Here is a 224,360-nt window from a genome sequence, read left to right on the forward strand (position 1 = left end):
CGAAGACTGGATTTCCCGAGTCCCCGCCGCGGTGCAGACCTGGCTGGGCGGACGCCGGGTGGAAGAAGTGGAATGCGTCGTCGCCGACATGGCCGGGATCAGCCGCGGCAAGGCGATGCCAAGCGCCAAGTTCGCCCGCGGCGACCGCATGTTCCTGCCGACCTCGATCTTCTACCAGACGATCGATGGCGACTATGTGGACATGAACATCACCCACCAGTGGACCGAAAGCGACATGGTGCTGACGCCGGATTTCACCGCCGCCACCTCGTCGCCCTGGGCCGACGACGTGACGATCCAGGTGATCCACGACATCGCCGACCTGCAGGGCCGACCCATGCCGCTTGCGCCGCGCAACGTGCTGAAGCGGGTGCTCGACCTTTATGCCGCCGAGGGCTGGCAGCCGGTGATCGCGCCCGAGATGGAGTTCTACCTTACCAAGCCCAACACCGACCCCGACCTGCCCATCGAGCCGCCCATAGGGCGCACCGGCCGGGTCGTTGCCTCGCGCCAGGCCTATTCGATGACGGCGGTGGACGAGTATGGCCCGGTGATCGACGACATCTACGAATTCGCCGACGCGCAGGGCTTCGAGCTGGACACCATCATCCAGGAAGGCGGCGCCGGGCAGATCGAGATCAACTTCCGCCATGGCGACCCGGTGCAGCTGGCCGACCAGGTGTTCTTCTTCAAGCGCACGATCCGCGAAGCGGCGCTGCGGCAGAACTGTTTCGCCACCTTCATGGCCAAGCCCATGCAGCACGAACCCGGATCGGCCATGCACATCCACCAGTCGGTGGTGGACAGCAAGACGGGCGACAACATCTTCTGCGCCGCCGACGGATCGGAAACGGCGCTGTTCCACGGATTTCTCGCCGGGCAGCAGGAATTCCTGCCCAACGTGATCCCGATGCTTGCCCCCTATGTGAATTCCTACCGGCGCTACGTCCCGCAGGGGTCCGCGCCGATCAACCTGGAATGGGGGCCGGACAACCGCACCACGGGCCTGCGCATCCCGATCAGCAGCCCGCAGGCGCGGCGGATCGAGAACCGTATCGTCGGCATGGATGCGAACCCCTACCTTGCCTTCGCCGCCTCCCTGGCGTGCGGGTATCTGGGCATGAAGCGTGGCATGACCCCGCGCTCGGCGGTCATCGGCGAGGCATATAATTACGACTACGCCCTGCCGCGCGGCCTGCTGGAGGCGGTGGACGCCTTCGAGGAGAACCCGGCCATAGCCGAGGTGATCGGGCCCGAGTTCTGCGCGGTCTATGCCGGGCTGAAGCGGCACGAGGCGGAAAGCTTCCTTGCCGTCATCAGCCCCTGGGAACGCGAGCATCTGCTTCTGAACGTATGACGGACCTGCTGCGCGAGAACGACCCGGACGGCGAGCATCCTGCCAGCTATTACCGCGCGACGGCTGCGCCGCTGCCGGACTGCCCGCCGCTGGATGGCGACCGATGCGCGGATGTCTGCATCATCGGGGCCGGCTACACCGGGCTTTCGGCGGCGCTGGAACTTGCGGGGCAGGGGCTGGATGTCGTCCTGCTCGAGGCCAACCGCGTCGGCTGGGGCGCCTCGGGCCGCAATGGCGGGCAACTCGGCTCTGGCCAGCGGCTCGGCCAGCGCCGGCTGGAGCGCATGGCGGGCGAAAGGATTGCCCGCCAGCTCTGGGACCTGGCCGAGGAGGCAAAGCAAACCGCGCGTGATCATATCGCCGCGCATGGCATCGCCTGCGACCTGAAGCCGGGCGTTCTGCATGCGGACCTGCATGCCCACGAGGTGCGCGACAGCCACGCGGATGCCGAGCATCTGCGCAAGGTCTATGGCTACGACCAGATCACGCCGCTGGACCGCGGCGGTATCGCGGCTGCGCTGGGAACCGACATCTATGCCGGCGGCGCGCTGGACATGGGGGCAGGGCATCTGCACCCGCTCAACTACGCGCTGGGCCTGGCCCGCGCCGCGATGGGCGGGGGCGTGACGGTCCACGAGAAGACGCGCGTACGCTCCGTCTCGGACAGCGCCCCGCACCGGGTCGTCACCGATCGTGGCACGGTCACGGCGGGCCATGTGCTTTTCGCCTGCAACGGCTATCACGGCGGGGTGGACCGGCACGGGGCCGCGCGCGTCATGCCCATCAACAATTTCATCATCGCGACCGAACCGCTGGGAGAGGCGCGCGCCCGTGCCCTGATCCGGGACGATGTGGCGGTGGCAGACTCGAAGTTCGTCGTGAACTACTATCGGCTCAGCGCCGATCACCGGCTGCTCTTCGGTGGGGGCGAGACCTATGGCTACCGCTTTCCCGCCGACATCGCGGGCCTGGTGCGGCCCAACATGCTGAAGGTCTATCCGCAATTGCAGGACGTGCGGATCGACCATGCCTGGGGCGGGACGCTGGGGATCACCACAAGCCGGATGCCGTATTTCGGGGCGACGGGTCACACGCGGCTGGCGGCCGGGGGCTTTTCCGGGCACGGGGTCGCGATGGCCACGCTGGCCGGGCGGCTGATGGGGCGCTACGTCCTGGGCGCGCGCGAGGGGTTCGAGACCTTCGCGCGGTTGCAGCCGCGCGGCTTCCCGGGCGGCGACCGGGCGCGCCATCCGCTGCTGGTGCTGGCGATGAGCTGGTACGCGCTGCGCGACCGGCTGGGGATATGACAAGGGGACATGCGATGCGCATCACCGACTGGGACGACGCCTATGCCAACCGGGACCATGTCCCCGACGCCGATGCGATCTTTGCCCGCTGGCCGGCCGAGGCGCAGGCCTTCCGCGACCGGCTTGGCGCCGACGGGCGGGCGCGGCTCGACCTGTCCTACGGCCCTGCGCCGCGCAACCGCTACGACCTGTTCCTGCCGGAGGCCGCGGCCGAGGGGCTTGTCGTCTGGGTGCATGGCGGCTACTGGCGGGCCTTCGACAAGAGCCTCTGGTCCCATTTCGCCGAAGGCATCGTTGCGGCGGGCTGGGCGGTCGCCATGCCCAGCTATTCCCTTGCACCGACTGCGCCGATCCCTGTCATCACGCGCGAGATCGCCGCGTCCATCGCCGCTGCCGCCCAGGAGGTGCCGGGCCCGATCCGCCTGACCGGCCATTCGGCGGGGGGGCATCTGGTGTCCCGCGTGGCCTGCACCGATACCACGCTGCCGGAGCAGGTGCTGGCGCGCGTTGCGCATATCCTTTCGGTCAGTGGCGTGCATGACCTGCGCCCGCTGTTGCGGCTGGCGATGAACGCGGATTTCAAGCTGGATGCCGCCACCGCGCATGCGGAAAGCCCCGCGCTTCTGACCCCGCGCGACGGCGTCCGCGTGACGGCCTGGGTCGGCGGCGACGAGCGGCCGGAATTCGTGCGGCAGACCACGCTGCTGGCAAATGTCTGGACCGGGATGGGCGCCGACATGGCGCAGGTCATCACGCCCCTTCGGCACCATTTCGATGTGATCGACGATTTCCGGGATCCGCGCTCGGCGCTGGTGCAGGCGCTTCTGGGCTGAGGCCCAGCGTCTCGGGGCGCGCCACTCTCGCGGGCCTTGGCCATGTCAGGCGGGCGATCGTCTCTGCCCGCACGCCGGCCAGGTCGAGTAGCGCCGTCCCCAGCCGCGTTGGCCCGGCATCCGCTGCGAAATCGATCGTGACAAGCCTGCCACGCGACAGCGCCGCCCGAAGCCGGGCCAGAAGCGGGGCCCAATCGTCGTCAGGGATCATGGACCGCGCGCTGATGGGCTTCGTCCCGTGATCCAGCTGGCGCTGGACGCTGCCGAGCCAGTCCTCGAAGGGGCGCTGATAGAAGACGAAGACGATTTCTGCGCCGTCATGCGCGAAAGCCTTCTCGAGTTGGGCCAGCCGCTGCTCGGCCGCGGGATAAAGCCCCCGCACGCCATGTCGGCCGGGCAGCGGGCCGAGCAGATCCTCGGAACTGACAAGCACGGCGGGCAGGTGGCGGCAGGACCGCGCAAGCCGTCGCGATTCCGCGGCGAAGCGGGCTGCAAGTGCCTCTGCCGAGGGGCGTCGCCTGCCCTTTCGCGCAAGGGCGGAAAGGCGGTCCAGCATCGGGTCGCGCGGGCCTATGACCGAAACTTCCGGCGAAAGGCGTGCGCGGTTTGCCGACAACAGGCGCTGTATCGTGGTGCTTCCCGTCTTGTGCGGCCCCAGGTGAATGACGATCCGCTGGGTAGGGGCCATGGGCAGCAGGCGCGCGCTCACTGCCCGAAGCAGGGCGCGCGACCATGCCTTCACGCCAGGCCCCGGGGGGCGAGTGTCGCCGCCGAGGTGACGCGGCGCGGTGGCGACCAGTCGATTCCTTCGATCGTGGCGTCCGGCACCCCCGCCAGGCGCAACAGGCCAAGCCCCATCCGGCCGGCTTCGCGGTCGGCGTCGAAGGACAGGACGCAGAGCCTTGTGCCGAACCGGTCCCGAAAGGCGCCGAGCAGCGGTTCCCAGTCGGCCGGAAACCCGAATCGGCGGCCAAGCCCCCCCGGCTTGCCGCCCTTGCCGATATCGCGGTGAAGGCTTTCCAGCCATTCGGCGAAGTCGCGTCGGTAGAAGACGATTTCCACGCGCGCCCCTTCGGATTCGAACGCATCGACGATCAGGGCAAGCTTGTCGGGCGCCACGGCATAAAGCCCATGCTCGTTGCGAAGCGTTGGGCGCGCACCCATCAGATCCTCGTGGGTGATCAGGGTCACGGGCAGATGACGGCAGCTTCGGGCAAGGCGCCGGGCGGCTTGAGTCATCGCGTCGGCGTTGCGCGCGAGTTGCCGGGGGCGATAGGTGTTCCGGGTAAGGATGGTCAGCAGGCGCAGTGGCGTGTCTCGGCGTGGAACGAGGTAGAGATACGGCGCAAGCAACCCTCGATTGCGTTGCAGCGTTGCCTGCATGGTCGTCGTGCCTGTCTTGTGGGGGCCGATATGCAGGATGACGCGCCGGCCCGCCACGGCGGGGGCAAGGAAGGCGCGCATCTTGCGGTACTGGTACAGGAGCCACATCGCGCTCCTCAGCCGTCGGGATGCCCTTGCCATGCCTGCCCCTGTTGTCCCGCACTTACTGCCGTGCCTGACGGGTTGCGGTCAAGACGGGTGTCGCGGCCTTGAGCATCCCGGCCAGAAGCGACGTTAACAAACAATCCAGTAAGGATTGTCGGCACTTTGGTACTTGTTTCTGCTCGAAACTGTCATAGATATGCCACAGTCGCGATCCGGGAGAGATGGCCGCGGCGGCGGTATCCGATCCGCGGCGGCGGCAGAGGATTGCAATAGACGCATGACAGACTTGCGGGAAATGGTATACCCACAGGTCAAAAAAACGTCATATTGCGCCGCAAACGACATGCAGTGACACTCAAAGGAAGCGTGATGTTCGATTACGTTGACTCGACCGCTTTTTCCAATGACCAGGGCCGCCGCGCCCAGAAGCTGTTTGCCGCCGTTGTGCTGGCCGCTCTGGATGATGCGATTGCGGACGACAAGAAGTATGGCAACGGCCAGGAAGTGATTGCCCGCTGGGCGCGGTCGCGCGATGGCCGCGAAGTCTTGAGCTGTGCCGGTATCGACCCGAACGAGCGTGCGGTGCAGGGCCTGATGGCGTTCGTCGCCAAGGGCGTGCGCACCTCGGTCGCCCTCAGCCGCGAGGAAAGCGAGCGTCGCGCCGCCGCCTGAGCGCGTACCTCCCGGTCCGAGAACGAAAGGCCCCGGCCATTGGCCGGGGCTTTCTCGTTTCGGGGGACGAAAGCTCTGCACTGGACGCAAGGCGCTTCAGCGGACATGCTGCAGGCCGGATTGCGAAACGCGGCCCGTAGCCGGGCAGCGGGGAGGTTTGCGATGAAGGCGACGGTGATCGGACTTGGGCATATGGGCTGGGGCGCCGCGGTGTCCCTGCTGCGCGCCGGGATCGAGACGACGGGCTGCGATCTGGTCGAGGAAACACTGGAGCGGTTTCGCGACCGGGGCGGCAACGCCTTCCCGACACCGGCCGAGGCGGTGCCGGGATCCAAGGTCGTGCTCGTCTTCGTGCTGAACGCGCAGCAGGCCAAGAGCGTGCTTTTCGGAAGCCGGGGTGCGGTCTCGGCGGCGGATCTGGGGACGGTCTTTCTGCTCAACGCCACCATGTCGCCGGCCGAGGTGGAAACGATTGCGGCCGATCTGACCGCTGCCGGGATGGCCGTGATCGATGCCCCTGTCACCGGGGGTGCCGCCCGTGCCGAAAGCGGGGAGTTGACGGTGCTCGCCTCCGGGCCGGATGCAGCCTTCGACAAGGCGGCGCCCGCGCTCGATGCCATTGCCGCGCGGATCTTCCGTCTGGGCAGCAAGCCCGGAACCGCGGCACGCATGAAGATGGTGAACCAGCTTCTGGCCGGGGCCCATGTCGCCGCCATGGCCGAGGCGCTGGTGCTTGCGATGCGCGAGGGGCTGGAGCCCGCGCAGGTGATCGAGGTGATCGGCGAAAGTTCCGGTGCGTCCGAGATGTTCCGCAGCCGCGCGCCGCAGGTCGCCGAGGGAGATTACACGCCAATCACGCCGGTGGACGTACTGGCCAAGGACCTGGGCATTGCGAAAGAGGCGGCGGGCTATGAGATGCCCCTGACCGAGGCCGCCCTCGCCCTGTTGTCCGAGGCGCAGGACGCCGGCTTCGGTTCGATGGCCGATGCCGCCGTGGCCCGGATCATCGCTCGGCGCGCCGGCGTTACGCTGCCGGGCGAAAGTCGGGATACCGACGGCTGACGGGGCTCAGCCCTTGGCCGGATCGACGTAGCGCCCGCCATGGGCGGCCGACCAGTCGAGCGGGGCATGCAGGAATTCCTCGACCTGCGATATGGTCGCCGCATCGAACAACCTGTCCTCGCGGGCGGCGGCAAGCACGTCCCACCAGGTCGCAAGATAATGCAGATGCAGCCCGTTCTCGGCCAGCGTGTCCATCCCGCCCTTGAAAATGTCGTAGTAGAAAACGACGCAACTATGCGCGCAGGTCGCCCCGGTGGCACGGATCGCCTCGGCGAAGCGAAGCTTCGAGCCGCCATCGGTGGCCAGGTCCTCGACCAGCAGCACCCGCTGGCCCTCGGCGATCACGCCCTCGATCTGGGCATTGCGCCCGAAGCCCTTGGGCTTCTTGCGGACATACTGCATCGGCAGGCCCATGCGGTCCGCGATCCAGGCCGCAAAGGGAATGCCCGCCGTCTCGCCGCCGGCCACGGCGTCGAACTGCTCGAAGCCGGCGTTCCGGTTCAGCGTGGCCACGAGGAAATCCATCAGGGCCGAGCGGATCCTGGGATAGGAGATCAGCTTGCGGCAGTCGATATAGACCGGGCTCGCCAGCCCCGACGTGAAGATATAGGGCTCCTCGGGGCGGAAATGGACGGCCTGCACTTCCCACAGCATCCGGGCGGTGAGCTTTGCCATTTCGGCGCGATCTGGAAAGGTGTTGGCGTACATCTGGGTCCCCTCTGAGCTTGGCCTCTGTTAAGGTCGCCGGGCCCGGTTCCGCAAGGCCAAGTTTGCGCCTGCGCCGTGATCAGGCGCGGCGAAAGGCATCCAGCCAGCCCAGCCCCTGCTCGACGCCGGCGGATGGCCGGTACTCGGCCCCGAAGGCGCCGCGATAGCCGGCCTGGCGAAACGCCTTCAGCAACCAGGGATAGGCCACCTCTCCGCGGTCCGGCTCGCCACGGTCGGGCACGCCTGCGAACTGGACGTGACCGATCATCGCCGCATGGCGGATGAACCGCCGCAGCAGATCGCCGCCGCCGCGCTGCATGTGGTAGCAGTCGAACATGATGCGCAGCGCGTCATCGCCGAGTTCCCCGACAAGGGTCGCGGCGTCTTCCAGCCGGTGAAGGTGATAGCCCGGAACGTCTATCCGGTTGATCGGCTCGATCAGGATGCGGATGTCGTGCGGTTTGGCCAGCTTGCAGGCGTGGCACAGGTTGTCGCGAAAGACCCGGTCCGCGTCGCCGATGTCGGGCGTCCTGCCGGCCATCACATGCACCATGCCGCAGCCGATCGCGGCGGCATACTCCATCGCCTCGTCCATCGCCGCCTGCGCCTCTGCCGCGCGCCCGGGCAGTGCGGCCAGCCCGAACTCGCCCGCAGCCGGATCGCCGGGGCGGGTGTTCAGGCTCAGCATCGGCAGCCCGGTGTCGCGCAGGGCGGCGCGAAGATCGGCAATGTCGGTGTCGTAGGGGAAATGGCACTCGACCGCGTCAAACCCCGCCCGTTTCGCGGCGACAACCCGCTCGGGCAGCCGAAGGTCGGTCCACAGGAAGCCGAGATTGGCCGAGAACGACAAGCGTTCCCCGGTCATGGCCGCGATGTCAGGATTTCGGCTCCGTGCAGAAGATCCCGTGCAGCGTGCGCAGGATCTGCTCGGTTCGCGGATCCTCCAGCCTGTAATACACGGTCTTTCCGTCGCGGCGCGAGGAAACGATGCCCTGAAGACGCAGGCGGGACAGCTGCTGCGATACCGCGGCCTGCCGCATCCCCAGTTCCTGCTCGATATCCGATACGGTCCGTTCCCCCGGCAGCAGCGAACACAGGATAAGGAGGCGCGTCTCCTGCGCGATTGCCTTCAACAGGTCGCAGGCGATGACTGAATTTTCCTTCATGTCGTCGAGGACAGTGCATCTGTAGTGCTGCGATTGCCGGGAAATCACCAAATCCACTCCGGGTTGAAAATATCTTTTGTCTTACTCCCTCCAATCTATGTCCTGCGCGACCGGAATTCCAGAGTTCTCGTCGAGTCATTCAAGAATCGACCTGATCTCGCCAATATTCGGCATTGCTTCGGCGGCGCCGGGTCGCGTGACCGAAACGGCCGCGGTCGCGCAGCCGAAACGGACGGCCTCGACCGGGTCGGCGCCATTGGCCAGGGCGGTGGCGAAGCCGCCGTTGAAGGCATCGCCCGCCCCGGTGGTATCGACGACCGCACCCGCGTCGAACGCGGGAACATGGACGCTGCGCAGCCCGTCATCATAAAGCGCGCCCTTTTCCCCCAGCGTGACGATGGCCGCCCGCGCCCCCATCTCGCGCAGCCTGCGTGCGGCGCGCGCGGCGTCCTGGGTCGTGCGCACGGGCATTCCGGTCAGCGCCTCAGCCTCGCTTTCGTTCGGGGTGACGAAGTCGCAGAGCGCGAGCATCCCATCGGGCAGGGGGGCCGCAGGCGCCGGGTTGAGGATCGTCCGCGCGCCACTCTCCCGCGCAAGGCGCAGGCCACGCATCGCCGCGTCCATCGGCTGCTCCAGCTGGGTCACGAACACCGCGGCACCGCCGATGAGCGTGGCCTGCGCGTCCAGATCGGCAGGCACGATCTGCCCGGCAGCGCCCGGATAGACGATGATTGCGTTGTCGCCCGTCTTCTCGTCGAGAAAGATGCAGGCGGCGCCCGTGGTGCTGCGCGGCGCGCGGATCGCGTGGGCGGTGACGCCCGCATCTTCCCAGGTGCGCAGCGCCATGTCGCCAAAGGCGTCGGGCCCGATGCGCGTGATGAAATGCACCTCGCCCCCGGCGCGCGCCGCCGCCACTGCCTGGTTCGATCCCTTGCCGCCCGGGCCGAGGGCGAAGCCGCTGCCGAGGATCGTCTCTCCCATGCGCGGCTGACGGGCGGCGCGGAACGCCGTGTCCGCGACGAAGATGCCGAGAATGACGATGGATCCGGTCCGGGCCCTGTCCTGCATTGTCCTGCCTCCTGAGTGTTGGCCGGACGATAGGCGTGGACCGGTGCAGCGGCAAGTCGCGCGCTCAGCCCGGAAGCGCCCTGCCGGAAGGCGGCACGCCAAGCATCTGGGCGACCCTGTCCGCGTCGAGCGTTTCTTCCCGCTCCAGCCCTTGCGCCAGCGCCTCGACCTGCTGGCGGTGGGCCGAAAGGATCTCGGTCGCGGTGGCGTCGGCCTGCTGGAGCAGGGCGATCACCTCGCGGTCCACCGCGGCTGCGGTCTGATCGGCATGGCTGCGGGGCTCTGCGATGGAGCGGCCGAGGAAAGGGTGGTTCTCTTCCTCGCGCAGGTCGATCGGCCCCAACGTCTCGGACATGCCCCAGCGGGCGATCATGGAACGGGCAAGCTCCGTCGCCCGCCTGATGTCGTCATCCGCCCCGCTCGAGGCGGAACCCAGCAGGAGCCGCTCGGCCGCGCGCCCCGCGAGCAGCACCGCAAGCTGGCCGCACAGGTACCCTTCGGGCAGGGTATGCCGCTCGGTCTGCGGCAGCATGTGCGTGCCGCCCAGGCTGCGGCCGCGCGGGATGATGGTGACCTTGTAGAGCGGGTCCGCCTCGGGGATGAACAGGGTCACCGTCGCATGGCCCGCCTCGTGCACGGCCAGCCTGTGCCGCTCGTCCGGCTGGATCGCCAGCGTGCGCACGGTTCCCATCATCACCTTGTCGCGCGCTTCCTCCAGGTCGGTGCGCAGGATCTCGGCCGCGTTGCGCCGTGCCGCGCCGATGGCGGCCTCGTTCAGCAGGTTCTTCAGGTCGGCGCCGGAAAAGCCCGGTGTTCCGGCGGCGATCAGGTCCAGATCGTCCATGGCGCGCAGGGGCAGGTTCCTCGCATGGATGTCGAGGATCCGGCGCCGCGCGGTGCGGTCGGGCAACTCCAGCGTGACGTGGCGATCGAAGCGGCCGGGGCGCAGCAGCGCCGGGTCGAGCACGTCGGGTCGGTTGGTCGCGGCCAGCACGACCACCGCCTCGCGCCCGCCGAAGCCGTCCAGTTCCGCAAGGATCTGGTTCAGCGTCTGCTCCCGCTCGTCATGGCCGCCGCCAAGTCCGGTGCCACGGACCCGCCCGATGCTGTCCAGCTCGTCGATGAAGATGATCGACGGCGCGGCCTTGCGCGCCGCCTCGAACATCCGTCGCACGCGCCCCGCGCCGACGCCGACGAAGACCTCGATGAACTCCGAGCCGGAAGTCGAGAAGAAAGGCACGTCCGCCTCGCCGGCCAGCGCCTTGGCAAGCATGGTCTTCCCGGTACCCGGCGGGCCCACCAGCAGCACGCCATGCGGCACCTCGGCGCCCACCTTCTGGAACCGCTCGGGCTCGCGCAGGAAGTCCACAAGCTCGGCCACCTCGCGCTTGGCCTGGTCCTGGCCTGCCACATCGGCGAAGGTGATGCGGCGCGAGGGCTTCTGCGGCTCCATGAAACGGCCCTTGAACAGTCCGGCCGGCCCGCCCGCGCCCATGCCGCCGGTGATGTTGCCCATCATCCGTCGTTGCAGCCAGAGATAGACGCCAAGGACCACGACCCAGGGCAGCATGTAGGCAAGGATCGATGCTTCGGGCGGCTGTTCCGCGGTGACGTCGATGCCGCTTCGCTCCAGCAGGGGCAGAAGCTCCGGGTCGCCCTGGGCGGGCGTGACCGCGCGAAGCAGCGTGCTGCCGTCGGCGCGGGGTGTCTCCAGCATCAGGGTGATCGCGTCAGGGGCCAGCAGGGCGCCTTCCACTCCGCCGGCCGCGATGGCGGCCTTGATCTCGGTGTAGGACACGTCCGTGGTGCCAACGTCCCTCGCGCCCCATGAAGACATCAGCGCGACAAGCATCAGGAAGGCCGCCGCCGCAAGCCAGACGGCGTTTGGTGGCAGTTTCTGTGGCGGGTCGTCCTGTTGCTTCGATGCCGGGGCCATGTCCTCTTTCGGACGCGTCAGGGGCGATTTCCCGCACTCTGCGCCCCTGGCCCCGATCGGCCCTTGATCCGGATCAAGGGACGTGACGATCCGGGCCGAAGCGCGTGACGGCGGCGTGGGCCGCGCCTGTCAGAAGACCGAAATCCACGCCAACCGCGGTGAAGAGCGTGCCGAGTTCCATGCAGCGGCGGGCAAATGCCTCGTCCAGCGTCAGGATGCCCGCGGGCACACCCATCGCGCTGAGCCGCGCGATGCCGCCCTCGATCGCGGCGACCACCTCGGGGTGGAACTGGTTTCCGGGGTGGCCCATGTTGGCCGACAGGTCGGCAGGCCCGAAGAACACCCCGTCCACGCCGTCGACCGCGGCGATCTCTTCCAGCCGGTCCAGCGCCTCAGGCGTCTCGATCTGGACGATCAGGCAAAGCTGCTCCTCGGCGCGGGTGATGTAGTCCGCGACCATGCCGTAACGGCTGGCGCGGTGCAGGCCTGCCACGCCGCGGATGCCGCGCGGCGGGTAGCGCATGGCGCGCGCCGCGGCCTCGGCCTCGGCGGGGGACTGGACCATCGGCACCATCAGCGTCTGCGCGCCCAGGTCGAGCGCCCGCTTGATCAGCACCGGATCGTTCCACGCCGGGCGCACCAGCGCCGCGCTTTCGGGGTATGCGGCGATGGCCTGAAGCGCGGGCAGCGCGTCCGACAACTCGGCCGGGGCATGTTCGGTATCGACCACGATCCAGTCGAAGCCGGATGCCGCCAGCATCTCGGCGACATGGGGCCCGGGGATGCCGTTCCAGACGCCGATCTGCTGGATACCGGCACGCAGCCGCGCCTTGAAGCGGTTTTCCGGCAGGTTCATGCTGCATCCCCCTTGCCCAGCAGGCTTGCCATGCGACGCATCGCCAGCGCATAGCCCTGGATCCCGAAGCCCGCGATCACCCCATCCGCCCGAAGCGAGACGTAGGAGTGGTGGCGGAAACTCTCGCGCTTGTGGATGTTGGAGACATGCACCTCAAGCACGATGCCCTCGAAGGCGTTGAGCGCATCGAGTATGGCCACGGATGTGTGGCTGTAGGCGCCTGGATTGATGATGATGCCCGCCGCATCTGCGCGGGCCTGCTGGATCCAGTCCACCAGCTGGCCCTCGTGGTTCGACTGGTCTGCCCGAAGCTCGAGCCCGAAGCGGCCGGCCAGATCGCGGCAGCCCGCCTCGACATCGGCCAGCGTGTCACGGCCATAGATCTCGGGTTGGCGCTGCCCCAGAAGGTTCAGGTTCGGGCCGTTCAGAAGGCGGATCAGCTGGCTCATCGCGGGTGGTCCTCGGTCGCTGCGCAAGCCTGTTATTGCGCGGCAAGGCCGGGGCTTGGCAACCGTTTCCTGCGCCGGGCTTGAGCGTGGCCGGCCGCTGGTGCAGTCTTGTGCCCTGTCTGCACGGGGGAGTGAGTGATCGCCGCGCCGCAATTCCAGCTGTCGCAGGTCCGGTCGCTGCGCATGACACCGCAGCTGCGCCAGGCCATAGGCATGCTGTCCTGCGACAATCGCGACCTTGCCGCGTTTCTGCGTATCCAGGCCGCCACCAACCCGTTTCTCGAGGTGGCCCCGCTGCAGGAGCCGCCGCACCCGCCGGTCCCGCGCGCGCCCGGATCGTCCGGCGGCGTCGCCCTGTCGGCCGATGGCGTGGCCGCCCCCGAGGGCAGCCTGATCGCGCATGTGCTGCGCGAGATCGGACTTGCCTTCCCCGAGGGACCGGACCGCCGCACAGCCCTGCATTTCGCCGAGGCGCTGGAGCCGACTGGTTGGCTGGGGCGCCCGCTGTCAGCGATCGCGGCGGATGCGGGTGTCACGCGCGACAGGGCCGAGGCGGTATTGGCCCGGCTTCAGCAGATCGAACCGGCGGGGCTGTTTGCCCGCGACCTGGCCGAATGCCTGCGGCTTCAGGCCCTCGATGCCGGGGATATGACACAGCCGCTGGCGGCCGTGCTGGATCACCTCGATTTCATCGGACGTGGCGATCTGGCGGCGATGGGTCGGGCCACGGGGCTCTCGCGCGAGGAGATCATGGCCGCGCTGGGCGTGTTGCGTGGCTATGACCCGAAGCCCGGCGCGCGCTTCGACGCGCCCGCCCCACCGCCGGCGCCGCCCGACCTGATCGCGCGCAGGGAGGGCGGCGACTGGACGGTGGAGATCGACGGCTCCGGCCTGCCTTGCGTGCGGCTGCGCGAGGATGACACTGGCGCCGCCGTCCTGTCCGAAAACGAACGCCGGCTTCTGGACAGCGCGCGCTGGCTTGAGCGCGCGGTCGAGCAGCGCAACCTGACGGTCCTGCGGGTCGGCGCTGAACTGGTCCGGCGGCAGGGGCGGTTCCTAGTCGACGGGCCCGCGCACATGCGACCGATGACCCGTCGCCACCTGGCCGATGCGCTGGGACTGCATGAAAGCACCGTCAGCCGCGTCACCTCGGGGCTGTCGATGGCCACGCCGCGCGGCACGCTGAGCCTGCGCAGTTTCTTCAGCGTCGCGCTTCCCTCAGCGGACAATGCCGAAGGGGTGGCTGCCGCGGGCGTGCGCGATGCGATCCGGGCGCTCATCCAGGCCGAGGATCCGGCCGCGCCCCTGTCGGACCGCGATATTGCCGCGCATTTCGCCGGGCAAGGGATCACGCTGGCCCGGCGGACCGTTGCCAAGTACCGCGAGGTCCTGGGGATAGAGGGCTCTGCCAGGCGAAGATCGCGGGCAAAGGACATGCGCTGAGGACATGGCCGCCATGCGCGAAATGCGCGTGCCCTGCGCGTAATGCACGCAAACGCGGGCCATGCCGCGCGAGATGCGCGCCGCCCCGGCACCAACCGCCTGAAATGCGGCCCTTCTTGCGGTTGATCTGCCGCAAGGCGCGCTTGGCACGCGGCTTGCATGGTTCTGGTTGCCCAGGCTGTACCGGGCATCCGGGCGGATCCTATCAGCCGCCTGCAACAGGGAGAAAAGACCGATGAAGACATTCCAACATGCGCTTCTGGCCTCTGCCATGGCGGTCACGATGCTGGCGCCGGTTGCCGGGGCGGCGGATCTGACCGTCGGCTTCACGCTGGATGCCGACACGCTCGATCCCGCCAACCACCGCAAGCGCGAGACCGAGACCATCATCCGCAACATGTATGACGGGCTGCTGACCCGCGACCCCGACATGAAGGTGGTGCCCGAGATCGCCGAGTCGTTCACCCAGGTCTCGCCCACCGTCTATGAATTCAAGATCCGTTCCGGCGTGAAGTTCCATGACGGAACCGAGATGACGGCCGAGGACGTGAAATTCACGCTCGACCGGATCACGGTCGAGGGCGCGATGGGCGACGGCCAGACCAGCCCGCGCCAGGGCCTGATGGGCCCGGTCGCGTCGGTCGAGGTCGTGGATGCCAGCACCGTGCGCATCAACCTAAAGGAGCCCTGGCCGATCCTGCCCGCGATGCTGCCCAACCAGCAGATCGTCTCCAAGGCTTTTGTCGAGCGGGTCGGCTCTGCCGGGCTCGCCACGGAGGTGAACGGCACCGGCCCCTTCAAGCTGGTCGAGTGGCGCAAGGGCGACGCGATCATCATGGAGCGCTTCGACGACTATTACGGCGGCGCTGATGCGATCCCGCCGGTGGGCGCGGCCTGCGTCGATCGCGTGATCTTCAAGGTGATCCCGGAATCCGCGTCGCGCGTGGCGGCACTGCTGGCCGGTGACGTGGACATCATCAACGAACTGCCGCCCTTCTCGGTCGAGCAGGTCCGCAACAACCCCAACACCGACGTCCTGACCGTGAACGGCACCCGCAGCTTCTTCATCGCGATGAACATGCAGGGCGAGCTTTTCGACGATCCGCTGGTTCGCCAGGCGGCGGCGCATGCCATCGACAAGGACCTGATCATCGACCGCATCCTTGGCGGCAATGCCGCGCGGATCGAGGGGATCCTGTCGCCCGACGCCTTCGGCTCCAGCGAGCTGCCGGTCCACGAGTACGACCCCGAGAAGGCCCAGGCGCTTCTGGCCGAGGCGGGCTTCCCCGATGGCATCGACGTGACCATGGATGTCGAAGGCGCCTTCAAGGACACCGCCGAGGCGGTCGCCTCGCTGCTGACCAAGGCGGGGATCCGTACCACCGTCGCGGTAGGCGAGGGCGCGCAGCTGTCCGAGAAGTGGCGCACCCAGGGCAAGCCCAAGTCGGGTGACATGTACTTCACCAGCTGGGGCAACGGCTCGCTCGATCCGTTCGACATCTTCACGCCCACCCACCGTACCAACGACCGCGGCAACTCTGCCGGCTACGCCAACCCCGAGCTGGACGCGCTGCTGGATGCGGCCGCGATCGAGCTGGACGCCGAAAAGCGGGCGGGCATGTACCGCGAGGCGGAACTGATGATCAACAGCGACCTGCCTTACGTCTATCTCTGGGTGCCGCAGGACATCTATGGCGTCTCCAACCGCCTTTCCGGCTGGAAGCCCAGTTCCGACAGCCGCATCAACCTGCACGACGCCTGCGTGAACTGAACGCGCGCAGCGCCAAACCGGAGGGACGGACATGAGCCTCGGAAAGCTGCTCGAACGCCTGATCCAGCTTGTGCCCGTCCTGCTTGGCGTCAGCCTGATCGTCTTCGTGATGATGGCGCTGACGCCCGGCGATCCGGTCCAGATCATGATCGGCGACCAGTCGATCACGCCCGAACAGGAGGCGGCGCTGCGCGCGGATCTGGGCCTGGACCGGCCGGTCCACGAACGTTTCCTCGTCTTTCTCGGCAATGCCGTGCAGGGCGATTTCGGGCAGAGCTTCTACCACCGCCGCCCGGTTTCGGAGGTCATCGCCGAGCGCCTGCCCGCCACGATCGAGCTGAGCCTGGTCGCGCTGATCATCGCGCTTGCCACCTCGATCCCGCTGGGCGTGCTGGCCGCGATCAGGAAGAACTCGATCTTCGACCGGATCGCGACCGTGGGCTCGCTGCTGGGCGTGTCGCTGCCCGGCTTCTGGTTCGGCATCCTTCTGCTGATGCTGTTCGCGGTGCATCTGCAGATCCTGCCCGTCTCGGGGCGGATCGGCTTTTCGTATGAAGTGCCGACGATCACCGGCTTCCTGCTGATCGACACGCTGCTGCACGGCGACCTGGCCGCCTTTGGCGAGGCGCTGTCCCATATCTTCCTGCCGGCGCTGACGCTGGGCCTGCCGATGACGGCGATCCTGATGCGCGTCACCCGCACCTCGATGCTCGAGGTGTTGCGGCAGGACTACGTCACCTTCGCCGAGGCAAAGGGCCTTTCGCGCCGTCGGGTGCTGTTCCGCCATGCCCTGAAGAACGCGCTGATCCCGACCGTTTCCGTCGCCGCGATCGAGACCGGCTCTCTTCTGGGCGGCAACATGATCGTCGAGACGGTCTTCGGCTGGCCCGGGCTCGGGCGGCTGGTGGTCGAGAGCATCTTCCTGCGCAACTACCCGCTCGTGCAGGCGGCGGTGCTGTTCTACGCGGTCACCTATGTGCTGCTGAACTTCTTCGCCGACATCCTCTACACCGTCCTGAACCCGAGGGTGAAACTGTGAGCATCGCGATCGACGCCCCCGCCGGGCAGGCCGAATCCATCTTTCGCCAGAACCTGCGTAACTTCGCCCGCAACCGGCTGGCGGCGGGCAGCGCCATCGTCGTGCTGCTCTTCGTGGCGCTGGCGATCTTCGCGCCGCTGATCGCGCCCCACGACCCGAACGAGACGGACCTGTTCCGCCGCCTCCAGCCGCCGGGCTGGGCCGAGGGGGGCGAGTGGTCCTACCTGCTGGGCTGCGATGCGCTTGGCCGGGATATCCTGTCGCGGATCATCTACGGCACCCGCATCTCGATCTTCATCGGCGCGGCGGTGATCCTGGTCGCCACCACCATCGGCATCGTGGCGGGACTTGCCGCCGGGTACCTGCGCGGCTGGGTCGATGTCGTGATCTCGCGCATCGTCGACATCCTGCTGGGCTTTCCCTACCTGATCTTCGCCATCGGCCTGATGGCGATGATGGGGCCGGGGCTTCTGAACATCATCCTCGCGCTGGCCTACAAGGAATGGGTGATCCCCTGCCGCGTGGTGCGCGGCGAGACGCTGGTCACGCGCGAGCTGGAATATGTCGAGGCGGCGCGTGCGCTGGGCGCCTCGCGCGGGCACATCATGCTGCGCGAGATCCTGCCCAACATCCTGTCGCCGGTGATCGTCGTCTCAACGATCCGGATGGCGCATGTGATCATCCTCGAGGCGTCGCTCTCGTTCCTGGGGCTCGGTGTGCAGCCGCCCACGGCGTCCTGGGGGTCGATGGTGTCGGACGGCCGCGCCTTCATCCTCGAGGCGTGGTGGGTTTCCACATTCCCGGGGCTTGCCATCCTTGTCCTCGTGCTCGCGATCAACGTCGCAAGCCAGGGCCTGCGCGACGCCTTCGACCCGAGGTTCAGCGAATGACCGATGCCCCCCTTCTGAGCGTGCGCGGCCTGCGCACCGTGTTCGATACCCGCGCGGGCCGGGTCTGCGCCGTGGACGGCGTGGACGTGGAAGTGCGGCGCGGCGAATGCCTGGGCGTCGTGGGCGAGAGCGGGTCAGGCAAGAGCGTGACCTTTTCCTCTGTCATGGGTCTGGTGCGCAGCCCCGGCAGGATCGAGGCGGGCGAGATCCTGTTCGACGGGCGCGACCTGCGCCGGCTGTCCGGGCGCGAGATGCGCGCGGTGCGCGGCCGCGACATCGCCATGACGATGCAGGACGCATTGACCGCGCTGAACCCGGCGCTGACCGTGGGCGAGCAGCTTGCGGAGGTGCTGGAAGCCCATGACGTGTCGCTGCCCCGCTCGCGCGGCGCGCGCGCCCGCCGCATCCGCGAGATCTCGGCCGAGATGCTGGGCCTTGTCGGCATCCCCTCGGCCGAAAGCAGGCTCAGGCAATATCCGCACGAATTCTCGGGCGGGATGCGCCAGCGCATCATGATCGCCATCGCGCTGGCCTGCCGCCCAAAGCTTCTGATCGCGGACGAGCCCACCACCGCGCTGGACGTGACGATCCAGGCGCAGGTGCTGGAACTGATCACCGAGATCCGGGCCAAGCTGGGCATGAGCGTCGTGCTGATCACCCACGACCTGGGCGTGGTGGCCGAACATTGCGACCGGGTGATGGTCATGTATGCGGGCCAGGTGGTCGAGGAGGGGCCGGTGGCCGACGTGATCGTGCGCCCGAAGCACCCCTATACGCGCGGGCTGCTCGGCTCGATCCCGCGGCTGGCGCTGCGTGGCCAGCCGATCCGCCCGATCGAGGGGCAGGTGCCGGACCTGATCGACCTGCCGCCGCAATGCCGGTTCTATTCGCGCTGCGCCGAACGCGGGCCGGATTGCCTGCGACCGATCGCGATGCACGACGCGGGGCCCTTGCGGCGCGCGCGTTGCGTCCGGGTTGAAGAGGGGGGCCAAGCATGAACGCGCCGCTGCTACAGGTCGAGCACCTGTCCAAGCACTATGTCAGCCGCCCCAGCCTTGCCCAGCGCCTGACCGGCGCCCGCGAGGTAGCGGTGCGCGCCGTGAGCGATGTCAGCCTGTCGGTCGAAAAGGGCGAAATCCTCGGCCTGATCGGGGAAAGCGGCTGTGGCAAGTCGACCCTCGGGCGCGCGATCCTGCGCCTGCACGAGCCGACCGCGGGCAAGGTCACCTTCGACGGATCCGACGTGACCGCACTCGACGCGCCCGCGCTCAAGGCGATGCGGCGGCGCATGCAGATCATCTTCCAGGACCCCTACGCCTCGCTCAACCCGCGCCGCACCGTGGCCGAGATCGTGGGCCTGCCGCTGAAGCTGCACGGGCTGGCGAACTCCGAGGAAGAGGTGCGCGCCAAGGTCGGCGCCATGATCGAGAAGGTGGGGCTGAAGGCCAACCAGCTCGACCGCTACCCGCACCAGTTCTCGGGCGGGCAGCGCCAGCGCATCGGCATCGCCCGCGCGCTGATCTCGAACCCCGAATTCATCGTCTGCGACGAGCCGGTCTCGGCGCTGGACGTGTCGATCCAGGCGCAGATCATCCAGCTGCTGCTGGAACTCAAGCGCGACATGGGGCTGACCTATCTCTTCATCTCGCACGACATCTCGGTGATCGGCTACCTGTGCGACCGGATCGCGGTGATGTACCTGGGCGAGATCGTCGAGATGGGGCCGGTGGACGAGGTGCTGTCGAACCCGCGCCACCCCTACACGCAGAGCCTGATGTCCGCGGTGCCCGAGGTGGACCGGGTCGGTGAGAGAAAGGACCGCGTGCGGCTCGAGGGGGATCTGCCTTCGCCCCTGAACCCGCCCTCGGGCTGCAAGTTCCACACGCGCTGTCCGCTGGCGATCGACCGTTGCCGCATCGATGCGCCCGTGCAGGAAACTGTCGGCGCCGGGCATGTCGCCTCCTGCCACCGGCTGGCCGAACGCCTGTCGCTGCTGGAGCCCGCGACGCCATGACCGGCTTCGCGCCGCGCCCTGCCGAACCGCTTGTGCTGAGGGGCGACGCCTTTGCCCGCGGGCTCGGCCAGGCTGCGGACAGGGCCGTCGATCCCGCCCTGGTGCGCGCGGCCACGCTGGGCCGGGTCGCGGCTGCGCGCGCCGAAGGGGTGTTCGACGCGCAGGCCACTGCCTATGTCGCCGCCCAGCGGCTCTTCCACGACACCCACGACCAAGAGGGCATGGCCGAACTTGCCGGCATCGCGCAGGGTTTCGGCCTGAGGGTGGAGGATCTGTTCGACCACCTTCACCTTGGAACGCTGCGCGATCTGAAGTCCGGCGCACGCCTCGAGAGTGACGGGTGCAGCGCCTGGGCCGTGTCTGGCGGGCCGGACGGGCCGCTGGTGGTCAAGAACCGCGACTATTCCGGGCTGCACACCGGGATCCAGCGTGTCGTCCTGCACGAGGGCACAGGCATCGCCGGCGGGCGTATGCTGTGCCTTGGCAGCCTTGGCAGCCCGGGGGCCTATTCCTCGGGGATGAATGCCGCGGGGCTGGCGCTGGCCGATACGCAGGTGGCGGTGCGCCATCACCGGGTGGGCTGGCTGCGCTATTTCCTGATGACCCGGCTGCTTTCCCGCTGCCTGACGGTGGCCGAGGCGCTGGCCTTCCTGCGCGGCGTGCCCCACGCCGGAGGCGGCACGCTCTTGCTGGCCGATGCCACGGGCGCGGTGGCGGCGGTCGAACTGGGCGCCAGCGGCCCGGTGGTGGAGACGGCAATGCCCGCCTTCCGCACCAACCATTATGTCACCCCGGCGCTGGCGCAGGACACGCTTCTGCCCCAGGGCGACCGGATCGCCGGCAATTCCCACGCCCGGCGCGACCTGCTGGCGCGGCGCCTGCCGGGGCGGGACTGGGATATCGCGTCGGCCGCAGCTTTGATGCGCACCCACGCCACGGACGCGCCGGATGCCGCGCCGCTTTGCCAGCACGGCGAAAGCGAGGACAGCCAGACGCTTTCCTCGGCGATCTATTCGTGTAGGCTCGCCTCGTTGACCTATAGCGAGGGCAACCCCTGCGCGGGAGATTGGCGGCGCATCGCGCTGCCGGGCTGAGCCGTGGGGGACGCCATGCGGGACGGGATGGCGGACTACAAGAACGAACTGGTGGGCGACCACCCCAGCATCGCAGGCCTGAAACGGCTGGTGGCGAAGGTCGCGCAAAGCCCTGCGCGCACCGTGCTGATCTATGGCGAGACCGGCACCGGCAAGGGGCTGGTCGCCCGGATGATCCACAGGCACTCGGCCCGTGCGGCGCGCGAATTCATGGACATCAACTGCGCCGCGATCCCGGCCAGCCTGCTCGAGTCGGAACTCTTCGGCCACGAGAAGGGCGCCTTCACCGGCGCCGTGGATCGCAAGCTGGGCCTGATCGAGGCGGCCAATCACGGCAGCATCTTTCTCGACGAGATCCGCGAGATGGACCTGACGCTTCAGGCCAAGCTGCTCAGCCTGCTCGACACCCAGCAGTTCCGCCGGGTGGGCGCGGTCAGATCCACCGCCGTCGACGTGCGCTTCATCGCCGCCACCAACAAGGTGCTTCTGTCCGAGGTGAAGGCCGGCCATTTCCGCGAGGATCTGTATTACCGGTTGCAGGTCGTGGCGCTGAACCTGCCCGCGCTGCGCGACCGGGGCGATGACGTGCTGATCCTCGCGCGGCATTTCATCGACCGCTACAACCGCGTCTACGGCCGCAGCATCACCGGGCTTGCCGACGAGACGGCCGACATCTTCCGCCGCTATCACTGGCCGGGCAATGTGCGCGAACTCGAGAACCTGCTCGAGCGGATCTTCATCCTCGAGGATGACGAGGTGATCCTGCCCCGGCATCTGCCCGACCGGATCATCCGCATGGTCCGCGCCGGGATCGAGGCGCCGGCGGCGGGCGGTCCGTTGCCCGACGACCGGATCACCGGCTTTCACGAGGCGACTGCGGATTTCCAGCGCAAGCTTCTGACCCGGGTGCTGACCGAACATGGCGGCAGCCTGCAGGACGCCGCCGCCGCGCTGCGCATCAGCCGCCACGCCCTGCGCCACCAGATGATGAAGCTGGGCCTGCAACAGGCGTGAAATCCCCACACCGGCTGCGTGAGATTTGCGCGCGCGATTGCGCACGGAACGCGCCCATGCCCGATAATCCTGCGATTGCACCGGTTTGAGCCGCACGAAGCGCTTGGCATGGAACCTGCATGAAGAGGGCAGGACCATCCACAAAGCCGAGGCCGCCATGTCGTCCCTGAAGATCATCTGCCCCAACGGGCACCTGGGGTTCGCCCCCCTCAAGCCCGGCAGCTTCCATATAGGTGTGGCCGCGAAACCCGATTTCATCGCGGCCGATTCCGGCAGCGACGATATCGGCCCGGTGCCGCTGGGTTCGGACACCTGCGCCAGCCCCAAGGCCTGGCAGCGCCACGACCTGCGCGAAATGCTTCTGGCCGCGCGCAAGCTGGGCGTGCCCATGATGATCGGCTCGGCCGGGGATACCGGCACCAACAGCCGCGTGGACATGTATGTCCAGATGATCCGCGAGATTGCCACCGAGGAGGGGCTGGCCCCCTTCCGGATCGGCTGGTTCTATTCCGAGGTGGACCGCGAATTCGTGCGCGCAAAGATCCGCGGCGGCTCGCCCATCAAGGGGCTCGACGCGCGTGCCGACCTGACCGAGGACAAGCTTGACGCCACCGACCGCATCGTCGCGATGGCCGGCGTGCATCCCTTCCTCAAGCTGCTGGACGAGGGCTGCGACGTCATCATCGGCGGGCGTTGTTCCGACAGCGCCATCTTCGCCGCCGCCGCCCTGCACAAGGGCTACCCCGAGGCGCAGTCCTACTACCTGGGCAAGGTGCTTGAATGCGCCTCGTTCTGCGCCGAACCCTACGGCGCCAAGGAGACGGTGATGGGCGAGATCACGCCCGAGCATGTCGAGGTGACCGCCATGTCGCCCGAGCAACGCTGCACCATCGCCTCGGTCGCGGGCCACGCGATGTACGAACGTTCCAACCCGTTCCACGAGTTCGTCGCGGGCGGCATGCTCGACATGACGCATTGCCACTATGACCAGGTGGCGGAAAAGACGACCCGCGTGACCGGCATGGACTTCGTGCCCGCGGAGGAATTCCGCGTGAAGCTGGAAGGATCGGGCAAGGTTGGCGAGCGCTTTGTCGGCATGGCCGGCATCCGCGATCCCTATACGATCGCCCATGTGGACGAGGTCATCGCCTGGGCCCGCGCCCAGACCGAGGAACGCTTCGGCACCGATGGCTGGGAGCTGCACTACAACGTCTTCGGCCGCAACGGCATCATGGGCGACATGGAACCGCTGAAGGACCGGCCCGCGCACGAGCTTTGCATCGTGGTGCAGGGCATCGCCCCCACCGTCGAGATGGCCGAGGAAGTCTGCATGACCGGCACCCGCCAGCTGTTCTACGCGCGGCTGCCCGACGTGAAGGGCACCGCGGGCGGTGTCTCCTTCGTGCTGGACGAGGTGATGCACGCAAGCCCGGCCTATACCTGGACGCTGAACCACACCATGGCCGTGGACGACCCGCTGGAGCTGTTCCCGACCCACACCGCCACCATCGGCTGAGGATGCCTTCCATGAACACGCGCAAGAAGTTGGCGGACCTGGCCAAGACCATCCGCTCCAAGAATGCCGGAACCGACAAGATCACCTTCGACATCATCTTCCGCGAGAAGGAGACCTACGATCTCGTGAAGCGGTCTGGCGCTTTGACGCGCCAGAGCGTATGCCAGCGGTTGAATGTCGATCCGGCCCGGCTGACCGATTTTGTGGAATACGATCCGGCCTATGCCATCAAGTTCACGATCCTGCGGGAACGGCCCAGCGGCAGTGCCGGCGACGGAGACATCTTCGGGGCGCAGCAATACGCGCCCTTCCTTGACGTTGAAGTTGACATGACCGCCTGAGGAACGCCGATGACCCTGAAAGCAAAGGATGCGCCCGATCTCTCCCGCTTCGACTGGGAGGATGCGCTGCGGCTGGAGGACCAGCTGACCGAAGACGAGCGCATGCTGCGTGACGCGGCGCGCAGCTTTGCCCAGGATCGGCTTCAGACCCGGGTGCTGGACGCCTATCGCGACGAAAAGACCGATCCCGCCATCTTCCGCGAGATGGGCGAGGCGGGGCTTCTGGGTGTCACCCTGCCCGAGGAATACGGCGGGCTGGGCGCGTCCTATGTCACCTACGGCCTGATCGCGCGCGAGATCGAGCGGGTGGACAGCGGCTACCGCTCGATGATGAGCGTGCAGTCCAGCCTCGTGATGTACCCGATCTACGCCTACGGCACCGAGGAGCAGCGGCAGAAATACCTGCCGAAGCTGGCCAGCGGCGAATATATCGGCTGCTTCGGCCTGACCGAGCCCGATGCCGGTTCCGACCCGTCGGGCATGAAGACCCGGGCGGAAAAGACGGCGACCGGCTACCGGCTGACCGGGTCCAAGATGTGGATTTCCAACAGCCCGATCGCGGATGTCTTCGTGGTCTGGGCCAGGTCCGAGGCGCATGGCGGCAAGATCCGCGGTTTCGTGCTGGAAAAGGGCATGAAGGGGCTGTCCGCGCCCAAGATCGGCGGCAAGCTGTCCCTGCGCGCCTCGATCACCGGCGAGATCGTCATGGACGGTGTCGAGGTCGGCGAGGATGCGCTTCTGCCCAATGTCGAGGGGCTGAAGGGCCCGTTCGGTTGCCTCAACCGCGCCCGCTACGGGATTTCCTGGGGCGTGCTGGGCGCGGCCGAGTTCTGCTGGCACGCGGCGCGGTCCTACGGGCTTGACCGCAAGCAGTTCGGCAAGCCGATCGCGCAGACGCAGCTGTTCCAGAAGAAGCTTGCCGACATGATGACCGAGATCACGCTCGGCCTGCACGCCTCGCTACAGGTGGGCCGGCTGATGGATGCGGGCCGCGCCGCGCCCGAGATGATCTCTCTGGTCAAGCGCAACAATTGCGGCAAGGCGCTGGATATCGCGCGCATGGCCCGCGACATGCATGGCGGCAATGGCATCCAGGAAGAATACCAGGTGATGCGTCACATGGTGAACCTCGAGACGGTGAATACCTACGAGGGCACCCATGACATCCATGCCCTTATCCTGGGCCGCGCGATCACCGGGTTGCAGGCCTTCGTCTGATGGGCGCGCCGCTCGAGGGTGTTCGCGTCCTGGAACTGGCGCGCATCCTGGCCGGTCCGTGGATCGGCCAGACCCTGGCCGACCTGGGCGCCGAGGTCATCAAGATCGAGGCGCCCGAGGGCGACGATACCCGCCGCTGGGGTCCGCCCTGGATCGAGCATGACGGCGACCGCTCGGCCGCCTATTTCCACGCCTGCAACCGCGGCAAGACGTCGGTCGTGGCCGATTTCCGCACCGAGGAGGGGCAGGCGCTGGTGCGCGACCTGGCCCGCGACGCCGATGTGCTGATCGAGAATTTCAAGCTGGGCGGCCTTGCGAAATACGGGCTCGACTACGAAAGCCTGAGCGCCCTGAACCCGGCTCTCGTCTATTGCTCGATCACCGGCTTCGGCCAGACCGGGCCCTATGCGCATCGCGCAGGCTATGACTTCCTGATCCAGGGCATGTCGGGCCTGATGTCCGTCACCGGCGAACCGGACGGCCCGCCGGAAAAGGTGGGCGTGGCCGTGACCGACATCTTCACCGGCCTTTACGGCGTGATCGGCATCCAGGCGGCGCTGCACCAGCGCGCGCGCACGGGCCTTGGCCAGCATATCGACATGTCGCTTCTGGACTGCGCCACCGCGATCATGGCCAACCAGGCCATGAACTACCTGGCAACCGGGACGGCGCCCACGCGGCAGGGCAACGCCCATCCCAACATCGTCCCCTACCAGGTGTTCGAGGCCGCGGACGGCCATCTCATCATCGCGGTGGGCAACGACCGCCAGTTCCATGCCCTGTGCGGGGTGCTGGGGCTGGAAGGCGTGGCCGACGATCCGCGGTTCGCGGGCAATCCGGACCGGGTCGCCAACCGCGCGACGCTGGTCCCGATGATCGAGGCGGTCACGCGCACCCGGCCGCGCGATGCGCTGCTCTCGGCGCTGGAGGGGGCAGGGGTTCCCGGCGGGCCGATCAATACGCTCGACCAGGTCTTTGCGGATCCGCAGATCCAGGCGCGCGGCATGCAGATCGCACCCGAGGGCGTACCTTCCGTCCGGGCGCCCTGGGTGTTTTCGGACGCAGCACTTCCCTCGGACAAGGCGTCGCCCGCGCTGGGCCGCGGGGTGCCGCGCTGGCGGGGCTGAGCCCGCCTCAACCGATGTGCTGGCGAAGGAACGCGCGGGTCCGCTCATGGGCCAGCGTGGCCGCCTCGGGCACATATGTCGCCCGCGCCTCGTTCGCGAATGCGTGCCCGGCCTCGTAGAAATGGACCTCCATTTCCGGCAGGTATGCCTGCACCTGTTCCACCAGTTCGGGAGGCGTGTGATCGTCGCGCGTCCCGAAATGCGCCAGAAGCGGTGCCCTGAGCGGGCGGTCGAGATATTGCGCAAGCCTTGTGCCGTAGAAGGCGACGGCACAGGCGATGTCGAGCGTCTGTGCCGCGCGCAGCGCAAGGCCACCGCCCCAGCAGAACCCCAGCACCGCAACCTTGTGCCCCCGCGCCTTCAGCGCGTCCACGGCGGTGGCGATGTCGCGCATCGTCTCTTCGAGCTTGGCCGCCTGCATGAGCGTCCGCCCGCGCTCGGGCTGATCGAAGGGGATCGACACGCCCGGTTCCTGACGGTCGAACAGCGCCGGGATCGCCACGTCGCAGCCCTGGGCGGCATAGGCCCGCGCCACGTCGCGCAACTGGTCGGTCACGCCGAAGATCTCCTGCACGATGACCAGCCCGAAGCGCGCCTGCCCTTGCGCCGCTTCCATCCAGCAGTCCAGTTCATGCCCGTCCGTGGCGTGCACTCGTGTCATCATCGTGACTTACCCTTGGTGATGCGATCGCTCTTGTATAAAGCGGATCGCCAAGGGCGCAAAACCGCAGTTGCACCGCCCGCGGAAATGTCCGGTCGAGTCGTGTCTGTTCGAGTTCGGGACAAGGGGGCTGGCTGGGGTGGTAGGATGCTGAGCTAAGTTATTGACGTATAACAAAAAAATATGAAATCAGAGTATATGGTGTCAATTCCAGAAGCGAAAAAACCTCAAAGTGCACCAGCCTGTGTTTTTGATGACAATCTGAAACGGCAAGCAATTCGTGGCCATTTCGGTTTTCCGCGTCGCGGTCGATCCCGACTTTCAAAGCACGGGATGAGACCACGTCGTCGCGCGGCATCATGCTCGCGCACAGGAGCGTCGCTACGACCATGGACAGCTACGACCACGCGCAGGGGGTAAGAGCCGCCAGGGAGTATGTCGAACACCTCGCCTCGTGGCGGTCGGCGCCCACGACCTTGCGCTTTTAGACCTTGATGGGCACTTCCGCACGCTGCGGAACATGCCTATCTCCATCCCAGGGCCCGCGAGGGTCCGACCGTAAGCCGCCGCATAGGCGGCTGAGAAGAACAGACCAAGGCCTTCCACATGAAGTCCGGGTCTTCGTGAGCCGCCGCATAGGCGGTTGGGGCGATGGGCATTTCCGCACGCTGCGGAACATGCCTATCTCCATCCCAGGGCCCGCGAGGGTCTGACTGTAGGCCACCGCATAGGCGGCTGAGAAGAGCAGACCAAGGCCTTCTTCGTGAAGTCCAGGTCTTTGTGAGCCGCCGAACAGGCGGTTGGGGCGATGGGCATTTCCGCACGCTGCGGAACATGCCTATCTCCATCCCAGGGCCCGCGAGGGTCTGACTGTAGGCCACCGCATAGGCGGCTGAGAAGAGCAGACCGAGGCCTTCTTCGTGAAGTCCAGGTCTTTGTGAGCCGCCGCGCAGGTGGTCCGGAGTGATGCTCCGTGGCGTATTTCGCTTGGGGTATCGAAAGGGACGGCCCGCTGGTCCAAGTCCCTTGCCAGATGTGTGGAGTATTGCGCGCTGCCATTGGCAGCGCGCTTTTTCGTTCATTCCCCGAAGAAATCCCACTCACAGACCTTGCGTTTGGCGAGACCGAGTTTCATTGCGGGTGTTCGTTTTGTGTCCGGTGATCCCATCCAGTTGTGATGGAAGCGGTAGATCTCGATGATCGTCACCAGCATCTCCGGCTTGTAGAGGAAATGCCGATCCCAAGTCCGGCCATACGCGCTTGGTATCGAGACTGGCCGGGATGCCGGCCGCACATTGCTGCGAATTTTGTCGAAAATAGCTGTCCACGCTCAGCCGCGTGGCGAGAGGTATCCACCCCCGCGCATCGCTCCGTTGATATCTCTGGTCGGCCCGTCTTGACATCAATGACCCGGGAAGGCTCGGACATCGTGCGGTCGGGCCAGGCGAAGGCAGAGTGGAATGGCCATTACAATGCCCGCATCTACCACCCGCTGATCACCCCCATCGCTGCGACGGGCGACATGCTGGATGCTCGGCTGAGGGCGGGCAATGTCGGCACCGCCGAGGGCGCGCTTGATGTGATCCTCGACGTCGTCGACAGGGCGCGGAAGAGTGTCTGCGATGTGGCCATGGTGCGCATCGACGCAGGGTTCCCCTCGGCCGCACTGCTGGCGGGTCTCGAGGCCCGGGGTATCGATCACGTCTCGGCGCTGCGCGCCAACCCGGTGTAGGACCGGCTGGCCGAGCGCCACATGGTCTGCCCGATGGGGCGCAGACCTTTGCAGCCCAGGACCTGGCTGCTCGAGATGCACTATCAGGCCGACAGTCGGGACAGGCCGCGACGGGTGTCAACCAACAATCATGGAACGTGAGAGAACCAACGGTTCTGCCGCCTGCCCACGAAAACGCGGTGCCCCTCCTACAGCCCTGGGGCTTTCCACATCGAGGTGGTGACACCCGTATCGACGAGGGCGCGTTGGGGCATGTAGGCTTTTCGCCACCGCTCGGCCGCGTCCGCATAGAGCGCCGCGTTGTTGCGGTTCGGCTTCACGACCGTCTCGACCCGCGAGAATGCCTTTCCGGCCTCTTGCATGTCGGAGAATTGGCCGGCTCCGACGGCGGCCACGGCGGCGCATCCCAGTGCCGTGGCTTCGCGCACGACGGGGATTGCGATATCGCGTTGCAGGACGTCGGCCAGGATCTGCGCCCACAGAGCCCCCTTGGAGGCGCCACCGGCGAAAGTGACCAAATCGCCGATGTCGGTGTCTGAAAAGGCTATGACCCGGCGCAGGTTTTCCGCAGAGACGATGGCCGCGTTTTCCTCCAGTGCGCGGAACAGGCTGGCCGGAGTGGTGTGGCTGGGCTCGATCGACATGTTCAGGAAGGAGGGGGCGGCGTGGTACCAGGCGGCGAAGTTCATCGCGTCGGAAAAGACCGGGATGATCCCGTTCGCGCCGGCTGGAACTTGCGCCGCCTGCTCCTCCAGTACCTGATAGGGGTCGACGCCACGACGTGCGGCTTCGGCGATCTGGGCCTCGCAGAACGTGTCGCGGAACCAGCGCATCGTCAGGCCAACGAAGAACGAGATACACTCGGCCTGGGCCAACGGGGCCACGGCATGAGGATTGACCCGCACCATCATCTCGGGGTCGGTGCGTCCCGCAGGCAGGTTCACGACCTGCTGCCAGAACGATCCCCCGAAGATGGCGGCATTGCCGGGCTCGGTGACGCCAAGCCCGACGCTTCCCATCTGGACATCGCCGCCTCCTGCCACGACGAGGGTGCCCTCGGTCAATCCGGTCTCCGCCGCGGCTTTGGCCGTCAGTCTGCCAATGCTCTCGCCGCTCGCGACGACTGGCGGGAACAGGCCGCGCGGCAGACCGGCAGCTTCGATCAGAGCGTCGGACCAGTCGCGGGCGGCAAGGTCCATCAGCCCGGTCGTTCCGGCGTTCGACGGCTCTGCAGTGATCTCGCCGGACAACCGGAAGGCGATCCAGTCGTTGATCATCGAAATTCTCGCGACACGTTCCCACAATTCCGGACGGTTTCGCCGGACCCATTCGAGGCGGGGCCAAGCTCCCAGGGCGAATGTCTGGCCGCTTTTCTCGTAGAACCGCCGCTCAAGTCCCGCCTCGCGCGCCTTGAGTGCCGCGACTTCGCCACCCGCGCGTCCATCGACGTTGGCACAGGCCCAGATCTCGTGACTCTCGGCGTCGTAGAGCACGATGGCCTCGCGCATGCTGGTGCTGCTCACCGCGGCGATCTCGCTGGCGCGGATTCCGGCCTGTGCCACGGCGGCCTTGATGCAGCCGCAGAGGATGTCCCAGTTCTGCACGCAGTCGAACGCCATGGAGCCGGGCACGCCATTTTCCGCGCGATGCGACCATTCCTGCTGACCGACGCTGACCTGCGCGCCGGTGTCGTCGAAGACCACGGCGCGGCCACTGCCGGTGCCTGCGTCGATTGCCAGATAGTAATGGGTCATGTGTCGCTCCGTTCCAGTATCGCTTCGGCGGTGGGCTGATCCGTAACCAGCGTATTGATGTAACCGCCCCGCATTGCGCCAAGGATCGCGTCGGCCTTCTTCACGCCTGCCGCGGCGCCGATGACCGTGTCGATCGATGCAAGGCGGTCGAGCGAGACCGAGACCACATGGTCGTGCAGGTCGAGCGGAAGCACCTTGCCTTCGGCGTCGTAAAAGAAGCCGAGGATGTCACCGACCGCTCCCTGGCGCCGGAACAGGCTGAGTTCGGAACGGCTGCAATAGTCGCTGCGAACCAGTGTCGCCTCATGAGACAGTGAGCCGACCCCGACAAGGGCCACCCGCGATGTAAGGGCCATGTCGATGATGTCTCGCACGAAGGGTTCGTCGCGCAGCGCGTTGGCGAATTCGCTGGACGAGACGCGCAGCGGCGTCGGAATCAGGTGGATGTTGGACAGTTTGCCGAACCCGCTGCCGTTGAGGTAGGTCGCGACCCCGCCGGTCAGGCTTACCAACTCGATCTGGCCCTGCGTCAGAAGCGGTGTCATCTGCTGGAGCGTCTTGCTGACAGTTTCACCCCAGCCGATAGAGAGGAGTTCGCCGGGTTCCAGTTTCTGCATGAGGAGTTGCGCGGCCGCCAAGGCCACGCGGGTGCCGGCGTCGCCCTGGCCAAGCGCGGGCACCACCCGCGCGTCGCGCAGGCCGAAGCGCTCGATCAGCGTGCGCTGCTGGCGAAAGCAGCCGGCATATGGAGAGTTGATCGTGACCTGGATGATCCCGGTCTGGCGCCCGCGGTCCAGCAGTCGCGAGACCTTGATCCGCGAGATGCCGAGCATGTCGCCGATCTCGCCTTGGGTCAGGCCGTCCTGGTAGTAGTACCAGGCCACCAGCGCCAGTTGCTCCTCATCATCCGGAGAAAGCTGGCCTGCGGCACCTTCTTGATCATCTTTTCCAATCACCGAACATTTTCTCCGATCTCGGAATGTGAGCACATCTAAGATCAGTCAAATATGCCCGTCAATGATGAAAATTCGAGCAGAATTTTGTTGACGAGAGATCATCACGAATGATCAAATGGTTTACAAGAATCAAAAATGATCACTCTACGATGTGGGGTGACGATCAGTGGAGGCTGATTTGGCACGAGGAAACAGCACGCAGCCGGTCGGTGGGGTCGAAGCGGTGTCCAGCGGGGGCTGGCGCGAGAACCTGCCGCCGCTTCTGGGGCCGACTAAGGTGCCGCTCGCAGCTCCGGCCGTGATGCTGTGCATCATCGTGGTGGTGATGCTGGTTGCGGCTCCGGCCTTCTTCTCCGTCGGGAACCTGCGCGCGATCGCGATGGATGCGTCGCTGATCATGCTGCTGGGCGTGGGAATGACCGCCGTCATCACCTCGCGCGGGATCGACCTGTCGATCGGCGCGATCCTGATCCTGTCGAGCGTCGCCTTCGCCGCCGCGCTCAAGGATTTCGGGTTTCCCCTGATCCTCGCGGTCTGCGTCGGTCTCGCGGTCGGGGCGCTCTGCGGCCTCGTGAACGGGCTGCTGGTAACAAAGCTGAAGATGCCCGATTTCATCGTGACCCTTTCCACCGAACTGGTGTTCCGCGGCCTTGCGCTGGTCTATGCTGGCGGTGGCGTGTTCTTCGGCTTTCCGGAGGCGATCAAGTTCCTTGGCCGCGGTCGCATCGGCGAAGTACCGATGCCCCTGATCGTGGCGCTGGTCGTCGTCGTGCTCGCGCATCTGATCTTCGCCTACCACCGCATCGGTGTGCGGCTTCATGCCGTGGGCGCCAACCCGGTCGGTGCAAGGCGCCTCGGCGTGAACGTCCAGCGCTACCGCATCGGGGTCTACGTGTTCATGGGCGTGATCGCGGCGATTGGCGGCATCATGCTGACCGGGCGCCTGGATGCCGTCGTCGCCTCGGGCGCGGTGACTATCCTGCTCAACACAATCGCGGCGGTGATCGTCGGCGGCACCTTCCTGTTCGGCGGCCGCGGCTCGATCGTCGGCACCTTCCTCGGGGCGTGGCTGCTCGCGGCCATCACCAACGCAGTCGTCATGCTCGGCTTCGAGGCGTTCTGGCAGAACGTCGCCGCCGGCGCGGTGATCCTGATCACCATCGGACTTTACTCGCATCGCAGCGGGCGGAGCGAGGAATGAGGCCCGCAAAAGGGCAAAATCTCTGGGAGGAGAAAACCATGCTGAAAACGACCATTAGGAGCGCATTGCTTGCCGGGACTGCCTTCGCCTTCGCAGGCGTCGCCCTCGCGCAGGACGTGCCGGCGGCGGCCCAAGAACGCGGCTTCCTGCTTCTACCCGAATTTCACGAGATGATGCCGGGCGAGCGCGAGGCCATGGACGCCTTCATGGAGCGTGTGCGCGCCGAGGCGGTTCCGATGGACACCCCGCCGGCCGAGCCGATCCAGATCGCGATCATGTTCCCGAGCCTCGAGACCTCGGACGCCTGGGCGCGGCTGAACCTGTCGATGCGGGCCCGGCTCGAAGAACTGGGCGTGCCCTACGAGGTTACGGAGTTCATGATCCGCCCGGACGAGCATGACCGTCAGTCGACGCAGATCGACCAGGTTCTGGCGGGTGATTTCGACTACGCCGTTGTCGGGCCGTCCGAGTACCAGGTCCAGAAAAGCAACCTCGCACGCCTCGCGGCAGAGATCCCGACGCTGGTGATGAACGTCGTGAACCCTTTCGTCGACACGCTCGGCACCGACCAGCAGCCGCTGACGCATGTCGGCTTCGACCATACCGTCGGCGCCGAGGCGCTGTGCGAATGGACGATCGAGGAGACCGGCGGCGAGGGCACCTTCGCGCTGTTGCACTATGTTCCAGGCTTGATCGACACCCAGCGCTCGAAGTTTTTCGCGGATTGCGTCGAGGCGAACTCCAACATGAAACTCGTCGACAGCTTCGAGGCCAATGGCGACCGTGAGCTGGCCTTCACCGGGGCCAACGCGATCCTGAGCCGGCATCCCGACATCACCATGATCCACGCCGGATCGACCGCCGTCGCGCTGGGCGCACTGGCCGCCGCCACCGAACGGGGCGTGCTGGATGACGTGATAATCAACGGCTGGGGCGGTGGTGCTGACGAGTTGGCGTCGATCATCGACGGCGGTCTCAAGGTCACGGCCTTCCGGGTCAACGACGACTGGGGCGTGGCGGTGGCCGAGGCGATCCGCGCCGACCTGGCCGGCGAAGAGGTTCCGCTGGTCCTTGCGGCGACGATCAACACGATCGACTACCGCTTGACCGAGGAAGAGATCAAGGAACGCACGGACTACGCGTTCCGCTATTCCGGCCAGCTCGACCGCTGATCGCGGCAACGGGCGGGGGCGCAACCGTGCGCCCCCGCTCCACTACAGGGTTGAACCGAAACGAGGTCCCGCATGTCGGTGGTGCTGAAGAACATCACGAAGAGCTACGGCTCGGTGAAGGCGATCGAGAACATCGATCTGGAAATCCATCCCGGCGAGGTGATCGGCCTGCTGGGAGACAACGGCGCGGGCAAATCCACGCTTATGAAGGTGCTCGCCGGCGCGGTGCGGCCGAACGAAGGCACCATCGAGGTCGATGGTGTGGACTATGTCTTCGAAGGCTCATCCGATGCCCGCGCGGCGGGGATCGAGATGCTCTACCAGGATCTCGCTCTCTTCGACGACCTGCCGGTCGTGATGAACGTCTTCATCGGGCGGGAGATCACGAACCGCTTCGGCTTCCTGAGATACGGCGAGATGCGCCGCCGCGCGATGGACATCGTCAACGGATTCTCCGTGCGTAAGTTCGACGTGCGCAACCCTGTCGGGAACCTGTCGGGCGGGCAGCGGCAGGTGTCGGCCATAACGCGCACCATGGCTTTCGGCAGCCGCTACATCATTCTCGACGAACCGACCTCGGCGCTGTCGCCCAGTGCCCGGGACGAGGTGTTGGCCATCGTGCGCGACCTCGCGTCGCGTGGCATCGGCGTCGTGATGGTCAGCCACGACCTCGGGCATGTTCGCCAGGTCTGCGACCGCGTGGCGATCCTGCACCTCGGCACCATGGCTGGCGTGCGCGACATGGCCACCACCAGCCAGGACGAGATCATCTCACTCATCGTCGACGGTCACGCGCCCAACGCCGCCGCCTGACGTCGCTCCAGCCAGGAAAAAGGAAAAGACACATGCGCCGCAAAGGCATTCTCAACGTCAAGCTCAGCCGGGCGATCTCGGAAATGGGCCATGACGACATCATGCTCGTGACTGACGCCGGCTTCCAGATGGCCCATGACGAGCGGGTCATCGACCTCGCGCTCGTGCCGGGTGTGCCGGACCTGTTCACCGTGCTCAAGGCGATCCGGGGCGAGATGTGGGTGGAGGAGTTCGCAATGATTGCGGACGCGAAGGAGAACAATCCCTACGCCTGGAACGGCGTAAGCGCGATCTTTCCCGATGCGAAGGCGGGCACGAAGCCGAACGAGTGGTTCCACGGCGCGTGCTATCAGAATGCCAAGTATATCGTCCGCACGGGCGCGTGGATGCCCTGGGGCAATGTCGCGCTGGTGTCCGGTATCCCGGTACAGGAGTGGTTTGCGAACACCGGCGCGCCGGTGCCGGCAAGCTGGGAAGAACGCCATCGGCTGAACGTCGAGCACGGCCTGGATGGGGTGGAGTGAGGCCATGTTCGTCCAGATCGTTCGCATCAACGTAAAACCCGACCGCGTCGAGGACTTCCTCGACGCCTTCCGGCTCAACTATGAAGGGACCATCAGGGAGCCGGGCAACGTGCGGTTCGATGTCCTCCAGGATCCCGAGGACGAGACCCGCTTCACCATCTACGAGGTATTCACATCGGCAGAGGCCGTCGACGAGCATCGCAAGACCGAGCATTACAAGGAGACCGTGGCACGGCTCGACGACATAATGACCGGAAACCGGACGAAGGAAGTTTTTGATCTGGTGATGTCGGACAAACTATCGGCCTGATCGGCGCCTGCTCCACCGGCGGCGCAGAGCCTGACTTGGCTGCTGATCATACCCGATGTCGCAAGCCGACCGCTTGAAAACCCGTTGGTCAAGGAGACTACGGCGTGGGCTGCGCCCTGTTGGCCGGCACTGGCGCGGGGCTCTTCGATCGGCTCGACGACGCGGTGGCGGACATGGCGAGCGAGACCGAACGGGTGGTCGAACCAAACCGGAATGCCAGCCGGGCCTACGTCAAGATTTCGAGGCGCTGGACCCAGATTGTGGAAAGTGGAGGCGGTTTGGCAGAGGAGACCCTGCGCCCCGCTCTTACGGTCGGCTGGGTCGCGAGACGAAGCACGAAAGGCAAGGGAATGAAATCATTTTGGAATGTCAGCGACGCAGAATCCTGGGAAGCGGCCGCAGGCCCCGAACTTGCGGACCGTGAGCTTGCGCTACGGGTCTATACCTCGCGGCTTCTGGGAAAGGAGCCGGACCTCGTCCTGCATGGCGGTGGCAACACCTCGGTCAAGGTCGTCCGCGACGACCGCGCCGTGATGCATGTGAAGGGTTCCGGCTGGGATCTGGCAACCATCGAGGCGCCGGGCCTCCCGGCAGTCTGGCTTGACCCTCTGATAGAGGCCCGTCAGGCGGAGACGATGCGCGACGAGGACATGGTGGCGCTGCTGCGGGCGGCACTTCTGGATGAGAGTAGCCCCACGCCATCCGTAGAGGCCTTGCTGCATGCCTACTTGCCCGCCAAGGTGGTTGACCATACCCACTCTGCCGCGTGCCTCGCGATCGCCGATCAAGCGGACGGCGCAGAGCGTTGCCGAGAGATCTTTGGCAACGAGCTATGCGTCGTGCCCTATGTAATGCCCGGCTTCCAGTTGTCGCGGGAAGCGGACCGCATCTTCCGCACGTACGGCGAGGGTACCAGGGGCCTCTTCCTGGTGCAGCATGGCCTGTTCTCGTTCGGGGACGACGCGAAGACGTCCTACGAGCGCATAATCCGCTTCACGACCATGTGTGAGGCTTATCTTGAGGCCCGGGGAGCAGCCCTCGCTCCGCAGGAGGAGGCCACTGCCGCGGACGATCCTACCGGGCATCCGGCGGTAGCTGCGCTGCATCGGGTTCTTTCCGGCACGGATCGCTTCTCCGGCGGCCTGCACCTTGACCTGCGGTGCAGCCGGGCGATCACCACCTATCTCGAGCTGCCGGATCTCGATGACGTTGCCTGCCGCGGTACTGCGACGCCCGATCACGTCATCCGCATCAAGCCGCGGCCGGTAATCGGCGAGGCGGGGTTCGGCACCGGTGACTGGCAAAAGGCGGTGGAAGATTTTGCCGCATGGTATGTCGCCTATTTCGAACGCCACGCATCGCGGGCGCATGAGCCCAAAACGATGCTTGATCCCTTGCCTCGTGTCGCCTTGATCCGGGGGCTCGGCCTGGTCGGTATCGGCACCTCGGGGAAGGAGGCGCGGATCGCCGCCGATCTTGCAGAGCAGACTGCCCGGATTGTGCCGTCCGCCGAAGCCATCGGCCGCTTCGAACCTCTGTGCGAGGCCGAGCTGTTCGAGATGGAATACTGGTCGCTGGAACAGGCCAAACTGACGCGGGGATAGAGCGAGCAACGTGCAACGCCCAAGCTGGGGCCATCCTCCAAGGTCGCAGTCACGTGCCCGGCGCGCATCGTAATCCAGAGCCGCCAGGCGATGATGTACTGTACCGTCCCGGGCTTGTCGGAGACCTATAGCTTCATTTCACGCGACCATATCGAACACGTCGCGCTGTGCATAGAAGTTCTCTTCGGCCTCGGCTGGCGGGATAGCCTGCCGAATGTGCATGAGAATGATATCGAAGCCCCTGGCGCGCGCATCGTGGAGCAGGTCCAGCTTTGATGGATGTGAGAAGACGGTCTCGGTGACGAAATCCTCAACTCTGTTCAGGAAATCCTGACATCTGCTGGCCGCGATCCGGGCAGCCTCGTAAGCGGCGTCCGGTGAAGCATCGCCCAGCTCGTCGCGCTGGATGATGTCGGCGTTGATGAAGGGGGCTCTGAAGTTCGGAGCCACGCGGGTGGCGTAGAGCGTCGACTTGCCAGCGCCGTTGGCGCCCGCAAGGACAATCATGGTTGAACTTATGCTGCCGGATCAGGTTTCGCGTGGACCAGGTTGCCTTTTTCGTCGAGACCGACGCCGAGGCCGCGGCGGCGTCGATCGGCGAAGAAGGCCTCTTCTTCCGGCCCGGGCTCACCCATGAGGCCGGTGAAGCGATCCAGCCAGTAGCTCTTTTCCTCGGGGGTAAGCGCGCGGGTCTGCATCTCGCCGGCGAGGACGGCAGAGATCTTCGTGTGATCGAGTTTGCCGGAGATCTCGACGGCGCGTCCGATGCGCACCTAGTGCGAGATCTGTGCGCCGAGTGAGCGATCTTGCAACACAGCTTCCTGCCGGGCGCAATCGACAATATCGTCGTTCAGGTTCAAAGTCTTGGCCATGTGAAAACCTTCGTAGAAGCATTTAGGTTTCATTTTGACACCTGCAAGTCAAGTTCACACTTCGTGAAAGCAGGGATCGGCGGCACGGCGACAAGCAGCTACGAGGATCTCGCAATGGCAATGCGGCAGCACTGCGCGAACCCCGCGAAAGAGATCGCCGAGCTCTATCGGCGCATGGTCTTTGGCATTCTGGTCAGGAACACCGACGATCATCTGCGCAATCACGGCATTCTGCGTGCGGGCGGCGGTTGGCGGCTGTCTCCCGCTTTCGACATCAACCCCGAGCACCGGCCGGGCGGCCGGATGCAGACCGCGATCTCCGAGATCCACGGCAACCAGCCCTCGGTCGAGGCCGCGCGGCGTCTCTAAACGGTACGCTCGGCCCGCACGCCTGTCGCATTCCGGAATCTGGGACATGCTTGGCCCCGGCGATAAAAAATCGCCGGGGCCTCTTGAAGCTCAGGGTGCATATCGCCCCAGGTTAGGCATCGGCGCCGAGGCGACTTGTCCCGACAAGAAGGCAATAGAGCAGCGAGAACAGCCGAAGGAAGAGGTAGTCCTTCAGCTGCCGATTTTCCCCGAGATCAGTCTTGCCGATTTCGTGGTGTCGGATCCGCCATTCGTTTCCAATGTCGGTAAGAGCCTTCATCTCGGCGTCCAGCATGGCCGCATGTTCGGGCGAACTTGCCACCCGCTCGATAAGTTGCTCCACGGAGAACTTCTTGTTCGTGTGGAGCTCCAAGGTCTTCACCCGTTCAAATGCGTCCCAGAGCTTCTCAATGGCATCTTGACCCGCTGAAGGATCTCGATCGAAGAACCGGGTGCGTGCAGTCTCCAGTAGATCATCTGTAGCGCGATCTCCGGTCTGGAATCTCGCCCTCCCAAGAATCTCTGCAGCCGGGGCATCTACCAGACGGTAGATGCGACCGTCTGTTCTCATCTCGTAAGCGATACCCTTCCGCCCAAAGATCGCATTGACCTCACTGATGTAATCCTCGAGGCCGGTGGCGCGGTCCCAGCGAAGATGGTCGTGCTTGTAGTAATCATGCCAGCCTCGCGAGGCGGGCTTGCCGACGTGTTGCGCGCACCATTCAAGGGCATCGAACACAACTCCGATCGACGGAAGCGTTCGGTCTTCATCGGCTCGATGCCAATGTTCCTGCAACTGGCTCTTCCAATCTTTCAGGTCTGGAACCATCCCATACAAGGAGGCGTCGAACAGGGCCTCATCGGTGCCGCAGGGAGTGCCGCTGTCATTGCAGGTTGCGGGGAAATCTATCCCAAACGCGTTGGTCGCCTTGAGTCGGTCAATCAAGGCCGAGATCGCGCGTTGGGTGTCGAGATCGAGTTCGATGAAGCGACGCACTTTGAGCGTGGAACTGATGCTCACGGCAATATCGGTCCGACATATGATTTATGCATCGAGCCTCACGAGTGCTCTTGCGAGCGCATGCTCGGCGACGAAACGCATCGCGTGTCCCGCCTCGATCTTCTTGAGCGCGGCTTCGATCTTGATGCCGTAATGGGTCGTCTTCCAGTGGCGAGATGCGGTGTTGGATACGACCACGTAGTCGGTCTCGTCGGTTACCGTATTCTTGAGCGTGCCGCCGCGGCGCGCAATCTCGTCGCCGATCAGCGAGCGCGGCCCCATGCTCATCTTGCCCGTCAGCACGAAGACCTTTCCTTCGAGATCGATCGCGCCCGCATCGGTGATCGGAACGGTGGGCGACAACACGCCACCGATGTTGGCAACACCCGTGTCGGCATGCCCGTCGGTCACAAGCGCGGCGATCCACTCCCGGATCTCCTCGGCCTCTTCCTCGTCGAGGATGGCGTCGGCGAGCGCCGCGTCGACCGCCCAGCGCAGATCCGCGAAGATCGGGGCCTCGGCGAGGGCCGGGTCTGAGTGGAAGCGGGCGTGAATCTTGCGCGCTTCCCCAGAGGTAATCCGACCGTCGCAGATTATGCCTGCGCAGAAGCCGAGGAAGGTGTTGATGATGTCCTTCTCCGCTGCGTGCTCGGGGTCGTCGAGGGTTTCGCGCAGGGCGTCACACTGGATCGAGATGGCGGTCATCAGATCCCCGTCCGCATCATCGAGCGCCTCGGCCAGCATGTCGGTGACCCGACTTTCGCCGGCATCGCCGAAGAAGGCGTCGATCTCGCGCGCCTCGGCGACCAGCGCCTCGGACTCCCCCTCCTCGATCCCGTCGGAGGCCGCGACGCCTTCGAGGAATCCAAGCCAGTAGAAGCCCCGCTTGCGCGTCGTTGCCGTGCGGTTGAAGCAGTCGTAGGCCTGGTCCGCGCGCCACTGCTCGATGCGGGCCAGGACTTGCTCTGACAGGGAGGGTTTTGGGCTGGCGTCGACCGCACTCGACGGGGCGGCGAACGGTCTGCTGGCTTCTTCGAAGAGCGTCGCCTGGCGGTCATCCTTCGACTCGGCCTTGGCCGCCTTCTTGGCCGTGACCTTTTCCTCTTGTTCGACCTTCAGGGCTTCCACGGCCTCGGCGGCGCGCGCCGTGGCCTCCTCGGCGGCTTTCCGGGCCCGTTCGATCGCCTCGGCGCGGGCCTGCTGGTGCTCGGCCTCCTCGGTCTGCGCGCGTGCCAGTGCGGCGTCGAGCGCCGCGCGTAGCTTTTCGATCTGGCCTCGGGAATCGCGGAACCAGTCGGTCGACCAGATCCGGTGGAAGTGCCAGCCAAGCCCTTCGAGCACCTGTTGGCGCAGGCGGTCGCGGTCGCGGCTCGAGCGCGAGCTGTGATAAGGCGCGCCGTCGCACTCCACGGCGAGGATGAAGCCGTAGGGCCAGTCCGGATGGCGCACGCCAATGTCGATCTTGAAGCCAGAGGCACCAACCTGCGGCACGGCCTCATAACCCGCTGCCTCAATCTGGGCGATCACGAAATCCTCAAAGGGGCTGTCGGTCTCGCCCCGCTCTACTTCGATGTCGCTGAGCTGACCGGTCCGGGAGAACTCGAGCCAGGCCCGCAGCATGTGCACGCCGTAGGCCTTGCCATCCGCCTGGATGTCGGTGGGCACCATCGAAGAGTAGGTGACGATCTTCTCTTTGGCCCGACTGAAGAGGACGTTGAGCCGGCGGTGGCCGTGCACCGAGTTTACGGGGCCGAAGCGCTGGTAGGTCTTACCCGTCTCCGGGTCGGGCCCGTAGAGCGTCGAGATCATGATCACATCGCGCTCGTCGCCCTGGATCGTCTCGAGATTCTTGACGAAGAACTCCTCGAGTCCGTCGTCCTTCTCCGCCCAGCGTTCGATATAGGCCTCGACATGCGGGTTGCGGGCGCGCTCGCGCTCGAACTCGGTGACGATGAGCTCAGTCTGGTCCTTGTTCATGGTCGCGAGGCCCAGAGAGCGTTCGGGGTGGTCGCGCATATGCTTGATGGCGCCGGCGACGATAGCGCGGGCTTCGGGGATGTTGCGGCCCTTGCGATACTCGCCCTCGACCTTGACGAGTTCGACGCCGAGCTCCGGGTCGCCATCGCGGGCGGCCGGGAAGATCGTGAGCTGGCCGTCATAGACCATCCTATTGGAGATCGCGATGAGGTTGGGGTGGCGCGAGCGGTAGTGCCAGCGCAGCTGGCGCACAGGACCGCGGGCGTCGAGCGGACATCCCCAGGCGATATCGAGAAACTTCTCGCCACCCAAGGTACGAACGTTGACGATGAGCCCCGGACGCGCGGTCGACTGGGTGATGTCGGCGCGACGGCCCGGAAGCGCGCAGATCACCAGATCGCCCGCCACGAGATCGACAGGGCGGCAGTCTTCGTCCTAGATGTCCGGTTCGGCATCACCCGCCCGCTCGTTTCCAGTTGCCTCTGTCTCGCTGCCGACGCTGTGCTTCGCGGCGGGAATGTAGAAAGGCTTGTCGTCGACGAGGATCAGCAGGTGCTCGAGTGCGGCGGTGGCTTCTTCGCTGGCCGGCATCGTGAGCGAATACTGCCGGCTGAGCGAAATGATCCGGGCTGCTACGTCCCTTTCCTCGAGTGCTTCACAGTCATTCCACGGATACGCCGACGGGGCCTTGCGTCCGGATATCGCGGCTTCGAACACGATCTCGTCCGTTTCTGCATTCCGGAGTTGAACGGCAGAAACCTCCCGCCGATCGGTCAGCGCCACCTCGACATCGAGAGTCGTCTGCAGGGCAGTGCTGTTCCCGACAATGATCGGGAAGCCGAACCTCCGGTCGCTGCCGACTTCGATGCCGTAGTCGACGGCATCGAGCAGGTCCTTCAGTTCCAGAAGGCCGTGATCCGAATAGTGCCGGTCGATGGTCGTGCCCTCGAGGTGGCCGAGGATCCTTTGGCGCGTACCGGTGTCGATGCCGAGGCCCATGAGCTTCGAGGACAGCGTGCGCCGCATGGCGTAGATGTCCTCGCGCGCGTCTTGCAGCTTCAGTGTCTTGAAGAGGTTCCGCAGGCGGTCGCCGAAGATCTGTGACCGCCGACCGTGGCTCTTGTCCGGCTGGATCTCAGGGAAGAGCCAGGTTTCGCCCGTCTTCCTTTTGGCGACGACCCATTCCCGGAAGCCAAGGTCGAGAAGGATCTGCGGAATCGGCAGGATACGACGCGATTGCTCGTTTTTCAGCACCGCGTCCTCCTCGTCACCGACGAAGAGGCAAGCCACTTGCCAGATGTGTTGCACCGCCACCGCGAATGCGCCGCGCGGATTGAATGCCGGTATCCAGACGCCGCCGCAGAAATCCGCGAGGGCGTTGTCGTCTCGAATGCCGGGTATGCGGGACAATGCGGACTTGGTAGACGTCATTTGAAGCACGGGACGCAAACCGGAATCTACTCCTGCGATCACAGCTTCGAGCAGAACCGGCCATGGAAAACTACGCAGTGCATGAGGCCATTGTAATCAATTCTTAGTAAGCCATCAATCCACAAGAGACTATTGACAATAATTTGGATAAACGAGTTTCTATTGAAATTTTCCGATTCAAAAATAACAACAACTCTGACAATATTTTATCTTAAATTCAGCTCCGAGAAATTGGCAAATAGAAGAAAGCCACTGACAAGGATCGGCAGGAAAATGAGGTAAAAAACAAGGTTATATCTGTGGTTTTTACTTTTTCGATCGAACAGTTCGTCAGGACGAAACGGCCGCACAAAAAAATGCAAGTAAAATGCAATAACCAAGAATGCGAAGAATGTCGTTATCCAGATTACTTCAAGTATTTCCAATACGTTCTCTGCCATGCTTGAGTAGTGTAGCATCGTCAGAAACAGCGGCAATGTAAAAGATCTTTGGTAAAGTGCATTGCAGGTCGCGGAAGCAAGAGTTCGCTACGCCCCGACGAACTGGTAAGCAGGGCTATGAGCGGCCATTGTGGCCTCATCGGCGCGGCCTGAGCTACAACACGTCCGGTAAGGGGCTTGGATCGTCCCGTAGCCCCCTAAGCATATAACGCGCCTCGGAAAACTTCCGCATAGTCGACATCCTTGCGCCGATACAACTCGAACCACCTCAGGTACAGATCGAGATACTTTGTGGCCGGGCCGCGGAAGCGCGCGCGGATGAATTCCCGCAGCAGTTTGTGGGCATTGTTCACCGTGTTGATGTGATGTGATTTTGGCGTCCGGGCCCCGCGCCGTCCCTTGACGAGCACGAAATGCTCCAGACCCGCCACTCGCGCAATACCCTCGTATTGGATGGCGCCATCCGTGCAGAGAACGGAGTCCCCGCGGATGAGCGGGAGCATCGCGGCGCGCATCGTGGACTCCTTCCTGTTGGCGATGTGCTGCACGCTGGTGTGTCCGCCGCGGTCAGCGAGCGTCAGGAGGGGCCGCCGCCATTTCTGGGCGCGCGGCATGGGAAACCCGCGCTTCGCGCTGTAGAGATGCCATTGCAGTCTCGGCGGCGCGGGATATGTCGTGGGATATGCATGATGCCGCACCCACTCGCGGCTGCCTTTGCGACTTTCGCGCTGGAATGCTTCATCAGCCTCAACGATCCCGCTGAAGCTCTTCGTTTCGGCACCGAGTAGCGTCGGCAAGATCCGCACACGCCAACGCCAGACGGTGTGCCTGGATATGTCGAGCTGCGCGGCGAGCCTCCGGCACGACGAGGGTTGGTCCGAGGCAATGTCCCGGACCATTCGCAGGAGCAGTCCGGGTCGATGAATGCCTTGCAGGACCGTGCCGGTCAGGCCACAGGATGTCCGCAAGCAGCTCATGCATCGGCGTCGCTGTAGGCCGGTGCGCGTCCTGCCCCAGCGTTGCAGCCTGGTCTCGCTGCAATGCGGGCATTCTGCCTTGCTCTCAGCAGATCCGTCGACCTCCAGCACCGCTTCGACCTCGTTCCGGGCGCGGGTAACCACCGTGTCGAGCTCGGCGAACTGGCGAGGTGTAAGTTGCTCGACTTGTTCGAGAAGATGAGCGAAAGTGTCGTGGTGCATATCTGAACTCCAACCAGCGGGGAGTTCGAACATTGGCCGATTCTGCCAAACAGAAGCTTACCCAACACGCTTTGCTGACATTTCCTTGCGGAGCCTCTTTGCAGGCTTTCTCGATCGCCTCCGACAGCAGCATGGGCGGCTTCATGGCGTCCCGGGTCGGCTTCAGCCCATGGTCGATCAGGAGATCCCGCCCGACATCGAGCGGGTCATCGAAGTCCCGCTCCACGCGGGCGTTCAACTCGGCGAGGCGGCGCAGCAGGGAGAGCACTTGCCGGGCAACCGCGGGGGCTTCGACAAAATCGGGGTCGAGGCCGTTCTGCCGCGAGATCTCTCCCGCGAATTCGGAGGCCACCGACCAGTCCCTGGCGCGCTGGGCTTCCCGGATGCGACCGGTTTCTGCGGCGATCCGGCAGAGGCGAGCCTCGGAACTATCGACGGAAGTGTCGCTCTCCTGCCGGGCAATCATTCCGGCCACGGCCCTCCGGACGATTTCTTGCAGCATCGCCTGGACGCGGGCCTCACAGACCGGGCTGTCCTGAAGTTCTTCAAGCACGTTTCTCTCTCCTGCCTCGACCGCGGAGAGCAGATCGACCGACCGCTTTACCGCTTCGGCGAGGAGGTGGGTGCGGAGCGAGACCGACAAAAACGCGGGCGCGCCGAGACAGCGAATTTTTTCGGGCCAGCGCCGCCGGAAGTAGAAGATCCCGTTTCTGCGAACGAGGTGAAGCCCCCATTTTCTCGATGGTTCCCGCGCTCTGCGCCGCGCACGATGTGAACCAGTTTGTGAACCACCACGACGTGGAGACGGGAGGCTGGCCGCGTGATCAACGGCTATCCCATTGGGAAGTATGGAGTTTTTTGAGGTCATTGGCTGGGGTGGTAGGATTCGAACCTACGGTACACGGTACCAAAAACCGCTGCCTTACCGCTTGGCTACACCCCAGCAACGAGCGTTGATTTAGCGGCAGAGGCGACGGGCCGCAAGGCAAAATCCGCCCCTTTCAGAGGCGGATCGGATCGCTTTTCGCCAGCGCATCAAAGCGCATCAGGCTGTGCACCAGCGCCGGCATCCGGTCGAGCGGGATCATGTTCGGCCCGTCGGACGGGGCGGTATCCGGGCTTTCATGCGTCTCGATGAAGACGCCGGCGATGCCCAGGCTTACGGCCGCCCGCGCCATGACCGGCGCGAACTCGCGCTGCCCGCCCGAGGATCCGCCCTGGCCGCCCGGCTGCTGGACCGAGTGGGTGGCGTCCATCACCACCGGATAGCCGGTCTCAGCCATCCGCGGCAGCCCGCGCATGTCTGTGACCAGCGTGTTGTAGCCGAAACTGGTTCCGCGCTCGGTCAGGATGATCCGCTCGTTCCCGGTCGAGGCGACCTTGGCCGCGACATGGTCCATGTCCCAGGGCGCCAGGAACTGGCCCTTCTTCACGTTGATCGCCGCCCCGGTCCGACCCGCCGCCAGCAAAAGGTCGGTCTGTCGGCACAGGAAGGCCGGGATCTGGAGTATGTCGACCGCCTGCGCGGCCGCGGCGCATTGCTCGGGCGCGTGCACGTCCGTCAGAACCGGGCAACCTATCCGCTCGCGCACGGTCTCGAGTATGCGCAGACCTTCCTCCATTCCGAGCCCGCGCTTGCCGGAAAGCGATGTGCGGTTCGCCTTGTCGTACGACGCCTTGAAGACATAGCCCGCCCCGGCATCGGCGCAGGCCGCGGCCATGCGCTCGGCGATCATCAGCGCATGATCGAGGCTTTCCAGCTGGCAGGGACCGGCGATCACGCCAAGCGGTGCGTCGTTGCCGAAGGTGACCGGCCCGACCTGGACACTGCGCATCCCGGTCATACGCTGACCTGTTCGCGCAGGATGGAGACGGTGATGGAGGCCATGATGTAGATCCCGAAAAAGACGATGAAGGCGAGCACGGTGTTTTCCAGCTTGCGCGGATAGGTCGCCTCGACCGGGGCCACCGGCGCGACGCCCAGCGACAGGTATCGCACCTGGCGCGCGGCTTCCAGCCTTGCCGTCTCCATCGCGGCCACGCTTTCCTGGAGGATGATGTAGCGTGTCTCCAGCGCGCTTTCCGCCATCCGCAACTCGGCGCTGATCCGTGCAAGCGAGACCGTGCTGTCCGAGGCCTGCGTCAGCTGCCCGCGCAACTCGGCGATGCGGGCGTCGAGCCGCGCGATTTCCGAGCGCAGCACATCCACGCGGGTCTGGTTGGGCTGTGGGTTGTTCAGCATCTCGGACAGCGACAGGCGGCGGTTCTCTGCCTCCATTTCCAGGTTGTTGATGATCGACATCTGCGAGTTCAGCTCGACATCGGCGCTGAAGACGCCGCGCTGCTCCTGGAGGTTCAGCACCCGCTGCTCGGCCCGCTCGAGATCGAGTTCCGCCTCGCGGTAGCGGTCCTCGGCGACGCGCAACTGGTCGCCGCGCGCCTCCTGCGTCAGGCCGTCCACACGCTCTTCGGCGTAGCCGATCAGCGCTTCGGCGAACCGCTGGGAGGCTTCGGGCGTGGCGCCGATCACCGCCATCCTGATCACGCCCTCGGTCGGATCGTAGCCGATGGTCACCTTGTCGAGATAGTAGTCGTAGGCCGCATCGAGCGACGCATCCGGGGCGAGCCGCTGGATGCCGTCGATCGCGGGGTCCTGGAAATGCGCGATGTAGCCGTGCTCGGCGTCAAGCCTTCGAAACGCCTCGCGCGAGGACAGGTAGCCCTGCACCACCACGCTGTCCTGCGATGTGGCAAAGCCGGTACCGGCAAGGATCCCGCCAATTCCGCCCGCGGCGCCGGCGGGACTTTCGGCGGTCTGGATCACGAATTCCGACTCGGTCTCGAACATCGGCGTGGCGACGTTGAAGTAATAGTAGCCCACCAGCGCCGTGGGCAGCAGGACGAACACGATCAGCCGAAGCGCCAGACCCAGAAGGCGTCTGCGGCGCCGGCGCACCAGCCCGCGCCGGATCTTGCGGATCTCGGCCTCGCGCTCTGCCTCGGTCGCGGGCTGGTAGCCGGCCAGGTCGCGGCCCGGCTCCAGCATGACCGGCGCCTGCATGACCGAGCTTCCGGGCCCATCGTCGCCGTCCGACTTGCCCCGGCGATCCACGGTCCGCGCACCCGCGCCGGCAGCCAGCCCAAGCATGCTGGGACCGCGGCCGCCGAACACGTTTATGCCTTTCGCGGCGCAGATGTAGAGCGCGTGATCGCCGTTGGAGGCATCGATCCCCATGGCGGCGCATTCGCGGATCGCGCGGCGCCGGTGCTTGGTCAGGATGGTGCGGCCCTTGGGGTCGGCATATTCGGGCAGGGTCGCCGGATCCGCCTCGAGCAGTTCCGCAAGGCTCATGTCCCTGGGGTGACGGGGCGCGCCCTGGGGTCGGTCGTCAGGCATGCGGCTCCAATCGGCTTGGCGTGAATTCACGCAGCATAATCATACATCTCTTTCGCCTCGCGGAGGCTGTCGAACATGTTCAGCCGGCCGTTTCGCAACACGGCCGCTCGGGTGCAATACCGCTCCAGGATGCGGGGCGAATGCGACACGATCACGACCGTGGAACGGCGCAGCCGCTCGTCCAGGATCGCGCCCGCCTTGCGGTTGAAGGCGGCGTCCATCGTCGAGGGCAGGCCCTCGTCGATCAGGTAGATGTCGAACTCCAGGCTCAGCATCAGCGCGAACATGTACCGGGACTTCATGCCCTGGCTGTAGGTGCGCATCGGCATCTGGAAGTATTCCCTGATGTCCACCAGGTAGCGCACGAAAGCCTCGACATGGTCGGGGTCCAGCCCGTAGAGCCGCGCGATGTAGCGCGCATTCTCCTGTCCGGTCTGGCCGGCGTTCACGCCGCTGACCACGCCCAGCGGAAACGAGATCTTGGAACTGCGGATGATCTTGCCCTCGTCTGCCTTTTCCAGCCCCGCCATCATGTTGATGATCGTCGTCTTGCCGGTCCCGTTGGGGGCAAGGATCCCCGTGCTCTGACCAAGCGGAATGCTGAAGCTGGCGCGGTCAAGGATCACCTTGCGCGTCTTCCCGGTCCAGAAGGATTTGCTGACGTTCCTGAATTCGATCATCTCGTCGCGTCCGTTCGCCCGTCCTCGGGCGCGGGATCGGCCCTTTCGCAGGGATCCGGCGTCACGGCCAGCCGCCGGGCCGACTATAACTGCGGGGATCGGGCTAAAGAAAGGCATAACTTGCCGCGCACACGCCTGGCGGCCGCGCCTTGTCGCTTGAAACCGGGGCAGAGGGCGGTATCACGGGGGCATGCGCGATATTGTGCGGCTCACCGAAATGATATCCGATTGCCGGCTGTGCGCCGACCGCTTTGCCGCGACCGCCACCGGGCATGCGCCGCGGCCCGTTCCGTGGCTGTCGGCAGAGGCGCCCATCCTCGTGGCCGGGCAGGCACCCGGCATGAAGGTGCACCAGCGCGGGCGACCCTTCGACGACCCGTCAGGCGACAGGCTGCGGGACTGGATGGGCATTGACGAGGCGGTGTTCTACGATCGGGCGCGGGTCGCGGTGTTGCCGATGGCCTTCTGCTTTCCCGGATATGATGCGCGGGGATCGGATCTTCCGCCGCCGCCGGTCTGCGCCCGGACATGGCGCGACAGGGCGCTTGCGACCATGCCGCAGGTGCGGCTGACGCTTCTTGTCGGGGGTCATGCGCAGCGGTGGCACCTGGGGCGGATGCCCGTGACCGAACGTGTGCGGCACTGGCGCGACAGCGTGCCCACAGTGCTGCCCTTGCCCCATCCGAGCTGGCGGAATACGGCATGGCTCAAACGCAACCCCTGGTTCGAGGAAGAGGTGGTGCCATGGCTGAGATCACGGGTGGCGGAACTGCTTTCGCCCTAGAGACGGCGCTCGACCGCGCCCATGACCGGATGATCCGCGCCGGGGAAACCGAGGATGCGCGCCGCGCCTTCTTCGCCACGCTCGCGGCAACCGGGCTGGTGCTGGTGCTGGAGGAGGAGCCCGCGCGCGGAAGCGACCGCGTGAAGCCGCTCATCCTCGAGACGGGGGACGGACCGCTCGCGCTCGCCTTCGATACCGAGGCGCGGATGGCGGCCTTTCTCGAGGGTGGCGCGCCGATGGCGGTGATCGAGGGGCGGGATCTGGGCGCGCTCCTGTCGGCAGCCGGCCTCGGCCTTGCACTCAACATCGAGGTGGCGCCCTCGGCCATCATCCTGCCGGTCGACGCGATGGACTGGATCGCCGGCATCGCCCCCGCCGCGGCCGAGGTGAATGCCGGGCGCATCGCGGGGCTCAGGGCGCCCGTCGGCGCGGCGCAGACCCTTCTCGATGCGCTGGCGGGGCAGCTTGCGGCGCTGGCCGGGCATGCCGAAGAGGCGTTTCTCGTGCAGGCCGCCTATGCCGACGGCAGCGAGGCGCTTCTGCTGGCGCTGACCGGCGTCGCCCCCGGTGCCCGGGACGAGGTGTCGCGCAGCATCGCCGCGGCGCTTGCGCTTGCGGGGCTTTCGGAGGGCGTGCTCGACCTGGCCTTCCCCGATGGCGGCGATCCGCTGCTGGGGCGGTTGCGCGAAACCGGCTTCAGCCTGTCGATCCCCACGCCCCGGCGACTGCCCGGTGCGGCACCGGGGGGCGACCCGGCCAAGCCGCCGCGCCTGATCTGAGGCGGCTCAATACCCCCGAGCCCGGTCCACGAGGTGCAGGAAGGGCCGCCCCGCCTCACCGCGCGCGATGTTCTCGGCGATCGCCTCGGCCGCCGTCTGCGGCCGTGTGGCCGAGGCGATATGCGGCGTCACCGTGACCCGCGGATGCGCCCAGTAGGGATGTTCGGGCGGCAACGGCTCCGTCGCGAAGACATCCAGCGTCGCATGGCCGATCCGGCCCCGATCCAGCGCGTCCAGCAGGTCTGCGTCGACGATCAGCGGCCCGCGCCCCGGGTTGATCACCACCGCGCCCTCGGGCAGCAGCGCCAGGCGTTCGGCATTCAGCAGGCCCCGGGTGTCTTCGGTCAGCGGCAGCAGCAGGACCATGATCTGCGCGCGGCGCAGCGTCTCTGCCAGCCCGTCCGCGCCGTGGCGGCAGTCGATCTGCGCGGCGGATTTCGGTGTCCGGCTCCATCCGGTCACCGGAAATCCCAACCCGGCCAGCGCCTGCCCGGCGGCCGCCCCCAACGCGCCAAGGCCGAGGATCCCCACCGGCCGCTCGCCCGCAAGCGGCGGGACCGCCTTGTCGCGCCAGATGCCGTCCTGGTGCAGGATATGCGTGTCCAGCCCCAGATGATGGCGCAGCACATGGCCCGTGACCCATTCGGTCATCCCCTGCCTGAGCCCGCTGTCCACCATCCGGCACAAGGGCTGGGTCAGCGTCGGGTCGCCGACGATGCGTTCCACCCCGGCCCAGAGACTGAGCACGGCCTTCGCCGCCGTGAACGGGCCGAAATCCTTCAGCGGGCCACTGGGGGCGTAGACGATGTAGTCCACCGCAGCAGGGTCGGGGGCGGTGTCCGACAGCGCGATCTCCAGGCCGCGCGCGGCGCAGGCGCTGCGCAGAAGCGGCGCATAGACGGGCCAGTCGCGGTCGTCGCCTGCGAAGAGAACCCTGACGCTCATGGTTCAGCGCGGCCTGTGGACATGGGCGCTTTGCAGCAATCCGAAGGCCGCCATCAGCACCAGCATGGCCGAGCCGCCATAGGACACCAGCGGCAGCGGTACGCCGACCACCGGGATCAGGCCCATCACCATCGCCATGTTGACAGAGAAGTAGAAGAAGAAGGTGGCCCCCACCCCCGCGGTCAGAAGCGCGCCGAACCGGTCCCGGTTCCGCAGCGCCGAGGTCATGGCAAAGACCACCACCAGCGTGAACATGATCAGAAGCGATGCGGAACCCACGAAGCCGAATTCCTCGGCAAGGGTGGTGAATATGAAATCGGTGTGCTTCTCGGGCAGGAAATTCAGCCGCGCCTGCGTTCCTTCCATGAAGCCGCGCCCCGACAGCCCGCCGGAGCCAAGCGCGATCTTCGACTGGGTGATGTGATAGCCCGCGCCGAGCGGGTCGGTGGAGGGGTCGAGAAAGGTCTCGATCCGGCGGTACTGGTAGTCCTTCAGCAGCTGCCAGCTTGTCCCACGGCTCTGCATGACCAGCGTGACCAACCCCGCGCCCAGCCCGATCGCCGCGCCGAAATACCACAGGCTGACGCCCGCAAGGAACATCACCACGCCGCCCCCGGCCGCCAGCAGGATCGCGGTCCCGAGGTCCGGCTGGGTAAGCACCAGGGCCACGGGCGCCAGGATCAGCAGAAGCGGGATGATCAGCCATTGCGGGCGCGAGACCTTGTCCGGGTCGAGCCAGTCGTAATAGAGCGCCAGCATCATCACGAGCGCGATCTTCATCAGCTCGGACGGCTGGAGCTGGATGAAACCCAGGTCGATCCAGCGCTGGGCGCCCATCCCGACCTCGCCGAAGAACTCGACCAGCACCAGCAGGATCAGGCTGCCGCCATAGGCCAGCGGCGCCATCGCGCGCCAGAACCGGATATGGATCATCGCGATGATCAGCATCACGACCGCGCCCGCGGCGAAGCGCACCATCTGGCGCGATGCCCAGGGATCGAACGAGCCGTTCGCCACCGAGTAGAGCATCAGGAAACCGGTCGATGCGATGGCGCAGAGCAGCAGGATGATCGCCCAGTTCAGGTGCAGGATCTTGGCGGCGCCGGTGGGCAGCTGCCGGTGGGACTGGTCAAGAAACGTCATGCGCGGCCCGTCTGCGTCGGTGCGGCGGGCGCTTCGGGCGCCGGTTCCTCGGCGCGGCGGCGCTCGATCTCCTGGCGCTCGTCGGGCGGATAGGCCGCAAGCGGCGGCACCGGGCCATAGAGCGTGCGCATCAGGATATCCCGCGCGATCGGGGCCGCCACGGCGGACCCGCCGCCGCCATGCTCGACCACGGTCGCGACCGCATAGCGCGGGTTGTCAAACGGCGCATAGCACACGAACAGCGCGTGGTCGCGGCGGTTCCACGGCAGATCCTCGTTGCGAAACACGCCGCGCGCGCGTTCCTCCGGGGTGATGATCCGGACCTGGCTGGTTCCGGTCTTGCCGGCCATCTCGACCTCGGGGTCGGCGATGCGCGAACGGTAGGCCGTGCCGCGCCGGTCGTTCACCACCGCGTGCATGCCGACACGGACCTGTTCCAGCGCCGCGCGCGGGATGCCCAGGTCCGGCGCCCCGGGGATGGGCTCGGGCACGCCATTGCGGGCGCGGATCAGGCGCGGCTCCACCGCCCGCCCGGTGGCAAGGCGCGCCGTCATCACCGCCAGCTGCAGCGGAGAGGCCAGCATGAAGCCCTGGCCGATGCCCACGTTGATCGTGTCGCCGACCAGCCACGCCTCGTTGTAGCGCCGCTGCTTCCACTCGCGCGTGGGCGTCAGCCCCTCGCTGATCGCGGGCAGGGGCAGGTCGTGGCGCACGCCCACCCCCAGCCGGTTCGCCATCTGCGTGATCGCGTCAACGCCCACGCGGCGCGCCACGTCGTAGTAATAGACGTCGCAGGATTGTTTCAGGCTGTCGCGCAGGTTCATGTGCCCATGGCCGCCCGAGCGCCAGCAATGGAAGCGGCGGTCGCCAAGCTGGTAATGACCGGGGCAGTAGACCGTCTCGTCCGGCGTCACGAGACCGGCCTCGATCGCGGCCAGCGCCACCACCATCTTGAAGGTGGAGCCGGGAGGATAGGCCCCCGACACCGCCTTGTTCGACAGCGGCCGGTAGGGATCGTTCAGCAACGTGTTCCAGTTGTCGAAGGAGATCCCGAAAACGAAGGCGTTGGGGTCGAAGCTGGGGGCCGAGGCAGAGGCGAGGATCTCGCCGCTGTTCACGTCCATGACCACGCTGGCCGCGCTCTGGCCGTCCATGCGCCTGAGGGCATATTCCTGGATGCCGCCGTCGATGGTCAGGTGCAGATCCTGCCCCGGCACCCCCTCGCGCCGGTCAAGCTCGCGCATCACGCGGCCAAGCGCGTTCACCTCGATCTGGCTGGCACCGGCGCTGCCGCGCAGCTCTCCTTCCAGCCGCACCTCGATCCCGGTCTTTCCGATCTGGAAATCCGGGATCTGCAGCAGCGGATCCGGGCTTTCCTGCGCCGCAAGGTCGCGCTCGGACACGGGCCCCACATAGCCCACCAGATGCGCCGACGCGGTCCCCTTCGGATAGTGGCGGGTCAGCCCGACCTCCGGTAGCACGCCCGGCAGGGCCGGCGCGTTCGAGGCCACGCGCGAGATTTCCTCCCAGCTCAGATGCTCGGTCACGGTCACCGGCACGAAGGCGGATCGCTGCCGGATCTCGCGCAGCACCCGCTCGCGCCGGTCCTCGGGCAGCGGGATGAGCCGCGCGAGACGGTCCAGCACCGCCTCCACGTCGCCGGCCTGCTCGCGGATCATGACCACGCGGTAGTTCTGCCGGTTCTCGGCCAGCGGCACGCCGTTGCGGTCGAAGATCAGGCCGCGGCCCGGGGCGAGCAGTCGGATGTTCATCCGGTTCTCTTCGGCCAGCATGCGGTACCTGTCCGCTTCCTCGACCTGAAGCTGACGCACCCGGTAGCCCAGCCCCGCGATCAGCGAAAGCTGCGCGCCCAGCAGCAGCAGTCCGCGGCGTGTCATGCGGCCCTGGGTGGGGTTCCTGGACGACATCGGCTTCATGCGACGCGCCCCAGGCGACGCGACCGCTCGGCCGGCTTCGGCGCGCGCACGCGCAGCACCCAGTGAAGGAAGGCCGCCATCAGCGGATAGGCCAGGACAGTCGACAGCCAGAGCCGGAAGCCCAGCCCGCCGGTTTCCACATCGATCAGCGCAAGCCGCAGCACGAGCCCGTGAAGCGCAAGCGCCACCGCAAGGATCCCGGCAAAGGTCGCCCATTCGATCGCGAAGGGCCGGTCATAGAGCGCCTCGCGCCGAAGCCGCAGCACCTCGAGCACCAGCAGGCTCGTCAACGCCCACAGCCCGACGGCCCGGTCCAGCACCAGGTCGCCCAGCAGCAACGCTGCGGCCAGCAGCGGCAAGGGCAGGTTTTCCGGCTCCCGCAGGCTCCATGCCGCGGCAAGGACCAGCAGAAGCTCGGGCAGCACCGTGCTTTCGGCCGCGATTTCCAGCGGCAGAAGCTGGACATGGATGGCAACCAGCGCCAGCGCCGTGAACAGCAGCGCGCGGGGCAGGGAGAAGGGGCGCGCGATCATTGTGTCACCGCCTCCCCGGCCTGTTCCTGGGCCATCGGGGGCAGGGGCGGGCCGATCAGATCCCCGGTGCCGGGGATCACCTCGCCCGGCGACTGCCGCAGCACGCGGATGAACTCGAGGCGGTTGTACTCGGCCGCAAGGCGCGTGCGCAGCCGCCCCTCGGGGTCAAGCGCGATCGAGCCGACCAGCAGGTCGGACGGGAACACGCCCCCATCGCCCGATGTCACCACCCGGTCGCCGGGGCGCACATCTTCGGGGTTGTCGATGAATTCCAGGCGCGGCGCGTTCGTGTTGTCCCCGGTCAGAAGCGCGCGCTGGCCCGAGGGGCGTATCACGACCGGGACGCGGCTGTTGATGTCGGTCAGCAGGACCACCCGCGCGGTGCGTTCACCGACCCCCGAGATGCGGCCGACCAGCCCCAGGCCGTCCACCGTTGCCGATCCGTCCGCCACCCCGTCGATGCGGCCGATATTGAGCAGCACCGACTGCCGGAAGGGCGACCCGCTGTCGGTCAGCACCTCGCCGGTGATGAAGCTGATGCGCGGGCTCAGGCGCACGTTGTTGAGCGCCCTGAGGCGCGCGTTGGTTTCCTCAAGCTGAAGCGCCGCCTCGCGCCAGCCCTGCATGCTTTGCAACTCGCGCCGCAATTCGCGGTTCTGCTCGTAGACCCGGTCAAGCTCGCGGAAATCGGCAACCATCCGGGTAAAGGCAGTGACCGGCACCAAGGTCCATTCGAAACTGGGCACCAGGCGGTCGATGATCGCCATACGCAGCTGTTCGACGCGCGGGCTTTCGATGCGCCACAGGACGAAGAGAGCCAGGAACACAAGACAGATCGCCGCCAGCATCACGCGGCGCAGGCTGCGCCACATCGCTGTCGCGTCGTCCCTTCTCGCGCTCACGCCGATCCGCTCCCTGCCTGGTCCGCTGTGCTTCGCGACCGCCCGCCATGCGGCCGCCGGCGGGGATTCTGCCCGCCGTCAGTTTCCGAAGTCTATCACATGTGCGAGTTGCTGTTCGTATTCCAGCGTCTTGCCGGTGCCGAGCGCCACGCAATTCATCGTCTCGTCGGCGATCGAGATGGCCAGCCCCGTCTGTTCGCGCAGCGCAAGGTCCAGATCCCCCAGAAGCGCGCCGCCGCCGGTCAGCATGACGCCACGGTCCACGATGTCGGCCGCCAGATCCGGCGGCGTCGACTCGAGCGCCGTCATCACCGCCTCGCAGATCTGCTGCACCGGCTCCGCCACCGCTTCGGCCACCTGTGCCTGCGTCACCTCGGTTTCCTTGGGCACGCCGTTCAGCAGGTCGCGACCGCGGATCTCCATCACCGCGCCGCGCCCGTCCTCGGGCATCCGCGCCGACCCGATCGAGGTCTTGATCCGCTCGGCCGTGGCATCGCCCACCAGCAAGTTATGCTGCCGGCGCAGGTAGTTGATGATTGCCTCGTCCATCCGGTCGCCGCCCACGCGGACAGAGCGCGCGTAGACGATGTCCGCCAGCGACAGCACGGCCACTTCCGTGGTGCCGCCACCGATATCGACGACCATGTTGCCGGTCGGATCGGTGATCGGCATGCCCGCGCCGATGGCGGCCGCGATTGGCTCGGCGATCAGCCCTGCCTTGCGGGCCCCCGCCGACAGGACGGATTCGCGGATCGCGCGCTTTTCCACCGGGGTCGCGCCATGGGGCACGCAGACGATGATCTTCGGCTTGGCCCAGCTGCCGCCCTTGTGCACCTTGCGGATGAAATGCTTGATCATCTCTTCCGCGACATCGAAATCGGCGATCACTCCGTCGCGCATCGGTCGGATCGCCTGGATCGAGCCGGGGGTGCGGCCCAGCATCAGCTTGGCATCCTCGCCCACGGCAAGAACCTGCTTCTTGCCGTCCTTGATGTGATAGGCGACGACCGAGGGCTCGTTCAGGACGATACCCTTGCCCTTGACGTAGACCAGGGTGTTCGCCGTCCCGAGGTCGATCGCCATGTCAGACGAGAAAAGCCCAGATATAGCCCCAAACATACTGCTTCCGCCTGAGAGTTGTTGTTGTCCGAACCGGGGGTGCTGGCGGGACCCGATGGTTCCGGATTTACCCGCTTATAAGACCAGCGCCCGCAAGGCGTAAAGGGCTGCGGCCCGGCCCGTTGCCGCAATGCGGCAAATTTCGGGCGGGAACAGCAAGAACCCGCCGGCAGGGCTGCTGCCGGCGGGGTTTCGGCGTGCGCGGTTTCCCGCTCAGGCGCTGGCCGCGTCCATCTGCGCGTGAGTCGTCTTCTCCCGCCGCAGGATCAGCCGGTTCAGCGCCGCGACATAGGCCTTGGCGGATGCCACGACCGTATCCGTGTCCGACGCCTGGGCCGAGGCGATCTTGCCGTTCTCGGACAGCCGCACCGAAACGGTCGCCTGCGCGTCCGTTCCTTCCGTCACGGCATGCACCTGGTACAGCTCCAGCGTTGCGCCGCCGTGCGGCACCAGCGCCTTGATCGCGTTGAAGGTCGCGTCGATCGGCCCGTCGCCCTGGGTCGTGGCCTGCCGGTCCTGCCCGTCGATGGTCAGGATCAGGTCGGCCGATTGCGGCGCCTCGGTGCCGCAGATCACGCGCAGGAACTTCACCCGGATATGCTCGTTGCCCGAGTCCGACGCGCTGTCGGCCATCATCGCGATCAGGTCGTCGTCATAGACCTCCTTCTTGCGGTCGGCCAGCGCCTTGAACCGCACGAACACGTCCTTCAGCTGGTTGTCGCCCAGCTCGAACCCCAGGTCCTTCAGCTTGGCGCGCAGCGCCGCGCGGCCCGAATGCTTGCCCAGCACCAGGTTGGTGGTGGTCAGGCCGATATCCTCGGGACGCATGATCTCGAAGGTGGCGGCGTTCTTCAGCACGCCGTCCTGGTGGATGCCACTCTCGTGCAGGAAGGCGTTCTTGCCGACGATCGCCTTGTTGTACTGCACCTGAAAGCCCGAGACGGCGGCGACCCTGCGGCTGATCTGCATGATCTTCGTGGTGTCGATGTCCGTGCGATAGGGCATGATGTCGTTGCGCACCCGCATCGCCATCACGACCTCTTCCAGCGCGGTGTTGCCCGCCCGCTCGCCCAGCCCGTTGATCGTGCACTCGATCTGCCGCGCGCCCGCCTCGACCGCGGCCAGGCTGTTGGCGGTCGCCATGCCCAGGTCGTTGTGGCAGTGGGTGGCAAAGATCACCTCGTCCGCGCCTGGCACCCGTTCCAGCAGCATCGCGATCAGGTCGGCGCTTTCGCGCGGCGCGGTGTAGCCCACGGTGTCGGGAATGTTGATCGTCGTGGCGCCCGCCTTGATCGCGATTTCCACCACCCGGCACAAATAGTCATGCTCGGTCCGGGTCGCGTCCATGGGCGACCACTGGATGTTGTCGCACAGGTTGCGCGCATGGCTCACGGTCTGGTGGATGCGCTCGGCCATCTCGTCCTGGCTGAGCTTGGTGATGTCGCGATGCAGCGGCGAGGTGCCGATGAATGTGTGGATGCGCGGCCGCTTCGCGTGGCGCACGGCGTCCCAGGCGCGGTCGATATCCGCGAAATTCGCCCGCGCCAGCCCGCAGATCACGGAGATCTTCGCCTGCGCGGCGATCTTGCTCACCGCCTCGAAATCGCCGTCCGAGGCGATCGGGAAGCCCGCCTCGATGATGTCGACGCCCATCTCGTCGAGCATCTCGGCGATTTCCAGCTTCTCGCTCAGGGTCATGGTGGCGCCCGGCGACTGCTCGCCGTCGCGCAGGGTGGTATCGAAGATCAGGACGCGGTCCTGTTCGGAGTTCTGTGTCATCTGGAATGTCCTCAGGCCTTTTCGGGGTGGTGCGGCGCGAAGCGGATACCTCTGAGCGCGCGCGCCGTTATCCCGGCACGCTCAGAGGCGGCTAAGGAGAAGAAGCGCCGAGGCCAGCGGCCCCCGAATGATGTTCGCCTGTGCGTTCATGGGGCGGACCATACTCCGCCGGTTCCGCAAGGGAAAGCCGAAATTTCGACCTATGCCAGCCCCAGTTCGGTATCCGATGCGATGCGGTCGTACTTGTCCCGGGGCGGCATCGGGCGGTTCCGCCAGTCCGGCTCGAAGGCAAAGCTCGATACCTGCCGCCCCTCGGGCAGGGCGCCGTTCCCCGAACCCACGGCGTAGTCGTAGTACAGCTTCACGATCTGCTCGAAACCGACCTGCTGCGCCGCCGGGTGTTCCAGACAGGCGTCGCGCCACCGCCGGACGCGGGCGTAGTCGGGCGTCTCGGGCAGCGTGAAACCCTCGTAGTAGTCGAGAAACCAGAACCGCATCATCAGCGAGGTATAGACCAGCTCGGCCATCCCGTAGCTGTCGAACAGGAACAGCCCGCCGGGATTGCGGTCTTCCAGGAAGTCGTTCAGCCAGCGGTATTCCGACAGCAGCGCGTCGCGCAGGCCGTCTGTGCGGGCGCGGTCGCGGTTCATCACCATGCGGTAGCCGGCCACGCCGAACGGCCCCTCGCGGGTGATCATCAACCGCTCGACCGCACGCTCGTAGGGATCGGTCCGCGCAATCGGCGGGCTCGGGAAAAGCGCCTCGATATATTCAAGAATGACGATGCTTTCCTTCAGGATGCCGCCCGCGGGCGTCTCCAGCACCGGCAGCGCCGTCGTGCCCCGGGTCTTTTCCAGCAGCCAGTCCGGGCGCGGCACCGTGATGTCTATGACCCGGAACTCCACCGCGTCGCGCAGGCCCTTCAGTTCCAGCAGGATCTCGATGCGCTGCGAAAACGGGCAGACGGGGATGTGATAGATGATCGGACGGGTCACGATGCTCTCCTTTCTGCCCACACCTAACGAGATGCACGCAACGGGGAAAGGGCTTTACGGCTCGCGCCTGCGGACTAGCTCCGCGCCCATGAAGATCACACCCGACCCCAATCTCCGCATCCTTCTGATCGGTGCCTCCGGCGGCATCGGCGCAGCTATGGCGGACGCCTTGCAGGGCACGCGCCTGGCAACGCTCAGCCGCTCCGCCGACGGGCTCGACGTCACCGACGAGGCGTCGGTCGCCGCTGCAGCCGCGCGGCTGGAGGGGCCTTTCGACCTGATCTTCGACGCGACCGGCGCGCTCGAGATCGGTGGCCACGGTCCCGAGAAGGCGCTTGCGCAGATCGACCCGCAGGCGATGGCCGCCCAGTTCGCGCTGAACGCCATCGGCCCCGCGCTGCTGCTCAAGCATTTCGGCCCCCATCTGCGGCGCGAGGGCAGGGCGGTCTTCGCCACGCTCTCGGCGCGCGTCGGCTCCATCGGGGACAACCGGCTGGGCGGCTGGATCAGCTACCGCGCGGCCAAGGCGGCGCTGAACCAGATCGTGCGCACCGCCGCGATAGAACTCGCGCGCCGCAACCGCGAAACCATCGTCGTTGCGCTGCACCCCGGCACCGTGCAGACCGACCTGACCCGCAAGTATCTGGGCCGCCACCCCGCCGTCACGCCGGAAGAGGCCGCGCAGAACCTGCTCAAGGTGCTCGCAGGCCTCACGCCCGCGCAGAATGGCGGCTTCTTCGACTACGCCGGCAAGGATATCCCGTGGTAGCCCCCCGCCTCGTGCTCGTTCTGGGCGACCAGCTCTCGCCGGGACTCTCTGCACTGCGCGCCGCCGACAAGGCGCACGACGTGGTGGTCATGGCCGAGGTGCGGGCAGAGGCGGGCTATGTCCGCCACCACCGCAAGAAGATCGCCTTCCTGTTCGCGGCCATGCGCCATTTCGCCGAAACCCTGCGGGCCGAGGGCTGGCGCGTCGCCTATGGCCGCTATGACGACCCGGAAACCGCCGGCTCGATCCCCGCCGAACTGGTGCGCAGGGCGGCCGAATACGGCGTGGAAACCGCCATCGCCACCGAATGCGGCGAATGGCGGCTGCGGGCTGCGCTGGCCGAGTGCCCGGTCCCGGTCGAGGTGCAGGCCGACGACCGCTTCCTCTGCCCGCGCGAGGATTTCGCCGCCTGGGCCAGGGGCCGCAAGCAGCTGCGGATGGAATATTTCTACCGCGACATGCGCCGCCGCACCGGCCTTCTGATGGAGGGGGACGACCCCGCCGGCGGGCAGTGGAACTACGACCACGACAACCGCAAGCCCGCCGACCGCGATCTCTTCATGCCGGCGCCGCCCCGCTTCGAGCCGGACGCCATCACCGAGGAGGTGCTGGACGTGGTGGAAAAGCACTTCCCCGACCATCCCGGCGATCTGCGGCCCTTCTGGTTCGCGGTGACGCCCGACCAGGCCCAGGCGGCGGCCGATGCCTTTTTCCGGGCGGCCCTGCCGCATTTCGGCGACTACCAGGACGCGATGCTGCGAGGCGAGAAGTTCCTCTATCACTCGGTTCTGTCGGCCTATCTGAACGCGGGCCTGCTCGACCCGCTCGACCTATGCCGCCGGGCGGAAGCCGAATGGCGCGCCGGCCGCGCGCCGCTCAACGCGGTCGAGGGGTATGTCCGCCAGATCCTTGGCTGGCGCGAATATGTGCGCGGCATCTACGACCTCGAGGGGCCGGATTACGTCAGCCGGAACCACCTGGACGCCCGCCGCGACCTGCCCGCCTTTTACTGGAACCCCGATGCCACCGACATGGCCTGCGTGAAGGCCGCCGTCGCCCAGACGATGGAAGAGGCCTATGCCCACCACATCCAGCGCCTGATGGTCACCGGCACTTTTGCCCTGATCGCGGGCGTGGACCCGCACCAGCTGCACGAATGGTATCTTGCCGTCTATGCCGACGCCTATGAATGGGTCGAGGCGCCGAACGTGATCGGCATGAGCCAGTTCGCCGATGGCGGGCTCCTGGGCTCGAAGCCCTACGCCGCCTCGGGCGCCTATGTGGACCGGATGTCGGATCACTGCGCGACCTGCGCCTATTTGGTCAAGGTCAAGCGCGGCAAGGGGGCCTGTCCCTTCAATCCGCTCTACTGGGATTTCCTGAACCGCAACCGCGAGAAACTCGCCCGCAACCCCCGGATGGCGCAGATGTACCGCACCTGGGATCGCATGTCGGACGAGAACCGGGCCGGAACGCTCGACAGCGCCGCCGACATCCTTGCCCGGCTGGACCGCGGCGCGCGGGTCTAGGCCGCCTCGTCCATCACGTCGCCCAGCTGGTCGATCGGGATACCGCGCTTCTCGGCGCTTTCGCGGACGGCGGCGCGCAGCGCGGGGCTGCGGCGCAGCAGCTTGAGAAAGCGCTGTTCGTCCAGCTTCAGAAGCGTGCAGGGCGTGATCGCGCGCACGCTGGTGCGGCGCGGCCTGTGGGTCAGGATACCCATCTGGCCGAACATCTCGCCCCGGCCCAGCCGCCAGGTCTGGCCCGCCGTTTCCAGCTCCACCGCGCCGGAGGCGATGAAATAGACCGACCGCGCCTGAACCGACTTGCTGAGTATCGCCTCGCCGGCCGAGACGTATCTTGTGACCAGCCCCCGGCGCAGCTGGCGCAGGACGCCTTCCTCCAGGTCCGAGAACAGCGGCAGCTGGCGCACCAGCTCGTCGCGATGCACGGCAATGTCCAGCTTCGGGCGCGCCTCTTCGGCGGCGCGCATGGCAGCCAGCTTGCGCAGCAGCGCACCGTGCAGTTCAGACCCGATCAGCCCGTCGGCGCGCAGCTGGTCGTATTCGCGTTCCTCCAGCCGCAGGGCGGTCCGGCGGATCAGCCGGCGCTCCAGCTCTTCGGCATAGCCGGGGAATTGCAGCCGCATCCCGTCGAGCCCCTGCTCGACCAGTTCCTCGCGCCGCTCCAGCAATTCGTGCAGCAGTTCCGCCACGCGCCGGCCATGGATGCGCAGGATGCGCTTTTCGATGAAGTCGTGCAGATCCTTCAGCAGCAGCCGCTGGGTCACAAGGATCTCGAACCGGTCGGCGGTCAGCCGCGACAGCGGCCCGCCGATGCGCAGCCGGTTGTGCAGGAAGGCGGCGGCGCGGATCGCGCGGCCATAGGCCAGGATCTGGCGCGTCGCCCGCTGGTAGCCGACACGGCCCCCGGTGCGCGCGCCCTCGATCACGCGGTCGGCTTCCGATAGCGCGCGGTCGGCGACCCGGGCGGAAACCGAACGGTCGTGGAACAGCTCCAGCACCATGTCGCGCTCGGCCCCGGCCAGCGCGATCAGCCCCAGCGTGATGCGGTCGCGGTCGAGGATCTGGGTGCTGTCCTCGGCTGCCTTCACGGCCGCGTCCAGCCGCGCCGCGAAGCGCTTTGCCTCCGACCGGACCGTCTCGCGCGCAAGGCCGTATTGTTCGGTCGTGCTGGCCACGTCCTCGCGCACGGTCTGAAGCGCCACGGCGATGACCTGGTTCGACAGCGCGGTGTCCATCGCCGACAGCCGGTCCAGCCCCAGCCGGCGGATCACCCAGCGCAGCGTGCCGCCCTGAACGATCAGGGTGAACAGCGTGAAGCCGGTCGCCAGCACGCCGACCTGCTGCTTGATCTCGATGGGGACCAGCCGGCTTTCGGTCACCGCCAGCGCCAGCGCCAGCGTGACCGCGCCGCGCAGCCCGCCCCACAGGATTGCCACCCGGTAGCGCCGTTCGATCACCGGCGACAGCCGCGCGGCCTGCAACAGCGGCAACAGCCCGAACAGGATCACCGCCCGCGCCAGGACCGCGGCCAGCGTCACGACACCGACCTGGACGAACTCTCGCAGCGTGATCCCGTCCAGAAGACGCGGGATCAGCAGCGCCGCCAGCACGAAGATCAGCGCCCCGGCCCAATGGGCCAGCAGGTCCCAGATCTCGCGCAGGTTGGTCCAGGTCGTCGGCGTCAGGCGCCCCGGTCCGGCAAGATTCAGCGTCAGCCCCGCCGACACCACCGCGATCACGCCAGAGGCGCCGGCGACCTGCTCGGACAGGATGAAGGCGAGATAGGGCAGCGCGACCGACACCGATGCCTGCGCCAGGATCGCGCGGTCCAGCATCTCCATCAGCCAGATGCCGATGCGTGCGACCAGCCAGCCCACCAGCGCCCCCCCCAGCAGCAGCAGCGGAAAGCGCGCCGCGGCCTCGGTCAGCGAGGGGTTGGGAACGCCCGCCATGACGAAGCCCATGAACAGGCCGAACAGCGCGATGGCGGCGGCGTCGTTCAGCAGGCTCTCGCCCTCGATGATCCTGGACAGCCGGCGCGGCGCCGAGATCGATCGGAAGATGCCCACCACCGCCGAGGGATCCGTGGTCGAGACGATCGCCCCCACCAGCAGGCAGGCCGCCAGCGGTAACGCGCTCGCCCAGTGCAGGGCGTAGCCGATGGTCAGGGTCGCGACCAGCACCGCCACGATCGCAAGGACCAGGATCGGCACCCAGTCGTCCAGCATCCGCCGCAGGTTCATCCCCAGCGTGGCCTGGAAAAGCAGTGTCGGCAGAAAGACATAGAGAAAGACGTTGGACCGGATCGGCAGGTTCAGGATCGCTTCGGCCACCGGGTTCAGGGCGTCGGTCAGTTCGGTGCGCAGGAAGAACGCCGCGCCAGAGCCGATCAGGATGCCCAGCACCGCAAGGATCACGCTGTAGGGCAGGCGCAGCCGCGTGGCCAGCGGCTCTGCAAGGCCGATGACCAGAAACAGCGACGCGATGATCGCGGTGATGACGACGATGTCCATGCCGAAAGTCTATAAGCCTTCGGACAGCTTGCGGTAAATCCGTGCAAGCGTGTCGAATTACAGAGTTTTCACAACCGGCGGGTTCTTGCGCGGCGCATCGCGGTGCCGGATGCGCGCGGAAATGAACGGTCGTTCACCTCTGGTCGTGCGCAATGCGCCATGCGCTGCGATCGTCCGGATGCGAAAAGGCCCCGTAACCGGGGCCTTTCGGATCCTGCATCAAGAAGGATGGAAGCCCCCTCAGTTGCCCTGGGCTTCGGTTGCCGGTGCCGAACCCGAATCTTCGGCCGCCGCCGCGGCCGCCTCTTCCTCGGTCGCCTGTTCGCCGCGCGCCCAGTAGCCGTCATAGACCTCGCCCGAGGCATAGACCATCCGGCCCCGGCCCTGGCGCTGGCCCTTGGCGAAGAAGCCCTCGTAGCGGTCGCCGTTGGGATAGGTGGCGACACCCTCGCCGTCGATCTCTCCGGCCTTCCAGCCGCCGCTGTAGGTGAAACCGTCGGTCATGGTGATCGTGCCCTGGCCCTCGCGCTGGCCCGCCACGAAGCCGCCGATATAGATCGTGCCGTCGGAATAGGTGGCCGTGCCCTCGCCCTGGCGCAGGCCATCGACCCATTGGCCGGTATAGGTGAACCCGTCCTCGTAGGTCATCGTTCCCATGCCGTGGTTGCGCGCGTTGCGGAACTCGCCGTCATAGACCATGCCGTTGCTGTAGCGGGCGATGCCCTTGCCCTCGATCGTGCCGTTGGCCCACTCGCCTTCGTAGGATGACCCGTCGGCATAGGTGATCGTCCCGGTGCCGTGGGCCACGTCGTCCGCGAACTGGCCGACATAGACCGACCCGTCCGGATAGGTCGCCGTGCCTTCGCCCTCGATCCGGCCCTCGACCCACTGGCCCTCGTAGCGGTAGCCGTCCGCGCCGGTGAACGTCCCCGTCCCGTGGCGCTGGTCGTTCAGGAACTCCCCTTCATAGACATCGCCCGAGGCATAGGTCGCGACCCCCTCGCCATGGCGCTGGCCGTTCATGAGCGCCCCCTCGTAGCGGTCGCCATTCGCCTGCACCAGCACGCCGGTGCCGTTGATCTGGCCGCCCTGCCACTCGCCGGTATAGGTCAGCCCGTCGGGCATCACCAGCGTGCCCGTCCCCTCGCGCACGCCCTGCGCGATGTCGCCCTCGTAGGTGGCGCCGTCGGGATAGGTGATCTTGCCCTTGCCGTGCTTGATCCCGTCCAGCCAGCCCCCCTCGTAGCGGTACCCGTTGGGAGAGGTCATGACCCCCTCGCCGTCATGCACGGCGTCGGTGAAGGTACCCTCGTAGGTCACGCCGTTGGCATAGACCGCGATGCCGGTGCCGTTGATCTTGCCGCCGACCCACTCGCCCTCGTAGGTGCCGCCATCGGCAAACACGATCCGGCCCCTGCCTTCGGGCGAGCCGTTCACGAACTGCCCGGTATAGACCGATCCGTTGGGAAAGCGCGCCGTGCCCTCGCCCTCGATCCGGCCCTCGACCCACTGGCCGTCGTATTCATAGCCGTTGGGCAACACATAGGTGCCCTGGCCGTGCTGCTTGCCGTCCTTGAACTCGCCGGTGTAGACGCCGCCGGTCTCGTACTGCTTGGTCTGGATTTCGCCGTCCTGCGACAGCGCGGCGGACGAGGCCAGCAGGCTTGCGGTCAGCGTGACGGCCTTCAACATGTTCTTCAACGCTCTGATCCTCACCTTCGCCGGGCCAGCCGTTTCACTGCGTCCCGCAAGTCCGGGTCGGCGGCAGCCCCTTCGCCCCGATGTTAGGGTATCGGGCTTTCCGCTGACAACGGCTTTTGGCTTTTGAATGTGTCCATCCCGTGGCGGGATGCGTTCCCTTGTGCGGCAGCATATGCGCTTGCGGCTCCGGCCTTATGGGATATGTGGTGGCCAAGGCAGACATGAGGGGCGCGCGACATGGCCGACAGGTATCGCATCACGCTGGCACAGCTGAATCCGACGGTGGGCGACCTGCGGGGCAATGCCGAAAAGGTGATCGCCGCGCATGACCGGGCGCGCGAGGCCGGGTCCGACCTGCTGGCGCTGCCCGAGATGTTCATTACCGGCTACCAGACGCAGGATCTGGTGATGAAGCCCGCCTTCGTGCGCGACGTGGCGCGCGTGCTGGCCGACCTTGCCGCCCGCTGCGCCGACGGACCCGACATCGCCATCGGCGGCCCGCTGATGGAGGGGGGCAAGCTCTACAACGCCTATTTCATCCTGCGGGACGGCCGCGTCGACGGGGCGGCGCGCAAGCATCGCCTGCCCAACACCGACGTGTTCGACGAGATGCGGCTCTACACCCCGGGGCCGATCTCGGGGCCCTTCGGCATGGGGCCGCTGCGATTGGGCACGCCCATCTGCGAGGACAGCTGGCACCCGGACGTGGCCGAGACGATGGCCGAAAGCGGCGCCGACCTGCTGCTGGTGCCCAATGGCTCGCCCTATGCGCGCGAGAAGATCGACGAGCGCATGGGCCGCATGGTCGCCCGCGTGATCGAGAACGACCTGCCGCTGATCTATCTCAACATGGTGGGCGGACAGGACGACCAGGTGTTCGACGGCGGCTCCTTCGTGCTGAACCGGGGCGGGAAGCTCGCCGTGATGCTGCCCGTGTTCGACGAGGCCGTCGTCCATGTCGATTTCGAACACCGGCCCGAGGGCTGGGTCGCGCTGGACGGCCTGCGCGAGGTGCATCCCCCGCTGATCGAGCAGGATTACCGCCTGATGGTCGAGGCGACGCGCGACTACCTGCGCAAGTCGGGCTTCTCCAGGGTGCTGCTCGGCCTGTCGGGGGGCGTGGACAGCGCGCTGGTCGCGGCCATCGCCGCCGACGCGATCGGGCCCGCCAACGTGCGCTGCGTGATGCTGCCATCGGACTACACCTCCGGGCACTCGCTCGAGGATGCGGCGGCGGTGGCGCGGGCGTTGGGCTGCCCGCTCGACACAGTGCCGATCACGCCGGCCTTTGCGGCCGTCCAGCAGACGCTCGCGCCGCTGTTCGAGGGGAAGCCTGCGGACCTGACCGAGGAGAACATGCAGTCCCGCCTGCGCGGGCTGATGCTGATGGCGCTGTCGAACAAGTTCGGCGAGATGCTGCTGACCACCGGCAACAAGTCCGAGGTGGCGGTCGGATATGCCACGATCTATGGCGACATGGCGGGCGGCTACAACCCGATCAAGGATCTCTACAAGACCCGCGTCTTTGCCACCTGCCGCTGGCGCAACGAGAACCACCGCCCCTGGATGCTGGCCCCCGAAGGCGTGGTGATCCCGCCGCGCGTGATCGAAAAGCCCCCCTCGGCCGAACTGCGCCCCGACCAGAAGGACGAGGACAGCCTGCCCCCCTACGAGGTGCTCGACGCCATTCTCGAACTGCTGGTGGATCGCGACGCCTCGGTCGCCGATTGCGTGGACGCGGGCTTCGATCGCGCTACCGTCAAGCAGGTGGAACGGCTGATCTATCTCTCGGAATACAAGCGTTTCCAGGCGGCCCCCGGCGCGCGCCTGACGGGTCGCGCCTTCTGGCTGGACCGCCGATATCCGATCGTCAACCGGTGGCGCGATGACGGCTGAGAACCACGCCACCGCCCGCATCCGCGAGGTGCCGCTTGGCGTGCAGTTCTTCACCTTCTTCGTGCTCAGCCAGGCGCTGAAATACTTCGCGCTGATGTCCCCGGTCCCGGCCGAAGGGATCAGCGTCCGCAATCTCGGCCTGATCGCGCTGTGCTTCCTGCCCTTCGCGGTGGCGCGGATCCCCTTCCTGATGCCCTTCCTTCCCGGCGTGGCGCTGCGCGACGACGCGCAGGTGGCGCTTCACCGCGGCGGGCTCGTCTATACCTTCGACGGGGTGAAGCGGCCGCTCTTCGTGGAATGGCCCGATCTCGAACGGATCGAGCGCACGCGCTTCGGCCTGATCCTGACCGTGCGCCACCGCGCGAACGTGACCGAAGGAATGCCGAAATACCAGGCGGAGTTCTGGCGCGCCAAGATCCGCCGCCCGATCCGCCTGATCCATGCCGACCGCTTCACGCCGCAAGCCGGCCTGGTCCGCTGCCTGTCCGAGGCCCGGCGCGCGGGCGTGGACGTGCGCGGATTCGAACCTGCGTCCCGTCACTCCCACCAGGGGTCGATGGCGGCGATATCCTCGTCCGACCAGCCGAAGTGATGCGCCAGCTCGTGGACCAGCACATGGCCCACCAGCTGCCCCAGCCCCACATCGCCGCGATCCGCCCATTCGTCCAGGATCGGGCGGCGGAACAGCCACACCGTGTCGGGCCCCTGCGGCGTGTCCATCACCGATTTCTGCGTCAGCGGGATGCCGTCGTAAAGCCCGGTCAGCTCGTAGGGGCTCTCGATCCCCAACTCGTCCAGCATCTCGTCCTCGGGCCAGTCGGCGATGCGCAGCGCGACCGCGCGCGCGGCGCCGCGGAACGGTTCGGGCAGCGCCTCCAGCGCGGCCACGGCCATGGTCTCGATCGCCTCCAGATCCGGGGCCTTTCCGTGCGTGCCGTCCGCCATCGTCTGCTCCGTCCTTCCTGATTGGGCTTAAAACCCGTCGAAGGACAGGTTAAAGACCGCGACGAGTTCCAAGCGCAAGGCCCCAGCATGACCGTCACCCGTTTCGCCCCGTCGCCCACCGGCTACCTGCATGTCGGCAACCTGCGCACCGCGCTTTTCAACTGGCTGATCGCGCGCAAGTCGGGCGGCACCTTCATCCTGCGGATCGACGACACCGACGCCGAACGCTCGCGCGAGGAATATGCCGACGCGATCCGCCACGATCTGGAATGGCTGGGCCTGACCTGGGACCGCGAGGAACGCCAGTCGGCCCGCCTCGACCGCTATGCCCAGGCAGCCGACACGCTGCGCGCCGCGGGTCGCCTCTACGAGGCGTTCGAGACGCCGACGGAACTGGACCTCAAGCGCCGCAAGCAGCTGAACATGGGCCGCCCGCCGGTCTATGACCGCGCCGCCCTGAAGCTGACGGATGCCGAACGCGACCGCCTGCGCGCCGAACGCGGCGGTCATTGGCGCTTCCTGCTGGACCAGGAGCGGATCGAATGGGTCGACATGATCCTCGGCCCGCAGTCGATCGACGCGGCCAGCGTCTCGGACCCGGTGCTGATCCGTGCCGATGGCCAGCTGCTCTACACGCTTGCCTCCGTCACCGACGACATGGACATGGGCGTGACCCATGTGGTGCGCGGCTCGGACCACGTCACCAACACCGCGACCCAGATCCAGATCCTGCGCGCGCTGGGCGCCGAGCCGCCCGTCTTCGGGCATCATTCGCTGCTTACCGGCCCCACCGGCGAGGCGCTGTCCAAGCGGCTGGGCACCCTCAGCCTGCGCGACCTGCGCGCGGCCGGCATAGAGCCGATGGCGCTGGTGGCGCTGATGGGGCGGATCGGGTCGGGCCAGCCGGTGGAACCCGTCGAAAGCCTCGATGCGCTGGCGGCGGGGTTCGAGCTGTCGCGCTTCGGCGCCGCGCCCACCAAGTTCGACCCCGAGGATCTGCGCGCCCTGACCGCCCGCGTGATCCACGCCCGCCCCTATGCCGAGGCGGCCCCGGCGCTGGCGGCCGCCGGCGTGCCCGACGCCCTCGCCCCCGACTTCTGGGACGCGGTGCGCGAGAACCTTTCCACCCTGCACGACATCGCCGAGTGGTGGGCGCTCTGCCGCGACGGGGCCGATCCTGTGATCGCCGAAGAGGACCGCGCCTTCGTGGCCGAGGCGCTGGCCCTGCTGCCGCCCCGCCCCTGGACGGACCAGACCTGGGGCACCTGGACCAACGCCGTCAAGCAGGCCACGGGCCGCAAGGGCAGGGGCCTGTTCATGCCGCTGCGGCTGGCGCTGACGGGCCGCGCGCATGGCCCCGACATGGGCCGCCTGATGCCGCTTCTCCAGGTGGTGCGCGCCGCCTGAGCGGCGCGCCGACCCGCTCAGCCGGGCTGCTTCGTCTTGCGCAGATAGGGCAGCACCCGCTCGAAGCTGCCGAACTTCGCGGTCGCCTCGTCATCGGGCACGGCGGCGGTGATGATCACATCCTCGCCCTGCTTCCAGTTGGCCGGCGTCGCCACCTTGTGCTTCGCGGTCAGCTGGATCGAGTCGATCGCGCGCAGGATCTCGTCGAAGTTGCGCCCGGTGCTCATCGGGTAGGTCAGCGTCAGCTTCACCTTCTTGTCCGGCCCGATCACGAAGACGGTGCGCACCGTCTGGTTGTCGGCGGGCGTGCGCTTCGACGGATCGCCCGAGGCTTCCGCCGGCAGCATGTCGTAGAGCTTCGCCACCTGCATGTCCGGGTCGCCGATCATCGGATAGGCGACCGGGTTGCCGGAAATCGCCTCGATATCCGCCTTCCAGCGCAGGTGATCCTCGACCGGATCGACCGAAATGCCCAGGATCTTGGTGTTGCGCTTGGCGAAGGCGTCCATCATGCCCGCCATCACGCCCAGTTCGGTCGTGCAGACCGGGGTGAAATCCTTGGGGTGCGAGAACAGGACGACATAGCCGTCGCCGATCCAGTCATGGAACCGGATCTCGCCCTCTGTCGTCTGGGCGGTGAAATCGGGGGCAGTGTCGTTGATGCGAAGTGCCATGGGGGATGGTCCTTTCGGTTTCTGGTCGCGCTGGGGCGACAGGGAACGAGGCGCAAAGTGACGTCCCCAAGGCCCGATGGCAAGGCCGCCGGCACGGTTATTCGCCCCCCGCGCATCCCCGCCCCGAAGCCCGTCTGGAGCCGCTTGACACCGCCTTCGCGACATAGCAAAAGGCGCGCCATCGGGGCCGTAGCTCAGCTGGGAGAGCGCGTCGTTCGCAATGACGAGGTCAGGGGTTCGATCCCCCTCGGCTCCACCAAGACACCCCCAGGAACGCGGACAAATCTGACCGCTCCATCGCCCCGGGCTGGTGGAACGCCCCGGGCGCGCCCGCAATGTGGCAGGGCGAGAGGATCATTCCCCGGCCGATCGTTCCCCGGTCCGCCGCGCGGCCGGGGACAACGGCGCTCTCGGCCTCAGCTCACCAGCAGGCGCGCGGCGCGGACCTCGTCGTCGATGCCCTTCAGGTCGTAGCTGCGCAGCTCGGCCTCGTCTATGGTCCGGCCCGCGGCCTTCAGCGCGGCTTCGCTGATCAGCACCTCGCCGGCATTCGCGGCCGCGGCCAGGCGGGCGGCGACGTTCACGTCGAAGCCGAAGGCGCTGACCTCCTGCATGTTCCCGTTCACCGAGGCGACCGTGCCCAGATAGGCGCGGCCCGTGTGCAGCGCGATGCCGACCGGCAGGGCGCGGCCGTTGAAAGGGTTGCTCTCCAGCGCCCGGGGCAGGCGCATGCCGCCTGTCACCGCCTTGCGGGCGTAGTCCTTGCCGCTGAAGCCGGGGGGCCAGACCCCGATCACCGCGTCGCCCTGGAACTGCAACACGAAACCCTCGGCCTGCCACAGCACCGGGATGATGGTCTCGCGCATGAAGGTGATGAGTTGCTTGAACTCCTTCGGCGACATCGCCGCCGACAAGGGCACCGAATCGCGCAGGTCGCAGAACAGGATCGACAGGTCCACCTCTGCGCCGCCCGGAAAGGCCTGAAGGAAGCCGTCGCAGGCATTGCAGAAGAACGGGTTGCGCGACGACGGCTCCAGCCCGATCCGCCGCGTGATCCAGCCGCCGATCCCGGTCAGCGGCGCGCGGCACAGCTTGCACCGGGCCCGGCCGGGCAGCATGGAAAACCGCTTCTGCTTGCCCAGCAGGACCGGGTGCCCCTCCTGGAAGACCTGGTACCACAGTTCCTCGTTGCCATCCTCGCGGGCGAAGTCGCCCATGCCCGGGATCGTGTTCATCGCATCAGCTCCCTCGGTGTCGCGCTGATCGTCAGGGACAGCTCGGGCGGGCAGACATCCATGCCCTCGCTGTTGCAGACCGCGGTATCGGCCAGGAAGGTCGTGCCCGCCACCACGCTGCGCCCCTCGCCCATGCCGCGATAGAGCACCGTCAGCACCTGCCCGTCCGCGCAAGGCGGCCCGCAGGGGGTCGTGGGCTTGCCGGTCGTGGCATCCCTCAGCCGCAACGCCGGGACCGACACGACGACGCCCGCCTCCAGCAACGGCTTGTCCAGCCAGTCGGGGGCCTGTCGCAGGCTCATGACATGGTCGTAATCGGGGCCGAACATCGCGGCCTCGAACCGCCCCGAGGCAAGCCGCGCGGTCTGCAGGTTCGTCATGTGCGCCTCCTCGCCCTCGCCCCAGAGCAGATAGGTGGCATAGTCCGGCTGTCTCAGGTGGTGGGCGAAGGGGCGAAAGGTGACGATCCGCTCGACCGTCACGTCGATATCGGCCAGGACCGGGATGGTGCGCGCCTTGTCCCAGGGAAAGAAATGCGGATCGGCCTCGTCCTCGGGCGAAAAGGCCGGCAGACCCTGGAAGACGTTGGCGTTGAAGCTGCGCCGCCGCCCCGCGGGCAGATCCGGGATCGTGAACAGGTCGCTCTCCGCATCGCCATTGCTCAGGATGAAGGTGTCGGCCGGAAACCGCGCGCGCAGATCGTCCAGCCGCGACTTCGCCTCCGCTGGCAGGGCGAGCTTCATCACCAGCTGATACTTGTGCTCCTCGTGGTGATACTGGGTCATGTGCACCGCGAATATCGTCTCGCTTCCCAGCAGCACGAAGGCATGCTGATGCGGCGCGTTCGCGATGAAACCGGGCGGGCGGCTGCCCTGTGTCTCGTGGTGGCTCATGTCGTGATGCGGCATCGCGGCGTCCTTTCCGAACAAGGGGGGGCAGGCTGCGTCATGCGGGGTCCGGCAGCCCGTGCCTGCGCCGCAGCGTCGCGGCAAGTTCGCTTGCGGTCCGTTTCAGCGCCGCCGCCAGGCGGGGCGTCATGTCCCCCTCGGCGGTCGAGGTCATGAACGGGTTCTGCTGGGTCGAGGTGATGAACTTCACCGCCATGCCCGGCATCGGCTCGGCACCGCAGCGCCGGACGTAGTGATCGACGAAATCCTGCCCATAGGTCGCGGGCGAGAATTCCGAGGCGGTGACGAACAGCGGCGCGGCAGGCACCTTGTCGCCGCCGAATTCCTGCACCGACAGGGCGCGGAAGATCGCGTCGTTCAGCTCGTTCATCAGCGAAAGGTCGCGGTTGATCCCGTCGCCGGTGCGGAAGTTGAGCGTGTAGGCGCAGATCGTCTGGTCCGAGCCCAGCCGCCGGAACAGCGTCATCAGCTCTTCGTCGGCCAGCAGCTTCTCGATCAGCGGATCGTCCGCGACCGGCACGATCTGGCGCGCGATCATCTCCCGCTGCGCCTCGATCTCCTGCGCGGTGCCGCCGTCGCGTTCCGCCGGCAGCCGCTGGAACGGCGTCAGCGTCACGTCGTCGCCGGGGCCGAAGGCCGCCAGCAGCGCGCAGTAGAACCGCTTCGAGCTGAACATGCATTTCGCCAGCAGCCGGCCATAGCCGGTTCGGTCGGCCGGGATCACCGCGTGCGACAGGTAGACCGCCGCCGCCGCAGCCCCGGGCTTCGATCCCTCGATCCCGTAGACGCCCACGCTGGGCACCGTGCCGCCATGGAACACCACCGGCGCGGTAAAGGCGATCAGGTCGCGCATCGCCCCGTTGCGATAGGCCAGCGTCCCGGCGGCATAGGGCACGAAGCCCGCCTTGTGCGGATCGACCGTGATCGTGTCGCAGCGATCGAAGGCGTCGCAATGGCGCATCGCGTAGTCGCCCATCATCATGCCCGGCGCCATGCCCAGGTCATGCGCGAAGAAGATGTCGTCCAGGTCCGGCCGCGCCCCGGCCTCGGCATGGCTTTCCTGCACGCCCAGATACCGCGACAGCAGCCGCGCCTCCTCGTCGGTGCCGCCCAGGCCGCGCGCCTCGATCTCGCGCTCCAGCTTCGAGGGGCGCAGCATCGCGGCGAAATACCCGCCCCAGGCCGCATCGGCATGCAGCGTGAATTCCAGCCCCAGCTGGCGATACTCGTCGCGGATGTCGGCGATGTCGGCCAGCGGATCGACGGCGCTTTCCTCGGTCGTGCCCATCACGGCGACCACCTCCAGCACCGGGCGCCGTTCCGCCAGGCAACGGTCGAGATGGAGGCGCAGGTCGACCGTGTCCATGCGCCCGTCCAGGTCGACGCGCACGGGCAGCACGCTGGCCCGCCCCAGCCCCACCAGCGAGGCGCCCTTCGGCCAGGAATAATGCGCCGTCGCCGGGGCCAGGATCACCGGCGCGGGCGTGTCGGGCAGGTAGCGGCGGGCGAACTCGATCATGCCCATATCGGCGACCGTCCGCCCCTCGATCGCGGCGGCCACCACCTCCGGCGGGATCCCCGCCGTGGCCGTGATCCGTGCCGAAAGCCCGATCGCCTCGTCCACCGGCAGGTTCAGCAACTCCCAGGATGCAAGGTCGAGCAGGCGCCGCCGCCGCCCTTCCAGCGTCAGCAGGGTCAGCGTCCGCGCCGGCGCCAGCCGCGCGTCGTGCCGGACCGCGTCCGCCAGCGTCAGCGGCAGGAACTTCAGGTTGCGCGCGGCCCAGATCGATTCCGCGTTCGCGACCGACCCGTCGCAGGTGATATGGGCCCAGGGCCGGGGCAGGGCGCTGTCCTCCTCGGGGTCGCGAAAGCCCAGCATCCGGCAGATGTCGTCGCAGACCGCCATCTCCAGCAGCGTCGTGACCGGCGATGCTTCGGTCGCCACGTTGTTCTGGTTGTAGAGCAGCCCCGCGAAATGCCCCACCACCGCGGGCAGCGTGGTGTCCCAGTACATGTGCGACTGGTTGCGATAGCTCGACAGCGGGATCGAGGCGCGCAGATGCGCCAGCATCTCGTCCAGCCGTTCGCCGATCAGGGCGACCGCATCATGGTAGGCGGCATTCTCGGGCGCGAAGACGGCGTCGGGCGCCATGCGCGGATCGCGCGGCTGGTAGTCCCGTCGCGCCGCGACATTGCCGGAAATCGCCCGCCCGATCAGGTCGCGCAGCACCGCCTCGTTCTCGGCCTTCGGTCCAAGGAACCAGGCCGCCGGCGTGCCTACGGGGGTGGCCCGGTCCAGGCTCAGCCGGTCCGGATGCCGCCTGCGGAACGCGTCGATCGACCTGTGCAGCTCATGGCTGCGATGGCGCTCGGTCATGCTTGCCCCCATTGGCGTCCTTCGGGGGACCATGCCGCGACCCGTGCCTGCGTTCAGTGACGTTGCTCACCTTGCGTCACCCGCGCGGCCGCGGATCGGCATGACCCGGGCAGGCAATGCACCGCGCCACGCGAAAAGGAAGCCGTCCCCGTAAGCATGCACGCAACCGCATATCCCCCCGACACGCCAGCCTCGTTGCGCGAGCCTAGGGTGCAACCCCGCCTTGCGGCAAGGGTTTTTGGTCGGTGCGCCGCGCGGTGCCGCCCGCGGTCCGGCAGGGGGCGGCTGTCAGCTGCGCCGGCCAAGACCCAGGAAAGCGCGCAGCGACCTGCCGCGATAGGGCTTCGCATCCCGTGGCGGCATCGGGGGCCGATGCTCCACCGGGCGCTGGTCCAGGCGCGTGGCGATCATCAGGCTGTCGGCGAAGATCCTGTGCATGGCGTCACTCCTTCTGTCCCTGTGATTGGTCCGCGCGCCCGGCGATGTCCGGTCGCGCAGCCCCAGTATCGGGCGTGACCGCGCCCCGGTCTGTGAACCGGTTCACTCAGGAAAGGCGGTTGCCGCGGGCGTTTCAGTGCCCCTGCGGGACGTCCCCGGCGGCGATCCGCTCCAGCCGGGCGCGGTCGCGGAACAGGATGCGCCCGCGGCCGATCTCGATGATGCCCTGCGCCTTCCAGTCCTTTAGCGTCTTCGAGACCGCCTCCCGCGTGGCGCCCACATGGTCGGCCAGCTCGGCCTGGCCCATGGTCAGCACGTCGTCCGAGCCCAGTTCCTGAAGCAGCCAGACGACCCGGCGCGCAAGCCGCACCCCCAGCGGCTGAAGCGCGTGGTTCTCAAGCTGCCGGCTGACCCAGTTGAACCGCGTGACCGTCAGCCGGATCAGCTCCAGCGCCAGGTCGGGGTCGTGGCGCAACGCGGCAAGCAGCGCCTCGCGGCCCACGCGCAGAACGCGGCTGGGCCTGAGCGCCATCGCCGTCGCGCTGCGGCTGCCATCCTCGAGCAGCGCCACCTCGCCAAAGATCGCGCCGGGCTTCAGCAGGTTCAGCGACAGCTTCCGGCCATCTGCCGCAAGGGTGCTGATCTCCAGCAGCCCGTGCTCCAGCAGGTAGAGCGCATCGGCCCGATCGTCCTGGCGGAACAGCGCCTGTCCCGGGCGCAGCGCCATGTCGGTGGCGATGCGGCGCAACCCGCGGATCAGGCCGTCATTCGATCGCGCAGCCATCGACACGCGGGAACCCCATGCTCGTCACTCGACACGCCCCCAGACTAGGCCAGCCGCGCGCGGTCGCAAAGCGATGGTTGCCACGGTCGCGCGTCGCGCGCCCCGGATCAGTCCGGGCTGAGCGCGCTGTAAAGCTGCGGGTCCTTGCGCCCCCCGTCGACCAGGCGCTGCGCGATCAGCCGGATGACGTAAAGCCCGAATTCCGGATGCGTGGTGTAGATCTTCATGAAGCTCACCTCGTCGATCGTCATGATCCGGCATGGCCCCCGGCACACCGCTGTGGCCGTCCGCTTTCGGTCGCGCGAGAAATAGGCCATCTCGCCGAACAGCGCGCCCGCCCCGAAACTGACGCCCGGCTCGGGCAGGTCCACCCGCCCCTCGACCAGGTAGTAGACCAGGTCGGCCCGATCGCCCCTGCGGAACAGCACATGCCCGTCGGCGAAACGGGCCGGCTTGAGGAACGGCAGCAGCGCCTTCATCGGCTCCTGCCCCTCCTGAACCGAGCGAAGCCTGCGTTTCGCGGTCAGGATCTCGTAAAGCCGCGTCGCGTTCAGCGGCAACAAGAGCACATGCATGAACAGCATCGGATAGACCTGCGCCACCGCCCCGTAGAGGATGAAGCACAGGTTCGCCATCACCGCGACCGTGCGCAGCCCCTGCATGCTGCGCATCGAATAGGCCATAAGGGTCAGAAGGGCCCCCAGCCAGCCGAACAGCTCAATCCACTCCATGCCCGTTCCTTCGCAACATGTTCACCGCACGGCCCCCGCGGCGGCCCCCGTGCCCGCGCGCAGATTGCAACATCCCGGCGACCCCGTCACCGTCCGTGAACCGGCGCCACCGGCCCGGGCGCGCCACCGGCCTTGCCAAGCGGCGAAACCGTCGCACCTGATGGGCGGAAACCCATGCCGAGGCCCCCGATGATCCGCGCTTCCGCCCTGACGATCGCCGCGCTGTGCATGATGGCGCCGCCGCTGGCCGCCCAGTCGCGGATCGAGGTCATCCCCTATGACGACATCGCCGTTCCCCCCGGCACGCAGATCGACTTCGAGGGGCTGAGCGTCCATTCCGACCGCGGCCTGATGCCGGTGGACGGGCTGCTCGTGCTTAAGGGGGTGGCGCTGGGCGAACGCTTCGAAGGGCAGGGCGCCGGCACGCGCATCTCGCCCGAGGGTATCGCCCATGACCGCATCCTCGAACGCCCCACGGCCCCCCTCGCGGTAGAGCCGGGGCCGCGTGGCGGCAACCTCGCCATCGCGCAGAGCGACCCGGCCTTCGGCTCGTCGGTCCTGCTGCCCACCGGCCCCGGCGCGGCGGATGGCGACGCCGACCACCGCCATGGCGAGGGGGCTGTCGCACTCCGCTTCGATCAGGACCAGTGCATGCTGGGCTTCGCCGTCTATCTCGACGGGCTGGGCGGCACCGTCGCCGCGCTCGAGGCGGGGTGGAACCTGCGCGTCACATTCTACGACCGCGACGGAAGGATCCTGGGCGAGATGAGCCAGCTTCGCTCCGGCGGGTTGCAGACCGCCGCCTACCGCGACCGAAGCGGGGTGCCGATGATCGCCGGCGCGATGATCGAGAACCTCGATATCGGCGGCATCGCGCTCGACGACCTGCGGTTCAGCGCATATTGCACGCCGCTTCTGAGCTAGTCAGAACACCCCCGCCAGCGCGTCGGCCAGCCGGCCTGACACCCGCCCGGGGACGCCCGTGGCGACGCCCAGCGCCAGCGCGATGGCCACCAGCGCCTGGTGCCGCCGCAGCACGGCGGCCGCCCGCGGCGCCACGACCGCCAGCAGCATGCCGCCCGTCAGCGGGGGCAGCGGCAGCAGGTTCAGCACCGCGAACAGCACCAGCATCTCGACCGCCACCTCGATCAGCCCGATCAGGTTGACGGCCATGTCCGCGCCCGCGAACGCCCGCAGCAGCGGCCCCCGCGCAAGATCCAGCGCCAGCGCCAGCGCGACCAGCGCCGCAAGGCTCAGCCCCACCAGCAACACAAGCCCCCCGGCCCCTCCCTTCAGCTCCCGGTGATCGGCCTCCACCGGGCGGATCCACCCGATCCGGAAGAAGATCGCGGCGACGAACCCCGCCGGTTCCAGGTGCTGGAACGGGTTCAGGCTCAGCCGCCCGTCATGGCCAGGGCCGCGGTCGCCCAGAAGCCGCGCCAGAAAGGCGATCGACCAGCCATGGAAGGCGATCACCCCCAGCGCCGCCGCGGCGTTCACCAGCAGGGTCTGGCCGTTGGTCGCGATGATGCCTGCCCAGTCGATCACGCGCCGCCCCCGCCCGCATCCGCGAACCGCGCCTCGATCGACCGGATGCCGTAGCGCGCGGCCAGCCGCGCCATCGTGCCGTCGCGCTCCAGCTCATCGAGGATGTCCACCACCCGCCGCTTCAGCGTCAGGTCGCCCTTCCACAGGCCGAAGGCCACCGGGTCGCGCGCCTCCGGCCCCTGAAGCCAGGCGATCTGCAAGCCATGCACCTGGGCAAGCTCCATGCCGATCATCGCATCGACCACGCCCGCGCCGACGCGCCCCGTCGCCAGCGCGTCCGCCAGGTCCCCGGCGCCGTCCATCCGCACGACCCCCGCCCCCGCCGTGCGCAGGGCCTGGCTCAGCGCCAGCCGGTCGCGGCCGCTGACACCGACATGAACGCCGACCTTCTGCCCCCGCAGGCTGGCGGGGACGGCACCCGGCGCCAGCACCACCCAGCCGGTTTCCAGGTGCGGAGGGGTGGTGTCGATGAAGGTCCGCGTCGTGTCCGAGGCGATGACCCCGCCCGCGATGATCTGGCACTGCGCCCGCGTCAGCCGCCAGGCGCGCGGGTTGAAATCGCGCCCGATCGCCTCGTTCAGGTTCAGCGCCAGCCGCACGCCCAGCCGGTCCGCGACGGCTTGCAGGATCTCGGTCTCGAAGCCGGGCGCATCCGGGTCCGGCGTCACCAGCACGCCGTAGCTTGACGGCACGCAGGCGCGCAGCACGCCTTCGCGGCGGATTTCCGACAGGGAACTGTCGGGCGGCGCCAGCCCGATCAGCGCGAACAACCCCAGGATCGCGCCGACCGCGCCCAGGTCGCGCCACAGGCTCGGCTCGGCGCTCATGCCCGGCTGAAGTCCCTGAGCGCCAGCAGGAAGAACGCCACCGCCATGACCAGGATCACCACCGGCCCCAGATGCGCCGCGAACTGGTTGAAGCCGATCAGCGCGCCCCTCAGCGCATCCACCGCATAGGTGATGGGGTTGTACTCGACCAGGATCACCAGCCAGTCGGGGTAGACCACCCGCATCTGCGCCCCGCTCAGCGCCGGGTCGAGCGGAAAGATCGAGCTGGAGGTGAAGTAAAGCGGCAGGATCACCGCGTTCGAGAACACCCCGAACCCCTCGAAGCTGCGCACCCGGTGGGCCACGATGATGCCGAGGCTGGTCAGCCCGAAGGCCAGCAGGAACATCAGCCCCAGGGCCTCCAGGATCCCCGACAGGTGCAGCGGCACGTCGGCGAACTGCGCCAGCAGCAGCACCAGGCAGCCATGAAGGAAGGCGACCGTGGCCCCCCCCAGCACCTTGCCCAGCAGGACGATCCATTTCGGCACCGGGCTGACCAGGATCTCGCGCAGGAAGCCGAATTCCCGGTCCGCGATCAGCGACACCGCCGACTGGACCGAGGTGTACATGATATTGAGCGCGATCACCGCCGGAAAGATGAACTGGAGATAGGTGAACGGGATCGCGAACCGGACCTCGCCATAGATCTCGCCGCGGAAATAGGGGTTGAGGCCGACGCCCAGGATCAGCACCCACAGAAGCGGCCGGCTGATGCCGCCCACCATCTGCCCGCGGTCCCGCAAGGCGCGCTTCAGCTCGCGCAGCCAGATCGCGTGCAGTGCCGCCAGATGTCCCATGCCGCCCCCCTCAGGCCGCCCGCCGCGGGGCGGGCTTCTGCCCGTCGCGCAGGTCGCGCCCGGTCAGGCTGAGGAACACGCTGTTCAGCGTCGGGCGTTCCACCGACAGGTCGCGGATATCCGCGCCATGGGCGTCGAGCAGCCGCATCATCAGGCTGCGTTCCGCGCCCACCACCCGGATCTCGCCGGCCGCCCCCTCGATCGCCTGCGGCAGCACCGCCCGAAGCCGGGCCGCCGCCGCCGCATCGGTCGCATGCACCCGCAGCACCTCGCGCCCATGCGCCGCGCGCAGCGCGTCGGGCGTATCCAGCGCCAGCACCTTGCCCCGGTCGATGATGCAGATGCGGTCGCAGCCCTCCACCTCCTCGATGTAGTGGGTGGTCACGATGATGGTCATGCCGCGCCGGATGCGGGCCTCGGCCAGATAGGCCCAGATCCGGTCCCGCGACTGCGGGTCCAGCCCCACCGTCGGCTCGTCCAGGATCAGCACCCGCGAATCGTGGATCAGCGCCCGCGCGATCTCCAGCCGGCGCTTCATGCCGGGCGACAGGCTGCGCACGATCCGCCCGCGCATGTCCGACAACTCCACCAGCTCAAGCATCTCGGCGATGCGCGCGCGACGCTGCGCGCGCGGCATCCGGTACATCCGGCCGTGGAAATCCAGGTTCTCCTCGACCGTCAGCTTGCCGTCGAGGCTGGGTTCCTGGAACACCACGCCCAGCGTCTCGCGGGCCTTGCGCGGGCTTCGGGTCACGTCGTGGCCGCAGATCGTGGCGGTGCCGCCGTCGGGCGCCAGCAGGGTGCACAGGATGCTGATGAGCGTCGTCTTGCCGGCGCCGTTCGGCCCCAGCAGGGCGAACATCTCGCCCGCGCCGATGGTCAGGCTGACGCCGTCTAGCGCCAGCGTCCGGCCGTAGCGCCGCACCACGCCCTCCACGCGCACGACCGGCGCGCCATCGCCCGGTCGCGCCGTCCCGGCGGACGGTTCATTCGGCATTGTCCCTGGCCTCCCGGTCCCTCGTCGTGGCGCCGGTTCGGGGGGCTGGCGGTTCTCCCCGCCTTGTCCTCACCCTTCGCAATCCGGCGCTTCTTCTTCGATTTGCCCCGATTAAGAGTCGCGCCTGCCGCGATGGCAAGGGCGTTTTTCCGCCCCTGGCGGCGGCGCGCGATCCTGTCCGGCGGCCGCTGCGATGCGGGAAAACACATGCGCAACCGATCATGTCTTTCGTTTCCGTTCGCTTCCCGGCGCAATTTGGTTGCAAAGGGTGGAATCCGGGTCTGGTGGCAATTTTCAATAACGATTTTCTGTAAGAAAAAGTATCAAAACAATAAATCACTCAAGTAGATTTATTGCGTTAGCGAAATAAAAAATTTCAAAAGGCGCTTTACAACCCCGAAAATTCGCGTTTGACATATATCAAGGCGCCTCGAATGCGTCGTAAAAAGAAGAACGAGGGACACATGAGACTTTCTGCTGGCAGCCACGTTCCGTGGCGCAAGAAGTCGTGGCTGATTACTGCCTTTTCCGCACTGGTCATCTCTGCCGCGTCTTACACCGACGGCCGCGCGGAACAGGGCTGGTTCACCGAAGAACAGGTCACGCGGGGCGAGGCGCTGTACGAACGCCGCTGCGCCAAGTGCCACGGCGACGAGAAGGCCGAGAACTTCCGCGTCTGGGACGACACCGCCGCCAGCCTGATCGGCATGATCATCGGCTTCGACATGCCGGCCGACCGCCCGGGCGGGTTGCCGCCGCAGGAATACGTCGACCTGGTCGCCTACTTCTTCAACCTCGGCGGGCTTCCCACCGGGGCCGAAGTCGCGGCCGGCGCGCCTGAACTGAGCGAAATCCGACTGCCCCGGTGACGCTGGCCCCGCCGGCACGGCGGGCGCCTCATCCTCGTGTCACGGGAAGAACGACCCCGCGGCCGGTGGCTCACGGTCCTGCACTTGGCAGCGCCGAAATAGCCTTCGGACAGGCCGCGGGTGCGAATGGGCAGGCTCCGGGCTTCCGGCCGGGGCGGCCCGGTAAGGCGCGCATGATCGCCGGCACGATCGCCGGGGCGACTGCGCGATTTTGGAAGCAGAGGGAGGAAAACCAACATGAGAACCAAGCGACTGCTGTCGGCCGCTTCGGGACTGGCGCTTGCGCTGGTCTGCGGCGCAGCCCTTGCGCAGGATGCGCAACGGCAATACAGCCCCGTCACCAACGACATGATCCTGAACCCGGCGCCCGGCGACTGGCTTCAGGCCCGCGGCACCGTGGACAACCACGGCTACAGCCCGCTCGACCATGTCAACCGCGACACGGTCGGCGATCTGGAACTGGCCTGGTCCTGGGCGCTGCCCGAGCTTGGCCGCCAGGAAAGCGCGCCGCTCTACCATGACGGCATCCTCTTCGTCGCCACCAACAACAATCATGTCGAGGCGCTCGACGCGGTCACCGGCGACCTGATCTGGCGCTACATGCACGAGCGCCCGGAATTCAGCGGCGGCTACCACAACAACCAGGCGATGCGGCAGAAGAACTCCATCGCGCTGTGGGGCGACAAGGTCATCATGACCACCGTCGATGCCAAGCTGATGGCGCTGGACGCCATGACCGGGCAGGTGGCCTGGGAAGTCCAGGTCAACGACTGGGAAAAGGGCTACAGCTACACCGCCGGCCCGCTGATCGCGGACGGCAAGATCTTCACCGGCACCTCGGGCTGCTCGATGGTTGGCACCGTTGGCGCCTGCTGGATCACCGCCCATGACGCCGACACCGGCGAGGAGCTGTGGCGCTTCAACACCCTCGACCAGCAGGGCGACCCGCTGTTCGAGGCCAGCTGGGGCGGCATCCCGGTCAAGAACCGCTGGGGCGCCACGCCCTGGGCCACCGGCGCCTACGACCCGGATCTGGACATGGTGTTCTACGGGACCGGCATGCCGATCCCCTATGCCCATATCAGCCGTGGCATGTCGGCCGAGGATGACGCGCGCGGCACCAACACCACCGTCGCGCTGAACGCCGATACCGGCGAACTGGTGTGGAACTACCAGCACCTGCCCAACGACAACTGGGATCTCGACTCTCCGTTCGAGCGTCTCGTGGTCGAGGCGACGGTGGACGGCCAGCCGCGCAAGATGATCGTGACGATGGCGGGCAAGAACGGCGTCGTGTTCGGTCTGGATGCGGCCACCGGCCAGTTCATCTGGGGCGAGACCACGTTCTACACCAACAGCATCACCGGCATCGACAAGGAAACCGGCCGGGTGCAGACCAACAAGGATCTGTATTTCACCGAGTTCGGCCAGAAACAGACCTTCTGCCCGGCGATCAACGGCGGCCGGCTCTGGATGGCCTCGGCCTACAGCCCGCGCTCGGGCGTGTTCTACGCGCATGGCGCCAACACCTGCCAGACCAGCGCCCCGCGCGAGATGAACATCGGCGCCATGCCCGCTGCGGGCAACGCGATGGGCATGTTGCAAAGCTTCGGCACCTCGCTCGCGCCGGGCGCCGAGAAGATCGGCGCCTTCCACGCCCTGAACGCGGGCGACGGCTCCAAGGCCTTCGAGATCCAGCACGACCGCCGCTACAACAGCTCGGTGCTGGCGACCGGCGGCGGCCTGATCTTCGTGGGCGACGTCGATCGTCGCTACTACGCGATGAACGACGAGACCGGCGAGGTGCTCTGGACCAGCCCGCGCCTGCACGCCCCCGCCGGCGGCTGGCCGATGACCTACGAGGCCGGCGGCGAACAGTATGTCGTGCTTCCGGTCGGCCTGACCACCAACGCGCAGGCCGCCCTGACGCCGGGCCTCCAGATGCCCGCGCTCGGCGCCAACGCGATCTACGTCTACAAGCTTCCCAAGGGCTGAGGACGATCCGCGCGCGGGCGGCCCCGGTCGCCCGCGCCGCACCCACGACCAGTCCCGGGGCGGCGCCCAGCCGGCCCGGGACAGCCCGAACGACAGACAAACGACAATCCGGATCGGCCCGGGCGACCCTCCGCAGGCGCGCCGCGACAACGATCCGCCAGAGGGGTGAAGGCGATGCGTGCAAAGTCGATGCTTGGCGCGGCAGGATCGAAACGCGCGCTGCGCTCGGGCATGACCTGCCTCGCGGCGCTCATGGCACTGGCAGCCGGACCGGCCCCCGCGCAGCTCATCGGCGAGGTGGACCAGGCCGAGCTGAAGAACTGGCGCATCGCGGAGGGCAACGTGATCCGCTTCTGCCAGTTCGACGTGAACCTGACCAACGACTTCGACAAGGCGGTCGCAGGGGAAATCGCCGACCGCCTGCTTCTGGACAGCGAATTCATCACCGTCGGCGCCGATTACGGCATGGATGGCGACGGGCTCGAGGCCGATGTCTTCAAGCTCCTGTGGAACGAATGCGAGGTGGTGCTGGGCTTCCAGGTGGGCCCGGTCCAATACGCCCCCGAATTCACCGTGACCCGGCCCTGGGTCAGCTACGACTACATGGTCCTGGCCTCTGCGGACGGACCCGCCTCGATCGCGGATCTGCCCAGCGGCAGCCGCATCGCGACGCCGCTCGCCTCTCCGGGCGATCTCGCGCTGGCGCGCTGGATGGCGACCGAGGGGGCGGATGCGGGGCTGAAGCGCATCCCCTTCGCCCGCGCCCGGGACCAGATGGACGCCGTCCTCACCGACCAGACCGAGGCCATGCTCATCTTTTCCCCCGTCTTCGCCGTCCTCGCGCAGGACATGGCCGAACAGGCGGCCCGGCTTCACCCCGTCGCGATCGACCCCGCCATCGCCAGCCCCACCAGCATCGGCGGCATCATGCTCGCGGGCAGCGCCTTCCTGCGGGCCGAGATCGACCGCGCCATCGACAGCATGATCGAGGACGGCACCATCGAGGATCTGCTGGACCTGCACGGCTTCTCCGGCATCCCCGCCCGGGCCGGGGGCGCCTGAGCATGGGCCGCGCGCCCCACAAGTTCCCGCGCCGGGCCGGCACGCCGGCCGCGCCCTCCGGCGGCTGAGGGGCCGATGGGCGCGCGGGGGCATGTCACGGCGGGGCTCGACCCGCTTCTGGCGCGCCTGCGGGCCGCGCGCAGGCGCCGGCTTCTCGGCACGGCGGCGCGCGCGCTGGGCGTTGGCGTGACCGTCGCGGCCCTTGCCCATGCGGGCGCCACGCTTGCCCCCGGCATCCTGCCCGACGGGCTCGGCCCGCCTGGCCTTGCGCTGCCGGCCGCGGTGCTGGTCGCTCTTGCGACCCTTGCGCCCGCGCTTCTGCGTGGCCCCTCGCTCGACCGTCTCGCGCGCCGCGCCGACCGGGTGCTCCGCACGCAGGAGCGGCTGGCGACCGCGCTCGAGGTGTCCCGCCACGCACCCGCCAGCCCGCTCGACCGCGCGCTCATCGCCGATGCGGCAGGCCACGCCGCGCTGGTCGCGCCCGCCAGCCTGGCTGACCGTCGCTGGCGCGGCTGGGCCGTCGCCGCGCTTCTTGCGCTGGCCATCGCCGCCGCCGCCCAACGGCTGGATCCGCCCGCCCCCCAAGCGGCCCCTCCCGTCACCCCGACCGCGCCCGAACCCGGCCTGCGCGCCGCCGACCGCGCGCCGCTTGCCACCCGGCTGGACGAAGCGGCCCGCCATGCCGCGGCCGAGGCCGCCCGCCACGACGACCCCTACCTTGCGGCCGTGGCCCGCGAACTCGCCGGCCTTGCCCGGACCCTCGCCACGGGCGAGACCACCGCCAGCGCCGCCGCGGCAGAACTCTCGCGCCTGATGGACCATGTCGCCGAAAGCCGGGCGCGCACAGGGCGCGCCGCCGCCGCCGCGGATCCCGTCACGCTGGCGCTGGAACAGGCGCTCGACCGGCTTTCCCCGACCGCGCCGCCCGCCGCCGCGCCGCAGGCAGCCCCGGCCCCCGCCACCGCCCAGGGTCCGTCCGCGCCAGAGAACGGCCCCCGCCAGGACCGCGTGGCCCAGGCCCAGGCGGACGCGCCCCCCACGCCCGAGATGTCCACCGCCCGGCAGGGCCAGATGGGCGGCGGCACCGGGGCCGACGGAGAGCCGACGATCTTCCGGGACGGCGATTGCGTCCATGACGGCGATCTCGACTGCTTCATGATGAGCGATCCCACCAACGCGCCCAGCATCCTGCTGGAGCGTCAGGGCGACAGCCAGGCGCAGGGCCTGCCCGGCAACGCAGAGGCCGGTTCCCTGCTGGACGGCTTCCGCATCGGCGCCTCGGCCCGGTCCGGCGCCGGCGAAAGCTTCGAGGCGGGGCAGGGCACCAACGTGATCGGCGGCGGCCGCACCGTCTCGCCCGACAGCTTTGCGCCCGGCGCCGCCGTCACCCTCGACACCGCCCGCCGCGCCGCCGATGGCGGCCGCATCCAGGTCGCGCGCGCGCCGCGCGCCGCCGAAGCCGCACCCCTCCCGGCGATCCCCGGCGCGTCCCCCGACTGGCGCCGCCTGCCCGAAACCGCGCAATCCCGCGGCCTGCGCGGCATCGGCCAGCGCGACGCGCTCGCCGCCTATTTCCGCCCCGACCCCGAGGGGCGGCCATGAGTTTCGCATCCCCGCTCTGGCTACTCGCAGGCCTTCTCGCGCTGCCCGTCGTGCTGGCCCATGCGCGCCGCCAGCATCGGGTGGAGGTGGCAAGCCTGCGGCTCTGGCGGCTGGTCGCGACCGGCGCCACGCCGCGCCCCCGGCTGCGCTGGCCGCCGCCATCCGCGCGGCTGTTCCTCCAGCTTGCCGCGGTGGCGCTCGCGGCCCTTGCGATGGCGCAGCCGCGGCTCGGCACGCCGCCCGCCGATCACCGCATCTACCTGCTCGATGTCTCGGCCAGCATGGGCGCGCGCGACGTCGCGCCCGACCGCTTCACCGCCGCGCGCGAGACGCTGGCGCGGATGCTCGCCACCGATGCGGCCCGCGTCTCCCTCATTGCCGTCGGCGCGCGGGCAGAGCCCGTGATCGCCCGGCAGGACGCGGCCCTTGCCCGGCGAAGGGATCTCTCGGGTCTGGCGCATGGCGATGGCGGCGCGGACTGGGCCGCGGCCCATGATCTGGCCCGCGGCCTTTCCCGCGCGACCGAGCGGACAGACATCGTCGCCCTCTCCGATTTTCCCGACCCCGCCCCCGCCGACCTGCCCCTGCGCGTGATCCCCTTCGGCGCGCCGACGACCCCCAACGCGGGGCTGCGCGCCTCGGTCCAGCCGCTCGACGCGTCGGGGCGCTGGCGCGTCCGGGGCGAGGTGGTCCTCGGCGGGCTGCAACCCGCCCCCGAGGGGGTGGGCCTGCGCTTCGGCCCCGACGGCGGGCAGGGCGATCTCGACTGGGGCTGGATCTCGCTCGACCCCGAGGCCGCGGTGATCGACGCGCAGGGCACCACCCGCATCCCCTTTGCCCAGGAGTTGCGTTTCCCCGGCGCGGGCCGTCTGACCCTGTCGCTGCTGCCCGACGCGGCGTCCCATGACGACACGCTGGCCTTTGTCCTGTACGACGCGCCGCGCGGGCTATCGGTGAACTGGATCGGCGCGCCCGAGCCCGCGATGGAACGCGCGCTGGCGGCCCTCGGTCCCGTCGCCATCACCCGCGGCACGACGCTGCCGCCCGATGCCGCCGCCGGCTTCGACCTCGTCATCGCCAACGACACCACCCTCGACCGTCGCCCGGCCACCAACCTGCTGCTTCTCGGCCGGGCCACGATCCGGGGCGAGGATGCCCCCGCCGCCCCGCGGGACGGCGCGATCGACGGCCGGGATCCGTCCCATCCGCTGCTGCGCGGGCTGGACCCGGCCTGGCCCGGCCCGCTCCGGCTCTATCCCCACCGCGCCAGCCCCGATGCCGCCGTCCTTCTGTCGGCCGGCGGCGCGCCGGTCCTGAGCGTGCGCGCCACGGCTTCGGGGCAGGAACTGCGCCTTGGCCTCGCCCCCGATCCGCGCTGGACCGGCGATCCGGCCTTCCCGATGCTCGTGCACAACCTCGTCGCCTCGCTCGGCATCGACCCGCGCGCGATGGCGGGGCAGATCTGCCACGCGGGCGGCCCCTGCACGATAGAGACGCGCGAGACCGGCGCCACCGTCACCGGCCCCGATGGTGCTGGCCTGCCGCTCCACGGTGCCGCCTTCACCCCGGTGAAAACGGGCCTGCATCGTATCGCCACCGCCGGCGGCACGCGCCTCCTCGCCGTCCACCCGGTGCCCGAGGGCGAAGGCGACATCCGCGCCCGCCCCGCCGAGCCGCTGCCCGCGCCCCCGCGCCCCTTCTGGCAGATCCTCGCGGCATGTCTCGTCCCTGTCCTGCTGGCCGAGGCGATCCTTGCCGCGCGCGCCCGGTCCGGTTTCCGCGCCCGCGCCACGGCGCTTGCGCCACGCGGGGCCGCCATGGCGGCGGTGCTCGCGGCGCTTCTCCAGCTGCCCTTTCCGCACCCCGAACCCGCCCGCGCCCTCGTGCTGGTGGGCGATGGCGCGGGCCGCCCCGCGCGGGCCGCCCTCGTGGACCCCGTCACCGGCGGCACGGCCGACCCCGGCGCGCCCATGGCCGTCACCCCGTCCGGCGACGCCCCGGTGAACATCGAGCGGGCCCTCCGCCTCGCGCTTGCCATGCTGCCCGAGGGCCGCGAGGGCCGCGTCCACCTCGCCCCCCCGGCCGGGCAGACGCAGGGCGACATGGCCCGCGCCATTCCCGCCTTCGCCGCCCGTGGCATCCCCATCGACGTGACGCCCCCGGCGCAGGTCCGGGGCGACACCGTGCTGCGGCAGGTCATCGTGCCGCCCCGGCTCCACCCCGGCGACACCTACCCGGTGACGGCGCTTCTCCACAGCGACATCCCCCGCACCGCCACCCTGCGCATCCTTCGCGACGGCGCCTTGGTGTCCGAGCGTCCCGTCACCATCCCCCGCGGCCCGAGCCGCCATCAAGGCACCCTCGAGGCAGGCGACCCCGGCACCGCGCTGATCGAGGTGGAACTCGCAGGCCTTTCCGACCCGCGCCCCGCCAACGACCGCGCCGGCGCGCTGGTCCAGGTCGACCCGCCCGCCTCCGTCCTGATCCTCACCCAGGAACTGGCCGCGGCCGAACGCTTCGCCGCCGCCCTTGCCCTCCAGGGCCTTGCGCCCCGCGTCGCCACCCCGCGCGACGCGCCCCGCCGGGCCGAGGACTGGATGGCGCAGGATCTGGTCATCCTGATGAACCTGCCCGCCCGCGCCTTCCAGGTCGAGACGCTCGACCATCTCGCCCACGCCGTCCGCCGCCACGGCACCGGGCTGATGATCCTGGGCGGCAACCGCAGCTTCGGCCCCGGCGGCTACTACGACAGCCCGCTCGAGGATCTCTCGCCGCTCTCTTCCCGCGTGCCGCATGATGCACCTGTCGCAGCCCTCGTCTTCGTCATCGACCGCTCGGGCAGCATGCAGGGCATGGTGGGCGATATCACCCGCCTCGACATCGCCAAGGCCGCCACCCTCAGCGCGGTGGACCTGATGGGCGAGGGCAGCAGCATCGGCCTCGTCGTCTTCGACCAGGAGGCGCGGCAGATCCTGCCGCTGACCGCCGATCCCACCCCCGCCACCGTCGCCGCGGCGCTGGGCCCCGTGCAGCCCGGCGGCGGCACCGTGCTGCTGCCCGGGCTTGAGCAGGCGGTGGCCGACCTGCGCGCCGCGCAGGCCGAACTGCGCCACATCGTCGTGATGACCGACGGGCTGATCGAGCAGACCGATTTCGCCCCCGTCCTCGCCCGCGCCGAGGCCGAGGGCATCACCGTCTCCACCATCGCCTTCGGCTCCAGCGCCATCACCGACCGGCTTGCGCTGATCGCCGATGCGGGGGGCGGCAACTACTACGCCACCCGCGACTTCCGCGCCCTGCCCAGCATCCTGTCCGAGGAAACGCTGACCCTGTCGGGCGACCTTGTCCTGCGCGACCCGCACCCCGTCGCCGCCCACGACACCGCCACGCTGCCGCTGGCGAAGCTGGGCCCCGCCTGGCCCCCCATCGCGGGCGCGGTCCGCACCACGGCGAAGCCCGAGGCCACCCGCCTGCTGGACCTCCAGCCCGAGGGGGAGGCCGAGCCGCTGCCCCTCATGGCCTCCTGGCGGCAGGGCAACGGGCAGGTGCTGGCCTTCGCCGCCAACCCCGCCTCGGCCGACGCCGCCGCGTGGCAGGCGCGCGCCGACTACCCCCGGCTCTGGGCGCAACTGGCCCGCGCGCTTCTGCCCGGAACGCCGCGCCCGGGCCTTGCCGTCGCGCTCGACCGCGCGGGCGACCGCGTTGCCGTCACCGTGACCGCGCTCGACGACCTGGGCTTCCCGGTCCGCGGCGCGCGCGGCAACGCCATGCTCATGGACACAACCCGCACCGCCCCGCTGACCGAAACCCGCCCCGGCCAGTACGAGGCACACCTCGACCTGCCCGCGCCGGGCCTGCACCGGATCGGCGTCACCCTCGACGGCGTCACGGAAGGGGCCGCGCTCCATGTTCCCTACATGGCCGCGCAGGACACCAGCGCCGACCCCGCCCCGGCGCTGGCGGCCCTGGCCGCCGCCAGCGGCGGGCAGGTCGTGGCAGCCCCCCTCCAGCCCTTCGATCCGGGCCGGCGGATCGTGCTCTCGCCCCTCTGGCGGCCCTGGCTTCTGCTCGCGCTTCTCCTTGCGGTGGCCGGACCCGTCGCGGGCGCGGCCCGCAATATTGCCGCACGCCGGCGCCCGGTGGCGCCGGGCGCGGCCCCGGCATCCCCCATGCAGACCGACGCAGACAGAAGGAACGCGGCATGAACGGCAGACCCGACGCGATCGCGGTGGACAGCTTCGACAGGGCGCAGATCGACGCGATGGTGGACGCGCTCCGCCGCACCCGCGCTGCGATCGAGACCCGCGTCGTGGGCCAGCGCCAGGTGGTGGACCAGCTTCTTCTCGCGCTCATCGCGGGCGGGCATGTCCTGCTCGAAGGACCGCCCGGCGTGGGCAAGACCCTGCTCGTGCACACGCTGGGTGCGGCCACCGGGCTTTCGTTCCGCCGCGTCCAGTTCACCCCCGACCTGATGCCCGCCGACATCACCGGCGGCATGGCGCTTCTGCCCGACGCCCGGGGCGGCACGCGGCTCGGCTTCCAGGAGGGGCCGGTCTTTACCCAGGTGCTTCTGGCCGACGAGATCAACCGCGCCACGCCCCGGACCCAGTCGGCGCTGCTCGAGGCGATGCAGGAACACACCGTCACCGTGGCCGGCGCGACCATGAAACTGCCCGCGCCCTTCTTCGTGCTGGCCACCCAGAACCCGATCGAGATGGACGGCACCTACCGCCTGCCCGAGGCGCAGATCGACCGCTTCCTCTTCAAGTCGGTGATGCACTACCCGTCCGAGGCGGAATTGCACGACATCCTGGGCCTGACGACCGGTGTCGAACGCGCGGACCCCGCGCCGGTGCTGGATGCGGACGCGATCCTCGCCGCCCAAAGGCTGGTGCGGATGGTCCCCATCGCGGCCCATGTCCAGCGCACCGTCGCCCGTCTTGCGCTGGCGACCCAGCCCGGAAACCCGGCGGCGGACGCGGAGGTGCGGCGCCATTTCCGCTTCGGCCTCAGCCCGCGCGGCGCGCAGGCGCTGGTGCTCGCGGCCAAGGCGCATGCGCTGCTCGCGGGCCGCTACAACGTCGCCTTCGAGGATCTGGAGGCCGTGCTCGCCCCCGTCCTGCGCCACCGCTTCCAGCTCAACTACGAGGGGGAGGCCGCCGGCATCGACCCCGAGGCCCTGTGCCTGCGCCTCCTGCGCGCCGAGATGAAAGCCGCCGCATGAGCCTGCAAGCCACCCCTCCGGGCCCTGCAACGATGGCCGCCGCATGACACCCGCGCCCGCCTGTCCGCACTTCCGCATGACGCAGCGCCTCGCCCGGCGCGCCTGCGGCACGGGCCTGCACCGGATTGGTCCGAACCTCGAAATCCCGGACGACGGCCACCATGCGTGCAGCGCCGACGGCAACCCCCGCCCGGCACCGCTTTGCCGAGAAGTGCTTGCCCCCACGAGCCTGCCACCGGCATCCTCGCGCCGCCTTCCCCGCGCGGATCCTACGCTGCCCGTCGCAGCAACCTCGCGCGGGATCGTCTTCTCTCTGAAATCGCCGCGCCGCGCCACCTCGGACCACTCCCCCAGCGCAGCCCACAACCTGCGCCATCCGCGTCCGGCACCAGAAAGTCTCGCAGCGACGACCCCGATGAGCCTGCCACCGGCAAACCTGCATCACTGCTCCCGCGCGACCGGAGACTCCCCGAGATCGCCGCGCCTCCACCTCCCCGGCTGCCTCCCCCACGAGGGCCATGTCCCGTGCCCTCTAAGCGCACCCGAGGCGCCCCTGACCGGGGGCTGCCACATGAGCACGACGCCCGGCCGCCCGGGGCCCGTCGCCGCCCGGCCCTGCCATCCGCTGCGCAGGCGCCCCATTTCGCAGACGGGCGGACACGCGAAGCCCATGCCGGACCCGCGTCCCTGCCTGCCGGACGCGCCGATGCGCCAATCCCAGCCCCTCGCCGCCGGAACCGCCGCATGAGACCCGCGCCCGCCCTTCTGGACCGCCTGTCGCGCCGCCGCCTGATCCCCCGCGTGGCACCGGCCTCGCGCGGGATCGGCGAGCGGCGCTCGCGCCAGAAGGGGCCGGGGCTCGAATTCATGGAACACCGCCCCTACCAGCCGGGCGACGACCTGCGCCATCTCGATCCGCATCTCTATGCCCGGCTGGGCGAGGCCCATATCCGCGAATACGAGGTGTACCGCCAGCTTCCCGTCACCATCCTGATCGACGCCAGCGCCTCCATGCTGATCGGGGACCGCCGCCGCCACCGCCACGCGCTGGAACTGGCGGCGCTTCTCGGCCATGTCGCGCTGGCGGGCGGCGACCAGTTGCGCTTCGCCGTCGCGGGGCAGGGACGGCTCGACTGGTCGCCCCTGTTCCAGACCCCGTCCTGCGTGGATCGCGCGCTCGACTGGCTCGACCGTGCGCCCGCGCCCGGCGGCGATCTGGGCGACTGCCTGCCCGCCGCCGCCCGCAGGATCGAGGGCAGGGGGCTGACGCTGCTGCTCAGCGACTGGTGGGACATCGCCGATCTGCCCCGCCCGCTGGTCCGCCGGCTTGGCGCGGAACTCTGGGCCGTCCAGATCGCGACGCCCGAGGACACCGACCCCGCGCTTCTGCCCCAGGGCGACCTGCGCCTTGCCGACCCCGAGACCGGCGCCACCGTCGATCTGGTGCTGGATGCGGCCGTCTGCGAACGCTTCCGCCGCACGGCCCAGGCCTTCCGCGACGATCTGCGCGCCCGGATCGAGGGCGCGGGCGGGCGCTACCTGCCCGTCTCGACCGCGACGCCGCTGCACGACCTGCTGCTGCGCGACTGGCCCGCGCTGGGGGTGATCGCATGATCCTGCTGCTGCGCACGGCCTTTCTCGTCCTCCTCGTCGGGCTCTGGTATCTCGCCGCCGCCAATGTCGGGCGCAACGTGATCGCCACCCCGCTGGAAACGCTCGACGCCGCCCGCCGCCTTGCCGAAAGCGGCCGGCTCCTGTCGGCGGTGGGCGACACGCTCAGGGTCTATCTCACCGGCTTCGCGCTGGCGGCGCTGGTGGCGATCCCCGCGGGCGTGCTGATGGGCACCGTCCGCATCCTCGGCAAGACCCTCGACATCTTCGTCTTCGCCCTCGCCGCCACCCCGCGCGTGGCCTTCATCCCGCTCATCATCGTGCTGCTCGGCCTCGGGCTGGAGGCCAAGGTCTTCATCGTCTTTCTCGGCGCGATCATGCCCATCCTCATCAACACCTATGCCGGCGTGCAGGCGGTGGACGACGAATTGATCGAGATGGCCCGCTCCGTCGCCGCCAGCCGCGCGCGCATCTTCTGGCGCATCATCCTGCCCAGCGCCGTGCCCTTCACCGTGGCGGGCCTGCGCATCGGGGCCACCATCGGCCTGATCAACACCGTGGTGGCCGAGCTTTACACCGCCGTCAGCGGCCTGGGGGGGCTGCTCGCGCTCTTCGGCAACACCTTCAGGATGGCCGAATACCTCGTCATCGTGATCACCCTCGCCCTGATCGGGGTGGTCGTCACCGAAATCCTGCGACAGGCCGAACGCCGCCTCGAAGGCTGGCGCGGCAAGGGCTGAGGCAGGCAACACCCCGTAAACCGGAGGGACACCAACCATGAAACACGCACTCGCCCCCGCCCTGCTGGCCCTGGGCCTGCTGGGCACCGCCGCCACCGCCGAGCCGTTCCGCCTCGTCGTCACCCATCTCGAGCCGCCCGTCGTGCCGAACTCCGTCATGGACCTGGCCGTGGAGCTTGGCTACTTCGCGCGCGAGGGCGTCGATGTCGAACTCGTCCGCGTCCAGCAGACCCCGTCGGCCGTCGCCGCCCTCCAGGCGGGCGAGGGCGACATGGCCAATATCGGCGTCGACGCGCTTCTCCAGCTGACCGCCACCGACAGCGCCGACCTGGTGGCCGTCACCTCGCCCAACAAGTCGCTGCCCTTCCTGATCGCCGCGAAATCCGACATCACCGACCCCGCGCAGCTTCCCGGCCACAGCTTCGGCGTGGGCCGGCTGGGCAGCCTCGACCATTCGCTCAGCACCAAGGTGCTGGCGGCGGCGGGGGTGGACATGGAAACCCTCGACATCCTGGCCCTCGGCCAGCCGCCGGTGCGCGCGCAGGCGCTGGCCGCGGGCCATGTGGACGCCACCACCATGTCGATCGGCGTCTGGCTGTCGCTGCCCGACAAGACCGGGCTTTCCGTCCTCGTGGGCCAGGACGCCTATTACGCCGCGGCCCCGGTGGTGAACAAGGTGAACGTCGTCCCCCGCCAGGTGCTGGACACCCGCCGCGCCGATGTCGAGGCGGTGGTCCGCGCGCTCGTCACCCTCTCGCGCGACTTCTCGAACGACCCCGCCGCCTGGGCCGCCGCGATGGCGCCTTACGGCGGCGACCTCTCGCCCGAGCAGCTTCAGGAACTCGCCACCTCCTTCGCCGGCACATGGAGCGTGAACGGCGGCATGAACGCCGACGAACTGCGCTACACCCAGGACTGGATCTACGCGACCGCGGATTTCGCCACGACCCCCAAGGTGACGCTTGACCAATGGGCCGATTTCTCGATCGTGGACGCGGTCCTCGCGCAACTCGGCGTGGACGAAACCGGGGACAGGCCGGCCCGATGAACGCCATGCGCGGCACCCCCTGCGGCACGGGCACCGTGCCGCGGGCACTCTCGCTCCGGGGGGTGGACAAGACCTTCGCCACGCGCGACGGCCAGCCGCTTCGCGTGCTGAGCGACATCACCCTCGACGTGGGCCCCGGCACCTTCGTCGCCCTTCTGGGCCCGTCGGGCTGCGGCAAGACCACCGTCCTGCGGCTGGCCAACGGGCTGATCCAGCCCGATGCCGGCAGCGTCGAGGTCTTTGGCGCCCCCGCCCGCCCCGGCCCCGACATGGGCTTCGTGTTCCAGTCCTTCCGCCTGATCCCCTGGGCCACGGTCCGCGCCAACGTGGATTTCGCGCTTCGGGCGCTTCCCCTCGCGGACGCCGAACGCGCGGAACGGGCAGACCGCTACATCGCCATGGTCGGCCTCTCGCGCTTTGCCGACTCATATCCCCGCGAACTGTCGGGCGGCATGAAGCAGCGCGTGGCACTTGCCCGCGCCTTCGCCTGCGAGCCGCGCATCCTGCTGATGGACGAGCCCTTCGCCAGCATCGACGCGCAGACCCGCGAACTCATGCAGATCGAACTGATGCGGCTCTGGATGCTGCAACGCTCCATGGTCCTCTTCGTCACCCACAGCGTGGACGAGGCGATCCTTCTGGCCGACCGCATCGTGCTGATGGGCCCGCGCCCGGGCCGGATCATGGAAACCCTCGACGTGGACCTGCCGCGCCCGCGCTGGACCTATGACGTGCGCAGCGACCCGCGCTACCGCACGCTGCGCGCCCATCTCGCCAGACGCATGTTCGAACTGGTGATGAACGACCCCCATTCCGAATTCTTCGGCCGCGACCTGACCGGCCACTGGACCCCCGACAGCCCCGACGGCTAGCGCCCCTTGGCCTCGGCCCGCCAAGCGCATAGCTTCAGGGGCGGAGGCACCCATGCAGCATTTTTCCGTTCTCGATCTCGCGCCCATCCCCGAGGGCAGGACCGCCGCCGACGCGCTGGCCGCGACCGTCGATCTGGCGCAGACGGCCGAGCGGCTGGGCTATCACCGCTACTGGCTGGCCGAGCATCACAACATGCCCGGCATCGCCAGCGCCGCCACCGCCGTGGTGATCGGCCATGTCGCCGCCGCGACCCGCACCATCCGCGTCGGCGCGGGCGGCATCATGCTGCCCAACCACGCGCCGCTGGTGGTGGCCGAACAGTTCGGCACGCTCGCCACGCTCTTTCCCGGCCGGATCGACCTTGGCCTCGGCCGCGCGCCGGGGGGCGACATGGCGACCGCCCGCGCGCTCCGCCGGCACATGGCGCCCGAGGACGGCTTTCCGCAAGACGTGCTCGAACTGCTCTCCTATTTCGGGGACAACGCCGACGCCCCGGTGCAGGCCATTCCGGGCGCGGGCACCCATGTGCCGGTCTGGATCCTCGGCTCCAGCCTGTACGGCGCGCAGCTTGCCGCCCATCTGGGCCTGCCTTACGCCTTCGCCTCGCATTTCGCGCCCGCGGCCCTGGGTCAGGCGCTGGCGATCTACCGCGACGCCTTCCAGCCCTCGGAATGGCTCGACCGGCCCCACGCCATGATGGCGGTGGGCGTCACCGCAGCCGACACCGACGCCGAGGCCGTGCGCCTGCGCTCCTCGCAGATCCTCGCCTTCGCCCGGCTCCATACCGGGCGGCCCGGCAAGCTGCCCGCCCCGGTGGACGACGTGGAAGCCCATGTGCCGCCGCATGTCATGGCCGGTGTCGAGCAGGCGCTGTCCTGCTCCGCCACCGGGTCGCCCGCGACCCTTCGGGCGCAGCTTGGCGCGCTCATCGCCCGCCACCGCCCCGACGAGGTGATCGTAAGCGGCATGATCCACGACCACGCCGCCCGCCGCCGCAGCCTGGAAATCGCCTCGGGCGTGCTCCACGACCTGCGCGACCGCCCCGTGGCGGCCTGAGCGGGGGGCGGGGCCGTGTCGGGGATCGAGCGGCAGGGCGACGGTTTCGTGGTCGATGCGACGCTGCTGGCCGAGGCCTTCGGTCTGAAGGCGTCCGAGGTGCGCACCCGGATGCGCGACGGCCGGATCGTGTCGCGCTGCGAGACCGGGATGGACCAGGATGCGGGCCGCTGGCGCCTCAGCTTCTATCACGAGGGCCGCGCCTGCCGCTTCACGGTGGACGAGGCGGGCACGATCCTGAAACGTTCGACCTTCGACGCGCCCGCCCGCAAGGGGACCGGCGGCCCGGAGTGAGGCGCGTCAGGACGGCTTGACCAGCCGCAGCCCCTCCGGCGTTTCCGACTTGTCGGCGGCCCGGTCCGCGATGGACCGCCGCAGCGTCAGCGTGCCCGCAGCCGCCTCGCGCTCACAGGCGGGGCGAATGGGAAACGCGTTACCGTCCCCCGCCATCATCCGCCCCCGCGCGTATGGCAAGGTGCCATACGCTTGCCATACACTTTCCATACGCTTTGCAGACGCGGATTTCGCTTCAGATACAAGCCTCTATCAGCGCCCGCGTATTGTCTTCCGTCATCGCCACCGGGTTGCCCCCGGCGCTCGGATCATCCAGCGCCATGGTGGTCATCTGGTCGATCCGGTCCCGGCCCACGCCCATCTCTCCCAGCCGCGCGGGGATCTTCAACTCTGCCCGCAAGTCCATGACGAAGCGGTAGAATCCGTCAAACCCGCCCTTGATGCCCAGATAGGCCGCGGCCCGTTCGATGCGCTCCTCGATGACCGCGCGGTTCATCTCCAGCACCATCGGCATCACCACCGCATTGGTCGTCCCGTGGTGCGTGTTGTAGAGCGCCCCCACCGGGTGCGAGACGGCGTGGATCGCCCCCAGCCCCTTCTGGAACGCCACCGCGCCCATGCCCCCAGCGGCCAGCATCTGCGCCCGCGCCTCGATGTCGGTGCCGTCATGATAGGCGCGCGGCAGGTAGTCTTTCACAAGCCGCATGCCTTCCAGCGCGATGCCCTGGCTCATGGGGTGGAAGAAGGGCGAGGAATAGGCCTCGAGGCAATGGGCAAAGGCGTCCATGCCGGTGCCCGCGGTGATCGCGGGCGGCATGCCGACGGTCAGCTCGGGGTCCGCGATCACCACCGATGGCAGCACCCTGGGGTGGAAAATGATCTTCTTTACATGGCTTTGGCTGTTGGTGATGACGCTCGCGCGCCCCACCTCGGACCCGGTCCCGGCGGTCGTCGGCACCGCCACGATGGGCGCGATGCCCGCGGGATCGGCGCGGGTCCACCAGTCGCCGATATCCTCGAAATCCCAGACGGGCCGGGTCTGGCCCGACATGAAGGCGATCATCTTGCCCAGGTCCAGTCCCGAGCCGCCGCCGAAGGCGATCACGCCGTCATGGCCGCCCGCGCGGTAGACCTTCAGCCCCGCCTCCAGGTTCACCTCCGACGGGTTGGGGTCCACTTCCGCGAACACCGCGCGGCCCAGGCCCGCTTCCTCCATCACGTCCAGCACGCGCGCGGTCAGCGGAAGTGCGGCAAGCCCGCGGTCGGTGACCAGCAGCGGGCGCCGGATGCCGGCCGCCGCGCAGGCGGCGCCAAGCTCGCGGATGCGGCCCGCCCCGAAGCGGATGGCGGTGGGGTAGGACCAGTTGGCAGTGAGGCTCATGTCAGAGGGCTTTCCGAAGGTGGAAGGATTTGGGCCGGGTCAGCGAATGGTAGCCCAGCACCGAAAGGGCTGCGCCGCGGCCGGTGTCCTTGCAGCCGGTCCAGCACAGCGCCGGGTCAAGATAGTCGCAGCGGTTCATGAACACGGTCCCCGTCTCGATCTGGCGGCCGATCCGCGCGGCGCGGTCCGCGTCCTGGGTCCAGAGCGAGGCGGTCAGGCCGTAGTCGCAATCGTTCATCAGCTCGATCGCTTCCTCGTCGTCCCGGACCTTCATGATGCCCACCACGGGGCCGAAGCTTTCCTCGCGCATCACCCGCATGGAATGATCCACGTTCACCAGGATCTGCGGCGTCAGGTAACAGCCGCCGTCATCCGCCGGAGAGGTCGGGATCAGCGCCACCGCGCCCTGGGCCACGGCCTCGGCGGTCTGGCTGCGAACGGTATCGGCGAAGCGGCGGTTGGCCATCGGGCCGATGGTGGTGTCGGGCGACAGCGGGTTGCCCAGAACATAGCCCTTCACCAGTTCGACGGACTTCTCGACGAAGGCGTCATACAGGCTTTCGACGACGTAGATCCGTTCGATCCCGCAGCAGCACTGGCCGGAGTTGTACATCGCCCCGTCCATCAGCGTGGCCACGGCCGCGTCGAGGTCGGCGTCCTCCATGACGTAGCCCGGATCCTTGCCGCCCAGTTCCAGCCCCAGCGCCGTGAAGGTGCCGGCGGCGGCGCGTTCGATCGCCTGCCCGCCCCTGACCGAGCCGGTGAAGTTCACGAAGCCGAAGGCGCGGCTGGCGATCAGCGCCTCGGTCGTGGCGTGGTCTAGAAAGACGTTCTGGAACACGTCCGCCGGGACGCCCGCCTCGGTGAAGGCGCGCACGATCCGCTCGCCCGCCAGCAGGGTTTGCGTCGCGTGTTTCAGCATCACGGCGTTGCCCGCGATCAGTGCGGGCACGATGGTGTTGATCGCGGTCAGGTAGGGGTAGTTCCAGGGCGCGATGACGAAGACGACGCCGTGGGGTTCGCGCTCTATCCGGCGTTCGAAGCGGGCGCTGTTCTCGACCACCATGGGGGCCAGCGTCTCGGCCGCGATCTGGCTCATGTAGGCGGTGCGTTCCTTCACGCCGCCCCATTCGCCGCCGTAGCGGGTGGGGCGGCCCATCATCCGCGCGAGTTCCTCGACCGCCGCATCGCCGCCCTCGCACAGCCGTTCGGCCCCGGCCGAGACCAGCGCGATGCGTTCGGACAGCGGGCGCGCGGCCCAGGATTTCTGCGCCTTGCGCGCGCGGGCGACGGCGGCCTGGGCCGCGTCGAGCGACAGAACGGGGCGTTCGGCATGGACCGAGCCGTCGATGGGCGAGATGCAGGTGAGCTTGGTCATTTTTCCCTCGGAACGTATCGTTTTCCTGCGCCCCTGCCGGGCGCGGCCGGCATCAGCGATGCGCCCGCGCGCGGGGGGGAGTCAAGGCCGGATCAGGAGCGTTCGAAGCCGCGCGCGATCTCCCAGTCGGTGACGCGGCGGTCGTATTCGAACTGTTCCCATTCGGCGGCGTGGACATAGTGATCGACCACGTCGTCCCCCATCGCCGCGCGCAGCATCCCGGAGCGTTTGAGCGCCACCGTCGCCTCGCGCAGGGTCTTGGGGATTTCCCGGACCCGGCGCGCGGAATAGGCGTCGCCGCTGAATTCGGGCTCTAGCGCGAGCTTCTGCTCGATCCCCGCCAGCCCCGCCGCGATCTGCGCCGCGAAGGCGAGATAGGGGTTCAGGTCCGCCCCGCCGACGCGGTTCTCGATGCGGATGGCCTTGGTGCCCTCGCCGACCAGCCGGTAGCCGGCGGTGCGGTTGTCGCGGCTCCAGACCGCTTTCGTCGGCGCGAAGGTGCCGGCCTGGAAGCGCTTGTAGGAGTTGATGTTGGGCGCAAGGAAGGCCGTCACCTCGGAGGCGTGGGCAAGCAGCCCGGCGACGTAGTGGCGCATGGTTTCCGACATGCCGTATTCGCCGTCGGGGTCGAGAAACAGCGGGATGCGCCCGTCGGTGGACCACAGGCTCTGGTGGATGTGCGACGAAGAGCCCGCGGCCCTGAAGTCGTATTTCGCCATGAAGGTCGCGGCCTGGCCATGTGCCCAGGCGATTTCCTTCACGCCGGTCTTGGTGATGACGTGGTTGTCGGCGGCACTCAGCGCGTCGGCATACTTGACGTTGATCTCTTCCTGCCCGGCCCAGGCCTCTCCCTTGGAGTTCTCGACCGGGATGCCCGCCCCAAAAAGCCCGTTGCGGATGGCGCGCATCACCCCCTCTTCCTTGGTGGTCTGGAAGAGGTGGTAATCCTCGTTGTAGGTGCTGACGGGGGTCAGCCCGCGATAGCCCTTTGAATGCGCCTGCGCGTAGCTGTCCTCGAACAGGTAGAATTCCAGCTCGGACGCCATCATCGGCTGGAAGCCCATCGCATGGGCGCGGGCCAGCTGGCGCTTGAGGATCGCGCGGGGCGAGACGGCGATGTCGTCATGGCCGTGGTGGTCCATGATGTCGCAGATCACCAGCGCCGCCCCCTCCTGCCAGGGGATCCGCCGCAGGGTGGAGAGGTCGGGCTTCATCATGTAGTCGCCATAGCCCGTCGCCCAGGAGGCGGACTTGAAGCCCGGAACCGGCTCCATCTCCATGTCGACGGTCAGCAGGTAGTTGCAGGAATGCGTCTCGTGCACGCCGGATTCGAGGAAGTGGCTCGCGTGGAATCGCTTGCCCATCAGGCGGCCCTGCATGTCCACCTGCGCCATGATGACGGTGTCGATTTCGCCTGCCTCGACGGCGGCGGTCAGCTCTTGCAGGCTCAGCGGCGCGGCCATGATGTCCCTCTCGTGTTCTTGTTACCGGACCCGTCCGGCGCGGACCGGCCCGCGTTGCGGGCCGGCCGGTCCTGTCCCCTTCGCGCGGGGGATCAGGTGTAGCGGTAGGGGCGCCCGGCCTTGGCCATGGCGTCGTTGTACTGCTTGATGATGCCGACGATCCGGGCCTTCGTCTCGGATTCGGAGGCGATCTCGTCCCAGAAGGCGTTCGCCGCCTGCTCGACCTGCGCCCATTCCGCGTCGGGGATGGTGGTCAGCTCCATCTTGGTGCCGTTCACGCGCAGGTCCGCCTCGCCGCCCCAGTACCACCACTGGCGGTAGTAGTGCGACTGGTCCATGCAGACGCGCAGCAGTTCCTGCAGATCCTCGGGCACCTCGTTCCAGCGGTCCATGTTGGCGAAGAAATGTCCGATCCAGGCGCCCGAGATGTTGTTGGTGAGGAAGTAGTTGCACACGTCGGCCCAGCCCACGGTGTAATCCTCGGTGATGCCGGACCAGGCGACGCCGTCAAGTTCGCCGGTCTGGACCGCGACCTCGATGTCCTCCCAGGGAAGGGTCACGGGGACCACGCCGAACTGCGCCAGGAACCGGCCCGCGGTGGGGAAGGTGAAGACGCGCTTGCCCTGCAGGTCGGCCAGGCTGTTGATCGGATCCTTGGTGGCGAAATGGCAGGGATCCCAGGCCCCGGCAGAGATGTGCTTGACGCCGACCTTGGCGTATTCCTCTTCCCAGATCTCCTTCAGGCCATACTGGTTGAACAGCACCGGCACATCGAGCGAGTAGCGGCTGGCGAAGGGGAAGTAGCCGCCGAAGACCGTCACTTCCGTGGGCGAGGCCATCGAGTCGTCATCGGACTGCACCGCGTCGATCGTGCCGCGCTGCATGGCGCGGAACAGCTCTCCGGTGGGGACCAGCTGGTCGGCGAAGAACAGCTCGATCTGCATGCGCTCGCCTGCGATCTTGTTGAAGCTGTTGATCGCCGGGACGATCACATGCTCGGCCAGCGCCGCGCCGGCATAGGTCTGCATGCGCCAGCGGATCGTACTCTGCGAATGGACCGCCGGGGCGGCCAGGGCGGCGGTGCCCACCGCACCGGCGGAAGTCAGGAACTTGCGTCTGGTTGTCATTTCGTCCTCCTTGTCGAAGCCTGGGCCTTAACGTGCTCGTTGCAATTACGGCCGCTGTCGCGCGGCTCTTGTGTCATTTCGAATATACCATTTCCGGCAGCCACAGGGCGATCTGCGGGAACACCATCACAAGCGTCAGCGCCAGCAGCATCACCGCGACGAACGGAATGATCGAGCGGTAGATGTCGGCCAGCGTCACGTCATTCGGCGCCATCGCGCGCATCAGGAACAGGTTGTAGCCGAAGGGCGGCGTCATGTAGGCGATCTGGGTCGTGATCGTGTAGAGCACCCCGTACCAGATCAGGTCGAAGCCGAGCCCCGCCACCAGCGGCACATAGAGCGGCGCCACGATCACCAGCATCGCGGTATCGTCCAGGAAGGTGCCCATCAGCAGGAAGCTGAGCTGCATCAGGATCAGGATGACCCAGGGGCTGAGGCCCAGCTCGCCCACGAACAGGTTCTCGAGCGCGCGCGCGGCCCCCAGCCCGTCGAAGATCGCGCCGAAGGCGAGGGCGGCCAGGATGATCCACATGAACATGCAGGTGATGGCCAGCGTCTGGCGGACCGAGGTCTCGAACACCGCGCGGGTCATCCGCCCCTTGACCACTGCCGCCATGAAGGCCGTCAGCGCGCCGATGGCCGAGCTTTCCACCAGCGAGGTCCAGCCGTTGATGAAGGGGAACATCATGGTGAAGAAGATCGCCAGCGGCAGCAGGCCTGCGCGCAGCAGCCGAAGCTTCTCGGCCATGGGGACGTTGCGTTCCTCGGGGGGCAGCACCGGGCCCAGATGCGGCTGGATGCGGCAGCGGACCCAGATGTAGATCACGAACATCGTGGCCATCATCAGCCCCGGCATGACGCCCGCGAGCCACAGCTGGCCCACCGGCTGGCGCGCGATCATCGCGTAGAGCACCAGCACCACCGAGGGGGGCACGAGGATGCCCAGCGAACTGCCCGCCTGGATCACCCCCGTGACCATGCGCTTGTCGTAGCCGCGTTTGAGCAGCTCGGGCAGCGCGATGGTCGCCCCGATCGCCATGCCCGCGACCGACAGCCCGTTCATGGCCGAGATCAGCACCATCAGCCCGATGGTCCCGATGGCCAGCCCGCCGGGAACCGGCCCCATCCAGACATGGAACATCCGGTAAAGGTCGTCCGCGATGCGGCTTTCGCTGAGCACATAGCCCATGAAGATGAACATCGGCAGCGTCAGCAGCGGATACCATTTCATCAGCTTGATCGCGGCCGAGAAGGGGATCTCCACCCCGCCGGTGCCATAGAGGAATACCGCCCCCAGCGCCGCCACGGCGCCGATCGCGCCGAACACGCGCTGGCCCGTCATCAGCATCAGCATCATGGTGCTGAACATCAGGATGGCTATGAGTTCGTAGGACATCAGCGGCCAGCGCCCATGAATGCCGACGCGGGGCCCGCGGCGGCGCCGGAGCCTCCGGCGGGGATATTTGAGGAAAGTGGAAGGCGGGGCAGGGGGTGCGGCGGCATCTCAGAGTTCCACGTTGCGGATGCGGGCGATGTCCTTGAACAGTTCCGAGAGCGCCTGCAGCAGCATTAGCAGGATGCCCGCGCACATGATGACCTTGATCGGCCACATCTGCGGGCGCCACGCGGTTGGGCTGCGCTCGCCGTATTCCAGCGAATAGGCGGTGGAACTGAACCCGCCCCACAGCAGCACCACGAGGAAGAACAGCAGGCAGAACACCGAGAAGGCGTCGACCCAGGCCTTCTTGCGCAGGCTCCAGCCACCGTAGAGCAGGTCCATCCGCACGTTCGAGCCGAGCTGGATCGAATAGGGGCCGCCCAGGATGTAATAGGCCACCATCGCGAACTGCGCCATTTCAAGCGTCCAGAGCGACGGCGTGAAGAAGGTCTTGGAAATCGACGACCAGAGCAGGATCGCCATCATGACGAAGATGCCATACATGGCGAACCGCCCGACCCGGTAGTTCACCGCATCCACGTATTTCACGAAATAAACGATGAACTTGGGCATGACGCGATGAAGCGACATGGCGGGGCGATTTGTCAATCGGCTTGTCGGCGGCATTCGGGCGGCTTGTCTGCGGGGGGTTTCCCCCCGCGGCCACGGCATTATAACACGCCCGAGGCTTACGCAGCGGAATGGAGGAAAGAGAGCATGGCCAAGGTTGCATTCCTGGGTCTGGGCGTCATGGGCTATCCCATGGCCGGACATCTGAAGGCGAAGGGGCACGAGGTGACGGTCTACAACCGCACCACGGCCAAGGCGGAGAAATGGGCCGCCCAGCATGGCGGCGCCTTTGCCGAGACGCCGCGCGAAGCCGCCGAGGGCTGCGACTTCGTCATGTCCTGCGTCGGCAATGACGACGACCTGCGCTCTGTCATCTTCGGCGAGAACGGCGCGCTTGCGGGCATGAAGGCGGGCGCGGTGCTGGTCGATCACACCACCGCCTCGGCGCAGGTGGCGCGCGAGATCGCGGCGGCGGCCGCCGACAAGGGGCTGGGCTTCGTCGATGCGCCGGTATCGGGCGGGCAGGCGGGGGCCGAGAACGGCCAGCTCGCGATCATGTGCGGCGGCACCGAGGACGCCTTCGACAAGGCCAAGCCGGTGATGGATGCCTATGCCAAGGCGACCATCCGCTTCGGCGAGGCGGGGGCGGGCCAGCTGACCAAGATGGTCAACCAGATCTGCATCGCGGGCATCGTGCAGGGCATTTCCGAGGGGCTGCATTTCGCGACCGCCGCGGGGCTTGACGCCAAGCAGGTCGCGGCACTGGTCGCGCAGGGCGCGGGCGGGTCCTGGCAGCTGTCGAACCGGGCCGAGACCATGGTGGACGGCAAGTTCGACTTCGGCTTCGCGGTCGACTGGATGCGCAAGGACCTGGGCATCTCGCTCGACACCGCCAGGCAGATCGGCGTGTCGCTGCCCGTGGCGGCGCTGGTGGACCAGTTCTACGCCGACGTGCAGCAGCTGGGCGGCGGGCGCTGGGATACGTCCAGCCTGATCCAGCGCCTGCGGGTGCTGAAGGGCGAGAAGATCTGATCCGCGCCGATTGACCGCGCGCAATTCCCCCCTCCGCGTCCCGTGGCACGCTTGTGCCCGGGGACGCGGAGGGGGCGATGATCTCGATCGAGGATATCGTCGGCATGACCGACCTCACCGAGGACGAGGTGGCGGCGATCGCCGAGCATGAGCATATGGAGCTGGCGCCGGCGGCGGCGCTGGCCTCCTATGTGATGCACGAGGCGCACGGGCCCGCCCGCATCCAGCAGATGATCTGCGAGGACATCCGCGAGGCGCTGCACCGCGACGACCTTTCGCACGCCCGCACCCTGTTTCAGGCGCTCAGGCATTTCATGGCCCAGCATCCCGAAGCCGCCCGCGGCGCCAAGCGCTGAGGCGCGTCAGTTCCCGATCTCGCGCGCCGCATCCCCGATGCCGCGGTTGACGATGGTGGGTGCTGCCGGGGGGCGCGGCCCGTCGGGCGCGCGGAAACCTCCGCCTGCCGTGGGCAGGCCCGAGCGGGGGGCGTACTCGGTCCAGGCAAGCCAGCCGAGGATGAGGAGGGCGAGCAGGATGAGCGGGTTTTTCATGACCACTCTGCTTCATGTCAGGTCGACAAATGTTGGATCGCGATGCCCACATATTGCCAATTTTCTGACATGGTTTGAAAAAATTCTGCCGCGGTGTGCCCTTATGGCCGTTTTGGTAGCGTAGCCTTGCAAGTCAAAACCTAGGCTACGTTAACCAGCGACTGGAAACCGTAGCCAGAGGCATGGATTGCATCCCCTGCATTGGCTGCAACCGGAATAAGAAGGTTAAGAGAAATATGAAAACGAAAATATTGGTCGGTGCTCTTTGTATGGTGGCATCTGGATGTACCATGTCGCCTTACGATCAGTGCATGGCCGAAAAAAGAGGTGACATGGCATCGTATGATGCCGAGATCCGAGAGGCGAGGGAGCAAATTCAAGAAGCTGAGCAGAACCTGTCCCGCGGATACACGATTTTTGAGAGTGAAGTGAATACTACGACTATTGGTCAGTGCAAAGTCGACGGCGTCACGATCCCTTGCTCGCAGCCCGCAAAGCAAAAGGTTGAAGTCCCTGTTCCGATCAGCCCTGCTGCGGAACAAGCCAGAATAGACCGGAACTCGGCAATCATGGAACGCGCTATGAGTGCCAAGGAGGGGCTGGCACTCCAGTGCCAGGGGCTTTCCAGGTCCGTCTAGATAATCCGGAGCGAGAAGGGCCACGCGTTTTCCCGTGGCCCGACTTGTCAGAATAGTCACCCATCCATCTTCAGCGCCGAGATGAACGCTTCCTGCGGGATCTCGACCTTGCCGAACTGGCGCATGCGCTTCTTGCCGGCCTTCTGCTTTTCCAGAAGCTTCTTCTTACGGGTGACGTCGCCGCCGTAGCACTTGGCGGTCACGTCCTTGCGTAAAGCGGAAATCGTCTCGCGCGCGATGATCCGGCCGCCGACGGCCGCCTGGATCGGGATCTTGAACATGTGCTGGGGGATCAGCTCTTTCAGCTTCTCGCACATGGCGCGGCCGCGCGCCTCGGCGCGGGTGCGGTGGACCATGACGGAAAGCGCGTCCACCGGCTCGTCGTTGACCAGGATCTGCATCTTCTGCAGCGCGTCCTCCTGGTAGCCGATCATCTGGTAGTCGAAGCTGGCATAGCCCTTGGTCACGGACTTCAGCCGGTCGTAGAAGTCGAACACCACCTCGTTCAGCGGCAGGTCATAGACGACCATCGCGCGCTGCCCGGCATAGGTCAGGTCGAGCTGCACGCCGCGACGGTCCTGGCAGAGCTTGAGCACGTCGCCGAGATACTCGTCGGGCACGAGGATCGTCGCCTTGATGCGCGGCTCTTCGATATGGTCGATCTTGACCGGGTCGGGCATGTCGGCGGGGTTGTGCAACTCCTTCATGGAGCCGTCGGTCATGTAGATGTTGTAGATCACCGAGGGCGCGGTGGTGATCAGGTCGATGTCGTATTCCCGCTCCAGCCGGTCGCGGATCACCTCGAGATGGAGAAGCCCCAGAAAGCCGCAGCGGAAGCCGAAGCCGAGCGCGGCGGAGGTTTCCATCTCGGCGGTGAAGCTTGCGTCGTTCAGTTGCAGCTTCTCGATGGCGTCGCGCAGATCCTCGAAGTCGTTGGCGTCCACCGGGAAAAGGCCGCAGAACACCACCGGGACCGAGGGCTTGAAGCCCGGAAGCGCCTTTTCGCAGCCCTTCTTCTCGGTCGTGATGGTGTCGCCGACGCGGGTGTCGCGCACCAGCTTGATCGAGGCGGTCAGGAACCCGATCTCGCCCGGGCCCAGTTCCGCGATGTCCTGCATCGCCGGGCGGAACACGCCGAGGCGGTCGATCTGGTAAAGACCGCCCGTCTTCATCATGCGGATGCGGTCGCCCTTTTTCATCACGCCGTCGATGATGCGCACCAGCACGACGACGCCCAGGTAGCTGTCGTAATAGCTGTCCACCAGCATCGCCTTGAGCGGCGCGTTGCGGTCGCCCTTGGGCGCCGGCAGGCGGGTGACGATGGCCTCCAGCACCCGGTCGATGCCGATGCCGGTCTTGGCCGAGATCTCCACCGCGTCGGAAGCGTCGATGCCGATCACATCCTCGATCTGCGCCTTCACCCGCTCGGGCTCGGCCGCCGGAAGGTCGATCTTGTTCAGGACCGGCACGATCTCGTGGTCGGCGTCGATCGCCTGGTACACGTTGGCGAGCGTCTGCGCCTCGACCCCCTGGGAGGCATCGACGACCAGGAGCGAACCCTCTACCGCCTGCATCGAGCGGCTGACCTCGTAGGCGAAGTCCACATGGCCCGGCGTGTCGATCAGGTTCAGCACATAGTGTTCGCCGTCCTGCGCCTTGTATTCCAGGCGCACGGTGTTGGCCTTGATGGTGATGCCGCGCTCGCGCTCGATGTCCATGGCGTCGAGCAGCTGTTCCTTCATGTCGCGGTCGGCCACCGTCCCCGTCATCTGGATCAGGCGGTCGGCGAGCGTGGATTTCCCGTGGTCGATATGCGCGACGATCGAGAAATTGCGGATATGGGCGAGATCGGTCATGCCGCCGCATATGCGGTGGATTCAGGGTGCCGTCAAGCGGCGCGCAGGCGGTGGATCAGCGCATCCGTCGCCGTCTCGATCAGGCCGAGCACCCCGGTGAAATCCCGCGTGTAGTAGGGATCGGGCACCGACCGGCCCAGATCCGGCGCATGTTCGAGAAACAGCGCCAGCCGGGCGCGGGCGCCCACGGGGCGGATGCGTTCCAGATCGGCGAGGTTCTTCTCGTCCATGGCGAGGATCAGGTCGAAGCGGTGGAAGTCCTCCGCGCTCACCTGGCGGGCGCGCAGGTCCGACATCTCGTAGCCCGCCTCGCGCGCCGCCTGCTGCATCGGGCCGTAGGGAGGATCGCCCACATGCCAGTCCCCGGTGCCGGCGCTGTCGGCCTGAGCCGCAAGGCCCGTGGCCGAGGCGCGGGTGCGGAACACCGCCTCGGCGGTGGGCGAGCGGCAGATATTGCCGAGGCAGACGAAAAGCACGCGTGTCATGGCGGCGAAGATGTGACCGGGACGCGCCCGGGTCAAGCTTGACAGGGCAGGGGCGTGCGGCACATTCGGGCAGGACTGAGCCACCGGACCCACGAGGCGGGATGCGTCACCGATTTCAGGCATTCGTTCTTCTGGCAGCCGTCACCGGCGCCGCACCTGCCGCCGCGGGCCCGACCGAGCGGGCCTGCCTGAGTTCCGCGCGCTCGCCCGGCCCCGCGGTCTGTGCCTGCTCGCAGGCGCTGGCGAACCAGTTCCTGACCCCCCGCGACCAGGAGCGTGCGGCCCGGATCATCCAGGACCCGGACCATTTCCACGAGATCGAGTCGCAGCGCGGCCGGGCGGCGCAGGACTTCATGGCCCGCTACCGCGCCTGGGGCGAGGCGGCGGAGCAGTTCTGCACCGGCTGAGCGGGGCCCGCAGACGCATGGTGCACGGAATCGGAACGGGCGCCGCTTCTTCCGAAGGGCGCCCGTTACGTTACCTGCCTGCGGCAGCCGCTCAGTTCGCGGCGACGGCCTTGGCGATTTCCTTCTTGAGGTCGCGCGCGCGGGGCGACAGTTCGTCATCCTTCGCCTTGGCGAGGAAGGCGTCCAGCCCGCCGCGGTGATCGACCGAGCGCAGGGCATGGGCCGAGATGCGCAGCTTCACCGACCGGCCCAGCGTTTCGCTCATCAGCGTCACGTCGTTCAGGTTCGGCAGGAAGCGGCGCTTGGACTTGTTGTTGGCGTGGCTGACGTTGTTGCCAACGAGGGCGCCTTTGCCGGTCAGTTCGCAGCGACGGGACATGGGTCGGGTCCTTCGTTTACATGGCCGCGGCCATGCCGCGTTGCCTGAGTTCGATCTAGCGTTTCACGTTCGGATCCGGTCCGTGCCACGCACCACCCTTTATCCGGGTTGCCCGCGACAGAGCCGGGGCGCCCACGCGGAGCGCCGCAAATTCGAAGCCCGGTCTTTAGGGGGCTTCCGGCCGATCGTCAAGGGCCGATGCAGCCGCTGCGCCCGGATCGTCCCGCCCGGAAAGAAGCGCCCGCATCAGGGCCGCTGCCGCCGCGGGCGGGGTTCGGTGTCCTTGCGCGATGTCGGATTCGAGCGCCGCGCCCAGCCTTGCCAGCCGCGGGGCACAGGCGACATGGTCGCGCAGCATGGCCAGCAATTCCTCGCGGAACCAGCTCAGGTCCTGTTCGGCCCGGCGCCGCGCCCGCGCGCCGGACGCGCTGCGCGCCCGGGCCAGCCGCTCTACCGCCTGCCACGCCTCGGGCAGGCCCGCGCCGGTGGCGGCCGACACGGTCAGCGCCGCCGGATAGCCGGGCGGGTCGTCGGGCCGCGGCCGCATCAGGCGCAGCGCCCCGGCATAGTCCGCGCGGGTGGCCCGGGCCTGCGATTCCAGCGCGCCGTCGGCCTTGTTCACGAGAACGAGATCGGCGAGTTCCATGATTCCACGCTTCACGCCCTGCAGTTCGTCGCCGCCCGCAGGCGCGAGCAGCAGCACGAAGATGTCGGTCATGCCGGCGACCAGCGTTTCCGACTGGCCGACGCCCACCGTCTCGACCAGCACGATGTCATGGCCCGCCGCCTCTACCAGGCGGATCGTCTCGCGGGTGCGGCGGGCGACGCCGCCCAGCTGGTCCTGCGCGGGCGAGGGTCGGATGAACGCCTCGGGCGCGCGCGAGAGCCGTTCCATGCGGGTCTTGTCGCCCAGGATCGAGCCGCCCGAGCGCGCCGAGGACGGGTCCACCGCCAGCACCGCGACGCGGTGGCCCGCCGCGATCAGCTGAAGCCCCAGCGCCTCGATGAAGGTGGACTTGCCGACGCCCGGCGTGCCGGTCAGCCCGATACGCAGGCTGTCGCCATCGCCCGTGCCAAGGGCCGCAAGCAGCGCCTCGGCGGCGGGGCGATCCTGCGGGCGGCGCGATTCGATCAGCGTGATCGCCTTGGCCAGCGCCCGCCGCTCGCCCGCCCTGACGCCCGTGGCGAGTGTTTCGACTCTGTCGTCCAATTTGATCGCCCTCACGCCTTCGTGGGAGGTTTGCCCGTGCCATGCCGCGCTATCCTGCCTTATGGTCCGCCGGGGTCGCGGCTGTCCAGTGCCGGGGCCGGCAGGAAACAAGAGAGAGGGATCGATGCGCGGGATGCCAAAGGGATTTCTCCGGAATGCCGTGGTGATGCTCGGTGCCGTGATGTTCGCCGGTCAGGCCCCGGCGCAGGAGACGCGGCAGTTCTACGACGTCTCGGTCAGTGGCCTGCATGTGGGCACCATGGACCTTGCCGCGAATGTCGAGGGCGCGGCCTATACCGCACGCGGCGAGGTGCGCGGCGGCGGGCTGATCGGCGCGCTGTTCAGCTTCGGCTTCGGTGGGGTCGCCTCGGGCCGGATCCTGTCCGACGGCGCGTTGCAGCCGGTCATCTATGACGGCTACCGCGAGGATCGGGGCGACCGGGCCGAGACGGCGATCCGCTACCAGGGCGCGCAGGTGCGCGAAGTGACGCTGACGCCCGTGCGCAAACCGCGCCCCTTCGACATCGTCCCGCAGGAACAGCGCGGCGTGCTGGATCCGATCAGCGCGGCCTTTGCCGTGCTGGCCGATCAGCCGGTGGGCGCTGCCTGCGACCGTGGCATCGAGATCTATGACGGGCGCCGCCGCTCGCGGCTGGTGATCGGCCCGCGGCAGGCGCGCGGCGAGGGGTTCGTCTGCAGCGGCACCTACAGCCGCGTGGCCGGCTATTCGCCGGGGCAGATGGCAGAGAAGGTGGATTTCCCCTTCACCATCCACTACCGGGAAGCCAATGGGCAGATGCGGGTCATGGCAATCGAGACCGACAGCGTGATCGGAAAGGCCGTCGCCCGCCGCAGGTAGGGCTTCGTGACCGCGAGAGGGGTATCGCTCGATCCGACATTGCCGATCGCGCCGGTGCTGGGCGCGGTCGTGGACGCCTTGCGCGGGACCGGGCTTTGCGTGCTCCAGGCCCCGCCGGGCGCGGGCAAGACCACGCAGGTGCCGCTGGCGCTGCTGGGGCCCGGGCTGGTCGAGGGCCGCATCCTGATGCTGGAGCCGCGCCGCGTGGCGGCCCGCGCCGCGGCCGAGCGGCTGGCGGAAAGCCTGGGCCAGGCGCCGGGCCAGGATGTGGGCTACCGGATGCGCGGCGAGGCAAGGCCGGGCGCCCGGATCGAGGTGGTGACAGAGGGGATCCTGACCCGGATGATCCAGTCCGACCCCGAGCTGTCGGGCATCGGCTGCGTGATCTTCGACGAATTCCACGAACGCTCGCTCCAGGCCGATCTGGGGTTGGCCCTGTGCCTGGAAATCCGCGCCGCCCTGCGCCCCGACCTGAAGCTGGTGGCGATGTCGGCCACGCTGGATGCGGGTCCCGTGGCCGCGCTGATGGGCGATGCGCCGGTCGTCACGTCCGAGGGGCGCGGCTTCGAGGTGGAGATCCGCTGGCGCGACCGCCCGCTGGGCCCGGGGCTGATGACCGGCCCCGCCTTCGAGCGCGCGGCGGCGGCGCTTGTGGAGGAGGCGTTGGCCGCGACCGGGGGCGACGTGCTGGTCTTCCTGCCCGGCCAGCGCGAGATCGGGGCCGTTGCCGGGCTTCTCGGAACGCCGGCAGGGGTGGAGGTGGCGCCGCTGCATGGCGGGCTGCCCTTCGCCGCGCAGCGCCGCGCGCTGGCCCCGGCCGCGGAGGGTCGGCGCAAGCTGGTGCTGGCCACTGCCATCGCGGAAACCTCGCTGACCATCCCGGGCGTGCGGGTGGTGGTCGATTGCGGCCGCGCGCGGCGGGTGCGGCTCGACCCGGCCACGGGCATGTCGCGGCTGGTCACCGAGCGCGTGACCCGGGCCGAGGCCACCCAGCGCGCGGGCCGCGCGGGCCGCGTGGCCGAGGGCGTGTGCTACCGGCTCTGGACGAAAGGTGAGGAGGGCGCGCTGGCCGCCTTTCCCCCGGCCGAGATCGAGGTGGCGGACCTGGTGCCGCTGGCGCTGGAGCTTGCCGTCTGGGGTGCCGCGGACCCGGCGGCGCTGCCGTTCCTCACGCCACCCGCGCCGGCGGCCTTTGCGCTGGCACGGGAGTTGCTGGCCGAGCTGGGCGCGCTGGACGAAAGGGGCGGGCTGACCGCGCGGGGCCGCGCGATGGCGGCGCTGCCGGTGCATCCCCGGCTGGCGCGGATGCTGCTGGAAGGCGGGCGCGAGGCGGCCGACCTGGCCGCGCTGATCGAGGCGCGCGACCCGCTGCGTCGGGGCGCGGCCCCGCTGCCCGCCGACCTGGGCCTGCGGCTGGAAGCCTTGCGCGATCCGAAGCGATTTGCCGCCGAACGGCCCTGGCAGGCCGATCCCGCGCGGCTGGCCGAGATCCGGACCGAAGCCGCGCGCCTGCGCCGGTTGGTGCACGCGGGCCCCGCCGCGCTTTCCCCCGGCGCGCTGGCTGCGCTGGCCTATCCCGACCGCATCGCGCTGCGCCGCGACGGAGAGGCGCCGCGCTACCTGATGTCGGGGGGCAGCGGCGCGCAGCTCGATGCGGGCGATCCCTTTGCAGCCCAGCGCCTGCTGGTGGCGACGGATCTCGACGGCGCGCGGCGCGATGCGCGCATCCGGGCCGCCCTGCCGCTGACCGAGGGCGCGTTGCGCGCGCTCTACGCGCCCCAGATCGTCGAGGAACGGGTCTGCCGCTGGTCGCGGCGGCACCGCCAGGTCGAGGCGCGGATCGAGGAGCGGCTGTTCGCGCTGGTCCTGTCCTCGCGGAACTGGACGGATGCGCCGGATGACGCCCGGATCCCGGCCTATCTGGACGGGATCCGCGACCTTGGGCTTGGCTGTCTCGGCTGGACCGATGCGGCGCAGGGCCTGCGCGCGCGGGCGTGCTGGGTGGGGGCCGAGGGCTTGCCGGACCTGTCCGATGCGGCGCTGCTGGAGACGCTGGAGGACTGGCTTGCCCCCTGGCTCATGGGGCTGCGCAGCTTCGCCGAGGTCTGCGCGCTGGACCTGCATGGCCCGCTTTCCGCGCGGCTGGGGGCCGACGGGATGGCCGCGATCGAGCGGATGGCGCCCACGCATTTCACCGCGCCGACCGGCACCCGGGTCCGGATCGACTACTCGGGCGAGGCGCCCTGCGCCGCCGTCCGCCTGCAGGAGCTGTTCGGGATGGACAGCCATCCCCTGCTGGGTGCTGCGCGGGTGCCGTTGCAGATCACGCTTCTGTCGCCGGCGCAGCGCCCGGTGCAGACCACCTCGGACCTGCCGGGCTTCTGGCGGTCGAGCTATGGCGATGTGCGCAAGGACATGCGCGGCCGCTATCCGCGCCACCCCTGGCCCGACGATCCCCTGACCGCAGAGCCGACGCGCCGCGCGAAGCCCCGCGGAAGCTGAGCCGCGCGCCCTTTGTCTTGTTCGCGTCAAGACCTTGCTGCTAGCCTGTGGCCAACGACAACGACATTTCGCGAAGGGACATTCCATCATGCAGCACGCGCTCGAGCCGTCGTTCCGCCAGTCCGTCGACATCATGTTCAACCGGGCCGCCGCGCTGATGGACATACCGCCCGGCCTGAAGGAGAAGATCCGCGTCTGCAATGCCACCTACACGGTGCGTTTCGGCGTGCGCCTGCGGGGCGAGCTGCACACCTTCACCGGATACCGTTCCGTCCATTCCGAGCACATGGAGCCGGTCAAGGGCGGCATCCGCTATGCAACGTCCGTGAACCAGGACGAGGTAGAGGCGCTGGCCGCGCTGATGACCTACAAGTGCGCGCTGGTGGAGACGCCCTTCGGCGGCTCGAAAGGGGGGCTCTGCATCGATCCCCGGCAATGGGAGCCGCACGAGCTGGAACAGATCACCCGCCGCTTCGCCTATGAACTGATCAAGCGCGACCTGATCCACCCGGCCCAGAACGTGCCCGCCCCCGACATGGGCACCGGCGAGCGCGAGATGGCCTGGATCGCCGACCAGTACCGGCGCATGAACACCACCGACATCAACGCCGCCGCCTGCGTCACCGGCAAGCCGACCCATGCCGGCGGCATCCAGGGCCGGACGGAAGCGACGGGGCGCGGCGTGCAATACGCCCTGCGCGAGTTCTTCCGCCACCCCGAGGACGTGGCGAAGGCAGGGCTTTCGGGCACGCTCGACGGCAAGCGGATCATCGTGCAGGGACTTGGCAATGTCGGCTACCATGCGGCGCAGTTCCTGTCCGAGGAGGACGGCGCCCGCATCACCGCCGTGATCGAGCGGGACGGCGCGGTGATCGACGAAAAGGGGCTGAACGTCGCGGCCCTGCGCCTGCACATCGCCGAGACGGGCGGCGTGCGCGGCTTTCCCGGCGCCACCTTCGTCGAGGAGGGGGCCGAGGTGCTGGAGCATCCGTGCGACATCCTCATCCCGGCCGCGCTGGAGGGCGTGATCAACATGGGCAACGCCGAGCGTGTCCGCGCGCCGCTGATCGTCGAGGCCGCGAACGGCCCGGTCACGGCCGGCGCCGACGAGGTGCTGCGCAAGCGCGGTTGCGTCATCATTCCCGACATGTACGCCAATGCGGGCGGGGTTACGGTCAGCTATTTCGAGTGGGTGAAGAACCTGAGCCATATCCGCTTCGGCCGGATGCAGCGCCGGCAGGAAGAGGCGCGGCACCTGATCCTGGTGGACGAGCTGGAGCGGCTTTCGGCCAGCCACGACCTGAAATGGACGCTGTCGGACGGGTTCAAGCAGAAATACCTGCGCGGGGCGGGGGAACTGGAACTGGTGCGCTCGGGTCTGGATGACACCATGCGCGGCGCCTATCAGGCGATGCGGGAGGTCTGGCACAGCCGCCAGGATGTCGAGGATCTGCGGGTCGCGGCCTATCTGGTGGCGATCGAGCGCGTGGCGCTCAGCTACCAGTCGAAGGGGCTTTGAGGGGGATCAGTCCTCGTCCGGCTCGGGCAGGTGGCCGGCCTTGATCACCGCGATCAGGTCGGCCATCTCGCGCGCCGCGCGCCCGTCCACGGACCCGCCGACGCCCAGGCGGCGTCCCAGCCGCCACCACAGTCCGGGCGCCCAGCCGCGCGGCGCCGGATCCTTGAGCGTCACGACGAAACCGTTCGAGGGCTTGAAGGCGAATACGCCGCGATCCACGCGCTGGATCTGGTCCATCGTGGCCAGCAGCGTGCCGTCGCTGTCGCTGAGGCCCTGGCGCGTCAGGATGATGCGCCGGCCGGTTGCGATCCATGTCAGCCGTGCAAGATGGATGGCCAGCAACCCGCCCGCCAGCAGCATCACCACCAGAAGCGGGCTGGGTTCGGCCAGGTTGGCCGCGAACCAGACCAGCATGACGCCCAGCCCCCCCTGCACGAAGGCGCTGAGCCAGCGGCGCGGGGCCGAGGGGGCGAGGATCGCAAGCGGGTGATCGGTTCCGGACATGGCCGCTCTGTAGCGCAGGGCGCGCCGTCGGGGAAGGGCCTCAGGGCCGCAGGGGCTGGCCCGCGATCAGGACATTCGCGATGGCCCGGTCGTCGCCCAGCATGATGGTGGGGAACAGCGCCTCCCAGAAGCCTGTCGCGCGGGCGGCGCGCTGGGCGATCACCGGAGTCGACGCAAGGTCGAGGATCACCAGGTCTGCCATCCGCCCCGGCGCGAGGCGGCCGATCTCGTGGCCCAGGCGCAGGACCTCGGCGCTGCCGGCGGTGGCGAGCCACACGAGTTCCGCCGGGTGCAGGGCGCGGCCGCGCAGCTGCGCCACCTCGTAGGCGGCGGCCATGGTGCGCAGCATCGAGAAACTGGAGCCGCCGCCCACGTCGGTGGCAAGGCCCACGGGGATGCCAAGGCCCTGCGCCCGGTCCATGTCGAACAGCCCCGAGCCGATGAAGGTGTTCGATGTCGGGCAATGCGCGATCCCGGTGCCGCCGTCCCGCAGGGCCGCCCATTCGCGGTCGCTCAGGTGGATGGCGTGGCCCATCACGGCGCCCGGCCCGGTCAGGCCGAACCGCTCATAGACGGCCAGGTAGTCGGTATCCTGCGGAAACAGCGCGCGGACCCAGGCGATTTCCTCGGCCTGCTCGCTCAGATGGGTCTGCATCGCGCAGTCGGGATGGGCCGCGAACAGCGCCCCCGCCGACTCCAGCTGTTCGGGGGTCGAGGTGGGGGCGAAGCGCGGCGTGATCGCGTAGCGCAGCCGCCCCCGCCCATGCCAGCGGGCGATCAGCGCGGCGCTGTCGTCGTGCCCGCTGCGCGCGGTGTCGCGCAGCCCTTCCGGGGCGTTGCGGTCCATCATCACCTTGCCCGCCACCATCGCGAGGCCGCGCGCCTCGGATGCCCGCATCAGCGCGTCCACGCTTTCGGTGTGGATCGTGCAGTAGCAGGCGGCGGTGGTGATGCCGTTCGCAAGGTTCAGGTCGAGATAGGTTTCGGCGATCCGGGCGGCATGGGCGGGATCGGCGAAGCGCATTTCCTCGGGGAAGGTGTAGGTGTTCAGCCAGTCGATCAGCCGCTTGCCCCAGCTTGCGATGATCGCGGTCTGCGAATAATGCGCATGGGCATCGACGAAGCCCGGCAGGATCAGCCGCGCGCCGTGATCTGTCACCTGCGCCTGCGGATGGGCCGCGCGCAGCGTCTCGCCCTCGTCCACCGCAAGCATCCGACCCTCGGCCACCAGCACGCCGCCGCGGCGGCGATGGCGCGCGGCGTCGAGCCCGGCGTGGAACGGGTTCCCGTCGAATTCCAGCGTCTGGCCCAGGTGAAGTGTCGGTTGCATCATTGGCCCATCAAGCTATCCCTTGCCGGGTGATAGCAGGCGCCCGAGGCCCCGCGCCATGTGGAATTCGCCGATCCAACCGGCAGCAGATGGGAAAAGCCGATGAGCGACACAGGTTTCGCGCCCGAGGGCGGGCAGGACGAGGGCTTTGCGCTGAACGCGGGGGTCGTCGAGGCGATCCTCGCGGCGGTCGAGGCGCAGGACCAGGACCTGCTGGTGGACCTTCTGGGGCAGTTGCACGAGGCGGACCAGGCCGACCTTCTGGAACAGGTCTCGCCGCAGGACCGCGAAAGCCTGGTGCGGCTCTGGGGCGAGCGGTTCGACGGCGCGGTGCTCTACGAGCTGGAAGAGGGCGTGCGCGACGAGATCCTGGAGATCGTCGATCCCCGGGTGCTGGCCAGCGCCGTCCAGGAGATGGAGACCGACGACCTCGTCTACCTGGTCGAGGACATGGAGGACGCCCAGAAGGCAGAGGTGCTGGGCGCGCTCGACGATGCCGACCGGGTCGCGGTCGAGGCGTCGCTGCAATACGAGGAATACACCGCCGGCCGCCTGATGAGCCGCGAGATGGTCACCTGCCCGCCGCACTGGACGGTGGGCGAGGCGATCGACTTCATGCGCGCGAGCGAGGATCTGCCGGAAACCTTCTACAAGGTGATCCTGGTCGATCCCCGGATGCATGTGGCCGGCACCGTGGCGCTGGGCTCGATCATGGCGAACCGGCGCGAGGTGAAGCTGATCGACCTGGCCGACACCGCGCCGCGCCTGATCCGCGCCGACCAGCCCAACGAGGACGTGGCCTATCTGTTCAACCACTACCACATGGTCAGCGCCCCGGTGGTGGACGGCGACGGAAGGCTGGTGGGCGTCATCACCATCGACGACGCGATGGAGATCCTCGAGGAGGAGGTCGAGGAAGACATCATGCGCCTGGGCGGCGTCGGCGACGAGGAACTCAGCGACAGCGTCTGGGAGACGGCACGGGCGCGTTTCCCCTGGCTGGCGGTGAACCTGGTCACGGCGATCATCGCCTCGCTGGTGATCGCGCTGTTCGAGGACACGATCGAGGCGATCGTGGCGCTGGCGGTGCTGATGCCGATCATCGCCTCGATGGGGGGAAACGCGGCGACGCAGACGCTGACGGTGGCGGTGCGCGCACTCGCCACCCGCGACCTGACCCGGGCGAATGCCTGGCGCATCATCCGCCGCGAGACGCTGGTGGGGCTGGGCAACGGCATCGCCTTCGCCGTCATCATCGCGGGCGTGGGGCTGGCATGGTTCGGCTCGCCCATGCTGGGGGTGGTGCTGGCGCTCGCGATGGTCATCAACCTGCTGGTGGCGGGGCTTTCGGGCATCCTGATCCCGATGGCGCTGGAAAAGGCGGGTGCGGATCCGGCCCTTGCCTCGGGCACCTTCGTGACAACCGTGACCGATGTGGTGGGCTTCTTTGCCTTTCTGGGGCTTGCGGGGATCCTGCTGCTCTGATGCCGTGCCCGGGGCTGCCGCCGGATGCCTCCGGCGGGGATATTTGAAGAAAGTGGAAGGCGGGGGATGCTGCGCTTGCCTTCCGCCACGCAGCCGCCAAGTGTAGGGCGCAGGACAGGCAGGAGGACAAGACGTGCGCGCGATACCCAAGACCATCGACGAGACGCAGGCGCTGCTGGGCGACGCGGGCTATGTCTGCGGCCGGGCGCTCGCGACGGTGGTGTTCCTGAGCCTGAAGCTGGGCCGGCCGCTGTTCCTGGAAGGCGAGGCCGGGGTCGGCAAGACCGAGATCGCCAAGGCGTTGTCGGCGGCGCTGGGGCGGCGGCTGATCCGGCTGCAATGCTACGAGGGGCTGGATGCGGCATCCGCCGTCTACGAGTGGAACTTCGCCGCCCAGATGGTCGCGATCCGCACGGCGGAGGCGGTGGAGGGCACCGATCGCGAGGCGCTGACCGAGGAGCTGTTTTCCGACCGCTACCTGATCCGCCGGCCGCTGCTTGAGGCGATGAGCCCCCAGGATGGCGGCGCGCCGATCCTGCTGATCGACGAGCTGGACCGCACCGACGAGCCCTTCGAGGCGTTCCTGCTGGAGGCGCTTTCGGATTTCCAGGTCACCATCCCCGAGCTTGGCACCATCCGCGCCGAGGCGCCGCCGGTGGTGATCCTGACCTCGAACCGCACCCGCGAGGTGCATGACGCGCTGAAGCGCCGCTGTCTTTACCACTGGGTGGACTATCCCGATTTCGACCGCGAGATGGAGATCCTGCGGGCCCGCGCGCCGGAGGCGACCGAAACGCTGAGCCGCGAGGTGGTGGCCTTCGTCCAGCGGCTGCGGAAGGAAGACCTGTTCAAGACGCCGGGCGTGGCCGAAAGCATCGACTGGGCGAAGTGCCTGGTCGCGCTGGATGCGATCACGCTGAGCCCCGAGGTGATCGCCGACACGCTGGGCGCGCTGCTGAAGTACCAGGACGACATCCAGAAGCTGCACGGATCCGAGGTGAAGAAGCTGCTCGACGAGGCGCGGGCGGGGCTGGCCCCGGCGTGAGCGGCGCCGATACGCTGGCGATTCCCGAGGACGGGCGCCTTGCCCAGAACATCACCCATTTCGCCCGCGCCCTGCGCCGCGCGGGCCTGCCGGCGGGGCCTGGCCGGGTGGTCGATGCGATCCGCGCGGTCGAGGCGGCGGGCTTCACCCGCAAGGAGGATTTCTTCTTCACGCTGCAGGCCTGCTTCTGCTCGAAGCCCGAGCACCGGGTGGTGTTCGCGCAGGTGTTCCGGTTGTACTGGCGCGATCCGCAGTTCCTGGAACACATGATGTCGCTGCTCTCGCCGATGGTATCTGGGCTGAACGAGGCGCCGAAGGCCACGGCCGCCGAGAAGCGCGCGGCGCAGGCGCTTCTGGACGACCAGGAGGTGAAGCGCCCCGAGCGCGAGGAAGAGGAGGAGCAGGGCGAGGAGATCGAGTTCGACGCGACGCTGACATTCTCGGCCGAGGAGCGTCTGCGCCAGACCGATTTCGAGCAGATGACCGCGGCCGAGATCGCCGAGGCGAGGCGCGCCATCGCACGGCTGGACCTGCCGGTGCGGCCCATCGCCTCGCGCCGGACGATTGCCGCGCCGCGGGGCCGGGTGCCGGACTGGCGGGCCACGATGCGGGCGGCGCTGCGTTCGGGCGGGGATATCCGCGGGCTGTCGATGCGCAAGCGGCGCGAGCGGTACCCGAACCTGGTGGCGCTGTGCGATATTTCCGGGTCGATGTCGTCCTACAGCCGGATGCTGCTGCACTTCCTGCATGCCGCCGCAAATGCCAAGGGGGCTGGCTGGGCGCAGGTCCATGCCTTCACCTTCGGCACGCGGCTCACCAACATCACCCGCCATCTGCGCGCCCGCGACGTCGATGCGGCGCTGGCCGCCGCGGGCGCCGAGGCGCGCGACTGGGAAGGGGGGACGCGGATCGGGCATTGCCTGCACGCCTTCAACCGGGACTGGTCGCGCCGGGTTCTGGGGCAGGGGGCGGTGGTGCTGCTGATCACCGACGGGCTGGACCGGGACGACCCGGACCTGCTGGCCGCCGAGGCGGACCGGCTGCGCCTGTCCTCGCGCCGGCTGATCTGGCTGAACCCGCTTCTGCGCTGGGACGGCTTCGCGCCGCGGGCGCGGGGGGTCAAGGTGCTGCTGCCGCGGGTGGACGCGTTCCGCGCGGGTCACAACATCGCCTCGCTCGAGGCGCTGGCCGAGGCGCTGACCCGCGCCGGTGACAGCGGTGACAAGATGCGGCTGATGGCGATGCTGGAGGAGTGACCGGCGGTTCCGCACGGGCCCGGCATGGGGCATACTGGCAACCCGACGGAAGGGGTGGGCAAGCATGAGCGCAGTGGATCACGACAACATTCCCGAACAGGCGCTGGAGTTGCTGCGCGCGGGCACGCCGGTGGCGCTGGCGACCGTGGTCGAGACCTGGGGCTCGGCCCCGCGGCCCGTCGGCTCGATGCTGGCGATCGGTGCGGGGGCCGAGATGATCGGGTCCGTCTCGGGTGGCTGCGTCGAGGGCGCGGTCGTGGCCGAGGCGCTGGAGGCGGTGGTGGACGGGCGTTGCCGGGTGCTCGATTTCGGGGTCAGCGATGACGAGGCCTTTGCCGTGGGGCTGGCCTGCGGCGGGCGCATCCGGGTGATGGTCGAGCCGGTGGACACCGGGCAGGGGCCGTCGCGCGAGATGCTGGAGACACTGGTCGCGGCCCGGGCGGCGCGCCGGCGGATTGCCTTGGCGGTGAACCCCGAAACCTGGGAGCGGCGGCTGATCGAGGGGCCGGGCGATCCGCTGTGGAATGCGGCGGAGGCGCGCTTTACCGCGGACAAGTCCGGCTTCGAGGGGGAGTGGTTCATCGGCATCCACAACCCGCCCCTGCGCATGGTCGTCGTGGGTGCGGTGCATATCGCGCAGCCGCTTCTGCAGATGGCGCGGCTGGCGGGGTATGACCCGGTGCTGGTCGATCCGCGCGACGCCTTCGCCTCGGACCAGCGCTTCCCGGGCGAGACGATCCTGCGGGACTGGCCGGATGCGGCGCTGGAGCAGGCGGGACTCGATGCGCGCACCGCCGTGGTGACGCTGACACATGACCCGAAGCTCGACGATCCGGCCATCCGCATCGCGCTGCGGGCGCCCGTCTTCTATCTCGGGTGCCTCGGGTCAACCCGCACGCATGCCAAGCGGGTGGCGCGCCTGGAGGAGGCGGGCTTCACGCCGGCCGAGATCGCGCGGATCCATGCGCCCGTGGGGCTGGACATAGGCGCCAAGTCCCCGGCCGAGATCGCGCTGTCGATCCTGGCGCAGATCACCGAGCGCCTGCGGCGACCCGAGACGCGGCCATGAAATTCGGGCCGGTTCCGCTGGATCGGGCCGAGGGCGCGATCCTGGCGCATTCGGTGCAGGCCGGGCCGGTCAGGCTGCGCAAGGGCCTGACGCTGGGCGCGGACGAGGTGGCGGCGCTTCGGGCGGCGGGGCTTGCGGAGGTGACGGTGGCCCGGATCGAGCCGGGTGATGTCGGCGAGGACGCCGCGGCGCAACAGCTTGCGGCGGCGCTGGCCGGGCCGGGGGCGGGGCTGCGCGTGACCGAGCCCTTCACCGGGCGGGTGAACCTTGTGGCAGAGCATCCCGGCCTGTTCCGGGTCGACGCGGCGGCGGTCAACCGGCTGAACGCGGTCGATCCCGGCATCACGCTGGCCACCCTGCCGGATTTCAGCCGTGTGGCCGCGGGGACGATGGTCGCGACCGCCAAGATCATCCCCTATGCGGTGCCGGGCGACGCGCTGGCACGCGCGCTGGGGGGGCTTCCCGGGGGCGGTTCGATGTCGGTCGCGTCGCTGAAGGTGACCGAGGCGGCGCTGATCCTGACCCGCACGCCGGGCTTTGCCCGGAAGCTGATCGACAAGGGCGCCGCGGTGGTGGCCGAGCGGATGGCCGGTCTGGGCGTCAGCCTGGCCAGCATCGAGACGGTCCCGCACGAGACCGGGGCGGTGGGCGCGGCGCTGGGGCGAGCCAAGGCGCCGCTGGTGCTGGTGATGGGGGCCTCGGCTACCTCGGACCCGGCGGATGTCTGTCCGGCGGCAGTCGTGGCGGCCGGGGGGGAGCTGATCCGGTTCGGGATGCCGGTCGATCCGGGCAACCTGCTGTTCCTGGGGCGCCTTGGCGGTGCCGATGTCGTGGGCCTGCCGGGTTGCGCCCGTTCGCCCGCGCTGAACGGTGCGGACTGGGTGCTGGAGCGGCTGGTCTGCGGCCTGCCGGTGGGGGAGCCCGAGATCGCCGCGATGGGTGTCGGCGGGCTTCTGAAGGAGATCCCCCTGCGCCCGCAGCCGCGCGCGATCCGGCCCGCCTCGACATCGGGGCCGCGGGTGGAGATCCTGCTTCTGGCGGCGGGTGCATCGCGCCGGATGGGCGGGGCCGACAAGCTGGTGCAGGATGCGGGCGGCCAGCCGCTGTTGCGCCGCGCGGCCAGGGCCGCGCTGGGCGCCGGGGCCGCCGCGGTGCGCGTGGTGCTGCCGCCAGATCACGCGGCGCGGCGCGCGACCCTGGAGGGGCTGGACGGCCTGTCGGTCGTCGAGGCGCCGCGCGCGCAGGAAGGAATGGGCGCGAGCCTTGCCACCGGGATCGCCGCGCTGGGGCGCAAGGCCGATGCGGTGATCGTGGCGCTGGCCGACATGCCGGACGTGACAGCGCAGGATTACCGCCGCCTGATCGCCGCTTTCGATCCGGAAAAGGGGCACGAGATCTGCCGTGGCGTGACGCCCGGGGGCGTGCCCGGGCATCCGGTGCTGTTCGGGCGGCGGTTCTTCGAGAACCTCGCCGATCTGGGCGGGGATCGCGGCGCGCGGGACGTGATCGCGGCGGGGGCAGACTTCCTGGCGGATGTCCCCCTGCCGGGGATGGCGGCCGTGACCGACCTGGACACGCCCGAGGATTGGGCCACCTGGCAGCGGGGCTGAGCCCCGCGCCGCCTATTGCGGGATCACCAGCACGGTATCGCGCCCGCCGCGACGCAGGCGGATTGCATCCTCGCTGATCGCCGCCACCTCGGAACCCTCGACGGTGTCGCCCGGGCGCACCTTCTGGTAGCGGCCGCTGGAAAGGCGGACCAGCGCGCTTCGGCTGCCGGTCTTGCCATAGACGCCGACCAGCACGACCTGCCGCAGCGGGATCGCATCCTCGACGGTGGCGGCGGCGGCGACCGAGGCGGATGTGGGGATCCGGGGCGGGCTGTCGCGTCTTGCAGCGGGCTGGGCCGGTGCGGACTGCGGGTCCGGCGCGACCGATGTGACCGGGGCTGCCTGCGGAGCGGGGGCAGCGGCGGCTGCCGCCGGGCGCGCGAGGGGCCGGTCGGAGCGTGTCAGCGCGTTCGCCGACGGCTCCAGCGCCGCCACCTCGAGTTCTGCGGCGACGCTTGCCGTGGCGGGGCGGCGCAGCGGCCGGTCCGACCGGGTGAGCGCGTTGGCCGATGCGGCAAGATCTGCATTCGCCTGCGCCGCCAGTTCGGGAACCGAGCTTGCGACGCTTGCAACCGGGCGCAGCGGCGGAACGGTGTCCGGGCGCGCGGGGATCACGCGGACCGACCCGTCCGGTGCAGCGGCGGCAACCGGCGCGGCCGTCCGCTCCGGCGCAAGGGCCGCGGGCGGGACTGCGTCGATCGGGCTGCGCGGCAGGGGGCGCGGGGCGGTCGTCAGCTGCGCGATGCGGACCGCACCCGCCAGCGCCTCGGCGCCGGCGGTCCGGTGCGCGTCGTTTTCCGCGCCGGGCAGGCGCGCCATGGCCGGGGCTGCGCTCAGAAGCACTGCCGCCATCGCCACGGCGATGCCGGCAGCGCCGAAGCCCTTCCACGGCCAGGATATGCGCCAGCGGGGGCGGGCCTGTTCGGCGCCGGGCGGCGGGAACCACGGTGTGTGGTCAAGCCCCTCGGGCGATGCGGCGAGCGTGAAGCCCGTGGCCGCGAACCCGTGTGGCGCAAGAAACTGCATCGCATCCTCCAGTACCGTGCGGCGCACCCCCGCCATGACATGCACGCCGCCAAGCTGGACGCCCGGCGCGTCCAGGACAAGATCCGCGGCCCCGCGCGGGGCCGCGTCGCGAAAGGCATGGGCGATCATGGCCGGGACCGGGGCCACGTCACCGCTGTCGATGGCGCGGATCGCGACTTCCTCTTCGGGCAGCCAGACCTCGACGGGCAGGGCCCCGCGACGCCCGCGCGCCGCCTCGAGGCGCATGCGGCGCAGATCGCCATGGATCGTCTCGGGGTTGACCGGCACGCGCGCAAGGGCCGTCCAGTCGCCATGTCCCCGGGTTCCATGCAGCGTTATGCCATCCGGCGAGAGATGGAGCGCGAACCCGCTGAACCCTGGGTCACTCGTCATGCTGCCGCTTTCCGCCTGTCCTCGTGCCCTGCCGACGCGTTGGCCGACCCGACGGCTGGTGCCGCTCGGTTTCACCATAGCCCGAGGGCGCGCCTCGCGCCATAGCCGAGCGCCCGTTACGGCGAAGCTTTGCCGTCGGGGCCGGGGCCGTGCCGACTGCGCATTGCGGCGCGGCGCGACCGGCGCGATGATGCGGCATTCGCTGAAGGAGGTTGCCATGCTGCGAAGTATCGGAATTCTGGTCGTCTGCGCCGCGCTTGCCGCCCCTGCCTGGGCGGACGATGAACCGGGCCGGATCGCCGTGTCCGGCGAGGGCCGCGTCGAGTCCGCACCCGACATGGCGGTGGTGACCGCCGGGGTGGAAACGACCGCCGCCAGCGCCGGCGAGGCGCTTGCGGCGAACTCAGCAGCCATGACCGCGGTGATGGAGGTGCTGACCGCGGCCGGGGTCGAATCCCGCGACGTGCAGACCACCGAGATCGGCCTGAACCCCGTCTGGACCGGTCCCCAGCCCGGTCGCGAGGAAGAGGGCATGCGCATCAGCGGCTATTCGGCGACCAATCTCGTGACGATAAACGTGCGCGCGCTCGACGGTCTGGGCGGCGTGCTGGACGCGCTGGGGCAGGCTGGGGTCAACCGGATCCAGGGGATCGCCTTTTCTGTGGCCGAGCCGCGCGCGTTGGAGGACGAGGCGCGCCGCGCCGCCGTGGCCGATGCGCGCGCCAGGGCCGAGCTTTACGCGCAGGCGGCGGGGGTCGAGCTTGGGCCGCTCATGGAATTGCGTGACAGCTTCGCCGCACGCCCGCCGATGATGCTGCGGGCCGAGGTGGCGAGCATGGACGCGGGCGTGCCCGTGTCGGGCGGATCGGTCGCGCTGACCGCGCAGGTCGAGATGGTCTTCGCGATCGCGGACTGACGCGAAAAGGGGGCGGCACCGGGATGCCGCCCCCTTGGGCATTTACGCGGTGGCCCTGTCCAGCGCCTGGTCCAGGTCGCGGATCAGGTCGTCCGCATCCTCGATCCCGATGGACAGCCGCACCATGTTGGGCGCGGCCCCCGCCGCGACCTGCTGCTCGGTCGTCAGCTGCCGGTGGGTGGTCGAGGCCGAGTGGATGATCAGCGAGCGGGTGTCGCCCAGGTTCGCGACATGGCTGAAGATCTCGACCGCATCGACCAGCTTGACGCAGGCCTCGTAGCCGCCCTTCACCGCGAAGGTGAACAGCGCGCCCGCCCCCCTTGGATAGAGCCGCTTCACGCGGTCGGCATAGGGCGACGAGGGGAGCCCGGCATAGGTCACCTTTTCCACCCGCGGGTCCTGTTCCAGCCATTCGGCGATCCTGATCGCGTTCTCGACATGGCGCTGCATCCGCAGGCTGAGTGTCTCTATGCCCAGCATGGTCTGGAAGGCGTTCATCGGGGCCATCGCCATGCCGAGGTCGCGCAGGCCCACGGCGATACCGTGGAAGGTGTAGGCCATCGGGCCGAAGGTCTCGTGGAACTTCAGCCCGTGATAGGCGGGCTCGGGCTCGATCATCGAGCGGTGCTTGCCGGCGGCCGTCCAGTCGAAATTGCCCGAGTCGACGATCGCGCCGCCCACCGAGGTACCGTTGCCCGAAAGGTACTTCGTGGTCGAGTGCACGACGATATGTGCGCCCTGCTCGATCGGCCGGCAGAGCCAGGGCGTGGCCGAGGTGTTGTCCACGATCAGCGGCACCTGAAGGTCGTTGGCCACCGCCGCCACTGCCGGGATGTCGCCGACATAGCCGCCGGGGTTCGCGATCGATTCCATGAAGATGGCGCGGGTGTTGTCGTCCGCCGCGGCCCGGATGGCGTCGAGATCGTCGAAATCGACGAAGCGGGCGGACCAGCCGAAACGCTTGATGGTCTGGCTGAACTGCGTGACCGTGCCGCCATAGAGCCGGGTCGAGACGACGATGTTGTCGCCGGGCTGCATCAGCGGGAACAGCGCCATGATCTGCGCGGAATGGCCCGACGAGCAGCACACCCCGCCGACACCACCCTCGAGCGTGGCGATCCGTTCGGCCAGCGCCGAGACGGTGGGGTTGGTCAGCCGCGAATAGATGTAGCCCACCTCCTGCAGGTTGAAGAGCGCGGCCGCGTGTTCGGCGTCCCGGAACACATAGGCGGTGGTCTGGTAGATCGGCACCTGCCGGGCGCCGGTCGCGGGGTCCGGGCGGGCGCCGGCATGGATCTGAAGCGTGTCGAAGCCGTAGCTTGGCGTGTCGGTCATCTGTCCCTCGTGTTGGCGGTGAAATTGTCCGGGCCGCAGCTTAGGGCCGCGCCGGGGGCGGCACAACCGCACCATCGGTGGGGTTCGGGGCGGTGGGGTTCGGGGCGGTGGGGTTCGGGGCGGCGCTCATCCGCCATTCGATCGCCGGGCGCCCGCCGTTCAGACGCATGGCGATCGCCTCGAGGATGACGCCGTTGGTGTTCAGGTCGGCATAGTTCGGCACCCCGGCATCGAGCGCTGTCAGCACGCCGGGGGCGAAGCCGTGCACGGTGCCGCGCGCCTTTTCCCGCACATGGGCGATCAGCAGGTCGGAATAGGGGCCGGGCCGGGTGACATGCCACAGGAACGCCGCCTTGGTGCTGACCATCTCGACCGAGCGGCGGAAACCGGGCGTGTCGAAGCGCGGCGCGGGGTTGCCGCTGCGGATCACCCAGGGGTCTTCCGCGCCGATCTGGTAGCCCTGGTAGACGAACCACGGCTCGCGGTCGATCGGCACTTCCGAGACGCAGAGCAGCCGGCCCGTCGCGCGATGCTCGGCGATCTGGGCCGCCATCAGCGCGTCGGCCGCGACGCGGGCCACATCGCTCTGGCCCAGTTCGACCGCGCCCAGAAGATGCGGCTCGGCGCCGATAGGCCCGAGCCGGGCAATCTCGTGCAGGATCTCGACATCGGCGGCAAAGCCCGTCTCGATGCCGCTGGTCCGGTAGGGCGACGCCACCTCGAAGCCCCAGAGCGCGAAGCCGCGGGTCATGTAGTCTGCATAGTTGGTGGCAGTCGCATCCTCGAACACGCCATCGGTGATGTTGTGGAGCATGCCTTCGCGGATGGTCCGATCCAGATCCCAGCCCGCGACGATGTCGGCGATGCCCGGCTCCTCGCCCTCGACATAGGTTTCCAGCACCTTTAGCGCGGTCAGCAGCCGCCCGGTGTCGCTGGCGTTGTAGCTGTCGATGCCGGCTGCTGTTCCGCTGGTCGAGGTCATGCCGCGCGGCAGGATCAGGCCGGCCTGCCGCGTCTCGCCCAGATGGCCGAGGATGCGGGCGATCCGGCCGCGGAAGTCGCCCGCTTCGATCAGGCCCAGGCTGTGGGCGCCGATGGTGGCCAGGATCTGGGTGCCGGTGTCCCACATGGTGGCGAAGTCGTAGCTGGCGACGCCACCGCCCTCGCGCCAGGCGGTGGCGGGCGCCAGGCCCGAGACCGGATCGGCAAGCGCCTCGAAATAGGCCCATGCGCGGCGGGCATCCGCAAGCAGCAGATCGGTCTGGGGGTCCGGAACAGGGGGCGCGATGCGCCGCTCTCGCGCGGCGGCGCGCACCAGTCGTGCCGGTTCGTCCCGGGCGGTGATGGCGGCCTGAAGATCCGCCAGATCGCCCAGCGTGAACAGGCCCGACGCGCCGATGGCGGCCAGCGCCGCGACGAAGGTTTCCGCCTCGGCGGCACTTGCGAAGGCGTCTGCGCGGATCACGAGGATCGCATCCTGGAGCGGCGCGAGGGCCTCCTCCAGATCGCGTTCCAGGTCCGCCAGGCCCATCACCGGCGGGCGGCCGTCATGGACCAGCCCCGGCGACAGCCGCAAGACCCCCTCGGGCGACAGGCCCAGCGGCGCGGTCGGCGCGGCCGACAGGTTCAGCAACAGGTCGAGCCCGGCCATGTCGGTGCCGGGCAGGGGCGCTGGGCTTGCGAGACAGGCGCCGCGGGGTGCGGGACTGTCGCCGAGGGTCGCGAACAGGCCCCGGAGCGCGGCATCGTCGGGGGCGCCGGTCAGCAGCGCGCAGCCCTCCGGCCCCAGCGGCGTGTGGCGCAGGCCTGCCGCATCCAGCCCGGCCAGCAGGGCCGTGCGGGCAGGGCTGTCGGCGCCCGCTTCGATGCAGAGCGCAAGATGCCGTGGCGGGGCCTCGCCCGATTGCAACAGCAACTCGGACGGTGTCGTGGCATGGCGCGTGCCGCCCCCCCTCAGCGCGAGCGCCAGCCGGTCGCCCAGTCGCGCGCCAAGTGCGAAGGCCGTTTCGCGGTCCGGGGACGCGGCCGGCCAGTCGGCGACAAGGATCGACAGCGCATCCCCCGCCAGCGCCTCGGCCAGCAGGGCGTCCAGGTCCGTCGCTTCCGCATCGATGGCGAAGCGCCGCCCGCCGCTGATGACCCGCGTCCCGTCCTCGGCCGTTCCCAGCGTGCCGGCGGAATTCCCGGAAGGCAGACGGATCAGGGTCCGGAACCCGGCCGAGCGCAGGCCGTCGGCGGGGCCGTCGATCGCACCATCGGTCGCCGCCGCCAGCGCCGTGACCGGCTGGCCCGCCAGCGGCGCCATGGCGCGGCGATAGGCGTTCTGTGCCCGGGCCGCGTTGCGCATGCGGAAAAAGCCGCGCGGATCCGTCAGGCCCGGCGCGTGAAGCACGATCTCGGCCAGTCCCGCGTAATCGCGGCGCAGCCGGTCCAGAAGCGCGCAGAGCGGCGCATTCTCGGCCAGCGCATCGGGCCGGGCGGGATCGTGGCGCAGAAGGCAGGACACCGGCACGCCCTGCGACAGGATGGGGTCGAGATAGTCGAACAGCGCCCCGGCCTCGGCGTCCGCGGCGATCCCCGAGACAAGCAGCATCGCCGGGCCGGATCCAGCGGCGCGCCCCCGTCCGCCCGGCAGCGCCATGGCCATCGGCACCCCGATCAGGGTTGCGTGCAGGAAACTCCGTCGCGTGAGCGTGGCCAATTCGCCAGTCCCCCAAGGGCAGGAAGCCGTCCACCGCGATTTACGCAGGTTCCTTGCAGTCGCTCAAGGTTTCGGGCTGAATCAGCCCGAAGCTGGACCCGCGCGGACAGGGGGCGCGGCAGGCAGCGGGGTACGGCAGGGTGCGGGACAGGAAGCCAGAGGACAGGCAAACCGGGGAGCGCCCGGTCTTCTTCGATCCCACGGCGCGCAGGTCGCGGCGCGTGGTGGCGCTTGGCGTGGTCGTCCTTGGCGCGCTGGTGTTCTGGGCGGCGGCCTTCGTGCTGCAACTCTACATCTCGCGGTTGCCCGGTGCGCAGACCGGGGCGCCGGCCGTGACCACCGCGCCGCGACCCGGGGCCGAACCTGACGCTTCGGGTCCGCCGGTGCTGCTTCCGGCATGGACGCGCCCGCGCGGCGCGGTTCATGCCTTCGTGCCCGGCTGGTCGCGGGCGGCGATGGCGTCGGCGCTGGACCACATCGAGACGATCGACGTGCTGATGCCGGAATGGCTGGAAGTCGACCCGGCGACCGGTGCCGCGGTCGAAACCGCTGATCCCTACCGTGCCGCGTTCCTTGCGGACGTCCGCAAGCGGCGACCCGGGCTTCCCATCCATCCGGTTCTGGTGACGCCGGATGCGGCGATCGCGCGGCTTGGAACGGCAGAAGCGCAAGCAAGCCTGGCCGAGACCGCGGTGGCTGCCGCCTTGGCCGGGGGCTTTGACGGGCTGTGCCTGGAACTTGCCGGGGTGACGGCGGACGCGCGCGCGGCGATGGTCGCGGCGCTCGATCTGTTCGCGCGCCGTCTGGGCGAGGCGGGGCTGGAAAGCTGCGTTATTGCCGGCATTTCCGATCCGCTGCTGGTCGAGGCGGGCCTGCCGCAGACGGTGGACCGGATCGTCGCGCTGGCCTTCCGGGAGCCGGGCGCCTTCAGCGCGCCAGGGCCTCTGGCCCCGCAGGCCTGGTTCGAGGATGCGGTGGCCCGCCTTTTCGCACGGCTTCCCCGGGAACGGGTGGTCGTGGCGCTTGGCAGCTTCGGCCATGCTTGGACCGTCGGCGAGCCGCAGCCGCGGGCCATCGGCTATTTCGACGCGACGGTCGCCGCGCGCCAGCGTGGCGGGGATCTGTCCTTCGATCCCGAAAGCCGGAACACCCGGCTCCGGGGGCTGGACGCCGCAGGGCGGCCCCTGCGGGCCTGGCTTCTGGATGCGCCGAGCGCCCATAACCAGTTGCTCGCGTTGCGCGCCCACGCGCCCGCAGGCGTCGCGATCTGGCCGCTTGGCCGCGAGGATCCCGGCCTGTGGCGCCTTCTGGCGCCGGGCGGGCAGCCGCGCTCTGCGGGCGGGCTGATCGAGGATGTGCCGGCTGCGGATCATGTCGTCCACGACGGCGAGGGGCCGCTTCTGCGCGTGATGGCCGAGGCCGCGCCGGGCCGGCGGAGCATCACGCTCGATCCCGCGAGCGGCCAGATCGCGTCGGTGGTGTACCGGGAACTTCCCGCGGCCTATCTGCTGGGGCGCAGCGGTGCGCCAGGGCGCGACACGCTGGTCCTGACCTTCGATGATGGGCCCGATCCGGTCTATACGCCCCGGATCCTGGACGTGCTGCGCGCAGAAGGCGTGCGCGCCACCTTCTTCCTGATCGGCCAGTCGGCGCTGAAACATCCCGATATCGTGCGCCGCATCGTGGCCGAGGGGCACGATATCGGGGTGCACACCTTCCTGCATCCGGACATTTCCCGGATTTCCGATCTGCGGATGCATTTCGAGCTGCACGCCTCGCAGCTGTTGCTGGCGGATATCGCCGGCGTGAACACCAACCTGTTCCGCGCGCCCTATGGCATCGACGAGACGCCTGCCACCGCCGGGGCGGCGCAGAGCCTCGCGATCCTCAGCCGCGAGGGATATGTCGTGGTCGATGTGCAACTCGACTCGCGGGACTGGGCGCGGCCGGGGGTCGAGACGATCAACGAGACGATACTGGCCAGCCTTGTGCGCGGGGATGGCAACGTGATCCTCATGCATGATGCGGGCGGCGACCGATCCCAGACGGTCGAGGCGCTGCGCCAGACGGTACAGGCGCTGAAGGCGCGGGGATACGGCTTCGTGCCGGTGTCCGCCCTGCTGCCGGGGGCGGAGCCGGAAATCGGGCTGGGTCCGGGGCGGTTCCAGGCGCTGACGCATCTGAGCTTTGCGGTGATCCGCTTCACGGGTTCGGTTCTGGGGGCGCTGTTCTGGGTGGTGGTGGTGGCTGCGACGCTGCGCAGCCTGGTGATCGTCGGCGCGGCGCTGTGGCATCGCCGACCGCGCCTTGCGCCCGCGGGCGAGGTGCCGGCGGTCAGCGTCGCGATCCCCGCCTTTGACGAGGCGCCGGTGATCGCGTGGGCGGTTGCGGCGGTGCTGGCCGCGGATCCGCCGGCGGCCGAGGTGATCGTGGTGGACGACGGCTCGACCGACGGGACCGCGGATATCGTGCGCCAGCATTTCGGGACGGACCCGCGGGTGCGGGTGGTCACCCAGCCCAATGGCGGCAAGTCGGCGGCGCTGAACACGGCCTTCGACCTGGCAGCCGCGCCTGTGGTCGTGGCGATCGACGCCGACACGGTGGTGGCCCCCGACGCGATCGGCGCGCTGGCGCGGCATTTCGCGGATCCGGTGGTGGGTGCCGTGGCGGGCAACGTCAAGGTCGGCAACCGGGGCAACCTGCTGACGCGGTTGCAGGCGATCGAATACATCACTTCCCAGAACCTTGACCGGCGGGCCTTTGCCAGTGTCAACGGGATGCTGGTCGTGCCCGGCGCGATCGGGGCATGGCGGCGCGCGGCGGTGCAGGGCGCGGGCGGCTACGGTGCGTCCACGCTGGTCGAGGATGCGGACCTGACCGTGGCCGTCTGCCGCGCCGGCTGGCGCGTGACCCACGAGCCCGCCGCCCGCGCCTATACCGAGGCGCCCGAGACGGTCCGCCAGTTCCTGCGCCAGCGGCTGCGCTGGAGCTTCGGGATGATCCAGGTCGCCTGGAAACATCGCCGCGCCCTGCGCGAGGGCCGTGCCATCGGCTGGCTGTCGATGCCGGACCTGGTGCTGTTCGGCGTGCTGCTGTCGGTGGTCGCGCCGCTGGCCGACCTGGTCTTCGTGCTGGGCATCGTCGATCTGGCGCAGTCCTTCCTGGCGCCGCGCCCCGGTGTCGCGCCTTCGGTGCCGTGGCTTCTGCTGCTGGGCTACGGGGTCTACCTGGCGTCGGACCTGGTGCTGGCGGCGGTCGCGCTGGCGCTGGAGCGGGATGAGGACTGGCGCCTGCTGCCATGGGTGCTGACCCAGCGCTTCTTCTACCGCCAGCTTTACTGGATGGTCGCCCTGCGGGCGCTGGGCCGGGCCCTGACGGGACGCTTCACCGGCTGGCGCAAGGTCGTGCGCACCGCGAGCGTCGCGCCCGACATTGCCAGGGGGCTGGCGCGCGGCGCCAGGCGCCGCGTCACCACGTTGCGCATGGTCTGAGCCCGGCCTCAGAAGACCCGGCAGCCGGTCTCGGTCAGGGCGCCCGCCACGGTCGGGTAGTCGGGCGCCGGGTTCTGGATGATCTCGTGGAACCGGGTCAACCGGCGCATGCATTCCTCGGAGGCAGCGCGCGGGCTTTTCGAGCCATCCACATAGATGTCGAGCCAGGGCCGGCCGTCGCGCCCGGTGTGGCAGGGACCGTCCTGCGGCCGCGGACCGTCGCCGCAGACATCCTCGACGATGGCGTATTTGCGCAACCCGCTCAGGTAGAAGCGGGTGCCCTTCGGGAAGTCCATGCTCTGGCGGCCCTGCTCAAGCCGGTGGCCCACTGCAATCGTGACGGGATCCTCCCAGGTGCCGGTGCCGCCCGCGCTTTTCCGCAGGACCGGATGCGCGATGGCGGCCGATCCGGGCGGGGTGTTGTCCCAGTAGCTGTAGCCGGTCAGGTAGGCGGTGAAGCGTACCTCCTCGTCGCTGCGGGCCGCGACCCGGGCCGCTGGCGATAGTGGGGCCGAGGTCATGTCGGTGGTGTCGCCCCGGGTCGGCCCGGGATCGCCCACGGGCGCGCAGGCCGAGATGGTGAATGCCGCTGCAAGTGCCGCAGCGCAGGTCAGCAGGTTTCTGCGCATCATACCCCCTGTCCCGGAGACGGGGGCTCAGCCCGCTCCGGCGCATGCAAGAAACGTCATAACCCGAGGAATGCTTCGGCCGAATTGTGGTGAAATTCGGACCCAAACATATTCAGGCCTGACTATATGTCGGATGAATCCGGACGGCGCCGCAATCCAGAAATGACCATCGGCGATGATCCGCCAGTCGATCGCATCGTTGCTTCAAGTCGAATGGGCCAGTTCGGCACCGGACAACCGGGCGTCAGGCCACGGAGGTGGGTGATCAAGTCACTGAAGGAACCGGGCGGGTGTCCTAGACCCGATGCGGAAACGGGCCGCGCGATTCGCGGGGCCCGCGCAGACAAGCCGATGCCGGCAGGCGGCCCCGGGTCGCGTCGGCAGCAAAGGAGAAATACCAGATGACCTTCATCCGCCAGAGCCCCTCGACCGGCGCCGGTTCCCCCGATGTCTGGGGTATCTACGAGCCCGATACCGGCTCGATCCAGTATGTCGTCGCCGATCCCGAGACGAGAAAGGCCGCGCTGATCGACACGGTACTGAACTTCGACCCCGCCCATGCCCGCACCGGCACCTGGACCGCCGGGGAATCGCTTCGACTTGTCGAGGCCGAGGGGCTGGAGGTGGAATGGATCCTCGACACCCATCCCCATGCCGACCACCTGATGGCCGCCGCCTGGCTGAAGCAGCGTCTGGGCGTGCCCATGGCCATCGGCGAGAAGACGCGCGACATCGCGCGTATCTGGGCCGGGCACTACAACACGCCCGACGCCTTCGATCCCGATCGCGACTTCGACCGGCTGTTCGCGGATGGCGACAGCTTCACCATCGGCCGCCTGCCGGTGCGGGTCATGCTTTCGCCGGGGCATACGCTGGGCTCGATCACCTATGTGGTCGGCACCGACGCGGCCTTCGTGCATGACACGCTGATGTATCCCGACAGCGGGTCGTCGCGGGCGGATTTCCCGGGGGGATCGGCGCGCGACCTTTACGCCTCGATCCAGAAGATCCTGGCCCTGCCGGAGCCGACCCGGCTGTTCGTCGGCCACGACTACAAGGGCGGCGGCCGAAGCGAGCCGGCCTGGGAGGCGACCGCGGCCGAGCACAAGGCCCGCAACGCGCATCTGGGCGGTGGCGTGTCCGAGGCCGATTTCGTCGCCCTGCGCGAGGCGCGGGACAGGACGCTGAAACTGCCCGACCGGATGCTCTACGCGCTACAGGTCAACCTGCGCGGCGGGCGGCTGCCCGAGCCCGACAGCGACGGGCGCAGCTATTTCCGCATTCCCGCCAACCTGTTCTGACGGACGCAGCCCCCCGGGCCGATACCCTTCCCGGGGGGCTGGACGGCGATCGCGGCAATGCCTAACTCCCTGCCATCCGGACCAGGGAGAAATGCCGTGCGCGACCGCCTCAAGACACTGATCGAGAATCCCCGCTTCGAACGTGCGATCCTGATCCTGATCGCCGTGAACGCGGTGACGCTCGGGCTAGAGACCAGCGCCGCGGTGATGGAACGGATCGGCGGTTTCCTGAAGGCCTTCGACAAGGCGATCCTCGCCGTTTTCGTGATCGAGATCGCCGCGCGCCTCTATGTCGACTTCCGCGGCTTCTGGCGCGATCCCTGGCGGATCTTCGATTTCAGCGTGGTCGCCATCTCGCTGATCCCTGCGACAGGCCCGCTCTCGGTGCTGCGCGCCTTCCGGGTGCTGCGCATCCTGCGCCTGATCTCGGGTGTCAAGGCGATGCGCCGCGTGGTGGCGGGCCTGCTCGAGGCGCTTCCGGGGATGGGCTCGATCGTGCTCCTGCTGGTGCTCATCTTCTACGTCACCGCGGTCATATCGACGATGCTGTTCGGGCAGAGCTTCCCCGACTGGTTCGGCACGCTGCCCGCCTCGGCCTATACCCTGTTCCAGATCATGACGCTGGAAAGCTGGTCCATGGGCATCGTGCGCCCGGTGATGGAGGTGTATCCGCTCGCCTGGCTGCTGTTCATCCCCTTCATCCTGTCCACCGCCTTCACCGTGCTCAACCTGTTCATCGGCGTGATCGTCGACGCGATGCAGTCCGAGCACGAGGCCGAGGCGCAGGGCGAGCGTGACGCCCTCCAGCGTGAGACCGAGGCGATCCTTGCAGAGGTCCGCGCGCTTCGCGCCGATGTCGCCGCGCTGCGCGGGGATCAGCCGCAGGGTTGACTTGTGGCGGTGCGGGGCGCATATGCCACTCACCTTGGGGGGATCTGCCGCGTGAGTGGATGGTCCGCAACGCCATCCGACTGGCCGCCGACAAATCCCCGAAGCCCGCGCCCGGCAATACGGCCCGCGCGGAGTGCCAACCGGCTCCCACATCACGCAGGGGTCCACGGCCTGACCGGCCGGGCGTAACGACGCCCGCCGCCTTGGGCCGCAACCTGTATGCAGCGACCCGCCCGGCCCCGCCGGGGCGGTGGGTCATCACATGACGGCGCAGCGATGATGCGCGCCGCGAAAGGCAAGACTTTGACCGATTTCAATTCCCTCGGGCTGGCCAAGAGCCTGCTCGAAGCCCTGGCCCAGCAGAACATCAGCGAACCCACCCCGATCCAGGCGCAGGCGATCCCCCATGCGATGGCCGGGCGCGATGTCATGGGCCTCGCGCAGACCGGCACCGGCAAGACGGCGGCCTTCGGCCTGCCGCTTGTGCACAAGCTGATCAAGACCGGCGAGCGCCCCGCCCCCCGCGGCGTGCGGGCCCTGATCCTTGCGCCCACGCGTGAACTGGCGCGCCAGATCTCCGATGCGCTGGGCGCGTTTACCCGGCGCTCCCCGCTCAAGGTGGGCATCGTCGTGGGCGGCGCGTCGATCAACGCGCAGGTCAAGCGGATGGAACGCGGGATCGACATTCTCGTGGCAACCCCGGGCCGGCTGATCGACCTGATCGAGCGGCGCGCGGTCAACCTGGGCGATACCCGCTTCCTGGTCCTCGACGAGGCGGACCAGATGCTCGACATGGGCTTCATCCACGCCCTGCGCAGGATCGCGCCGCTCCTGCCGAAGGACCGGCAGACCATGCTGTTCTCGGCCACCATGCCCGCCCAGATGGCGGAACTGGCAGCCGCCTATCTGAACGACCCGGTCCGCGTGCAGGTCAGCCCGCCGGGCAAGGCCGCCGACAAGATCGACCAGTCGGTGCATTTCGTGGACCAGGGCGCCAAGGGCGCGTTGCTGCGCGACCAGCTGGCCGCGCACCCGCGCGACCGTGCGCTCGTCTTCTGCCGCACCAAGCACGGCGCCGAGCGGCTGATGAAGGGGCTGGTGGCCGATGGCTTCGCCGCGGCCTCGATCCACGGCAACAAGAGCCAGGGCCAGCGCGACCGGGCGCTCGACGCTTTCCGGGATGGCAAGGTGCTGGTGCTGGTCGCGACCGACGTTGCCGCCCGCGGGATCGACGTGCCGGGCGTGCGCCATGTCTACAACTACGAGATGCCGAACGTGGCCGAGAACTACGTCCACCGGATCGGGCGCACGGCGCGGGCCGGGGCCGATGGCCGCGCCGTCGCCTTCTGTGCACCGGCCGAGATCGGCGAGCTGCGCGCCATCGAGAAGCTGATGAAGATCGAGATCGCCGTCGCCGGCGGCACCCCGCCGGCCCGCGGCCAGCGCGGCCAGCCGCGCCCCGAGGGGCAGGGCAAGCCCGGCAGCAAACCCGGCAAGCCCGCCAATCGCGGCCGGCGCCCGCGCCGGCGCGGCGGCGAGCGCATGGCTGCCTGACGACAACGAAGGGGCGCCACGGCGCCCCTTTCCTTTTTCAGACCAGCGCGGCCAGGTGGCCCGACTTGATGTAAAGCCGGCACCCTTCCTCCGATACGGGCCTGTGCGGCAGGCCGGGCGGATTGCGGATCCAGCTGCCCGCCGGGTAGTGCCCCTCCGCGTCCGAGACACTGCCCGACAGCACCAGGATCTCCTCGCCGCCGGGATGCGCATGGGCCGCCCCCCGCGTCCCCGGCGCGAAATCGACGATCCGCACCGTCTCTCCCGGGACGTCGTGCAGAAGAAGCTCCGTCATGCCCGGAACCGTTCCGGGAACGAAGGCAGCTTCTGCGGTCGCGACATGGAACTGCTCGGTGTCTGATGGATCGAACTGGCGCAGCTTCACGAAGATGGTGCAGCCCGGATCGGTATGCGGGCTGTGCGCGGTGCCGATCGGATTGCGGACGTAGCTGCCGGCCGGGTAGTCGCCGCTCTCGTCCGAGAACACCCCGTCGAGCACCAGGAACTCCTCGCCGCCGCCATGCTCATGCTCCGAGAATCGCGATCCGGGCGCAAACCGCACAAGGCTGGTCGCGCGCGCCACTTCCTCGCCGATCCGGTCCAGCATCATCCGCTCGACGCCCGACGAGGGGGACCCGGTCCAGACATGATCCTCGGGGCGGATCACGACCCGCTGGCTGAAATCGGCGTTGAGACGCATCGGCGGCCCTTTCTTCCTTCAATGTTCGTGCGCGGGAAACTGGCCCGCCCGGCCCCCAGGTCAAACCCCCCGGGGGCCGCACGGCCGTCCTTCCGCTTTCTTCAAATATCCCCGCCGGAGGCATCCGGCGACGCGGCCGGGCGCCTGCGTCAGTCCAGATGTCCCTCTGCCCGCGCCCAGTGCATCGTGGCGTCGAGCGCCGCCTCCATGGGCGCGAAGAGCGCCTCGAGGTCGTCTTCCCCGATGATCATGGGCGGGCAGACGGCCAGCGTGTCGCCTATGGGGCGCAGGATCACGCCATGCTTCAGCAACTCCGCCGACAGCCGCGGCCCGACCTTGCCGCCGACGCGGAACCCCTTGCGGCCTGGAGGCGCCAGTTCCAGCCCGCCCATCAGGCCACAATGGCGCGCCTCGCCCACCAGCGGATGCTGCGCCGCGCGGTCCAGCAGCGCGTGCAGTTTCGGTGCTATCCGGCGCACGTTCGAAAGGATGTCGCGGCGCTGGTAGATCTCCAGCGCCTTGATCCCCACGGCACATCCCATCGGGTGCCCGCCATAGGTGAAGCCATGTCCGAAGGTGCCGATCCGGCCGGAATTGGCCTCGATCGCCTCGGCCATGTCGCCATCGAAGGCGACGGCGGACAGGGGCGCATAGCCGCCCGTCAGCTGCTTGGCCATGGAAAACGCGCGCGGCCGCATGCCCAGCGTCTCGGCCCCGAACCAGTTGCCGGTGCGCCCGAAGCCGGTGATCACCTCGTCCGAGATGAGCGCGATGTCATGGGCGTCGAGCACCGGCTGGATCGCCTCGAAATAGCCTTTGGGGGGCGGGATCACGCCGCCCGCGCCCATCACCGGTTCCGCGATCATGGCGGCGATGGTGTCGGGGCCCTCGCGTTCGATCAGCGCCTCCAGATCGGCCTTCAGGCGCGCGACGAACTCGGCCTCGCTCTCGCCGTCCTTCGCGTCCTTCCAGTAATGCGGGCTCGATGTGTGCCGGATGCGGTCCACCGGCAGGTCGAAATCCTGGTGGTTCGCGGGCAGGCCCGTCAGCGAGCCCGACACGATCGTCACCCCGTGATAGGCGCGGATGCGGCTGATGATCTTTTTCTTCCCGGGCCGGCCGATGGCGTTGTTGTAATACCACTGCAGCTTGATCTGGCTCTCGTTCGCCTCGGAGCCCGAGGACTGGTAGAAGACCCGCGCCATCGGCACGGGCAGCAGTTCCTTGATCTTCTCGGCCAGTTCCACCGCCGGCTCGTGGCTGCGGCCGCCGAAGATGTGGTAGTAGGGCAGGCGGCCCAGCTGCTCGCGGGCGGCCTCGATCAGCTCCTCGTCGGAAAAGCCCAGGCCGCAGCACCAGAGCCCCGCCATCCCCTCGATATACTCGCGGCCCTGGTCGTCCCAGACCCGCACCCCCTTGCCGCGGTCGATCACCAGCGGCCCGGTCTGCCTGAGCGCGACCGCGTCCGTGTAGGGGTGCAGCAACGCCTCGACGTCGCGCATCTGCATGTTGGTCAGGGGCTGTGTCATGGGACCTCTCCGGTGCCGCGCGGGGCTGTCCGCGCAGTTAGGCCCGCGCGGTGGCGAAGGTCAATCGCGATGCCGCCCGGTCCGTCACGCCCCCGTCACCAAACTGATACGGGGCCGTCATGAAGGCCTGCTAGCTGCGTGTGGCGACATTCACCCGCGGGGAAATCATGACAACCAGACTGCTGGCCGGATCGGCCCTGATCGCATTGACGGCCGCGATGCCGGCCCTTGCCACACCCTATTTCAACCGCATCGCATCCTTTGCCACGCCGCAGAACATGGCCGCGGGCGAGGATCAGCTGCGCGAGACCTCGCCCGAGATCGTGGCGGTCACCGAGGATGGCATGACGCTGGTCTACACCGACAGCCCGCTGGGCGTGATCGGTTTCGTCGACCTGACCGACCCGGCAAGCCCGCAGCCGCTGGGCAATCTGGAACTCGAGGGCGAGCCGACCTCGGTCGCGGTCATCGGCCAGACCGCCTATGTGGGCATGAACAGCTCGGAAAGCTTCGTGGAACCGTCGGGCGCGCTTCTGGCCCTCGACGTGGCAAGCCGGGCAGAGACGGCGCGCTGCGACCTGGGCGGTCAGCCCGACTCGGTCGCCGCCGCCCCCGACGGCAGCTTCGTCGCCGTCGCCATCGAGAACGAGCGGGACGAGGATCTGAACGACGGCGTCATCCCGCAGATGCCCGCGGGGTTCGTCGCGATCGTTCCGCTGGAGAACGGCGCGCCGCAATGCGACGCCATCATCCGCGCCGATCTGACCGGGCTTGCCGAAGTGGCGGGCGACGACCCGGAGCCGGAATACCTCGACATCAACGGGCTGGGCGAGATCGTCGTCACGCTTCAGGAGAACAACCACATCGCCGTGCTGGGGCGTGATGGCGCGGTCCTGTCGCATTTCACGGCCGGCGCGGTGGACCTTGAGGGGATCGACACCGCCGAGGACGGCGCGCTTCTGTTCACCGACAGCGTGGCCGGCGTACTGCGCGAGCCCGACACCGTGGTCTGGATCGACGACCAGCATTTCCTGACCGCCAACGAGGGCGACTACGAGGGCGGCTCGCGCGGCTGGACCATCTTCGCCAAGGACGGCACCGTTGCTCACGAGGACGGCACCAGCTTCGAACAGGCGCTGGTCCAGATCGGTCACTACCCCGAGGGTCGCTCGGACTCGAAGGGCATCGAGCCCGAATCCGCCGGCTATGCCGAATTCGGCGACACGCGCTATGCCTTCGTCGGATCCGAGCGGGGGTCGATCCTGGGCATCTACATGCTCGACGGCACCACGCCGACGCTGCACCAGCTTCTGCCCTCGGGCATCGGCCCGGAGGGCGTGCTGGCGATCCCGTCGCGCAACCTGCTCGTCACCGCTAACGAGACGGATCTGGGCGAGGACGGCCTGGCGCGGGCGCATCTGATGATCTACGAGTTGCAGGACGTGGCCGCGCCCGCCTATCCGACCCTGACATCGCAAGGTGCGGACGAGCTGATCGGCTGGACCGCGCTTTCGGGGCTGGCCGCGCACCCGACCGAGGCGGGGCTGCTTTACGCCGTCAACGACAGCTTCCTCGGCCACCAGCCGCGTATCTACGAGATCGACGCGACGCAGGCCCCGGCCCGGATCACCCGCGCGATCGACGTGACCCGCGACGGACGTCCGGCGCAGAAGCTGGACATCGAGGGGATCGTCGCGCTCGAGGATGGCGGCTTCTGGCTGGCCTCGGAAGGGCGGACCGACCGGCTGATCCCGCACGCGCTCTACAAGGTGGATGCCGATGGCGCCATCGAGGAGGAGATCGCCTTCCCGGCAGAGCTTCTGGCGGTTGAAAGGCGCTTCGGCGCGGAAGGCGTGACGCTGATCGGTGACACGCTCTGGATCGCGATCCAGCGTGAATGGGGCGACGATCCGGAAAACCACGCAAAGCTCGTGTCGTACAACATCGAGACAGAGGAATGGGGCGCGGTGCACTACCCGAAGGAGTCCCCCGCGACCGGCTGGGTCGGCCTGTCCGAGATCACCGTCCATGGCGACTGGGTCTACATCGTCGAGCGTGACAACCAGGTCGGGCCGAACGCGGTGACAAAGCAGCTGACCCGCGTCCCGGTGGCCGAGATGGTCCCGGCGCCGTTGGGGGGCGTCCTGCCGGTGGTGACGAAGGAACCGGTCCGCGACCTGCTGCCGGACCTGCTGCGGTGGAACGGCTTCGCGCTCGACAAGATCGAGGGCTTCGCGGTGGATGCCGACGGCACCGGTTTCGTCGTCACCGACAATGACGGTGTGGATGATCATTCCGGCGAAACGCTCTTCTGGTCGATCGGGGCCATGTAAGCGATCGGGCAGCCGATACGCAGGGGCGGGCCGGCAGCGGTCCGCCCCCAGCATGGCGCTTGCCCGGGCGCGCGCTTCGTGCTTGGCTCGGGTCAATCACAAGACTTCACCGACAGGAGATTTTCCATGAAACGAATCCTTCTCGCGGCGGGTTCGCTGGTGGCGTTGTCCGCCGGGGCCGCCTCTGCCGAATATTCGCTGACCATCCTGCACACCAACGACTTCCACGCCCGGTTCGAGCCGATCAGCGCTTATGACAGCACCTGCTCGGAAGAGGACAACACCGCCGGCGAGTGCTTTGGCGGGTCGGCCCGCCTGGTCACGGCGGTGGCCCAGGCGCGGGCGCGGTCGAACAACTCGATCCTGGTGGATGGTGGCGACCAGTTCCAGGGCACGCTGTTCTACACCTATTACAAGGGTGCGGCCGCGGCCGAGATGATGAACAAGATGGGCTATGACGCGATGACCGTGGGCAACCACGAATTCGACGACGGCCCCGAAGTGCTGCGCGGCTTCGTCGATACCGTGGATTTCCCGGTCCTGATGTCGAACGCCGACGTGTCGGGCGAGCCGCTGCTGTCGGACGCGATCCAGAAATCCGTGGTGCTCGAGCGGGGCGGCGAGCGGCTGGGCCTGATCGGCCTGACGCCCATCGATACGCCGGAACTGGCCAGCCCCGGCCGCAACGTGATCTTTACCGAGCCGGCGGACGCCGTGCAGGGCGAGATCGACCGCCTCAAGGCCGAGGGCGTGAACAAGTTCATCGTCCTCAGCCATTCGGGCTATGGCGTGGACCTGGCGCTGGCCGAAGCCGTGCCAGAGATCGACGTGATCGTGGGCGGCCACACCAACACGCTGCTGTCGAACACGCAGGAGCGCGCTGTCGGTCCCTACCCGACGATGGTCGGCACCACCGCGGTAGTCTCTGCCTATGCCTATGGCAAGTTCCTGGGCGAGCTGAACGTCACCTTCGACGATGACGGCGTGATCACCGAGGCGGTGGGCGAGCCGGTCATCATGGACGCATCGGTCACCGAGGACGTTGGCACCAAGGCCCGCATCTCCGAGCTTGCCGTGCCGCTCGACGAGATCCGCAACCAGGTCATCGGCGAAAGCGCGGGCCCCATCGAAGGTGACCGCTCGGTCTGCCGCGTGATGGAATGCGAGATGGGCAACCTGGTGGCAGACGCCATGCTCGAGCGCGTGCGCGACCAGGGCATCCAGATCGCCATCGCCAACTCGGGCGGCCTGCGCGCGTCGATCGACGCGGGCGAGGTGACCATGGGCGAGGTGCTGACGGTGCTGCCGTTCCAGAACACGCTGTCCACCTTTCAGGTGACCGGCGAGGAACTTCTCGCCGCCCTCGAGAACGGCGTCAGCCAGGTCGCGGACGTGGCCGGCCGTTTCCCGCAGGTCGCCGGCATGAAGTTCACCTGGAGCGAGGCCGCCGAACCCGGCAGCCGCATCGTCGAGGCGATGGTGGAAACGGCCCCCGGCAGCTACGAGCCGATCGACCCCGAGGCGACCTATGGCGTGGTGTCGAACAACTTCGTGCGCAACGGCGGCGACGGCTACGCGATGTTCGTGAACGCCTCCAACGCCTATGACTTTGGCCCGGACCTGGCCGATGTCACCGCCGAATACCTGGCGGCGAACACGCCCTACACCCCGATCGTGACGGGACGCATCACCAAGGCCGAATAAGGCCGGGCGATACCGGATCAAGAAACTGGCAAGGGGCGCGGATCACCGCGCCCCTTTGCGTTCGGGACATAATCCTGGGGTTAGAGCGGGCTTTCTAAGCCCCGGTCCAATGGCAGGCGGTTACCGCCCGGGGCAGGTGTTGGCCACCGGCAACCCGCCGGCGCATCGCATCCCTGCAGGAGTTTCCCCGATGAAGCTGAACCACGCACTGCCCGCAATTCTAGTCGCGACAGCCGTCGCGGCCCCCGCCATGGCAGAGCCCGATTGCGCGGCGGCCGCTGCATCGGCCCAGCCCATGTGGAACGTGGTCAGGTCCTTCGAGGAGGCAGGCGGCGTTGTCCGGACCGCCAAGGTCACGGACGAGAAATGCTACGAGATCTACGGCACCCGGAACGGCAGGAAGGTCGAGATCCATTTCGACCCCGCGACCGGTGCCGAGCTCGCGCGCAAGGAGGACTGACCGATGGCTGCGCGCAGCATCACGGCCCCGGAACGCGGGGCCACTGCCGAGGTCAGGGTCTGGGACGTGGTGGTGCGCGTCTTCCATTGGTCCACGGTCACCCTGTTCACGCTGGCCTACCTGATCGAGAAGCCGCGCGACCTGCACGAGGCGCTGGGCTACACGCTGATGGCGATCCTCTCCGTGCGCATCGTCTGGGGCTTCGTCGGCACCCGCCACGCCCGCTTCACGGATTTCGTGCCCTCGCCGCGCCGTTTCATGGACTATGTCCGGGACATGATGGCCGGGCGCGAACGGCGCTGTCTGGGCCACAACCCGGCCGGTGGCGCGATGGTGGTCGCGCTGATGCTGGTGCTGGCAGGCATTGGCCTGAGCGGCTGGATCATGGGGCTCGACCGCTTCTGGGGCGCCGACTGGGCGGAGGAGTTGCACGAAGGTCTGGTCACGGTCGCGGTTGTGCTGGTCGCAGCCCATGTGTCGGGCGTCGTCTATGCCAGCCTGCGGCATGGCGAGAACCTTGTCCGGTCGATGTGGACGGGTCTAAAGTCGAGGGAATGATCCCTGACCGACGCGGACCTTCCTGATGCAGACCGGTGCGGATGCCGAAAGACGTCGGACCTTCGTGATCGCTGCCCTCGTCCTGTTCCTGTGCGGCGCGGCGTTTCTGATCGACGCGCTTTCCGAACTGGGCGAGGGCATCCACGCCATGACGGAACTGGTGACCGTCGCGCTGCTCTGGGGTGGTGCGGCGATCACCGTCGCCGGATATTTTCGCACCCTGCGCCGCAACGCGGCCGTCGAGCGCCAGCTCGACGCGGTCCGGGGCGCGTTCCAGGCGGTGCTCGACCGCCATTTCGACGAATGGAGCCTGACCCCGTCCGAGCGGGATGTGGCGCTTCTGTCGATCAAGGGCCTGTCGATCCCACAGATCGCGGCACTGCGCAACACGCGCGAGGGCACGATCAAGGCCCAGAACGCCGCCGTCTATCGCAAGGCGGGTGTCTCGGGCCGGGCAGAGCTGCTGAGCCTGTTCATCGAGGAAATCGCCTCGGGGCTGTCACCTGGCGACAGCCGGGCCTGAGCCGCCCGCTTGCCCGTGGCGGCTGTGCCGCCTATCTCTGCACCATGTGCGGACGCTTCACCCTGACCGCGCCGGTCGCGGCGCTCGAAACCCTGTTCGAGGCCGAGGCGGGGGATGTGACGGACATGCCCCGGCACAATATCTGCCCGACGCAGGACATCGCCGTGGTCGTGGCCCATGCGGGCGCGCGCCACATCGTGCCGATGCGCTGGGGCTTCATCCCGCGCTGGTACAAGACCCCGTCGGACGGCCCGCTGCTGATCAACGCCCGGTCCGAGACCATCGCCGGGAAGCCCGCCTTTCGCGACGCCTGCCGCACCCGGCGCTGCCTGATCCCGGCGAGCGGCTTCTACGAATGGACCGCCACCGCCGGCAAGGGCAAGGAACCGTGGTATATCCATCCCGCCGCACCCGATGATGGCGTGATCGCCTTTGCAGGGGTCTGGCAAAGCTGGACCGCGCCGGAGGGCAAGCGGCTGGTGACCGCCGCCATCGTGACGACGGCCGCGAACGAAAGCCTGGCCCCCGTGCATCACCGCATGCCCGTGATCGTCGCGCCCGAGGACTGGGCGCTCTGGCTGGGCGAGGCGGGGAAGGGGGCGGCCACGCTGATGCGCCCCGCGCCCGAGGATCTGCTGACCCGGCACCGGGTGTCCACACGGGTGAACGGGATGAAGGCCGAGGATCCCGAACTGATCGCGCCGCTGCCCGCTACTGCGTGACGGCGACGACATAGCCCACGGCGGCCGCAACCGTCACCAGCAGCACCACCGCCACCGCGATCTTCCAGGCCGACCAGGGGCGTTCCCCCTGCACGGCGCCGGTGCGCGCGTTGACCACGAACCGATAGGTCTGGCCGTTGTACTTGTAGGCGGCCAGCCACACGGGCAGCAGCACATGCTTGAAGGTCAGCCCGGAGATGTCCGTTTCCACCCGGCCGATCTGCTGCCGGTCGCCGCCGATATCGAAGCGGATGTCGCGGCGGATCTGCGCCTCCATGATGGCGCGGGCCTCGGCATAGCCCTCTTCCAGCGGCACCTGGTAGGCCTCGGCCCGGAAGCCGGCCAGGTATTCCGGCGCATAGGGCATGAGCCCGTGCAGATCCCACGGCGCCAGCGCGTCGGTGTACTGCTTTGGCAGGCTGCGCGAGGCCAGCACCAGCACGTCGTCGAAGAACCGCGCCACGCGCCCCGATACAGGCGTCCAGCGGACCTTGGCCACCTGTTGCGACCGCGTCTGCGGCTTGCCGTTGACCATGACGCGGACCATCCGCGTCTCGTGATGGACGATGCCGCGCTGCCCGGTGTAGCGGGTCTTCGTGTCCGCGTCATAGGTCCAGTAGGGGACATAGATGCCCTGCATCCGGCGCCCCTTGCGGGCATAGTCGGTCAGGCCCGAGGGGGCGAACCACAGCCGGCCCAGCCAGCGGGTCATCGCGTCCCGCGCCTCGCGCTCGGTCAGCAGGAAGGGCAGGACGCCGCGCGGCTTGATGTGGCGGTGGGTGCCGGTGTCGGTCACCACCGGCGTCGCGCAGAAGGGGCATTCGGCCGCGTGGGTGTCCGGGTCGAACTCGACCTGCGCGCCGCAGGACGGGCAGGAGGAAACGCGCGTCTCCTCCATCTCGGCCTCGGGCAGTGTCCTGTCCACGGCGGCGGCGAAGTCCTGTTCGGCCAGTGTCTTCGCGCCGCCCCAGGGGCCGCTCGCCTCGCCCTCGATCTCCTGCTCGGCGCCGCAATGGTCGCAATGCAGAAGGGTGGTTCCGGGCAGGTAGCGCAGGTCCGACCCGCAGGTGGGGCAGGGGAAGCGGTGTTCCTCGATCCGGGCTTCGGTCATATCGGGAAGGCGATCCCTCAGTCTGCGGGCGGCGGGGGCGGCGGCATCACGGTGAAGAGCTGCGCAAGCTCGTTCACCTCTCCGGCGCGCTGCCAGCCGTCAAGCCCCTGCGTCCATACATGCGTCTCGCGGGTGAGCGCGCCCTGTGCCGCCATCTTGCCCAGATCCGCGCGACTGAACGGGCCCTGCGTCTGGCCGCCGCTGGCGATGTGCCACACCTTCTCGACCGGGGGCGGCGGCGGGGCGGCCTGTCCGGGCGACTGGCCCCAGGCGCCGGGCTGGCCCATCATCTGCCCCGCCATCGCCATGCCCATGCCCGCCCCAAGACCCGCGGCCATGCCGCCGCCCGCCGGGTTCCCGGCGGCATCGGTCATCGCCTCGGCGGCGGAGAACTGGGTGTAGCGGCTCAGGTCGCCCACGATCCCCATCGAGGTCCGCTTGTCGAGCGCCTTCTCCACCGCCTCGGGCAGCGAGATGTTCTCGATGTAGAAGGCGGGCAGCGCGATGCCGTATTCCGCCAGAAGCGGCGAGACGCGATCGGCGATCAGCTTGCCCAGGTCATGGGTATTGGCCGCCATGTCCAGCACCGGGATCCCCGAAGAGGCGATCACCTGCCCGAACTTCGCGACGATGATGTTGCGGATCTGGTAGCTGATCTCGTCGGTTGTGAACTCGCCGTCGGTGCCCACGATCTCGCGCAGGAACAGGGCGGGGTCGATCACCCGCATCGTGTAGGTGCCGAAGGCGCGGATGCGCACCGGGCCGAATTCCGGATCGCGGCACATGATCGGGTTCTTGGTGCCCCATTTCAGGTCCTGGAACCGGGTCGTGTTGACGAAATAGACCTCGGACTTGAAGGGCGAGTTGAAGCCGTGATCCCAGTGCTGAAGCGTGGTCAGGATCGGCATGTTGTTGGTCTCGAGCATGTAGAGACCGGGGGTAAAGACGTCCGCAAGCTGGCCCTCGTGCACGAAGACGGCGGCCTGCCCCTCGCGCACGGTCAGCTTGGCGCCGTACTTGATCGCGTTGCCCCGCCGCTCGAAGCGCCAGACCAGCGTGTCGCGGGTGTCGTCGGTCCATTCGATGACGTCGATGAACTCGCCGGAAATGAAATCGAACAATGCCATCGGTTCTTCTCCCGTGCTGTCCTACGACCCCGAGGCGGGGTCCGTTACCAGTCTGGCGCCGCTGGCCCGCGCCGCGTCGCGCGCGATTGCGGGCAGTAGCGGGCGTGCCTGCTGCAATGTAATGCCCGCCCGCAGGCGCCGATCATAGAGCATCCTGAGCAGTATCTCGTCATGTGTCGTCAGCAGCGCGAATTCCTCGTCGTCGTTGAATATCGAGGGCCGCACCGTGGGGCTGTCGTTCAGAAGCCCCAGCGCCTGCGTCATCTCTTCATGGAAGCAGGAGCGGCGCAAGATGCCGCGATGCTCGGCCTTGATCAGCGCGACAGCGACGGCGATGCCCCCGTTGCGCCGGTCCGGACCGAAGACGCTGGCGGAACAGAGCAGCGCGGGGGGCGAGTTCTCCAGATCCACGGCGACCTGGACAGGCAGATCCTCCTGCGCGCGGATGCGCTGTGCCATGGCTCTCTGCTCGTCGCGCGCAAGCACGAGGACGAGGAAGTTGATCTCGCCATCGGGCACATAGCGGATATCGAGCCCGGTGAGCCTGCGATACCGCCGCAGCAGGTCCTGGACCTCGGCCATGTCGTCGGCACGCTGATCCTCGGCAACGCTTTCGCCAAAGATGACGCCGACCCGGACCGGCCCTTCCCAGCGGGTCAGCGGGATGGCGGCTGCGGTCTGTTCGGGCCGCCGGCCGGTCTGGCTGAACTCGGAGACGAAGGCGATGTCGGCGAAATTCCGGGTCAGCAGCGACAGGCTGAGCGGCGCGTCGGACGGCGTTGCGTCCGTCCGCAGCCCGCCGGCATTCTCGATGGCGCGGGCGGTATCCGCGTAAAGCCCCTCCAGCGCGGGTCCGCGAAGGTCCGGCGCAACCGGTTCCGGCGCGCAGGCGGACAGCGCTGCAAGTGCCGCCGCGCCGCACAGGTGGCGCGACGTCGTGAAGGGGGTCCGGATCATCGGCCCTATGCGTCTGGCACGGTGCCGCCGATCGTTGCGCCGGGCTTGTCGGACCGGGCGCGGGCGGCCGCGAGGGTGGTCTTCAGCTCCGCCTCCATCGCGATCAGCTCCTTCTCGGCCTCGGAGCGGCGTTTCTTGCCCTCGTCGGCGATGGCAAGGCTTTCCTCGATCGTTGCGATCAGGTCCGAATTGGCCTTCTTGATCGCCTCGATGTCGAAGACGCCGCGCTCCATCTCCTTGCGGATCTCGGCGTTGGCGGTCTTGAGGTTGGCGGCGTTGGCGGTCAGCAGCTCGTTTGTCAGGTCGGTCGCCTCGCGCACCGCGCCCGCCGCCTCGCGCGAGCGGTGGATCGTCACCGCCTGGGCGAGCTGCGTTTCCCACAGCGGCACGGTGTTGACCAGGGTGGAGTTGATCTTGGTGACCAGGCTCTTGTCGTTCTCCTGTACCAGCCGGATCGAGGGCAGGGACTGCATGGTGACCTGGCGCGTCAGCTTCAGGTCGTGCACGCGGCGTTCCAGGTCGTCGCGGGCGGCCCGCAGGTCGCGCAGCTCCTGCGCCCTGAGCACGCCCTCGTTCTCGGGCGCCTCGGCGACCTCGTGCTCCTTGCGGGGGATGTCCTCGGCGTCGAGGCGGCGGATCTTTTCCTCACCGGCCGCGATGTAGAGCGCCAGCTCGTCATAGAATTCGAGCGTCTTCTCGTAGAGCTTGTCGAGCGACTTGATGTCCTTCAGCAGCACATGCTCATGGGTGAGCAGGTTTTCGGTGATGCGGTCGATCTGGCCCTGCACAGATTCGTATCGCGCCATGAACTCGGCCATGGGCTTCGTCTTGCCCAGAAGCCGTTCCCACCAGCTGAGCTTGCGGTTCGGGTCCAGTTCCGACACCGAGAAGCCCCGGATCGAGGTCACGATCTCGCGCAGGCTGGCGCCGGCGGGGCCGGTGTCCTTGTTCTTGACCCCTTGCAGCATCTCCTGGCTGATGACCTGCAACTCGGCCTGCGCCTTCGATCCGAACTGGATGATCGACTGCGTGTTGCCGACATCCAGTTCCGCGATGCGCCGCTCGATCTCGGCCCTGGTCGCCTCGTCGGCCTGCTCGATCGGCACCAGCTCTCCCCTCGGCTCGGGCAACAGGGCGCGGGTCACGTCCTCTACCTCGTTCAGCGCGTCTTGTGCCCGGCTGCGAACATCTTCTGACATATGCCTTTCCCCTCTCCGTTCATGGCGCGGCAGCCGCTACAGGCCATCGCGTTGCAATCTCTCGCGCAGCACCTCGATCTCGACATCGAGTGCCACCTTGTCGTCGCGCAGCAGCTCGTCCCGGTGCTGACGGAAGCTTGCCTCCAGATCGTCGAGCAGCGCCTCGTATTCGGCCCGCGCGGCCGCATCGCGGTTGCGGCTGTAGAGTTCCGCAAAGCGGCGCGTCGCGTCGCGCGCGCCGACCAGATAGATCGACAGGAACTTGCGGGCGCGGGTCAGGTCGCGGGGGTCCGCCTCGACCGTGCGGAACACGTCGCGCACGGCGCTGAGCATCTTCTCCACCCGCGCCTCGAGATGGCGGTCGCCGACGCCGCGAACGGATGTCAGGATGTCGGCCACGGTTTCCTCTGCCGCGTCCAGGGCGCGGGCGACGCGGTCGATGTCGAACTCGGACGCGCCTTCCATGCCCTTGCGCTTCATGGGATCCAACCCGAAGGCGAGCACCTGTGCCGCGCCCGCCGCCGCGGCAAAGATCAGCCCGCCAAGGATGCCGCTGCCCCCGGCAAGGCCCGCCGCAAGAAAGATGCCGAGCGTGGTGGCCACGGCCGCGAACATCTTGCGCGGGATCGCCGGCGGGCGCGCCACCGCGCGGGCGTGATAGGCCTCTTCGGCGCGGCGCCCCTCGTTCAGCAGCACGGCCGAGAGCATCAGAATCCCGAAGGCGCCAAGCTCGACGGCCATGCCGGTCGCATCGCCCTGCATCACCTCGCCGAGGCCGGCGAACAGAAGTGGCAGTGGCACCAGGTACATGGCCCGCGCGGCGATGCTGACATTCTGCGCCCGGCGCCCGCGAAAGCGCGCGCCCGCGTCGGGCTGCGGCGTGGTCGGGCCGCCGGGGCTGTAGGTGCCGCCATAGCGCTTCGCCATCAGAACGCCCCCGCCCCGAAAGCCCGGAAGCCGGTGAACAACACGATCGCCAGCAGGATCACGGCAGCGGTCCGTTGGAGGGTGCGGTCGTTCATCGTCGAAGGCTCCTTTCCCCAGGCTGACGCTAACACGCTGATCGCATGGCACATAGGTATTCCGGCGCAGGGATACGAGCCTGCGGCACCCGGGCGCTGCAAGTGTGGGGTGCATCCTGCACAGAAATTCAGCGCAAACCCGCCGCGCCCTCTCTGCGGGCCGGTCGCACACGCGTCTTCGTTGAGTGGTGGGCGTGATTCGGTCTAGCCTGTCAACGCTTCGGGTCGCCGTCGGACGTGGGGGCCGTCAGGTACTGGGCCAGCCTGGCGCGACACAGCAGAAGGACCGCGGCATGTTGCGGCGGCAAGGCAAGATTGGACTCTGAAATGGCAAAAGGCACCGTCAAGTGGTTCAACACCGAAAAGGGCTACGGCTTCATCCAGCCCGAAGGTGGTGGCAAGGACGTGTTCGTCCATATCACGGCGGTTCAGGCTGCGGGCCTGAAGACACTTACCGATAACCAGCCCATCGAGTACGAACTGCGCGAAGGGCGCGACGGGAGGCAGATCGCCGGCGATCTGAAGGTCTGACCCCCACATCCGGTTCTGCAAGGGCTGCGCGCCGATGCCGGCGCGCAGCATCCTCAGAACTGGAGCCGGCGGTACCGCTCCGGATCGAACTCGCAGGCGAACCCGTCGCCATCCGGGTCGAGGTTGAAGCGGTCGGTTTCAGGCCCGCCATTCGCAAGGAACTGGCGCTGCGCCTCGTCGTTGGTCTCGAAGCGGCGGCAGACCGAGGCCGACTGGATCCGGCTGCGGAAGGCGGGGCGGTTGTAGCGCTTGGTCCCTACCGGGTGCGTGGTCTCGCGCGCGAAGGCCACGACATTGGCGTTGATGTCCTGCTGCGGCACCGGCATCGGCTCGACCACGACCAGCTGGCTTTGCGCCGCCTCGCGCATCTGCTGAGCCACCGCGCGCTGGCGCTCCTGCACCTCCAGCGAGCTGGCGTTCAGGTCGATGCTCTGGTCGTTGGGGTCGATGCCCATGTCGCCCGCGACCAGGACGTCCCCCACCTGCGCGACCGGCGTTCCCGGCGGCGGCGGCGCACCCGGCGGCAGGATCGCCCCCGACGTCGTGGTGTTGGTGCCCTGAAGCGCGGCGGTCACGTCGCGGGCCAGCGCGGCGTTCGGATCCGGATCGACGCTGAGCGCGCTGGCCGGGCCGCCCTCCATGCCCGGTGTGCCCGCCATCATCGGCTGACCGAAAGCCGGCTGTCCGGGCTGAGTGCCGGTCGAGGGCAAGGTCGAGATCGAATCCGTCGGCGGCACGAAGCGCGCGGGCGGCGGCGGGTCGAAATAGCCCTGTCCGCCGGCGGGCGCGCTGTTGTCGCAGGCGGCAAGCGCCGCGAGAAGCCCAATCAGTGAAGCCGTTCGTTTCATGCCCGATCCTCGCTTGGCCGCTGTCCTGAGCGCAAACCCGGCCCAGTCACCACCACTTTTGCGCATGATGCGCAAAACCGGCGGCGTTTTCCAGCGCGTAGGCGGTATTCAGCAGGTCCGCCTCTTCCCATGGCCGCCCGATCAGCTGGAGCCCCAGCGGCAGGCCGCGCGCGTCGAGCCCGGTGGGGACGCTGATGCCGGGCAGGCCTGCCAGGTTCACGGTCACGGTGAACACGTCGTTCAGATACATCCGGATCGGGTCGGCATCCGCCATCTCGCCGATGCCGAAGGCGGCCGAGGGGGTGGCGGGCGTCAGGATGGCGTCGATGCCCTCGGCATAGACGTTCTCGAAGTCGCGCTTGATAAGCGTGCGGACCTTCTGCGCCTTCTTGTAATAGGCGTCGTAATACCCCGCCGACAGCACATAGGCGCCGATCATCACCCGGCGTTGCACTTCCGGGCCGAAGCCCTCGGCGCGGCTGCGCTCGTACATCTGGACGATGCCCTCGCCCTGCCGGATCTTGGCACGGTGGCCGTAGCGCACCCCGTCATAGCGAGCCAGGTTCGAGGATGCCTCGGCGGGCGCGATGACGTAGTAGGCGGGCAGCGCGTATTTCGTGTGCGGCAGCGAGATATCCACGATCTCGGCACCCGCGTCGCGCAGCATCGCAGCCCCGTCGGACCACAGCTTCTCGATCTCGGCGGGCATGCCATCCACGCGGTACTCTTTCGGGATGCCGATCTTCTTGCCCCGGATGTCGCCGGTCAGCGCCGCCTCGAAATCCGGCACGGGGATGTCGGCAGAGGTCGAGTCCTTCGGGTCGTGCCCGGCCATGGCGCCCAGCATGATCGCGGCGTCGCGCACGGATTTCGTCATCGGCCCCGCCTGGTCGAGCGACGAGGCGAAGGCGACGATCCCCCAGCGCGAGCAGCGGCCGTAAGTCGGCTTCAGCCCCACCGTTCCGGTGAAGGCGGCGGGCTGGCGGATCGACCCCCCGGTATCGGTTCCGGTCGCCGCAAGGCACAGGTCGGCCGCCACCGCCGCGGCCGACCCGCCCGAGGATCCGCCGGGCGTGAGCGCGGCGTCCGAGCCTTGTGCCCGCCACGGGTTGATCGCGGGGCCGTAGACCGAGGTCTCGTTGCTGCTGCCCATGGCGAACTCGTCCATGTTCAGCTTGCCCAGCATCACGGCGCCGGCGTCCCACAGGTTCTGCGTCACGCTCGACTCGTAGGGCGGGCGGAACCCTTCCAGGATGCGCGAGGCCGCCTGGGTCTGGACGTCGCGGGTGGCGAACAGATCCTTGATGCCGAGCGGGATACCGCACATCGCGGGCGCATCCCCCGCCTTCAGTCGCGCATCGGCCGCTGCCGCCTGCGCGCGCGCCTGCTCGGCAGTCATGGCGATATAGGCGTTCAGCGGTGCCGCGGCTTCCGCTGCGGACAGGCAGGCCTCGGTCAACTCGGTCGCGGTGATCTCGCCCTTGCGCAGCTTGTCGCGGGCATCGGCGATGGTCAGGGCGTTCAGCTGGGTCATGTCACTCAACCACCTTGGGCACGGCGAAGAAGCCCTCGCGGGCGTCGGGGGCGTTGCGCAGGATATCCGCCTGCCGGTCGCCATCCGTCACCGCGTCTGCGCGGCGCTTCAGGGTCATCGGCGTGACCGAGGTCATCGGCTCCACGCCCTCGACATCGACCTCGTTCAACTCGTCCATGAAATCCAGGATCCGCGACAGGTCACGGGCCAGCGGTTCGAGCGCCGCTTCCTCCACCTCGATCCGGGCGAGATGGGCGACGCGGCGCGCGGTTTCCTTGTCGATCGCCATTTTTGCTCTCCTTGGGTCGCGGCGGGTTTAGCCGCCGGCGGTCAGTGGCGCAAGGGCCGCACGCCCCGCTCAGCGGGGCGCGGGCACATGCCGGTGCAGGACCATGATCATCCAGCCCAGCATGATCCCGTTCAGCGTGTGCCACAGGAAATGCGTACCCAGCGGAAAGACGCTGCAGACCGCCTCGTCGATGGTGCGGAAGAACAGCGAGGCGAGCAGGATCCCCGCGCCGATCGCCATGCCGCGCGCGGTTTCCGGCGCGGATCGCCACAGGGCCGCCGCGAAGCCCAGAATCAGGATCGGCACCGGGACGTAGCCCAGCGACCCGTTCAGCCCGCCGGTGATCGGCCGGAGTCCCGCCACGACAAGGAAGGCGTAGGGAAAGAACGCCACCACCGCCGCGCCCCCGGCCCAGAGCGGCAGCTGGAAGAAACGCACCGTCGCGAAGAACAGATAGGCCAGGATGAACAGCTGGATCGGCAACGTGTCGGCCAGCAGCGCCCAGCGGGTGGCATAGGTGTGGAACAGGAAAGACCCGATGCCGATGGCGGCCAGTATCGCCACCAGCACCCGGGCGCCCGGATCGCGCTTGCCGCCCAGCATCGCCCAGACCACTATGGCGGCGATCATGAAGGAGGCGTTGGTGACGGCGTTCACGGGTTCCGACCAGAAGGCGAAATCGACCCTTTCGCAGTAGTTGTCCGTCTGGCCCATCCAGTCCATCGAGCGTCTCCTTGATTTCGACAGGTCGCGTGCTTGATAACAACCTCGGACATAGGAGGAACACATGAAAATCACATGGTTGGGACATTCCGGTTTTCGCATCGAGATCGCGGGCCAGGTGCTGCTGGTGGATCCGTGGCTGACCGGAAACCCGATGTTCGAGGGCAAGGACCGCGCCGCCGCCATCGCGGGCGCCACGCATATCCTTGTCAGCCACGGCCATGGCGATCACACGGGCGATACTGTCGCGCTTGCCAAGGAGCTTGGCGTGCCCGTGGTGGGCATCTACGACCTGATGTCCTGGTGGGCCGAGGCCGAGGGGATCGACACCGTCGGCTTCAACAAGGGGGGCACGGTGAAGCTGGGCGACGTCGCGGTGACGCTGGTCAATGCCTGCCATTCCTCGTCGCTGGGGGGCGCGAACGGGCCGGTCTATGCCGGGGGCGAGGCAGGCTTCATGATCGCGGGCGAGGGCCATGTGATCTATTTCTCGGGCGATACCGACATCATGGCCGACATGGAATGGATGGGCGACCTGCACAGACCCGATATCGGCATCCTCTGCGTGGGCGGCCATTTCACCATGGATCCGGCGCGGGCCGCCTATGCGGCCAGGCGCTATTTCGACTTCAAGACGATCATCCCCTGCCACTACCGCACCTTTCCGCTCTTGGCGCAGGACGCGAAGCCGCTGGCCGATGCGCTGCCGGGCGTGGATGTGCGCGAGCCCCAGGTGATGCAGCCGATCGAGCTGTGATCCCTCAGCCGGGCCTGAGCCCGGCGAAGAACTCCCGAAGGAGGGCGCTGCACGCGGCCTCCTCCAGGCCGGGATAGACGTCCGGCACATGATGCGCCTGCGGGTGGGAAAAGACCCGCGGCCCCTGCTCGACGCCGCCGGACTTGGGGTCGTGCGCGCCATAGTAGAGCCGGGCGATGCGGGCGAAGGATATGGCCGCGGCGCACATGGGGCAGGGCTCCAGCGTCACCCACAGATCGAGGCCCGGCAGCCGTTCCGAGCCGCGCGCGGCGCAAGCTTCGCGAAGCACGAGTATCTCGGCATGGGCGGTCGGGTCCGACAATTCGCGCGTCCGGTTGCCGGCCCGGGCGATCACGCTGCCGGTCGCGGGATCCACCAGAACCGCGCCCACCGGCGTCTCGCCCCGCGCGGCGGCGGCGCGGGCCTCTTCGAGGGCGATATCCATGTAGCTGGTGAAACGCATGACGCCGCAGTTTCGGGGATTGCGCGCGGGCGCACAAGGGCGCTAGGTGAGCGAATGACCCAGGATCCCGAACGCATTGCAAAGCGGCTGGCCCGCGCCGGTATCGCCTCTCGCCGCGAGGCGGAGCGCATCATCGAAGAGGGCCGCGTCGCGGTGAACGGGCGGCGGATCGACAGCCCGGCGCTGAACGTGCTGCCCGGCGATGTCATCACGCTGGACGGCAAGCCCATTGCCGAACCCGAGCCGGTTCGCATGTGGCGCTATCACAAGCCCGCGGGGCTGGTGACGACCACGGCGGACGAGAAGGGGCGCAAGACCATCTTCGATGCCCTGCCCGAGGACATGCCGCGGGTGATGAGCGTGGGCCGGCTCGACCTGAGTTCCGAGGGGCTGCTGCTGCTGACCAATGACGGCGATCTGAAGCGACGGCTGGAACTTCCCTCGACCGGCTGGCTGCGCAAGTACCGTGTCCGCGCCAAGGGCGAGCCGACCGTCGACATGCTGGAGCCGCTGCGCAAGGGCATGACCATCGATGGCGAGCGCTTTGCCCCGATGCAGGTCGAGATCGACCGCCAGCAGGGCGCCAACGCCTGGCTGACCATCGGCCTGCGCGAGGGCCGCAACCGCGAGATCCGCCGCGCGCTGGAAGCCGTCGGGCTGGAGGTGAACCGGCTGATCCGCATATCCTACGGGCCGTTCCAGCTGGGCGAGTTGCCCCGCGGCGCGGTCGAGGAAATCCGTCCCAAGGTGCTGCGCGACCAGCTGGGCATCAAGCGCGAGCCGGACAAGCCGGCGCCCAAGGCGCCTGAAAAGCCGGCGCCCAAGGCCCGCACCGTTGCGCGGCCGGGCGCCAAGCCGAAACCGGGCAAGCCCGGCCCGGACGCGCCGCGCCCCGGCAAGCCTCCGGTCAGGGGTGGGGCAAAGGGTGGTGCCCCGAGGGGCGCGGGGCCGAAGGGTGCCAGGCCGGGGCGTACCCGGTCCTGAGCACGGCAACGCTCGCCGCTGGTGTCAGCAGCGCGCATGGGCCTGACGGCAGTTCCTCGGCCGGGCCATAGCCTTCGGGCGTCCATTCCATCGCCATCCCGCCAAGGATTGCCAGCATCCGCTGGCCCGAACGCACCATCGCGCCGTCGGGCAGATCCCCAGGCGACACGCGGGGCCTGGGGCCAAGGCGTTTTGCATGAAGCACGCGGTCGATCGCATCGGCGCTGTCCGCGCCAGGAAAGCTCCGGGCGAAGGCGCGCGCGGCCTTGCGCCGACATTCGAAGCAGGGTCGGTGGCCCGCGGCCAGCGCGGTCACCTCGTCGAGGAAGAACAACTCGGTATAGCCTGCGCCCATCACGTTGCGGTGGCGGTCCTTGAAGCTAAGGGTACAGATGATCCAGCGGCGCGAGACCCAGCGACGCGCGCCCAGCCCGCGCGCGGCATCGTGCAGCCGCCCGCCGCGGTTGCCCATCATCGTGCCGCGCATCGGGTGGGCGACAATGTCTCCGTCTGGCAGGACACGGTTCTGCAGGGGGCTGGACATGGGGCGGTTCTGGTGCCTTTGCTCTGGCGCATGGAAGTGATCGACCACCTCTCGCCCAATTGCAACGCCCGCCGTCACGGCGGGCCGCCCGACATGGTGGTGTTGCACTATACCGCCATGCCGACGGCCGAGGACGCGCTCGCGCGGCTCTGCGCGCCCGAGCATCAGGTCTCTGCCCACTGGCTGATCGCCGAGGATGGGCGTGTCTGGCGCATGGTGCCCGAGGAACTGCGCGCCTGGCATGCGGGGGCCGGTGCGTGGGGGGCGGTCGGGGATGTCAATTCCCACTCCATCGGGATCGAGCTGGCCAATACCGGCGCGCACCCCTTCCCCGAGCCGCAGATGCGCGCGCTCGAGGCGTTGCTTTCGGGCGTGCTGGCGCGCTGGCGGATCCCGCCCGAGCGGGTCATCGGCCATTCCGACATGGCGCCCGACCGGAAGTCGGATCCGGGACCGCGCTTCGACTGGCGCCGCCTTGCGCGCGCCGGCCTGTCGGTCTGGCCCGGAAACGGGGCGCAGGGCGGGCAGGGGCCGGCGCGCTTCATGGAAGCCGCGCGGCGCTTCGGCTATGCGTTTCCCCTCGAGCAGGTGCTGCCGGCCTTTCGGCTGCGGTTCCGGCCCTGGCGCCTGGATGCGCCGCTGGAGGCGGAAGATATCGCGCTGATCGAGGCGCTCGCGCGCCGCTATCCCTGTCTTGACCCGGACCGCGCCAATCCCCATTAAGACGCTGTGCGGATGGCTGGATGGCCGCGTCCCCGAAAGGGGCCGAGGAAAGTCCGGACTCCACGGAGGAACGGCGCCGGGTAACGCCCGGCCGGCGAGAGCCGAGGGAAAGCGCCACAGAGAACAGACCGCCCCCGGCGAAAACCGGGGGTAAGGGTGAAACGGTGGGGTAAGAGCCCACCGCGCGACTGGCAACAGGAGCGGCACGGCAAGCCCCGCCGGGAGCAAGGCCAAATAGGGACCGCGCGCGGGAAACCGCAGGGGCGCCTCTGCCCCGAGCAGGTCCGGGTTGGCTGCTTGAGCCAGGCAGCGATGCCTGGCCCAGAGGAATGGTCATCGGGGCGCAAGCCCTACAGAATCCGGCTTACAGGCCATCCGCACAATCCGATCCCCTCGAAGCACGGAAACGGCATGGGAAACCATGGCCCGCCGACTTCGGCTTGCCCGCGATTCACGCCGGATCTGTGGATAACTTCGGGGATAATGCCCGTGAACCTGTGCATATTGCCCTGCGGCGGGGCTTGGTCTGGAAAATTATGGGACGGCGCCCCACTGCAAGCGGCGTCTAGATATGGTGGTGCCGAAGTATAGGCATACCACTATTCGGAAATTGATCGCGCCAGCGCCGCATCAAGGCCACCATGGCGCAGGAAAATAAGGCTCTGTGGGTTGTTGTGGGTAATTTTCCCATTGATTTGCACGAAATCCCATGAGATACCTTTTTCCACGGAAGGATGCGGTCACGGCATCACGGGGCACCAGATCCCGGAGCGACATAAAACGAGCAGGTTTCATACAGGCCCGCACCCTTCCGCAGATTACGGGCGTTCCGGCGCAGATTGGCTGGCGAGCAGGCTGGTGCGCAATCGGAGGCGACCAGACGAAGATCGGGGGCGGTCAGTGCCAGCAAGAGCACGGCCGCCCTTTTTCATGGGCCGACGGGCCCGGGCAGGGTGAGGCGTGGCACGACGTTTCAGAGGCGAAAGCGTCCACAAGGTGGATGGCAAGGGGCGGGTCTCGATACCGGCCCCGTTTCGCCGTGTCCTCGAAGAGGGCGACCCTGACTGGCAGTCCGGCCAGAATCCCAACCTGGTGCTGATCTACGGCATACCCGGCAAGCCATGCCTCTGGGGATTTTCCATCGAGGGCATCGAGCGGCTGGACGAGGAAATCGAGAAGCTCGGCCGCTTCTCGCGCGAGCGCGCCTTTCTGGAGCGTGCGATCAACACCCAGTCCACCTATGCCCAGGTGGACGAGAACGGGCGCATCGTGCTGTCCGCGAAGCTGCGCGACATGATCGGCGTGGAGGGCGAGGTCACATTTGCCGGGATGGGCGACAAGTTCCAGGTCTGGGAGCCATCTGCCTATGCCGCCGACATGGAGGCCTGCATGGCAAGCGTCGGCCCGATGGGCGGGCCTGACGATCCCTTCGCCCTTCTCGACCGGGCCGGGCGGGGAGACTGACCCATGACCCCGGCGCAGGCGACCCCCGATCCCCATATCCCGGTCCTGCTGCAGCCGATCCTCGAACGGGCGGCGCCGGTCACCGGCACCTGGCTTGACGGCACCTTCGGCGCGGGCGGCTACAGCCGGGCGCTGCTGGCCGCAGGCGCGTCCCGGGTGATCGGCGTGGACCAGGACCCCGAGGCGTTCGAGCGTGCGGCCGCGTGGGCTGGCACTTGCGGCGACCGGCTGGCGCTGGTGGCGGGCAACTTCGCCGATCTCGACCGGCTGGCCGAACAGGCGGGCGCGCTGCCTCTGGATGGCGTCGTGCTCGATATCGGGGTCAGCTCGATGCAGCTCGACCAGGCCGAGCGCGGGTTTTCCTTCGCCAAGGACGGGCCGCTCGACATGCGCATGGCGCAGGCCGGGCCATCGGCCGCGGATCTTGTGAACACACTGCCCGAGGCGCAGCTTGCCGACATCCTGCACCAGTATGGCGAAGAGCGCGCGTCGCGGCGCATCGCGCGGGCCATCGTTACGGACCGCAAGTCCACGCCCTTCACCCGGACACGCCAGCTGGCCGGCCTGATCGAGCGGATCATGCCGCGCCCCAAACCGGGCCATCCGCATCCCGCGACCCGCAGCTTCCAGGCCCTGCGCATCGCCGTCAACGACGAGCTGGGCGCGCTTGCCCGCGGGCTGATGGCGGCGGAACGGGCGCTCAGGCCGGGCGGGATCCTTGCGGTCGTGACGTTCCACTCGCTCGAGGACCGGATCGTGAAGCGCTATCTGCGCGATGCCAGCGGCGGGGCCGCGCGGGCCAGCCGACACATGCCCGAGACCGAGGAACTCGCGCCGCGCTTCGCGCTGCTGACCCGCAAGGCGGTCGAGCCGGACGCGGAGGAACTTGCGGCGAACCCGCGCGCGCGCTCTGCGCGGCTGCGGATGGCACGGCGTACGGACGCGCCCGCCGCCGCCGCCGACCTTAAGACCCTCGGACTGCCTTCCATCGCCCTGAGACAGGAGACGCGTGCATGAGGACGTTGCTCTATCTCGCTGCCTGCGCCCTGGTGGTCGTGTTCGGCTACTGGGCCTACCAGGTGAACTACGCCACCCAGGATGCCGTGCGCCATGTCGAGCGGCTGCGCCAGGACATCCAGCGCGAGCGCCAGGCGATCGCGGTGCTGAACGCCGAATGGGCCTATCTGAACCGGCCCGACCGGCTGCGCGCGCTGGCCGAGGAATATTTCGCCGAATTGCAGCTCATGCCCATGAGCGCCGATCACTTCGGCGATCCGTCCATGGTGGCCTATCCCCCGGCCGAGGATTCCGACAGGCTGGCGGAAGACGTGCTTCAGGCCGTGCTGGAGGGGCGGCCATGATCCGCCGCCCGCTGCGCCCACTGGCCCGCGTCATCGACGCGCGTGCCCATGGCGAGAACCCCGACCTGATCGAGGCGGAAGAGCGCGCCGCCCGCATGCGCCAGCGCCACAAGGCGGAACGCCAGCGTGCCGAATACCGGCTGCTGATGCTGGCGGCGGTCTTCGTGCTGGCCTTCGGCACGGTCGCGGCCCGGATGTCGGTGCTGGCGGCCTCGGACCCGGCAGAGCCCCTGGCGGGGCTGAGCGGCACGCAGATCGTGGCGCAGCGGGCCGATATCGTGGATCGCAACGGCGCGATCCTTGCCACCAACATGCAGACCGCCTCGCTTTACGCGCAGCCCCACCTGATGGTGGACAAGCCCGCCGCCGCGGCGGGGCTGGCCCGCATCTTTCCCGATCTGGACGAGACGGACCTGCTGCGCCGCTTCTCGGGCGGATCGAAGTTCATCTGGATCAAGCGTTCGCTTTCGCCCGAGCAGCAGCAGGCCGTGCACGATATCGGCGAGCCGGGGCTTCTGTTCGGCCCGCGCGAAATGCGGCTTTACCCCAACGGACGGCTGGCCGCGCATATCCTGGGCGGCTACCGCTACGGGCGTGAAGGGGTCCACGCGGCCGAGGTGATCGGGGTGGCGGGCGTCGAGCGCGAGTTCGACGCATATCTCCGCGACCCCGCCGAGGAGGGAAAGCCGCTCGAGCTGTCGATCGACCTTTCGGTGCAGGCCGCGGTCGAACAGGTGCTGGCAGGCGGCATGCGGCTGATGAACGCCAAGGGCGCGGCGGCGGTGCTGATGGAGGCGAAGACCGGGCAGATCATCGCCATGGCCTCGCTTCCCGACTTCGACCCGAACCAGCGCCCGGTTCCGCCCACGACGGGTGATCCCTCGGACAGCCCGATCTTCAACCGCGCCGCGCAGGGCGTGTACGAGCTTGGGTCCACCTTCAAGATATTCGCCGTGGCGCAGGCGCTGGAACTGGGCCTCTACCGCCCCGAGTCGATGATCGATACCGAAAGCCCGATGCGCTGGGGCCGGTTCCGGATCAGCGATTTCCGGAATTACGGCGACCAGAACACCATGCGCGACGTGATCGTGAAATCCTCGAACGTCGGCACCGCGCGTATCGCCCTGGAGATCGGCGGCGAGCGGCAGCGCGCCTTCCTGGAGCAGCTGGGCTTCGGCGAGCCGGTTCCCGTCACCCTGCCGGAGGCGGGGCGCACCAAGCCGCTGATCCCGGCGCGCTGGTCGGAAATCTCGACCATGACGATCAGCTACGGCCATGGGCTTGCCGCGACGCCCCTGCATCTGGCCACGGCCTATGCGACGGTCGTCAACGGCGGGCTGCGCGTGCGCCCGAGCCTGCTGAAATCGACGCCACACCCGACCGAGGCCGATCGCGTCCTCTCGGCGGCGACGTCGGCGGAAATCCGCTCCATGCTCCGCGAGGTGGTGACGCGGGGCACGGCGACGCTGGCCGATGTTCCGGGCTACCGGGTCGGGGGCAAGACCGGCACGGCCGACAAGCCCAAGCACACCGGCGGATACCATGAGGACAAGGTGATCGCGACCTTCGCCTCGATCTTTCCCGCCGACGATCCGCAATATGTGCTGATCGTCACCCTGGACGAACCCGAGGATCGCACCGGACGCGAGCCGCGCCGGACCGCCGGCTGGACCGCCGCGCCGGTCGGCGCCGAGATCATCCGCCGGATCGCCCCGTTGATGAACATGCGCCCCTTGCCTAAAGAGACGCCCGAGACGGCCCGGATGGTGCGGGCCGGAAACGGCTGAGGGGGCGGCCGCGGCATGGGCGAGGGAACCGAACGGGTACGCGAGATCGAGGCGCTGGGCATCCTGACCGGCGCCCGGCGCGCCGGCGACTGGTCCGGCGCGGGCGGGATCACCGGCCTGTCGGTGGACAGCCGCAAGACCCTGCCGGGCCACCTGTTCGCGGCGCTGCCGGGAACCAGGATGCACGGCGCGGAGTTCATTCCCTACGCGATCCGCATGGGCGCCGCGGCGATCCTGACCGACGAGGCGGGCCTGGCGCTGGCCGAGGCCGAGGCGCCCCTTGCGCTGCCGGTCATCGTCCATCGCGACCCGCGGCTTGCACTCGCGCGGGCCGCCGCCGCCTGGTACGGCGCCCAGCCCGAGACGATGGTTGCGGTGACGGGGACCAACGGCAAGACCTCTGTCGCCAGCTTCACCCGCCAGATCTGGGAACATCTGGGCGTCCGCGCGGTCAATTTCGGCACCACGGGGGTCGAGGGGGCGTTGGCGCGGCCCCTGACGCACACCACGCCCGAGCCGCTGACATTGCACAGGCTTCTGGCCGAGCTTGCGGACGAGGGGATCACCCATGCCGCGATGGAGGCGTCCTCGCACGGGCTGGCGCAGCGCCGGCTGGACGGGGTGCGGCTGCGGGCTGCGGGTTTCACGAACATCACCCGCGACCACCTCGATTACCATCCGACCTTTGCCGACTACCTCGAGGCGAAGTCGGGGCTGTTTACCCGGGTGCTGCCGAAGGACGGGGTCGCGGTCCTCAACATCGACGATCCCGCCGGGCGCGTGCTGGCAGAGCAACTTGCGGCGCGCGGGCAACGCGTGATCCGCGTGGGCGCCGACGAGGGGGCCGACCTGCGTATCCTCGGCACCCGGTTCGACGCGACCGGACAGGATCTGCGGTTTTCCTGGCAGGGGGCCGCGCATGTCGTCCGCCTGGGCCTGATCGGTGGCTTCCAGGGGGCGAACGCGCTTGTCTCGGCTGGGCTCGCCATCGGCTGCGGGGCAGAGCCCGGCGACGTGTTCGCGGCCCTCCCCGCACTCAGGACCGTGCGCGGCCGGATGGAGCGGGCGGCGGTGCGCAGGAACGGCGCTGCGATCTATGTCGATTACGCCCATACCCCCGATGCGCTGGCGACCGCGCTCCGGGCGATGCGCCCGCATGTCATGGGGCGGCTGATCGTCGTGTTCGGTGCGGGCGGTGATCGCGACCCGGGCAAGCGCCCGATGATGGGGCAGGCCGCGCGCGAGAATGCCGACCTGGTCTATGTGACCGACGACAACCCGCGCAGCGAGGATCCCGCCACCATCCGCAAGGCGATCATGGAAGCGGTGCCCGAGGGCAACGAGATCGGCGACCGCGCCGCCGCGATCCTGGCGGCGGTGGACGCGCTTCAGCCCGGGGACACGCTGCTGATCGCGGGCAAGGGGCACGAGACGGGCCAGATCGTCGGCGACGACGTGTTGCCCTTCGACGATGCCGAGCAGGCCAGCATCGCGGTGGCAGCCCTGGAAGGGCGGCTCGCATGAGCCCGCTCTGGACCGCGGCCGAGGCCGCCGCCGCGACCCATGGTCAGCGCCTGGGCCGCGACTGGGTGGCCAGCGGCATTTCCATCGACACCCGCACGCTGCAGCCGGGCGATCTGTTCGTGGCGCTGCGCGATGTCCGTGATGGCCATGATTTCGTGGCGCAGGCCTTCGAGAAGGGGGCCGCGGCGGCATTGGTCAGCCGCAGGCCGGACGGCGTGGCCGCGGACGCGCCCCTGCTTGTGGTGGGGGACACCCTGGCCGGTCTGCGCGGGCTTGCCGCGCGGGCGCGGGCGCGCTGCCGGGCCCGGGTCGTGGCCGTGACGGGCTCGGTCGGCAAGACCTCCAGCAAGGAGATGCTGCGCACTGCCTTGTCCGCGCAGGGACCCACCCATGCCTCGGAGAAAAGCTACAACAACCACTGGGGCGTGCCGCTGACACTGGCGCGGATGCCGCGTGCGACGCGCTTTGCCGTCATCGAGATCGGCATGAACGCCCCGCGCGAGATCGCGCCGCTCTCGCGCCTTGCGCAGCCGCATGTGGGTCTGATCACCACCGTGGCGCCAGTGCATCTTGCGGCATTCGGGACAGTCGAGGGGATCGCCGCCGAAAAGGGCTCGCTTGCCGAGGGCGTGGTCGAGGGTGGGCGCATGGTCCTGCCGCGCGACATCGCCACCTGGCCAGTTGTGGCTGCCGCCGCGCGCCGGGCGGGGCTGTCGATCACCACCTTCGGGCGTGAGGCCGGGGCCGACTACCGGCTGGAAGAGGTCCACATGACCGAGGCCGCCACGACGGCCAAGGCCACCTGCCGGGGCCGTCCGCTGATGTTCCGGCTGGACCAGCCGGGGCAGCACCTGGCCGGAAACGCGTTGGGCGTGCTGGCCGCGGTGGAGGCGCTGGGCGCCGATCTGGGCAAGGCGGCGCTGGAACTGGCCAGCTGGTGTGCCCCCGAGGGGCGTGGCGCGCGCTGGGAAATCGCGCTGGGCCCGGGCGGGCTGGACGGGTCGGTCCGGCTGATCGACGAAAGCTACAACGCGAACCCCGCCGCGATGGCGGCCGCCTTCGAGGTGTTCGCCCTGACCCATCCGCAGGACGGGCTTGGCCGTGTCTCTCGCGGGCGGCGGATCGCGTTTCTGACCGACATGCTCGAACTGGGCGAGGATGCGCCGGCGATGCACGCAGCCCTCGCCGATCTGCCGACGATGGAGTCGGTGACGCTTGTCCATTGCGCGGGGCCGCTGATGAAGGCGCTGCACCACGCGCTGCCCGAGCGGCGGCGCGGCCAGTGGTACGAGAGTGCGGCAGAGCTTGCGGCGCGCGTGCCGCGGCTGGTAGACGCCGGCGATGTCGTGATGTGCAAGGGCTCGAACGGCTCGAAGGCCAGCCTTCTGGCAGAAGCCGTGCGCAATCTGGGCGCGGCGCGCCCGCTGGACGGGCAAGGAGCGGACTGAATGCTGTATTTCCTGAAATTCCTGTCTGACGGCGGCGATGTCTTCAACCTGTTCAACTACATAACCTTCCGCGCCGGCGGTGCCTTTCTCACGGCGCTGATCTTCGGGTTCCTCTTTGGCCGGCCGCTGATCAACTTCCTCAAGCTCAAGCAGAAGAAGGGCCAGCCGATCCGCGCCGACGGACCCGAGAGCCACCTGGTCACCAAGGCCGGCACGCCCACGATGGGCGGGCTGCTGATCCTGTCGGCGCTGGTGATCTCGACTCTCCTGTGGGCGCGGCTCGACAACGGGTTCGTCTGGCTGGTGCTGTTCGTCACGCTGGCCTTCGGGCTGATCGGCTTTGCCGACGACTATTCCAAGGTCACCAAGCAGAATGTCGCGGGGCTTTCGGGCAAGGTGCGCCTGGCGATCGGCTTCGTCATCGCGGCGCTTGCGGCGATATGGGCGATGTATCTGCACCCCGAGACGCTGACCGGGCAGCTGGCCTTTCCGGTGTTCAAGGACGCGCTTCTCGACCTTGGCGTCCTGTTCATACCCTTTGCGATGATCGTGATCGTGGGCGCGGCCAATGCCGTCAACATGACCGACGGGCTGGACGGGCTTGCCATCATGCCGGTGATGATCGCGGGCGGGTCGTTCGGGATCATCGCCTATGTGGTGGGACGGACAGACTTCACCGAATATCTGGAGGTCCACTACGTTCCCGGCACCGGCGAGATCGCGATCTTCATCGCGGCGCTGATCGGGGGCGGGCTGGGGTTCCTGTGGTACAACGCGCCGCCCGCGGCCGTGTTCATGGGCGACACCGGCTCGCTGTCCCTGGGCGGGGCGCTGGGTGCGATCGCGGTGGCGACCAAGCACGAGATCGTGCTCGCCATCATCGGCGGTCTCTTCGTGGTCGAGGCGCTGTCGGTCATCGTCCAGGTCGCCTATTACAAGCGCACGAAGAAACGCATCTTCCTGATGGCGCCGATCCACCATCATTTCGAAAAGAAGGGCTGGGGCGAGGCGCAGATCGTGATCCGGTTCTGGATCATCAGCGTGATCCTTGCCCTGATCGGGCTGGCCACGCTGAAGCTGCGCTGAGCCCGCTTCCGGCCCGGCCCGGAGCGCGCTAGAAATCCTTGCATCCGCAACGAAGGGGGCAGGCCATGATCCCGGTCAGAGGCTATGACGGGCACAAGGTGGGCGTTCTGGGGCTGGGCCGATCCGGGCTCGCCACGGCGCGGGCGCTGCGCGCGGGCGGCGCGGTGCCGGTCTGCTGGGACGACAGCCCGGACGCACGGCAGAAGGCCGAGGCCGAGGGGTTCGAGACCGCGGACCTGAACCGCGACGCGTCGTGGGAGGGCATGGTCGCGCTGATCGCGAGCCCGGGCATCCCCCATCTCTACCCCGCGCCGCACCCGATCATCGACCGCGCGCTGCGCCTGGGCGTGGCGGTGGACAACGATATCGGGCTTTTCTTCCGTTCCTTCGCCACCGACGACTGGGCAGAACTGGACAGCGTGCCGCGGGTGATCGCCGTGACCGGCTCGAACGGGAAGTCCACCACGACGGCGCTGATCCATCACTGCCTGAAGGCGGCCGGGATCCCCTCGCAGATGGCGGGCAACATCGGCCGCGGGGTGCTGGATCTCGACAAGCCCGGCGATGGCGAGGTGGTGGTGCTGGAGCTTTCCTCATACCAGACCGAACTGGCCCGCGCGCTGGCCCCCGATATCGCGATATTCCTGAACCTCAGCCCCGATCACCTGGACCGGCACGGCGGCATGGGGGGGTATTTTGCGGCCAAGGCGCGGCTTTTCACGCAAGGGGGGCCGGAACGCTCGATCATCGGGGTGGACCAGCCCGAGGGCCGGTTCCTGGCAAACCAGATGCGCGAGGTGGCGGGCAATGGCGATCCGGTGATCCGGATTTCCAACACCCAGCAGATCAAGGATGGCTGGACGGTCTTTGCCCGCAAGGGGTTCATCGCAGAGTGGCGGCGCGGGCGGCAGGTCGCCTCGATCGACATGCGCGCGATGGTGACGTTGCCCGGCGCGCATAACCACCAGAACGCCTGTGCGGCCTATGCGGCACTTCGGGCCGTGGGCATGGGGCCGCGCCAGATCGAGGAAGGTTTCGCCAGCTACCCGGGCCTGGCGCATCGCTCGCAGCTGGTTGCCGAGCGGGGCGGCGTGCGCTTCGTCAACGACAGCAAGGCCACCAATGCGGACGCCGCCGAAAAGGCGCTTCTCGCCTTCGACCGGGTGCGCTGGATCGCCGGGGGCAAGCCCAAGGAGGGCGGGATCGCGGCGCTGCGACCGCATTTCGGCCGTGTCGCCAAGGCGTATCTGATCGGTGAGGCGGCCGAGGAATTCGCCGCGACGCTGGGCGGCACGCCGCACGAGATCTGCCACGACATGGCGACCGCCGTGGCCCGCGCCGCCGCCGATGCCGAACCGGGCGACGTGGTGCTTCTGGCGCCGGCCTGTGCCAGCTTCGACCAGTACCGCAGCTTCGAGGTGCGGGGGGACCACTTCGTGGAACTCGTCCACGCGCTGGGCTGATGGACCTGCGGGCCGTCTACGACCGGCAGGCAAATGCTTGGGACGCCGCGCGCGCGGGCAGCCGGATGGAGGAAGGCTGGCTTTCCCGCGTTACGCGGGGGCTGTGCCCCGGGGCGGCCGTGCTCGATATCGGTTGCGGCAGCGGCGTGCCCGTGGCGGCGTGGCTTGCCGCGCGGGGGTTTTCCATCACCGGCGTCGATTTCTCGTCCGCGATGATCGGGCTCGCCCGCAAACGCCTGCCGCAGGCCAGCTGGATCGAGGCCGACATGCGGTCGCTCGACCTGGGGCGGCGCTATGCGGCGGTGATCGCGTGGGACAGCTTCTTCCACCTGTCCGCGCCAGACCAGCGGGCGATGATCCCGATCTTCGCGGCGCATCTGTCGCCTGGCGGGCGGCTGCTGTTCACCAGCGGCCCCGATGCCGGGCAGGCGATCGGCACCGTGGGAGGAGAGCCGGTCTGCCACAGCTCGCTTTCGCCGGAGGAATATCGCGCGCAGCTGGCTGCAAACGGGTTGCGCGTCCTCGCCTTCCGGCCCGAGGATCCCGATTGCGGCGGTCACAGCGTGTGGCTGGCCGAAGCGGAGAGCACACGCGGCCAGGCGGCAGGCCGCGCCCGCGCGTGATCCTGCCATGCGCGGAAGGCGGCCCGCTGCCGCGCTCAGGGCGCAGCACGCTGATTGCCGGGCCCATCGACTTTCGTCCGGGATATTCAACCGAAACGGGGACGGGGGGGCATTCCGGGGGCGAAAAGCCGCGTCGCGAGTCCCTGTGGCCGCCAGCGGCCTATTCCGCGGCAATCGCGCCGGTTGCTTCGGTTTCTGCTGCCAGCGCGACAAGGCCATCCGCAGGCCGCAGGCCATTTTCGCGCAGAAAGGCAAGGTAGGTCGCCGCGCGCGCCTGCCTGCCCGCATCGAAGGCCGCCCCGTCGAACCGGATCAGCTTTTGCAGCGTGCTGCGGGTAAGCGGTCCGGTCATGTCCTCGGCCCGCAGATGCGGAACGTCGGTCTGGCGGCACAATTCCTCGGTCCGGCTGTCGATGGTTATGGTGCAGGCCATGCGCCCGGCCTGGATGGCCAGCGCCGCGCCGTGATAGCGCGGGCCGATGGTCAGGTCGTGGCGGCGCAACTCGTCCATCCAGGCCGGCACGTCGTAGAAGCTGCGCGCATAGGCGTTGCACCAGGCCGCGAACAGTTCGGGCGTGTAGTGGGGCATCAGGTGCCGGCGGATCCGCTCGCGCACGTCCGGTTCCACCTCGTGCAGCAGATCGCGCGAGATGCGGATCATGTCGCCCATGGACTGCGGGACATAGACGCCGGGATGCACCGGATCCATCATCATCGCGACAAGCTGCTGCTCGATCACGCGCACCTTGTCCCAGGCCTGGTGTCCGCCCGCCACCGCGATCGAACGGGGCAGGTCGAGGGCCTGCCAGCGCGACTCGATCCGGCGTCCCAGCCCGGGGGCAAGCTCGATGAATTGGGACGGACAGGACCCCGTCACCACTTCTGCCCCGGTCAGCTTGCGGATCTGTTCGGTGGCATACGGTCCGCGGGTGTAGATGTTGTTGCGCCCGAAGCGCCGCCCGTTGGCGATCAGCACGTCAAGCCAGGCGGCGGTTCCCGGTGTCAGGGTCACGTCCTCGTCCCGTGACATGGTCTGCGCGCCAAGCCCCAGAGCGACCACCGGCACGTCGATCCGGCCCAGCAACTCTGCCATCGCACCGAGGTCGGTATGCGCGCCGAGCTGGTTCGCGCAGGGCAGGACGACCAGGTCCGCCTCTGCGTTGATCTGCTCCGGCGCCGTATGCCACGGAAGAATCGAGACGATGTCCGGCAGCGTGACGCTGGCGCCCGCGACGAAAGCCAGGTTGCCGTTGTTATGGCCGATGCCGGCATAAAGCCGGTCGAACGGGGCGTTGGAATAGAGACCCGGGTCGGCCATGGACCAAAGCAGTACGACACGCATCGGCATTCCTTTCCCTTCGGGTCCCTTCCGGCGGCCTGCCGGCCGGGCCCGGCGACCGGGCAGCGCCAGCCTAGGCTCCGGGAAATGAACGAAGGGTTAACCCCCAGGACCCGCCGAAACGCTGGCGCGCAGGCTGCAAAGCGGCTAAGCTTTCGCGCAATAACAAGGCCAGATCCGCGGACAACAAGCGGACGGCCAGAGGCAGAGACATGAGCAAGGGCAGGTCGCAATGACCGAGATGGTGCATGGCGCGGTCGCCGAGAAGCCGGGCGAGCCGCTGCTGCCGCGTTGGTGGCGCACGGTGGATCGCTGGTCGCTGGGCGCGGTTCTGGGGCTGTTCGTGATCGGGCTGCTCCTGGGTCTGGCCGCCTCGCCGCCGCTGGCCAGCCGCAACGGGCTCGACCCTTTCCACTACGTCACGCGACAGGCCTTTTTCGGGGTGATCGCCTTCGCGGCGATGATCGTCGTCTCGATGATGTCGCCCACGGAAATCCGTCGCAAGGCGGTGCTGGGCTTTCTTGCCGCAACCATCGCCGTGGCGCTGCTGCCCGTGTTCGGCACCGATTTCGGCAAGGGGGCGACGCGCTGGTATTCGCTTGGCTTCGCGAGCGTGCAGCCGTCCGAATTCCTGAAGCCCGCCTTCGTGGTGTTCTCGGCCTGGCTGATGGCTGCGAGCTATGATCTGTCGGGCCCGCCGGGCCGGGCGATGTCCTTCGTGGTCGCTGTCATCCTTGCGCTCATTCTCGCGCTTCAGCCGGATTTCGGGCAGGCGAGCCTGATCCTCGCGGCCTGGGGGCTGATGTATTTCGTGGCCGGCGCCTCGATCCTGCTGCTGGTCCTCTGTGCGGCGGGCGTGGTCGGCGCGGGGCTGTTCGCCTATGCCAATTCCGAACATGTCGCCCGCCGGATCGACGGCTTTCTCAGCCCCGACATCGATCCGCGCACCCAGATCGGCTTTGCCACCAACGCGATCCAGGAGGGCGGCTTCTTCGGCGTGGGCGTGGGCGAGGGAACGGTGAAATGGTCGCTGCCCGATGCGCATACCGATTTCATCATCGCCGTGGCCGCAGAAGAGTTCGGGCTTCTGCTCTGCCTGCTCGTCATCGCGCTGTTCGCGGTGGTGGTGATCCGCTCGTTCATGCGGCTGCTGGGAGAGCGCGACCCCTTCATCCGGCTGGCCGGTACCGGGCTTGCCGCGCTGTTCGGGATGCAGGCGATCATCAACCTGGGCGTCGCGGCACGGCTTCTGCCGGCCAAGGGCATGACGCTGCCCTTCGTCAGCTACGGGGGATCGTCCATCGTGGCGGCGGGGCTCGCGATGGGCATGCTGCTGGCGCTGACCCGGCATCGGCCACAGGATCACCTGTCGGAAATCATCGGACGCGGGCGATGAGCGCGCAGCCGCTTCTGGTGATCGCGGCCGGCGGCACGGGCGGGCACATGTTCCCCGCCCAGGCGCTGGCCGAAGAGATGCTGGCCCGCGGCTGGCGGGTCAAGCTGTCCACCGATCCGCGCGGCGCGCGCTATGCGGGGGGCTTCCCGGCGGCGGTCGACCGGGTGGTGCTGCGTTCGGCCAGCTTCGCGCGGGGCGGGCTGGTCCAGAAGCTGCTGGCGCCGGTCAAGATCGGCTTCGGCATCCTCGGGGCGCTGGTCTCCATGTTGCGCGACCGGCCGGCCTGTGTCGCGGGGTTCGGCGGCTATCCGGCGCTGCCCGCGATGGCCGCGTCCTGGGCATTGCGCATCCCGCGCCTGATCCATGAACAGAACGGCGTGCTTGGCCGGGTGAACGAGGTCTTCGCGACCCGCGTCGATGCCATCGCCTGCGGGACATGGCCGACCGAACTGCCCAAGGGTGTCGAGGGCATCGACATCGGCAACCCGGTGCGGGCGTCGGTCCGGGCGCTGGCGGGGGCGGAGTATGACGTGCCCAACGGCGGCGCGCTGCAGCTTCTGGTGTTCGGCGGCTCGCAGGGGGCAAGCGTGATGCGCATGGTGCCCAAGGCACTGGCCCTGTTGCCCGAGGATATCCGCACCCGGCTGGTGGTCAGCCAGCAGGCCCGCGATGCCGATGCCGACGAGGTGCGTGCCGCCTATGCGGCGCTGGGAATTCCGGCGGACATCCGGCCCTTCTTCGACGATATCCCCGAACGCATGGCCCGCGCGCAGCTTGTCGTAAGCCGCTCGGGCGCGTCCTCGGTGGCCGATATCGCGGCGATCGGCAGGCCCGCGATCTTTGTCCCCTACGCCGCGGCGGTGCGAGACGAGCAGACGGCGAATGCCCGCGGACTGGCGGAAGCCGGCGCAGCGACGGTGATCCGGGAAGCCGAGTTGACACCCGAGCGCCTGGCACGGCATATCGCCGCGATCCTGTCGGACGGGTCGGCCGCCGCGCGCGCGGCCGCTGCGGCGGCGCGGCTTGGAAAGCCCGATGCCGCAGAACGCCTGGCCGACCTTGTCGAGACCCTGACCCGGAAGGCCCGCCGATGAATGCCCAGACCCGCATGCCGCAGGATATCGGCCCGATCCATTTCGTGGGCATCGGCGGGATCGGCATGTCGGGCATCGCCGAGGTGCTGCTGAACCACGGCTACACGGTGCAGGGCTCGGACCTGAAGGAAAGCGCCATCACGAAGCGGCTGGCCCAGAAGGGCGCCACCATCTTCATCGGGCAGAAGGCCGCCAACCTGAAAGGGGCCGAGGTCGTGGTCATCTCGTCCGCGATCAAGCCGGGCAACCCCGAACTCGACACCGCGCGCAGCCTGAAGCTGCCGGTGGTGCGCCGGGCCGAGATGCTGGCCGAACTGATGCGGCTGAAGAACAACGTCGCGGTCGCGGGCACCCACGGCAAGACGACGACCACCTCGATGGTGGCGGCACTGCTGGACGCGGGCGGCGAGGATCCGACGGTCATCAATGGCGGGATAATCCATGCCTATGGCTCGAACGCGCGGATGGGCGCGGGCGAGTGGATGGTCGTGGAGGCCGACGAGAGCGACGGCACCTTCAACCGGCTGCCCGCCACCATCGCCATCGTGACCAATATCGACCCCGAGCACATGGACCATTACGGCAGCTTCGACGCGCTGCGCCGGGCCTTCGACACCTTCGTGTCGAACATCCCCTTCTACGGGCTTGCGGTCTGCTGCATCGACCATCCGGAGGTCCAGGCGCTGGTCGGCCGCATCCACGACCGGCGGGTCACGACCTATGGCTTCAACCCGCAGGCGGATGTGCGCGCGGTGGACCTGCGCTACGATGCGGGGCAGGCGTGCTTCGACGTGGTGCTCAGCGCCGAGGGCGACGTGATCGAGGGGCTGGTCCTGCCGATGCCCGGCGATCACAACGTGTCGAACGCGCTGGCGGCCATCGCCGTGGCCCGGCACCTGGGCATCGGCCATGACGATATCCGCCGGGCGCTTCAGGGATTTGGCGGGGTGAACCGCCGTTTCACCCGCGTGGGCGAGGTGGACGGCGTGACCATTATCGACGACTACGGCCACCATCCCGTGGAAATCGCGGCCGTGCTGAAGGCCGCGCGCCACGCGACGAAGGGACGGGTCATCGCCGTGCACCAGCCGCACCGCTTCTCGCGGCTGCACGACCTGTTCGAGGATTTCTGCACCTGTTTCAACGACGCCGACGTGGTTGCCATCGCCGATGTCTATGCCGCAGGGGAAGCCCCGATCGAGGGTGCGGATCGTGACAGCCTGGTCGCGGGGCTGCGCCGCCACGGCCACCGCCGGGCATTGCCACTGGACAGCGAGGCGGCGCTTCCCGCCCTTGTGCGCGCCGAGGCGAAACCCGGCGACATGGTGGTCTGCCTGGGCGCCGGCAGCATTTCCGCCTGGGCCCATGCGCTGCCCGAGGCGCTGACCCGGTGACGGCGGCGGCGATACTGGGATGCCTGTGGGTGATCCTCGTTTCGCTGGTCGCCATGATCCCCTATCCGCGGCACCGGCCCTATGCGCTGGCATTGCTGATCCTGTTCCCGGTCCTGCTGGTGCTGATCGCGCGCGAATGGGGCATGCTCTGGGCGGTGGCGTTCTTCTTGGGCGCGCTGTCGATCTACCGCTATCCGGCCCTGTTCCTGGTGAAATGGCTGCGCCGCAAGGCCGGGGGCGGGTCGTGACGGTGCTCTATGCGCTGACCTGGGTGTTCCTCTGCTCGGCGGCGGGCGCCACGCCGAACCGCTGGCACAAGCCGATCGCGGTGCTTCTGGGGCTGGCCGCGCTGCCGGTGCTGTGGCTGATCGGGCGCGATTTCGGCTGGCCCTGGGTGCTGGGCTTCATCCTTCTGGGGATGTACCAGTTCCGCCTGCTGCTGTTCAGCTGGGCACGTCGCATCAGGCGCTGGTTGCGGGGGAGGGGCGGCTCGTGATCGGGCTTCTCTACCTGCTGGCGGCGGGGCTCTTCGCCTTCGGTGTCTTCTGGATCCTGGCACGGGCGCTGCCGCGGCAGGCCTATCGCATCGTCTCGCGGGGGCTTGCCGCGGCGCCCGGGCTGCTGTGGACCGCCGTCGGGCTGACGTCGAACCTTGTCGGCTTGATCGTCCTTCTGTCCCTTGTCATATGGGCGGCTCTGACGCTTGCCGCGATCGCGGCAGAGCGGGTGGTACATGGAAGGGTGCGCGATGCGGATCGATGACCTGCCCCCGGTCAGGGGGACGCTGACCCCGGACCGGCCGCTGGCCGATCTGAGCTGGCTCCGCGTCGGCGGCCCGGCGGACGTGCTGTTCCAGCCCGCCGACGAAGAGGATCTGCGCGCCTTTCTCGGGGCGCTGCCGGCCAAGGTGCCGGTCTTTCCCATGGGTGTCGGCTCCAACCTCATCATCCGCGATGGCGGTATCCGCGGCGTCGTGATCCGGCTCGGGCGCGGCTTCAACGGGATCGAGACGTTGGCGGGGGGACGGGTTCGGGCCGGCTCTGCCGCGCTGGATGCCCATGTCGCGCGCAAGGCCGCGCAGGCCGGGATCGATCTTGGCTTCCTGCGCACGATACCGGGCGCCATCGGCGGCGCGCTCCGGATGAACGCCGGCTGCTACGGGCGGTATGTGGCGGATGCCTTCGTCTCGGCGCGCGGCGTCCTGCGCGACGGGACGGCGATCACGCTGGGGCCGGAGGACATGGGCTTTGCCTATCGCTCGACCGCGCTGCCGCCGGACCTTGTTCTGACCGAGGCGGTTTTCGAGGGGCCGGAACGCCCGCCCGAGGAGATCGAGGCCGCGATGGAGGAGGCCCTTGCAAAGCGTGCCGCGACCCAGCCGGTCAAGGACCGTTCTGCCGGATCGACCTTCCGCAACCCTGCCGGATATTCCTCGACGGGACGGGCGGACGATGTGCATGATCTGAAGGCGTGGAAGCTGATCGAGGATGCGGGCATGAAGGGCGCGCGCCTGGGCGGCGCCCAGATGTCCGAGATCCACGCGAATTTCCTGATCAACCGGAGTGACGCAACTGCCACAGAGCTCGAGTTGTTGGGAGAACGGGTCAGGGAAACTGTTTTCGCAAAATCCGGTATCAGATTAGAGTGGGAAATCATGCGCGTGGGCGAAGCAGTTAAGACGGAAGCCGGCGCAGGGTAAAGAGGTAGAACCGGGAGGGGCCGCCAGAGCCGTCCCCGGGTAGTGAGGCGGGGCTATGTCGAGCAGGGCAAGCATCCGCGTGGCCGTCCTGAAGGGTGGGCCGTCGGCCGAGCGTGAGGTTTCGCTCGTGTCCGGTGCCGCCTGTGCTTCGGCGCTGCGCGACGAGGGCTTCGACGTCGTGGAAATCGACGCCGGCCCGTCGCTGTGCGCCGATCTTTCCGCCGCGAAACCCGATGTCGTGTTCAACGCGCTTCATGGCCGCTGGGGCGAGGATGGCTGCGTCCAGGGCATGCTGGAATGGATGCGGCTGCCCTACACGCACTCTGGTGTGCTGGCCTCGGCGCTGGCGATGGACAAGATCCGCGCGAAGGAGATCTTCGTGATGGCCGGGCTGCCCGTGCCCGAGGGGTTCCTGTCCACCGCCGACGCCGTCCGCAAGACCCACCCGATGGAGCCTCCCTATGTGGTGAAGCCCTACAACGAGGGGTCTTCGGTCGGGGTATACATCGTCCACGAGGGCGCGAATGGCCCGGCGCAGCTTGACGCGCAGATGCCTGACGAGGTGATGGTCGAGCGCTTCGTTCCCGGGCGGGAACTGACCGTCAGCGTGATGGGCGAGCGGGCCCTGACTGTGACCGACATCGTGACCGACGGCTGGTACGACTACCGGGCGAAATATACCGCTGGCGGTTCGCACCATGTCGTGCCGGCCGATCTGCCGGAAGAGATTTTCGAGGCATGCCTCGATTACGCGGTTCGCGCGCACAAGGCCCTGGGATGCCGGGGCATGTCGCGCACCGACTTGCGTTGGGAGGAGAGCAGGGGCTTGAACGGTCTGTTCCTGCTTGAAACCAACACGCAGCCAGGGATGACCCCCACCTCCCTGGCACCGGAGCAGGCGGCCCATTGCGGAATCAGCTTTGGGCAGCTTGTCTCCTGGATGGTGGAGGACGCCACATGCTTCCGGTAAAGGCGCCCCGCGACCCCGCGCCGAGCCGAGTGAAGTATCGGTTGGAACGTCTGTGGCTGCGCCCCGCCATCCGCAATTCCGTGCGCATCGGGCTGCCGCTTTGCGCGGCGGCGTGGTTCGCCACCTCGCTGGCGATGGATCCCGGCGTGCAGCAGATGGCCCGCGAGCAGGCGGCCAGTCTGCGGGCTGCCATCGCCGCGCATCCCGGCCTGATGGTCACGCGGCTGGAAATCGAGGGCAGCAGCCCCGATCTAGAGCAGGCATTGACCGACGCGGCGGCGCTGTCGCTGCCGGTCAGCTCGATGGACCTCGATCTTGACGCGTTGCACCAGCGGGTCGCCGGTCTCGATGCCGTCGCCACCGCACAGGTTCGGGTCGAGGGGGGCGGGCTTCTGCGCATCATCGTCGAGGAACGCGTTCCGGCAGTGGTCTGGCGCCTGCCCGGCCGCGAGGCCTTCGTGACGCTGGATGCGACGGGCGTCCGGGTGGGCGGCCTTGAAACGCGCGCCGATCGGGCGGACCTGCCGCTGATCGCGGGGCCGGGCGCGGACAAGGCCGCGGCCGAGGCGCTGGAGCTTCTGGCGCTGGCCGCCCCCGTGGCCGACCGCATCGGCGGCCTTCTACGGGTGGGCGAGCGGCGCTGGAGCCTTGTCCTGCGGGACGGACCCGAGATCATGCTTCCCGAAACCGGCGCCGCGTCGGCGCTGGCGCGGGTGATGGCACTCGACGCGGCCGAGGACATCCTGGCCCGCGACCTGGCCGTCGTGGACATGCGCGACGCGCGCCGCCCGATCCTGCGGCTGACCTCGAACGCCCTGCTGGAATTGCGCCGCGCCCGCGGCGAGATCGTGGAAGAAGACGCATGAGCAACCTGTTCGAAGCGCAGCGCATGATGCGCCAGCGGCGCGAGGCGGCGCTGCGGCGCGGTGTCGTCGCGGTTCTCGACATCGGCACCAGCAAGATCTCGTGCCTGGTTCTTCGTTTCGCACCTGGACTCGAGGAGGAGGCCGGCCAGCCCCGCCGTGGGCTGACCCATGGTGCATTTCGCGTGATCGGCGCGGCCACCACCCGCTCGCGCGGGGTGCGGGCCGGCGAAATCGACGCCATGGACGAAACCGAGCGCGCGATCCGCACCGCGGTGCAGGCCGCGCAGAAGATGGCCAATGTCCGCGTGGATCACGTCATCGCCAGTTTCGCGGGGGGCGCGCCGCGGTCCTACGGGCTGTCGGGCGACGTGCGGGTCGAGAATGGCGAAGTCTCGGAACTGGATGTCGGCCATGTGCTGGCCGCCTGCGACGTGCCCGACTACGGCGCCGACCGCGAGGCGCTGCATGCGCTGCCGGTGAACTTCACCCTGGATGGCCGCACCGGGCTGATCGATCCGCGCGGGCAGATCGGGGCGCGGCTGTCAGTGGACATGCACCTGCTGACGGTCGATGCCGGCCCCGTCCACAACATCCTCCAGTGCTTCCGGCGTTGCGACCTGGAACTCGCCGGGCTGACCGTGTCGGGCTATGCCGCGGGCATGTCGGCGCTGGTCGAGGACGAGCAGGAACTGGGCGCCGCCTGTATCGATATCGGCGGCGGGACCGCCAGCATCTCGATATTCGTCAAGCGCCACATGATCTATGCCGACGCGGTGCCGCTGGGCGGGCACCACCTGACATCGGATATCTGCCAGGGGCTGGACATTCCCGCGGCATCGGCCGAGCGGATCAAGACCCTGCATGGCGGGGTGATGGCGACCGGGCTGGACGACCGCGAGTTGATCGAGATCCCCTCGCTTTACGAAGGCGAGGGCGGCGACCGGCGTCAGGTGACGCGTTCGGAACTGATCGGCGTGATGCGCCCGCGCATGGAGGAAATCCTCGAGGAAGTGCGCGACCGCCTCGACGCCTCGGGCTTCGAGTACCTGCCGGGGCAGCGCATCGTGCTGACCGGGGGCAGCGCACAGGTGCCGGGCCTTGACCAGCTGGCCGCGCGCATCCTTGGCCGGCAGGTCCGCGTGGGCAAGCCGCTCAGGGTGCAGGGCCTGCCGCAGGCCGCCACCGGACCGGCATTCTCGGCCGCAGTCGGCCTGGCGCTGCATGCCTCGCAGCCGCAGGACGAGTGCTGGGATTTCGAGATGCCTGCCGACCGCGTCGGCGCCCGCCGCGTGCGCCGCGCGCTGCGCTGGTTCCGCGAGAACTGGTAGCACTGTAGCCGGCCGGCCCGGCAGCGCGCCCCGTCCGGGCCACCGCGATCCGCGCCATCGTCTTGCGGATCATGCCGTCCCGTCCACGTCGAGGGCTTTGACCCCATCCGGCGCCAGGCGCCCCGCCTGAACCCGAGGGGCGGAAAAGGCGCAAGCGCGCGCCGCGCGTTAGGCCGCCCTCGCGAACGGCGGGGCCGCGATGCGAGTGGCGCGTTTCTTCGTATCGGGGGCCCCGGGGCCGCGAGATGCGCTAGATAGGCCCGAAACCGGCCCGTTTCCCACAAAATCCGTGACGCTAAACCCTGCATGGGTTACCTTCTCGAATCAGCAGTATTGCAAGAGCCGCGGCTAGAAAGCGGTCAGAAAACAGGCGGACCAGACACATGGCTTTGACTCTCAGCATGCCCGAGCAGCATGATCTGCGCCCCCGCATCACCGTGTTCGGTGTCGGCGGCGCCGGCGGCAACGCCGTCAACAACATGATCGAGAAAAACCTTGAAGGCGCCGAGTTCGTGGTGGCGAACACCGACGCCCAGGCGCTGGCCCAGAACCAGGCTCCGCAGAAGATCCAGCTTGGGGTCGAGGTAACCCAGGGTCTTGGCGCCGGGGCCCGGCCCGAGATCGGCTCTGCCGCGGCAGAGGAATCGATCGAGGCGATCGTCGACCAGCTTTCCGGCGCGCACATGTGCTTCATCACCGCCGGCATGGGCGGCGGGACCGGCACGGGTGCCGCCCCGATCATCGCCCGCGCCGCGCGCGAGATGGGCGTGCTGACCGTCGGCGTGGTGACCAAGCCCTTCCAGTTCGAGGGTGCGCGCCGTATGCGCCAGGCCGAGGCCGGCGTCGAGGAGTTGCAGAAGGTGGTGGACACGCTGATCGTGATCCCCAACCAGAACCTGTTCCGGCTCGCCAACGAAAAGACCACCTTCACCGAGGCGTTCTCGATGGCCGATGACGTGCTCTACCAGGGCGTCAAGGGCGTGACCGACCTGATGGTCCGCCCCGGCATCATCAACCTCGACTTCGCCGATATCCGCTCGGTGATGGACGAGATGGGCAAGGCGATGATGGGCACCGGGGAAGCCGAGGGCGAGGACCGCGCCATCCAGGCCGCGGAAAAGGCCATCGCGAACCCGCTGCTGGACGAAATCAGCCTGAAGGGTGCCAAGGGTGTCCTGATCAACGTGACCGGCGGCCCGGACCTGACGCTGTTCGAACTGGACGAGGCCGCGAACCGCATCCGCTCGGAAGTGGACCCTGACGCCAACATCATCGTCGGCTCCACCCTCGATCCCGAGATGAGCGGCAAGATGCGGGTTTCCGTCGTCGCCACCGGCATCGATGCCGAGCAGGGCACTTCCGCCGCGCCGGCAACGGGTGCAGGCGTGCGCCGTCCCGCCGCGCAGCCGGCCGCGCCCGCGCCCCAGCCCCGGCACGAGCCGGTAGCAGTCCAGCGCGCCGAGGAAGACATCCCCGCCGGCCGCAGCTTCGTCGATGCCCGTGCGCAGCGCCAGCCGGAACCGGCGCCCGCGCCGGCGGCCGCTCACCGCGAGATCGAGGCGCCGGTGACGCACCAGATGATCGAGGACGAGGCGCCCGAGCCGCAGCAGCAGATGCGCGCGGTCGAACAGCCGATGGCAGAGGCCCCGCGCCGCGCGGGCGAGCCGTCGGCCGAGACGCTTCAGCGCCTTGCGGCTGCCGTGAACCGCAAGCCCGAGACGCAGGCCGAGCGCCCGGCATCCGCGCCCCTTCAGCGTCCGCGCGCGGCCGAGCCCGAGGGCGGGCGCTTTGCGATCAACAGCCTGATCCACCGCATGACCGGGCAGGGCCACCGCGAGGAGCGCGAAACCGCGCCGCGCCAGTCCCCGCCGCTGACATCCGGCAATGGCGAGCGGCGTGAGCGCGACCCGAGCGAGATCCCGGCCTTCCTGCGCAGGCAGGCCAACTGATAGGCGACATTTCGCCGATGCAGACAGAGGCGCCCCCGCGGGGGCGCCTTTTTCAATAGGGATCAGGCGTTTCGCGGCCGCTGTAGCAAACCGACACATTCTTTGAGTTGTATGGGTGCCCCCCCGACACATAACTGACGCAAAGGTAAAGACGTGGGACGCACCACCCCTGGCTTGCTGGCCAGTGCGGTATGTGTCGGAAGGAGTGGCCCGTGCAGACGAGTTTGAAGCGTGACGTCCAGTTCGTCGGGATCGGCCTGCATTCCGGTCGTCCGGCGCGCATGACCCTGAAGCCGGCGACGGCGGGCAGCGGCGTCCGGTTCTGCCGGGTCGACGTGACCGACCGCGACCCCTTCATTCCCGCCCGGTTCGACCTGGTCAGCGATACGCAGCTGAACACGCGCTTGACGAATGCCGGCCACGTCAGCGTCTCGACGGTCGAGCATCTGATGGCGGCCATCGCCGGAACCGGGCTGCACAACGTGCTGGTAGAGATCGACGGCCCCGAAGTGCCGATCATGGACGGCAGCGCGCGCCGCTTCGTGCACGATATCCTCATGGCGGGGCTGGTCACCACCCGGGCGCCCCTGCGGGCCTGGAAGGTGGATCGCGAGATCACCTTCGAAGACGGTGGCGCCAGCGCGACGCTGCGGCCGTCGGACGCCTTCACGATCGACTTCGAGATCGACTTCAGCGATCCGGCCATCGGCCGGCAGGCGCGGCGGTTGGACATGGCCAATGGCGCGTTCCTGCGGGAACTGGCGGATTGCCGGACTTTCTGCCGCCGGGCAGAGGTGGACTACATGCAGGCGCACGGGCTTGCGCTGGGCGGTTCGCTCGACAATGCGGTCGTGGTGGACGGGGCCGAGGTGCTGAACCCCGGCGGTTTCCGCCGCACGGACGAGTGCGTGCGCCACAAGATGCTCGACGCGCTGGGCGATCTTGCGCTGGCCGGTGCGCCTGTCCTTGGCGCCTATGAGGGCCGGCGCGCGGGGCATGGCGTGACCAACCGCCTGCTGCGCAAGGCGTTCGCCACGCCGGGCGCGCTGCGGCTGGTCGAGGTGACGCCCGAGATCGCGGCCCGGCTACCCGGTTCGGGCCTGCTTCCGGCGGATCTGGCAGCGGTCGGCTGACAGCCCGAAAAAGCGCAACGCGCGTCTTTTTCTTGGCTCGTCTTATGTGCTAGACCGATATCCGAAAAGGCGGCGGCGCAACCCGACGCCGACGGGATCGAGGGCAGCGACTTGCGTCATTGGGGTGTTTGGCTGATTGCGCTGGCGGCATTGTCCGCATGCAGCCGCGAAGCGGAGGTGCCGGTCGAAAGCCGTTCGGCACAGGATCTGTATATCGCCGCGGAAGCAGAACTCGATGCCGGACGCGCAGCACGCGCGGGCGAGTTGTTCGACGAGGTGGAACGCCTCTACCCCTATTCGGACTGGGCAAGGCGGGCGATGATCATGTCGGCCTTTTCCTATTACGACGCGCAGCGCTACGAACTCGCGCGATCTTCGGCCAACCGTTACCTCGACTTCTACCCCGCCGAGGACGATGCCGCCTATGCGCAATACCTGATCGCGCTCAGCTATTACGACCAGATCGAGGATGTGCGCCGCGACCAGGGCACCACGATCGACGCGTTGCAGGCCCTGCGCGAGGTGGTGGAACGCTATCCCGACAGCGATTACGCGAAATCGGCCGAGCTGAAATTCGACCTTGCCCTTGCCCATCTGGCCGGCAAGGAAATGGAGATCGGACGCTATTACCTGAAGCGGGGCCATTACACGGCCGCGATCAACCGCTTCCGCGTTGTCGTGCAGGAATTCCAGACCACCCAGCACACGCCCGAAGCGCTTCACCGGCTGGTCGAGGCGTATCTTTCGTTGGGGCTGACGGACGAGGCGCAGACCGCCGGCGCGATCCTTGGATACAACTACCAGGGCTCTGTCTGGTACCAGGACAGCTTTGCGTTGCTGACCAGCGCCGGCCTCGATGCAGAGCCGCAGGGTGATGGGTGGCTTTCGCGCATCTACCGGCAGGTGATCCAGGGCAAATGGCTCTGAACGCCCCAGGCCAATGCACCGCTCATGCTGCGTGAACTCACGATCCGCGACATCCTGCTTATCGAGGAGCTGGACCTCGACTTTCACCCGGGCCTGAATGTCCTTACCGGCGAGACGGGGGCGGGCAAGTCGATCCTTCTCGATTGCCTCGGCCTTGTGCTGGGCTGGCGCGGGCGCGCCGATATCGCGCGCCAGGGCGCCTCGGAGGGCGAGGTGGGCGCCGTGTTCGACCTGGTGCCGGGCCATGCGGCCCATGCGGTGCTGGAGGAGGCGGGGCTGCCGCGCGACGACCAGCTGATCCTGCGGCGGATTACCTCGGCCGACGGGCGCAAGCGTGGTTTCGTCAACGACCGCCGCGCCTCGGGCGAGGTGCTGCGCGCGCTGTCGGCCACGCTGGTGGAACTGCACGGCCAGCAGGACGATCGCGGGCTTCTGGACCCGCGTGGCCACCGTGACCTGCTCGATGCCTTTGGCGGGCTTGAGCCCTTGCGGGACCGGGTCCGCAGCGCCTGGCGGGCGCTTGCGGCCGCGCGCAAGGCGCGGATCGACGCGGAAGAGACGGTCGCGCGTGCCGCCCGCGACGCGGATTTCCTGCGCCACGCGGTGGCCGAGCTTGACGCATTCGCCCCCGAACCCGGCGAGGACGACCGCCTCGACGCGCACCGGCGCCGGATGCAGATGGCCGGCCGCATCCGCGACGACGTTGCACGGGCGGTGGACCTGATGGGCGGCGACGGCGCCGAGGGCCGCATTGCCGAGGCGATGCGCTGGCTCGAAACCGTGGCCGACCGTGCCGACGGCGCGCTGGACGAGCCGCTGGCCGCGCTTGGCCGCGCGCTTGCCGAACTGGGCGAGGCGCAGATGGCGACCGAGGGGTTTCTAGAGCGGCTCGACGTCGACCCGTTCGAGCTGGAGCGCACGGAAGAGCGGCTTTTCGCCCTGCGCGGGCTTGCCCGCAAGCACGACGTGCTGCCTGACGACCTGGCCGATCTGGCCGATGATCTGCGGCGCAAGCTGGCCGCGATCGACGGTGGGGCCGAGCAGACGGCACGGCTCAGGCAGGAGGAAGCGGCGGCGCAGGCGGCCCATGACGCGGCTGCTGCCGCGCTGGGCGCCGCCCGGCGCGAGGCGGCGGGCCGGCTGGACGCGGCGATGGCCCACGAACTGGCACCCCTCAAGCTTGAGCGTGCGGTATTCCGCACCGATGTGAGCGATGCGGAGCCGGGGCCCGATGGGTGTGACCAGGTCAGCTTTACCGTCGCGACCAACCCCGGCGCGCCGCCGGGCCCGCTTGCACGCATCGCATCGGGGGGCGAGCTGTCGCGCTTCCTTCTGGCCCTGAAGGTGTGCCTGACCGGGCGCTCGGACGGGCTGACCATGATCTTCGACGAAATCGACCGCGGCGTGGGCGGCGCCACCGCCGATGCCGTGGGCCGGCGGCTGGCGCAGGTGGCACAGGCCTCGCAGGTGCTGGTGGTGACGCACTCTCCGCAGGTCGCCGCGCTGGGCGCCCATCATTTCCGCGTGGCGAAATCGGTCGAGGCAGAGGTCACGCGCACCCGGGTCGCGGCCCTCGATCCCGAGGCGCGGGTGGACGAGATTGCCCGGATGCTTGCGGGCGACGTGATCACCGACGCCGCCCGCTCTGCCGCGCGCGCGCTTCTGGCGCGCTGAGGGCGGCTCAGAGAAGCACGACCTGCGTGCCGACCTTGGCCAGGCCGAACAGTTCCGCGATCTGTTCGTTGAACAGCCCGATGCAGCCGTTGGATGACCGCCGGCCGATCTTGCGCACGTCGTTGGTGCCGTGGATGCGGTAGTACTGCCAGCTCAGGTTCAGCGCATGGGTACCGAGCGGGTTCTCGGGGCCGGGGCCGACATAGCGCGGCAGTTCCGGGTTGCGTTCCAGCATCGAAGGCGTGGGGCGCCATTCCGGCCCGTTCCGCTTGAGCGTGATCTCGGTCCGGCCGCGGCGGGTCAACTCGTCGCTGAGCGGCACGGAGGTGGGGAATATCCGCGTGATGCTCTCATCCTCGGACCAGTAGAACAGCACCCGCGCCTCGGTATCGCAGAGGATCGCGCCGTTCTTCAGATTGTCGAAATGATCCTGCCAGCGATGGGTGGCAAAGCCCGAGACGCGGCGCGCGATCCCGTCCCCGGCGGTCTCGGCCCGCAGGATTGCGGGGGCGGCAACCAGCGTGGCTGCGCCGCCCGCAAGGGCGGTCAGGAAATGACGTCGTTCCATCGGAAAACTGCTCCGTTTCTTGTTGTTGCCTTGCATGCGCATAAGCTTATGGGAACAGGTCAAACGCAAGACACGAAGGGGTGAGCGTCAGTCGATGCGCACAACCTTGCCGGGGTTCAGGATGTTCAGCGGATCGAGACATCGCTTGAGCTGCGCCATCACCTCCCAGGCGGGACCGTGCTCGGCCTCCATGTAGTCCATCTTGCCAAGCCCGATGCCGTGTTCCCCGCTGATGGTGCCGCCCATGCGCAGGGCGCGGGCGTTCATCCGCCCGGCAAGGTCCTTCGCGATGGCCAGCTCCTCTGCGTTGCCCCGCTCGATCAGAAGCCCGGTGTGGAAGTTGCCATCCCCCACATGCCCGACGATGGCCCCGGTGATGGGGCTTGCGTCAAGATCGGCCCGCGTCTCGAGCACGGCCTCGGCCAGGCGCGAGATCGGCACGCAGATGTCGGTGGTCATCGGCATGCAGCCCGGCCGCAACGTCTGATAGGCGTAGTGCACGTTGTGGCGCATCTTCCACAGCGCGGCGCGGTCCTCGGTCCGGGTGGACCATTCGAAGCCCGCGCCGCCATTGTCGGCGGCTATTTCCGCCACGGTCGCCGCCTGTTCGGCCACGGCGCTTTCCGATCCGTGGAATTCCAGGAACAGGTGGGGCGCCTCGGGCATGGAGCCCCCCGAATGGAAGTTGAAACCCCGCACGGTGCGGTCGTCCACGAATTCCATCCGCGCCATCGGCACGCCCATCTGGATGGTCTGGATCACGGTGTCCACCGCGCCCCTGATGCTGTCGAAGCGGCAGATCGCGGCCGAGATCGCCTCGGGCTGGCCCTGCAGGCGCAGCGTCAGTTCGGTGATGACGCCAAGCGTCCCCTCGGATCCGACGATCAGCCTGGTCAGGTCGTAGCCCGAGGCGGACTTGCGCGCCCGGCTGCCCGTCCGGATCACGCGGCCGTCGGCCAGCACCACCTCCAGCGCCAGCACGTTCTCGCGCATGGTGCCGTAGCGCAGTGCCGTGGTGCCCGAGGCCCGGGTCGCCGCCATGCCCCCGAGCGAGGCGTTGGCCCCCGGATCGACGGGGAAGAACAGCCCGCTGTCGCGCAGGTGCGTGTTCAGCGCCTCGCGCGTGACGCCGGGCTGCACGACCGCGTCCAGACCCTCGGAATGGATGGCGAGGATGCGGTCCATCCGCCCCATGTCGAGCGATATGCCGCCCCGAACCGCCAGCGCGTTCGCCTCGAGCGACGTGCCGGTGCCCCAGGGCACGACCGGGCATCGTTCCTCGGAACAGATCCGCAGGATCTGCGCGACGTCCTCGGTGCTTTCGGGAAAGGCAACCCCGTCAGGGGGCGTCTCGGGATACCAGGTTTCGTTCCGCCCGTGGATTGACCGCACTGCATCGCTTGTGACAAATCGCGACCCGAGCAGGTTGCGAAGCCGGTCCAGCGCGGTTTCTATACACATTGCGCGATCCTCTCCGGATGTTCCGGGGCGACCCTAGAGCGGCGCCAGACAAAGGAAAAGCCCGATGGAAGGTGGTCCGGCCCAAGGCCATGACGGTCCCTATGCGGCGCCGCTGCCGCTGCCGGGCGGAGAGGTGGAGCCGGGCTGGATCGACTACAACGGCCACATGAACGTGGCCTGGTACATGCTGGCCTTCGACCGGGCCATCGACGTGATGCTGGAGCGGGAGCTGGGCCTGGGCGAAACCCATGTGCACGCGTCCGGGCAAGGGCCGTTCGCGCTGCAATCCTCGATCCACTACCTGGCCGAGCTGCGCCTCGCGGCGCGGTTCCGGTTCGAGGCGTTGCTCCTCGATGCGGACGCGAAGCGGATGCACCTGGTGGTGACCATGGTCCGCGCGTCGGACGGATCGCCGGCCGCCACGCTGGAGACGCTGCTGATGAACGTCGATCACGCGACCCGGCGGGCGGTGCCTTACCCCGACTGGGCGCAGCCCCGGCTGGCCCGGATGCTGGCCGATCATGCCACAGCACCGCGGCCCCCGCAGGCGGGCCGGCCGCTTGGCATCCGGCGGCAGGGCTGAGCCGTGAGAACCCGCCGGTTTTTCCGTCTCCTGCGTATCCGGGGCCTGCGGGGCGCCCAGCGGGGCAGGGATGCGCTGCGCAGCCTGCGCCAGCGCGGGCCGGGGGCGATCCAGTTCTGGGCCATCGCCCTGGTCGTCGGTGTCATCGCCGGACTTGCGGCCGTGGGCTTCCGCCTGTCCATCGACTGGCTGCAGGAGACGTTCTACGGCGCCACCGACGTGGAACTGGCAAGCTATGCCGCGAACCTGCCCTGGCAGATCGTGCTTGGCATGCCGATCGCGGGCGGGTTGGCCGTCGCCCTGATCCTGCGCTTCACCACGCCCGACGGTCGCCCGCATTCCGTCGCCCATGTGATCGAGGGGGCCGCGATGCGCGAGGGGCGCGTCGATACGCGCGCGGGGCTCGGCTCGACCGCGGCCTCGCTGGTCACGCTGTCCACGGGGGGATCCACCGGGCGCGAGGGGCCGGTCGTGCTGCTGGCGGGTGTCATCTCCACCTGGGTCGCGCGGCTGATCCATGCCGACGGCATCACCGGGCGCGAGCTTCTGGGATGCGCGACGGCCGCGGCGGTGGCCGCCTCGTTCAACGCCCCCATCGCCGGCGCGCTTTTCGCGCTGGAAGTGGTGCTGCGTCATTTCGCGGTGCATGCCTTCGCGCCCATCATCATCGCATCCGTCGCGGGCGCGGTGATCGCGCGGCTGACGGTAGGCAACGTGACCGAGTTCGTCCTGCCCGACCCGACGCTGGCCTTCTATGTCGAGTTGCCCGCCTTCATGCTGCTTGGGCTGATCTCGGGCCTGGTGGCGGCGGTGATGATCTGGTCCATCTTTGCCGCCGAGGATATCGGCGACGCGATCCAGCGCCGCACCGGGCTGCCCGGCTGGATGCGTCCGATGCTGGCGGGCGCCATGCTGGGCGGCATCGCGCTGGCCTTTCCCCATATCATCGGGGTGGGATACGAGACGACCTCCCGCGCGCTGACCGAGGGGCTGTTCCTGTGGGAGGCGGTCGTCTTCGCCGCGATCAAGGTGCTTGCCGTGGCGATCACCATGGCCGGCCGCATGGGGGGCGGGGTCTTTTCGCCCTCGTTGATGCTGGGGGCGCTGACGGGGCTTGCCTTCGGTCTGCTGGCCACGTCGATCTTCCCGTCGGTGTCGGGCACCGCGGGCCTGTACGCGCTGGCGGGCATGGGCGCGGTGGCCGCCGCGGTGCTGGGGGCGCCGATCTCCACCGCTCTGATCGTGTTCGAGATGACCGGCGACTGGCAGGCCGGACTGGGCGTGCTGGTCGCGGTGTCGCTGTCCTCGGCGCTCTGCTCGCGGCTGGTGGTGCGCAGCTTCTTCCTGACCCAGATCGAGCGGCGCGGCGTCCATGTCGCGGCGGGACCGCAGGAATACCTGATGGCGACCATCACCGTCGGACGCCTCGCCGCGCCGCCCGACGCGGTGGGGCTTACCCCCGAACAGGCCGAGCGGCTAGTCGGCAAGGGGGCGTTCCTGCGCCGCTCTGACACGCTGGAGCGCGCCCTGCCGCTGTTCGACCGGCTGGGCGTGTCGGTGCTTCCGGTGGTGGAGGAACAGGCGCCCGGCGTTCTTCAGACCGTGGGCGCCGTGACCCATGTGGCGGCGCTGAAGGCCTATGCCCGCGCGCTGGCCGCCACGGCGCGCGAGGAACATTCCTGAGACGCCTCAGATCTGTTCCACGGCCACCTTTTCACCGGTCCTGAAGGCGATGTAGCCGCGGACCCGTTCGGTGGCCTCGCTGGGTTCTTCATAGGACCAGGCGATATCCGGGATGGCGCCGCTTTTCGCGACCACGGCGTAATGCATCGCGCGACCCTTCTCCGGGCTGACGCTGACGGTTTCCGACGGCTCGAGGAATGCCATCTCGATATCGTCGCGCGGGAAATAGATCACCGGGGAAACGCCTTCCTCGATCAGTTCCAGGGCGTTCTCGGTCTCTCCGATCACGGCGCCGCCGGCACGGACGACCCATTTGCCAGGGGCCTTGGCGATGGTGATGGTGCTGCTCAGCATTGGCATTCTCCGATCAACGTCACTTCTGCGGCGGCGGGGGCCGCTCGGCCAACCGGACGGTTCTTACACCGGCCGCGTCGCGCGTTCCAGCCAGACCCCGGCCTTTTCCGAAACCTGCGGGCCAAGCGCCTCGCGCACCCGCATGTGATAGGCGTCGAGCCAGGCGCGTTCCCCCGCGTCGAGCAAGCTGGCATCGATCAGGGAAAGGTCAATGGGGCAGAGCGTCAGCGTCTCGAAGGACAGCATCGCCCGCTCGCCGCCCCGGGGGATGGAGGGCGGATTGACGGCCACCAGGTTCTCGATCCGAATGCCGAAGGCCCCGGTCCGGTAGTAGCCCGGCTCGTTCGACAGGATCATGCCGGGGCGCAACGGTTCCTCGCCGCGGCGCGACAGGTTCTGCGGCCCTTCGTGGACGCTGAGAAAGGCGCCGACCCCGTGCCCGGTCCCGTGGTCGTAATCCATCCCCGCATCCCAGAGCGCGCGGCGCGCCAGCGCGTCCAGGTCGCGCCCGGCCAGCCCTTCGGGCCAGCGTGCGCGCGATATCGCGATCATCCCCTTCAGCACGAGCGTGAAGGGACGCTTCGCCTCCTCCGGCGCGGCACCGATCGCGACGGTCCGGGTGATGTCGGTCGTCCCGTCGGCGTATTGCCCGCCGCTGTCCACCAGCAGCAATTCGCCCGGGCGAACGGCGCGGTTGGTCGCCTCGCTGACCCGGTAGTGCACGATGGCCCCGTCCGGGCCCGCGCCGCAGATCGTGTCGAACGATATGTCCTTCAGCGCATTGCTCGCGCGGCGCCGGGCTTCCAGTGCGCGCACCACGTCGATCTCGGTCAGGGTGCCCTTCGGCGCCTCGGCATCCAGCCATGCCAGGAACTCGACCATCGCCGCCCCGTCGCGCAGATGGGCCGCGCGGGTTCCGGCAAGCTCGGCCGCGGTCTTGCACGCCTTGGGCAGCACGCAGGGATCGCGCATCCAGCGTATCTCGACCCCCGCGCCCGTCAGGCGATCGGCCACCCAGGAGGGCGCGCTCGCCTTGTCCACGCCCACGGGTCCGGCCAGCGCGTCGAGCGCGGGGCCGAATGCGTCGGGGGTGGCGATGCGGACAGCGTCGCCCAGATGCGCGCGCGCCCCTTCGTCGAACTTCGCCGGATCGGCGAACAGCGCGACGGCGCCGTCGTCGTGCAGGATCGCGAAGCCCTGGACCACGGGCACCCGGGGCAAGTCCGCGCCGCGGATGTTCAGAAGCCAGGAGATCGAGTCGGGCAGGCTCAGCACCGCAGCCCGCACGCCATCCTTGCGCAGGCCTGCCGCCAGGTCGGCCCGCTTCTCGTCATGGGTGCGGCCGGCGAATTCCACCGGGTGCGGCACCACCTTGCCACGCGGCGGGGCGGGCTGGCCGGTCCAGACCGCATCGACCAGGTTCGCGACCGGGCGCAGCACGATCCCCGCCGGGGCCAGCGCCTCGCGCAGCGTTTCCAGATCGCGCATCGTGTGCAGCCACGGGTCATAGGCCAGCACCGCGCCCTTCGAAAGGGTCTCGGCGACCCATGCCCCGGGCGTGTCGGCGGGAATGTTCAGCAGTGTCAGCACGCCCGTATCCACCTGCGCGGCGGCCTGCAGCGTGTAGCGCCCGTCCACGAACAGCGCCGCCCGGTCGGCCAGCACGACGGCGATGCCCGCCGAGCCGGTGAAGCCCGTCAGCCACGCAAGCCGCGCGTCTCGATCGGCCACATACTCGCCCTGGTGGGCATCGGCGCGCGGGACCAGGAAACCCTGCACCCCCGCATCCGCCATCGCGCGGCGTAGCGCGGCGATCCGGGGTGGGCCATTCTCCGGCACCGAGGCGACGGTGAAATCCTGGAACATCCTGCCTCCGGGTCTCAGGCGGCGCGGCCGCGCCGGGACTTGCGGCCATCGGTGTCGAACAGCGAGGCCAGCTGCTCGGTCATGGCGCCCGCAAGCTGTTCGACGTCGGTGATGGTCACCGCGCGCTGGTAGTAGCGGGTCACGTCATGGCCGATGCCGATGGCGATCAACTCGACCGCGCGGCGCTTCTCGATCATGGCGATAACGTCGCGCAGGTGCTTTTCGAGGAAGTTCGCGGGGTTCACGCTGAGGGTCGAGTCGTCCACCGGCGCCCCGTCCGAGATCACCATCAGGATGCGCCGCTGCTCGGGCCGGCCCAGCATCCGCCGGTGCGCCCATTCCAGCGCCTCGCCGTCGATGTTCTCCTTCAGCAGGCCTTCCTTCATCATCAGCCCCAGGTTGGGCCGGGCCCGCCGCCAGGGCGCGTCGGCGCCCTTGTAGACGATGTGGCGCAGGTCGTTCAGACGGCCGGGCAGGGGCGCGCGGCCCTCGGCCAGCCAGCGCTCGCGGCTCTGGCCACCCTTCCAGGCGCGGGTGGTGAAGCCCAGGATCTCGCACTTGACCTGGCAGCGTTCCAGCGTGCGGGCCAGCACGTCGGCGCAGATCGCCGCGATCGAGATGGGCCGTCCGCGCATCGAGCCGGAATTGTCCAGAAGCAGCGTCACCACCGTGTCGCGGAACTCGGTGTCGCTTTCCTGCTTGAAGCTCAGCGGCGTCGTCGGGTTCGCCACCACGCGGGCAAGCCTGCCCGCATCGAGGATCCCCTCCTCCAGGTCGAAATGCCAGCTGCGGTTCTGCTGCGCCTGAAGCCGGCGCTGCAACCGGTTCGCCAGCCGCGACACCGCGCCCTTCAGCGGCTCCAGCTGCTGGTCGAGATAGGCGCGCAGCCGCTCCAGCTCGGCCGGGTCGGCCAGGTCCTCGGCGGCGATTTCCTCGTCATACTGGGTGGTGAACACCTTGTAGGTCGGGTCGGCCTCGCTGTGCGCGGGGGGCGGACGGTCGAAGGGCGGCTGGCCGTCCTCGGCCTCCACCTCTTCGGACACCTCGGCGTTCTCGTCCTCCTCGACCGACACCTCGGCGGACTGGGTGTCCATGTCCTCCATCTCGGAGGTCTGGTCCGCGCTCTCGCTCTCGTCCGACGTGTCGTCCTTCTCGCCGCCCGGCTCGGACTGTTCCTCGGCCTGGTCCTCGGTCTCGGGCTCGCCGCCCTCGTCGCTTTCGTCGTCCAGGTCCGGGTCGTCGCCCAGCTGGTCGCCATAGCCCAGATCCGCGATCACCTTGCGGGTAAGCCGCGAAAACGCCTTCTGGTCGTCAAGGCAGGCCGTGATCTGCTCGAAACTTTCGCCGGCCTCTCCCTCGAGGAAGCCGCGCCACAGGGCCATCACGTTCTCTGCGCCCTTGGGCAGGGGCCGGCCGGTGGCCAGGTGGCGCACCAGGTAGCCAGCGGCCTCGGCCAGCGGCGCATCGGACTTGTCCTTGATCTGGGCATAGCCCTTGCGGCGGCAGTCCTCGGCGATCTTGGCGTCGATGTTGCCGGCGGTGCCGGGCATGGCGCGGGCGCCCATCGCCTCGCAGCGGGCGGTCTCCATCGCCTCGTAGAGCGCCTGCGCCACCTCGCCCTGGGGGGCGTAGCGGCTGTGGGTCGCGGCGTTGTGGAAGCGGCGGCGCAGCGCGAAGGCGTCGGCGGTGCCGCGTGCCAGCATCACCTCGTCGCGGGTCATCCGGCGGCTGACCTGCGGCAGCCGCGCGGAGTCCTTGCTCATCCCCGGCGGGTCGATGCTGAAGCTGACCGCAAGCTCGGGGTCGTTGGCCATGGCCTTCGTCGCCTCGGCCAGCGCCTTCTTGAAGGGCTCTGCGGGGTTCTCCGGCGGCTTGCCGGGGGTCAGCTGGTTGCTGCCGCGGACGGGTTTGGATGTGGCTGCCATGCGATCGGTATGTCGTCTGATGCGGGCGCTTGGCAAGGGTTTCGTGCCGCGCGCCGGATACGAAAAGGGCGGCCCCTGGGGCCGCCCGTGGATATGGCCGCTGCCTCAGCCCAGGCTGACGCTGGCCGCGCTTTCGGGCAACTCCTCGTCGAAGCAGCGCTGGTAGAACTCGGCCACCGTCTCGCGCTCCAGCTCGTCGCACTTGTTGAGGAACGTCAGGCGGAAGGCGAAGCCCACATCGCCGAAGATCTCGGTGTTCTGCGCCCAGGCGATCACGGTGCGCGGGCTCATGACGGTGGACAGGTCCCCGTTCATGAAGGCGGTCCGGGTCAGATCGGCCACCGTCACCATCCGGCTGATCGTCTTGCGGCCCGCATCGGTGTCGAATTTCGGGTTCTTCGCCAGAACGATCTTCGACTCGGCGTCATGCGGAAGATAGTTCAGCGTCGCCACCAGCGACCAGCGGTCCATCTGGCCCTGGTTGATCTGCTGGGTACCGTGGTAAAGCCCCGTCGTGTCGCCAAGGCCAACGGTGTTGGCGGTGGCGAACAGCCGGAAATAGGCGTGGGGGTGGATCACCTTGTTCTGGTCCAGCAGCGTCAGCTTGCCGTCCACCTCCAGCACGCGCTGGATCACGAACATCACGTCGGGGCGGCCCGCGTCGTATTCGTCGAACACGATGGCCACCGGGTTGCGCAGCGCCCAGGGCAGGATCCCCTCCTGGAACTCGGTGACCTGCACGCCGTCCTTCAGCTTGATCGCGTCCTTGCCGATCAGGTCGATCCGGCTGATGTGACTGTCGAGGTTCACGCGCACGCAGGGCCAGTTCAGCCGCGCGGCCACCTGCTCGATGTGGGTGGACTTGCCCGTGCCGTGATAGCCCTGGATCATGACGCGGCGGTTGAAGGCAAAGCCCGCAAGGATCGCCAGCGTCGTGTCATGGTCGAAGCGATAGGTCAGGTCCAGCTCAGGGACGCGATCGGTCCGCTGGGCGAATCCCTTGATCGTCATCGGCACGTCGATGCCGAAGGTCTCGCGCACGCTTACGTCAACGGTGGGTTCGCTCGGCAGTTCGATCGCGCCATCAGCCATGTGAAAGGATCCTTTGTCTCGTTCCGGCGGGCATATAATCGCTTGCCCGCAGTCGGACCAGTGCAGGCCGGTCCATGGCGGTGTGTTTGTCCGAATTCGCGCGCGGTTGCAAGCCGCGCGCCGCACCCCGGTCAGTCGGGAAAGCTGCGGCTGTCCTTCAGCTGATCCCAGGCCCAGACCACTTCGGCCAGCCGGTCCTCGTCGTCGCGCTTGCCGCCGTTCATGTCCGGGTGCAGCACCTTCACCAGCGCCTTGTACTGCGCGCGCAGTTCCGCCTTGGTCGCGGTCTCGGGCGCCTCGAGGATGGCCAGCGCCTTGCGCTCGGTGGGCGGCAGGCGGCGCTTCGGCGCCCTCGGCGTGCCGTTGCCGTTCAGCGTGGCCTTGTCGCCCAGCACCTCCATAGGATCGTCGAAGCCGAAGCGCTGCCAGGCGCGGCCCTCGGGATGCGCCTCGGTCGTCTTGCGGAAGGGCTTGGTCGCACGTTCCCACACCCGGTCGGCGGCGAACTGGCGTTCCAGCTCGGCCTCGGAGTGGTTCTCGAAGAAGTTCCATTTCAGGTTGTACTCCCGGACATGGTCCAGGCAGAACCAGTGGAATTCCTCCAGGTTGTCCGGCGATTTGGGCGCACGGTATTTGCCGACCTTCTCGCAGCCGGCTTTCTCGCAGCGTCGCGATGAAGTCTCCACCGCGCCCGACATGCCGCGCGCGCGTGCGCGCCGACGCTTGTCGGCGGTGACGGAAATATCGAAGTCGAACGGCGACTTGCCTTTCATTCGCATGTCCTCGTGACAGCCCTTTCCGAGTCGAGGGCGACAGTTTAATGCTTCTCGAAGCCGCGCCAAGGGCGCTTTTCCCGCTTCATCCCACTTGACAGGAGTTCCCGTGACCCAACCCGGACCCGTAGCCGCAGGCATGGAGGCCAAGCTCCGCACCGCCTTTGCGCCCACCCATCTCGAAGTGATCGACGAAAGCGAAAAGCATCGCGGGCATGCCGGCTACCGCGAGGGCGGCCAGACGCATTTCCAGGTGGTGATCCGCGCCGCCGCGTTCAACGGCCAGTCCCGCGTCGCCCGCAGCCGCATGATCCACAAGGTGCTGGCCGAGGATCTGGCCGAACAGGTACACGCGCTGGCCCTGAAGGTCGAGGGCACCGAGGATTGACCCCCCGGCCGGGGCGGCGTTATTCCGCCCGGTCCGCGGGGCCCAGCGGGCGCGGTGCGGCAGGCTCTGCCGCCCGCCCCAGGAACCCGCGCCGGGGCGCCGGTTCGGCGGCGGAAAGCCGCGGCTCGGGCATGGCGACCGCCTCGCGGCGGAAGATCAGCACCGTCTGCAACACTTCCTTGGTTCCCGAAAGCATGCCCTGCTTTTCCTCCACCGGCAGGGTGTCGGCGCGCAGGTACTCCCAGCCCGCCCGCGCCTCGGCGTTGATCACTTCGGTCAGCGTCACGGCATAGCGGTCGGCGGGCGTTTTCGCCCCCTTGCTGCGCTTGGATCGGCGCGGCGCGGGAATGATCCGGTATTCATAGACGGGCATGGGCAGGCTCCGCTTCAGGGCAGGGTCCGGTTTGGTCGAGATGCACTTCGCAGATGGCGCGCCCCGGCACAAGCGCCGGCTGCGCGCGGTGGCCTCAGACGCCCAGCTTCTGCCGAACCAGGTCGTTCACCGCCTGCGGGTTGGCCTTGCCGCCGGTGGCCTTCATCACCTGGCCCACGAACCAGCCCGCCATGGACGGCTTTTCCCTGGCCTGCGCCACCTTGTCAGGGTTGGCGGCGATCACCGCGTCCACCGCCGCCTCGATGGCGCCGGTGTCGGTGACCTGGCGCATGCCACGTTCCTCGACGATGGCGGCCGGGTCGCCGCCCACGGTCCAGACGATCTCGAACAGGTCCTTGGCGATCTTGCCCGAGATGTCGCCCTTCGCGATCAGGTCGATGATCCCGCCCAGCTGCGCGGCGGATACCGGGCTTTCGCCGACGGGCAGCCCTTCCTTGTTGAGGCGGCCGAACAGCTCGTTGATGACCCAGTTCGCGGCCTGCTTGCCGTCGCGGCCCCTCGCCACTTCCTCGAAGAAACGCGCGTTGGCGGTTTCCGCCGTCAGCACGCCCGCATCGTATTCGGTCATGCCGTAGTCGCGCACGAAGCGGGCCTTCTTCTCGTCGGGCAGTTCGGGCAGCGCGGCGGCGATCGCGTCCACCCAGGCCTGCTCGATCTCCAGCGGCAGCAGGTCGGGGTCCGGGAAATAGCGGTAGTCATGCGCCTCTTCCTTGGACCGCATCGACCGCGTCTCGCCCTTGTTGGGGTCGTAGAGCCGGGTTTCCTGGTCCACCTTGCCGCCATCCTCCAGGATGGCGATCTGGCGCCGCGCCTCGTACTCGATGGCGGCCTGGATGAACCGCATCGAGTTCATGTTCTTGATCTCGCAGCGGGTGCCCAGGTGGCTGAAGTCGCCGGTTGCCTGGAACTTCTCGTAGTCGCCTGGGCGGCATACCGACACGTTCACGTCGGCACGAAGCGATCCCTCCTGCATGTTGCCGTCGCAGGTGTCGAGATAGCGCAGGATCTGGCGCAGCTTGCGGACATATTCGGCCGCCTCCTCGGGGCCGCGGATGTCGGGGCGGCTGACGATTTCCATCAGCGCGACGCCGGTGCGGTTGAGGTCCACGAAGGACATCTCCGGGTCCATGTCGTGGATCGACTTGCCCGCGTCCTGTTCCAGGTGGATGCGCTCGATCCGCACCCGGCGCGCGACACCGGGCTCCATGTCCACCAGCACCTCGCCCTCGCCCACGATGGGGTGGTAGAGCTGGCTGATCTGGTAGCCCTGCGGCAGGTCCGGGTAGAAGTAGTTCTTTCGGTCGAACTGCGAGAACAGGTTGATTTCGGCCTTGAGCCCCAGCCCGGTGCGCACCGCCTGTTCGACGCAGAATTCGTTGATCACCGGCAGCATCCCCGGCATCGCCGCATCCACCAGGCTGACATTGGTGTTGGGCTCGGCCCCGAAGGCGGTCGAGGCGCCCGAGAAGAGCTTGGCCCTGGACTTCACCTGGGCATGGACCTCCATGCCGATCACGATCTCCCAATCCTCCTTCGCCCCGGCGATGACCTTGGGCTTGGGTTCGGTATAGGCGAGTTCCGTCATGGGGCGTGTTCCTCGATCGACGTTTCGGGCGGGTTTTAGGCAAGCGGCCCCGGCGGGGCAAGGGGCTCGCGCGGGCGGTCCGCGCGCGCCCGGCCAGTCAGGCGCGGGCCTCCAGGATGCGGCCCACGATCTCGGTCGTGTCCTTCGACAGGCCCTTCGTGTCGCTGATGCGCTGAAGCTGGGTCAGGATCAGCGCCTGCCGCCCCGCGTCGAACTGGCGCCAGGTCTCGAAGGCGCCGGCGACACGGGCGGTGGTCTGCGGGTTCACCGGGTCGAGCCGGATCAGCCAGTCGGCAAACAGCCGGTAGCCCGCCCCGTCGGCGCGGTGAAAGCCCGCCATGTTGGCGGCGAACGCCCCGATCAGGCTGCGGAAGCGGTTGGGGTTCTTCCACTCGAAATCCGCCCGCCCCGCCAGTTCGGCCACCAGCTCCGGCGCGTTTTCCGGCGGCGTCAGGCTGGCCTGCACCGCGTACCACTTGTCGAGCACCAGCCCCTCCGATGCCCAGCGCTCATGAAAGCGCGCCAGCGCCTGCGCGCCCTGCCCGGTGGCCACCAGCAGCGACAGCGCCTGCATCGTCTCGGTCATGTTGTCGGCCGATGCGAACAGTTCCCTGGCCGTGGCGGCATCCGGCTCGAGCCGGGTCAGCAGCGCCAGCAGCCGGCCCCTGAGCGCCCGTTTGCCGGCCGAGGCGGCGTCGGGGCTGTAGGGGCCGGGCACCGCCAGCGCGTCGAGCCGCGCGCGCAGATCGGGGATCCGGCGGGCCAGCGCCGTCTCCAGCCGCAGCAGCGCCTGGCGGATCATCGCGGGGTCGGGGGTCTGGCCGTCGCGGCGCGCGGCGTCGAACACCTCCTCGGCGGTGGGCAGGCGCAGGGCGAGGGCGCGGAATTCCGGGTCCAGCGTCTCGTCGGCCAGCACCGCGTGCAGCCCCTCGAGCAGGGTTTCCTCGGGTGCGTGGGCCGGATCCTTCAGCATCCGCACCAGCACCGCGCGGGCGAACTCGCGCCCGGCCTCCCAGCGGTTGAACGGGTCGGTGTCATGCGCCAGCAGGAAGCCCCGCCGCGCATCGTCCATGTCCTGTTCCAGGATCACCGGCGCCGAGAAGCCCCGGTTGATCGACGGCACCGGCCGCGCCGACAGCCCCTCGAAGCGGAAGCTCTGGCGGGCCTGGGTCAGTTCCAGCACCTGCTCGGCCACCACTTCCGCGCCCTCGGGCGACAGCAGCGCGGTCGCCAGCGGTATGACCATTGGTTCCTTGTCGGGCTGGCCGGGGGTGGGCGGCAGGGTCTGGCTGAAGGTCAGGGTGAATACGCCGTCCTTCCACGTCTCCTGTACCCGGACGCGTGGCGTGCCCGACTGCGCGTACCACAGCGAGAATTGCGACAGGTTCCGACCCGTCGCATCCTCGAACACCGCGATCCAGTCCTCGATGGTGCAGGCCTGCCCGTCATGCCGCTCGAAATACAGGTCGAGCGCCCGGCGATAAGCCTCGGGCCCGACCAGCCGGCGGAGCATGCCGATCACCTCGGCGCCCTTCTCGTAGACGGTCGCGGTGTAGAAGTTGTTGATCTCGACATATTCGACGGGGCGCACGGGATGGGCAAGCGGGCCCGCATCCTCGCGGAACTGGCGCGCGCGCAGCATCAGCACGTCGTCGATGCGCTTGACCGCGTGCGATCGCTGGTCGCCCGAGAACTGCTGGTCGCGATAGACCGTCAGCCCCTCCTTCAGGCACAGCTGGAACCAGTCGCGGCAGGTGATGCGGTTGCCGGTCCAGTTGTGGAAATACTCGTGGGCGATGATGCTCTCGATCCGCTCGTAATCCTGGTCGGTGGCGGTGTCGGGGCTGGCCAGGACGTATTTCGCGTTGAAGATGTTGAGGCCCTTGTTCTCCATCGCGCCCATGTTGAAGTCGTCGACCGCGACGATCATGAACAGGTCCAGATCGTATTCGCGCCCGTAAGCCTCCTCGTCCCAGCGCATGGACCGCTTGAGCGCGTCCATGGCGTAGGCGCATTTCCCCTCGTCTCCGGGCCGGACATAGATCTTAAGATCAACCTTGCGCCCCGAGCGGGTGGTGAAGCTGTCGTCATGCGACACGAGGTTTCCCGCCACCAGCGCGAACAGGTAGCTGGGCTTTGGCCAGGGATCGTGCCACTCGGCCCAGCCATCGCCGCGGGCGGTGGGGTTGCCGTTCGACAGCATCACCGGCGCATCGCCCTCGATCCGCACGGTATAGGTCGCCATCACGTCGGGGCGGTCGGGGAAATAGGTGATCTTGCGAAAGCCCTCGGCCTCGCACTGGGTGCAGTACATGCCCTTGGACATGTAAAGCCCCTCGAGCGCGGTGTTGCCGGTTGGGTCGATCTCCACCTCCGCCTCCCAGGTGAAGGGGGCGTCGGGCACCAGCGCCGCCGGCACCGTCAGCCCGGTATCGTCCGGGTTCACCTGCACCGGTTGGCCGTCGATGGTGGCGCGGATCAGGCCCAGCTTCTCGCCGTCGAAGCGCAGATCCTGCCCCGGTTCCGCCGCAGGGTTCGGCCGCATCGACAGCCGCGCCACCACCCGCGTCGCCGTCTGGTTCAGGCGAAAGGTCAGGTGCACCGCGTCCACCAGGTAGGCGGGCGGGGTGTAGTCCCTCAGGCGGATCGGGCTCGGGGCGGTGTCGGTGCGCATGACGTCCTCGCTGTTCTTGCCCCTCCGACTTAGCGTGCCGCGCGACGTAGTGAAAGCCGGCCGCGGGCAACGTGACCCGGGGGCCACAGGTCGCGCAGGGGTCGTTATGCCCCTTGTGCCGGGCGCGCGGGATCCCCATGCTCGGAAACGGGGTCGCCGTGATGCGCCCCTCCTTCCATAAATCGCCGCAGGCAATGTCCGGTCGCCGCCCGAGGCCCCGGTCCGCCGCGGCGTGTTTGCCCCGAAAGGAGTCCGTTTGTACGACGTCATTCCCGACATCCACGGCATGGCCGACAAGCTTGTCCATCGCCTGACCGCGCTTGGATACACCGAGAGCAAGGGCGCCTGGCGGCACGCCGACCCGGACCGCAGCGTCGTGTTTCTGGGCGACTTCATCGACCGCGGGCCCCAGAACGGCCGCGTGCTTTCCATCGTCCGCGCGATGATCGAGGCCGGCACCGCCCGCGCGATCATGGGAAACCACGAGCTGAACGCCATCCACTTCCACAGCCAGGGCGACAGGGGGCCGCTGCGGGACCACACCCCCGACAACCGCAGGCAGCATGAAAGCTTCCTGGCCGAGTTCCCCCTCGGCAGCCCCGGCGCCCGCGCATGGATCGACTGGATGGCGGACCTGCCGATCTGGCTGGAACGCGACGGCCTGCGCTTTGTCCATGCCTGCTGGGACGAGGGGGCGATCTCGCTGCTGCGGACCCATGCCCCGAACGGATCCGCGGGGATGGATACGCTTCTGCGCGCGGCGACGGACCCGCCGCTCAGGCACGCGGTCGAGATGCTCACCAAGGGCCCCGAGGTTCCGCTGCCGCAGGGATACAGCTTCAAGGACAAGGGCCAGAGGACGCGCACCGACATGCGCCTGCGCTGGTGGCTTCGCGATGCCACCGCGTGGCGAAGCCTGGGGATTTCCGTTCCGCACCGCGAACAACTCCCCGAGGGAGACATCCCCGCGCGACACCGCATGCCCGGCTACCCCGCGGATGCGCCGCCCGTCTTCTTCGGACATTACTGGCTCGAAGATGCCCCCGAGCTTCAGGCGCCGAACGTGCTCTGTCTGGACTACTGCGCCGGTAAGGAGGGGCCGCTCGTGTCCTATCCCGTCGTCCCCGGTGCGCGCAGGCTGGAGCTTGCGCGGCTGCAAGGGCTCGATCCCTGTTGAGCGGTTGCCGGTTCCAGCGTTTCCGGTCCGCTAAAGCAGCCCCGGCACACTCAATTTCTTGCGACAAGGGCCAAGCTGCGGCATGATGTCGCCGATGATACTTGATCCAAGGGGGACATCAGAATGCGTTTAGTGGGAATTGTGACACTTCTTGCCTGCGGGGCGTTTGTCGCTGCCTGCTCGCAGCCCGAGCCGGCGCCGCCGCCGCCTGTGATCCAGGGCGAGCCGATCTATGACAAGTTCGGCGGGGTCACCGGCTGCACCAGCGGGGTCTATGTCCCGGGCGCCGCGCCGCAGGACCAGTGCCTGCCGCCGCCTGACGAGTGCACGCCGAACAGCACGACGGCCGCCGACCCCTGCCTGCCGCTGCGCGATGACGACCGTGGGCGGGATCCGACCACCCCTGACCCGCAGACGCCGGGAACGGCCCCCGTCAACTGACAGTCGCAGGGCCGCCCCGACCTTCGGGGCGGCCTTTACCGTCCGGCGCGCGCCGCTATCTCACGCGCATGAGCAGCCGGCCCGTGATCTTCTGGTTCAAGCGCGATCTGCGGGTCGCCGATAACCCGGCACTCGCGCGGGTGGCCGAGGTATCGGGCGGCCATGTCCTGCCGCTTTTCATCTTCGAGCCGGAATACTGGCGCCTGCCCGACACCTCGGCCCGGCAGTTCGCCTTCCTGACCGAGACGCTTGCGGACCTGCGCGCCGATCTTGCCGCGCAGGGCCAGCCGCTTGTCCTGCGCACGGGCGACGCTGTCGATGTCCTGGACGCCCTCGTGCGCGAGACCGGCGCGCGGGCGTTGTTCTCCTCCGAGGAGACCGGGAATCTCTGGACCTATGCCCGCGACCGGCGGGTGGCCGCCTGGGCGCGGGGGCGCGGGCTTGCCTGGACCGAACTGCCGCAAGCGGGCGTGAAGCGCCGGCTGAAAAGCCGGGACGGCTGGGCCGCCGCGCGGGACCGCTTCGTGCGCCAGCCGACGGTCGCGGCCCCGGCGCTTGCGCCCCTGTCCGGCATTGCGACGGGCGCGATGCCCGATGCAGCGTCCATGGGTCTGCCGGCCGATCCCTGCCCGGATCGCCAGCCCGGCGGGCGGCAGGCGGCGCTGGCGCTGCTGGGCGGCTTCCTGACGGAACGCGGCCGCGACTACCGCCGGCAGATGTCCACCCCGGTCGAAGGGGAATGGGCCTGCTCGCGCCTCAGTCCGCATCTAGCGCTGGGCGCGCTGTCGGGCCGCGAGGCGGCGCAGGCCACCGCCGCCCGCCAACGCGAGGTGCGCGGCACGCGCGAGGGCTGGGCGGGCAGCCTTTCGTCCTTCCAGTCCCGCCTCGCCTGGCGCGACCACTTCATGCAGAAGCTCGAGGACGAGCCGCGGATCGAGACGGACTGCCTTCACCCCGCCTATGAGGGCCTGCGCCCCCGAACCCCCGACGCGACCCGCCTGAGCGCCTGGGAGAGGGCAGAGACCGGCATCCCCTTCGTCGATGCCTGCATGCGCTACCTGCACCACACCGGCTGGCTGAACTTCCGGATGCGGTCCATGCTGGTGGCGGTTGCGAGCTATCATCTCTGGCTCGACTGGCGCGCGACCGGGCCGCATCTGGCGCGGCTTTTCACCGACTACGAGCCGGGCATCCACTGGAGCCAGATGCAGATGCAGTCGGGCACCACCGGCATGAACACCGTGCGGATCTACAACCCCGTCAAGCAGGGGCTGGACCAGGACCCGACCGGCGTCTTCACCCGCCGCTGGGTGCCGGAGCTTGCCGCCGTCCCCGACGCCCATCTCCAGTCGCCCTGGACATGGGAGGGGGCGGGCAGCGTCCTGGATCGTGCCTATCCCGCGCCCGTCGTGGACGTGGCCGAGGCCGCGCGCCACGCGCGTGACGCGGTCTGGGGCGTGCGGCGCGGCGACGCCTTCCGTGCCACCGCCGCGCGCATCGTGGAAAAGCACGCCAGCCGCAAGGATGGCGGCGACCGCGCCCCCCGCCGCAGGCGCGGACCCGGGCGCGCCAAGGCGTCCCCGGACCAGCTCAGCCTCGATCTTTAGCGGCCGTCTTGCGTCCGGACCCCCTGTTGCCTATCGGAAACTTTTTCCCTATGTGGTGCACAATGGCATACAATGCCGATGGGGTCACAGGGCACGAGAGAGGGCCGGATCATGGGTAACCGCGTAGAAAAACATGGGCTGCAAGTCGACGCCACGCTGGCAGCCTTCATCGACGGGCAGGCGATTCCCGGCAGCGGCATCGCCGCCGACGCGTTCTGGGAAAGCCTTGCGCGACTGCTGGGCGAACTGACCCCGAAGAACCGCGCCCTGCTGGCCGAGCGTGACCGGATCCAGGCCGCGATCGACGACTGGCACAAGGCGCGCCGGGGCCAGCCCCATGACGCGGAAGCCTACGAATCCTTCCTGCGCGAAATCGGCTACATCGTTCCCGAGGGCCCCGATTTCAGCGTCGAGACCGAGAACGTGGACGCAGAGATCGCGACCATTCCCGGCCCGCAGCTTGTCGTGCCGGTGATGAACGCGCGCTATGCGCTGAATGCCGCCAACGCCCGCTGGGGCAGTCTCTATGACGCGCTCTACGGCACCGACGCGCTGGGCGATGCGCCGAAGGGCGCGGGTTACGACCCCGAGCGGGGCGCCCGCGTGATCGCCTGGGCCAAGGCGCATCTGGACGAGGTCGCGCCGCTGGCCACCGGGTCGTGGGCCGATGTCAGCCGCATCGACGTGGCGGACGGCGCGCTGGCGCTGACCGGCCCCGCCGGACAGACCACGCTCAAGGATCCCGCGCAGTTCGCGGGCTACCGTACTTCCGCCGCCGGCAACCTGTCCGAGGCGGTGCTGCGCGCCAACAACCTGCTCATCCGCATCGTGATCGACCCCGCCAACCAGATCGGCAAGTCCGATCCGGCGCATGTCTCGGACATGCTGGTCGAGTCCGCGATCTCGACCATCATGGATTGCGAGGACTCGGTCGCCGCCGTCGATGGCGAGGACAAGGCGCTGGCCTATGCCAACTGGCTCGGGCTGATGAAGGGCGACCTGAAGGAAGAGGTGTCCAAGGGCGGAAAGACATTTACCCGTGCGCTGAACCCCGACGTCACCTTCACCGCGCCCGATGGCGCGAAGAAGACCCACAAGGGCCGCTCGCTGATGCTGGTGCGCAACGTGGGCCACCTGATGACCACGCCCGCGATCCTGGACGCCGATGGCAACGAGGTGCCCGAGGGCCTGCTCGACGCCATGTGCACCGTGCTCTGCGCCGTGCACGACCTGAACAAGTCCGATGGGCCGCGCAACTCGCAGGCAGGCTCGGTCTATGTCGTGAAGCCGAAGATGCACGGCCCCGCCGAGGTCGCCTTCACCGACGAGATCTTCACCCGCGTCGAGGCGGCGCTGGGCCTGAAGCCCAACACCGTCAAGATCGGCATCATGGACGAAGAGCGGCGCACCACGGTCAACCTCAAGGAATGCATCCGCGCCGCGAAGAAGCGCGTGGTGTTCATCAACACCGGCTTCCTCGACCGCACCGGCGACGAGATCCACACCTCGATGGAGGCGGGCCCGATGGTCCGCAAGGCCGAGATGAAGGGCACCGCCTGGATCTCTGCCTACGAGGACAACAACGTGGATGTGGGCCTTGCCTGCGGGCTGAAGGGCCGCGCGCAGATCGGCAAGGGCATGTGGGCGATGCCCGACCTGATGCACGACATGCTGGTGCAGAAGATCGCGCATCCCATGGCGGGCGCCAACTGCGCCTGGGTGCCCAGCCCCACCGCCGCAACCCTGCACGCGACGCACTACCACAAGGTCGACGTCTTCGCCCGCCAGGACGAGATTGCCGCCGGCGGCCCGCGCGCGAAGCTGTCCGCGCTGCTGACCATCCCGACCGCGCCCGGCACCAACTGGTCCGAGGACGACATCCGCGCCGAGATCGAGAACAACGCGCAAGGGATCCTTGGCTACACCGTGCGCTGGGTCGACCAGGGCGTCGGCTGTTCCAAGGTGCCCGACATCAACAATGTCGGCCTGATGGAAGACCGCGCGACCTGCCGGATCAGCTCTCAGCACATGGCGAACTGGCTGCACCACGGCGTCATCACCGAAGCGCAGGTGCGCGAGGTGATGGAGCGCATGGCCCAGGTCGTGGACCGGCAGAACGCGAACGACCCGGCCTACACCCCGATGGCGCCCGGCTTCGACGGCTTCGCCTACCGCGCGGCCTGCGACCTGGTGCTGAAGGGAACCCGGCAGCCCTCGGGCTACACCGAGCCGCTTCTCCACGCCAACCGCCTGGCGCTGAAGGCGTCGCAGGCCAAGGCCGCCTGAGGAGGGGATGGACATGACCAGGATCACGCTCGAAGCCGCCAACCGCATCATCGAGGTGGCGCTCGCAACCGCGGCCGAAAAGAAGCTGAAGCCCCTTGCGGTGATCGTTCTCGACGCGGGCGGCCACGCCATCGCCTATGCCCGGCAGGACGGCGCCTCGCCGGGGCGTTTCCAGATCGCGGGCGGGAAAGCCTATGGCGCGGTGATGCTGGGCCTTGGCGGACGCGCGCAGATGGCGCGGGCCGAGGCGCAGGCCTATTTCATCGCCGCCGCCAATGGCGCGCTCGACGGGCGGCTGGTGCCGGTGCCGGGCGGCGTGCTGGTGACGGACGCTTCCGGCACCGTGATCGGCGCCGTGGGCATTTCCGGCGACACGTCGGACAATGACGAGGCCTGCGCCGTCGCTGGCATCGAGGCCGCTGGGCTGAACGCCCAGCCCTGAGCAAGACCCCTGCGCCGCGCCGGCCCCGGTGGCTGGCGCGGCGCCAGGTTGATATGGGTCAAGGCGGCGATCGGGGGGGATCGCTAAGCATTCGGCAGTCTGCAACTGTCGTGGTGCACATGATCCGAATGCCCATCCCCCCGAGAACACTCCCAATCGATGCCCCGCGCCCCATGTCGCGCGGGCTGACGGCGGCGGTTGCGCTGACCGCGCTGCTGGCGGCTGCCGCGATCCCGATGGGCGCGGCACATGCCCAGGGCCAGGGCTCCGGCGGAAATGCCTCGGCCGGCGCGGGGGGTGGCAACCCGGATGCGGGCAACCGTCCCACCACCTCCAGCGCCGGCGATGACGGTCGCGGACCGCAGGCCAACAGGCCGGGGGAAACCGGCGGTGGCAAGCCGGTCTGGGCGCAGGAGGGCATTCCGGCGGTCGAACTTGGCCGCCTGAGCGTCGTCCGCTCACCCGATCATGTGCTGGAGGCCGCCTACACAGAGGCGCTTGCCACGCTGACCGACGACATGGTGGATTTCTACAACCTGTCCTTCGGCGACCTGATCGCCGAGTTGTCGCTCAACTTCGACAGCCTCAGCTTCATCGACTCGCCGCTTCAGAACCTCGCCCTGCTGGATGACGCGCTCGACGGCACATCCGCGCTGGCCGATGCCGGCGTGGGTACCTCGGCCAGGCAGCTTTCGGCGATCTTCCTCGGCGTCGCCTCGGACAAGACCCTGCCGATCAGCGAGGACACGGTCATCGCGGTGACAACCATCCTGGGCCACGCGCTGACCGATGCCGAGATCAGCGCGCTTGCCGACGACGCCGAGGACGTCCGCATCGCGGTGCTGGCGGGCCACGGCTGAGACGCAACCTTTGGCCCGGCGCCCGATGCGGGCGCCGTCGACCCCCGGCCAGATCCGTTGGAGGAGAATTCGATGAGACGCGCGATTGCCCCGGCCGACCGACTTCCCCACCTGCTGCCTGCCACGCCATCCCTGCTTGCGCTGGGTCTGCTGCTGGGCATGGTGACAGGCGCTGTCCCCGCACGAGCCGAACACGAGGATGGGGTGATCCACGAGGATGGCGCGCACGAGGACGGGCAGGGCGGCCCCCGCGGCCCCGGTGGCGGTGGCCATGATGAGGGTGGCGAGAACGGCGGCCACGAAGACGGTGGCGGCCGCGACGGCCCGCCCGACACGCGCGGCGAGGATGGCGGCTCGGACGGGCGCGGCCCGCAGGCGAACAGGCCGGACCAGACGGGCGGCGGCAGGCCGGTCTGGGCGAGGGAAGGGATCCCCTAGGTGGAACTCGGGCGCCTCAACGTCGTGCGCTCGCCCGATCATGTGCTTGGCGCCGCCTATGACGAGGCGCTCGCATCGATGACGCAGGACATGGTGGATTTCTACAACCTGCCGCTTGCGGACCTGATCGCGGAATTGTCGCTCAACTTCGAGAACGCCAGCTACATCGACTCGCCGCTCCAGAACCTCGCCCTGCTGGATGACGCGCTCGACGGCCGTTCCGTGCTGGCCGAAGTCGGCGTCAGCACCCAGGCCAGCCAGCTGTCGGCGATCTTCCTCGGGGTTGCCTCGGACAAGACCCTGCCGATCAGCACCGACACAGTCATCGCCGTGACCACGATCCTCGGCCATGCGCTGGACGATGCAGAGGCGTCACAGCTTGCCGCCACGGCCGAGGCGGTGCGCGTCGCGGTCTTGGCCGGCCATGGGTGATGCGGCACCCTGACGCAAGGGCAAGAGGGGGTGCCGGTCCGGCAGGCCGATGCCCTCTGCACGCGGACGAGAGCAGGAGAAACGACATGCCGAAGGCGATGTTCGCCGTATCAGCGGCGCTGGCAGCCAGTCTCGCCATCAGCGCCCCCACCGCGCAGGCGCAGTCCGGCCAGGGCGTGTTCGGGATCGACGCCCCCGCCGTCACCTATGGCCGCTACGCGCGCTTCGACCTTGGCGCCGGGTTTTCGGCCACCGACAGCGGCGACTGGCTTCCGCCGGGCGCCAGCGATCCGCGGGTGTTCTTCGCGCTGGACGGCGAGAACGGCATCGCCGGCACCGCCGCCATCGGCTTCGACTGGATGAACGGCTGGCGCGCCGAGGCGGCGCTGACCCATGTCGGCAAGGAAACCGTGGGCGGCGACTGGTCGCGGACCGAACCCGCCACCCCCGGCCCCCATGCCAGCGTCGAGGCCGACATCTCCTCGACCGCGCTCATGGGCAATGTCTATTACCTGCCGTTCCAGCGGCCCGGCCGGAACGCGAAGTTCCAGCCCTTCGTGACGGCCGGGCTTGGCCTGTCGATGAACAGCATGGACGACTGGACCCGCACGAACCCTTCCGCGACCGACCCCGTGCGCAGCTTCGAGGGCGCGAGCCACATCGACCTTGCCTGGAGCGTGGGGCTTGGCGCCAGCATGCAGATCAGCGCAACGGGGAAGCGCCCGATCCTGCTGGAGGCAAGCTACCGCTACTACGACCTGGGCGCGGCCCGCGGCAGCGCCACGCCGCTCGACGGTGGCAACGCGCCGCGCGACCCGCTGTCGGTTGATCGCGAAAGCCACGTTCTCGCGATAGGCCTGCGCATTCCGCTTCGCTGAGCGCGTCGCGCCCCGGCTTAAAGCACCCGGTCCAGCGCCGCGATCAGCCGGTCCACCTCGGCCCGGCTGGTGTAGTGCACGAAACTCATCCGCAGCACGCCATGCTCGGGCGCGATCCCCAGCGCCGTGATCAGCCGCGTGGCGTAGAAATCCCCGCCCCCCGCCATGATCCCTTGGGCCGCCAGCGCCTCGGCCAGTTGCGCCCCGGGGCGGTTTGCGGCGATGGCGACGGTGCCCACCTTTTCCGCCACGTCCCGCGGCCCCAGCAGGCGGATATCGTTGCGGCTGCGCAGATAGGCCAGCAGCGGGGCAAGCAGCGCCTCTTCCTGCGCGCGTTGCAGCCCGGCCACCGCCCGCGCCCGTTCGGCGGGCGCGGCCGCGGCCCCGAAATGCCGGGCGTAAAGCGCGTCGATATAGTCCGCCATGCCCGCGCAGGCGGCGATCTGGGCATGATCGGGGCCCGCGGGGGTGAACCGCTTGGACAGGTAGCCTGCGTTGAAGTAATGGCCCTGGTTCGGCAGCGCCTCGGCCAGGGCGCGGCTGATGGTCATGATCCCCTGGTGCGGGCCGTATGTCTTGTAGCTTGAGAACAGGTAGATGTCCGCCCCCAGCGCGGCCACGTCCGGCAGCCCGTGCGGCGCCGCGCTGACCCCGTCCACGCAGGCCACCGCACCCGCCTCGTGCACCATGCGGCACCACTCCGCCACCGGGTTCATCCTCCCGAGGATGTTCGAGCAGTGCGGCAGGCACACCAGCCGCACCCGCCCGTCGAGAAGCCGCGCAAGCCCCGCGGGGTCGAGCGCGCCGGTTTCCGGATCGACCTGCCATTCGCGCACCTCGATCCCGCGCCTTTCCAGCCGCCGCCAGGGGCCGGTATTCGCCTCGTGGTCCTGGTTCGTCACGATGATCGCATCGCCCGGCGCCATCCACTCGCCGAAGGCCTGCGCCAGCACATAGGTATTCTGCGTGGTCGAGGGACCGAAGGACAGCAGGTCCTCCTCCACGTTCAGCATGGCGGCAAGGCGGCTGCGCGCCTCGTCCATCTCCTCGCCCGCGCGGCGGGTCGCGGGGGCAGGGCCATAGGGCTGCACCTTGGTCTCGCGGTAGAACCGGGTCAGGCGGTCGATCACCGGACCGCAGGCATAGGATCCGCCGGCATTCTCGAAATGCGCGTGATCGGGATAGGCGGGCTCCGCCAGCGCGGGGAACTGCGCCCGCACGAAATCCAGATCCAGTGCCAATTCCTGCCCGTCCATCCGCCGTGCTCCCTGCCTGATGTCGCCTTGCCCCACCTTGTGCACAGCCCCGCGCCCAGCCGCAAGGGCGGTTGAGGCAGCGCAGCCTGGGGCCTATTGTCCGTGCCGGACAGGCATGAAGGGCAGGGGCATGGCAACGGGCGCGCGGGTGGATTTCGTCGTGCTGGGCATGGCGCGGACCGGCTCCTCGCTGCTGGGCGGGATGCTGCGCGCGCATCCCGAAGCTTACGTCCATGGCGAGATCTTTCACGACAGGCGCCCGGCCGAGCATATCCGCGAGGAGCTTTTCCCCCACATCGATCTTGCCCGGCGCGCGGCCGACCCGGTGGGCTTCATCCGGCAGGTGCTGGACTTCGCCCCCAATGGCGAACGGGTGCGCGGCTTCAAGCATTTCTACCGCCACAACCCCGAGGCGGCGGAATGGCTGATCGGCGCGCCGGGGATCGCCAGGATCGTGCTCGAACGCGAGAACCGGCTGGCGATGTACGCCTCGCTGGAACTGGCGCGGGCGACCGGGGTCTACAATCTGGGCCCCGCGGCGCGGGCGGCGCGTCTCGATGCGGTCCGGCAGGCGCGGATCCCGTTCAAGGCGCAGGCCTTCCGGCGATATTGCGAGACGGTCGACGCCATCTACGATCGCTACCGGCAGGCCACCGGGCAGGTGCTGCATCTCACCTATGCGCAGGTCGCGCGCGGTCAGGTTGCGCCGGTCTTCGAATTCCTTGGCCTTGCCCCGGTGGCGACCCCGCCCGCCAAGGTGAAGCTGCATGGCAGCGATATCGCCGCGCGCTTCCGCGACGAGGACCGCCCGAAGCTTGAGCGGGTCCTGGAAAGGATGGGGCGCAGGGAGTGGATGGTGGAAGATGCAGGCTGACGCGGCGGCGCGGGACGGGCAGCCGGTGCTGTTCGCGGTGATGGCCATGCCGCGGACCGGAAGCTCGCTTCTGAACGGCATGTTCCGCGCCCATCCCGACGCCTATGTCCACGGAGAGTTGTTCAACCCCCGTGGCATCGAGAACCACATCCGCGAGGAGTTCCGCGCGCAGGCGGACATGCGCCTGCGCGAGACCGATCCGATAGCCTTTGTCCGCGCCGCCTTTGCCTTCGCGCCGAACGGCGAACGGGTGCGCGGCTTCAAGCATTTCCATTCGCAATCCGTGCCGGTGTCGGACTGGCTGCTTGCCTCCGGCGAGGTCCGCAAGATCATCCTCGACCGGGAAAACCGGCTGGCGATGTACGCCTCCAGCCGGCTGGCCAAGGATACCGGCGTCTGGAACATGGGGGCGCACGCGCCCGAACGGCGGCTCGCGGCGTTGCGGCAGACGCGCACCGGCTTCAACCCGCAGGCGTTCCGCAGGTTCGTCGCGCGGATGGATGCGATCTATGCCCGCTACGCAGCGGCGAAGGGGCCGGTCACGCGCATCACCTACGCGCAGGCGGCGCTGGGAGAGACGGCCGCCGTCCATGAATTTCTGGGGCTGGAGCCGCTCGATCTTCCACCGCCCAAGGCCAAGCTGCACGGCAGCGACATCATCGGTCGCTTCCACGAGGCGGACCGCCCCGCGATCGAGGCGGTCCTGTCCGACATGGGCCGCGAGGACTGGGCGACCGAGCCGGTCTAGGGCTCAGGCGTTCACGTCCACGACCACCCGGCCCCGGACCTCGCCCTTCAGGATGGCCGCGCCCAGTTCCGGCAGGTCGGCCAGCGTCGCGGGATGGATCATCGCGTCCAACCTGTCGAGCGGCAGCAGTTCGGCGATACGGTTCCAGGCGCGGATGCGGTTGGGGCGCGGCTGCATCACGCTGTCGATGCCCAGAAGGTTCACGCCGCGCAGGATGAAGGGGATCACCGTCGCGGGCAGCCCCGCACCCCCCGCAAGACCCACGGCCGCGACCGAGGCGCCGTATTTCATCTGCCCCAGCACCCGCGCCAGCATCGCGCCGCCCACGGCATCGACGCAGCCGGCCCAGGTCTCGCTTTCCAGCGGGCGCTTGACCGTCTCGGCGATGTCGGCGCGCGGCACGATGGTGGTGGCGCCCAACTCGCGCAGATAGGCTTCGGTCTCGGGCCGGCCGGTGACGGCGGCGACCTCGTGGCCCATCGCGGCCAGCAGCGCCACGGCGACCGAACCGACGCCGCCGGCAGCGCCCGTCACCAGCACCGGGCCGTTGCCGGGCGCAAGCCCATGCGCCTCGAGCGCGTCGATGGCCAGCATCGCGGTCAGCCCGGCGGTGCCCACCGCCATCGCCTGCCGCGTCGTAAGCCCCTCGGGCAGCGGCACCAGCCAGTCGCCCCTGACGCGCGCCTTCTGCGCATGGCCGCCCCAGTGGATCTCGCCCACGCGCCAGCCGGTCAGCACCACCTTGTCGCCGGGGCGGTAGTCGGGATGGTCCGACCGCTCGACGGTGCCCGCGAAGTCGATGCCGGGCACATGCGGCCAGGTCTTGACCAGCCCGCCGCCCGACCCGATGCAGAGCCCGTCCTTGTAGTTCACGGTGGAATACTCGACGGCGACCAGCACGTCGCCCGGCGGCAGGTCGTCCTCGGTGATGTGGCTGACGGTGGCGGCCGTGCGCCCCTCCTCGTCGCGGGTCACGACCAGCGCGTTGAAACTCATCCTTTGTCCTTTCGTGTTGGGTCGTTCGCAAACCGCATTCGCCGGACATGCGGCAGAACGGGTCGTTGCCGGATCAGACGCATCATGGATGCAGATGCGCGCGGTGATCAATCGCTCCTTCGGACAAGCCGAAGCATCGACCCATGCGCACCTGGCGCGACGGTCTTCCATCGATCGAACGCAAGCAGGGTCCGGACGCCTGCATCTGCCAGCCGGCGCGCGTCACCACGGATCTCGCGGGATGTCCGTCGGCCGCTCGCGGGCAAGGGCAGTTCCCTTGGTCAATCGCGAAATCGCCGCCCTCAGCCCGCGCGGCGCAGGGCGTCCTTGCGCATGGCCGTGCCAAAGGCCTGGAACAGCGGGCGCGAGACGGGATCGATGCCCGCCTGCCATTCGGGGTGCCACTGCACCGCCATGGCGAAGTTGGGCGCGCCCTTGACGTGCAGCGCCTCGGGCGTGCCGTCGGGCGCGTGCCCCTCGATCACGATGCGGGTGCCCGGCGTCTCGATCCCCTGGCCGTGCAGCGTGTTCACCTCGATCACGTCCGCGCCGAACAGCCGCGCGAACAGCCCGCCCGGCGTCAGGTGCACGGCGTGGCGGTTGGTGAACTTGTCGGCCAGCGCGCCGGTCGTGGGCATCCGGTGGTTCATCCGCCCCGGCAGCTCGCGGATCTCAGGGTGCAGCGTGCCGCCATAGGCCACGTTGAATTCCTGGAAACCCCGGCAGATGCCCAGGATCGGCACGCCCCGGTCCACGCAGGCATGGATCAGCCCCAGCGCCACCGCGTCGCGGTCCAGATCGAAACTGCCGTGCTTTTCGGTCTCCTCGTGGCCGTAATGGCTGGGATGCACGTTGGGCCGCCCGCCGGTCAGGACGATCCCGTCCACCACGTCCAGAAGATGCGCGATATCGACCAGGTCGGGGACCGCGGGGATCATCAGGGGCAGCGCATCGGCCACCTGCGCCACCGCCTCGAGGTTCGACAGCCCGACCGCCTGCGCGGGATATTCGTCATTCACCATGTGGCGATTGCCGATGATACCGACGACCGGACGCGCCATGCCTGCCTCCCTGCTGCGTTGACGACAACTTAGCGCCGCGGCGCCGAAAGCAAAAGAGGGCAGGTCGGCTGCCCCCGGCTTTGCCCGGAAAATAACGGCGATCGGGCGCGCAGCGGGCTGCGACACCGCGGACCGACGAAACTTTGTGCACTTGGGGGTAAACCGTTTTCATGTTGCGACCGTATCTTCCTGCATGACCTCAGCAAGTTTCCCGCGCAGCGGCCCCCGACACGCATGACACCCCCCACGCTCTTCTGGTTCCGCCGGGACCTTCGGCTTGCCGATCACCCCGGCCTTGTTGCCGCCATCGCGCGCGGCGGCCCGGTCATTCCCGTCTTCATCCTCGATCCCCAGACCGAGACGCTTGGCGCGGCCCCCCGCTGGCGGCTGGGCGAGGGGGTCGCTTCCTTCGCCCGCAGCCTCGAGGCGTTGGGCAGCCGGCTGATCCTGCGCCGGGGCGACGCGGCCCGGGTGCTGGCCGCGCTTGCCGCCGAGACCGGTGCGACCGCCGTGCACTGGAGCAGGCTCTGCGATCCCGTCTCGAAGGCGCGCGATGCGGGCGTCAAGGCGCAGCTGAGGGATCGCGGGCTTGAGGCGGTCAGCCATCCCGGCCATCTTCTGTTCGAGCCGTGGACCGTGCAGACCGGGCAGGGCGGCTTCTACCGGGTCTACACCCCCTACTGGCGCGCGGTGCGCGACCGCGATCCGGGCGACTGCCTGCCCGCCCCCGCCCGCCTGCCGGCCCCCGACGCCTGGCCCGCAAGCGACAGCCTGTCCGACTGGGCGCTCGGCGCCGCCATGCGCCGCGGCGCCGATATCGTGGCCGCCCACGCCCGCATCGGCGAGGATGCCGCCCGCGCCCGGCTCGACGCCTTTCTCGAACAGGGGATCGCCGGCTATTCGGACCTGCGCGACCGGCTGGACCTGCCCGGCACATCGAAGCTGGGCGAGAACCTGAGCCTGGGCGAGGTGTCCGTCCGCGCCTGCTGGCATGCCGCCCGCGCCGCGATGGAGCGGGGCGCGCCGGGGGCCGAGACATTCCTCCAGGAAATCGTCTGGCGCGACTTCGCCCACCACCTCGTCCACCACACGCCCCATATCACCGAACGCAACTGGCGCGAGGAATGGGACGGCTTCCCCTGGGCGGGTGAGAGCGAGCACGCCACCCGCTGGAAGCGCGGCCTGACCGGAGAGCCGGTGATCGACGCCGCCATGCGCGAGATGTACGTCACCGGCACCATGCACAACCGCGCCCGGATGCTGGTCGCAAGCTACCTGACCAAGCACCTGATGACCGACTGGCGCGTGGGTCTGAAATGGTTCGAGGATTGCCTGATCGACTGGGATCCGGCGTCCAACGCCATGGGCTGGCAATGGGCCGCCGGATCGGGGCCGGACGCGGCGCCCTTCTTCCGCATCTTCAACCCCGCCACCCAGGCCGAGAAGTTCGACCCGAAATCCGTCTACCGCCGGACTTGGGTCGCGGAACTTTCCCGTCAGCCGGGCAAGGATGCGCTGGACTATTTCCGGGCCGTGCCGGAAAGCTGGGCCATGACTCCCTCCGCGCCCTATCCGAAACCCCTGGTGGACCTGAAAAAGGGCCGCGAGCGGGCGCTGGACGCCTATCACGCGCATCGCGACAGGTCTGCTGCGTGAACCAATTCCAATCCACTTCACGAACTGGCCGATGCACAGGCCCAAGATCAAGGACGAGCAGATGAAGATTGCCGTTGTCGGTGCCGGGATCACCGGAATGGGGGCTGCCTATGCCCTGTCGGAAGACCACGATGTCCACCTTTTCGAACGCGACAGCCGCTTCGGCGGCCATGCCAACACGGTCGAGGCGCATTTCGGCGACGTGACGATCCCGGTGGATACCGGCTTCATCGTCTACAACTACCGCAACTACCCCAACCTTACCGGCCTGTTCGATCATCTGGGCGTGCCCACCAAGTGGTCCGACATGTCGTTCGGCCTGTCGGTCGCGGGCGGGCGCATGGAATACGCCTGCGACGGGCTGAACGAGATCTTCGCCCAGCGCAGCAACATCTTCCGCCCCCGCTTCCTGCGCGGCCTGCGCGAGATCATGCGCTTCAACCGCACCGCCGCCACCCAGCTGGACGACGGGCGGCTCGCGGGGCTCAGCATGGGCGACTACCTGCGCGCCGAGGGTTATTCCGACTGGTTCCGCGACTGCTTCATCCTGCCGATGGGGGGCGCGATCTGGTCCACGCCGACGGCGCAGATGCTCGACTTTCCGGCCGAAAGCTTCGTCGCCTTCTTCCGCAACCACGACCTGATGACCGGGCTCGACCCGTCGCAGCGCTGGCGCACCGTCGAAGGCGGCTCGCGCGAATATGTCAGCCGCCTGATGGCGAAACTCGGCCCCCGCGCCCATGCGGGCGCCGAGGTGGTTTCCGTCACCCGCACCGGGGGCAAGCCGCATCTGCGCTTCGCCGACGGCTCCGAGGCGGTCTTCGACCAGGTGCTTCTGGCCTGCCACGGCCCGCAGGCGCACCGGCTTCTGGCCGACGCCTCGGATGCCGAGCGCAACGTGCTCGCCTGCTTCCGCACCTCGCAGAACCGCGCGGTGCTCCATTCCGACGAGATGCTGATGCCGGTCCGCCGCAAGGTATGGTCCAGCTGGAACTTCCTCTCGCCGCTCAACCCGGCCGAGGATCAGCGCCCGGCGCCCGTCACCTACTGGATGAACCGCCTTCAGACCATCGACCGCCGCTATCCCCTTTTCGTCAGCCTCAACCCCACCCGGACGATCGACCCCGCCAAGGTGCATGTCGAATTCGACTACGCGCACCCCGTCTTCGACGGCGCCGCCTTCGCCGCCCAGCGCGAGATGCCGGCGCTTCAGGGTGTGGGCGGCGTCTGGTATGCTGGTGCGTGGCTTGGCTACGGCTTCCACGAGGACGGGCTGCGCGCGGGCCTTCGCGTGGCGGCGTCGCTGGGCGCGCGCCCCGAATGGGCCCGCGACCTGCCCGCGCCGGAACGCAGCTACATGGCAGAGGCGGCCGAATGACCGAAGGACCGGCAGCGACGCTCTATCGCGGGCATGTGATGCACATGCGCCTGTTGCCCCGGCGGCACCGGTTCCGCTACCGCGTCTTCTCGCTGCTGGTCGATCTGGACCGGATCGACGCCATCCTGTCCCGCCTGCGCCTGCTGGGCCACAACCGCACCGCGTTGATGAGCCTTCAGGATCGCGACCACGGCCCCCGCGACGGCGGGCCGCTGCGCCCCTGGGTGGACGCACAGCTGAAGGGGGCCGGCCTGCCGCCCGCCCGGCGCGTGTCGATGCTCTGCTTTCCCAGGATGCTGGGCTACGTCTTCAACCCGCTTACCGTCTACTACTGCTACGACGCGGATGACCGGCTGCAATCGCTGGTCTACGAGGTCAAGAACACCTTCGGCGACCAGATCGCCTATGCCCTGCCCGCGGGCGACGCGGCCGGCGGCGCCTATCGCCAGCAGCAGGGCAAGGAGATGTATGTCTCGCCCTTCATCGACATGGACAAGACCTACCGCTTTTCGGTGAACGCGCCCGACGAGAAGCTGGCGCTCCGCATCCGCGAGGCCGGGCCCGAGGGCGAGACGCTGATCGCCACCATCACCGGCCGGGGCGAACCGCTGACCGACCGCGCCCTCATGCGCGCCTTCCTCGCCTATCCGCTGATGAGCTTCCGCGTCTTCGCCCTGATCCACTGGCACGCCTTGCGACTTTTCCTCAAGGGCATCCGTTTCCATCGATACTCGCAAAGCGAAACGGCCCGGAAGCGCGCGGCCTGAGCGCGCAGCCCTTGGCGGGCAGCCCTTCCCCCACTACAACCCCTTCAGAAGACTTGCGGAGTGACGACAGAATGACCGTGTTGACGAGTACGAAGGGCCAGTCGGACCTGCCACGCTGGTTCCAGACAAGCTTTTCCGTGATCTCGCGCATGCGTGCCGGCACCTTCGACATCGTGCTGCCCGACGGGCGCACCTTCCGGGCCCAGGGGGCAGAGCCGGGGCCGCATGGCGTGCTCGAGGTGCACGAGCCGGCGCTGTTCACCCGCGTCGCCCGCGACGGCGAGCTTGGCTTCGCCGAGGCGTACATGGACGGATGGTGGGACACCCCCGACCTGATGGCGCTGATGGACATGCTGCTGATGAACAACGACGAGATCGGCCGCTCCTTCCCCGGTGCCGGTATCGTCCGCGCCTATGAACGCATGCGCCACTGGATGAACGCGAATTCCAAGCGGCAGGCGAAGAAGAACATCTCCTACCACTACGACCTGGGCAACCAGTTCTATTCCACCTGGCTGGACGAGACGATGACCTATTCCTCGGCTCTGTTCGACGCCCCGGCCGAGGATCTTGCCGCCGCCCAGACCCGGAAATACGCCTCGATGTGCGACCGTATCGGCGTCTCGGAAGGGGACCACGTCCTCGAGATCGGCTGCGGCTGGGGCGGCTTCGCCGAGTATGCGGCAGCCCATCGGGGGGCCAGGGTGACGGGCCTGACCATCAGCCGCGAGCAGCACGACTTCGCGCGCGAACGCATCTTCCGCGCCGGCCTGAACGAACGGGTGGAGATCGTGCTCCGCGACTACCGCGACGAGACGCGCGCCTTCGACGGCATCGCCTCGATCGAGATGTTCGAGGCGGTGGGCGAAAAATACTGGCCGGTCTATTTCGACTCCGTCCGCGACCGCCTGCGCCCCGGCGCGCAGGCCACGCTCCAGATCATCACGATCCAGGACCGGCTGTTCGACGGCTACCGGCGCGGCGTCGATTTCATCCAGAAATACATCTTCCCCGGCGGCATGCTGCCCAGCCCCGAGGCGCTGCGCCAGCAGATCGAACGCGCGGGGCTCGACCTGACCGGCTCGATCGAGTTCGGGCAAAGCTATTCGGACACGCTCAGGATCTGGCACGACAAGTTCAACGACCGCTGGGGCGAAATATCGGCGCTCGGTTTCGATGACCGGTTCCGGCGGATGTGGAACTTTTACCTCACCTCCTGCGCCGCGTGTTTTAGGTCTGGCACAACAGACGTGACCCAGATTAGCATGAGGCGGCCCGCGTGAGAGTTGCGGGTATCGAACGGGGAGTCACTGTTCATGCCCACCGCAGCACGGCTTGTCGCGGGAATGGCGCTGGCGGCCGCGGCCGCCGCAATGGTGCTTGTCCTTATCTACGCCTATCCCGACGAACGCTTCGACCGCTGGACCACCGATTTCCTGATGGTCTTCGGCGCGGTCGGCTTCCTCGTGGGCTGGAAATCCCTCGGCCGCAAGGTCGAGACAGAGGGCCGGACCGGCATCATCCTCGGGATCCGCGCCGCCGTCACGGCGACCATCTGGATCGCCTTCGTGCTGGCCATCATCACCGTCTGGCGCAACATCTTGGATGCGGACTTCCAGGGGGCGGACCCGATGGACGCGGTGCTGCAACTCGCGGACAAGACGGTGGAATATCTCTCCTTCGTGCTGCATCCGCGGGTGGCGGGGATCGGCCTGTTCCTGGGCGTCGTCGTGGGCGTTCTGACCCGCAACACCCATCACCGCTGGAACTGAGCCGGCCGGGATCGTGCCGGGCGGGGGCCGCCTGATGCGGCTGCCCCGGTCGCTGCTCGCGGCCTATGCCGCGCCCTCGCTGCCGCTCGCGGCGATGTATTTCCCGGTCTATGTTTTCCTCGCGGAATACTACGCCTCGGATTTCGGCTTCTCGCTCGGCTTCATCGGCGCGGCCTTCATCGCCGTGCGGCTCTTCGATGCGGTCAGCGATCCGGCGATGGGCCTTCTGTCAGACGGGTTGCGCACCCGATGGGGCCGCCGCCGGATCTGGCTGGCCATCGGCTGCCCGATCGTGATGGTGTCGGTCTGGTGCCTGTTCGTGCCGCCCGTGGACGTGAACCGGACCTGGTTCGTGACCTTTCTCTTCCTGCTGACGCTGGGCTGGACGGTGATGCTGACCCCCTATTTCGCCTGGGGGGCGGAAATCACCGGCGATTATGCCGAACGCGGCCGGGTCGCCATCTGGCGCGATTCCATCGGCCTTGTGGGCACCATCCTGGCGGCCATCCTCTACACCGCAGGCGGCACCGCGGCGGCGGGCATGACGCTGGTCGCCGCCGCAATCGTGCTGATGCTGCCCGCAAGCGTCATCTGGTGCCTGCGCGTCGTCCCCGAGCCCCGCGACTGGAGCCGTGAGCGCGCCACCGACCTGCGCGACCTGATCCGCGTGATCCGGGCAGAACCACTCTTCCTGCGGCTGCTCGGCGCCTATTTCATCAACGGCGCGGCCAACGCGCTGCCCGCCACGCTGTTCCTGTTCTTCGTGGAATACCGCCTCGGCGCGCCGGGGCAGGGCGGGCTGCTGCTCGTGCTCTATTTCGGCGCCGCGGTCGCCGCCGCGCCGTTCTGGACCTTTGCCCTGCGCCGGATCAGCAAGCACCGGCTCTGGTGCCTGGCGATGATCTATGCCGGGATCATCTTCTCGGTGGCGCTGACGCTGGGCGAGGGGGACATCGCCGCCTTTGCCGTGATCTGCGTCCTGTCGGGTGCCGCGCTGGGCGCGGACCTGGCGCTGCCCTCGGCCATGCAGGCGGATCTTGTGGATCTGGATACCGCGCGCTCGGGCCGCCAGCGCACGGGCGCCTTCTTCGCGCTGTGGTCGCTCGCGACCAAGTTCGCGCTGGCGCTCTCGGGCGGGCTTGCGCTGATCCTGCTCGAATTCGCGGGCTTCGAGGCGAATGCCGCGAACACGGGGACCGCGCTCCTGTCGCTGGCGCTGCTCTATGCGGCGGCGCCGATCGCGCTCAAGGCGATCGCGGTGGCGATGATGTGGCGCTTCCCGATGGACGAGGCGGCGCAGGCGGCGCTGAGGCAGCGGATCGAGACCCGCGCCTGACCTACAGCTTGTCCCAGCCCAGCGCCTTGCGCACGACCCAGATATAGGCGCGGTTGGGCAGCAGCCCGATGGTCTTCAGGATCAGCGCGAAACGCCGCGGAAAGGCCAGCTCGAAGCCGGGCTTCTTCAGCCCCTCGACGATCCGCGTCGCGGCCTCGTCGGGCTGCATCAGGAACGGCATGTCGAACTCGTTCACCGACGTCGCCTCGGTCGCGACGAAGCCCGGGTTGATGACGGTGATCCGAACGCCCAGCCCCACCAGGTCCATCGCCAGCGCCTCGCACATGGCGATCAGCCCGGCCTTGGTCGCGGAATAGACCGCTGCATCGGGCAGACCCCGGTAGCCCGCGACCGACGCCGTGATCGCCAGGTGCCCGTCGCCCCGCGCGATCATGTGCTCGAGAAGCGGCTCAAGCGCGTTGGTCACGCCCTTCAGGTTCACGTCCAGCATCTGCGCCGCCGTGTCCGCGCGGAAATTCTGCGCCCGCATCGGCGTGTAGATGCCCGCGTTCAGGATCGCCAGCGCCAGCGGCCCTTCGGCCGTGATCCCGGCCACGCAGGCGGCCATGCGCGCGGCATCCGCCACATCGCCCGGCATCGGCACGATCCGCCCCGGCCCGGTCGCTTCCGCCGCCAGCAGTTCCAGCTTTTCGGCCGAGCGGGCGGTCGCATAGACCGTCCAGCCCTCGGCCGCCAGCCGCAGGGCCACCGCACGGCCGATCCCGCCCGACGCGCCCGTGATCCACGCCGCGCCATCGGCGGGGCGCATCACCTTCGAGAACACACCCACGCCCTAAAGCAGCCCGGCCAGGTCGCGCCCACGCTCGGCCAGCACGAAGCGGGCCTGTTCGCCCCGCGCCTCGAAACGGTTGCCGACCCATTCGCCCTGCGCATCGTAGAACAGGTCCAGCACCCCGATATCGCCGCGCACGGCCCAGCTTTCGGCCTCGGTCGCGCCACCCGGCACCGGCACTTCCGTCCGCCCCGCGGGCTGCGCCGAGATGTCGAGCGGCTTGCCGTCCTGGGTTGAAATCCACTCGTCGCGCTTGAGAAAGCTCTTCGCCCAGTAGGTCGTCGTCGCGGGCTCTCCCTCGACCGGGCCGCTGTAGCCGCTGCCATCCACCATCAGCACGCCGCCCTGGCGCGTCACGCTGACCCGATGCGCCTCGCCATCGTCGTCGGTGCGTCCCTCAAGCGCCTGGAGCCGCCCGTCGACCCACACCTCCCGCGAGGACAGCGTGTAGCGATAGGCCGGCAGGCCCAGGATGCGCACCGCGATGTCGATATCCACCGCCACGTCCAGCCGCGACCCGTCGCGGGTCACGTCCAGCACCTGCCGCCCGATCTGCGAGGATCCGCGGTACAGCTCGAATACCCGCGGCCCGGTCGAGGCGCGCAGCGGCAACGGTGCCGCCAGCACCATGGCCGCGGCGCCCGCGCTGCCCAGGATCTGCCGTCTTCCGATATGCATGGCCTACCTCGTGAACAGGTTCAGCGCACGGCCCACCGGCCCGGTAAAGCGCAGGCCGCCGGTCATCACCACCAGGCAATAACAGACCTCGTCGCCCACGACCCGGGGGTTGTGCTC

The 224,360-nt window shown here is 68.5% G+C and carries 207 protein-coding genes, 2 tRNA genes, 1 other RNA gene and 1 pseudogene (2 of these 211 only partly in view); 117 read left to right on the forward strand and 94 right to left on the reverse strand.

Annotation, left to right across the window (positions count from 1 at the left end; translation table 11 throughout):
- The 3 genes in view from HMH01_RS05295 to HMH01_RS05305 are tightly spaced (at most 14 nt apart) and all read left to right on the forward strand, a layout consistent with a single transcriptional unit that may run on beyond the window.
- Positions 1-1,357, forward strand: partial view of a glutamine synthetase family protein gene (locus HMH01_RS05295; RefSeq protein WP_171323168.1) — the 3' portion only. It extends 8 nt beyond the left edge of the window; the window shows 1,357 of its 1,365 coding nt (coding positions 9-1,365); its start codon lies beyond the left edge, outside the window; the stop codon is at positions 1,355-1,357.
- A complete protein-coding gene (locus tag HMH01_RS05300; protein ID WP_171323170.1) occupies positions 1,354-2,664 on the forward strand; it encodes an NAD(P)/FAD-dependent oxidoreductase in 1,311 nt (436 codons plus the stop codon). The genes HMH01_RS05295 and HMH01_RS05300 overlap by 4 nt, the downstream gene beginning before the upstream one ends.
- A gap of 14 nt (positions 2,665-2,678) precedes the next feature.
- Positions 2,679-3,497, forward strand: a complete 819-nt coding sequence (locus tag HMH01_RS05305; RefSeq protein ID WP_171323172.1) for an alpha/beta hydrolase — start codon at positions 2,679-2,681, stop codon at positions 3,495-3,497.
- Here HMH01_RS05305 and HMH01_RS05310 read toward each other — a convergent pair.
- Together HMH01_RS05310 and HMH01_RS05315 are read right to left on the reverse strand one after the other, a co-directional pair.
- Entirely contained in the window at positions 3,415-4,206 is a 792-nt protein-coding gene (locus tag HMH01_RS05310; protein WP_171323174.1) for a hypothetical protein, read from the reverse strand. The genes HMH01_RS05305 and HMH01_RS05310 overlap by 83 nt on opposite strands.
- 29 nt (positions 4,207-4,235) lie before the next feature.
- On the reverse strand, positions 4,236-5,021 hold the full coding sequence (locus tag HMH01_RS05315) for a hypothetical protein (protein ID WP_171323176.1): 786 nt from the start codon (positions 5,019-5,021) through the stop codon (positions 4,236-4,238).
- Between the two features lie 333 nt (positions 5,022-5,354).
- Here HMH01_RS05315 and HMH01_RS05320 point away from each other — a divergent pair, with 333 nt between their 5' ends.
- Both HMH01_RS05320 and HMH01_RS05325 read left to right on the forward strand, forming a co-directional pair.
- Complete coding sequence (locus HMH01_RS05320; RefSeq protein ID WP_171323178.1) at positions 5,355-5,657, forward strand: DUF6280 family protein; 303 nt, start codon at positions 5,355-5,357, stop codon at positions 5,655-5,657.
- A 162-nt stretch (positions 5,658-5,819) separates the two neighbouring features.
- Positions 5,820-6,719: an NAD(P)-dependent oxidoreductase gene (locus tag HMH01_RS05325; RefSeq protein ID WP_171323179.1), complete on the forward strand. Its 900-nt coding sequence runs from the start codon at positions 5,820-5,822 to the stop codon at positions 6,717-6,719.
- Between the two features lie 6 nt (positions 6,720-6,725).
- Here HMH01_RS05325 and HMH01_RS05330 read toward each other — a convergent pair whose 3' ends face one another.
- The 7 genes from HMH01_RS05330 to aroQ form a co-directional block, all read right to left on the reverse strand.
- A complete protein-coding gene (locus HMH01_RS05330) occupies positions 6,726-7,427 on the reverse strand; it encodes an orotate phosphoribosyltransferase (protein ID WP_171323181.1) in 702 nt (233 codons plus the stop codon).
- Between the two features lie 79 nt (positions 7,428-7,506).
- On the reverse strand, positions 7,507-8,292 hold the full coding sequence (locus HMH01_RS05335; RefSeq protein WP_171323183.1) for a hydroxypyruvate isomerase family protein: 786 nt from the start codon (positions 8,290-8,292) through the stop codon (positions 7,507-7,509).
- Positions 8,293-8,302: 10 nt separating this feature from the next.
- Complete coding sequence (locus tag HMH01_RS05340; protein ID WP_171323185.1) at positions 8,303-8,593, reverse strand: ArsR/SmtB family transcription factor; 291 nt, start codon at positions 8,591-8,593, stop codon at positions 8,303-8,305.
- A 135-nt stretch (positions 8,594-8,728) separates the two neighbouring features.
- Entirely contained in the window at positions 8,729-9,661 is a 933-nt protein-coding gene (gene rbsK, locus HMH01_RS05345; protein ID WP_171323187.1) for a ribokinase, read from the reverse strand.
- A 64-nt stretch (positions 9,662-9,725) separates the two neighbouring features.
- A complete protein-coding gene (gene ftsH, locus HMH01_RS05350) occupies positions 9,726-11,597 on the reverse strand; it encodes an ATP-dependent zinc metalloprotease FtsH (protein WP_171323189.1) in 1,872 nt (623 codons plus the stop codon).
- Positions 11,598-11,670: 73 nt separating this feature from the next.
- Positions 11,671-12,453: an HpcH/HpaI aldolase family protein gene (locus tag HMH01_RS05355; protein WP_171323191.1), complete on the reverse strand. Its 783-nt coding sequence runs from the start codon at positions 12,451-12,453 to the stop codon at positions 11,671-11,673.
- On the reverse strand, positions 12,450-12,902 hold the full coding sequence (gene aroQ / locus HMH01_RS05360; RefSeq protein ID WP_171323193.1) for a type II 3-dehydroquinate dehydratase: 453 nt from the start codon (positions 12,900-12,902) through the stop codon (positions 12,450-12,452). Before aroQ ends, HMH01_RS05355 begins: the two co-directional genes overlap by 4 nt.
- Positions 12,903-13,037: 135 nt before the next feature.
- Between aroQ and rpoN the strand changes: the two genes are divergently transcribed.
- From rpoN to HMH01_RS05420, 12 genes are all read left to right on the forward strand, one after another.
- Positions 13,038-14,345, forward strand: coding sequence for an RNA polymerase factor sigma-54 (rpoN, locus tag HMH01_RS05365; protein ID WP_343035144.1), 1,308 nt, complete (start codon positions 13,038-13,040; stop codon positions 14,343-14,345).
- Positions 14,346-14,580: 235 nt separating this feature from the next.
- Complete coding sequence (locus HMH01_RS05370; RefSeq protein ID WP_171323195.1) at positions 14,581-16,116, forward strand: ABC transporter substrate-binding protein; 1,536 nt, start codon at positions 14,581-14,583, stop codon at positions 16,114-16,116.
- Positions 16,117-16,147: 31 nt separating this feature from the next.
- A complete protein-coding gene (locus tag HMH01_RS05375) occupies positions 16,148-17,155 on the forward strand; it encodes an ABC transporter permease (RefSeq protein ID WP_171323197.1) in 1,008 nt (335 codons plus the stop codon).
- Entirely contained in the window at positions 17,152-18,045 is an 894-nt protein-coding gene (locus HMH01_RS17995; protein ID WP_171323199.1) for an ABC transporter permease subunit, read from the forward strand. Before HMH01_RS05375 ends, HMH01_RS17995 begins: the two co-directional genes overlap by 4 nt.
- A complete protein-coding gene (locus tag HMH01_RS05385) occupies positions 18,042-19,043 on the forward strand; it encodes an ABC transporter ATP-binding protein (protein ID WP_171323201.1) in 1,002 nt (333 codons plus the stop codon). The genes HMH01_RS17995 and HMH01_RS05385 overlap by 4 nt, the downstream gene beginning before the upstream one ends.
- Entirely contained in the window at positions 19,040-20,059 is a 1,020-nt protein-coding gene (locus HMH01_RS05390) for an ABC transporter ATP-binding protein (RefSeq protein ID WP_171323203.1), read from the forward strand. The genes HMH01_RS05385 and HMH01_RS05390 overlap by 4 nt, the downstream gene beginning before the upstream one ends.
- Positions 20,056-21,153: a C45 family autoproteolytic acyltransferase/hydrolase gene (locus HMH01_RS05395; protein WP_171323205.1), complete on the forward strand. Its 1,098-nt coding sequence runs from the start codon at positions 20,056-20,058 to the stop codon at positions 21,151-21,153. The genes HMH01_RS05390 and HMH01_RS05395 overlap by 4 nt, the downstream gene beginning before the upstream one ends.
- A 15-nt stretch (positions 21,154-21,168) precedes the next feature.
- Positions 21,169-22,167, forward strand: a complete 999-nt coding sequence (locus HMH01_RS05400; protein WP_246237280.1) for a sigma-54 interaction domain-containing protein — start codon at positions 21,169-21,171, stop codon at positions 22,165-22,167.
- Between the two features lie 157 nt (positions 22,168-22,324).
- On the forward strand, positions 22,325-23,683 hold the full coding sequence (locus HMH01_RS05405) for an acyclic terpene utilization AtuA family protein (RefSeq protein WP_171323207.1): 1,359 nt from the start codon (positions 22,325-22,327) through the stop codon (positions 23,681-23,683).
- An 11-nt stretch (positions 23,684-23,694) separates the two neighbouring features.
- Positions 23,695-24,024, forward strand: a complete 330-nt coding sequence (locus HMH01_RS05410; RefSeq protein WP_171323209.1) for a DUF4387 domain-containing protein — start codon at positions 23,695-23,697, stop codon at positions 24,022-24,024.
- 9 nt (positions 24,025-24,033) lie between these two features.
- Positions 24,034-25,242 (forward strand): acyl-CoA dehydrogenase, encoded by a 1,209-nt coding sequence (locus tag HMH01_RS05415; RefSeq protein ID WP_171323211.1) that lies wholly within the window; start codon positions 24,034-24,036, stop codon positions 25,240-25,242.
- The gene (locus tag HMH01_RS05420; RefSeq protein WP_171323213.1) at positions 25,242-26,369 is read left to right on the forward strand and encodes a CaiB/BaiF CoA transferase family protein; all 1,128 of its coding nucleotides are present in this window, start codon (positions 25,242-25,244) and stop codon (positions 26,367-26,369) included. Before HMH01_RS05415 ends, HMH01_RS05420 begins: the two co-directional genes overlap by 1 nt.
- Before the next feature lie 7 nt (positions 26,370-26,376).
- On the opposite strand, the gene HMH01_RS05425 is transcribed toward HMH01_RS05420, so the two are convergent.
- Together HMH01_RS05425 and HMH01_RS17930 are read right to left on the reverse strand one after the other, a co-directional pair.
- Entirely contained in the window at positions 26,377-27,033 is a 657-nt protein-coding gene (locus HMH01_RS05425) for a dienelactone hydrolase family protein (protein ID WP_171323215.1), read from the reverse strand.
- 1,075 nt (positions 27,034-28,108) lie between these two features.
- Positions 28,109-28,237 (reverse strand): hypothetical protein, encoded by a 129-nt coding sequence (locus HMH01_RS17930; RefSeq protein WP_281365944.1) that lies wholly within the window; start codon positions 28,235-28,237, stop codon positions 28,109-28,111.
- A 198-nt stretch (positions 28,238-28,435) separates the two neighbouring features.
- On the opposite strand from HMH01_RS17930, the gene HMH01_RS05430 reads away from it, so the two are divergent.
- Positions 28,436-28,762, forward strand: a complete 327-nt coding sequence (locus HMH01_RS05430) for a transposase (RefSeq protein WP_171323217.1) — start codon at positions 28,436-28,438, stop codon at positions 28,760-28,762.
- A gap of 188 nt (positions 28,763-28,950) precedes the next feature.
- On the opposite strand, the gene lsrK is transcribed toward HMH01_RS05430, so the two are convergent.
- Positions 28,951-30,516, reverse strand: coding sequence for an autoinducer-2 kinase (gene lsrK / locus HMH01_RS05435; RefSeq protein WP_171323219.1), 1,566 nt, complete (start codon positions 30,514-30,516; stop codon positions 28,951-28,953).
- Complete coding sequence (locus HMH01_RS05440) at positions 30,513-31,472, reverse strand: sugar-binding domain-containing protein (RefSeq protein ID WP_343035145.1); 960 nt, start codon at positions 31,470-31,472, stop codon at positions 30,513-30,515. The genes lsrK and HMH01_RS05440 overlap by 4 nt, the downstream gene beginning before the upstream one ends.
- Before the next feature lie 178 nt (positions 31,473-31,650).
- Here HMH01_RS05440 and HMH01_RS05445 point away from each other — a divergent pair, with 178 nt between their 5' ends.
- The 6 genes from HMH01_RS05445 (at position 31,651) to HMH01_RS05470 (ending at position 37,096) form a co-directional block, all read left to right on the forward strand.
- Positions 31,651-32,673, forward strand: a complete 1,023-nt coding sequence (locus HMH01_RS05445) for an ABC transporter permease (RefSeq protein ID WP_171323221.1) — start codon at positions 31,651-31,653, stop codon at positions 32,671-32,673.
- 38 nt (positions 32,674-32,711) lie between these two features.
- Entirely contained in the window at positions 32,712-33,845 is a 1,134-nt protein-coding gene (locus HMH01_RS05450) for a substrate-binding domain-containing protein (RefSeq protein ID WP_171323223.1), read from the forward strand.
- Positions 33,846-33,917: 72 nt separating this feature from the next.
- Complete coding sequence (locus HMH01_RS05455; protein ID WP_171323225.1) at positions 33,918-34,658, forward strand: ATP-binding cassette domain-containing protein; 741 nt, start codon at positions 33,918-33,920, stop codon at positions 34,656-34,658.
- 32 nt (positions 34,659-34,690) lie between these two features.
- Positions 34,691-35,182 (forward strand): RbsD/FucU domain-containing protein, encoded by a 492-nt coding sequence (locus HMH01_RS05460; protein WP_171323227.1) that lies wholly within the window; start codon positions 34,691-34,693, stop codon positions 35,180-35,182.
- Positions 35,183-35,186: 4 nt separating this feature from the next.
- Complete coding sequence (locus HMH01_RS05465; RefSeq protein ID WP_171323229.1) at positions 35,187-35,492, forward strand: antibiotic biosynthesis monooxygenase; 306 nt, start codon at positions 35,187-35,189, stop codon at positions 35,490-35,492.
- A gap of 104 nt (positions 35,493-35,596) precedes the next feature.
- Entirely contained in the window at positions 35,597-37,096 is a 1,500-nt protein-coding gene (locus HMH01_RS05470) for a class II aldolase/adducin family protein (RefSeq protein WP_343035146.1), read from the forward strand.
- Between the two features lie 138 nt (positions 37,097-37,234).
- On the opposite strand, the gene HMH01_RS05475 is transcribed toward HMH01_RS05470, so the two are convergent.
- Both HMH01_RS05475 and HMH01_RS05480 read right to left on the reverse strand, forming a co-directional pair.
- Positions 37,235-37,603, reverse strand: a complete 369-nt coding sequence (locus HMH01_RS05475) for a hypothetical protein (RefSeq protein WP_171323231.1) — start codon at positions 37,601-37,603, stop codon at positions 37,235-37,237.
- 8 nt (positions 37,604-37,611) lie between these two features.
- Entirely contained in the window at positions 37,612-37,869 is a 258-nt protein-coding gene (locus tag HMH01_RS05480) for a hypothetical protein (RefSeq protein ID WP_216366760.1), read from the reverse strand.
- A gap of 33 nt (positions 37,870-37,902) precedes the next feature.
- On the opposite strand from HMH01_RS05480, the gene HMH01_RS05485 reads away from it, so the two are divergent.
- A complete protein-coding gene (locus tag HMH01_RS05485; protein ID WP_216366761.1) occupies positions 37,903-38,337 on the forward strand; it encodes a HipA domain-containing protein in 435 nt (144 codons plus the stop codon).
- A gap of 112 nt (positions 38,338-38,449) precedes the next feature.
- Here HMH01_RS05485 and HMH01_RS05490 read toward each other — a convergent pair whose 3' ends face one another.
- From HMH01_RS05490 to HMH01_RS05530, 9 genes and pseudogenes are all read right to left on the reverse strand, one after another.
- Positions 38,450-39,358, reverse strand: a complete 909-nt coding sequence (locus HMH01_RS05490; RefSeq protein ID WP_171323233.1) for a hypothetical protein — start codon at positions 39,356-39,358, stop codon at positions 38,450-38,452.
- 24 nt (positions 39,359-39,382) lie between these two features.
- The gene (locus HMH01_RS05495; RefSeq protein ID WP_343035147.1) at positions 39,383-41,722 is read right to left on the reverse strand and encodes an AAA domain-containing protein; all 2,340 of its coding nucleotides are present in this window, start codon (positions 41,720-41,722) and stop codon (positions 39,383-39,385) included.
- A gap of 27 nt (positions 41,723-41,749) precedes the next feature.
- A complete protein-coding gene (locus tag HMH01_RS05500) occupies positions 41,750-42,745 on the reverse strand; it encodes a site-specific integrase (protein ID WP_171323235.1) in 996 nt (331 codons plus the stop codon).
- A 637-nt stretch (positions 42,746-43,382) separates the two neighbouring features.
- Positions 43,383-44,417 (reverse strand): IS1595 family transposase, encoded by a 1,035-nt coding sequence (locus HMH01_RS05505; protein ID WP_171323237.1) that lies wholly within the window; start codon positions 44,415-44,417, stop codon positions 43,383-43,385.
- 595 nt (positions 44,418-45,012) lie between these two features.
- Positions 45,013-45,252, reverse strand: a pseudogene (locus tag HMH01_RS18040) (hypothetical protein); the annotation flags it as partial.
- A tRNA-Gln gene (locus HMH01_RS05515) sits at positions 45,253-45,327 on the reverse strand.
- A gap of 58 nt (positions 45,328-45,385) precedes the next feature.
- Positions 45,386-46,219, reverse strand: coding sequence for a 3-deoxy-8-phosphooctulonate synthase (gene kdsA, locus HMH01_RS05520; RefSeq protein WP_171325238.1), 834 nt, complete (start codon positions 46,217-46,219; stop codon positions 45,386-45,388).
- Between the two features lie 5 nt (positions 46,220-46,224).
- Positions 46,225-47,781 carry a KpsE/RkpR family capsule polysaccharide export protein gene (locus tag HMH01_RS05525; protein WP_171323240.1) on the reverse strand — a complete coding sequence of 519 codons (1,557 nt, stop codon included), beginning with the start codon at positions 47,779-47,781 and terminating at the stop codon, positions 46,225-46,227.
- A 26-nt stretch (positions 47,782-47,807) separates the two neighbouring features.
- The gene (locus tag HMH01_RS05530) at positions 47,808-48,461 is read right to left on the reverse strand and encodes an ABC transporter ATP-binding protein (RefSeq protein ID WP_171323242.1); all 654 of its coding nucleotides are present in this window, start codon (positions 48,459-48,461) and stop codon (positions 47,808-47,810) included.
- Between the two features lie 190 nt (positions 48,462-48,651).
- On the opposite strand from HMH01_RS05530, the gene HMH01_RS05535 reads away from it, so the two are divergent.
- Together HMH01_RS05535 and HMH01_RS05540 are read left to right on the forward strand one after the other, a co-directional pair.
- A complete protein-coding gene (locus tag HMH01_RS05535) occupies positions 48,652-49,245 on the forward strand; it encodes a uracil-DNA glycosylase family protein (RefSeq protein WP_171323244.1) in 594 nt (197 codons plus the stop codon).
- Positions 49,206-50,024 carry an SseB family protein gene (locus HMH01_RS05540; protein WP_171323246.1) on the forward strand — a complete coding sequence of 273 codons (819 nt, stop codon included), beginning with the start codon at positions 49,206-49,208 and terminating at the stop codon, positions 50,022-50,024. Before HMH01_RS05535 ends, HMH01_RS05540 begins: the two co-directional genes overlap by 40 nt.
- Positions 50,025-50,030: 6 nt before the next feature.
- Here HMH01_RS05540 and HMH01_RS05545 read toward each other — a convergent pair whose 3' ends face one another.
- From HMH01_RS05545 to HMH01_RS05580, 8 genes are all read right to left on the reverse strand, one after another.
- A complete protein-coding gene (locus HMH01_RS05545) occupies positions 50,031-50,969 on the reverse strand; it encodes a 2-hydroxyacid dehydrogenase (RefSeq protein WP_171323248.1) in 939 nt (312 codons plus the stop codon).
- 3 nt (positions 50,970-50,972) lie between these two features.
- Entirely contained in the window at positions 50,973-52,112 is a 1,140-nt protein-coding gene (rodA, locus tag HMH01_RS05550; RefSeq protein WP_171323250.1) for a rod shape-determining protein RodA, read from the reverse strand.
- Positions 52,109-54,010, reverse strand: coding sequence for a penicillin-binding protein 2 (gene mrdA, locus HMH01_RS05555; protein ID WP_246237281.1), 1,902 nt, complete (start codon positions 54,008-54,010; stop codon positions 52,109-52,111). The genes rodA and mrdA overlap by 4 nt, the downstream gene beginning before the upstream one ends.
- A 35-nt stretch (positions 54,011-54,045) precedes the next feature.
- Entirely contained in the window at positions 54,046-54,582 is a 537-nt protein-coding gene (locus HMH01_RS05560) for a rod shape-determining protein MreD (RefSeq protein WP_171323252.1), read from the reverse strand.
- A complete protein-coding gene (gene mreC / locus HMH01_RS05565) occupies positions 54,579-55,454 on the reverse strand; it encodes a rod shape-determining protein MreC (RefSeq protein ID WP_171325242.1) in 876 nt (291 codons plus the stop codon). The genes HMH01_RS05560 and mreC overlap by 4 nt, the downstream gene beginning before the upstream one ends.
- Positions 55,455-55,562: 108 nt before the next feature.
- Entirely contained in the window at positions 55,563-56,603 is a 1,041-nt protein-coding gene (locus HMH01_RS05570) for a rod shape-determining protein (RefSeq protein ID WP_171323254.1), read from the reverse strand.
- 213 nt (positions 56,604-56,816) lie between these two features.
- Positions 56,817-58,382 carry a 2-isopropylmalate synthase gene (locus HMH01_RS05575; RefSeq protein ID WP_171323256.1) on the reverse strand — a complete coding sequence of 522 codons (1,566 nt, stop codon included), beginning with the start codon at positions 58,380-58,382 and terminating at the stop codon, positions 56,817-56,819.
- 200 nt (positions 58,383-58,582) lie between these two features.
- Positions 58,583-59,377, reverse strand: a complete 795-nt coding sequence (locus HMH01_RS05580) for a glutathione S-transferase N-terminal domain-containing protein (protein ID WP_171323258.1) — start codon at positions 59,375-59,377, stop codon at positions 58,583-58,585.
- An 88-nt stretch (positions 59,378-59,465) separates the two neighbouring features.
- Between HMH01_RS05580 and HMH01_RS05585 the strand changes: the two genes are divergently transcribed.
- Complete coding sequence (locus tag HMH01_RS05585; protein ID WP_171323260.1) at positions 59,466-60,146, forward strand: SDR family NAD(P)-dependent oxidoreductase; 681 nt, start codon at positions 59,466-59,468, stop codon at positions 60,144-60,146.
- A complete protein-coding gene (locus HMH01_RS05590; protein WP_171323262.1) occupies positions 60,140-61,675 on the forward strand; it encodes a cryptochrome/photolyase family protein in 1,536 nt (511 codons plus the stop codon). Before HMH01_RS05585 ends, HMH01_RS05590 begins: the two co-directional genes overlap by 7 nt.
- On the opposite strand, the gene HMH01_RS05595 is transcribed toward HMH01_RS05590, so the two are convergent.
- Both HMH01_RS05595 and HMH01_RS05600 read right to left on the reverse strand, forming a co-directional pair.
- Complete coding sequence (locus HMH01_RS05595) at positions 61,672-64,185, reverse strand: cation:proton antiporter (RefSeq protein WP_171323264.1); 2,514 nt, start codon at positions 64,183-64,185, stop codon at positions 61,672-61,674. The two genes, HMH01_RS05590 and HMH01_RS05595, sit on opposite strands and share 4 nt — an antisense overlap.
- A 240-nt stretch (positions 64,186-64,425) precedes the next feature.
- A complete protein-coding gene (locus tag HMH01_RS05600) occupies positions 64,426-65,877 on the reverse strand; it encodes a 2-isopropylmalate synthase (RefSeq protein ID WP_171325244.1) in 1,452 nt (483 codons plus the stop codon).
- 246 nt (positions 65,878-66,123) lie between these two features.
- On the opposite strand from HMH01_RS05600, the gene HMH01_RS05605 reads away from it, so the two are divergent.
- Both HMH01_RS05605 and HMH01_RS05610 read left to right on the forward strand, forming a co-directional pair.
- Complete coding sequence (locus HMH01_RS05605; protein ID WP_171323266.1) at positions 66,124-67,782, forward strand: NAD+ synthase; 1,659 nt, start codon at positions 66,124-66,126, stop codon at positions 67,780-67,782.
- Entirely contained in the window at positions 67,772-68,374 is a 603-nt protein-coding gene (locus HMH01_RS05610; RefSeq protein ID WP_171323267.1) for a hypothetical protein, read from the forward strand. Before HMH01_RS05605 ends, HMH01_RS05610 begins: the two co-directional genes overlap by 11 nt.
- Here HMH01_RS05610 and HMH01_RS05615 read toward each other — a convergent pair.
- Positions 68,320-68,727 (reverse strand): metallopeptidase family protein, encoded by a 408-nt coding sequence (locus HMH01_RS05615; protein ID WP_171323268.1) that lies wholly within the window; start codon positions 68,725-68,727, stop codon positions 68,320-68,322. The genes HMH01_RS05610 and HMH01_RS05615 overlap by 55 nt on opposite strands.
- An 87-nt stretch (positions 68,728-68,814) precedes the next feature.
- On the opposite strand from HMH01_RS05615, the gene gltX reads away from it, so the two are divergent.
- A complete protein-coding gene (gltX, locus tag HMH01_RS05620; RefSeq protein WP_171323269.1) occupies positions 68,815-70,134 on the forward strand; it encodes a glutamate--tRNA ligase in 1,320 nt (439 codons plus the stop codon).
- A 17-nt stretch (positions 70,135-70,151) separates the two neighbouring features.
- Here the strand turns inward: gltX and HMH01_RS05625 are convergent, their stop codons facing one another.
- Positions 70,152-70,808: a peroxiredoxin gene (locus HMH01_RS05625; RefSeq protein WP_171323270.1), complete on the reverse strand. Its 657-nt coding sequence runs from the start codon at positions 70,806-70,808 to the stop codon at positions 70,152-70,154.
- Between the two features lie 183 nt (positions 70,809-70,991).
- On the opposite strand from HMH01_RS05625, the gene HMH01_RS05630 reads away from it, so the two are divergent.
- Positions 70,992-71,067, forward strand: a tRNA-Ala gene (locus HMH01_RS05630).
- A 157-nt stretch (positions 71,068-71,224) separates the two neighbouring features.
- On the opposite strand, the gene HMH01_RS05635 is transcribed toward HMH01_RS05630, so the two are convergent.
- The 6 genes from HMH01_RS05635 to HMH01_RS05660 form a co-directional block, all read right to left on the reverse strand.
- Entirely contained in the window at positions 71,225-72,043 is an 819-nt protein-coding gene (locus HMH01_RS05635; RefSeq protein ID WP_171323271.1) for an adenylate/guanylate cyclase domain-containing protein, read from the reverse strand.
- The gene (locus tag HMH01_RS05640) at positions 72,040-72,951 is read right to left on the reverse strand and encodes a hypothetical protein (protein WP_171323272.1); all 912 of its coding nucleotides are present in this window, start codon (positions 72,949-72,951) and stop codon (positions 72,040-72,042) included. The genes HMH01_RS05635 and HMH01_RS05640 overlap by 4 nt, the downstream gene beginning before the upstream one ends.
- A gap of 37 nt (positions 72,952-72,988) precedes the next feature.
- Positions 72,989-75,328, reverse strand: coding sequence for a pyridoxal-dependent decarboxylase (locus tag HMH01_RS05645; protein ID WP_171323274.1), 2,340 nt, complete (start codon positions 75,326-75,328; stop codon positions 72,989-72,991).
- Positions 75,329-75,616: 288 nt separating this feature from the next.
- On the reverse strand, positions 75,617-75,766 hold the full coding sequence (locus HMH01_RS05650; RefSeq protein WP_171323276.1) for a hypothetical protein: 150 nt from the start codon (positions 75,764-75,766) through the stop codon (positions 75,617-75,619).
- A 133-nt stretch (positions 75,767-75,899) separates the two neighbouring features.
- Complete coding sequence (locus HMH01_RS05655) at positions 75,900-76,550, reverse strand: Crp/Fnr family transcriptional regulator (protein WP_171323278.1); 651 nt, start codon at positions 76,548-76,550, stop codon at positions 75,900-75,902.
- A gap of 107 nt (positions 76,551-76,657) precedes the next feature.
- On the reverse strand, positions 76,658-77,281 hold the full coding sequence (locus tag HMH01_RS05660) for a Crp/Fnr family transcriptional regulator (RefSeq protein WP_171323280.1): 624 nt from the start codon (positions 77,279-77,281) through the stop codon (positions 76,658-76,660).
- A 189-nt stretch (positions 77,282-77,470) separates the two neighbouring features.
- On the opposite strand from HMH01_RS05660, the gene HMH01_RS05665 reads away from it, so the two are divergent.
- The gene (locus tag HMH01_RS05665; protein ID WP_171323282.1) at positions 77,471-78,205 is read left to right on the forward strand and encodes a hypothetical protein; all 735 of its coding nucleotides are present in this window, start codon (positions 77,471-77,473) and stop codon (positions 78,203-78,205) included.
- On the opposite strand, the gene HMH01_RS05670 is transcribed toward HMH01_RS05665, so the two are convergent.
- The 4 genes from HMH01_RS05670 to HMH01_RS05685 are packed head-to-tail and all read right to left on the reverse strand — an operon-like array spanning position 78,206 to position 81,450.
- The gene (locus tag HMH01_RS05670; RefSeq protein WP_171323284.1) at positions 78,206-78,829 is read right to left on the reverse strand and encodes a zinc metalloprotease; all 624 of its coding nucleotides are present in this window, start codon (positions 78,827-78,829) and stop codon (positions 78,206-78,208) included.
- Positions 78,826-79,656, reverse strand: a complete 831-nt coding sequence (locus HMH01_RS05675) for a substrate-binding periplasmic protein (protein WP_171323286.1) — start codon at positions 79,654-79,656, stop codon at positions 78,826-78,828. The genes HMH01_RS05670 and HMH01_RS05675 overlap by 4 nt, the downstream gene beginning before the upstream one ends.
- On the reverse strand, positions 79,653-80,453 hold the full coding sequence (locus HMH01_RS05680; RefSeq protein ID WP_171323288.1) for an ABC transporter permease: 801 nt from the start codon (positions 80,451-80,453) through the stop codon (positions 79,653-79,655). The genes HMH01_RS05675 and HMH01_RS05680 overlap by 4 nt, the downstream gene beginning before the upstream one ends.
- A gap of 10 nt (positions 80,454-80,463) precedes the next feature.
- Positions 80,464-81,450: an ABC transporter ATP-binding protein gene (locus tag HMH01_RS05685; RefSeq protein WP_171323290.1), complete on the reverse strand. Its 987-nt coding sequence runs from the start codon at positions 81,448-81,450 to the stop codon at positions 80,464-80,466.
- 464 nt (positions 81,451-81,914) lie between these two features.
- On the opposite strand from HMH01_RS05685, the gene HMH01_RS05690 reads away from it, so the two are divergent.
- The 12 genes from HMH01_RS05690 to HMH01_RS05745 all read left to right on the forward strand — a co-directional run bounded on the left by HMH01_RS05690 (position 81,915) and on the right by HMH01_RS05745 (position 97,824).
- A complete protein-coding gene (locus HMH01_RS05690; RefSeq protein ID WP_171323292.1) occupies positions 81,915-82,319 on the forward strand; it encodes a c-type cytochrome in 405 nt (134 codons plus the stop codon).
- 237 nt (positions 82,320-82,556) lie between these two features.
- Entirely contained in the window at positions 82,557-84,314 is a 1,758-nt protein-coding gene (locus tag HMH01_RS05695; RefSeq protein WP_171323294.1) for a pyrroloquinoline quinone-dependent dehydrogenase, read from the forward strand.
- Between the two features lie 174 nt (positions 84,315-84,488).
- Positions 84,489-85,376: a type 2 periplasmic-binding domain-containing protein gene (locus tag HMH01_RS05700; RefSeq protein WP_171323296.1), complete on the forward strand. Its 888-nt coding sequence runs from the start codon at positions 84,489-84,491 to the stop codon at positions 85,374-85,376.
- A gap of 75 nt (positions 85,377-85,451) precedes the next feature.
- Positions 85,452-86,978, forward strand: a complete 1,527-nt coding sequence (locus tag HMH01_RS05705) for a hypothetical protein (protein ID WP_171323298.1) — start codon at positions 85,452-85,454, stop codon at positions 86,976-86,978.
- Positions 86,975-91,183, forward strand: a complete 4,209-nt coding sequence (locus HMH01_RS05710; RefSeq protein ID WP_171323300.1) for a VWA domain-containing protein — start codon at positions 86,975-86,977, stop codon at positions 91,181-91,183. Before HMH01_RS05705 ends, HMH01_RS05710 begins: the two co-directional genes overlap by 4 nt.
- Positions 91,180-92,202 carry an AAA family ATPase gene (locus tag HMH01_RS05715; RefSeq protein WP_246237282.1) on the forward strand — a complete coding sequence of 341 codons (1,023 nt, stop codon included), beginning with the start codon at positions 91,180-91,182 and terminating at the stop codon, positions 92,200-92,202. Before HMH01_RS05710 ends, HMH01_RS05715 begins: the two co-directional genes overlap by 4 nt.
- Before the next feature lie 744 nt (positions 92,203-92,946).
- A complete protein-coding gene (locus HMH01_RS05720) occupies positions 92,947-93,816 on the forward strand; it encodes a DUF58 domain-containing protein (protein ID WP_171323302.1) in 870 nt (289 codons plus the stop codon).
- Entirely contained in the window at positions 93,813-94,553 is a 741-nt protein-coding gene (locus HMH01_RS05725) for an ABC transporter permease (protein ID WP_171323304.1), read from the forward strand. Before HMH01_RS05720 ends, HMH01_RS05725 begins: the two co-directional genes overlap by 4 nt.
- Positions 94,554-94,590: 37 nt before the next feature.
- Positions 94,591-95,601, forward strand: coding sequence for an ABC transporter substrate-binding protein (locus HMH01_RS05730; RefSeq protein WP_171323306.1), 1,011 nt, complete (start codon positions 94,591-94,593; stop codon positions 95,599-95,601).
- Positions 95,598-96,473, forward strand: coding sequence for an ABC transporter ATP-binding protein (locus tag HMH01_RS05735; protein WP_246237283.1), 876 nt, complete (start codon positions 95,598-95,600; stop codon positions 96,471-96,473). Before HMH01_RS05730 ends, HMH01_RS05735 begins: the two co-directional genes overlap by 4 nt.
- A gap of 52 nt (positions 96,474-96,525) precedes the next feature.
- Complete coding sequence (locus HMH01_RS05740; protein ID WP_171323308.1) at positions 96,526-97,530, forward strand: LLM class flavin-dependent oxidoreductase; 1,005 nt, start codon at positions 96,526-96,528, stop codon at positions 97,528-97,530.
- Between the two features lie 15 nt (positions 97,531-97,545).
- On the forward strand, positions 97,546-97,824 hold the full coding sequence (locus HMH01_RS05745) for a DUF6522 family protein (RefSeq protein WP_171323309.1): 279 nt from the start codon (positions 97,546-97,548) through the stop codon (positions 97,822-97,824).
- 6 nt (positions 97,825-97,830) lie between these two features.
- On the opposite strand, the gene HMH01_RS05750 is transcribed toward HMH01_RS05745, so the two are convergent.
- The 7 genes from HMH01_RS05750 to HMH01_RS05780 form a co-directional block, all read right to left on the reverse strand.
- Positions 97,831-97,980 (reverse strand): hypothetical protein, encoded by a 150-nt coding sequence (locus tag HMH01_RS05750; RefSeq protein WP_171323311.1) that lies wholly within the window; start codon positions 97,978-97,980, stop codon positions 97,831-97,833.
- 79 nt (positions 97,981-98,059) lie between these two features.
- Positions 98,060-99,205, reverse strand: coding sequence for an iron-containing alcohol dehydrogenase (locus tag HMH01_RS05755; protein ID WP_171323313.1), 1,146 nt, complete (start codon positions 99,203-99,205; stop codon positions 98,060-98,062).
- 1 nt (position 99,206) lies between these two features.
- Positions 99,207-100,583: an aldehyde dehydrogenase family protein gene (locus tag HMH01_RS05760; protein ID WP_171323315.1), complete on the reverse strand. Its 1,377-nt coding sequence runs from the start codon at positions 100,581-100,583 to the stop codon at positions 99,207-99,209.
- Positions 100,584-100,675: 92 nt separating this feature from the next.
- Positions 100,676-102,046 carry a glutamine synthetase family protein gene (locus HMH01_RS05765; protein ID WP_171323317.1) on the reverse strand — a complete coding sequence of 457 codons (1,371 nt, stop codon included), beginning with the start codon at positions 102,044-102,046 and terminating at the stop codon, positions 100,676-100,678.
- Between the two features lie 92 nt (positions 102,047-102,138).
- Complete coding sequence (locus tag HMH01_RS05770; RefSeq protein WP_171323319.1) at positions 102,139-103,173, reverse strand: TRAP transporter substrate-binding protein; 1,035 nt, start codon at positions 103,171-103,173, stop codon at positions 102,139-102,141.
- 73 nt (positions 103,174-103,246) lie between these two features.
- Positions 103,247-104,569, reverse strand: coding sequence for a TRAP transporter large permease (locus HMH01_RS05775; RefSeq protein WP_171323321.1), 1,323 nt, complete (start codon positions 104,567-104,569; stop codon positions 103,247-103,249).
- Positions 104,570-104,677: 108 nt separating this feature from the next.
- On the reverse strand, positions 104,678-105,184 hold the full coding sequence (locus HMH01_RS05780) for a TRAP transporter small permease subunit (protein WP_171325250.1): 507 nt from the start codon (positions 105,182-105,184) through the stop codon (positions 104,678-104,680).
- A gap of 144 nt (positions 105,185-105,328) precedes the next feature.
- Here HMH01_RS05780 and HMH01_RS05785 point away from each other — a divergent pair, with 144 nt between their 5' ends.
- Complete coding sequence (locus HMH01_RS05785) at positions 105,329-106,213, forward strand: NAD(P)-dependent oxidoreductase (protein ID WP_171323322.1); 885 nt, start codon at positions 105,329-105,331, stop codon at positions 106,211-106,213.
- A 77-nt stretch (positions 106,214-106,290) separates the two neighbouring features.
- The gene (locus tag HMH01_RS05790) at positions 106,291-106,569 is read left to right on the forward strand and encodes a hypothetical protein (RefSeq protein WP_171323324.1); all 279 of its coding nucleotides are present in this window, start codon (positions 106,291-106,293) and stop codon (positions 106,567-106,569) included.
- 6 nt (positions 106,570-106,575) lie between these two features.
- Here HMH01_RS05790 and HMH01_RS05795 read toward each other — a convergent pair whose 3' ends face one another.
- Entirely contained in the window at positions 106,576-106,764 is a 189-nt protein-coding gene (locus HMH01_RS05795; RefSeq protein WP_171323326.1) for a hypothetical protein, read from the reverse strand.
- 236 nt (positions 106,765-107,000) lie between these two features.
- Between HMH01_RS05795 and HMH01_RS05800 the strand changes: the two genes are divergently transcribed.
- A complete protein-coding gene (locus HMH01_RS05800; protein WP_171323328.1) occupies positions 107,001-107,402 on the forward strand; it encodes a hypothetical protein in 402 nt (133 codons plus the stop codon).
- A gap of 56 nt (positions 107,403-107,458) precedes the next feature.
- Here HMH01_RS05800 and lepA read toward each other — a convergent pair whose 3' ends face one another.
- The gene (gene lepA / locus HMH01_RS05805; protein WP_171323330.1) at positions 107,459-109,258 is read right to left on the reverse strand and encodes a translation elongation factor 4; all 1,800 of its coding nucleotides are present in this window, start codon (positions 109,256-109,258) and stop codon (positions 107,459-107,461) included.
- Positions 109,259-109,290: 32 nt separating this feature from the next.
- Positions 109,291-109,743 (reverse strand): low molecular weight protein-tyrosine-phosphatase, encoded by a 453-nt coding sequence (locus HMH01_RS05810; protein ID WP_171323332.1) that lies wholly within the window; start codon positions 109,741-109,743, stop codon positions 109,291-109,293.
- A gap of 101 nt (positions 109,744-109,844) precedes the next feature.
- Here HMH01_RS05810 and HMH01_RS05815 point away from each other — a divergent pair, with 101 nt between their 5' ends.
- Positions 109,845-110,150 carry a hypothetical protein gene (locus tag HMH01_RS05815; protein WP_171323333.1) on the forward strand — a complete coding sequence of 102 codons (306 nt, stop codon included), beginning with the start codon at positions 109,845-109,847 and terminating at the stop codon, positions 110,148-110,150.
- Between the two features lie 91 nt (positions 110,151-110,241).
- Here the strand turns inward: HMH01_RS05815 and rpmB are convergent, their stop codons facing one another.
- Both rpmB and meaB read right to left on the reverse strand, forming a co-directional pair.
- The gene (gene rpmB, locus HMH01_RS05820; RefSeq protein ID WP_171323335.1) at positions 110,242-110,529 is read right to left on the reverse strand and encodes a 50S ribosomal protein L28; all 288 of its coding nucleotides are present in this window, start codon (positions 110,527-110,529) and stop codon (positions 110,242-110,244) included.
- A 166-nt stretch (positions 110,530-110,695) separates the two neighbouring features.
- Positions 110,696-111,739: a methylmalonyl Co-A mutase-associated GTPase MeaB gene (gene meaB, locus HMH01_RS05825; protein WP_171323337.1), complete on the reverse strand. Its 1,044-nt coding sequence runs from the start codon at positions 111,737-111,739 to the stop codon at positions 110,696-110,698.
- Between the two features lie 124 nt (positions 111,740-111,863).
- Here meaB and HMH01_RS05830 point away from each other — a divergent pair, with 124 nt between their 5' ends.
- The 3 genes from HMH01_RS05830 (at position 111,864) to HMH01_RS05840 (ending at position 116,619) form a co-directional block, all read left to right on the forward strand.
- Positions 111,864-112,598, forward strand: a complete 735-nt coding sequence (locus tag HMH01_RS05830) for a DUF3108 domain-containing protein (RefSeq protein ID WP_171323339.1) — start codon at positions 111,864-111,866, stop codon at positions 112,596-112,598.
- 6 nt (positions 112,599-112,604) lie between these two features.
- The gene (gene hrpB / locus HMH01_RS05835; RefSeq protein WP_171323341.1) at positions 112,605-115,100 is read left to right on the forward strand and encodes an ATP-dependent helicase HrpB; all 2,496 of its coding nucleotides are present in this window, start codon (positions 112,605-112,607) and stop codon (positions 115,098-115,100) included.
- Positions 115,101-115,188: 88 nt separating this feature from the next.
- Positions 115,189-116,619 carry a Glu/Leu/Phe/Val family dehydrogenase gene (locus HMH01_RS05840; RefSeq protein WP_171323343.1) on the forward strand — a complete coding sequence of 477 codons (1,431 nt, stop codon included), beginning with the start codon at positions 115,189-115,191 and terminating at the stop codon, positions 116,617-116,619.
- Positions 116,620-116,625: 6 nt separating this feature from the next.
- Here HMH01_RS05840 and HMH01_RS05845 read toward each other — a convergent pair whose 3' ends face one another.
- Together HMH01_RS05845 and guaD are read right to left on the reverse strand one after the other, a co-directional pair.
- Positions 116,626-117,123, reverse strand: coding sequence for a hypothetical protein (locus tag HMH01_RS05845; protein WP_171323345.1), 498 nt, complete (start codon positions 117,121-117,123; stop codon positions 116,626-116,628).
- Positions 117,124-117,163: 40 nt separating this feature from the next.
- Entirely contained in the window at positions 117,164-118,453 is a 1,290-nt protein-coding gene (gene guaD / locus HMH01_RS05850) for a guanine deaminase (protein WP_171323347.1), read from the reverse strand.
- A gap of 102 nt (positions 118,454-118,555) precedes the next feature.
- Between guaD and mgtE the strand changes: the two genes are divergently transcribed.
- The 5 genes from mgtE (at position 118,556) to HMH01_RS18000 (ending at position 124,918) form a co-directional block, all read left to right on the forward strand.
- Entirely contained in the window at positions 118,556-119,938 is a 1,383-nt protein-coding gene (gene mgtE, locus HMH01_RS05855) for a magnesium transporter (RefSeq protein ID WP_171323349.1), read from the forward strand.
- Positions 119,939-120,071: 133 nt separating this feature from the next.
- Complete coding sequence (locus tag HMH01_RS05860) at positions 120,072-120,983, forward strand: AAA family ATPase (protein ID WP_171323351.1); 912 nt, start codon at positions 120,072-120,074, stop codon at positions 120,981-120,983.
- Entirely contained in the window at positions 120,980-122,239 is a 1,260-nt protein-coding gene (locus tag HMH01_RS05865; RefSeq protein ID WP_171323353.1) for a VWA domain-containing protein, read from the forward strand. The genes HMH01_RS05860 and HMH01_RS05865 overlap by 4 nt, the downstream gene beginning before the upstream one ends.
- A gap of 64 nt (positions 122,240-122,303) precedes the next feature.
- A complete protein-coding gene (locus HMH01_RS05870; protein WP_171323354.1) occupies positions 122,304-123,308 on the forward strand; it encodes an XdhC family protein in 1,005 nt (334 codons plus the stop codon).
- Positions 123,305-124,918: an NTP transferase domain-containing protein gene (locus HMH01_RS18000; protein ID WP_171323355.1), complete on the forward strand. Its 1,614-nt coding sequence runs from the start codon at positions 123,305-123,307 to the stop codon at positions 124,916-124,918. The genes HMH01_RS05870 and HMH01_RS18000 overlap by 4 nt, the downstream gene beginning before the upstream one ends.
- 12 nt (positions 124,919-124,930) lie before the next feature.
- On the opposite strand, the gene HMH01_RS05880 is transcribed toward HMH01_RS18000, so the two are convergent.
- Entirely contained in the window at positions 124,931-126,337 is a 1,407-nt protein-coding gene (locus HMH01_RS05880) for a hypothetical protein (RefSeq protein ID WP_171323356.1), read from the reverse strand.
- Between the two features lie 217 nt (positions 126,338-126,554).
- Here HMH01_RS05880 and HMH01_RS05885 point away from each other — a divergent pair, with 217 nt between their 5' ends.
- A complete protein-coding gene (locus HMH01_RS05885; RefSeq protein WP_171323357.1) occupies positions 126,555-127,253 on the forward strand; it encodes an SIMPL domain-containing protein in 699 nt (232 codons plus the stop codon).
- 42 nt (positions 127,254-127,295) lie between these two features.
- Here the strand turns inward: HMH01_RS05885 and HMH01_RS05890 are convergent, their stop codons facing one another.
- Positions 127,296-128,588, reverse strand: coding sequence for an O-acetylhomoserine aminocarboxypropyltransferase/cysteine synthase family protein (locus tag HMH01_RS05890; protein ID WP_171323359.1), 1,293 nt, complete (start codon positions 128,586-128,588; stop codon positions 127,296-127,298).
- Between the two features lie 40 nt (positions 128,589-128,628).
- Positions 128,629-131,289 (reverse strand): DUF3131 domain-containing protein, encoded by a 2,661-nt coding sequence (locus HMH01_RS05895; protein ID WP_171323361.1) that lies wholly within the window; start codon positions 131,287-131,289, stop codon positions 128,629-128,631.
- A 140-nt stretch (positions 131,290-131,429) separates the two neighbouring features.
- Between HMH01_RS05895 and HMH01_RS18005 the strand changes: the two genes are divergently transcribed.
- Positions 131,430-134,780: a glycosyltransferase gene (locus tag HMH01_RS18005; protein ID WP_171323363.1), complete on the forward strand. Its 3,351-nt coding sequence runs from the start codon at positions 131,430-131,432 to the stop codon at positions 134,778-134,780.
- A gap of 8 nt (positions 134,781-134,788) precedes the next feature.
- Here the strand turns inward: HMH01_RS18005 and HMH01_RS05905 are convergent, their stop codons facing one another.
- Positions 134,789-135,409: a hypothetical protein gene (locus tag HMH01_RS05905; protein WP_246237284.1), complete on the reverse strand. Its 621-nt coding sequence runs from the start codon at positions 135,407-135,409 to the stop codon at positions 134,789-134,791.
- 401 nt (positions 135,410-135,810) lie between these two features.
- Here HMH01_RS05905 and HMH01_RS05910 point away from each other — a divergent pair, with 401 nt between their 5' ends.
- The 3 genes from HMH01_RS05910 (at position 135,811) to HMH01_RS05920 (ending at position 139,155) form a co-directional block, all read left to right on the forward strand.
- Positions 135,811-136,710 (forward strand): MBL fold metallo-hydrolase, encoded by a 900-nt coding sequence (locus HMH01_RS05910; protein WP_171323366.1) that lies wholly within the window; start codon positions 135,811-135,813, stop codon positions 136,708-136,710.
- Positions 136,711-136,806: 96 nt separating this feature from the next.
- The gene (locus HMH01_RS05915; RefSeq protein ID WP_343035152.1) at positions 136,807-137,601 is read left to right on the forward strand and encodes an ion transporter; all 795 of its coding nucleotides are present in this window, start codon (positions 136,807-136,809) and stop codon (positions 137,599-137,601) included.
- A 279-nt stretch (positions 137,602-137,880) separates the two neighbouring features.
- Positions 137,881-139,155: a DEAD/DEAH box helicase gene (locus HMH01_RS05920; protein ID WP_216366762.1), complete on the forward strand. Its 1,275-nt coding sequence runs from the start codon at positions 137,881-137,883 to the stop codon at positions 139,153-139,155.
- 37 nt (positions 139,156-139,192) lie between these two features.
- Here the strand turns inward: HMH01_RS05920 and HMH01_RS05925 are convergent, their stop codons facing one another.
- Together HMH01_RS05925 and HMH01_RS05930 are read right to left on the reverse strand one after the other, a co-directional pair.
- Positions 139,193-139,855, reverse strand: coding sequence for a cupin domain-containing protein (locus tag HMH01_RS05925; protein WP_171323372.1), 663 nt, complete (start codon positions 139,853-139,855; stop codon positions 139,193-139,195).
- A gap of 149 nt (positions 139,856-140,004) precedes the next feature.
- Positions 140,005-141,384 (reverse strand): aminotransferase, encoded by a 1,380-nt coding sequence (locus HMH01_RS05930; RefSeq protein ID WP_171323374.1) that lies wholly within the window; start codon positions 141,382-141,384, stop codon positions 140,005-140,007.
- 167 nt (positions 141,385-141,551) lie between these two features.
- On the opposite strand from HMH01_RS05930, the gene HMH01_RS05935 reads away from it, so the two are divergent.
- The 6 genes from HMH01_RS05935 (at position 141,552) to HMH01_RS05960 (ending at position 147,684) form a co-directional block, all read left to right on the forward strand.
- Positions 141,552-143,717 (forward strand): esterase-like activity of phytase family protein, encoded by a 2,166-nt coding sequence (locus HMH01_RS05935; RefSeq protein WP_171323376.1) that lies wholly within the window; start codon positions 141,552-141,554, stop codon positions 143,715-143,717.
- 126 nt (positions 143,718-143,843) lie between these two features.
- Complete coding sequence (locus tag HMH01_RS05940) at positions 143,844-145,421, forward strand: bifunctional metallophosphatase/5'-nucleotidase (protein ID WP_171323378.1); 1,578 nt, start codon at positions 143,844-143,846, stop codon at positions 145,419-145,421.
- 190 nt (positions 145,422-145,611) lie between these two features.
- A complete protein-coding gene (locus HMH01_RS05945; protein ID WP_171323379.1) occupies positions 145,612-145,881 on the forward strand; it encodes a PepSY domain-containing protein in 270 nt (89 codons plus the stop codon).
- 3 nt (positions 145,882-145,884) lie between these two features.
- Positions 145,885-146,439, forward strand: a complete 555-nt coding sequence (locus tag HMH01_RS05950; RefSeq protein ID WP_171323381.1) for a cytochrome b/b6 domain-containing protein — start codon at positions 145,885-145,887, stop codon at positions 146,437-146,439.
- A gap of 25 nt (positions 146,440-146,464) precedes the next feature.
- Positions 146,465-146,962: a helix-turn-helix transcriptional regulator gene (locus tag HMH01_RS05955; RefSeq protein ID WP_171323383.1), complete on the forward strand. Its 498-nt coding sequence runs from the start codon at positions 146,465-146,467 to the stop codon at positions 146,960-146,962.
- Between the two features lie 44 nt (positions 146,963-147,006).
- Entirely contained in the window at positions 147,007-147,684 is a 678-nt protein-coding gene (locus HMH01_RS05960) for an SOS response-associated peptidase (protein ID WP_171323385.1), read from the forward strand.
- On the opposite strand, the gene HMH01_RS05965 is transcribed toward HMH01_RS05960, so the two are convergent.
- The 5 genes from HMH01_RS05965 to HMH01_RS05985 are packed head-to-tail and all read right to left on the reverse strand — an operon-like array spanning position 147,674 to position 153,005.
- On the reverse strand, positions 147,674-148,795 hold the full coding sequence (locus HMH01_RS05965) for a primosomal protein N' (replication factor Y) - superfamily II helicase (protein WP_171323387.1): 1,122 nt from the start codon (positions 148,793-148,795) through the stop codon (positions 147,674-147,676). The two genes, HMH01_RS05960 and HMH01_RS05965, sit on opposite strands and share 11 nt — an antisense overlap.
- Positions 148,796-148,812: 17 nt before the next feature.
- Entirely contained in the window at positions 148,813-149,922 is a 1,110-nt protein-coding gene (locus HMH01_RS05970; protein WP_171323389.1) for an SPFH domain-containing protein, read from the reverse strand.
- A gap of 21 nt (positions 149,923-149,943) precedes the next feature.
- The gene (locus tag HMH01_RS05975; protein ID WP_171323391.1) at positions 149,944-150,879 is read right to left on the reverse strand and encodes a DUF2927 domain-containing protein; all 936 of its coding nucleotides are present in this window, start codon (positions 150,877-150,879) and stop codon (positions 149,944-149,946) included.
- Positions 150,880-150,884: 5 nt separating this feature from the next.
- Positions 150,885-152,078, reverse strand: a complete 1,194-nt coding sequence (locus HMH01_RS05980; protein WP_171323393.1) for a toxic anion resistance protein — start codon at positions 152,076-152,078, stop codon at positions 150,885-150,887.
- A gap of 36 nt (positions 152,079-152,114) precedes the next feature.
- Positions 152,115-153,005 (reverse strand): 5-bromo-4-chloroindolyl phosphate hydrolysis family protein, encoded by an 891-nt coding sequence (locus HMH01_RS05985; RefSeq protein ID WP_171323395.1) that lies wholly within the window; start codon positions 153,003-153,005, stop codon positions 152,115-152,117.
- A 422-nt stretch (positions 153,006-153,427) separates the two neighbouring features.
- On the opposite strand from HMH01_RS05985, the gene HMH01_RS05990 reads away from it, so the two are divergent.
- On the forward strand, positions 153,428-153,631 hold the full coding sequence (locus tag HMH01_RS05990) for a cold-shock protein (protein ID WP_171323397.1): 204 nt from the start codon (positions 153,428-153,430) through the stop codon (positions 153,629-153,631).
- 53 nt (positions 153,632-153,684) lie between these two features.
- Here the strand turns inward: HMH01_RS05990 and HMH01_RS05995 are convergent, their stop codons facing one another.
- The 4 genes from HMH01_RS05995 to HMH01_RS06010 form a co-directional block, all read right to left on the reverse strand.
- Complete coding sequence (locus HMH01_RS05995) at positions 153,685-154,479, reverse strand: hypothetical protein (RefSeq protein WP_171323399.1); 795 nt, start codon at positions 154,477-154,479, stop codon at positions 153,685-153,687.
- Positions 154,480-154,525: 46 nt separating this feature from the next.
- Complete coding sequence (gatA, locus tag HMH01_RS06000) at positions 154,526-156,013, reverse strand: Asp-tRNA(Asn)/Glu-tRNA(Gln) amidotransferase subunit GatA (protein ID WP_171323401.1); 1,488 nt, start codon at positions 156,011-156,013, stop codon at positions 154,526-154,528.
- Between the two features lies 1 nt (position 156,014).
- Positions 156,015-156,302, reverse strand: coding sequence for an Asp-tRNA(Asn)/Glu-tRNA(Gln) amidotransferase subunit GatC (gatC, locus tag HMH01_RS06005; protein ID WP_171323402.1), 288 nt, complete (start codon positions 156,300-156,302; stop codon positions 156,015-156,017).
- A gap of 69 nt (positions 156,303-156,371) precedes the next feature.
- Positions 156,372-157,025 (reverse strand): ceramidase domain-containing protein, encoded by a 654-nt coding sequence (locus HMH01_RS06010; protein ID WP_171323404.1) that lies wholly within the window; start codon positions 157,023-157,025, stop codon positions 156,372-156,374.
- Positions 157,026-157,089: 64 nt separating this feature from the next.
- Here HMH01_RS06010 and HMH01_RS06015 point away from each other — a divergent pair, with 64 nt between their 5' ends.
- Entirely contained in the window at positions 157,090-157,782 is a 693-nt protein-coding gene (locus HMH01_RS06015) for a metal-dependent hydrolase (protein ID WP_171323406.1), read from the forward strand.
- A gap of 4 nt (positions 157,783-157,786) precedes the next feature.
- On the opposite strand, the gene HMH01_RS06020 is transcribed toward HMH01_RS06015, so the two are convergent.
- The gene (locus tag HMH01_RS06020; protein WP_171323408.1) at positions 157,787-158,245 is read right to left on the reverse strand and encodes a nucleoside deaminase; all 459 of its coding nucleotides are present in this window, start codon (positions 158,243-158,245) and stop codon (positions 157,787-157,789) included.
- A 54-nt stretch (positions 158,246-158,299) separates the two neighbouring features.
- Here HMH01_RS06020 and HMH01_RS06025 point away from each other — a divergent pair, with 54 nt between their 5' ends.
- Positions 158,300-159,229: a pseudouridine synthase gene (locus HMH01_RS06025; protein WP_171323410.1), complete on the forward strand. Its 930-nt coding sequence runs from the start codon at positions 158,300-158,302 to the stop codon at positions 159,227-159,229.
- Here the strand turns inward: HMH01_RS06025 and HMH01_RS06030 are convergent.
- Positions 159,153-159,773, reverse strand: a complete 621-nt coding sequence (locus HMH01_RS06030) for a hypothetical protein (protein ID WP_171323412.1) — start codon at positions 159,771-159,773, stop codon at positions 159,153-159,155. The genes HMH01_RS06025 and HMH01_RS06030 overlap by 77 nt on opposite strands.
- 30 nt (positions 159,774-159,803) lie before the next feature.
- Here HMH01_RS06030 and HMH01_RS06035 point away from each other — a divergent pair, with 30 nt between their 5' ends.
- From HMH01_RS06035 to HMH01_RS06085, 11 genes are all read left to right on the forward strand, one after another.
- Positions 159,804-160,496 (forward strand): N-acetylmuramoyl-L-alanine amidase, encoded by a 693-nt coding sequence (locus tag HMH01_RS06035; protein ID WP_246237356.1) that lies wholly within the window; start codon positions 159,804-159,806, stop codon positions 160,494-160,496.
- Between the two features lie 8 nt (positions 160,497-160,504).
- Positions 160,505-160,879, forward strand: an RNA gene (rnpB, locus tag HMH01_RS06040) — RNase P RNA component class A.
- Between the two features lie 577 nt (positions 160,880-161,456).
- Entirely contained in the window at positions 161,457-161,960 is a 504-nt protein-coding gene (gene mraZ, locus HMH01_RS06045) for a division/cell wall cluster transcriptional repressor MraZ (RefSeq protein WP_171323413.1), read from the forward strand.
- Positions 161,961-161,963: 3 nt separating this feature from the next.
- Positions 161,964-162,977 (forward strand): 16S rRNA (cytosine(1402)-N(4))-methyltransferase RsmH, encoded by a 1,014-nt coding sequence (gene rsmH, locus HMH01_RS06050; RefSeq protein ID WP_171323415.1) that lies wholly within the window; start codon positions 161,964-161,966, stop codon positions 162,975-162,977.
- Entirely contained in the window at positions 162,974-163,321 is a 348-nt protein-coding gene (gene ftsL / locus HMH01_RS06055) for a cell division protein FtsL (protein WP_171323417.1), read from the forward strand. The genes rsmH and ftsL overlap by 4 nt, the downstream gene beginning before the upstream one ends.
- Positions 163,318-165,108 carry a peptidoglycan D,D-transpeptidase FtsI family protein gene (locus tag HMH01_RS06060; protein ID WP_171323419.1) on the forward strand — a complete coding sequence of 597 codons (1,791 nt, stop codon included), beginning with the start codon at positions 163,318-163,320 and terminating at the stop codon, positions 165,106-165,108. Before ftsL ends, HMH01_RS06060 begins: the two co-directional genes overlap by 4 nt.
- A gap of 15 nt (positions 165,109-165,123) precedes the next feature.
- Complete coding sequence (locus HMH01_RS06065; RefSeq protein ID WP_171323421.1) at positions 165,124-166,632, forward strand: UDP-N-acetylmuramoyl-L-alanyl-D-glutamate--2,6-diaminopimelate ligase; 1,509 nt, start codon at positions 165,124-165,126, stop codon at positions 166,630-166,632.
- Positions 166,629-168,080: a UDP-N-acetylmuramoyl-tripeptide--D-alanyl-D-alanine ligase gene (locus HMH01_RS06070; RefSeq protein WP_171323423.1), complete on the forward strand. Its 1,452-nt coding sequence runs from the start codon at positions 166,629-166,631 to the stop codon at positions 168,078-168,080. Before HMH01_RS06065 ends, HMH01_RS06070 begins: the two co-directional genes overlap by 4 nt.
- Entirely contained in the window at positions 168,081-169,166 is a 1,086-nt protein-coding gene (mraY, locus tag HMH01_RS06075; RefSeq protein WP_171323425.1) for a phospho-N-acetylmuramoyl-pentapeptide-transferase, read from the forward strand.
- 65 nt (positions 169,167-169,231) lie between these two features.
- Positions 169,232-170,629, forward strand: coding sequence for a UDP-N-acetylmuramoyl-L-alanine--D-glutamate ligase (gene murD, locus HMH01_RS06080; protein WP_171323427.1), 1,398 nt, complete (start codon positions 169,232-169,234; stop codon positions 170,627-170,629).
- Positions 170,629-171,252 carry a class I SAM-dependent methyltransferase gene (locus tag HMH01_RS06085; RefSeq protein WP_171323429.1) on the forward strand — a complete coding sequence of 208 codons (624 nt, stop codon included), beginning with the start codon at positions 170,629-170,631 and terminating at the stop codon, positions 171,250-171,252. The genes murD and HMH01_RS06085 overlap by 1 nt, the downstream gene beginning before the upstream one ends.
- 160 nt (positions 171,253-171,412) lie before the next feature.
- Here HMH01_RS06085 and HMH01_RS06090 read toward each other — a convergent pair whose 3' ends face one another.
- Positions 171,413-172,594 (reverse strand): polysaccharide pyruvyl transferase family protein, encoded by a 1,182-nt coding sequence (locus HMH01_RS06090; RefSeq protein ID WP_171323431.1) that lies wholly within the window; start codon positions 172,592-172,594, stop codon positions 171,413-171,415.
- A 229-nt stretch (positions 172,595-172,823) separates the two neighbouring features.
- Between HMH01_RS06090 and HMH01_RS06095 the strand changes: the two genes are divergently transcribed.
- The 14 genes from HMH01_RS06095 to recN all read left to right on the forward strand — a co-directional run bounded on the left by HMH01_RS06095 (position 172,824) and on the right by recN (position 187,021).
- Positions 172,824-173,987: a peptidoglycan glycosyltransferase FtsW gene (locus HMH01_RS06095; protein WP_171323433.1), complete on the forward strand. Its 1,164-nt coding sequence runs from the start codon at positions 172,824-172,826 to the stop codon at positions 173,985-173,987.
- Positions 173,984-175,081: a UDP-N-acetylglucosamine--N-acetylmuramyl-(pentapeptide) pyrophosphoryl-undecaprenol N-acetylglucosamine transferase gene (locus HMH01_RS06100; protein ID WP_171323435.1), complete on the forward strand. Its 1,098-nt coding sequence runs from the start codon at positions 173,984-173,986 to the stop codon at positions 175,079-175,081. Before HMH01_RS06095 ends, HMH01_RS06100 begins: the two co-directional genes overlap by 4 nt.
- The gene (gene murC / locus HMH01_RS06105) at positions 175,078-176,475 is read left to right on the forward strand and encodes a UDP-N-acetylmuramate--L-alanine ligase (protein ID WP_171323437.1); all 1,398 of its coding nucleotides are present in this window, start codon (positions 175,078-175,080) and stop codon (positions 176,473-176,475) included. Before HMH01_RS06100 ends, murC begins: the two co-directional genes overlap by 4 nt.
- Positions 176,472-176,723: a DUF2484 family protein gene (locus HMH01_RS06110; protein WP_171323439.1), complete on the forward strand. Its 252-nt coding sequence runs from the start codon at positions 176,472-176,474 to the stop codon at positions 176,721-176,723. Before murC ends, HMH01_RS06110 begins: the two co-directional genes overlap by 4 nt.
- Positions 176,690-176,971 (forward strand): DUF2484 family protein, encoded by a 282-nt coding sequence (locus tag HMH01_RS06115; RefSeq protein ID WP_171323442.1) that lies wholly within the window; start codon positions 176,690-176,692, stop codon positions 176,969-176,971. The genes HMH01_RS06110 and HMH01_RS06115 overlap by 34 nt, the downstream gene beginning before the upstream one ends.
- Complete coding sequence (locus tag HMH01_RS06120; protein WP_171323444.1) at positions 176,968-177,237, forward strand: hypothetical protein; 270 nt, start codon at positions 176,968-176,970, stop codon at positions 177,235-177,237. Before HMH01_RS06115 ends, HMH01_RS06120 begins: the two co-directional genes overlap by 4 nt.
- Positions 177,224-178,174 carry a UDP-N-acetylmuramate dehydrogenase gene (gene murB, locus HMH01_RS06125; RefSeq protein WP_171323446.1) on the forward strand — a complete coding sequence of 317 codons (951 nt, stop codon included), beginning with the start codon at positions 177,224-177,226 and terminating at the stop codon, positions 178,172-178,174. The genes HMH01_RS06120 and murB overlap by 14 nt, the downstream gene beginning before the upstream one ends.
- Positions 178,175-178,229: 55 nt before the next feature.
- Positions 178,230-179,144: a D-alanine--D-alanine ligase gene (locus HMH01_RS06130; protein ID WP_171323448.1), complete on the forward strand. Its 915-nt coding sequence runs from the start codon at positions 178,230-178,232 to the stop codon at positions 179,142-179,144.
- Between the two features lie 29 nt (positions 179,145-179,173).
- Complete coding sequence (locus HMH01_RS06135; protein ID WP_171323449.1) at positions 179,174-180,010, forward strand: cell division protein FtsQ/DivIB; 837 nt, start codon at positions 179,174-179,176, stop codon at positions 180,008-180,010.
- Complete coding sequence (ftsA, locus tag HMH01_RS06140; RefSeq protein ID WP_171323451.1) at positions 180,007-181,338, forward strand: cell division protein FtsA; 1,332 nt, start codon at positions 180,007-180,009, stop codon at positions 181,336-181,338. Before HMH01_RS06135 ends, ftsA begins: the two co-directional genes overlap by 4 nt.
- Before the next feature lie 383 nt (positions 181,339-181,721).
- The gene (gene ftsZ / locus HMH01_RS06145) at positions 181,722-183,287 is read left to right on the forward strand and encodes a cell division protein FtsZ (RefSeq protein ID WP_171323453.1); all 1,566 of its coding nucleotides are present in this window, start codon (positions 181,722-181,724) and stop codon (positions 183,285-183,287) included.
- A gap of 212 nt (positions 183,288-183,499) precedes the next feature.
- Positions 183,500-184,420: a UDP-3-O-acyl-N-acetylglucosamine deacetylase gene (lpxC, locus tag HMH01_RS06150; RefSeq protein WP_171323455.1), complete on the forward strand. Its 921-nt coding sequence runs from the start codon at positions 183,500-183,502 to the stop codon at positions 184,418-184,420.
- Positions 184,421-184,555: 135 nt separating this feature from the next.
- Entirely contained in the window at positions 184,556-185,347 is a 792-nt protein-coding gene (locus tag HMH01_RS06155; RefSeq protein ID WP_425483599.1) for an outer membrane protein assembly factor BamD, read from the forward strand.
- Positions 185,348-185,371: 24 nt separating this feature from the next.
- Positions 185,372-187,021, forward strand: a complete 1,650-nt coding sequence (gene recN, locus HMH01_RS06160) for a DNA repair protein RecN (RefSeq protein ID WP_171323457.1) — start codon at positions 185,372-185,374, stop codon at positions 187,019-187,021.
- 7 nt (positions 187,022-187,028) lie between these two features.
- On the opposite strand, the gene HMH01_RS06165 is transcribed toward recN, so the two are convergent.
- Entirely contained in the window at positions 187,029-187,589 is a 561-nt protein-coding gene (locus tag HMH01_RS06165; protein ID WP_171323459.1) for a L,D-transpeptidase, read from the reverse strand.
- 87 nt (positions 187,590-187,676) lie between these two features.
- Positions 187,677-189,050, reverse strand: a complete 1,374-nt coding sequence (locus tag HMH01_RS06170; protein ID WP_171323460.1) for an FAD-binding oxidoreductase — start codon at positions 189,048-189,050, stop codon at positions 187,677-187,679.
- Positions 189,051-189,114: 64 nt separating this feature from the next.
- Here HMH01_RS06170 and HMH01_RS06175 point away from each other — a divergent pair, with 64 nt between their 5' ends.
- Positions 189,115-189,633 carry a thioesterase family protein gene (locus tag HMH01_RS06175; RefSeq protein WP_171323461.1) on the forward strand — a complete coding sequence of 173 codons (519 nt, stop codon included), beginning with the start codon at positions 189,115-189,117 and terminating at the stop codon, positions 189,631-189,633.
- Positions 189,634-189,663: 30 nt separating this feature from the next.
- On the forward strand, positions 189,664-191,316 hold the full coding sequence (locus HMH01_RS06180) for a chloride channel protein (RefSeq protein ID WP_171325258.1): 1,653 nt from the start codon (positions 189,664-189,666) through the stop codon (positions 191,314-191,316).
- 6 nt (positions 191,317-191,322) lie between these two features.
- On the opposite strand, the gene HMH01_RS06185 is transcribed toward HMH01_RS06180, so the two are convergent.
- From HMH01_RS06185 to HMH01_RS06205, 5 genes are all read right to left on the reverse strand, one after another.
- The gene (locus HMH01_RS06185) at positions 191,323-191,670 is read right to left on the reverse strand and encodes a DUF427 domain-containing protein (protein WP_343035154.1); all 348 of its coding nucleotides are present in this window, start codon (positions 191,668-191,670) and stop codon (positions 191,323-191,325) included.
- Between the two features lie 63 nt (positions 191,671-191,733).
- Positions 191,734-193,536, reverse strand: coding sequence for an aminopeptidase P family protein (locus HMH01_RS06190; RefSeq protein WP_171323462.1), 1,803 nt, complete (start codon positions 193,534-193,536; stop codon positions 191,734-191,736).
- Positions 193,537-193,550: 14 nt separating this feature from the next.
- The gene (gene cobT, locus HMH01_RS06195; protein ID WP_171323463.1) at positions 193,551-195,461 is read right to left on the reverse strand and encodes a cobaltochelatase subunit CobT; all 1,911 of its coding nucleotides are present in this window, start codon (positions 195,459-195,461) and stop codon (positions 193,551-193,553) included.
- A gap of 105 nt (positions 195,462-195,566) precedes the next feature.
- Complete coding sequence (gene cobS / locus HMH01_RS06200; RefSeq protein ID WP_171323464.1) at positions 195,567-196,553, reverse strand: cobaltochelatase subunit CobS; 987 nt, start codon at positions 196,551-196,553, stop codon at positions 195,567-195,569.
- Positions 196,554-196,684: 131 nt separating this feature from the next.
- Positions 196,685-197,326 (reverse strand): J domain-containing protein, encoded by a 642-nt coding sequence (locus tag HMH01_RS06205; protein ID WP_171323465.1) that lies wholly within the window; start codon positions 197,324-197,326, stop codon positions 196,685-196,687.
- A 109-nt stretch (positions 197,327-197,435) separates the two neighbouring features.
- Between HMH01_RS06205 and HMH01_RS06210 the strand changes: the two genes are divergently transcribed.
- Positions 197,436-197,714: a BolA family protein gene (locus HMH01_RS06210; protein WP_425483579.1), complete on the forward strand. Its 279-nt coding sequence runs from the start codon at positions 197,436-197,438 to the stop codon at positions 197,712-197,714.
- A 19-nt stretch (positions 197,715-197,733) separates the two neighbouring features.
- Here HMH01_RS06210 and HMH01_RS06215 read toward each other — a convergent pair whose 3' ends face one another.
- From HMH01_RS06215 to pepN, 3 genes are all read right to left on the reverse strand, one after another.
- A complete protein-coding gene (locus HMH01_RS06215) occupies positions 197,734-198,087 on the reverse strand; it encodes a DUF4177 domain-containing protein (protein ID WP_216366765.1) in 354 nt (117 codons plus the stop codon).
- A 94-nt stretch (positions 198,088-198,181) separates the two neighbouring features.
- The gene (gene gatB / locus HMH01_RS06220) at positions 198,182-199,693 is read right to left on the reverse strand and encodes an Asp-tRNA(Asn)/Glu-tRNA(Gln) amidotransferase subunit GatB (protein WP_171323467.1); all 1,512 of its coding nucleotides are present in this window, start codon (positions 199,691-199,693) and stop codon (positions 198,182-198,184) included.
- 97 nt (positions 199,694-199,790) lie between these two features.
- Positions 199,791-202,367, reverse strand: a complete 2,577-nt coding sequence (gene pepN, locus HMH01_RS06225; protein WP_171323469.1) for an aminopeptidase N — start codon at positions 202,365-202,367, stop codon at positions 199,791-199,793.
- Between the two features lie 256 nt (positions 202,368-202,623).
- Between pepN and HMH01_RS06230 the strand changes: the two genes are divergently transcribed.
- From HMH01_RS06230 to HMH01_RS06270, 9 genes are all read left to right on the forward strand, one after another.
- Positions 202,624-203,544 (forward strand): metallophosphoesterase, encoded by a 921-nt coding sequence (locus HMH01_RS06230; protein WP_246237285.1) that lies wholly within the window; start codon positions 202,624-202,626, stop codon positions 203,542-203,544.
- 141 nt (positions 203,545-203,685) lie between these two features.
- A complete protein-coding gene (locus HMH01_RS06235) occupies positions 203,686-203,985 on the forward strand; it encodes a hypothetical protein (protein ID WP_171323470.1) in 300 nt (99 codons plus the stop codon).
- 68 nt (positions 203,986-204,053) lie between these two features.
- Positions 204,054-205,592, forward strand: coding sequence for an FAD-binding domain-containing protein (locus tag HMH01_RS06240; protein WP_171323472.1), 1,539 nt, complete (start codon positions 204,054-204,056; stop codon positions 205,590-205,592).
- A 111-nt stretch (positions 205,593-205,703) separates the two neighbouring features.
- Positions 205,704-207,878: a malate synthase G gene (locus tag HMH01_RS06245; RefSeq protein ID WP_171323473.1), complete on the forward strand. Its 2,175-nt coding sequence runs from the start codon at positions 205,704-205,706 to the stop codon at positions 207,876-207,878.
- Between the two features lie 13 nt (positions 207,879-207,891).
- Positions 207,892-208,320 carry a GlcG/HbpS family heme-binding protein gene (locus HMH01_RS06250; protein ID WP_171323474.1) on the forward strand — a complete coding sequence of 143 codons (429 nt, stop codon included), beginning with the start codon at positions 207,892-207,894 and terminating at the stop codon, positions 208,318-208,320.
- Between the two features lie 173 nt (positions 208,321-208,493).
- Positions 208,494-209,180, forward strand: coding sequence for a hypothetical protein (locus HMH01_RS06255; RefSeq protein WP_171323475.1), 687 nt, complete (start codon positions 208,494-208,496; stop codon positions 209,178-209,180).
- Positions 209,181-209,252: 72 nt separating this feature from the next.
- Complete coding sequence (locus tag HMH01_RS06260; RefSeq protein WP_171323476.1) at positions 209,253-209,618, forward strand: hypothetical protein; 366 nt, start codon at positions 209,253-209,255, stop codon at positions 209,616-209,618.
- Complete coding sequence (locus HMH01_RS06265) at positions 209,619-210,050, forward strand: hypothetical protein (protein WP_171323477.1); 432 nt, start codon at positions 209,619-209,621, stop codon at positions 210,048-210,050. It abuts the gene before it with no gap.
- A gap of 86 nt (positions 210,051-210,136) precedes the next feature.
- Positions 210,137-210,928, forward strand: coding sequence for an outer membrane protein (locus tag HMH01_RS06270; RefSeq protein WP_171323478.1), 792 nt, complete (start codon positions 210,137-210,139; stop codon positions 210,926-210,928).
- A gap of 17 nt (positions 210,929-210,945) precedes the next feature.
- Here HMH01_RS06270 and HMH01_RS06275 read toward each other — a convergent pair whose 3' ends face one another.
- Positions 210,946-212,184, reverse strand: a complete 1,239-nt coding sequence (locus tag HMH01_RS06275; protein WP_171323479.1) for an aminotransferase class V-fold PLP-dependent enzyme — start codon at positions 212,182-212,184, stop codon at positions 210,946-210,948.
- 130 nt (positions 212,185-212,314) lie between these two features.
- Here HMH01_RS06275 and HMH01_RS06280 point away from each other — a divergent pair, with 130 nt between their 5' ends.
- A complete protein-coding gene (locus tag HMH01_RS06280; protein ID WP_171323480.1) occupies positions 212,315-213,058 on the forward strand; it encodes a hypothetical protein in 744 nt (247 codons plus the stop codon).
- Positions 213,048-213,806 (forward strand): sulfotransferase, encoded by a 759-nt coding sequence (locus tag HMH01_RS06285; RefSeq protein WP_171323482.1) that lies wholly within the window; start codon positions 213,048-213,050, stop codon positions 213,804-213,806. Before HMH01_RS06280 ends, HMH01_RS06285 begins: the two co-directional genes overlap by 11 nt.
- A gap of 3 nt (positions 213,807-213,809) precedes the next feature.
- Here HMH01_RS06285 and HMH01_RS06290 read toward each other — a convergent pair whose 3' ends face one another.
- Positions 213,810-214,802 (reverse strand): MDR family oxidoreductase, encoded by a 993-nt coding sequence (locus HMH01_RS06290; protein ID WP_171323484.1) that lies wholly within the window; start codon positions 214,800-214,802, stop codon positions 213,810-213,812.
- Positions 214,803-215,104: 302 nt separating this feature from the next.
- The gene (locus HMH01_RS06295) at positions 215,105-215,863 is read right to left on the reverse strand and encodes a gamma-glutamyl-gamma-aminobutyrate hydrolase family protein (RefSeq protein WP_171323486.1); all 759 of its coding nucleotides are present in this window, start codon (positions 215,861-215,863) and stop codon (positions 215,105-215,107) included.
- Between the two features lie 234 nt (positions 215,864-216,097).
- Between HMH01_RS06295 and HMH01_RS06300 the strand changes: the two genes are divergently transcribed.
- From HMH01_RS06300 to HMH01_RS06325, 6 genes are all read left to right on the forward strand, one after another.
- A complete protein-coding gene (locus HMH01_RS06300) occupies positions 216,098-217,519 on the forward strand; it encodes a cryptochrome/photolyase family protein (protein WP_171323488.1) in 1,422 nt (473 codons plus the stop codon).
- A 61-nt stretch (positions 217,520-217,580) separates the two neighbouring features.
- Entirely contained in the window at positions 217,581-218,897 is a 1,317-nt protein-coding gene (locus tag HMH01_RS06305) for an NAD(P)/FAD-dependent oxidoreductase (RefSeq protein WP_171323490.1), read from the forward strand.
- Positions 218,894-219,664: a DUF1365 domain-containing protein gene (locus HMH01_RS06310; RefSeq protein WP_171323492.1), complete on the forward strand. Its 771-nt coding sequence runs from the start codon at positions 218,894-218,896 to the stop codon at positions 219,662-219,664. Before HMH01_RS06305 ends, HMH01_RS06310 begins: the two co-directional genes overlap by 4 nt.
- A gap of 71 nt (positions 219,665-219,735) precedes the next feature.
- Entirely contained in the window at positions 219,736-220,947 is a 1,212-nt protein-coding gene (locus HMH01_RS06315; protein WP_171323494.1) for an SAM-dependent methyltransferase, read from the forward strand.
- A 33-nt stretch (positions 220,948-220,980) separates the two neighbouring features.
- Positions 220,981-221,436 (forward strand): TrgA family protein, encoded by a 456-nt coding sequence (locus tag HMH01_RS06320; RefSeq protein WP_171323496.1) that lies wholly within the window; start codon positions 220,981-220,983, stop codon positions 221,434-221,436.
- A 34-nt stretch (positions 221,437-221,470) separates the two neighbouring features.
- Positions 221,471-222,772, forward strand: a complete 1,302-nt coding sequence (locus tag HMH01_RS06325) for an MFS transporter (RefSeq protein WP_171323498.1) — start codon at positions 221,471-221,473, stop codon at positions 222,770-222,772.
- A gap of 1 nt (position 222,773) precedes the next feature.
- On the opposite strand, the gene HMH01_RS06330 is transcribed toward HMH01_RS06325, so the two are convergent.
- The 3 genes in view from HMH01_RS06330 to HMH01_RS06340 are tightly spaced (at most 3 nt apart) and all read right to left on the reverse strand, a layout consistent with a single transcriptional unit that may run on beyond the window.
- Complete coding sequence (locus HMH01_RS06330; RefSeq protein WP_343035156.1) at positions 222,774-223,562, reverse strand: SDR family NAD(P)-dependent oxidoreductase; 789 nt, start codon at positions 223,560-223,562, stop codon at positions 222,774-222,776.
- Between the two features lie 3 nt (positions 223,563-223,565).
- Entirely contained in the window at positions 223,566-224,243 is a 678-nt protein-coding gene (locus HMH01_RS06335) for a DUF6134 family protein (RefSeq protein ID WP_171323500.1), read from the reverse strand.
- Positions 224,244-224,246: 3 nt separating this feature from the next.
- Positions 224,247-224,360, reverse strand: the 3' end of a protein-coding gene (locus HMH01_RS06340; RefSeq protein ID WP_171323501.1) for a ChrR family anti-sigma-E factor. It continues 525 nt past the right edge of the window; only the last 114 of its 639 coding nucleotides appear in the window; the start codon falls outside the window, past its right edge; its stop codon occupies positions 224,247-224,249.

Origin of the sequence: Halovulum dunhuangense, from assembly GCF_013093415.1 — a bacterium.
In the GTDB taxonomy this organism is placed as follows: domain Bacteria; phylum Pseudomonadota; class Alphaproteobacteria; order Rhodobacterales; family Rhodobacteraceae; genus Halovulum; species Halovulum dunhuangense.

Excerpts from the sequence above, each read along its gene's own strand:
- HMH01_RS05300 (WP_171323170.1), top strand. The coding sequence starts at position 1,354 with ATGACGGACCTGCTGCGCGAGAACGACCCGGACGGCGAGCATCCTGCC.
- HMH01_RS05305 (WP_171323172.1), top strand. The coding sequence starts at position 2,679 with ATGCGCATCACCGACTGGGACGACGCCTATGCCAACCGGGACCATGTC.
- HMH01_RS05315 (WP_171323176.1), bottom strand. The coding sequence starts at position 5,021 with ATGGCAAGGGCATCCCGACGGCTGAGGAGCGCGATGTGGCTCCTGTAC.
- HMH01_RS05320 (WP_171323178.1), top strand. The coding sequence starts at position 5,355 with ATGTTCGATTACGTTGACTCGACCGCTTTTTCCAATGACCAGGGCCGC.
- HMH01_RS05325 (WP_171323179.1), top strand. The coding sequence starts at position 5,820 with ATGAAGGCGACGGTGATCGGACTTGGGCATATGGGCTGGGGCGCCGCG.
- HMH01_RS05330 (WP_171323181.1), bottom strand. The coding sequence starts at position 7,427 with ATGTACGCCAACACCTTTCCAGATCGCGCCGAAATGGCAAAGCTCACC.
- HMH01_RS05335 (WP_171323183.1), bottom strand. The coding sequence starts at position 8,292 with ATGACCGGGGAACGCTTGTCGTTCTCGGCCAATCTCGGCTTCCTGTGG.
- HMH01_RS05340 (WP_171323185.1), bottom strand. The coding sequence starts at position 8,593 with ATGAAGGAAAATTCAGTCATCGCCTGCGACCTGTTGAAGGCAATCGCG.
- rbsK (WP_171323187.1), bottom strand. The coding sequence starts at position 9,661 with ATGCAGGACAGGGCCCGGACCGGATCCATCGTCATTCTCGGCATCTTC.
- ftsH (WP_171323189.1), bottom strand. The coding sequence starts at position 11,597 with ATGGCCCCGGCATCGAAGCAACAGGACGACCCGCCACAGAAACTGCCA.
- HMH01_RS05355 (WP_171323191.1), bottom strand. The coding sequence starts at position 12,453 with ATGAACCTGCCGGAAAACCGCTTCAAGGCGCGGCTGCGTGCCGGTATC.
- aroQ (WP_171323193.1), bottom strand. The coding sequence starts at position 12,902 with ATGAGCCAGCTGATCCGCCTTCTGAACGGCCCGAACCTGAACCTTCTG.
- HMH01_RS05370 (WP_171323195.1), top strand. The coding sequence starts at position 14,581 with ATGAAGACATTCCAACATGCGCTTCTGGCCTCTGCCATGGCGGTCACG.
- HMH01_RS05375 (WP_171323197.1), top strand. The coding sequence starts at position 16,148 with ATGAGCCTCGGAAAGCTGCTCGAACGCCTGATCCAGCTTGTGCCCGTC.
- HMH01_RS05385 (WP_171323201.1), top strand. The coding sequence starts at position 18,042 with ATGACCGATGCCCCCCTTCTGAGCGTGCGCGGCCTGCGCACCGTGTTC.
- HMH01_RS05390 (WP_171323203.1), top strand. The coding sequence starts at position 19,040 with ATGAACGCGCCGCTGCTACAGGTCGAGCACCTGTCCAAGCACTATGTC.
- HMH01_RS05395 (WP_171323205.1), top strand. The coding sequence starts at position 20,056 with ATGACCGGCTTCGCGCCGCGCCCTGCCGAACCGCTTGTGCTGAGGGGC.
- HMH01_RS05400 (WP_246237280.1), top strand. The coding sequence starts at position 21,169 with ATGCGGGACGGGATGGCGGACTACAAGAACGAACTGGTGGGCGACCAC.
- HMH01_RS05405 (WP_171323207.1), top strand. The coding sequence starts at position 22,325 with ATGTCGTCCCTGAAGATCATCTGCCCCAACGGGCACCTGGGGTTCGCC.
- HMH01_RS05410 (WP_171323209.1), top strand. The coding sequence starts at position 23,695 with ATGAACACGCGCAAGAAGTTGGCGGACCTGGCCAAGACCATCCGCTCC.
- HMH01_RS05415 (WP_171323211.1), top strand. The coding sequence starts at position 24,034 with ATGACCCTGAAAGCAAAGGATGCGCCCGATCTCTCCCGCTTCGACTGG.
- HMH01_RS05420 (WP_171323213.1), top strand. The coding sequence starts at position 25,242 with ATGGGCGCGCCGCTCGAGGGTGTTCGCGTCCTGGAACTGGCGCGCATC.
- HMH01_RS05425 (WP_171323215.1), bottom strand. The coding sequence starts at position 27,033 with ATGATGACACGAGTGCACGCCACGGACGGGCATGAACTGGACTGCTGG.
- HMH01_RS05430 (WP_171323217.1), top strand. The coding sequence starts at position 28,436 with ATGACCCGGGAAGGCTCGGACATCGTGCGGTCGGGCCAGGCGAAGGCA.
- lsrK (WP_171323219.1), bottom strand. The coding sequence starts at position 30,516 with ATGACCCATTACTATCTGGCAATCGACGCAGGCACCGGCAGTGGCCGC.
- HMH01_RS05450 (WP_171323223.1), top strand. The coding sequence starts at position 32,712 with ATGCTGAAAACGACCATTAGGAGCGCATTGCTTGCCGGGACTGCCTTC.
- HMH01_RS05455 (WP_171323225.1), top strand. The coding sequence starts at position 33,918 with ATGTCGGTGGTGCTGAAGAACATCACGAAGAGCTACGGCTCGGTGAAG.
- HMH01_RS05460 (WP_171323227.1), top strand. The coding sequence starts at position 34,691 with ATGCGCCGCAAAGGCATTCTCAACGTCAAGCTCAGCCGGGCGATCTCG.
- HMH01_RS05465 (WP_171323229.1), top strand. The coding sequence starts at position 35,187 with ATGTTCGTCCAGATCGTTCGCATCAACGTAAAACCCGACCGCGTCGAG.
- HMH01_RS05475 (WP_171323231.1), bottom strand. The coding sequence starts at position 37,603 with ATGATTGTCCTTGCGGGCGCCAACGGCGCTGGCAAGTCGACGCTCTAC.
- HMH01_RS05500 (WP_171323235.1), bottom strand. The coding sequence starts at position 42,745 with ATGACGTCTACCAAGTCCGCATTGTCCCGCATACCCGGCATTCGAGAC.
- HMH01_RS05505 (WP_171323237.1), bottom strand. The coding sequence starts at position 44,417 with ATGTTCGAACTCCCCGCTGGTTGGAGTTCAGATATGCACCACGACACT.
- kdsA (WP_171325238.1), bottom strand. The coding sequence starts at position 46,219 with ATGCGCAGTGTCCAGGTCGGGCCGGTCACCTTCGGCAACGACGCACCG.
- HMH01_RS05525 (WP_171323240.1), bottom strand. The coding sequence starts at position 47,781 with ATGCCTGACGACCGACCCCAGGGCGCGCCCCGTCACCCCAGGGACATG.
- HMH01_RS05530 (WP_171323242.1), bottom strand. The coding sequence starts at position 48,461 with ATGATCGAATTCAGGAACGTCAGCAAATCCTTCTGGACCGGGAAGACG.
- HMH01_RS05535 (WP_171323244.1), top strand. The coding sequence starts at position 48,652 with ATGCGCGATATTGTGCGGCTCACCGAAATGATATCCGATTGCCGGCTG.
- HMH01_RS05540 (WP_171323246.1), top strand. The coding sequence starts at position 49,206 with ATGGCTGAGATCACGGGTGGCGGAACTGCTTTCGCCCTAGAGACGGCG.
- HMH01_RS05545 (WP_171323248.1), bottom strand. The coding sequence starts at position 50,969 with ATGAGCGTCAGGGTTCTCTTCGCAGGCGACGACCGCGACTGGCCCGTC.
- rodA (WP_171323250.1), bottom strand. The coding sequence starts at position 52,112 with ATGACGTTTCTTGACCAGTCCCACCGGCAGCTGCCCACCGGCGCCGCC.
- mrdA (WP_246237281.1), bottom strand. The coding sequence starts at position 54,010 with ATGACACGCCGCGGACTGCTGCTGCTGGGCGCGCAGCTTTCGCTGATC.
- HMH01_RS05560 (WP_171323252.1), bottom strand. The coding sequence starts at position 54,582 with ATGATCGCGCGCCCCTTCTCCCTGCCCCGCGCGCTGCTGTTCACGGCG.
- mreC (WP_171325242.1), bottom strand. The coding sequence starts at position 55,454 with ATGTGGCGCAGCCTGCGCCGCGTGATGCTGGCGGCGATCTGTCTTGTG.
- HMH01_RS05570 (WP_171323254.1), bottom strand. The coding sequence starts at position 56,603 with ATGTTTGGGGCTATATCTGGGCTTTTCTCGTCTGACATGGCGATCGAC.
- HMH01_RS05575 (WP_171323256.1), bottom strand. The coding sequence starts at position 58,382 with ATGACACAGAACTCCGAACAGGACCGCGTCCTGATCTTCGATACCACC.
- HMH01_RS05585 (WP_171323260.1), top strand. The coding sequence starts at position 59,466 with ATGAAGATCACACCCGACCCCAATCTCCGCATCCTTCTGATCGGTGCC.
- HMH01_RS05595 (WP_171323264.1), bottom strand. The coding sequence starts at position 64,185 with ATGGACATCGTCGTCATCACCGCGATCATCGCGTCGCTGTTTCTGGTC.
- HMH01_RS05600 (WP_171325244.1), bottom strand. The coding sequence starts at position 65,877 with ATGTTGAAGGCCGTCACGCTGACCGCAAGCCTGCTGGCCTCGTCCGCC.
- HMH01_RS05605 (WP_171323266.1), top strand. The coding sequence starts at position 66,124 with ATGGCCGACAGGTATCGCATCACGCTGGCACAGCTGAATCCGACGGTG.
- HMH01_RS05610 (WP_171323267.1), top strand. The coding sequence starts at position 67,772 with ATGACGGCTGAGAACCACGCCACCGCCCGCATCCGCGAGGTGCCGCTT.
- HMH01_RS05615 (WP_171323268.1), bottom strand. The coding sequence starts at position 68,727 with ATGGCGGACGGCACGCACGGAAAGGCCCCGGATCTGGAGGCGATCGAG.
- gltX (WP_171323269.1), top strand. The coding sequence starts at position 68,815 with ATGACCGTCACCCGTTTCGCCCCGTCGCCCACCGGCTACCTGCATGTC.
- HMH01_RS05625 (WP_171323270.1), bottom strand. The coding sequence starts at position 70,808 with ATGGCACTTCGCATCAACGACACTGCCCCCGATTTCACCGCCCAGACG.
- HMH01_RS05635 (WP_171323271.1), bottom strand. The coding sequence starts at position 72,043 with ATGAACACGATCCCGGGCATGGGCGACTTCGCCCGCGAGGATGGCAAC.
- HMH01_RS05640 (WP_171323272.1), bottom strand. The coding sequence starts at position 72,951 with ATGCCGCATCACGACATGAGCCACCACGAGACACAGGGCAGCCGCCCG.
- HMH01_RS05645 (WP_171323274.1), bottom strand. The coding sequence starts at position 75,328 with ATGACCGAGCGCCATCGCAGCCATGAGCTGCACAGGTCGATCGACGCG.
- HMH01_RS05650 (WP_171323276.1), bottom strand. The coding sequence starts at position 75,766 with ATGCACAGGATCTTCGCCGACAGCCTGATGATCGCCACGCGCCTGGAC.
- HMH01_RS05655 (WP_171323278.1), bottom strand. The coding sequence starts at position 76,550 with ATGGCTGCGCGATCGAATGACGGCCTGATCCGCGGGTTGCGCCGCATC.
- HMH01_RS05660 (WP_171323280.1), bottom strand. The coding sequence starts at position 77,281 with ATGGAGTGGATTGAGCTGTTCGGCTGGCTGGGGGCCCTTCTGACCCTT.
- HMH01_RS05665 (WP_171323282.1), top strand. The coding sequence starts at position 77,471 with ATGATCCGCGCTTCCGCCCTGACGATCGCCGCGCTGTGCATGATGGCG.
- HMH01_RS05675 (WP_171323286.1), bottom strand. The coding sequence starts at position 79,656 with ATGAGCGCCGAGCCGAGCCTGTGGCGCGACCTGGGCGCGGTCGGCGCG.
- HMH01_RS05680 (WP_171323288.1), bottom strand. The coding sequence starts at position 80,453 with ATGGGACATCTGGCGGCACTGCACGCGATCTGGCTGCGCGAGCTGAAG.
- HMH01_RS05685 (WP_171323290.1), bottom strand. The coding sequence starts at position 81,450 with ATGCCGAATGAACCGTCCGCCGGGACGGCGCGACCGGGCGATGGCGCG.
- HMH01_RS05690 (WP_171323292.1), top strand. The coding sequence starts at position 81,915 with ATGAGACTTTCTGCTGGCAGCCACGTTCCGTGGCGCAAGAAGTCGTGG.
- HMH01_RS05695 (WP_171323294.1), top strand. The coding sequence starts at position 82,557 with ATGAGAACCAAGCGACTGCTGTCGGCCGCTTCGGGACTGGCGCTTGCG.
- HMH01_RS05700 (WP_171323296.1), top strand. The coding sequence starts at position 84,489 with ATGCGTGCAAAGTCGATGCTTGGCGCGGCAGGATCGAAACGCGCGCTG.
- HMH01_RS05705 (WP_171323298.1), top strand. The coding sequence starts at position 85,452 with ATGGGCGCGCGGGGGCATGTCACGGCGGGGCTCGACCCGCTTCTGGCG.
- HMH01_RS05710 (WP_171323300.1), top strand. The coding sequence starts at position 86,975 with ATGAGTTTCGCATCCCCGCTCTGGCTACTCGCAGGCCTTCTCGCGCTG.
- HMH01_RS05715 (WP_246237282.1), top strand. The coding sequence starts at position 91,180 with ATGAACGGCAGACCCGACGCGATCGCGGTGGACAGCTTCGACAGGGCG.
- HMH01_RS05720 (WP_171323302.1), top strand. The coding sequence starts at position 92,947 with ATGAGACCCGCGCCCGCCCTTCTGGACCGCCTGTCGCGCCGCCGCCTG.
- HMH01_RS05725 (WP_171323304.1), top strand. The coding sequence starts at position 93,813 with ATGATCCTGCTGCTGCGCACGGCCTTTCTCGTCCTCCTCGTCGGGCTC.
- HMH01_RS05730 (WP_171323306.1), top strand. The coding sequence starts at position 94,591 with ATGAAACACGCACTCGCCCCCGCCCTGCTGGCCCTGGGCCTGCTGGGC.
- HMH01_RS05735 (WP_246237283.1), top strand. The coding sequence starts at position 95,598 with ATGAACGCCATGCGCGGCACCCCCTGCGGCACGGGCACCGTGCCGCGG.
- HMH01_RS05740 (WP_171323308.1), top strand. The coding sequence starts at position 96,526 with ATGCAGCATTTTTCCGTTCTCGATCTCGCGCCCATCCCCGAGGGCAGG.
- HMH01_RS05750 (WP_171323311.1), bottom strand. The coding sequence starts at position 97,980 with ATGGCGGGGGACGGTAACGCGTTTCCCATTCGCCCCGCCTGTGAGCGC.
- HMH01_RS05755 (WP_171323313.1), bottom strand. The coding sequence starts at position 99,205 with ATGAGCCTCACTGCCAACTGGTCCTACCCCACCGCCATCCGCTTCGGG.
- HMH01_RS05760 (WP_171323315.1), bottom strand. The coding sequence starts at position 100,583 with ATGACCAAGCTCACCTGCATCTCGCCCATCGACGGCTCGGTCCATGCC.
- HMH01_RS05765 (WP_171323317.1), bottom strand. The coding sequence starts at position 102,046 with ATGGCCGCGCCGCTGAGCCTGCAAGAGCTGACCGCCGCCGTCGAGGCA.
- HMH01_RS05770 (WP_171323319.1), bottom strand. The coding sequence starts at position 103,173 with ATGACAACCAGACGCAAGTTCCTGACTTCCGCCGGTGCGGTGGGCACC.
- HMH01_RS05775 (WP_171323321.1), bottom strand. The coding sequence starts at position 104,569 with ATGTCCTACGAACTCATAGCCATCCTGATGTTCAGCACCATGATGCTG.
- HMH01_RS05780 (WP_171325250.1), bottom strand. The coding sequence starts at position 105,184 with ATGCCCAAGTTCATCGTTTATTTCGTGAAATACGTGGATGCGGTGAAC.
- HMH01_RS05785 (WP_171323322.1), top strand. The coding sequence starts at position 105,329 with ATGGCCAAGGTTGCATTCCTGGGTCTGGGCGTCATGGGCTATCCCATG.
- HMH01_RS05790 (WP_171323324.1), top strand. The coding sequence starts at position 106,291 with ATGATCTCGATCGAGGATATCGTCGGCATGACCGACCTCACCGAGGAC.
- HMH01_RS05795 (WP_171323326.1), bottom strand. The coding sequence starts at position 106,764 with ATGAAAAACCCGCTCATCCTGCTCGCCCTCCTCATCCTCGGCTGGCTT.
- HMH01_RS05800 (WP_171323328.1), top strand. The coding sequence starts at position 107,001 with ATGAAAACGAAAATATTGGTCGGTGCTCTTTGTATGGTGGCATCTGGA.
- lepA (WP_171323330.1), bottom strand. The coding sequence starts at position 109,258 with ATGACCGATCTCGCCCATATCCGCAATTTCTCGATCGTCGCGCATATC.
- HMH01_RS05810 (WP_171323332.1), bottom strand. The coding sequence starts at position 109,743 with ATGACACGCGTGCTTTTCGTCTGCCTCGGCAATATCTGCCGCTCGCCC.
- HMH01_RS05815 (WP_171323333.1), top strand. The coding sequence starts at position 109,845 with ATGCGTCACCGATTTCAGGCATTCGTTCTTCTGGCAGCCGTCACCGGC.
- rpmB (WP_171323335.1), bottom strand. The coding sequence starts at position 110,529 with ATGTCCCGTCGCTGCGAACTGACCGGCAAAGGCGCCCTCGTTGGCAAC.
- HMH01_RS05830 (WP_171323339.1), top strand. The coding sequence starts at position 111,864 with ATGCGCGGGATGCCAAAGGGATTTCTCCGGAATGCCGTGGTGATGCTC.
- HMH01_RS05840 (WP_171323343.1), top strand. The coding sequence starts at position 115,189 with ATGCAGCACGCGCTCGAGCCGTCGTTCCGCCAGTCCGTCGACATCATG.
- HMH01_RS05845 (WP_171323345.1), bottom strand. The coding sequence starts at position 117,123 with ATGTCCGGAACCGATCACCCGCTTGCGATCCTCGCCCCCTCGGCCCCG.
- guaD (WP_171323347.1), bottom strand. The coding sequence starts at position 118,453 with ATGCAACCGACACTTCACCTGGGCCAGACGCTGGAATTCGACGGGAAC.
- mgtE (WP_171323349.1), top strand. The coding sequence starts at position 118,556 with ATGAGCGACACAGGTTTCGCGCCCGAGGGCGGGCAGGACGAGGGCTTT.
- HMH01_RS05870 (WP_171323354.1), top strand. The coding sequence starts at position 122,304 with ATGAGCGCAGTGGATCACGACAACATTCCCGAACAGGCGCTGGAGTTG.
- HMH01_RS18000 (WP_171323355.1), top strand. The coding sequence starts at position 123,305 with ATGAAATTCGGGCCGGTTCCGCTGGATCGGGCCGAGGGCGCGATCCTG.
- HMH01_RS05880 (WP_171323356.1), bottom strand. The coding sequence starts at position 126,337 with ATGACGAGTGACCCAGGGTTCAGCGGGTTCGCGCTCCATCTCTCGCCG.
- HMH01_RS05885 (WP_171323357.1), top strand. The coding sequence starts at position 126,555 with ATGCTGCGAAGTATCGGAATTCTGGTCGTCTGCGCCGCGCTTGCCGCC.
- HMH01_RS05890 (WP_171323359.1), bottom strand. The coding sequence starts at position 128,588 with ATGACCGACACGCCAAGCTACGGCTTCGACACGCTTCAGATCCATGCC.
- HMH01_RS05905 (WP_246237284.1), bottom strand. The coding sequence starts at position 135,409 with ATGCGCAGAAACCTGCTGACCTGCGCTGCGGCACTTGCAGCGGCATTC.
- HMH01_RS05910 (WP_171323366.1), top strand. The coding sequence starts at position 135,811 with ATGACCTTCATCCGCCAGAGCCCCTCGACCGGCGCCGGTTCCCCCGAT.
- HMH01_RS05920 (WP_216366762.1), top strand. The coding sequence starts at position 137,881 with ATGCGCGCCGCGAAAGGCAAGACTTTGACCGATTTCAATTCCCTCGGG.
- HMH01_RS05925 (WP_171323372.1), bottom strand. The coding sequence starts at position 139,855 with ATGCGTCTCAACGCCGATTTCAGCCAGCGGGTCGTGATCCGCCCCGAG.
- HMH01_RS05930 (WP_171323374.1), bottom strand. The coding sequence starts at position 141,384 with ATGACACAGCCCCTGACCAACATGCAGATGCGCGACGTCGAGGCGTTG.
- HMH01_RS05935 (WP_171323376.1), top strand. The coding sequence starts at position 141,552 with ATGACAACCAGACTGCTGGCCGGATCGGCCCTGATCGCATTGACGGCC.
- HMH01_RS05940 (WP_171323378.1), top strand. The coding sequence starts at position 143,844 with ATGAAACGAATCCTTCTCGCGGCGGGTTCGCTGGTGGCGTTGTCCGCC.
- HMH01_RS05945 (WP_171323379.1), top strand. The coding sequence starts at position 145,612 with ATGAAGCTGAACCACGCACTGCCCGCAATTCTAGTCGCGACAGCCGTC.
- HMH01_RS05950 (WP_171323381.1), top strand. The coding sequence starts at position 145,885 with ATGGCTGCGCGCAGCATCACGGCCCCGGAACGCGGGGCCACTGCCGAG.
- HMH01_RS05955 (WP_171323383.1), top strand. The coding sequence starts at position 146,465 with ATGCAGACCGGTGCGGATGCCGAAAGACGTCGGACCTTCGTGATCGCT.
- HMH01_RS05960 (WP_171323385.1), top strand. The coding sequence starts at position 147,007 with ATGTGCGGACGCTTCACCCTGACCGCGCCGGTCGCGGCGCTCGAAACC.
- HMH01_RS05965 (WP_171323387.1), bottom strand. The coding sequence starts at position 148,795 with ATGACCGAAGCCCGGATCGAGGAACACCGCTTCCCCTGCCCCACCTGC.
- HMH01_RS05970 (WP_171323389.1), bottom strand. The coding sequence starts at position 149,922 with ATGGCATTGTTCGATTTCATTTCCGGCGAGTTCATCGACGTCATCGAA.
- HMH01_RS05975 (WP_171323391.1), bottom strand. The coding sequence starts at position 150,879 with ATGATCCGGACCCCCTTCACGACGTCGCGCCACCTGTGCGGCGCGGCG.
- HMH01_RS05980 (WP_171323393.1), bottom strand. The coding sequence starts at position 152,078 with ATGTCAGAAGATGTTCGCAGCCGGGCACAAGACGCGCTGAACGAGGTA.
- HMH01_RS05985 (WP_171323395.1), bottom strand. The coding sequence starts at position 153,005 with ATGGCGAAGCGCTATGGCGGCACCTACAGCCCCGGCGGCCCGACCACG.
- HMH01_RS05990 (WP_171323397.1), top strand. The coding sequence starts at position 153,428 with ATGGCAAAAGGCACCGTCAAGTGGTTCAACACCGAAAAGGGCTACGGC.
- HMH01_RS05995 (WP_171323399.1), bottom strand. The coding sequence starts at position 154,479 with ATGAAACGAACGGCTTCACTGATTGGGCTTCTCGCGGCGCTTGCCGCC.
- gatA (WP_171323401.1), bottom strand. The coding sequence starts at position 156,013 with ATGACCCAGCTGAACGCCCTGACCATCGCCGATGCCCGCGACAAGCTG.
- gatC (WP_171323402.1), bottom strand. The coding sequence starts at position 156,302 with ATGGCGATCGACAAGGAAACCGCGCGCCGCGTCGCCCATCTCGCCCGG.
- HMH01_RS06010 (WP_171323404.1), bottom strand. The coding sequence starts at position 157,025 with ATGGACTGGATGGGCCAGACGGACAACTACTGCGAAAGGGTCGATTTC.
- HMH01_RS06015 (WP_171323406.1), top strand. The coding sequence starts at position 157,090 with ATGAAAATCACATGGTTGGGACATTCCGGTTTTCGCATCGAGATCGCG.
- HMH01_RS06020 (WP_171323408.1), bottom strand. The coding sequence starts at position 158,245 with ATGCGTTTCACCAGCTACATGGATATCGCCCTCGAAGAGGCCCGCGCC.
- HMH01_RS06025 (WP_171323410.1), top strand. The coding sequence starts at position 158,300 with ATGACCCAGGATCCCGAACGCATTGCAAAGCGGCTGGCCCGCGCCGGT.
- HMH01_RS06030 (WP_171323412.1), bottom strand. The coding sequence starts at position 159,773 with ATGTCCAGCCCCCTGCAGAACCGTGTCCTGCCAGACGGAGACATTGTC.
- HMH01_RS06035 (WP_246237356.1), top strand. The coding sequence starts at position 159,804 with ATGGAAGTGATCGACCACCTCTCGCCCAATTGCAACGCCCGCCGTCAC.
- rsmH (WP_171323415.1), top strand. The coding sequence starts at position 161,964 with ATGACCCCGGCGCAGGCGACCCCCGATCCCCATATCCCGGTCCTGCTG.
- ftsL (WP_171323417.1), top strand. The coding sequence starts at position 162,974 with ATGAGGACGTTGCTCTATCTCGCTGCCTGCGCCCTGGTGGTCGTGTTC.
- HMH01_RS06060 (WP_171323419.1), top strand. The coding sequence starts at position 163,318 with ATGATCCGCCGCCCGCTGCGCCCACTGGCCCGCGTCATCGACGCGCGT.
- HMH01_RS06065 (WP_171323421.1), top strand. The coding sequence starts at position 165,124 with ATGGGCGAGGGAACCGAACGGGTACGCGAGATCGAGGCGCTGGGCATC.
- HMH01_RS06070 (WP_171323423.1), top strand. The coding sequence starts at position 166,629 with ATGAGCCCGCTCTGGACCGCGGCCGAGGCCGCCGCCGCGACCCATGGT.
- mraY (WP_171323425.1), top strand. The coding sequence starts at position 168,081 with ATGCTGTATTTCCTGAAATTCCTGTCTGACGGCGGCGATGTCTTCAAC.
- murD (WP_171323427.1), top strand. The coding sequence starts at position 169,232 with ATGATCCCGGTCAGAGGCTATGACGGGCACAAGGTGGGCGTTCTGGGG.
- HMH01_RS06085 (WP_171323429.1), top strand. The coding sequence starts at position 170,629 with ATGGACCTGCGGGCCGTCTACGACCGGCAGGCAAATGCTTGGGACGCC.
- HMH01_RS06090 (WP_171323431.1), bottom strand. The coding sequence starts at position 172,594 with ATGCGTGTCGTACTGCTTTGGTCCATGGCCGACCCGGGTCTCTATTCC.
- HMH01_RS06095 (WP_171323433.1), top strand. The coding sequence starts at position 172,824 with ATGACCGAGATGGTGCATGGCGCGGTCGCCGAGAAGCCGGGCGAGCCG.
- HMH01_RS06100 (WP_171323435.1), top strand. The coding sequence starts at position 173,984 with ATGAGCGCGCAGCCGCTTCTGGTGATCGCGGCCGGCGGCACGGGCGGG.
- murC (WP_171323437.1), top strand. The coding sequence starts at position 175,078 with ATGAATGCCCAGACCCGCATGCCGCAGGATATCGGCCCGATCCATTTC.
- HMH01_RS06115 (WP_171323442.1), top strand. The coding sequence starts at position 176,690 with ATGGCTGCGCCGCAAGGCCGGGGGCGGGTCGTGACGGTGCTCTATGCG.
- murB (WP_171323446.1), top strand. The coding sequence starts at position 177,224 with ATGCGGATCGATGACCTGCCCCCGGTCAGGGGGACGCTGACCCCGGAC.
- HMH01_RS06130 (WP_171323448.1), top strand. The coding sequence starts at position 178,230 with ATGTCGAGCAGGGCAAGCATCCGCGTGGCCGTCCTGAAGGGTGGGCCG.
- ftsA (WP_171323451.1), top strand. The coding sequence starts at position 180,007 with ATGAGCAACCTGTTCGAAGCGCAGCGCATGATGCGCCAGCGGCGCGAG.
- ftsZ (WP_171323453.1), top strand. The coding sequence starts at position 181,722 with ATGGCTTTGACTCTCAGCATGCCCGAGCAGCATGATCTGCGCCCCCGC.
- recN (WP_171323457.1), top strand. The coding sequence starts at position 185,372 with ATGCTGCGTGAACTCACGATCCGCGACATCCTGCTTATCGAGGAGCTG.
- HMH01_RS06165 (WP_171323459.1), bottom strand. The coding sequence starts at position 187,589 with ATGGAACGACGTCATTTCCTGACCGCCCTTGCGGGCGGCGCAGCCACG.
- HMH01_RS06170 (WP_171323460.1), bottom strand. The coding sequence starts at position 189,050 with ATGTGTATAGAAACCGCGCTGGACCGGCTTCGCAACCTGCTCGGGTCG.
- HMH01_RS06175 (WP_171323461.1), top strand. The coding sequence starts at position 189,115 with ATGGAAGGTGGTCCGGCCCAAGGCCATGACGGTCCCTATGCGGCGCCG.
- HMH01_RS06185 (WP_343035154.1), bottom strand. The coding sequence starts at position 191,670 with ATGCTGAGCAGCACCATCACCATCGCCAAGGCCCCTGGCAAATGGGTC.
- HMH01_RS06190 (WP_171323462.1), bottom strand. The coding sequence starts at position 193,536 with ATGTTCCAGGATTTCACCGTCGCCTCGGTGCCGGAGAATGGCCCACCC.
- cobT (WP_171323463.1), bottom strand. The coding sequence starts at position 195,461 with ATGGCAGCCACATCCAAACCCGTCCGCGGCAGCAACCAGCTGACCCCC.
- cobS (WP_171323464.1), bottom strand. The coding sequence starts at position 196,553 with ATGGCTGATGGCGCGATCGAACTGCCGAGCGAACCCACCGTTGACGTA.
- HMH01_RS06205 (WP_171323465.1), bottom strand. The coding sequence starts at position 197,326 with ATGAAAGGCAAGTCGCCGTTCGACTTCGATATTTCCGTCACCGCCGAC.
- HMH01_RS06215 (WP_216366765.1), bottom strand. The coding sequence starts at position 198,087 with ATGCCCGTCTATGAATACCGGATCATTCCCGCGCCGCGCCGATCCAAG.
- gatB (WP_171323467.1), bottom strand. The coding sequence starts at position 199,693 with ATGACGGAACTCGCCTATACCGAACCCAAGCCCAAGGTCATCGCCGGG.
- pepN (WP_171323469.1), bottom strand. The coding sequence starts at position 202,367 with ATGCGCACCGACACCGCCCCGAGCCCGATCCGCCTGAGGGACTACACC.
- HMH01_RS06240 (WP_171323472.1), top strand. The coding sequence starts at position 204,054 with ATGAGCAGCCGGCCCGTGATCTTCTGGTTCAAGCGCGATCTGCGGGTC.
- HMH01_RS06245 (WP_171323473.1), top strand. The coding sequence starts at position 205,704 with ATGGGTAACCGCGTAGAAAAACATGGGCTGCAAGTCGACGCCACGCTG.
- HMH01_RS06250 (WP_171323474.1), top strand. The coding sequence starts at position 207,892 with ATGACCAGGATCACGCTCGAAGCCGCCAACCGCATCATCGAGGTGGCG.
- HMH01_RS06255 (WP_171323475.1), top strand. The coding sequence starts at position 208,494 with ATGTCGCGCGGGCTGACGGCGGCGGTTGCGCTGACCGCGCTGCTGGCG.
- HMH01_RS06260 (WP_171323476.1), top strand. The coding sequence starts at position 209,253 with ATGAGACGCGCGATTGCCCCGGCCGACCGACTTCCCCACCTGCTGCCT.
- HMH01_RS06270 (WP_171323478.1), top strand. The coding sequence starts at position 210,137 with ATGCCGAAGGCGATGTTCGCCGTATCAGCGGCGCTGGCAGCCAGTCTC.
- HMH01_RS06275 (WP_171323479.1), bottom strand. The coding sequence starts at position 212,184 with ATGGACGGGCAGGAATTGGCACTGGATCTGGATTTCGTGCGGGCGCAG.
- HMH01_RS06280 (WP_171323480.1), top strand. The coding sequence starts at position 212,315 with ATGGCAACGGGCGCGCGGGTGGATTTCGTCGTGCTGGGCATGGCGCGG.
- HMH01_RS06285 (WP_171323482.1), top strand. The coding sequence starts at position 213,048 with ATGCAGGCTGACGCGGCGGCGCGGGACGGGCAGCCGGTGCTGTTCGCG.
- HMH01_RS06290 (WP_171323484.1), bottom strand. The coding sequence starts at position 214,802 with ATGAGTTTCAACGCGCTGGTCGTGACCCGCGACGAGGAGGGGCGCACG.
- HMH01_RS06295 (WP_171323486.1), bottom strand. The coding sequence starts at position 215,863 with ATGGCGCGTCCGGTCGTCGGTATCATCGGCAATCGCCACATGGTGAAT.
- HMH01_RS06300 (WP_171323488.1), top strand. The coding sequence starts at position 216,098 with ATGACACCCCCCACGCTCTTCTGGTTCCGCCGGGACCTTCGGCTTGCC.
- HMH01_RS06305 (WP_171323490.1), top strand. The coding sequence starts at position 217,581 with ATGAAGATTGCCGTTGTCGGTGCCGGGATCACCGGAATGGGGGCTGCC.
- HMH01_RS06310 (WP_171323492.1), top strand. The coding sequence starts at position 218,894 with ATGACCGAAGGACCGGCAGCGACGCTCTATCGCGGGCATGTGATGCAC.
- HMH01_RS06315 (WP_171323494.1), top strand. The coding sequence starts at position 219,736 with ATGACCGTGTTGACGAGTACGAAGGGCCAGTCGGACCTGCCACGCTGG.
- HMH01_RS06320 (WP_171323496.1), top strand. The coding sequence starts at position 220,981 with ATGCCCACCGCAGCACGGCTTGTCGCGGGAATGGCGCTGGCGGCCGCG.
- HMH01_RS06325 (WP_171323498.1), top strand. The coding sequence starts at position 221,471 with ATGCGGCTGCCCCGGTCGCTGCTCGCGGCCTATGCCGCGCCCTCGCTG.
- HMH01_RS06335 (WP_171323500.1), bottom strand. The coding sequence starts at position 224,243 with ATGCATATCGGAAGACGGCAGATCCTGGGCAGCGCGGGCGCCGCGGCC.